Source organism: Hyphomicrobium sp. (assembly GCF_035548195.1).
GTDB lineage: Bacteria > Pseudomonadota > Alphaproteobacteria > Rhizobiales > Hyphomicrobiaceae > Hyphomicrobium_B.
In genome coordinates this window covers 1-177,657 of record NZ_DASZTY010000005.1, presented here as the reverse complement: position 1 = coordinate 177,657, position 177,657 = coordinate 1, and the positions used below count along the sequence as shown (strand labels likewise).

Below are 177,657 nucleotides of genomic sequence, written 5' to 3'. Positions count from 1 at the left end.
AGTCCTCTTCTGGGCACCATGTGACGGCGAGACAAGTCCCTGAAGCCGGTAGGTCGACTTCCCGCTGGTGACGTTCTCGCAAGCTCCCGGAAAACGCCGACAACATTTACATCGGCGAATCCTTTTCGCAGAAGAAGTCGGTTTCCGCGCTACCGCCGCCGTTGAGCCGCATTGCGTCGCTGGAGCCCGCGGGTCGGCGATTCCGCCGATTCCTCGCGAGCTTAAGGAGCGAGAAGCACCTCGCTCATGTTCGTGAGAGACGCAGCTCATTGACGGTGGCGAGCCGCTTCTCAACTTCAATGTCCGTGGCCGTCGAAAGAGCGATCGCATCGTTTGCACATTCGTGTCACGACAGAGCGCTCTCCGCCGGCGTTTCGCCGACCACGCCTCGCGCCTGGGCGATTGCCCAAAACGTCAGCGCGATGCCAATGATCGCCGGCAACGTGACTGCAGGAAAGTCTCGCGGAATTACCGACGCAGAACAGATGCCGACGGCAACCTCCCAGAAGTGAAAAAGCGCATGTCCGGCCAACCAGATCGAAGGAACGCCCCAGAACACAATCCGCAAGTCCGATCTTACCGTGCCGATCAGGAAGGCGCAGCCAAGCAACAAAAAGATCAATCCGATATCGCGCACGAAATGCTGGTTGAAAAGACCGGTCGTCGTCACGCCTGGAACGGCAAAATACCAGCCTTCCGGTGAAACGAGCATGAAGACGCCGTTAGCTATCGCGGCGATGCCGAGCACTACAGCTACGGCCAGACAAAATGCCTTGAGCATAATCAATTACCTCCCATGGATGCACAGCTGTCCGAACGAGCAAGCCACGATCATGCCGCGACCGGCGACTGGTTGAGCCAATCCTCAAATCGAATGGATCCCACGAGAGAATTGTCGCTCGCCGTAAGCGACTTGTCGTTGAGTTCGGTACCGAAATATCGGGCATGCACATCGGCGACGACACGGCGAGAATCTCGCTTGGCGGCGAGGTATGTCCGCGCAATTCCGTCCAACGGAATTTTTTCGGGCCCGCCCACCTCGACAATGCCGTTGACCGGCTTACCCAACGAAAGCTTGGCGAGTGCCGTCACAACATCGTCGGAGCCAACCGGTTGTAGCAAAGCCGGAGACACATGGATCTCATTGCCCCGCGCCGAGGACTCGACGATTGCACCGACAAACTCGAAAAATTGCGTCGACCGCAGAATTGTGAAAGGGATTTTCGAAGCCTTTATCAATGTTTCCTGCGCGACCTTGGCGCGAAGATATCCGCTTTCCGGCAGGCGATCGGCGCCGACGACCGATAAGGCCACATGGTGACCGACGCCCGCGGCGGCTTCGGCGGCAAGAAGGTTGCGACCGGACGTCTCGAAGAATTCCAACACGGCCTTGTCTTCGAACGACGGCGAATTGGCTACGTCGACGACGATATCGGCTCCGGACAACGCCTCGGCCAAACCCTCCCGCGTGATCGTGTTGACCCCAGAATTCGGCGACGCTGCCACGACCTCATGGCCCTTGCCCCGCAGCAGCCCAACCAGCTTCGACCCGATAAGGCCCGTGCCTCCGATAACGACGATTTTCATGTCAACTATCTCCAAACATGACGCCGGGCTTGTCTGGCGTCTCCGCAATGGAGAGTGGCTTACGCGTGCTGGAAAGGCTTTGCCGGGATATTGAAAAACGCTTGAATTTACCTTGGATTTACGTCCAACCGCTGCGATTGGTGCTCCCGGCCCCTAATTCCAGAAAGGTATGCTATCGAGGTTCTCTCGGCCGAACCGCAATCTTGGACTTGGACGAGACGGAGCGCTGATACGTGCAATTTCTTTTCGCAGATTGCGTCCTTGACCGCGAACGGCGCGAGCTTACGCGTGCCTCGGAGACCGTTACTGTTGGCCCCCAAGTCTTCGACCTGCTTCTCTACCTTATCCAGAACCGTGATCGGGTGGTCAGCAAGGACGACATCTTCGATGCCGTTTGGGGCGGACGGGTTGTCTCGGAATCGACTTTGACAAGTCACATCAATGCTGTCCGCAAAGTCGTTGGTGACAACGGAAACGAACAACATCTGGTTCGCACCGTGCCTCGCAAGGGATTCCGCTTCGTGGGCGCCGTCAAAGAGGCGCACGTCCGCGACGACTCCGCGAATGCGATCTCCGGATACCCCGCAGCCGGTCCCAGTCGCGCGGTCAATGGCACGAACAAGCCATCCATCGCCGTGCTGCCCTTTCAGAACCTCAGCGGCGATCCGGAACAAGCATACTTCGCCGATGGCGTGGTCGAAGAAATCATCACGGCCTTGTCGCGGGTCCGCTGGCTATTTGTCATCGCTCGTAATTCAAGTTTTAGATACCGGGACCGCCCGGTAGACATAAAGCAGGTGAGCGAAGAACTCGGCGTCGGCTATCTGCTGGAAGGCAGCGTACGTAAGGCCGGTGACCGCATCCGCATAACCGGGCAGCTTATAGAGGCAGGCGGTGCCGCCCACCTTTGGGCAGAGCGTTTCGAAGGCAAGCTCGATGATATCTTCGAGCTCCAGGATCATATCGCAGCCAGCGTGGCGGGAGCGATTGCGCCACAGGTGGAATTGGCGGAAATCGAACGCGCAAAAAGTAAGCCCACCGCCAGCCTCAATGCCTACGACTGCTATCTCCGAGGTCTCGCACATATGCATCGCGGGACAAAGGAGTCGGTCCAAGAAGCGTTGCCGCTGTTTCACAGAAGCACCGAGCTCGATCCGGAGTTTGCCGCCGCACAAGCAATGACAGCATGGTGCTATTTCTGGCGCAGAGTGAACGGCTGGAGCACTGATATCGCGAAGGAGACAACCGAAGCCGCGCAATTGGCGCGCCGTGCCGTGGAACTGGGCAGAGACGATGCTGTGGCGCTGACGCGAGGCGGCCACGCGCTGGCTCACCTCACCGGCGATTTAGATAGCGGAATAGCACTTCTCGACCGGGCCGTCTTCTTGAACCCGAATCTGGCATCAGCCTGGTTCCTCAGCGGCTTTTTGAGAACGTGGCACGGTGAACCCGACAGCGCCATCGAGCATTTCAAACACGCGATGCGATTGTCGCCCGTCGACCCCGAGCTTTACCGCATGCAGGCCGGCACCGCGATGGCGCATCTCTTTGCTGGGCGCATCGATGCAGCGTCGGTCTGGGCGGAACAAGCCTACACGAATTTGCCGACATTCCTGATGGTCGTTGCCCTCGTCGCCGCGACGCGTGCGTTATCCGGGCGAACCGATGAAGCTCGGCAAGCAATGCATCAGCTCCGCCAGCTGGATCCCACGCTTCGCATTTCCAATCTTACGGATTGGCTTCCAATCCACCGCCCGGAGCATCTCGCGCTGTTCGCCGAAGGTCTCCGAAACGCGGGCCTTCCCGAAAGTTGACATGAAGCGAGAGCAGCAGAGGAGTCCGTCGTCCGATGTTCGCCGTGTGAACATTCGCGCCATTGATCGGCGATCGTCGAAGTGCTGCTACTCACCGATCCTTCGACCGCTCAAGCCATTTACCTAGTGGAGAGAAAACATGAAACTATCGATGCTCGCCATTGCTTCGCTGCTTGTGATGTCGCCGGCGACGTTCGCTCAGGACTTCAAGAAAGACGATCTGGTGATCTCACATCCGTGGACCCGTGCGACGCCGGGCGGCGCGACCGTCGGCGCTGGCTATCTGACCATCACGAATAACGGAACAGAACCCGATCGCATTACCGGGGGAACCTTCCAGGGCGCAGACCGCGTCGAAATCCACCAAATGACAATGGACGGGAATACGATGAAGATGCGTCATCTTCCGGAAGGCGTCGAGATCAAGCCCGGCGCCACCGTAAAGTTCGCCCCGAGTTCCTATCACCTGATGTTTTTCGGACTGAAGAAGCCGATCGTCAAAGGACCGGACGTCAAGGGCTCCTTAATCTTCCAGAAAGCCGGCTCGGTGGCAGTCGATTTCAAGGTCGAGCCGATCGGCGCAATGAATAGCTCGGACACCTCAGATGGCGGCATGAAAATGGACGATTCCAAGATGATGCATGACCACATGCAATAACGTTTGGCGCAGAGTTAGCCGGCCGGAAAACCTGCTGTCGCCGCTCCGGATGCATCCTGGCGCGCGCCTCGTCGATGGAGGTTCAGCCGATCGCCGCACGGATTGCATCGAGGCCGTCTGTCAGCGCCGCCGGCCCAGGCTGCAGAATGATCGGAGATTTAATCTCGTAGATTCGATTGGCGGCAACAGCCGGAATATCCTGCCACCCCTCGCGCGCCCGGATCTTCTCGGGCCGTACCTTCTTACCGCACCACGACGCCAGAATAATCTCGGGCGCTCGTGCCACCACATCGTTGGACGAAACGATGCGGCCCTTGGCGGCGGCTTCGAGGCGCTTCTCGGGGAAGATATCGTCACCGCCAGCGGCCTCGATCAATTCTGACACCCAGCACAGGCCCGTAATGAGCGGGTCGTCCCACTCTTCGAAGTAGATGCGTGGCCGAAATTTTCGTGCGCGCGTCTCATCGCGAATTTTATCGATCCGAGTCTCGAACGAACGTGCGAGATCTTCCGCTTTCTCTTGGCAACCGGTTAGCGCACCGACGGTCCGGATCATCGCGAAGATACCGGCGAGGTCGCGCTGATTGAAGACATGGACAGCGAGACCCGCGCGGGCAAGATCAGATGCGATCGATGCCTGTATGTCCGAGAACGCAAAAACGAGATCGGGCTCCAAGGCAACGATCTTCGGCACGTCCGCCGACGTAAACGTAGAGACGCGCGGCTTTTCTCGGCGAACCTCGGGAGGTCGAACCGCATAGCCTGAAACACCCGCGATGCGGTGCTGTTCGCCGAGCAGATAAAGCGTTTCGACCGTCTCTTCTGTAAGGCATACCAACCGCTGAGCAGGAAATCGTCGCATCGTCTCGCCCAGCACCTTTTCGCTTCGCCGCACAATCGTCGCAAAGAGCACACTCGTCGACTTCTATTCAGTCCGGACTACCAGGAATGCCGACGATCGCGAGGGAACGCTTAATAAACAATTGCTAACCTTGATGGTGCCACACTTCTCCTGAAAGTAGCGGCAGGGATCCGGGGACATAATCGTGCGTACTAAGCTGTATTCTGTTGCAATCGCATCTTTTCTGCTCCACGCCTCAGCAGCTATGGCCGAACCGGTCCAACTGACTGGCGCCGCAATCAAGACGACATTGCCGGGATCCGTCCTGAAATTGGATACGCCTTTGGGCATGGTCGTTCCGATCCGCTTCGATGATAACGGTTTGATGTCCGGCGACGCGGGCCAGCTCGCATCCTATCTAGGCTCTCGAAAAGACCGTGGCCGCTATTGGCTTTCAAACGATCGCGTTTGCTACCGCTGGTTCCGCTGGTTTAGCGGTGAGCAGCACTGCCTGGCCATTCAGCGGGACGGCAAAAGAATCTTCTGGCAACGCGACGACGGTGAGTCGGGCACCGCCACACTGGAAGAGCACCATAAGCCGTCCGCTCCGACACGCAAAAACGTCACGGCGTCGAAGCCGGTAAAGGAACGTCTTGCACAACGCGATTTGACGCCGCCACCGCATCGCTCGGATCGCAAGCCGTATCTCGGAGAGCCCGTTCTGATTAAGCTTCCGACCCCTGCTGTCCGTCCGCGCAAAAAGCGCGCCGCTTTGGCAGAAGACTTGCCGAAATCCCGCTCTCCTGACGTCGCCCAGGCGATCACGACCGAGCAGCGGTAAGCGCATCTCCACCGGCTTGGAACGCCCGCTGAACCGGTTGCGCGCCCACGCGCCAGCCTCGCACACGGTTGAACGGATAAATGCGAGGCATTACGCGCGCCCCCATGCCTTGAGGGCATTATCCGGTCCGGCGCCGTTGCACCCTGATTGCCGGAGGAGAAGATGCCGCTCCAAGCACGATCCGCAGAGGTTCCTCCGGGCAGAGCGGAACATTCCGGCAACGGTCAATCCGAAAGAGCGACACCACCAATAGCCGACGCCTCCTCGGATGATCTTTTGCAGCTCGGCTTGCAAAACGCGAAAATGGGCCAACTCAACGCCGCGGCGGACCTGCTTGCTCGCGCGATTCTGAAAGATCCCCTTTCCGCCGACGCACACGAAGCGTTGGCGACAGTGATGCTGGCGTTGGACAATATCGAATTCGCGTGCAAGGCAAAAGCGAAGGCCGTTGGGCTCGGCTACAATTCGGCGGCCGACTGGGAATTGCTCGGCGATATGTTCGTCGCGCTCAATCAGCCGGACGACGCCGCGCAGGCATTCAGCACGGCTCTCGCTTTGCACACCGATAGCGCGCCGGAGTTAGAGCGCAAACTCCGCATTACCGCACAAGCATCGAGCTTCGCACTTCCCGATATCCGGCCGGCGGACCCGGGTATTCCAAATCTCGCCGACCTCGCACGCGTCGAAGAGCAAAAGAGCGCCGACATCCCACCAGCATGGAAGCGCGTCAACCTGATCACCATCGAACCCGCAGATAACCCGCACACAGCCGCCTTCAGCGACCTGGCTTCGAGCTTCGAAAGCGCCCTGCGTACGCTCGGCATCGACGTTCATGTCCGAAAAAACGAAGTCGGTCTCGAAGGAATCAACCTCGTATTCGGCGCGCATCTTATCGGCTCACAAGAAAGCGCCGATCGCCTGCCGCCGAACACCGTGATCGTCAACCTCGAGCAGCTACGCGGCTTCAACGTCGCCGCCCGGCCAATTTATAACGGCCTCCTGCGCAGGCTAGCCGTATGGGACTACAGCCCGCGCAACATCGAGCAGATCAAAAGCCTGATGCGCAATCCGAACGTCAGCCACTTCGGCATCGGATACACGCCCGAAATGACCCGCCGGATATCGTCCGAACAAACGACGGATGTTCTCTTCTACGGCAGCCTCAACGATCGCCGTTCGGCGATTTTGAAGGGCTTGCACCAAGCGGGCCTGAAGGTGAAGCACCTTTTCAGCGTTTACGGAGACGAGCGCGACGCGGCAATCGCCGACGCCAAGATCGTCCTCAACATGCACTTCTACGAAGACAGCATCCACGAGATCGTGCGCACGTCATATCTCCTTGCAAATGGCAAAGCCGTGGTCAGCGAGTGTGGACCCGACACAGAAATAGACGACGATATCCGAAGGGCGATGGTGACCGTACCATACAAAGATGTCGTCCAAGCCTGCGTCTCTCTCTTGCAAGACGAACCGCGCAGACAAGCGATCGAGCAAAAGGCGTTCGCGATTTTCTCGAAACGCGATCAGGCAAAAATGTTGCGCGACGCGATCGCCGCCACGACTCTGCCGCAACACGCATAAAGAGGGCTCAAGCCGCTTCTTTCAGAACGCTGCTGAGTGACGTGAGCTTCGACCAACGGCGATCGAGCTCGGCAACGTCTGCCTGATGCTGGGCGCCGAACCCGTTCTTGACATCGAACGTGTCGCGCCGATCCGAAATTTGCAGCTTCCGCGCCTTGAAGGCGTTGCACCATGGGCTGAACCCATACCAGCGGATCGAGCCGAGGTCGCGGCTGCCGTTGCACTGGCGCGGCAATTGCGAGGAGTGCCGCCCAGGCGTGTACGCGCCGATGGCATAGCGATGATAGAAGCGGCTGCGCGTCGGAAACGTCAGGCCCGGAATCGCGAGCCCCTTGAAGTCGATCTCGTTTTCCCAAATACCGGCGGACTTCTGCTCGACAAGCGATCTCGCCGGATCGGGCGGCGTATTGGGATCTATGTCGACCATCACCGCGCCCGGAAGCCGGACGCCCGTCAAATCGTGCTGGACGAGAAGTCGCTCCATCTTTTCGAGACCTGGAGCCACAAAAAACTCGGTCGTATTGAGTGCGAGCTTCCAAGCATTGGGAAAACGCGATTCATGCTTCATCACTTCGAAGTCGCACAGGATCGCCGCGAACGAAGCGTTTTCCGACGGCACGACCTCCCAATGCGGAACCAGCTCCTTGCAGATCGCAACCGACTCGTCCGTCGAAGCATAATCGATCAGCACGCCATGATCGAAAATCTCCCGATGATGCTTCAGCCACCACGGCAGCAGATAAGCCTCGTTGAAGAAATGCGAGATGACGACCCTTTGAACCATCTTGACCTTATCCGATCTCGGTCAGCTTCGGAAAATACATGACGAATTTTGGGCTTGAAGATGTATTCAGCCCCTTGATCTTTCGCATCAGCTCTTCGGCAAAGTTCCACGCTCCAATCAGGAACGTCGTGTTTTCCGCCATGCCCGCCGCTTTTTGCAACGGCTCGATGCGTTGTTGCGTGCCCGGCACCATCAGTCCGACCTTGAGCGCGGCCTCGTCGATGTACATGTCGGGGTGGATACCCGCGGCGCGAATGAACGTCAGCGCTTTGGCTGCGACCCCTACGAGCGCCACGCGGCGCCCCGCAGCCTGATGCTCCGACACAAGAGACGCGGCCGATTGCATGGCCTGCTTCGCTCCGCTGGCAAAAGACCGGTAAGCGTCTAGCGCAGCCGCACCCGATAGAGACTTCTGCAGAAATGGCGGCGTCGGCGCTGGCCAGTCCACCGCAAACGGCTCTCCCCCGGCAAACGGCAGGGGCGCGGCATCATCCTCGGCGCGCCGAATGAAAAACATCGAGCTGACACCATGGACCGACACGAGACGTGTTTCATCGACCCGCAGTCCGCATGCTTCGGCGAGCCTTGTCATCGAAGCAACTGTGAAGAACGAGTAGTGCTCGTGATAGACCGTATCGAATTCGCCATTGGCGATCATGAGCGCCTGGCTCGTCTGGATGATCGCGACACCACCGGCCGCCAAACAGTCTCTTACGCCGCGCATGAATGCTGCCGGATTTGGCGTATGCGCCGCAACGTTCATCGCAATGATAAAATCGACGGGCTCGGCCGGACGGACGTCCGGGAAGAAGCCGGTGAGAACCTTACGACCAGCCGCAGTCGCTATGCGATTGAGATTTTCAGCGGGATCGACGCCCATCGCATCAAAGCCGCGTGCTTCGAGCGATGCCAGCAAGCTGCCATCGTTCGACGCGATTTCGAGCACCCGCGCGCCGCGACGACCACCCGCCGCAAGTGCATCGGCAAACCAATCGAAATAGGCTTTCAGCGTGCCACTCGTGCCGCTGGCGTAAAGGTAATGTTTGAACAATCGCGCGGGATCGACGAAATGCGTCAGCTGTCCGTGCGTACATGACGGACAGACGCTGAGACCTAAAGGAAATGCGTCCTGCGGCTCGCTCACATCCTTCAGCAACAGATTTGCAGGTGGCTGGACGTCGAGATCGAGCAGCGGCAAAACCTCGGCATCGCACACGACGCACGTTGTCTGTGGAGCGCAAACCGCCATCATGATGCGGCTCTAAGGAGAGGCCCATACGCGTCGCGAAAGCGCGCGCAGCGCTTCGGGATCGAAACATGCGGAGGTGCGCCGCATAAACTTTGGATCTTTCCGCAGTTCATCCGAAACGAATATGTCGTGGAATTTCCCTTGTCGATCACCGGCACGCCATGAAACGCCCCGATTGCGTCCGCGAGTTCCCCGATGCTGATGTTGAGCGATCCGGTATTCAAAATCGGCGGCAAATCCGCGTTTAGCTCGACAAGCTTCAGCACATAGTGCGCAAGGTCTTCGAGGAACAGCAGGTTTCGGTGCGAATGCCGGTTGCTCACCTGGACATAGCCGTCGCGCATGGCGGCGAGGTTCATGGCATTGAACACAAGCTCCGGCCGGAGTTGCGGGCTCAAGCCGCACACCGTGCCGAGCCGAAGCCCGGTAATCGCATTAGCGAAACAGCGCGCCAGCGCATCGATTGAAATCTTGGAGCAGTCATAGGGATTCATCGGATCGAGACGCGTCTCGGACTCATCCAGCGCTGGCGGCACCGTATCCTGATCCGAGAGAACCGAATACACGCTTGCGGTACTCGCGTAGATGAGGCGGGCATTGAGCGGCTTACGCCGCGCGAAATGCAAAAGATCGAGGCAGTTGTTCGCGAGCGCGCCGTCCGGATCGCGGAGCGACATCGGCACGCTCGAATGGCCTGCAAACCAAAGAATGACGCTAAAGTCAGCGAGATCCGCGATGGTCAACTCTTGATACCGGCATCGCATGGCGTTCTCGACACCGGCCAGCCGCTCGACGCTTTGATCGCAAACGGAAACATCGAGGCCAGCCCGAATCAAGATCGGACGCAGGTATGCGCCGACATAACCATGTCCGATCAAAAGAACTTTCATCGCCATCCGGCCTGAAATTGGGTCGCGATGACTGTTTCAGCTTCGCCTTGCATGTGGCTGGAGCATGCTTCCGCAAGAGCACACACTCCAATCATCACGTAAGATTAAGAGGTTAGCACCGCAAAGCATCGGCTTGACAGAACCGTTAAACCCAAGCACGTCAGGCCTGTCCTGCTATCAGGCCCGCTGCTCGACGGGGAACGCTCTCATGACCACACCCAAAATCAAGTTGCACGCAAACGACCTGCCCGCGGGATTGTCTTTTCCAAGTGGCATCGCGATCGACACCGAAACGCTCGGACTGAAGCCACATCGCGATCGCCTCTGTGTTGTCCAGCTCTCCGGCGGTGACGGCACCGCGCATCTCGTCAAGTTCGACGGCAAGAATTACGACGCGCCACGGCTGAAAGCCCTGCTTTCGGACCCGAAAATCCTGAAGATTTTCCATTTTGCACGTTTTGATATCGCGGTTCTCGATCACTACCTCGGCGTCAGGACGAGCCCGATCTATTGCACCAAGATCGCATCGAAACTCGCACGCACCTACACCGATCGGCACGGCCTGAAAGACCTTGCTGGCGAGCTTTTAGGCGTCGAGTTGTCGAAACAGCAACAAAGCAGCGATTGGGGCGCCACCGAGCTTTCGGACAGCCAGAAAGCCTATGCTGCCAATGACGTCCTGCATCTCCACGCAATTAAGGCAAAGCTTGACGAAATGCTTGCCCGAGTTGGCCGCCAGGACCTCGCCCAAACCGCGTTCGAATTCCTCCCCACGCGCGCCCGGCTCGATCTCCTCGGCTTCGAAGACGATGACATATTCGCCCACTAGCACCATTTCGCGGCAGGCTGGACACGCTTGAGAAGCGATTTTGCCGATCGGATCGGGAAACGTCCCAAAGTCTCCCCATTTGCCGCCGACATTGGGGCGATATTTTGGGGGGAACAAGCTTTGATGGGTCGCCATGGCTGCCACTTCTGACAGCACCGTTACGGGCGGCCGTGGACGTGCATCCAACAGCGGCATTGTATTCGCTGCCGACCGCACGGCGAGCCGCCGTATGGCGCATCGTCATTCCCGAAACGTCCGGCTTCTGAAGGTCGCCCTCCCTCTCTTGGCGCTGTCAACCCTTGTCGTCTTCGTCATGACAGTTCTGAATGACGCTGGCATGGGCCCAAGCATAGCGAATCTGCAAATCCCGCAAATCATCGCTGAAAATCTAAAGATGAAAAATCCCCACTACGAGGGGTTCCAGTCCGATGGCGGACATTATTGGGTTAAGGCCGAAACGGCGCAGCAGGATTTGAAGTCGCTCAATCTGGTGCACCTCGATGGCATCACCGGCGATTTGATCGATGTCAAAAAACAGAAAACGCACCTCGTCGCGGCGCGCGGCCTATTCGACAATAAGGCCAACATCCTTGAGCTTTATGATTCGATCCACGTGACAGGCGACGGCGGACTGAACGCAACGCTCACGCACGCAACGGTCAAAACTAAGGAAGGGCTCATCACGTCGGATCAGCCATCTACGATTTTGATGGGTGCGGGGCGGATCACATCGAACCAGTTGACCATTCATCAGAAAACGAAGCAGTACACCTTCGTCGACGATGTGAAGACCCATATTAAGCCGAAGGAAACGGCCTCGGGCCCGAAGGATAAAACTGACGGACTCCCATTCGGAAAACCGGGCGAGCCCGTCGATGTTACCTCCAATCGCCTTGATGTGGACGACAATAAGAACGTCGCGCTTTTCACCGGCAATGTGATCGCAAATCAGGCGGGCTCGACGTTGCAATCCCCCGAAATGACCGTCACCTACGAAGGCTCCGTTGCGCCGCAGAGCGGCAGCAAGAAAAATGCTCCGCAACCGGCGACCAATGACGACGGCACAAAGGTAAAGCAGATTTTCGCGCGGGATTCGGTCACGCTGACCCAGCCGTCAGGCGAGAAAGCAACGAGCCGCACGGCAACGTTCGATTCCGCCACCCAGGTCGCCATGCTCGACGGCGATGTGATCTTGACACAAGGCGATGACAAGAAAGCCGTCGGAGATCACGCCGAATACCACGAGGCCGACCAGACGATGATCCTCACTGGCCCCGTAGTCGTCACGCAAGGGAAGAACATTCTTAAAGGACGCCGTTTGGTTTACAATCGCGCAATGAGTAAAATGCATCTGACCGCGCCGACCGATACGTCAGCCGGAAGGATCACGGCGCATTTCGTCAAACCGAAGCAGTCGACGAAGCCGTCCGATGAGGATCAAGCCGGCTCAGCTGACGGAATTCCTTTCGGACCGGCTTTCAAGACTGATCCCAACGCGCCGTATGACGTGACGTCCGACAGACTAGACGTCGATGATAATGCCAAGACAGCGCTTTTCACCGGCGATGTCGTCACCGTGCAAGGGAAGTTCACGATCCGCTCGGCCGAGATGACTGCCTACTATACTGGCCATGCCGGTCTCGACGGCCCTGACGACAAATCGAAGGACACCGGTGCGTCGTTGACCCATATTCACGCGAAGAAAAACGTCTCCATCGTTTCGAGCGACGGCCAGAAGGCGACGGGCGATTGGGCAGAGGTGAACGTCAAAACGAATCTGGCGACACTTGGCGGTACCGTTGTACTGACTCAAGGCAAGAATGTCGTCAGAGGTACCAAGCTGTTGATCGACATGACGACAGGCCAAGCCACGATCAAGACCGAACCTGCGACAACGTCGAGCGATGGGTCGATGGTCTCGGCAAGCGGCATCAGCAGCAACGGACAAATGATCAAGGCGGATCGCCCGACGGCGGTCTTTTATCCAAATCAACTCGGAAAGAAGGCCAAAGAAGCGGCCGAAAAGAGCGGAATTGACGGTTGGCAGGTCCGTTCGTCGCCTTGACCTTGAGCGCGACTTGAGACCAATTCCGGATCTGTGACGTACGTTGCGTGGAGAGGCGACAGGTGTTCAAAGCTCTTCCAATCCGCCTCAGATCGAAGGCCGCCCCGTCCGCGCAAGGAACCGTGAATGGTCACGCGCGCATGAACGGACACGCGCCCCAGACCACACCTGCAGACGAAGACCCTCATGCCATCGGCGCGGAAGGTTGGCTCACCGCCTACGACGTCAAGAAATCCTATCGCAAGCGGATGGTCGTCAAAGGCGTCAGCCTTGCGGTCGGACGCGGAGAATCGGTTGGCCTGCTAGGCCCCAACGGCGCCGGCAAAACAACCGTCTTCTACATGATTACGGGCCTCGTCGCCGCCGACGACGGACGCATCACCATTGATGGCGAAAACGTTACCAGACTGCCGATGTACCAGCGTGCGAGACTCGGCGTCGGATATCTTCCTCAAGAAGCTTCGATCTTCCGCGGCCTGACCGTCGAACAGAACATCATGGCGGTCCTGGAGTTGATCGAACCCAACCGGAAGGCTCGGCGCGAGCAGCTCGACAGCCTGCTTGAGGAATTTTCGATCACGCGGCTCAGAAAATCGCCAGCGCTTGCGCTCTCTGGTGGCGAACGGCGGCGGTGTGAAATCGCCCGGGCACTTGCCTCGCGCCCATCCTTTATGTTGCTGGACGAACCATTTGCCGGTATCGACCCTATTGCGGTCGGAGACATCCAACAGTTGGTTCGGCATCTGACGGAACGCGGCATTGGCGTCCTGATCACGGATCATAATGTTCGCGAAACATTAAGTCTCATCGACCGCGCTTATATCATTTACGAAGGTCAGGTTCTGACACAGGGCAAACCTTCGGAAATCATATCGAACGAAGATGTGCGGCGGGTCTACCTTGGCGATATGTTCGTTAACGCGCGTTGAGTATAGCTGTCCGCAGGAATTAGCCTACGGAGCAGCAGGTTAGCGTTATGGCGCTTTCGGCCAAACTCGAGCTGAGACAGGGCCAGCAGCTGGTGATGACACCCCAGCTGCAACAGGCCATCCGGCTCCTGCAGCTCTCTAACCTCGAATTAACGGAATTCGTCGACGCCGAGCTTGAGCGCAATCCGCTGCTTGAGCGGGAGGAACAGGGCGAGAGTGGAAAACCGTCCGATGATCCGTTAGCCGAGCATACCGAAAGCCAACCGACCTCTGATGACGACAGATGGCTCGATCTCAGGCAACCGGTGCAGGATCATACCGGCGGTCTCGATGCTGATTTCGGCAACGTCTTTCAGGAGCCCGGCACGGGCGAACCTATGGGCGGACCGGCACTTTCTGGACTCGGCTGGGCAAACGTCACGCAACGCATGCATAATGGCGGCGACGACGACAGCGACCTTGAAGATTACGTCGCCAATCAGATTTCGCTGCGTGAGCACCTCGGCGCACAATTGCCGTTGACCGTAACCGATCCAATCGAACGGATAGTCGGGCAATACCTCATCGATCTCGTCGACGAGGCGGGATATATCCCGCCGAACCTCGAACCGCTCTCCGAAAAACTCGGCGCTCCGTTGGAACTGGTCGAAAGCGTTCTCGGCAAGCTGCAAACATTCGACCCGCCTGGGATTTTCGCGCGATCCCTCGCCGAATGCCTCGCGCTGCAGCTCAAGGATCAGAACCGCTACGATCCGCTGATGGCGCAACTTCTCGCGAACCTCGACCTTCTCGCAAATCGCAATCTCGCAGCTCTGAAAAAGGCCGTCGGCGTCGACATGGACGAACTCGCCGACATGATCCGCGAGATGAAGCGCCTCAACCCGAAGCCCGGCCTGAAATTTGGCTCCGTGCAACTCCAGCCGGTCGTGCCGGACGTGATCGTGCGCGCGGCATCCGACGGCGGCTGGCACGTCGAACTCAACAGCGATACCCTGCCGCGCGTTCTCGTCAACCGGACCTATTACACGCGCATAGCCAAATCGGCGAGCAACGAGAAAGACAAGGGTTATCTGTTCGATTGCCTTCAGACGGCAAATTGGCTTGTTAAAAGCCTCGATCAGCGTGCCCGCACGATTCTTAAGGTCGCCGAACAGATCGTGCGCCAGCAGGACAGCTTTTTCATGTACGGGGTGCAGCACCTGCGGCCGCTGAATCTCAAAGCCATAGCCGACGCAATCTCGATGCACGAGTCGACTGTCTCGCGCGTGACCTCCAACAAATACATCGCCACGCCGCGCGGCATCTACGAACTCAAATACTTCTTCACCTCCGCAATCGCTTCGGCCGCCGACGGCGAAGCGCATTCCTCCGAGGCCGTGCGCCATCGCATCAAACAGCTGATCGATGCCGAACACGCCGACGCCGTACTCTCCGACGACCAACTCGTTGACCGGCTGAAAGGCGAAGGCATAGACATCGCGCGGCGAACAGTCGCGAAATATCGCGAGGCCATGCGTATTCCTTCATCTGTTCAGAGGCGACGGGACAAGAGGCTTGTAGAAAGACTTGGAGGCATGCCCTGAAAGAATTCGTAAGATTTTGATAATAAAAGATATTTCGGTTACAATTGTTTTCGAAGCGTGATTTGACACCTGGCAACATTCGGGCCTAACGCTTACCTAAAATCTAGGCTTGTGGCGGTCACACCCGCTTGCGAAGGTAGCTCAGTTGAGAAGGCGCCACGGCCACGCAAAAGCCCGGGAGCCGATTCGCATAGTCTCGGTGAATGCAGAGCAGACACATCCATGACCATCCAGATTACCGGTAAAAATCTCGACGCAGGCGACGCATTCCAAACTTACGCCAGCGACAAGATACACACTGTGTTACAGAAATATCTCGAACGCGTGCCCGATGGACACGTCCGGCTCGAACGTGAGCGCGGACAGTTCAAAACATCGTGCTCGGTGCGCCTGACAAGCGGTCTTTTGCTCGAAGCCCACGGAGAAGGCGGCGACGCCTATAGCAGCGTCGATTCGGCCGCCCACCGTTTGGAAACGCGCGTCCGGCGCTACAAAAGTCGAATCAAGCATCATTCGTCGGCCTCGGCTGCCGCTCGCCGCAAGGCTGACACCGAAGCCCGCGATTACGTCGTGAGCCTGGGAGATGACGATCAATCCGAGCATGACGGCGCGAATCCGCTTATTATCGCTGAGGGCCAGCGGAATATTGGCCATATGACGGTGAGCGAAGCGGTGATGCAGCTCGACCTGTCAGAAGCTGCTTTCATGATTTTTAAGAATGCGGCCCACGGGGGACTGAACGTAGTCTATCGGCGTAATGATGGGCATATCGGATGGATAGATGCGGAGCTTTCAACCGCAATGAAATCTAATAGTGCTACAGTTTCGAACCACGTGGACTGAGGGACAAATTCGCATCTCTGGAAGACGGCACTGACGGCCATGGGGGCACGTCGTCAGTGCGGTATGGGATTGCGCTATTGATCACGATGGAGCTTGAATGGATATTGATGACATGCTCGCCCCGGACGGAATTATTCCGCGGCTGAAGGCAGAAGATAAAAAGCACGCACTTCAGGCTTTAGCCGCTAAGGCGGAATCGGCGACCGGCGCACCTGCGCAAGAAATCTATGCCGCTCTCTTACAACGCGAACGCTTGAGTTCGACCGGACTCGGCCGCGGCGTTGCGATCCCGCACGTCAAGCTGCCGCCGGTCAACGCGATCACGTGCCTCTTCGCACGTCTTGAACGGGCGGTTCCGTTCGACAGCCACGATGGCGAGCCGGTCGATTTGCTATTTTTCCTCCTCGCGCCGGAACATGCCGGCGGCGACCATTTGAAAGCCCTCGCACGTATTTCGCGGCTCGTGCGTGATCCGGCAACGATCGAGAGTCTTCGCAGCGCCGAGAGCGTGGACGAGCTTCGGTTGGTTCTGACAAAACCCCTCGCTTCGCACGCGGCTTAGTGGGAAACGCCGCTAAGCCGCGTTTCGCGGGAATTAATGAAGAACCGCGAGCGCCCCGAGTCCGATCCCGCCGACGAGCAATCGCCACCAGCCGAAAAATGACAGGCCGCGTCGTGAAATGAAATCGAGGGCATAACGCACCACGATGACGCCCGTTATGAACGCAGCGATGAACCCCAGGATGATAAGGTGCACATCGTCGGGTGAGAGCAGCGACCAGTTCTTATAAAGATCGTAGGCGAACGCGCCCGCCATCGTCGGCATTGCAAGGAAGAATGAAAACTCAGCACCTGTGCGCTTATCGGTACCGAGAAACATTGCGCCCACAATCGACGACCCGGAACGCGAGACACCGGGAATCATCGCCAAACATTGGCAGAATCCTATTCCCAGCGCCCTAAGCGGTGGAATGTCCATGACGTCATGATAACGCGGCCTTAGCGGCAGCCGGTCAACAAACAGAAGCACGATCCCGCCAACAATGAGCGCTACGCAAATGATGAATGGAGACTCGAATAGATAGTCCTTGATGACCTTATGCGCTGCAACCCCGATGACCGCTGCCGGAAGGAAGGCGAGCAGAACAGAAAATACGAAACGCCGCGTTCGCGCGTCTCTCGGAAAATCCCGCGCGAGATGCCAAAGCCGGCCCGCATAGACGGTCAAAAGTGCCAGAATCGCGCCGAGCTGAATAAGAACCTCGAACGTGTTTCCGGTCGAACTGACCCCGAGCAACTTTTCCGTGAGCAGAAGGTGCGCCGTCGATGAGACCGGCAGATATTCGGTCAACCCCTCGATCAGGCCGAGAAAGACGGCTTCCCACGCGTGCATGAACAGTCTCCCTCAGGCCATTGAGCGCGAGAGGGTTAGCAGAATTCGTGGGAAGGACATAGAAGCGCTTTTGGCGCGGCCGCCTTCGAATCGGCCTATGCCGAATGTATAGTTCTTGCCTTGCCACCGACGAGGCCAAATGCCCCCGCGCCTGACTCAATACCGTCTTTGCCCCCGCTCGCGCTCGATACGCTTGGCGCTCGCCGAGTATGGAATTGAGGTCGCCCTGCTCGATGAAAATCCGTGGGAGTGGCGAAAGGGTTTTCTCGCAAAAAACCCCGCGGGCGAGATGCCCGTCCTCGAATATGACAACGGACTGACGCTCTGTGGCGCTTATTCGATATCTGAATTTATTGCAGAAGAACCCGTGCCCGAAACCACGGTTATGTCGGCACGGCCGCTTCCGCTCTTTCCCGGCAACCGCGAAGACCGTGCAGAGGTGCGGCGGCTGGTCGACTGGTATCACGGCAAGTTCGACCGCGAGGTGACACGGGAACTGTTGAACGAAAAGGTTTACCAGACCATGCAGCCCTCGGGCGGTCAGGCGCCGGATCCCGCTATTCTACGGGCGGTACGCGCCAATCTTCGCTACCATCTTGCGTATACGGGGTATCTCGCAGACGCGCGCCACTGGCTCGCGGGCGACGATTTGAGTTTTGCCGATTTTGCCGCAGCGGCCCATATCTCGACGGTAGACTATTTGGGCGAAGTGCCTTGGAATGAATATCCGGCAGTCAAGACCTGGTATCAAAGGATCAAGTCGCGGCCGTCGTTTCGCGCCCTCCTTGCGGATCGGGTGCCCGGATCATCGCCATCCGTCGCCTATTCGGACCTCGATTTTTGAACGTTGCCCCAAGTATGGTGTTTGAAGCCGTCGCCACAAACGTCGATCTCAATGAGATGCTTCGCAAGGAAGCGCGGAAGCTTGGTCTCGACGCTATCGGCATCGCGCGTTTGGGATCTTCCCATGAGCTTGCCGCCAGGCTCGACTATTTTCTGAAAAACGGCCGTCACGGCGATATGGAGTGGATGGAAGAGAACGCCGATCGGCGCGGCGATCCGCGGCGCCTTTGGCCGGAAGCCCGAACAGCCATCATGGTGGGTCAATCCTATGCACCATCGTCAAATCCGCTAGAGGCGTTGGAGCAAGCGGAACGCGGCGTCATTTCTGTCTACGCAAAGGGCCGCGACTATCACGACGTCGTCAAGAAAAAGATCAAAGCACTGGCGCGCATCTTCGCGGCGAAATCCGGTGCCGACGTCAAGGTCTTCGTCGATACTGCGCCGCTGATGGAAAAGCCGCTTGCAGCCACGGCCGGGATTGGCTGGCAAGGCAAACATACCAATCTCGTGTCGCGCGAGCACGGCTCGTGGCTATTCCTCGGCGCCATCCTGACGACCGCGGAAATGGAGCCGGATAGAGCCGAAAGCGATCATTGCGGCTCATGCAGCCGCTGTCTCGACATTTGCCCGACGAAAGCGTTCCCGGTTCCGTATCAACTCGACGCCCGCCGCTGCATCGCCTACCTGTCAATCGAGCACAAAGGCCATATCGCACCTGAATTTCGCGTTGCGATGGGAAACCGCGTCTTCGGCTGCGACGACTGCCTCGCCATCTGCCCCTGGAATAAATTCGCTGCCGCAGCCACCGAGCATCGCTTTGCCGCGAAGTCGGCAACCGATAATCCACCGCTCGCTGAGCTTTTAGCGCTCGACGATGCTGCCTTTCGCGAGCGCTTCGCCGGCACTCCGATCAAGCGGACCGGCCGTAACCGTATCGTGCGCAACGCACTCATAGCGGCAGGAAACTCTGGCGACCGTTCGCTGTTGTCAACTATTCAGACGCTCCTATCTGACGGCTCCCCTCTGGTCCGCGCCATGGCCGTATGGTCGGCAAAACGCCTCATGACCGACGACGAGTTCGACGCGCTAAAAACCGCATACGAACCGAGCGAATGCGATCCTAAAGTCGCGCACGAATGGGCTCTGCCGATCGAAGGACATGCCTTATGAAACATCTGTTCTGCTTTGGTCTCGGTTACTGTGCAGGCGTCCTGTCGAGCCGGCTCAAAGAACAAGGATGGACGATCTCCGGCACCGCCACGACGAACGACAATGCTTCGACAATACGGCGCGACGGCTACCAAGCCTTCGTCTTTGATGGCGGCACCCATGACGGCACAGTAGCCGAGGCCCTTCGCAGCGCAACTCACGTACTTATTTCAATCCCGCCCGATGGCGATGGAGATCCGGCGCTCAATATTTATGGCGCAGACATTGCCTTAAGCCCGTCGATAGAGTGGATTGGCTATTACTCATCCGTCAGCGTCTACGGAGATTCAAAAGGCGAGTGGGTCGACGAGAAAACGGTTCCGCAGCCGGTCACAGAACGTGGAATGCGCAGGCTCAAAGCTGAGCAAGGCTGGACCGAACTCGCGCGCGCAAACGGCAAAGCGCTCGTCATACTTCGCCTTCCCGGAATCTACGGCCCGGGCCGCAGCGCCATCGATCAACTCCGGGCGGGGAAGGCCCGCCGTATCTTCAAGCCGGGACAAGTCACCAATCGTGTGCATGTAGAAGATATCGCGACCGCGACAGGAGCCGCTTTCCAGCACACCGGAGGAGGCGTTAACATCTTCAACGTTACTGATGATCTTCCCGCCCCGCCGCAGGATGTCATTGCATACGGAGCCGAGATTCTCGGCGTTCCGTGTCCGCCCGCGACCGACCCGACCGACGCCAGCCTGTCGCCCATGGCGCGCAGCTTCTATGCCGAGAGCAAGAAAGTTTCGAACGCACGCATGAAGAACGAACTCGGGATCAAGCTTGCCTATCCCACCTACTTCGAGGGCCTGAAGGCAATCGCCCAGTCCTAGACAGCGTTTTTTCTTTAGTCGTCACACGTTCTCCGCCATTCCGCCTGAATGCCGCACCGTTATGCTCATAAATTGCCTCCGGGAGGCGGTGTGGGCCATGCCAACCTTTGCGCGGAATACAATCCGATGCAGCTCAGAATAATCTTGCTGGCTTTGCTAATAGGGATACCCGTCTCATCCGCCTGTCAGGCCGATCCGATCGATCCCGCCCAAGCAATCGCACAGAAATTTTACGAAGCCGATCAACCCCCTCAACCGCCGCCAGTCGCAAAGCGAATTGAGCGGAAGACCATCGTAAAATCCGTGAGTCCGCCGGGGCACGACTACGAGATCGACATGCTCCGCCGAGCCCGCGCCGAGGAAGATGAACGACAAAAGAAAGACCGGCAGAAACCACTATTGGCAGTCGCGCAACCAGCGCCCGCGCTCATCATTCAGCCGGTCGCGACGACACTACCCAAGGCATCCATCCCGCCCGAACCCAACGTGACTGAACCAGCTGTTCTACCGGAGCCGCCGATCGACGGTTCGCCGCAGATGGCGATTATCGAGATCAAAGAACCCAAACCGATACCCCAACCGCAGGCACGCGCCACCGTATTGATCGTCCTTGATAATGATGGTCCGGGGCAGGCCCACGTCAAACCGGACCCAATCATTTGCTTCGATCAGGAATGCTGGATCTCCAACGGTCTCATGGATCCGGCAAAACAAATGCCCCGTTCCGAAGCGCTGGCCCTGAAGACGACGGAAACCATGACCGGAGATTCCTGCAGCGGCAAATCCGGCTGCGCATTTCGCGATATCGCATTCAATCCGGCAACCCGCATCGAAGTAATCGAAGTTGGAGAAAGCCGGGGCGTGTCGGGGGGTGCCTACACTGTCGCCGCCGACACGAGCTGCCAAAAGCGCGAAGGCACCCTCTCGTGCGATAACGGTCTTGCGACCTACGACTACCGTATGTGGGTCGTTCCCGAAGCGACAGCCCAGGCAATCGGCCCCAGCGCACTTGAGGACGCAGTCGCAGATGGCCTCCAACAACGCTCCGATAACGTCGAGGACGGCAAATAGCTAGACGAGCGCTCCGACCGCATCGAACAACAACGCGAGATCCTGCGGCCGTGACAATCGATGCTCACCATCCGGAATCTCGATGAGCTTCACGCGATCCCCCGTCAAAAAACGTGTGAGTTCACGGGTGTGATCTGCTGGAACATCGGGGTCCAGCAGTCCCTGAAGGATGACTACAGGCATTTCTGGATCGAACGGCTCGCGGGCGAGAAGGTGCTTACGCCCATCCTCTATCAATCCGCGCGTGATCGGATATGGTGATCCGTATGCGGATGGTTGTTCATAGCATCCGCGTTCCAAAATCGTTCGACGAACATCGTCGCCGAAGCGCTTCCACATGAGTTCCTCGGTCATGTCCCATGCCGGTGCAATAAGGACGAGCCCTTTAATTCTCTGCGCTTCCGACACCTGGTCTCGTAATAGCTTTCGGACAAGTAACAGCGCGATATGGCCGCCCATGCTTGAGCCGATGATGACCTGCGGCCCGCTCGTGACTTGCGTGAAAACGGCGTTCGCTTCTTCGAGCCAGCGCCCGATCGTACCCTCGGCAAACGCGCCCCCCGAGACTCCGTGTCCCGAATAATCGAACCGTGTAGCACCAAGTCCACGTGCGGTCGCCCATTCTGCAACGGCCATCGCCTTAGTCGAGCCCATGTCTGACATAAAACCGGACAGCCAAAAAATGCCCGTTGCACCGGGCTTCGCGGATGTCATTGTACGATAGGCGATAGCGCGCTTCGCACTGCCTTCTCCAACCATGAGTGTTTGCGGTTCCTCGCCTGTCACTTTAAACAACCTCGTCCGTTGAATTTGGAGCCGCGCATGGGCCGAGAGCGCCCGACCATATTGCAGATCATTCCCGAACTCGACACGGGCGGCGCCGAGCTTTCGACCATCGAGATCGCCGCGGCCATAGTGAGAAGTGGCGGTCGCGCGATCGTGCTTAGCGCGGGCGGCCGCATGGCTGACCGCGTAACGGCGGTCGGTGGCGAGCTTGTAGCATTTCCGGCAGCAACGAAAAACCCGATGAAGCTTGCTGCGAATGCTTCAGTGATTGAAAAAATCGCGCGCAAGGAAGCGGTCGACTTGATCCATGCACGCAGCCGTGCTCCGGCATGGAGCGCGCTTGCGGCGGCACGTCGCGCGAAGTTGCCGTTCGTCACCACCTACCATGGCATCTATAACGAAAAGAGCCGCGCCAAAAAGCTCTACAACAGCGTCATGGCACGCGGCGACATTGTCATCGCCAATTCGCGATATACGGCGGACATTGTCAAAGAGCGCTACAGAACGCCCGAGGAGCGCATCCGCGTCATTTACCGTGGTGTAGCCCTCGACACTTTCGATCCTGGAACGATTTCATCTGCGCGCATCCGAAACTTGCGCAAGCAATGGGGCGTTGAGGAACAGCACCGCGTCGTATTGCACGCCGCACGGCTCACGAGATGGAAAGGCCAGAGCGGCGTCGTCACGTCAGCCGCACGCATCCGCAACAAGTTCAGCGATTGCATATTCATTCTCGCCGGAGACGCGCAAGGCCGCGACGACTATCGCAACATGCTCCTGCAGGAAATTGCAGCCGCCGGCGTCGCCGATATCGTCCGCCTCGTTGGACACGTCGATGACATGCCCGCCGCATTCGCGGCAGCCCATACGGCCTTCGTTGCCTCGATCGAGCCAGAAGCCTTCGGTCGTGCCGCGGCCGAAGCTCAGGCCATGGAATGCCCCGTAATTTCAACGAATATCGGCGCTCCGCCTGAGACAGTGCTCGCACCGCCGCGTGTTCCGGCGAGCGCCCGAACGGGCTGGCTTGTGCCCCCGGGAGACATACCGGCATACGAAGCCGCGCTTACGGAGGCGCTGTCGCTCGACGCGGCTGCCCGCGCCGAAATTGGCCGACGCGCCCGCGCGCATGTGACAAACGCGTTTTCCACGTTCGAAATGCAGCGTGCGACACTTGCCGTCTACGATAGTCTGCTTAAAACCCGTCTGGAAAAAAAGTTTATCGACCGTACACAGCTCACTCCCACCACGAGCATCACCGGCGCAGAGTAGGTTCAGCGTCGTAATCGCCCGAAAAATCTAGAAATGCAGGTTCAAAAAGCCAACAAATGCAAACGGTGATATGCACGAAGTGGGGAACAAAATACGGGATCGATTACCTCAATCGTCTGGCATCGATGGTGCGTCGGAATACGACGCGTGAGACCCGCCTGATTTGTTTCACCGACGACGCCGAGGGCGCTGACCCCTGGATCAAGATCGCCCCACTCCCGCCGATCAACCTCCCGGCACGTGAGGCATCCACACCCTGGCGCAAGCTGTCCCTATGGCAATACCCGCTTTATGATCTCGAAGGGGATGTGCTTTTTTTCGATCTCGACGTTGTCATCACCGGGTCGATCGACGAATTTTTCGACTATATGCCGGGACGTTATTGCGTCGCCCAGAACTGGACCCAGCTCAACCAAAGAATTGGCAATACCTCGGTGTATCGTTTTCCAGCTGGGAAAATGTCTTATATTTATGATGACTTCAATGCCCACCCCGACGCCATTCTTTCGCGCTATCGGATTGAGCAGCAATACATTTCCGATGTCACTCACGACCAGATATTCTTTCCCCGCGAGTGGTGTCTGAGCTTCAAACACTCGCTTATGCCAATCTGGCCATTGCGATTTTTCATGGCACCGCGACTACCGGCGGGCACAAAAGTCGTGGCCTTCCACGGCAAGCCCGACCCCCACGAAGCGCGCGACGGCATCTGGCCGGTAAACGCAACGTGGAAAAAGCTTTATAAGCACGTCCGCCCCACCCCGTGGATAGCCGAACATTGGCGATAAGCAGGGAAGACAGCCATAAGAAGCGCCGGGAACAGGCCAGGAGCCTACAAAGCCCTTGAATTTCACCCTTTGGCCAGCTTTCCGGCCGTACGGCGCTTGACTTAACGACCGGATTTTTTTCAATGTCCGGCTCGGCGGGAGCCGTATGACTCGTCCAGCCACAAACGGAACCACAGAAGGAGTTCACCCATCCGTAGACCTATGCGACCCGAGCCCCAGAGCCGGGAAAACCAAGGGCCCCGCATCAACGATCAAATCCGGGCCCGGGAAGTCCGCCTCATCGACGAGACCGGGCAAAATGTTGGCATCATCGCCAAGCTTGATGCCCTTGCCCGCGCCGAGGATGTCGGACTGGATCTCGTGGAGATCTCGCCGGACGCCGAACCACCGGTGTGCAAAATTCTCGATTTCGGCAAATTCAAATTCCAGGAACAGAAGAAAGCCGCCGAAGCGCGCAAAAACCAGAAGATCGTCGAGTTGAAGGAGATCAAGATGCGACCTGGCATCGACGATCACGACTACGACGTAAAGCTTCGCTCCATCAAACGCTTCTTCGACGACGGCGATAAGGTGAAGATCACGCTCCGCTTCCGCGGCCGCGAGATGGCGCATTCCCAGCTTGGCATGGCCGTTCTGCAACGCGTAAAAACGGACACTGAAACAATCGCCAAGGTCGAAAGCGAGCCTCGCTTCGAAGGCCGCCAGATGGTCATGGTGCTTGCGCCCAAATAAAGCTTCCGCGGCGGGGCGAAACCAGAGCCCCGCCTTACGCTGCACGCTGATTATCGACGATTTATCGCGAGCCTTGCTCCTCCGTGGGCAGGGCTCTAACTTTGTTTGGTGTCACGGCGGCTCCAGGAGCGACGGCCATGGATGACGACCAAACGTTCGATTTTTCGGTGCTGGACAAGATCGGCGCCCCTTATCGACATTTCGAGGCAGGCGAAAAGATCTTTCTCGAAGACGACGCTGGCGACGTGATGTACATGGTGCGCTCAGGCCGCGTCGACCTCATCAGCTACGGCACGGTGCTTGAAAACGTTCGCGCCGGTGGCATTTTCGGAGAAATGGCGATGATTGATCGCGGCCGGAGAAGCGCAGCCGCGATGGCGGCCGAAACGACTGAAGTTGTAGCTATAGATCGGCCGACCTTTCTCGCCGTCGTCGGTCACGATCCACAATTTGCGCTCCGCGTCATGAGCCTTCTAGCAACGCGACTGCGTCGCATGAACAAACAGATTTGAAAAACGGGCGACAGCGCGCGCTGCCACCCGCTCAATAATACGTCACGCTAGCAGCGATGCCGAACCATACAGCGGCGGAAACGCCAGCCGCCCCAACCCCAGCGACTCGCGCAAATTCGGCGCCAGCGAACACAGTGCCGAACGTACCCAACGGGTTGCGCAAAAGACTGGTTCGTCTGAAGTTGTGGCAAGAGAGTAAGTTGTGCCGCTTGAGATGGACTGCCAGCTGCGGTCAATCCGATCGCGACAACGGAAGCTGCTAGAAGCGGTGCAATACGCATGAGCGTCTCCGTGTTTTCAATCGACACGCGAATGGGGCGTGCGCGTCCAATCTCGCAATGGCAGTCTGAATAAACTCTGAATGAGAGCCTCTAGGATTGATCAATCCAGATCGATAATACCCTGCGCAGCGAGGGTCATAAATGTAGCGATCATCGCAATTCCGACGAGGACGACGACCGCAGGGTAGTAAGCCGCAAAGACGACTCCCGCCCGCCAGCCGCTGGCAGAGCGCATGCTGATGGCAAGTGTGGGCAAGGTGGAAACGAATAATACCATGGCAACAAACGGATCGAGCGTCATGTTCGCCTCACGCGTTGCGACGCCCCCCGCAGCATAATTCTCGCATCGAGCACGAGCTGACGCCAGTCAACATGGGCGAAGGAGACGCAACTACCGGCAAATGTAATTTGCTGGTTAATGCCGCACCGGCCTTAGTCCACTTCTGCCTGAGAAGGTGTTTTCGAGCGGTACTATCTTGCATGGGCTCTCCAGAGCGACCGCCCGGCGATCGGCTTGCTGTTGGACACGTTCGCATGCGCTCGCATCAAATCATCGATGCTGCTCGACCGTCGCGACATCGAGCGTGAGCGAAAAATATAGTCGGCGTATTTGCTATGTCGGCAAACTTTGAGTTTCGTACGCGATATGGATCGAAAAGGCGCATACCCCGTTGTCGCCGACGAGCCCAAAAAAGAAGAAGCGATTCCGCCCCAATGATTGACCGGGCGATTTGGCGCAGGTGCGAACGCTCTCGGGATCTTTATGACGGCCCGAATGTTCATCGGCGGTTAGGGTTCGCGTCGATATCGAAGCAGATGTATCGCACGGCACAGAATCGGGGCGTGCGACTGTGGTCTGAATTTCCCGCCTTTCGGGAGTGAGATCAGCGAGGGACATCGCATGCATTCAAAAATCGAACATTTATTGCGTTACACAGGCACGAACGCGATATCGACGGTGGTCGATTATACGCTTCTCCTGACGCTCACACACTTTTTCGGCATGCCAGCGCTACAAAGCGCTTTCGCGTACGCTGTTGCCGTTGTGGTCAATTACGGCCTGACAAAAAAATACGTATTCGTCCAGGATATGTCGCACAAAAGCGAACACCGGCTGTTCATGGAATTCATCGGCACCGGCTTCATCGGTCTGGTACTGACCGCCGCAGTCGTCTGGCTGACGGTCCACGTCATGAAAATGCCGGCCGTCGAAGGCAAGACGATCGCCGTCCTGCTGTGCTTCGTCATGCTCTACTTCGTGCGCCGTCACATCGTGTTCAATGAGAATCCGGCGAATTCCTCGGCAGCTTGAGTGTGCGGTCTTCGAAACCGCACCTGCGCTCAGAAATTGACGTGCTGTATGACATAGCTGCCTGCCGCCGCGATCAAACCGGCAAGCAGCACATACGGCAGCACTGAAACCAGCACCATCAGCAAATCGACAAAGGCCTTGAAGATCTGCTCCGCTGCGGCCCAGAGCTGGAAGAAGCCTCGGTAAAGCACGTATATGATCGCAATCACTACGACCGCCAGTATCGCAATCTTCCAGACTGGCAGCGCCTGCCAATTCGATTGAAAGATCGAAAACATCTGGCCGAACGACCACTGCCACACGAGTTCGACGAATTTGAAAATCGCCGTGATGCCCTGCTGCAGCAGAGTCACGATCTGATCGATGATTTGTCTCACGCCCCACCTCCCCTCGCCCTATGGGTGCCCAGGTAGCACCGACCCCCAACGCCGAAACCTTGTACTTCGTTCAGGTGCATTGGCCGCAGTTTTCGTCGTTTGGCGAAAAAATTGGCGGGGTGAGTTGCAGAAAAGCGCAGTGCCTTCAAAGATATTGCAGATTTTCCAAGCTTTCCCTATAAAGCCCTCCAGAGCCGCCCGGCGAGGCATGCCGTGGCGGTTCTTATGCTTTTGAAAAACAAGCGGAAACCGCAAAAAGCACCCTTCGCAGGACCGGCAGCCTCTGAGCTACCGAGAGTGCTGCTCTCCGAAGGCAGCACTTCGGACCGCAAGGTCCGTGGGCGCGACCGCGCCCCGCCGCTGAGCGGCGCCCCCGCGGAGGGCCAGCCGATCGCGTAAGCGATTGGCGACGGGCCCGTGAGCGAACTAAAGGACACAAAGCAAAATGCCTAAGATGAAGACCAAAAGCGGCGCCAAAAAGCGCTTCAAGATGACCGGCACGGGCAAGGTGGTCGCCGCCCAGGCTGGCAAGCGTCACGGCATGATCAAGCGGACGGCGAAGTTCATTCAGAAGGCGCGCGGCACAGGAGTGCTGAACGACTCTGACGCCAAGATCGTCAAAAAATACATGCCCTATAACCGGTGAGCTTCAGCGCTTGCGGCCGGCTCGCGGAACGCGAGTCGCAAGCGCCAACAAAGACTCATCCCACGCATAAATCCTGAAGCACTTATTCTGAGGAGCATCCTCCCATGGCCCGCGTCAAACGTGGCGTTACCGCCCACGCCAAGCACAAGAAAGTCATCAAGGCCGCGAAAGGCTATTATGGCCGTCGCAAAAACACGATCCGCATCGCCAAGCAGGCGGTCGAGAAGGCGCAGCAGTACGCTTACCGCGACCGCAAGCGCCGCAAGCGCAATTTCCGCGCGCTCTGGATCCAGCGCATCAACGCTGCCGTCCGCGAGCACGGCCTGACCTACGGCCGATTTATCAATGGCCTGACGAACCTTGGTATCGAGGTCGATCGCAAGGTCCTCTCGGATATCGCGATCAACGATCCCGCAGGCTTCAAGGCGCTCGTCGATAAGGCTGCGAAAGCCGCCTCTTCACCCATCGCCAAAGCCGACCAGGACAAAGCAAAGAAGGCGGCTTAACCGTCTTCGTCCGCCTACGCTGCCGTCATCCCGGCGAAGGCCGGGATCCATCCAAGTCGAGGTTTAAAGCGGATCTGGACGGATTCCCGCCTACGCGGGATGACGCTGGCAGATGGCATCGCAATCCTGCTCAGCCAATTGCCGGAGTCGCCTCATGAGCAATGATCTCGAAAAGCTGGAACGTGAGCTTCTGGCGGAAATCGCAGGCGCAGGCGATCTCGCCGGGCTGGACGCCGTCCGCGTCTCCGCTATCGGCAAAAAGGGTCGCATCTCCGAGTTGATGAGCAAGCTCGGTTCTCTACCACCCGAAGAGCGAAAAACATTCGGCCAAACGGTCAACACGCTCAAAGCCAGAATTTCGGCGGCCCTCGACACGCGAAAGAGCGAACTCGAAACAGCAGCCCTCGGCGAGCGGCTGAAAACAGAACGCGCCGACGTCACGCTTCCGGTGCGTCCTGGTCCCGTCGCGGAAGGCCGCATTCATCCTGTCAGTCAAGTTCTCGACGAAGTCATCGAGATTTTCGCAGACATGGGCTTCTCGGTAGCCGAAGGTCCGGACATCGAAACCGACGAGATGAACTTCGACAAGTTGAACATCCCGGCCGACCACCCAGCGCGCCAGGATCACGACACATTCTACTTCGCACCGAAGCATGACGGCTCGCGCCTGCTTCTGCGCACGCACACCAGCCCCGTGCAGATCCGCACGATGGGTTCGCAGAAGCCGCCGATCCGCATCATTGCGCCCGGACGCGTCTACCGCTGCGACAGCGATCAGACGCACACGCCGATGTTCCATCAAGTCGAAGGTCTCGTCATCGACGAGTCGACCCACATGGGGCATTTGAAATGGGTGCTACAGGAATTCTGCAAAGCCTTCTTCGAGGTCGACGAAGTGAAGATGCGTTTCCGCGCGTCGCACTTCCCTTTCACGGAACCTTCGATGGAAGTCGACATCGGCGCCGAGGCGATCGGCAAGCCGGGCCAATGGCTGGAAATTCTCGGCTGCGGCATGGTTCACCCGAATGTGCTCAGAAATTGCGGCCTCGATCCCGAGAAATATCAGGGCTTCGCCTTCGGCGTCGGTCTCGACCGCCTGACGATGCTGAAATACGGCATCCCCGATTTGCGCGCCTTCTTCTCCGGCGACTTATCCTGGCTCAGCCACTACGGCTTCTCGACCCTCGACGTCCCCACCCTCGCCGGCGGACTTTCATCTTGAGAAATTGAGGAGGCGCTATATGGCTTGGGTCAAGTCAATTGAGCGAAAATCCGGAGATGGAAAGTTGCAACCTACGCAACTCGTTGCGCAGGTCAAAGTATTCGAACCCAATGGCGGGCTTCCAATAGTTCAGATCGATACCTACGGATCGGAAGAACGGAAAATTCCCGGCAAACAAAGTCAAACGCTTCAACTTGGGAAAGAAGCTGCTTTTGAACTCTATAAAATCCTGAAAGAAACATACGACTTCTGAGACCCAGCAAATGAAATTCACGCACTCTTGGCTCAAGGATCGCCAGAGTATCCGAACCATTCCCCTTCCCTAAGGGGTGGAGTGAGGATGCAAGCGAATGGTCAGCGAGATAGCACGCAAGCTCCGCAAGGCGCCCACTTCGGCGGAAAAGAAGCTTTGGAGCGAACTCCGAAAACTCCGCTCGCAAGGCTATCATTTTCGACGGCAACACCCGGTCGAAGGCTTCATCGTCGATTTCGCATGCCTCTCGCAGAAATTGATTATTGAGGTTGACGGAGCACAACATCAATTGACGGAGAATGCGAAAGCCGATGCGGCACGTGACGATCGTTTGAGTTGGCGCGGTTATCGCGTGCTGCGCTTTGGAAATGGTCTTATTCGCGAGAATCTCGACGGTGTTCTGCTTGAAATTCTGGCTGTCCTGGGGGCAGTGGCGAAAAACGAGTGAAAACGCTATGACCCCCCCGTCAGCTTCTCCCCACCCCTACCCCCTCCCCGCTGGGGAGGGGAATCTTGCGTGCGAGACCTATTAAATGAAATTCACGCTCTCCTGGCTGAAAGATCATCTCGATACGAATGCGTCGCTCGACGAGATCGAGACGACACTATCGGCAATCGGCCTTGAGGTCGAAGCCATCGAAGACCCGGCGAAACGGCTCGGCGGTTTCGTTATCGCGCGCATCGTCGAAGCCAAGAAGCACCCGAACGCAGACAAGCTTGAGGTCGTCCAGGTCGAGATCGCCAAGGGCAAGCCGCTGATGGAGGTCGTCTGCGGCGCTCCTAACGCGCGCGCAGGAATGGTCTCGGTTTTCGCCCCGCTCGGAACGTATATCCCCGGCTCGAAAATTACGCTGGAGAAGAAGCCCGTCCGCGGCGTCGTTTCGAATGGCATGATGTGCTCGGCCGCCGAACTAGAATTGTCGGACGAAAGCGACGGTATTCTCGATCTTCCGCCCGAATGGGCAAGCAAGGTCGGCGAACGCTACATCGATGCTGCCGGGCTGAATGATCCCGTCATCGAAGTGAAACTAACGCCGAACCGGCCCGACTGCACCGGCGTGCGCGGCATTGCGCGCGACCTCGCCGCGGCGGGCATTGGCACGTTCAAACCCGAACCTAAACTCGCTCCCATCAAGGAAGTTTTCGAGTGTAGCATCCCGGTTAAGCTCGAATTCACACCCGAGACGGCCGATGCATGTCCGGTCTTCGCCGCGCGAACCATACGAAACGTCTCGAACGGCCCTTCCCCCGATTGGCTACAGCAGCGCCTGAAGGCAGTCGGCCTGCGCCCGATCAACGCGCTGGTTGACGTGACGAACTACATCTCGCTCGACCGCGGACGGCCCCTGCACGTCTACGATGCACATAAACTCAAAGGTGCGATCCGCGCACGCCTCGGAAAGAACGGCGAGAAATTCCTCGCGCTCGACGGCAAGGACTACGCCGTCGATGATACGATGTGCGTCATCGCCGACGACACCGGACCGCTTGGTCTTGGCGGCATCATGGGCGGCGAATCGACCGGCTGCACGCCCGAAACAAAAGCTGTTCTAATCGAAAGCGCCTGGTTCGATCCGGTGCGCACTGCAGCGACCGGCCGCAAGACAGGCCTCGTCACCGATGCGCGTTATCGTTTCGAACGCGGCGTCGATCCGGCATCCGTCCGCCCGGGCCTCGATCTCGCAACGGACATGGTCTTAAAACTTTGCGGCGGCGAAGCCTCGAAAGCCAAAGTTGCCGGAAAGGAGCCGATTGAAAATCGCGTCATCTCCTTCGATTTCGCACGTGTCGAAAAGCTGACCGGCATCAAGCTTCCCGATGCCGAGATTGCAAAAATCCTGCAAGCTCTTGGCTTCACAGTCGAAGGTAAGCCGACCGCCGCCAAGATTTCGGTTCCAACATGGCGGCCGGACGTGCACGGTCCTGCCGACCTTGTGGAAGAGGTCGTGCGTATCGCCGGCCTCGACCTCATCCCTGCAACACCTCTGCCGCGTCTCCATGGCGTAACGCGAGCCGTTCTCACGGAAAAGCAGAAGCGCGCCCGCCGTGCGCGACGATTGTTAGCCTCGCGCGGCTTCGTCGAAGCCGTAACCTGGAGCTTCATTCCCAAAGATCAGGCGACCCATTTCGGAGGCGGAGCCGAAGCGCTCGATCTCGCCAATCCGATCTCGACGGAAATGTCATCAATGCGTCCGGGTCTGCTGCCTGGCCTTCTGACCGCCGTAACCCGCAATCGTAATCGCGGCACGGCTGACGTCGCCCTGTTTGAGCTTGGGCAGGCCTATCGCGGTGAAAAGCCGGAAGACCAATATCTGAGCGCTGCGGGTGTTCGTGCAGGCACGGCCCGATTGGAGGGCAGCGGACGCCATTGGAACGGGTCAGCCTCCGCCGTCGGCATCTTCGACGTAAAGGCCGACGCGATAGCTACTCTGGCAGCTCTTGGTTTCGACGCCACCAAGGCCCAGATTACGCGCGACTGTCCACCCTGGTACCATCCAGGCCGCTCAGGCACCCTTCGGCTCGGTCCGAAAACCGTGCTGGGATATTTCGGCGAAATTCATCCGGCGACGCTCAAAGTCCTTGATGCCGAATCCCCGGTCGCAGCATTCGAAATTTTCATCGACGCTTTGCCGCCCGAGAAGAAAAAGCCGCGCGCCAAGGCGTCGCTAGCCGGGTCGGACCTGTTGCCGGTAAAACGTGACCTGGCCTTCGTGGTGCCGAAAGACGTTGCGGCCGGCGAAATCATCAAGGCCGCAACCAACGCGGACAAAGTGCTAATCCGTGCCGTTAACGTCTTCGACATCTTCGAAGGCAGCAATCTCGCGGCCGAAGGCAAGAAATCAATCGCGGTCGAGGTGACCATCCAACCGGCAGGCGAAACGCTTACCGACCAGGCCATCGAAGCGATTACCCAAAAAGTAATCACCGATGTTAAGAAGGTAACCGGCGGCGAGCTTCGCTCGTAGAACGGCCATCACATCCGCGCGCATGAGGTGACTATGGATACCGCTGCACCCGTTTCCGACACGACGACAAAGTTGCACAAGATCGTCATTGTGGGCGGCGGAGCCGGGGGACTTGAGCTTGCGACACAGCTTGGAAACAAACTTGGCAAGACGGGCAAAGCCGAGATCACGCTCGTCGATCGCGCGCGTACACATATCTGGAAGCCATTGCTGCACGAGATTGCAGCAGGAAGCATGGATACGGGCCGCCACGAGCTGCCATATCAAGCCCAGGGACACTGGCACGGCTTCCGTTATCGCTATGGCGAAATGATCGGACTGGACCGCGCCAACAAGCGCGTGCACCTCGGCGCGACGTACGACGAGGACGGCCGCGAGATTACGCCCGACCGCTGGTTTCCTTATGACACGCTCGTCATTGCGATCGGTAGCGTTTCGAACGACTTCGGCACGCCGGGCGTCAAAGAGCACGCCATTATGCTCGACACGCCGGAGCAGGCCGAACGCTTCAACCGCCGCCTCCTCAACGCTTGTGTGCGCGCTTATGCCCAACCGGGCCCGGTCCGCCCAGGACAGTTGCACGTTGCCATTATCGGAGCCGGCGCAACTGGCACGGAATTATCTGCGGAGTTGCATCACGCGGCGCGCGGCCTTGTCGCCTTCGGCCTCGACAAGATCGATCCGGAAAAAGATATCAAGATCACGCTGATCGAGGCGGCGCCGCGTATTTTGCCGGCGCTTCCCGAGCGGCTTTCAGCGGCAACCGCCAACGTCCTTAAAGACATCGGCGTCGATGTTCGCGTTGGAAGTCCCGTTACGAGAGTAACCGCCGAAGGCGTGACACTTGCCAACGGTGAGTTCATCCCATCTGAACTTGTTGTCTGGGCAGCAGGCGTCAAGGGGCCGGACGTCCTGGCAAAGCTCGACGGCTTGGAAGTCAGCCGGTCGAATACGCTTCTGGTCAAACCGACTCTGCAAACCACGAAAGACGACAACATCTTCGTTATCGGCGACGCCGCATATTTGATCCCCGATGGCGAAACTACGCCGATTCCACCGCGCGCCCAGGCCGCTCACCAGGAATCAACGCACCTCGTCCGGCAAATTCGGCGGCGCATCAACGGTGAAACGAAACTGGCGCCATTCAGGTACAGAGACTTCGGCTCGCTTGTCTCGCTCGGCAAGTATTCGACGGTCGGGAGTCTGATGGGCTTCGTTTCCGGCAAGTCGCTGCGCGTCGAAGGGTGGTTCGCCAAGATCATGTATCGCTCGCTGTATAAGATGCACGAAATGGCGCTGTACGGCCCGATCAAGGTCGCACTCGATACGCTTTCTCGTCTGCTGACCCGGCGCACCGAGCCGCAAGTCAAGCTCCATTAAGCAGGCTGCCGTCGTTCCCGAACCATGGAGCCGAACGACATTGGTCTGGTGCCCGGTCGCTGATGCGACGGGATTCCGAACCTCGTTAATCTCTGGCTTCGCTGCGTAACGCTTTCAACAGGTCCGCCGTCGGATAGCTGTCCGCAGGCAGGCCGAGCCTGATCTGCATCTCCTTGACGGCCTTGCGCGTCCCCGCTCCGAGCTTGCCGTCTATTTCGCCGACATCAAAACCGCGGCGCTTCAGGAGCGACTGCAGCTCTTTCGTCTGCGCATATCCGAGCGAGGGCACGTCTCCGCTCGAACGGCTGAGGTTCGGCGCACCTGCCATCCGCGCAGCAAGATGCGCTGCCGTCAGGGCATAGGTCAAAGATTGGTTCCAATGCGTGTAGATGCGGAAATTCGGATAAGCGAGAAACGCCGGGCCCTTGCGCCCCATCGGCAGCAAAAGCGACGCCTGAAGGTTATCGGATGGCAGCTTCATGCCGACCCCCTCGACCCCCCACGCGATCCACTGCGACCGGGGCAATTCGATCGCGAGATCGGCCTTCTCCCACGGCAGATCTTTCGTAATGCGCACCTGATCGAGCCACGGCTCGCCGCGGCGCCAACCCATCGACGCAATGAACTTCGCCGTCGATCCGATGACGTCCGCTTTGCTATTGATGAGGTCGACGCGGCCATCGCCGTCATAGTCGACGCCGTAGTTGTAATAGTGCCGCGGCAGGAATTGAGTCTGACCAAGTTCGCCTGCCCAGGAGCCGATCATCTGGTCCGGCCGAAGGTCGCCGCGCTCGATGATCTTCATCGCCGCTTTCAGCTCTTCCCGGAACATGTCGCCCCGGCGGCAGTCCCAGGCCAGCGTCACCAAGGCTCGCAAGATCGGTAGTTTGCCCATGCCGCCACCGAAATCGCTTTCGAGGGCCCAAAACCCTGTGATGACTGGACCAGGGACACCAAATTCTTTTTCGGCACGGTCGAAGATCGATCGATAGCGTTTAAGGTAGGTTTTGCCCATGCGCTCGCGACTGTTCGTTGCAAGCTTGAAATAGAACTGCGTGAACGTCTGCGAGAAGAAGCTCTGTCTGCGATCGCGAGCAATGACGCTCATGTCCGGCGTCATTCCGCCGATGGCTTCATCGATTGTTTCAGGATGTATGCCGTCGGCAATCGCTTCTTTCTTGAAATCCGCGAACCAGACACGGAACGGAACTTTGTTCTGACATGTGCGCTTGTTGGCCGGCGGCGGAGGTGTGTTATCTGCAATCCCGGCGCTGGACGTTGCCGCAAGCATGATGATTGCAATCGGAATAAGGAAGCGACGTGCACGCATGGGAATGCCTTCGCGAGATTGAGAGAACCGGCGCTCTGCCAGTTAGACGGAATGGGTCAAGACACTATGGCCTCAGTGAGGCTATCTACGGGCATCGATCGTCCCGAGCCTGTTATGCCCCATCTACGCGCTGCCAATTAAGATACCCACAACGAATACGAGAAGCCCGCCCACGACGACTTCGAGCGCCGCGCGAAGAAATCTCGTTTCCATGAATCGCGCGCGAATCCCGGCAATGATCCAAAGCTCCACGAACACAACGGCAATCGCAATGCTGGTCGCAGTCCAAAAATTCGAAATCAGATAGGGCAGCGTGTGTCCAAGTCCGCCGAGCGCGGTCATGAGCCCCGTGACAGCACCCCGAATCCACGGATTGCCACGTCCCGAAATCTGCCCGTCATCTGCGAGCGCTTCTGCGAACGCCATCGAAATCCCGGCTCCGACTGACGCGGCCAGACCGACAAGAAACGTCTGCCAGGTGTTATGCGTCGCGAATGCAGCCGCAAAGATCGGCGCAAGCGTCGAAACCGACCCGTCGATCAATCCCGTGAGGCCGGGTTGCACATACTGGAGCACGAACGCACGGCGCGCCGCCTGCTCCTCGGCCGACCGCGCTCCCGGCGTTAGCTCAACTTCTGAGATGTGCTGCGCAATGCCTAAATGCCGGTCCTCGGCGACAATCAGATCGCCAATGAGCTTGCGGACTTCCGCATCCGAGGCGCGCGTGAGAGCCGAGCGATAGAAATTGCGCGTTTCAAGCTCGATCGCTTCGGCTTGCTGGCGCACACGATCGAGACCGAGAGGCCGCACGAACCAAATCGGCTCATGCCGAACGAATCCAGAGACGTCCTGCCGGCGGATGAGCGGGATGTGATCCCCGAATTTCTGCCGAAAAAGATCGATGAGCCAGCGCCGATGCTCGTTTTCCTCTTGCGCCATCTCTGTGAAGATTTTCGCCGTCGCCGGATAGTCGGCTCCCAAACCGGCGGCATAGTCCGCGTAAATGCGGCCGTGCTCCTCCTCCAGCGATATGGCGAGCGCCAAAATCTGCTGCTCGTTGAGATCGGCGAACTTCTTCATGGGAGGCATCCGGCGAGTGCTGTTATATTTTAGAACTATTCTAATATTTAAATCGAGCGAAAACAATCACTGTGCGCGGCACGCGCTCCGTTGCCGCAGCGATCAGGAGCTTTTCCGATTCCCTAGGAAAATTCCGAAGAAAAGGCGCCCCTTCGTTGAAGGGGCGCCAAAACCTTCGCGAATGAATGCAAATTTTCAGCTAGCGCGAGTTGCCTCGGCTGCTGCCTGACGATCCGGACTTGCCCATTGCATTTTGCTGGGCATCCATCCAGGTCGCCATCGCCTGTTGCCAACCCTTCTGCCACATCTCGGCAGCCTGCATCCAAAACTGGATAGGGTTAGCCGCTCCGGCTCCAAAATCTGGCATCGTCGGGAAGAGACCGGGACCGCCGACGGCAAAACCACCCGGCTGATTGGGCGCGCCACCGAAACCTGGGAAGTTTGGAAAATTCGGGAATTGCCCCGGTGTTCCGAGCGATTTCACTTGTTTCTCCCAGACGTCCATCACCTGATCGACCGCCTGAAGCTGAAGTTTCGATGCGTTTTGCATCTGCTTGCGGCTAAGCTCGACAAAATCTGTCGGCCAGCCAAGCGCTTTGGCGGCTTCCGACATCTTGTCGAAAACAGCATCACTGTTCTTTTCGGTCATATCGGCAAGGTCGGATCGCCAATTCGACATCGCATCGAAGGCTTGCAATACCGCCTTGCGTGCATCCTCGCCGAGTTTCTTGAATGCGGGGTTGGCCTCGAATGGGGAATTCGCCATGTCGTCTCTCCGGGGTCGCGGACGTCTCAAGGGCGTCCCTGGGTTTTTCGCACACCAGCACCGAAGTGGCCAGTTCTCTTAAGGCCGCGTGCGGCGATGCAGCCGCCGATCAAGCGGTCCCAAGAGCTTAACGGCTCTTTTGCCTGCAGGTTCCGGGTGCTATGAGCCCCGCCCATGACCGATATATCCCGTATACGAAACTTTTCGATCATCGCCCACATCGACCACGGTAAGTCGACGCTTTCCGATAGGTTGATCCAGCTCTGTGGCAACGTATCGAATAGGGAAATGAAAGCGCAAATTCTCGACTCGATGGAAATCGAGCGCGAGCGCGGAATCACGATCAAAGCCCAGACCGTCCGTCTCGACTATCGCGCCAAGGACGGAAACGTCTATCAGCTCAACCTGATGGATACACCCGGACACGTCGACTTCGCTTACGAAGTCTCGCGTTCCCTCGCAGCGTGCGAAGGCGCGATCCTCGTTGTCGATGCGAGCCAAGGCGTCGAAGCGCAAACGTTGGCCAACGTCTACCAGGCACTCGACAACGATCTCGAAATCCTCCCCGTGCTGAACAAGGTCGATCTTCCGGCCGCCGACGTCGATCGCGTCAAGCAGCAGATCGAGGACGTCATCGGCATCGACGCTTCAAATGCCATCGGTGTCTCCGCCAAGACAGGCCAGAACGTCGAGGCCGTTCTCGAAGCCATCGTCGAGCGGTTACCTCCGCCGAAAGGCGACGGCACGAAGCCGCTGAAGGCGATGCTTATCGATAGCTGGTACGATGCCTATCTCGGCGTTATCGTTCTCGTGCGCATTATCGACGGCAGCTTGAAGAAGGGTCAGCGCGTCAAGCTCATGTCGAGCGACGCGAGCTATCAAGTTGAGCGCGTCGGCATCTTCCGTCCCAAACAGGAAATGCTCGAAAAGCTCGGGCCGGGCGAGGTCGGATTCTTCACGGCTGCGATTAAGGAAGTCGCCGATACCCGCGTGGGCGATACGATAACCGACGAAAAGCACCCAACAGCCGAAATGCTTCCCGGTTTCAAACCGGCGCAACCGGTCGTCTTTTGCGGGCTGTTCCCCGTCGATGCCGCCGACTTCGAGGACCTGCGCGAAGCCATGGGCAAGCTTCGTCTCAACGACGCGAGCTTTTCATTCGAGACTGAAAGCTCGGCAGCACTCGGCTTCGGTTTCCGCTGCGGCTTTCTTGGGCTCCTGCATCTCGAAATCATCACCGAACGCCTGGAACGGGAATTCAACCTCGATCTCATCACCACCGCGCCGAGCGTCATCTACCACTTGCACATGAACGACGGCTCGATGATCGAAATGCACAATCCAGCCGACATGCCCGATGTCGTAAAAATCGACCACATCGAGGAACCCTGGATCGAAGCGACGATCCTCGTGCCCGACGATTATCTCGGCGCTGTGCTGAAACTCTGCCAGGATCGCCGCGGACGCCAGAAACAGCTCACCTATGCGGGCTCGCGCGCGATGGTGATCTATGAGTTGCCGCTCAACGAGGTCGTTTTCGATTTCTACGATCGCCTGAAAAGCGTTTCGCGGGGCTACGCCTCGTTCGATTATCACATCCAGGACTACGAGGAAGGCGATCTCGTCAAGCTCTCGATTCTTGTGAACAGCGAACCGGTCGATGCGCTCTCGATCATCGTGCATCGTTCGCGCGCCGAAAGTCGCGGCCGCTCGATGTGCGAAAAGCTAAAAGAGCTGATCCCGCCGCATCTCTTCCAGATTCCGATCCAGGCCGCAATCGGAGCCAAGGTCATCGCCCGCGAGACGATCCGCGCGCTGAGAAAGGACGTCCTCGCCAAGTGCTATGGCGGCGACATCACGCGCAAACGCAAGCTGCTCGACAAGCAGAAGGCCGGCAAGAAGAAGATGCGCGAATTCGGCAAAGTCGAAATTCCGCAGGAAGCTTTCATCAACGCCCTCAAAATGGATGACAACTGACCCGCAACCGGCTGCCGCTCAGCGATCCGCCGCCCGGTAATACCGGCGATAGAAATCCTGCCGCTCGCGGAATTCGATATCCGGCGGACGCGATGAGCCGGTGTCGCACCAGGGATTTCCGTAATAGCCATAAAAGCCGTTGATCGGCGTGCAATCGCGCTCGACGCGCGGCAAATGCCGATGCGTGTGTTTCCGCTTGTACTTGTGCGCATGCGCCGGAGAGCCAGCCATTGCCGGCAGCGACACAACGAAGACGGCTAACGCTACGATCCGCATGCAACGATATCCTTCTTACCTCTGCCCAGCGGCACAACACTGTCGCGACGCTCCTGGACAAATAGGAAAGGCCAGGTGCCATCACCAGCACCTGGCCATGCGCGAACACGACGCGATGCCGTCTCTATTGATTAAGGCAGCCGTCCGAAACTGAACAAACCGTAGAGCCACGCCATAACCGCGCCGAAGCCTGCACAGATGCAGAGAATCGGCACAATCACTTCGACATTGCCTTCGAGCAGCGGCGACGGCTGATGTTCGAGATACGGCATCACGGTAAATGCGCTGATCAGGCCCGGACCGAATAGTCCGAGGATCGCACCGCGAATGGTCATCATCCCAACGGGCTTCCATCCAAGGATCAGTCCGAAGAGGGCCCCCCAGAGACCGCCCGTTATCGCCGTTCCAACCAGCCACGGCAGTTCGACGTCGGGAAGGACAAGGCTGCGCATCGGCACCATGCTCCACGGCGCCGCGTTCCATCCCGTCCAGTAATTCACAAACAACCAGCTAATGAACTCTTGTGCTGTTACGGCTGCAATCACCCCCGCGATGAAGCCGACCACAATGCTCTTCAAGGCATTCATATCCGTTCCCCTTCTTCGGCTGTCCCCGTCGCCAAGGAAATCTTGCTAACCTGCCGCGACCAAATATTCCACGCCCCCTGTTCGATTTGCCGATTTGAGCGGGGGACCTGTTTGCGCCGGGCAACGGTCCACCTTAGCCGAGAGGCCCGCCGCCATATTCTCGCCCATCCCATCGGTTTTTCAGCGTGCGCCGCACAAAGGTCTGTCGACGTCGCCACAAGACGGGGCCACAGACTCGCTAAGACCGCGCGGCATCCGGGAAGCTGGCGCTCGCGGCTTTCCCTTTATTCTCCAAAGACGCCCATCGCGCGACGATGCGGATCGCGGATTACCGCTTCCAAGGGAAGCGGCCTGGCGCCGTTTTGGACCTTCCAACATCAACGAAACTACGGGGACTTCCCATGAGTAAGGGATCTATCGCGTTACTTACTGTTGTATTTGCAGCCATGCTGCCGACGGTCGTAGATGCGCGAACGTACCATCGCCGCTCACACTGGCGCTCTGGCGGCGGCGGCGTATCGAGCACATCAGTCACGTGTCTGACCTGGGAGGCACGTGCGCTTCTCAACCGCATCCGCGCGCGGTTCAAAAACGTCGAGATCGTCTCGACCTGCCGTCCCGGTGCCAAGATCGCAGGCACGAACTACCCGTCGCGCCATGCTTCCGGACAGGCGATCGACTTCCGCGTTCCGGGCCACAAGGGTGAGGTCGTCCGCTGGCTGATTGCCAACCATCACAACGGCGGCGTCATGACCTATAGCGACATGGACCATATCCACGTCGATATCGGCCCGCACTTTGTCGCCCTGAACCGTCCGAGCGGGCGTACCTAAGGTAGTATGGGCGAGTGTTGGCGCACTCGCCCATATGTCATCGATCCGGCATAAACGATGTGTCCGTACGCCACGAAACACCCGACATTTCAAGGCGGTTGGACCGTTTCGACAGCCCCCCGGATACCTGCGGCGATCTTGCCTTTCTCACCGGAGCAAGGCATATAGTCAGCCATCGAACACGCCTTGGCTTACTCTTCGACAGCGCTACCGCCTGCCCTAAGACGTCTCCATCGCGCGATTTGATGGCCTCCGGTTATTCCGCCGGAGGACGCATGTGTTTGCTTTGGAGGCAATTGATGTCGAACGGGACTGTGAAGTGGTTTAATGGTCAGAAGGGTTACGGTTTTATTCAGCCGGAAGAAGGTGGCAACGACGTTTTCGTGCACATCTCTGCGGTTGAGCGCGCCGGCCTTCAGTCGCTCCGCGAAGGCCAGAAAATTGCTTTCGAAACCGAGCGCGGACGTAACGGCAAGATCGCTGCCGTGAACCTGCGTCCGCTCTAAGGTTTTCGAGACCACTCCACTCGCGCGGGGAGCAGCTCGTCTGCTCCCCGCTTTTCATATCGGACACTTGTCCGAAAACACACACGGAAAAACAAACGTTCGGAGATCGAATGGCGAAAGAAGAAATGCTCGAATTCGAGGGCGTCGTAGACGAAGTCCTCCCCGACGCACGTTGCCGGGTAAAGCTCGACAATGGGCACGAAGTAATTGCGTATACCTCGGGGCGCATGAAGAAGAACCGCATCAGAATTCTTGCAGGCGACCGCGTCACCGTCGAAATGACGCCTTACGATCTGACGAAGGGCCGTATCAACTTCCGTCACAAAGAAAGCCGTCCCGGCCAAAGCGGTGACTTCTCTCCGGGCTCGCGTCCGGGTGGCCCACCCCGTCGCGGCGGACGCTGACCAGAGCTTTTTTGAGCGCGGTGCGTAGCCGGGCAGTCCAACGCGACAGCCTGAAATCATATTACGCAGCCGCCGCAGCTCGCTGCTGATGCTCGGCACCAAGACGCCGGGCTACAAAGATCCAGACGAGAACCAACGGCGCGGCGACGACTCCCATTGTGCTTGCCGCAAATCCGAGGCCGCCGCCGAGACTGGAATAGAGCCATCCCGACGTCGCGTCGCCGCCGCGGAATACGACGGTGTCGATGAAGTTTTGCACTTTGTACTTCTCGCTCGGCGTGGCGAGCGTGTAGATGACTTTGATCGCTGGATTTGCAAGCGAGAATGACGTGATGCGTTCCGCAACCATCACGGCTGCGACGACCCAGAGCGCAGCGTCGAAGCTTAAAAGAAAGACGCCGGCTGCGGCCGTGACCGGCAGCGCCAAGAGCGCAGCTGTTACGCCGAAACGACGGAGAATCCGCGCCGTCCCGAAAACCTCGATCAGGAACGTCGCCACGCTCACGGCGAAATCACGACCGGAGAAAAATTCCACCCGCTCGGCGCTGTTCGTGATTGTCGCCGCAACGAGACGGGCTTGCTCAAGGTAGAAGAACGTGCCGACGACGTTCGCCAGAAAAACGAAAAGCGCAATCTTCGCGAACAGAGGTGTCGTGAAAACTTTCAGCGCACCGTCCAGAATGCCGCCGCCCGCCGCATCGGTTTCCGGTCCCCCGCCTCCGGTGCGCAGCCTTCGGACGACGAGGCCCGCCGACATTGCAACAACGAGCAGTAGAGCTGAGACCAGCAAAAGATCGATCGGAGCGAAAAGCCTGACGAGGCCTTGTGTCAGCAATGGCCCTGTCAAGGCTCCCGCCGTTCCACCCGCCGAGATGAAGCCATAAAGACGTTTTGCTTCTTCGTGCGACCAGAGCTCCGACATCAGGCTCCAGAACAACGACACGACGAAGAGATTGAAGACGCTCGCCCAGACGAAGAACGTTCCGGCGACCGGCATGCTCCTGTCTCCGGATTTCATGACCAGCCAGAATCCGGCGAGGTTGAGCGCAAAGAAAATGTAGATCGCCGGTAAGACGAGCCGTCGCGGAAAGCGCGCGGCAACAAAGCCAAACAATGGCACTAGGACGATCATCACAGCAAAGACCACCGTGAAGAGCTGATGCAAAGCATCCTTGCCGAGCGTCACCCCGATGTCGTCGCGTACCGGTCGAACGATGTAGTACGCCGACAGCAGCGCGAAAAACATCGCGAACGAAGCGATCAGCGCTCCGATCTCATGCGGCTCGACGTTGACAAACCGTCGCAATCCACGGTCCGAGGGCGGTGGCGACGCGTTTTCGTGCGTTGTCATGTCGGGGAATCCGGTACGGGATTTGCAATGGAGCTTTCGAGAAAGCCAGAGAAGGGTTGCAAAAAACGCTTGGCTACAACGAACCGGATGCGGCACTCAAGCGTTGCAGATCATCGTTCATATGACGCAGCGCAGCGGAGACACGAGTTTCGAACGGAACTGTACCTTTCGTGCATGCGTGCTCCTTCTCATTAGGTAAGCACACGATTTCTGGATTGTGGCAGAATTTAATCGTTCTATACTAATGCAATGCAGCAACAACATGCTGCTTTGCGATCTGGAGACCGAAGCCGAAAAGCGGCGCAAAAACAAAAGGTTCGGAGAGATATGAACTATTACGCCTATGAAATGGCCCACGCGTTCATGTCGCCTGTCCGATTCGGTGTTCAAGCTCTGCGTCACACGCTCGGTTGGCCGTTAAACCCCATGGCTTACACGGCCGCGGGCAAAAATATGATCGCAGCGTGTGAAGTCTTCGAAAATATTACGCGACGCTACGGTAAGCCCGAATTCGGCATCGACAGCATTTCCCTCGCCGGATTGAAGGTCCCGGTTCAAGAGGAAGTCGTCCTGACGAAGCCCTTTTGTAACCTCATCCATTTCGCGCGGGACGAGGCTAAAATCGGAAAGCGGCACGACCCGAAGGTGCTGATTGTGGCGCCGATGTCCGGCCACTACGCGACGCTCTTGCGTGGCACAGTCGAAGCCATGCTCCCTGAGCATGACGTTTACGTCACCGATTGGGCCGATGCGCGCGACGTCCCCATCGCCGCCGGCCGCTTCGATTTCGATGATTTCGTCGATTATCTTGTCGATTTCATCCGTTTCATCGGAACGAACACGCACGTTATGGCGGTTTGCCAGCCCGCTGTCCCCGCTCTCGTTGCAACAGCATTGATGGCAGCGCGGGGCGACGACACGCAACCAGCCTCACTCGTTCTGATGGGCGGCCCGATTGATACTCGGCGCAATCCGACGAAGGTCAACGATCTCGCCGCGGAAAAATCGATCGCCTGGTTCGAGCAGAACGTAATTTCGACCGTCCCGTTTCCGCATCCGGGTTTCATGCGGCCTGTCTATCCCGGCTTCATGCAGTTGACGGGGTTCATGACAATGAACCTTGAGCGGCATATGAATGCTCACGTCGAGCTCTTCAATAATCTCGTGAAGGGCGACTGCGATAGCGTCAAACAGCACCAGACATTCTACGAAGAATATCTGTCGGTCATGGATCTGACCGCGGAGTTCTACCTACAGACGGTGCAAGTCGTCTTTCAGGATCATCTGCTACCAAACAAAAAACTTATCCATCGCAATGAACTCGTGGATTGCTCGAAGATCACCAATACCGCGCTGATGACGGTTGAAGGCGAGCGCGACGATATCTGCGGGCTTGGTCAGACGGAAGCCGCGCACGATCTCTGCACATCGATTCCGAGCGACGAGAAAGTGCACTACGTCCAAAGCGGCGTTGGCCATTACGGCGTTTTCAACGGCACACGCTGGCGCACGGAAATTCAGCCCCGCATTCGCGAGTTCATCCGCTCAATCAATTACAAGCGGCTCACCGGCGGTGAAGGAACGCGCATTCCCCGCCCCTATCGCGCATTTAGCGATACGCCGGATATCGCGCCCGATTGGCGCAAGACGTCATCTTCCCTCGAAAGCGCCAACGGCAAACATCCCACATCTGTGCCAGGGGAATAGCGCTTCACGGCAAGTCCCGGAGACCGGACTAATGTGCCTCGTCCCAGTTGTCGGCGGCCTTCGCATCGACATGGATGGGCACGGAAAGCCTCACCGCTGGCTCTGCAGCAGTCTCCATCACCTTGCAGGCCGTCTTGATTAGCGCCGTCGCCTCGTCATTCGCGACCTCGAACACAAGCTCGTCGTGAACCTGCAATAGCATACGCGCCGACGACAGCTTTGCCTCAGCCAGCGCTTCCGGCATGCGGATCATCGCCCGGCGGATGATATCGGCAGCCGATCCCTGAATGGGCGCGTTGATTGCTGCTCGTTCAAGAAACCCGCGCATCGACGGATTCTTCGTGTTGATCTCAGGATAATGAATGCGCCGTCCGAAGATCGTCTCGACGTGTCCATGCGCGTGCGCCTGTTTCTTGGTCGCATCCATGTAGTCGCGAATGCCAGGAAAACGCTGGAAGTACGTCTTGATATAGTCGCCGGCTTCCTCGCGGCTGATGCCAAGCTGGTTCGCGAGTCCAAAAGCCGAGATTCCATAGATAATTCCGAAGTTGATCGCCTTGGCGCGCCGCCGAATTTCACCTGGCATGTCCTTCACGGGCACGCCAAACATCTCCGACGCCGTCATTGCGTGAATGTCGAGACCTTCCGCGAATGCTTTTTTGAGTTGGGAAATATCGGCCACATGCGCGAGCACACGCAGTTCAATCTGCGAATAGTCGGCGGAAACCAACTTCATGCCGTTGCCCGCAATGAATGCCGTTCGGATTTCCCGCCCTTCTTTTGTCCGTATGGGGATATTTTGCAGATTGGGATCTGACGATGCGAGACGACCCGTCGTTGTCGCGCCCAGCGCGTAGCTCGTGTGAATGCGGCCGGTCTCGGCATTGACGTACACAGGCAACGCGTCCGTATACGTCGACTTCAGCTTCGTCATCTGCCGCCATTCGAGCATCGTATTGATCAGGCGGCGTGCATCTCCGTGAATGTCTTCATTCGCCGCAAGCTCGTCCAGGAGGTTGGCGCGGGTTTCCCATTGGCCGCTCTTGGTCTTCTTGCCGCCCGGCAATTTCAGCCTGTCGAATAGAAGCTCACCGAGTTGCTTCGGCGATCCGAGATTGAATTTATGGCCGACGAGGCCGTTGATCTCTTCTTCGAGCCGCACAGTACGTTGTGCAAATGCGCTCGAAAGGCGCGAAAGTATATCCTTGTCGACCTTGATGCCCGCGTGCTCCATCGCAACAATCACGGGCACGAGAGGCCGTTCGAGCGTTTCGTAGACGGTTGTCATGCGCTCGGCCGCGAGCCGCGGCTTCAGTGCCATCCAGAGCCGCATCGTTACGTCGGCATCTTCCGCCGCATATTCCGTCGCTTTGTCGAGCGGCATTGCGGCAAACGTCTTATCCGACTTCTTCGCCCCGGGCGCGTGCCCCATGGCCTGCGCAAATGTCATGCAAGTGTGACCGAGGTGACGTTCGGCGAGCGCATCCATTCCGTGCTGGCCGCGCCCGCCATCAAGTGCGTAGGACAGCAGCATCGTATCGTCGAACGGCGCAACCTCGATGCCGCGCCGTTTCATCACTAGCATGTCGTATTTGATATTCTGGCCGATCTTCAGGATCGCCGGATCTTGAAGGAGCGGCCGCAACAGCTCTAGCGCCTCCCCGGCGTCAAGTTGCTGTGGACGATTGTCCGCACCCCCAAACAGATCGCCGCTCGGGCCTGTATGGCCAAGCGGAACGTAGCAAGCCTCTCCCGGCGCGACCGCAAGCGATAGTCCGACAAGCTCCGCTTCGACCGCGCTGAGATCTGTCGTTTCGGTATCGAACGCAACGCGCCCTGCTTCGCGCGCCCGACGAATCCAATCTTCAAGCCGTGCCCGCGTCGTAACCGTTTCGTATTTCGTACGGTCGATAGCTTGCGCCCGCGCGATTGCAGAACCTGACGCGACCGCGGCCGCGGGGGAAGCGTCTTCGGGCGCGCCTTCCTCCAAAGCTTCGAGATCGCTTGCCTTCGCCGTCGATCTGACCGAAACACCGACCGAAACTGCAAGCGGTGGCGGCGCTTCTGCGCCCAGCCCCTCCGCGATGCGCTTTGTCAACGTATTGAATTCCATCGCGCGTAAAAAACCGAGGAGCGCATCGACCTCCGGATCGCGAACGCCGAGAGATTCGATCGTCTCGTTGAGCGCAACATCATCCTTGAGCAGCACGAGATTACGCGATATCCGCGCCTGCTCGGCAAATTCGATGAGCTTTTCGCGGCGCTTGGGCTGCTTGATCTCACCCGCGCGCGCCAACAGCGTTTCGAGATCACCATAAGCCGTGATCAATTCGGCTGCCGTCTTGATGCCAATGCCGGGGACACCCGGAACATTATCGATGGAGTCGCCCGCCAGCGCTTGTACATCGATGACCTTCTCCGGCGGCACGCCGAATTTTTCAATCACCTCGTCGCGGCCGATACGCTTCGCTTTCATGCCGTCGAACATCGTGACGCCGGGACGGACGAGCTGCATCAAATCCTTGTCCGAGGAGACGATCGTCACGTCGCCGCCAGCGTTCACCGCGAGCTTAGCGTACGTCGCGATGATGTCATCCGCTTCATATCGCTCGAGCTCGACGCACGCGACGTTGAACGCCCGAACTGCATCGCGAATGAGCGGAAACTGCGGCAGCAGCTCTTCCGGCGGCGGCGGGCGCTGCGCCTTGTACTTCGGATAAATATCGTTACGAAACGTATCCCGACCGGCGTCGAAGATAACGCCGATATGCGTCGGTGCCTCGGACGCCTTCGTCTCGCGCAGGAGCTTCCACAACATTTGGCAAAAGCCATGGACGGCACCGACCGGCAAGCCGTCCGAAGGCCTCGTCAACGGCGGTAGCGCATGAAATGCTCGGAAGATATAGCCCGAGCCGTCTATCAGATAGACGTGGCTTCCCTTGGCGACCGGAACGATGCCCGTCGTGGAGACGGGCGCGCGCTCGGATTGCGCTTTCGGCTGGATTTTTGCTCTATTCGTCATGGCGCCGCACTATAGGGCGATCGACGGTCCTGGCCAGCCGTCTTGAACACCGTCCGGATGTTTCCTCGCCGCAGAACCGTTCAAAATACCGGCCGAAATCCAACACTATCGAATCATTCCGCTCCCTAGCCAACCGCTCCGTTGACAGCCCGCGATGCCCATGGCTGATCTGCCTCTGGGGTCTGTTTATCTAATGTCCGTTGTCGATTGCGGTTACGCCGTTCGACGCTTTCGGAGGGAAAATTGTTATGCACAAGCCGGCAAAATTTGCAGCTGCTCTCGTCGCCTTATCCGCGGTTGCGGGACTAACATCGGTTGACGCCAATGCTTTGCCACGATGCCGCGCCGCCGTTGAAGGCGTTGCCACCGCGACCGGAATTCTTGGCACCGGATCCGAGAAGGCCCGCATTGCCGCCCGTCAGCATTGGAAGGCAACAGTGCGGCACCTCTATGGTCCACGCTATGCAAACTTCTGGACCGCGCGCGATAAGCAGTGGGATTGCAAGAAGGGAGCAATCCTCCTTGCGAAATGCGTCGTTGTCGCCCGCCCCTGCCGCTACTGAGCGCATGGTTCGCCAAAATGGTACCGCAGAGCCCAGGAACTCCGGGTGAGGCTCGGCGCCTCACCCCCGGGGAGCTGCCTTCCTCAGGCCGCCGAGGCATTTGCTAGGGCGCGCCGAATGAGCTATCAGTCTCGCCTTCTACGCACCCGTAGCTCAGCTGGATAGAGTGTCGCCCTCCGAAGGCGAAGGTCACAGGTTCGAATCCTGTCGGGTGCGCCAACTCCGCTTTCTGCCAAATTTACCAGCAAAAATGACGTTTCCGTATGCAGCCGGTACCTACCAACGGTATCTCCGGTACCTAACTCATTCCGACTTTTCAGTGAGTAGTCAAGCCGTCGCTGAGAAGACGCATTACAAGTTCTAGGCACGCAGGTCCTGTGTAGCGACGTCGGACGTTTCACGCGTCGCACGCAGTAGGTCCCACGACGCCACATAAGCTTGATGCCAATCGAAAACTCGCTTCGGAGAGGTATCAAACCGTTCGGTGCCTAGCGCCCCTCTATCCAAACGCCTGCTGAATCGAGTGCCGAGTGGATAAGGCCATGGGATACTGAAAGTCCGGCGCGAAGTGACGCATCAAGGACGGAAGATTTTGTCGAAACCTACATCAGCGGCTTCAATGCTTACAGCTACGCTGCGGAGACTGACGATACTAGCCTGCGATCTGTAACTTATCCGCCGCTGGTTTCAACGATACCAAACATTCCAAGTTCAATTTGTGGATGAAAGAACCAAGCGAGTAGATTTTTAATTTGCGCGGAAACAAACCTATCCGTGAGGTGCGCAAGAATAAGCAGTCGGCCAAGTGCAGGATCACACAGATATGGAGAATTTTATTTTCAGGACGATTGCGCCCCTGGTTGTTCTTTTGGCAATCACTGGCTTCGCAGACGCAAACGAAGCTCTCATCTTGGACAACGAGACGAGCGTGTGGAATGAAAGCCTTGCCTGTATAGAACCAGAGATGTGGAGCGAGACGAACAGAGATCTCATCAAAAAGCTCGGCTGCGATCGCATAAAAAATTGCCCAGAAATGATGTCTAAGTTGAGTGGCTGTTCGATGGGCTCGGTCGAAGTGATGGAGTTTGAAGTCGGACTAATGACCGAACTTGCGGCACGGAAAGAATGTGCGGGTATCACTGTTGCAAGATACAGAGGTACAGAGCACCCAAGTCCCACTGATACGCTGTTGGATTCCCCACATTGGTCGCTGCGGCTCACATTTGCCCCAGGGAAAAATACGCAAAAGTGGGAAATGGTCCGGTACGAGAACGGCAAAGAAGTCGGCAACTTTGAAGGCCAAGACGATCCGCTGTCTATGGCTCCTCGTCTCTGTGCGATAATCAAAGGCAAAGGGGCAAGGATACTGCAATGATTTCTGCCAGATTATATGGCGCTCGGTGCAGAAGATAAGGTGCGCTTGCCAGACAATCGATCCAAACTCGCGGGCGTTTGTCTTTCGCTTATCGCTATGCGCGGCAGCCATGTTTCTATGACGAGTTCGCGCGATCCGAATTCTCAAACAAAACTGCATGAAAGCTCACGCAGCTTCGCCTCACGTTCGGGGCTACCATTGCGCGTTAGCTTTCAGAGAGAAGCGGCGGTTTAATAGCGTCTCGCTGTCTCCTCCTGGCGCCTTTTCAAGCCCCAACTGCAATTATTGGTAACTATCTGTCGTCCTTCTGTCGTTCAACTGCAGCGTTCGATACGCTATAGTTTCGCTATCGAACTGGAGGGCACGCATGACCGAGCAAAAGAAGACCAAAGGCGTTTTGCCCGACGGCAACGCGATCAAGCAGCTCCGTAAGAAGCTGGGCAAAACACAAAAAGGATTGATCCAAGGGACCACCATCGAACTCAGGACATACCAGCGGGCCGAACAAGGTGTTCGCATTCTCCCAGAAGTACTCGGACAGATCGCCGTTGTGCTACGCGCAGACCCCGTCGCTCTGCGTGCAAATAAGAATGAGGTCTCAAATGGTTCGGCGGTGTTTCGGCTGCAGTCGATCAGCAACGCTGGCGGCAATCAGCTCGTGAAAGAACTGCAGACCTCGTGGACTGATAAGATTGACTACAACTTCAAGATCAACCCGAGCGGCGCGGTTGCTGAAGAGGTCGCAGAGCTCGTCGACTATTGTCAGGAGTTAGAAATCACTGCTCACAGTAACCGCAAACCCCTGTCTCCTGCGAACAAGATTAGAGCGATAGGAAAGTTGAACGATTTGATTAGTAACCTAGCGGCGAAAGGCGTTTTCGCCTACGTCGGCAGCTACAATGAATGGGACACCAAACGTCAAGCTGTGGGTGAAATGATTTGGGAAGAAAGCGGAGAGCCGATAGAAGCGCGCACCCCCAGCATAAGAAAAAGAATAAGAGTCGTTTTTGCGCACGAAGATACAGACCTAATAACTGGCACTTATTCGACTTGGTCAACGCGTGAGTCTGCGTATGAGCGTGCGATCGCGAAGAATTTGGAATTGGGTATTCATCCAGATTGGCTTCAAGAACACTGGGTGTTTGATGATGATTTCATCGAAGAATATCGAGCGGCCTTCGAGCGGCAGAACTCACCTCAGGCATCCGTGCCGCAACTAGTGAAACCACTACAGTCGTAAGTACGACAGGATACGGCGAAACGCATGGCAGGAAACTGGCTTAATCTTGTGGGGCTTGTCTACGACATAGCCGGTGCAGCGATGCTTGGTAAAGCAGTGGTATTCAACTCCAAAGAAAAAATCGCACAGCAAGTTGCGACTGCCTGGAACTATAACAAGCACCTAATTCGGATGGCGCACCCGACAGGAGGGAGCGCCGACCTGATCAAAAGCCACAAAAACCAAGCATTACAGGCATTTCCAGGGTCGCTGGAGAGACCGGCGCCGGAACTCAGGTCGGCCAAAGTAAGGTTGGCTTCGAGGCGGTGGCGCTGGTAAAGAGTATCCTGCAGGCGGAAATTGACGATCGCCGCGATGTACTCGCTTTTTGCATCGGCGACCTCGCGGCTGTCGAGGATGGCAATAACTTCGCCAGGAGATACCGGATCGCCCAGTCGCTTCTTTAGTTCGGCAACAGTCCCTACGACTTTTGAGGGAACACGAGCAACACGGTTACGATCGGGAATAATTGTCCCGGGCACGCGAAGTCGATTTCTGATTGCGCCCGGCGCTGCGGGTTTAATCTCAATATTGGCAGCGCCGATCTGTTCGGCGTCCATCGGAACGACGCCTTCTTCTTCGCCGCCGTCCTTTTCATGTGAATGGACATTGCCGTTCTTTGTCTCGGCCGCTCCTTCCACATCGCCGGCCTGGTGATGCTCCACATGAGTGTGGGAGTCATGACCGTGACCTTGAGGCGCCGGCGAAGTGGATTCCGCGACATGCAAATACGCGCCGATGTCTTGCAATATCGAAGTCATATTGGTTGTCGCCGCCAAGGCGATACCGAGAAGAATGCCGACACCAATACCCACTGGCAAATAAACGTGTCTCATGCTGTTCATCCAAACTGTTAGCCCTGTTGGCGGCACTGCGACGACGGTGAGGCCGTCTCAGCAGCCTCACTCTCACCTCGCCAACGCCTGTTAGCTTTGGAAACCGCCAGTTATCCCGGCTGATGATCGTGTGTGTTCGCGCAGCGCGCCGGATCTCCGTGGCATGGAGTTTCTTTGCGCAAGTCGTGCCGACGCGATCGGTCTGAGAACGGAGGCGAGACAATCGGGAGCTGGCCATTTTTGTGGCAATAAGTCTTCTTCGGTAGATTATGACAGTGCCGATAGGCGCGTGCGTCGGCTAACACAAAACCTTGTTGCGCCAATCCTGCTGGCGCAGACGAGACAAGTATCAACCCCGCGGTGGCGGCAAAGGTGAGACGCAGACTTGCTCTATTTGTTTCGATATTCCGCATTGGATTTTCCTCACTTGATATCAGCCCACGCTCCGCCTCACGTGCGCAGTGTTTGCGCAAACCGTGCGGTCAAGCCTCGTCACGCGTTGGACGCGACGTTGCGTAGGTTGTTTGATTGGCGAATACAGAAGTGCGCGTCGCCTGGACGCTTGTTGGCGCGGCGACGGAGCTCCGTTGAGCGCTAATTCAGCATCACAGTCGTTCGAAGGACGGCCAGCGCAGGGTCTGGAACGGCCGCGGATTTAAACACATACGATAGGAAATGCCGCTCGGGGAAACGGGCACACCAGCAAGGTTCAGATCCGGGGTCTGCGAAAGATACATACCGAAGACGAGGTGCTTTAAGCGTCGCTGCGGACGAAGGCGGGCAAACGGTTTCCGAAAAAATCAAGCGATCGACGCAATCCGGCCCGCTTGTACCAATCGCTTCGCCAACAACAGATGCTTCCTGGAAAGTCCATATGCGCTGCTGCCAGTGATTAGTTTTTGCAACGTGCGTCCACTCGATTGCACGATGGCCATTGTGGCCAAAACAATCGCGCAGAAATCCGGACACCGCGGCGGTCAGAACCAGGACAACAAGCATCGCCTGCGCGATGTTGCGGCCAGATCGCGTGAAACGGATTCTAGCGTCGTGCGCGTCTCCTTGGTGATAAGGTCTCGAGTTCATTCGTCGAGCGCTCCAAGGGCGCTTCGGGCGCCAGAGTTATTGGGATCGAGCCTTAGCGCGCGCTCAAAATCCATCTTCGCGAATCCGGGTTGGTTCAATCTGAGATAGAGATGACCTCGCGCTGCAAAGGCTCCTGCTCGGCTGGAATCAAGCTCCAGAACCCTTGAGAAATCCGCAACCGCGCGATTGAGTTGCCCCGATTGCGCATACAGCCTCCCCCTGAGGAAAGGGATAGTCGGATCATAGGGACGTAGCTTTTCCGCCGCATTCAGATCGCTGCGAGCTTCCTCGGTGCGATTCTGGGACATGTACAAGCGTGCGCGGTTCACCAACGCCACCGGCAACTGTGGATCGAGAGACAGAGCCTCGTCAAAGTCCTTCAGCGCACCGCTATCGTCACCGGCCTTTTTGCGCGCAAGTCCACGATTAAAAAAAACACGCGCATCGCGAGGCTTGAGACGCGCCAGCTCCGAATAAGCTACGATTGCGGAAGAATAGTCAGCGGAAGCGAATGCGCTCTTACCTCGTTCAGCCCAAAGTTGGGCCTGTTGATCGCGATGACGATCGTTTTCGCTGGGATATGATCCTCGTGCCTGCGCAAGCGTAGGCACCATATTCACAACCGCTACAGCGGTCGCAATTATTCCAGCCAGTCGAAAACTTCGGCACGCAACTACGCCGTCGACGCGCGGCGTCACGGAGTGGCCTTCCATTCCGCTTCTCCATCGGATTGCTAAGAAATAGGCGAAAGATTCACGATCGACGCTGAGCGTGATCGAGCTTTCCAAGCTCTAAATCAGCAGAACGATGGTCCTGAGATCGCTAAGGCTGGACCGTATGACGGGTCTGTTGACCCGCAAAATTCCCCTGCCGTCGGCAAAGACGAAAGGAGGGAGCAATGACGCGGGAGCCGCCGAGAAAGCGGGACCGTCATTGTTCAAAATCGGAAGTCCGGTGGGTTGCTTTAAACGGACCTGCTCGACAAGAATTCCCCGGTCGAGCCGAAAATCAGTACACCCTGAACCAAAAGCATCATCGGATGAATCAGAAACGGCGCCATGTGGTTCCGAACTGTCGTGGTGGGCCGTGTAGAGGCCGCCCAATTCGACGGCTGTGCCGTGCGCTTCGCTGACACAGACGATAACAGGCAATCCCGCGACGGCCATCACCGTCAGGAGCATAAAAGTTATCGCAGACCTGAGATGTCTACTCAGCATAGTCTCATTTAAACCGATTTGCGCACTCTTTGGCTAGATGGCTTCTGTCAGTTGAAATTGCTAGCCCCTAAGCTTGGCCGCAAAACCACAGCGCTCGGTCTCATCGTCCCCCAAAATTATGGCGGGAGTATTTCGCAAGCTTGCAGCGGCTACCGGACTTGCAGCACGAAAAGATCGAGAATCGGGACCTCGCTTAACGCCGTTAAGTTCGACACAAGGCTTCCGCGAAATGCAGACCGCGCACGCAACAAACGTCATGCGCATCTCGGCATTCGCTCAAGGCTGCCATCCACCTGATGCCAGCCAAAGTCGTCGACAGGCAATCAACGAAAAACGACAGGAAGAGCCGCAGGAGCTTTTTCTAGCCATTTCGGCACGGGCAAACCCTTCTCACGCAGAAATTTCGGGTTGAACATTTTCGATTGGTACCGCGTACCTGAATCGCACAGCATAGTGACGATCGTCTTGCCCCGGCCGAGGTCCTTGGCGAGGCGGATAGCCCCCGCAATATTCACACCGCTCGATGTGCCGAGACAGAGACCTTCGTCCCGCACCAGATCGAAGGCAATCTCAAGGGCTTCCGCATCCGGTATCCGATATGCGAAATCCGGCGTGAACCCTTCGAGGTTCTTCGTAATTCGGCTTTGACCGATACCCTCGGTGATGGATGATCCTTCCGCTTTCAGCTCCCCCGTCGTGTAGTAGCTGTAGAGCGCAGCGCCCGGCGGATCTGCCAACGCGATCTTGATATCGCTGTTTTTCTCCCGCAGCCCCTGGGCCACGCCGGCAAGCGTCCCTCCCGTACCGACAGCCGAGACGAAGCCATGGATCCGGCCTTGGGTCTGCTCCCAAATTTCAACGGCGGTCGTCTCGACGTGAGCCTGCCGGTTGGCGACGTTGTCGAACTGATTTGCCCAAATCACACCCTCAGGCTCGGTCTCAGCCAAAGCTGCGGCCAACCGCTCAGAGTATTTCACGTAGTTGTTGGGATTCGAATACGGCACGACCGGCACTTCGACCAGCTGCGCACCCATGAGCCGCAAGGTATCCTTTTTCTCCGCAGACTGATTATCCGGGATCACGATAACGGAACGACACCCCATAACGCTGCAAATCATCGTCAGCCCGATTCCGGTGTTGCCGGCCGTCCCCTCGACGATCACGCCGCCAGAACGAATTTGCCCCTTAGCCCAAGCATCGTTGAAAATGAAAAGCGCAGCCCGATCCTTGATCGACTGGCCAGGATTCATGAACTCGGCCTTGCCGAGGATCGTGCAGCCCGTCATTTCCGAAGCGGCTCGAAGCTTGATGAGCGGCGTGTTTCCAACAGCCCGGGCAAGGGTAAATGCAAGTCGCAAGGCTATCTCCTCAAACATTACCTAGTAAACAGTGGGCCTTTCGCCATCTTCCAGGCGGCGATCCCGCCCTGGATGTGAAGCGCGGACGCGATCCCCAAATCGTGCGCCGCCTGTACGGCCATGGCCGAGCGCTCGCCGAATGCACAATAAAAGATAATCTGCTTCGTCGCGCCGAGTTCGTGGAGAATTCCGCCGCAAGATACATTCTCGCCAAGCTCCGGATAGGGCGTATGGAGCGATCCAGGTATCTCGCCTTCGCGCGCTCTCTCTCCTTGCTCCCGCAAATCGACGAAGGCCACGTCCGGGCGCCCGATCAACATCATCGCTTCCGACGGTGTCAACGCCCAGCCTTTCAGCGCGATTTGTTCCTGCGAAAATCCGACATGCATGTTCGCAGGCACCGCGACATCCATCATCTTCGGATCGGGAAGGTGCAAGTTATTCATCAACTCGGCGTACTCTGCGACGGACGTCACTTGTAAGCGCGGGTTGAACGCTTTCTCCTCGCCAATCGTGCTGACCGTGTCGCCCTTGTAGTCATGGGCCGGGAAGACAAGCGTAGAATCCGGCAGCCGGAGCAAGCGATTGAAAATCGACTCGTATTGCGCACGTGCATCGCCGTTTTGAAAGTCGGTTCTGCCCGTCCCGCGGATCAACAGCGTATCGCCGGTAAAAACGCGATCAGACATTACGAACGAATAAGAATCGTCCGTATGGCCGGGCGTGTAAATCACATCCAGGTTGACGCCTTCGATCTGGAGCTTCTCACCGTCAGCAAGGCGCATCGATACGACATCCGCCTTGCTTTGCTCTCCCATGACCGTGATGCACTGCGTGCGGTCGCGCAATGCGCCAAGCCCGGTAATGTGATCGGCATGCAGATGCGTGTCGACAGCTTTCACCAGTCGCAAATCAAGTTCATTCAATAACTGAATGTAGCGATCGACCTTATCGAGAACGGGATCGATGATAAGCGCCTCGCCTCCCCGTCGGCTGGCCAGCAGATAGCTGTATGTACTTGAAACGCTGTCAAAGAGTTGACGGAAAATCATGAGCACCGATCCCGCGCGGGCGTCGCAATTGCTTCGGCGGCAATTTTCACAACTCCATCTGACAGCTTCAAGCACATATCTGAAGCACGTCGCCAGAAACCCCTGAATTTATATCATTCGGACGGCTGCTTCGCTTTGCGGAGATAGGGCAAAACGGTCTCGAATGCGCCAAAGCGCTGGCGCGCATCCTCATCCGAAACCGAACCCGCAATAACGATATCTTCACCTGGTTTCCAATCGGCAGGCGTCGAAACCGGAAACTTCATCGTGAGCTGGATGGAATCGATGGCCCTCAGGATTTCCTGGAAGTTACGCCCCGTCGTCATCGGATAGGTCAGGATGAGCTTGATCTTCTTATCCGGTCCGATAACGAAGACCGAGCGAACCGTCTGATTGTCGGCTGCCGTGCGGCCCTCAGACGTCGCGCCAGCCGATGCCGGCAGCATGTCATAAAGCTTCGCGACCTTGAGTTCGCTATCGCCGATCATCGGATAATTGACGGCGTGCCCGGTGGCTTTCTGAATATCGCTCTTCCACCTGATATGATTTTCCACCGGATCGACCGAAATGCCGACAATCTTGGCATTGCGCTTATCGAACTCGTTTTTCAAACCGGCCATAGCGCCGAGCTCGGTCGTACAGATGGGCGTGAAGTCTTTTGGATGCGAAAACAGCACCGCCCAACCCTCGCCCACCCATTCGTGAAAACGAATCTCACCCTCCGTCGTATCTGCCGTAAAATCGGGCGCAATGTCATTGATGCGTAGTGACATGTCTCTTTCCTGGACTTCCGCTTTTGGCGTTGATGCCTATTTCCTGAGAATTCCCGGCGATTTCGCCGGAACCGAAACAAGAAAGCCGAGTGCAGCCCTTTCGGCAATACCAAAATGAGCCTGCTTCAATCGCACCAGTGCGCTATCTTTGAGAACGCTCAAGCGCTCCGAAAGATAAAAAAAGCCGCTCAATGATCATGAGTGCTGGCCTAGAGATAATAAAGCGCAACGCATTTTCTACGTAGAGCAAATACTGCGGACTTAGATACTAACTTTGCCCTTTGTCTTAGTGAGAAAATCGCTGGCATCGTGACGCTCGCGAAGTTGGCTCGCCGGATCCCCGCTCGTGCGGTTGACCATAACACCCCGCATGACCGCTGGGCGCTTCGCGATCGCATCGGCCCAGCGACCGACATTCCTGTACTCCTGACCCTGTAGAAATTCGGCCGCGTCGTACACATCGCCCTTTATGACGCCACCGTACCAGGGCCAGATCGCGATATCGGCAATCGAGTAGTCGTCTCCCGCCATGTACTCATGCTCCGCGAGATGGCGGTCGAGCACATCGAGCTGCCGCTTGGCTTCCATTGTGAAGCGGTCAATCGCGTATTCGATCTTGATCGGCGCATACACATAGAAATGACCAAACCCGCCGCCGAGATACGGCGCACTGCCCATCTGCCAGAACAGCCAATTTAATGCTTCCGTGCGCCTGTCCGGATCGGTCGGGAGCAGAGCCCCAAATTTCTCCGCGAGGTAAAGGAGGATAGCGCCCGACTCGAAAACCCGTCTCGGCTTATCGCCGCTGCGATCGACGAGAGCCGGGATTTTCGAATTCGGATTGATGGCAACAAATCCGCTGCCGAACTGATCGCCCTCGGTGATCCGAATGAGCCATGCATCGTACTCGGCGCCCCTGTGCCCGAGCTCCAAAAGCTCCTCAAGCATGATGGTGGCTTTCTGGCCATTCGGAGTCGCCAGCGAATAAAGCTGCAACGGATGCTTCCCGACGGGAAGTTCCTTTTCGTGGGTCGGCCCTGCCGTCGGACGATTGATGTTTGCGAATCGTCCCCCGCTTGGCGCTTTCCACTTCCAAATCTTTGGCGGCGTATAATCGGCTCTGTCACTCATGTTCGAACGTTTCGCTCCAGCGGCCGCCGCAACGATCGGAGCCGTCACCTATCATGATCCGATGTTTTGGCATCAGCGACAACGCACGAAACCGAGACCCGTCGCCGCAACGCGCGCGCCAACGCGCTGACCTTAAGACAAAGACAGCAAAAAGCTCTCGATTGTCGCCGCCAACTTCTCAGGTGCGAGCACGCCAATAGACATATGTGAGCGCCCATCGAGCTGCGACACACGCACGTCGCCCAATTCGCGGCTGATCCGATCAATACTGACGCGCCGAAATGGCGCCGCGATATTTTGCTCGAAATCTCTGAGCTTTTGAGCCAGCGCCGGTTCGCTGCAGTCCGTCGGAAAGAACGAAGTCCCGTAAATGAACAATGCCGGCGCGCGGACCTTGGTGTAATCGCGTGGCCATGTACCAAGCGTCTCTATGAGCGCCGCAAATACTTCGATCGACGGAACGGGTTCAACACTGCCGCTCGGCTCGATCCGAACGGCATCCCGAAGAAAGGCATCAAGCGCAGGCGTCCACGCAACATCGCGCCCGATCCATGCCGCATGATACCAGGTCTTCAATGCCTCAAACGAGTTGAGCGTGGATGGACTGGGACTATTCACCGCCAGCATTTCCGTGAAAGGCTTAAAGAACGCTGGATCGGACCAGTCGTATCCACCTTCCAGATAAACGAGCTTGTCGACGCGCTCGGGATAAAGTCCTGCAAACGCCGTAATCTCGTTGCCGCCCATCGACCAACCGAGAAGATTGGCACGCTCGATGTGCAAGCCGTCGAGAACATAGCGAAGATCGCTCACCAACGTCGCGGCATCATATGGACCTGCAGGCGCCTCGGATTTGCCGTGTCCACGCCGTGCATAGGCCAACACACGAAAGTGAGGACAAAGCAAAGGTGCGAGATCGTCGAAAATATGGGGGCTATTCGCGATTCCATGAATCAAGATCAATGGCGGGCCATCTCCGCCCCAATCGAGGTAATTGAGCCTCACCCCGTCGCCATCGACGAAAGCCGATCGATGAGGGAAAAGGTCATGGCAAGCGTGCGTACCCAAATATTCCATCTCCCGCTTTGAATTTCTGATATATCCGCCTCGCCTCAGTTAGCGCGGCGATAATTGGCGAAAGAGATATCGCAATAAGCCAAATCGCCAACATTGCATATCAAACAAAAGCATGTCCTTTTAAAAAGAAAATGCCCGGTCAACTACGGACGGCAGAGTAAACTTGTAGAGCAATAATAATAAACGCCGATTGAAACACAGAACCGTGGGCAGCACGCTACACTGAAAAAGACCTACGGAAGCCACGCTCTGCCGGCCGCCAAAACCGACTATATGGAATAGGCGCGTTATCGCACGACAATACCCCGTCTGATTACTCCTCGGCCCCGAGCAGCATCACCAATCACGAAACTTCAAAATGAGCGACAGCCGTTAGAGCGGCATTAGGCAGACCGGAGATTTTAAATGGGTGGTCTTGTCGTGTCTGCTAGGCGTTGCGCCAGAATTCCTCGATAGAACCCAAAACAGGAGTGAAACACGTGTTGCGAAGCCTGACCTTGGTAGCCGCTTTGGGGGCTGCTCTTCTTTTTCCGCTGACCGCCGACGCGAGATCGCATGGCGGCCATCATGGCGGTGGTCATCATCACGGTGGTGGCCACCATGGCGGAGGTCATCACGGGGGCGGACATCACCATGGGGGCGGTCATCATCGCGGCGGGCACCATTACGGACATCGCGGCCACCGGTATCATCACTCGCATGCGCGCCGATTCTGGCATGGGCGGTGGTACGCGTACGGCATCGGCCCCTGCTGGCGCTGGTCGAATTATTACGACGAGTTCGTCTGGGTTTGCTACTGAGCCCCCAATACCCCCAAGAGGGATCTTCGACCTCGAAGGACCGCGGCCCCGACGTCGCGGTCTTTTTTGTATCCGCTCGCAGGCTATTTCAGACGTATGCGGATCGGCTATCGTTCGGCACCGATTCCCTCCAATGAGAACGAGTGCCATGCTTCCAGATGACGTCTTCCGGGTTCGCCTTGAAGAAACGCTGATCGAGCTAGAAAGTTGGGCCGCCGCAATGCGAGAGTGCGCCGACATCGAAATTACCGCGTCCGAACAGTATTGGCACATGACCGTCAATCCGTGGCTCAAGCGAGCCTGCCCGTTCGAACTGCTGATCGACTCTAAACAGACCTTCGCTCTGGCTTTGAATGCAGAGGCTTACGACAACGCACCGATTGATCAGTTTGACTTATTTCCGAAGCTTGCACGCGCCATCGCCTCGGGCCGCGTCGAAAAAATCGAGACACGAAATGCTCTGACCGGCATACTGATTGCAATTGCGATGCGCGTCGAGATCGCCGAAGGCTGGGACTGGATCGGACATCGCATCGTGTTGGAGAGATCTCTGGACACGCTTGAGCAAGAAGAAGTGTGCGAGACCTCGCGATACTTGCCCTACCAGCGCTAAGCAGCCGAGAGCTTCGGCAAACGTTTCACCGCAATAACGTCACCTGCCGCTTTCCTCATACGTTCCGCCGCCTCAGGCAACGGCTCAATTGCCACCAGCATATGATGACCGTTGGCATGCACCATCAACACGCCGTCAATCATAATGCCGACGTGCCCCTTCCAAAACACGAGGTCGCCACGCGCGAGACCATCGAAATCGGCCCGCACAGGAACGCTCTCGCCAAGCTCCGCGAGCTGCATATCGGTGTCGCGCGGCGCCGCAATGCCAGCGGCAGCGAGCGCGGTTTGCACAAGACCTGAGCAGTCGACACCAATGTGCGTCCGGCCACCCCAGAGGTACGGCATACCGAGAAACCGTTCGGCGATCGCAACGAAATCCCGGGCATAACGGTTGACCGACGTCGCATGGCGCGCATAGACGAACCCGCCGGCCGCCAGTTCGAGAAAATGTTCGTCTCCGCCACGAACCGGAAGAAGCGCGTTCATTGAAAGATGCATCAGCGGCGATGACTTGATATCGGGAGCCGCGTAAAGAAAAGTGCCGAGCGTCTGCACGCGATGCGTCGGCTGCAAAACACCGCGACGCAATACCTCCGACGGCACATAGCCGACATAGCCATCGCGGGAGAGCTGAACCCACGACCAGCCGCCGGCTTCGTCGAAAATCGTCACCCCTTCGCCGAACAGCGCCTCCGTTTCAAACCCACGCGATGGATCCGGTGCTCTGCGCAGAGGCACGGCGGCACGCGCGACAAAAGCGGGTTCGCCCGCGACGTAGCGTTCGGCCTCGACGAGGCCCTCAAGCGCCAGTGCGGCAAGGTCGGGACGGAACGCATTACGCCGCGGATCCAAATCACAGCCAATGCGTTTCGGAATACCGGACGTCACGCTGCGAGCTCCCGCCGCAAATATTCCATAACCGCGCGCGCGGTTTGCGGCTCGCCGCCTTTGGGGCCGAGGGGGCGTGGCGCCGAACGCCAGCCGTAGAGATCGAAATGCGCAAACCGACGCGCTTTATTGACGAAACGCTTGAGAAACAGCGCTGCAGTTATCGCCCCCGCGAACGGCGATTCCCAGACGTTATTGATGTCCGCAATATCGCTGTCCAAATGGCGGCGATAGCCCTCCCAAAGGGGAAGACGCCAGAGTGGATCGCCAATCGACGCCGCGAGCGTGGGCAAGCCCTGAGCCAGAGCTTCGTCGTCGGTGAAAAAGGCCGGCAAATCGGGACCGAGTGCGCTTCGTGCGGCGCCGGTGAGCGTGGCGAAAACAAAAATGCTGTCCGGCTCTTCGCTATCTGCAAGCGCCAGCGCATCGGCAAGTACGAGACGACCTTCGGCGTCGGTGTTGCCGATTTCGACGCTGAAACCGGCACGGCTCGCAAGGACGTCGCCTGGCCGGAACGCGTCGCCGCTGATCGAATTTTCCGCCGTCGGAATAAGAACCCGCAACCGGCATTTCAGTCCCTGTCCCATGATCATATGCGCGAGCGCGAGAGCCGTTGCCGCGCCACCCATATCCTTCTTCATCAGAAGCATGGCGTTCGCGGGCTTGATATCAAGACCACCCGTGTCGAACGTTATGCCTTTGCCGACCAGCGTAATCTTCGGTGCGCCAGTCGGTTCCCAAGAAAGATCAATGAGACGTGGTTGGCGCGGGCTTCCCCGGCCGACAGCATGGATCATTGGATAATTCTGCGCCAGAAGCTCGTCGCCCATAACGACCGAAATGTCGGCACCATGTCGCTCTGCAAGAAGACGTGCGGCGGCTTCGATCTCGGCCGGACCTAGGTCAGACGCGGGCGTATTTATGAGATCGCGGGCGAACCACACGGCTTCCGCTGTATTGATCACACGTGCGGCATCGGGCGTTTCGAGACGCAGTCTTGCCCGTTCGGATGCATTGTCCCGGCGCTTGTAACGAGAAAAAGAATAACTGCCGAGCGCCCAAGCAACCTCTGCAAGGTATGAATCCGATAGCTCGGATGCATACCGATACGTTGCGGACGGGAGGCTTCCGGAAAGCAGGCCAGCCAACAACTCCGACGGCCCGCTCGGCTCGCCCTGCTGGCCATCGCCAAGTCCCAAAACGACCGCATCGACCTTGCCGCCCGCTCCCGGAACGAGAACATGACGTTTGGCCGATCCTGAAAATCTCTGGGCGGCCAGCCACGCTTTTTGATGATCATCGAAACCGGCAAGCTGGCCCGCATCGGCCGTCCGCACGAAGTAGATAGGGATGTCGCCGGTCGCCGAAGGGCCCTCCGCGAACACGTTTCTGACGGACCAAGCTGATGTTTCGACCATTAAGACCTCTCGCTACGACAATCGATAACTCTTCCAACAGAGTCCGCCGCATGCCGCAAGCGACGGCCACTCCCGGGGGACAAAAAGTTGCATCAGCTATCACAGACCTGAGCGAACCTTAAGCGTTTATTGACGCCTGCTCCGGAAACTGACGGTCATGCAGATTCGGCGGATTTGGGCCGCGAATCTTGGCCCTACGGAGACCGCAATGAAGCGCAACCAGCGCCCCCGCCATCTCGTATCCTCACAACCAGCCGCATCGACGCGCCTCGGGGTCATCGCCAGTCTTACGGCATCGCTGCTGCTTGGCGCATGCTCTCAATCGCCGAGCCTGCTGCAAGATATCGCGCTCAAACCGGAAACGACGAACAGTACCGATACATCGGAGCCCGGCCCTCGGACCGAATTACAGAAGGCGACGATATATTGGGGCAAAGAATACGCCAAACAGCCAACGGCGCTCCAACCCGCACTCAACTACGCAAGAGACTTGAAAGCCCTCGGCGAAAAAGAAAAAGCGCTGTACGTCCTGCAACAGGCGAGCATGATCCACGGTCACGACCAGCAACTGACCAGCGAATACGGGCGTCTCGCCCTTGAGCTCAACCAAATTAATGTTGCCGGTCAGCTTCTTGCGGCAGCCGACGATCCGACCCGTCCTGACTGGCGCGTGATTTCGGCTCGCGGGACAGTCATGGCGAAGCAGGGCAAATACGCGGACGCAATTCCGTTTTACCAACGCGCGTTGGCACTTTCTCCCGACAACCCGACGATCATGAACAATCTTGCGATGGCGCATGCGATGATGGGCGACCCTAAAAAAGCCGAACAGCTTTTGCGCCAGGCACTCGCAACGTCCGGCGCCACGCCCAAGATGCGCGAGAACCTGGCTCTCGTGCTCGGACTGCAAGGCCGCTACGATGAATCCCGCTCCGTTGCATCGAGCGTGCTCGATTCGGCAACCGCATCGTCCAATGCCAGCTATCTTAAGCAATTGGTGAAGCTCGATCCGAAAAGCGAAATGCCCGATGCCAAGAGCTTTATGGCGCAAACATCTATCGCACAGTCGGCGCCGGCCGCGGTTCCTAATAGCAGCCAATTCGCGACAAGCGTAACGCCCACAGACGACGCTCGGAGCAACTGGCAGACAGTCAGCGCGACGGCTGCCCCGCTCAGGGGCATGACCCACTAAGCATTCGCTTAACGCCGTCGGCGATCGATCGAACCAACAATCCTTAAGCGAAAAGAAAAGGCCCTGGTCCAATGCACCAGGGCCGACGCAACACATGTTCGCGCAATTCGTCTACTTCTTAAGCTGCATGTAGCTGATGGCTGCAGGCCCAAGAATGACAATAAACAGCACCGGCAGGAAGAAGACGATCATCGGCACAGTCAGTTTCGGGGGCAAAGCGGCAGCCTTCCGTTCCGCTTCCGATTGCCGGATCTCTCGGTTTTCCTTGGCCATCGTCCGAAGCGCTTGACCGACAGGCGTACCATAACGTTCTGCCTGTACCAGCGCAGTCGAAACCCCCTTCACGCCAGGAAGGCCCGTCCTCTTCGCGAGATTATCATAAGCTTGCCGCCGGTCTTGCAAATACGAAAGTTCTGCGGTCGTCAGTGCCATTTCTTCGGCAAGCTCCAACGACTGATCGGCAATCTCTTTTCCGACCTTGCCGAACGCCGCTTCGACCGACATACCCGATTGGACGCAAATCAGCAGCATATCGAGCGCATCGGGAAAGGCCTGCTTGATCGACATTTGCCGCTTTTGCACGCGGTTCGTAATGAACATGTTGGGCAGATAGAAACCCAGAAATCCCGCGCCGAGAGCAATGCCGAGATTTACGAGTGGCGGATACCCCGTATCGTAAATCACGAACACATAGAACAGCGTCAGAAAGAAAACCACGACTGGCGCCGTCACGCGAAAGAACATGAATGCGACGATGTTGGCTTGCCCGCGAAGACCGGCGCGCTTCAAGTTCTCGCGCAGCTCCTCGTTGTCAAATCTCTCGCGCAGTCGCAGCTCGTCGACGATGCGCTGCATGAAACCTTTAGGCGTCGAGCGTAGCCTGCTGGATGCCGGACGGTCCTTTACAGCCATTTCCGCCAATCGCTGCGAACGCATCTTGTTGCGCTCGATCGCCATTTCCTTCATGCGCCGGTTCATCTGATCCCGCTGAAGCATGGGCAACGCGATAGTCAGAACAGTCGCGAACACGCAGACGGTCGCAAGTATCGTCGCAACGAACTGCGGATTCATGACTGTCTCGATGAAGGCTCTCATCGGCGCACCATCAGCTAATCGGGATAAAACGAAACGACCGGCTTAAAACTTGAAGTTGATCATCTTTCTCATCACCAGGACGCCCATCATCATCCACGCCGCACCAATCCCGACCATGAATCGTCCCATGGTCGTGGTGAACAGCGGCATCATGTATCCGGGCGATGAAAGATAGACCATGAACATAACACCCGGAGGTAACGACGCGAGCACCATCGCGGATGCTTTCGCTTCGGCAGAAAGAGCTTTTACCTTCATCGCCAAGCTTTGCCGGTCACGAAGTACGCCGGAAAGATTTGCCAATGCTTCCGATAGGTTTCCGCCTGCTTGTTGCTGTATGCTAATAACGATCGAGAGAAAGCGCACTTCTGCAAGCGGCATACGCTCACACATACGCTCAAGTCCGTCGCCAATCGGCACCCCAAGCCTCTGTTGCTCGACGACACTGCGAAACTCGCCAGCCAGCGGTTCTGGGCTTTCCCGCGCAATAACCTGTATGCACTCATTAAGCGGCAGACCCGACTTAACGCCGCGCACGATGACATCAATCGCATTCGCAAGCTGCGATGAGAACTTCTGTTGTCGCCGGCTTGTGATTTTCGATAGGATCCATCTCGGAATGCCGAATGCCCCGAGAAATCCCGCGACGACGACCGCTCCGACCGGCAGGTCGAAAATGCTGTATGCAATGCCCGCGAGGATGATCCCCAGGGTGGCGCTGAGAATGTAAAAGTCCCGCGGGCTCTGCTTCAATCCCGCGCGCTCCATGCGGAGCCGCATCGTGATTTTCTTATCTTTTTTTTGTCGCTCATCCATGTCTTTCAACGTATCGGCGACGGACTTTTTGCGGCTGCTTTGAATCTCGGCTAATGCGCCGCCGCTTTTGCGGGCCCGCACGCCAACCACGCTTTCAAGCCGCTTTTCCTTTTGCCGTTCCGTAGAAATGTACGGGTAGACGAGCGCATAGATCCCGCCCGCGAAGGCAGCCGACACCATCAATGGCAATAACAAAGTCGAAAGCGCGTTACCGTCCATCGCAATTATCCCAGCGGGTTGCCGTTGTCGTCTGCGACTTCAGCCGCGGCGAGCGCACGAGCAAGACGTTCGGTCTCACCATAATATTCGGCGCGTTCCCAAAAACGAGGACGTGCAATTCCGGTCGAACGATGCCGACCGAGAAGCTTGCCATGTGCGTCTTCGCCGGTAATCTCGTAAACGATCAGATTTTGCAGCGTGATCGTCTCTTCTTCCATCCCGAGAACCTCGGTGATGTGCGTGATCTTGCGCGACCCGTCGCGCAATCGCGACGCCTGAACAATGACGTCGATAGAACCGCAAATCATTTCCCGGATAGTCTTGATGGGCAGGGCATATCCGCCCTGCATGATCATTGACTCCAGACGGCTCAATGCCTCGCGCGGACTGTTGGCATGAAGCGTGCCCATCGAGCCGTCATGGCCGGTATTCATGGCCTGCAAAAGATCGAAAGCCTCAGGCCCACGCACCTCGCCGACGATGATACGCTCTGGCCGCATGCGCAGGCAGTTCTTGATGAGATCGCGCATTCTGATCTCGCCTTCGCCTTCGAGATTCGGCGGACGCGTCTCTAGGCGGACGACGTGCGGCTGCTGCAGCTGAAGCTCCGCAGAGTCTTCGCATGTGATAATGCGTTCGTCATTATCAATCGACCCGGTAAGGCAATTGAGCAAAGTCGTCTTTCCCGACCCCGTGCCGCCCGAGATAACGACGTTGCACCTGACGCGTCCGATGATTTCCAGAATGGTTTTTGCTTCAGGCGTTATCGACCCGAATTTGACAAGCTGTTCGAGTTTCAGCCTGTCTTTCTTGAACTTTCGGATAGTCAAAGCGGGGCCGTCGATCGCCAGCGGTGGAGCGATCACATTGACGCGCGAGCCGTCAGGAAGACGCGCGTCGCAAATCGGACTCGCCTCGTCCACGCGGCGGCCAACCTGGCTGACGATACGTTGGCAAATGTTCATCAACTGTTGATTGTCGGCGAAGCGCACGCCGGTCTTTTGAACCTTTCCGCCGACCTCGATGAAAGTCGTGTTGGCGCCGTTGACCATGATATCCGCAATATCATCGCGTGCCAGCAGAGGCTCTAGCGGACCGTATCCCAGGACGTCGTTGCAAATGTCTTCGAGCAGCTCTTCCTGCTCCGCAATCGACATCACGACATTTTTTATCTGGATGATCTCGCTGACGATGTCGCGAATTTCCTCGCGCGCCGCCACGCTGTCGAGCTTGGAAAGCTGCGTTAGATCGATGGTATCGATCAGCGCGTTAAAGACCGTCGTCTTGACGTCGTAGTACTCTTCTGAGTGCTTTCGCTGCACTTCGAGCACGGGTTCGGGCCTCGGCGGCGGCGCAGCAGGTGCGGACTGCCGCTGCTGAACCGGAGACCGAACCTCTGTTGCCATAGGCGCAGCCGGCGGTTGAGCCTGAGGTTGAACCTTAGGCTGAGGTGCGGACGCTTGCGGCGCCGGCCTTTTCATTGGCATTGGGTCGTTTGACCGCCTACCGAACATGACGAGGTCCTAACGCTTAAGTTTCAGCTTTTCGAGAATAGGGGCAATCGCCGCAAACGTCGTATTTCCTTTGTCGGTTTTCGCTTCTTTGCGGCCGGTAATCTTCTGCGCGACATCGTGAAACTTCTCGACAGCCTTCGCTTTTGCGTTCAGTTCCGCGACCATCTGGCCGTTGTTCGCTGCCTGGCTGAAGGTTTCCGCGTCATAATCGATCACCGATAGAACTTTGACATCGAGCGCCTGCTCGAATTCCTTCACGGAAATTTCCTGTCGCTTCGGCAGGTTCGCCATGTTCAAGATCAGATGCGGCTTGCTGTCATTTTTTCGCGACGTGCGTAGAAGATCGATGACGTTCTTCGCATTTCTGAGATTGGCAAGATCGGGAGCGGCTGTAATCACAACCTCGTCGGCCTGCAGCAGCACGCGTTTGGACCAAGCCGACCAGCCGTGCGGAAGATCGACGACGACGAAAGGCACATTCTGCCGCGCAACGTCCAGAACAAGTTCGCAAGCCTCCGGCGATATATCGTAATCTCGGTCGATCACGACGGGAGCCGCAAAAATCGATAAGTGCTCCGAGCACTTGGTCAACAAGCGATCGAGAAGCTGGTCATCGAGCCGCTCGGGCGCCACGAGCGCGTCCGCAATGCCCTGAACCGGGTCTTGATTGAAATCGAGTCCCGTCGTCCCGAATGCGAGATCGAGATCCGCAATCGTGACGTCTGTCTTCAAGATTTCCGAGATCGTCCAAGCGACGTTATGACAAATCGTGGAAGAGCCGACACCGCCTTTTGCACCGACGAATGCAAAGACGTGTCCGACCGGATCGGTATCGGGATTATTGTAGAGCGCGGAAATACTCTCCATCAACCCCATCGGATCTATGGGAGCAACGAGGTATTCGCCGACACCGCGCTTCAACAGCTCGCGATAAAGGACGACGTCATTGTGACGCCCGATGACGATGACTTTCGTTCCGGGATCACAGCTCTCAGCGAGGTGATCAAGCTCCACAATGAGTTCGCCGCTACCAAGCCCACTATCCACGATAATGAGATTTGGCGTTGGGCTATCGATATAGTGCGCAACGGCCGCAGCGATGCCCCCCATATGCACGCTGACATGCGCCTTCGACAGCCGGCGATCCTCTGCAGCGTGCTGCACAGCATTGGCAACCGACACGCTATCGCAAAAGGCTTGGATGGATATACGCGGAATTGGACGAGCCCGCTCGCTGGGCCGCGAGTCGGGTTCGCCGTCCTGCGCCAGCTCCGGCACCTCGGGATTAAATTCCGTGGCAATGTGAGCATGCTGGGACATAACGTCTCCGAGAAATCAGTTAATAATTTTTGTGAGAGTTGTGGCTTCAGCGTCGGCCCCGAGAGGCTTGCCCTTGACGTACTTGCCGTACATGTCGTCGCGACGATTGGCATCGCGCGCCGTCATTGTACGCGGTCCCAAGAGGTCTGCAGGATTCGAAACCATGACAGCCAGATTGTGCTGGTTCGAACAACCGAAATCCGGATACGGCGTATTCTGATAGGCTCGCGCCAAATTCTCCGACCAGTCGTGTCCGCAATCGGGTGGCTCGGCGACGTAGCGCATGTATGAGATTCGCAGCGGCGCATTGCGGCTGCCTGCATGATAGGCCTCGGTGGCAATCGACGATTCCGAATAACCGCTTGCCAGCATCAATCGCCGGGCATCCTCGGCCGCGCCCATCGCAGCGCCTTCGTTCGCCGAACCAGCGGGAGCGGAAATGACGAACCGGCTGTTACCGGAATCACCCGCACGGCTGTGATCAATAAAGTCCATCAACCGGCCACGTTGCGATGGCGTCAGTCCATCTGAGCCGGAAGCGACATGAAGATTGAGAACAGCGGGCCGTTGCGAAACGAGAATGGGATGACGTTGTTCAGGATCGATCAATTGCCAGCCCGCCACCTGCGGTCCAACCCGGTCGTGCTCGCATCCAGCCATTCCGGCGGAAAGAATTGCGAGCGCAAGAATCTGGATAAATCCGAACCGCGTCTTCCGAGGTTCGCGGAGTATCGTATTTTCGATCTGCATAATGCGTCTCCGGAACCTGACTATTCGACGATAAAGCCGTAATCCCCCTTCAGACCACCGGACGGCAGCGTTTCGCTCCGGCCGTAGATCCGATTGAGGTGACCAAGAAAATCCGCTTTGAGATCGGTCGCGGGATAAAGACCGTCAGCAGGCGTTGCAAGTTGCTGACGCGCAACGGGCTGAACGAGGTACGGAGTGACGATTACGACAAGCTCCGATTCATCGTTCTGAAAGTCGCGACTGCGGAACAGCGTCCCGAGGATTGGAATGTCCTTGGCACCCGGCAATCCGTCGATGTTCTGCTGCGTTTTCGTCGATATAAGCCCGGCGAGTGCGAGCGAACCTCCTGACGGAAGCTCGACGACCGTTTTTGCCTGGCGCGTGTCAAAAAGCGGGTTGTTGGCAACATATCCCGAGATGTCGCTGACACTCGTATCGATTTTCAGACTGATGCGGCCTTCGGTTAGGACCACGGGTGTAAAGCTCAACTGCACGCCGAACTTTTTGAAGGCCACCGAGCTGACACCCGTCTGCGTATCAACGCCGGTGACATAGGGAACTTCGCCGCCTGCCAGGAATTCGGCGGGCTCGCCCGAGATGGCCGTGAGATTCGGCTCGGCGAGGGTCCGGATCAAACCATCGCGCTCAAGTGCGCGGATAGCGGACTGAATGTTGTTTCTGCTGTTGCCCCAGCCAGAAACCAACCCGCTGTTGCCGAATGAACCTGTTCCCGGTCCCGAGTTGAAGGCGCACACTTGACCGATCGCGCACGCCGCGCTCGCCGCGGTACCGACACCAAAGGTCGGAAGCGTGCCAAGGCCCTGCGCCGGCGTGATCGGAAATGAATTGGCCGTCAACAGCGTGGTCGAGAAACTCCCCGATTGCAGCATCCCGCCGAGGTTGACGCCCATCTGCTTCAACAGCGTGCGCTTCACCTCCGCGACCGTCACCTTGAGCATCACCTGCTCTTCCGCTTCAACGGTCAGCAAGTTGATGACGGATTGATTCTGATCCTTCGCAGAGGCGTTTTGCGCTGTCGCACCCGTGCCGCTGACATTGACGTTGGACGCCCACGTCGCAATCATTTGCGTCATGAACTGCCCCGCAATTTGACCGGCGCGAACGGAATCGGCCGGGCTTTTGACGTGACCGGTCAGAATCACCGTCTGATTGAGGGTCTCGACCTTGATGTCCGAACCAGGAATGACCCGATGAAGAAGAGACTCAAGACCATCGCCTTCCTGGTCCACGCTGACTTCAACCAGCGCAAGTTGCTCGCCCGAGGTCGAGAAGAAAAACGCGTTGGACTGACCCGGCGCTTTGCCGAGCAGAAAAACACGATTGGAGCTAAGCACGACGGCATCGACAACCGCCGGGTTGGACGCCATCACATCGCGAACGCCGTCCGGGAATTCAATCAAGACAGACTTTCCGAGCCCAATCTTGATGCTCCTGTGGATCGGATGCCCATGGGTCTCGGGAATACGCACGATCGATTGCGTATTCTTCGCCATCTCCGGATCGCCATCGCCCGGCGCAAAATGCCCATTCATGCGCGGACCGGCCGACGCTCCGGCAGTCGTCATGAGCATAACGGGCATTAGGATCAGCAGTGCACGCATGGCGGCACGCCATGGAAGTTTGAATTTGAAGTGCATGAGGTTCCCGCTTGATGACGACCACTGACTGGACTGACTCAGTTCACGCCATACACACGCGACTTTGCGCCGTAACGCACCACACGCACCGAATTACTTTGAGGCTTATTCAGATTAAGACCGCCCGCGCCTTCGGGATCGGAACTCAAATCCGCGACACTGCGCAGCGATAGCGTGATCTCGCCCATCGAATTGGCGCGCGCCATCATCTCAGCTTGACGCGGCGTCAGTTCCAACGTTGCCGTCGAAGCCGCCGTGTCGGCCGTTTTCTTTCCTTCTTTCGTCTCGATCTGCTGGCCAATGGCCAGCACACGGACATTTCGGAAGAGCGTATCGGCGACGGTGTCGTCCTGTCCGCTACGATCGCGAAGATGCCGGATGAGAATCACATCCACATGATCGTTGGGAAGGATCAGACTGCCGGCGGCGGTCTCCGCCCTGATTTTCGTCGAGATCGCGCGCATGCCTTGGGGCAGGATCGCTGCCAGCACGCCGCCTTGCCCCGCTTTGATCAATTTCTGAGCCGTAATTGGCTCGCCTGCGAGAACGGCCGTGCGGGCAATCGAGCCCGAAAGCTCATGCATCTTCGCGCTACCGCCATTTTTCTTGGTGATGTAATCGCGCGATATCGCCTTCTTCGGCCACGACACCCAGCGGAAGTTGCCTTGGTTGACGATTTGGCCGACGGCCAGGTTTGAACCCGCAACCAAGACCTCGACGCTATCGACCTGCTTTTCGACCGTGATCGGCGGCGACGGCGTGATGAACGAACTCGCGACGTAGTACGCGAGCCCCGCCGCAGCCAGAGCTACGGAGAAACCAACGACTTGTGCCCGCTTCATTCGCCCGAAGTCCTTTCCGCTTAGGTTCGGAAATCCTGGAGGCGATACTGGCCGACAAACGTCAATGCGAGGTTAACCGGCGGTTCAGATCGATGCAGCGACGCAGGGGTGTTGCAGAAACGACCTAGGCGCCAACGCGCCTTCTGAAATCAGAGAAAAGGGCTCTGTCGTCAAACCATTATGGCGCGGAAAAGCTCGGTCGCAGGAAAGACCATGAGCCCACCGGCGGCTATCGCGATACCATAGGGGACGGGCCCGCCAGACCTATGAAGTCTTTGCGCCCACTCGGGAAGCGGAAACATATCGGCGGGAACCATCCTGCGATAGCTGAGAATCGCAAAACACAAGACGCCACCATAAATCGTCACAAAGGCAATAAACGGAAGTATCTGCTCTGCCCCCATCCAGAGAGCCCCGACAGCCATCAGTTTCGCATCGCCGCCACCGAGCAGGTTCAACGAGAAAAGCGTGAATGTAAGCGCCAGCACACCGAAACCGCAGGCGAGATGTATGCCAAACGTTTCCAACGGCATGCGTGTGAGAACAGCGGAAAGCAAAAAGCCAACGATCAACGCCAGCGAAATTTGGTTTGGGATCCGCATCGTGAAGAGGTCGTTGGCGGCAGCAAATGCCATCGCGACCGGGAATATCATGAGAGAAACGAACGCCAGAGCCATCATCGCTTCGCAACCACAGTAAAGGATTACTATCAGCACATAAATGCACGGGGCCGGTAAAAACGTGCCTAACGGCTCAGACTTGTAAGCAGCTTATTGATCAGGCTGCAGACTTGAAGCGACCGAGGATAGGCTGCCGTTTAACGAGTTCTTGATTCCAGCCAGAGCCCCGACTATCGCAATACTGACTATCCCGGCGATCAACGCATATTCGATTGCAGTTGATCCACATTCGTCCGCGACGAATGCCGACAATCCGAAGCGGAACATGCTGGTGGCCCCCGAAGAAATGTTGATTCATAAGTTGTCGAAACAAAAGGCGTGCTCGCAACATTTCGAGCACGCCTATCGTCATGCAATAAGCAAGTATTGACTCTGCTCAAATGCCTTACTGAGCGGCGTCCGGATTTGCCAGATCGCTGTTGATCGTGCTGAACGTGTCGTTCAGGCCGGTCTTGAGCTTGCCCAAGCCGACGATGATGCCGACGCCGACGATAGCGGCGATGAGGCCGTATTCGATGGCCGTTGCGCCGGACTCATCGTTCATGAAACGCGAAAACATGGTCATTGGTGTCTCCCAATCTACTCTTTTACTCTACCGATCCTTGTCCCTCGGGGGAGAATGTCCTCACCGCTGAACGAGCCAGCACAGTAGATTGGAAAAATTAAAGCCAGGTAAAATGATGTTATTGCGCAGAAACAGCTTGATAACGAAATATTACGGCATCATCCACTTCGGAAAACGAAGCAACAACCAATCGATATTTCTCAATAATACTTAGAATGAACTACGGAGTGCAAAAATAACAAAAGTATAATCCAGTTAATTAAAGGTTTTCTCAAGTATTATAAACAAGATAATGGGTCGAGGACTTATTGGCTGTTGGGTACGCTTTGACTCAAAGGCTGAACAACTTTGGTTATCTCCAACCGGAAGCTAATTACGAGCGCGACTGCTCAATTAATCCGCCAGCTGACTAATGGTCTAAAATCGTGGCGGCTCGCCGAAGGAGAGATACCAGGAGCATCCTAAGACAGCTATTGGCAGTTCCTTTACCAATTCATGAGGTAATGCCTCAATCGGACATTCGGGGATCGCGATATGCGCAGAAGATCAGCGGCAGCAGGACATGGCTTCCCATGTGCGGCATTGCTCTTCGCTTTTGCAGCGCTTCCCTTGACACCCGCCGCGGCGTCCGACCTCATCGTTCGTTATGACCAATCGCAGCTCCTGCGTCTTCCAAGAGCGGCGTCTGAGGTCATCGTCGGCAACCCTTCTATCGCCGACGTAACCCTTCAGGATGGCAATTTGCTCATCGTCACCGGCAAGACGTTCGGAATTACCAACGTCATTGCCTTGGACGCTGCTCATAATGTGATCCAGGACCAACGCGTCATGGTCGAGCGCGATGACCGCAAGATCGTCAACCTTCACAAGGGAACGACGCGCTTTACGTATGCATGCACACCGAATTGCGAGCCGACCCTGACCATCGGCGATGACAAGGATTTCTTCACTGCCGTCCAGTCGGCCAATTCAGCAAAGACAAAATTCTCTGAGGGATCTTCCGATTCCAACAGCAATAACAGTCAGCAATAAGCTTTTGGCGCGCCGGGCACCTTTCACGATTACGAAACCATCAATACCGAAAAACCTTTCGATAAATGCCACCTTAATCCGCTTGGCTCTATTGAGAGACGTTCTATCCAAAGAGCGGTCGCGAGCTGGTTTATGCGTATCAACAGCGTCCTTAAAACGCTTCGTCCCGGTTGGGGACGGAGCCGCCTCACACAGCGTTTGAAAATCGATGAAGCCGGATCGACCGCCGTCGAGTTCGCCATCGTAGCAACGCCGTTCCTGATGTTCATCTTCGGCCTCGTCGGTTGCGCCTTTTATTTCTTCACCGTTAGTTCCGTCGAGAAAGGAATGGATCAGACAAGCCGGCTGATCCGGACCGGCGAAGCGGTCACCGACAAAATGACCGTAGATCAGTTCAAACAGGATATTTGCAATGCCGCCGGCAATTGGATCGACTGCAAAAAGCTGCAGATCTTCGTCGACTCGTATTCTGACGGCTGGGCAGGATTGAACAGCGCCAAGCCGCAGCCCTGCGTCGAGGACGGCGCGATTGTCAAAAACCCGGCACCGGGCAACGATCTCATCGCTATTTATTCTGGCGCAGCAAGCGACGTGGTCGTCGTGACCGCCTGCTACAAGTGGGATTTCACATCCAAGCTTCCATTCCTCAGGCTCGGCAACATGTCCGACGGGTCAATGATGCTGCAAACTGCGACCGCGTTCCGCAGCGAACCCTACCCTGGAAGCTAACCCGCCGATCGGCTAACGGACCCATCCCCATGTCATCCATTTCAAAGTTGATCGCAATGACGCGGCTCCGAAAATTCGCCTCGGATCGTTCCGGCGTAGCCGCGGTCGAGTTCGCTTACCTTGCCCCGTTATTGATGCTGATGACCTTCGGGACGTTCGAAGTGTCCCGCGCGTTACTGGTCAATAAGCGCTTTCAGCGCGCAACGGCTATGGTCGGAGACCTCGTCGCACGCGAGAAGCAGATCGGCTCCAGCCCTACGGACGCCTCAAACGCGCTGACAGGTGTGATGGTTTCCGCAGAGCACGTAATGGAACCGTATAGCTCCGCACCGCTCCAACTCGCGATCACGCAGCTCAGAGCCTCAAGTTCCGACGCGACGAAGACCAAAGTCGAATGGGCATGGTCCTATCATAATATGGCGATATCGAATTGCGGCGACGACAAGTCGATGCCGGACAAGAACATGGTCAGCAAAGGCGACGCCGCCATCGTGGTAGAAGCCAAATATTCTTATAAGCCGCTTCTGACAAACATCATTCCGGGTTTGATCGGCGATATGACCTGGTCCGATACGATGACATTCGCGCCCCGCTATGGATCGGTATTTTACGGTCAGGCGACTCAGAACTTGAAATGCCCGCCTGGCAGCGGTTGAACGAAACCGACTCGCGGCAACCGATAAAATTTGATCGTTTCGACCGCGCGAGATTCGCTTTTCACTTTTTGTCCGTTCGCGGAGGAACACACGCCGATGTTCCTTGTTTGTGCACGGACGAACGGCCCACCAAGACGAACGATGATAAAATATTTTTGCGCGAGCGAACCTCTGCCTTTGTAGCGGTCGACTTTTTTGGGCTCCGACTGCGCTTGTCTTGTGCCGTTCCTTGGATAAGCTCGCGGTGGGTGCAGTCAAACGCGTACGGGACCTGAAAACAATGGGCCGGAGATCCGTTCATTCGCCGGAAGAGCTTCGTCAACTCATTCTCGATGCTTCCCGCACAATCGTCGAACGCAATGGTATTGCGGGACTCTCCGCTCGTGAGATCGCCCGGATGATCGGCTACTCGCCGGGAACCCTGTATAATATCTTCGAAAATCTCGACGACGTCTTGCTGACCCTTCAGGTCCAATTGCTTGGCCGCACGGTCGATCACCTGAAGCAGGTACCGCTGACGTCAGATGGTGAAAAGAACATCGACGCCCTCACCCACGCGTACATTGACTTCGCGCTGGCCAATCGGCGCATGTGGAATCTGCTTTTCGCGCATAGCGTTCCCAACTCCAGCACTGTCCCCGCTCTGTTTCACGAGCATCTGAACAGCCTGACCGAGGTGGTGCGGAAAGCTTTAGGCCCCGTGGTCCCGACCGCGTCCCTTCAAGAACTCGATACGACTGCGCGAGCGCTCTTTGCCGGAGTCCATGGCATCGCTTCGATAGCCGCGAGCGAAAAGGGAGCGCATTTGACACCCGAAACCGCCGAGACTTTTGCAAAAGAGCTAACTTCGAATTTCGTTAGGGGCTTGCGTTGCCGGGAGTCGCATTAGCAGCCGCGGGCGTATTTGAGGGAACTTCGGGAGCGCCGGAAAGACCTTCGTTGACCGGATTGACGGCGTCGGACGCCGATGGGATTGAGACCGCCCGATCTTGTGCCTTTTCTCCCGACCCGATCGAACCCGTCATGACAGCGGGCGAAGTCTTATGGTACCGGCTCGCAAAATAAGGCGCGTCCACGAGCCCGAACCATTTATCTGTCGGGACGAGTCGGCGCTCCAGTCCGCTCCAAAGATTTTTCGACTCCAGACCTTCCACAAAGGTGCGCGTAGACGGTGAAATGACGATTGCCGCCAGCGTCGCTACCGCCATACTCACCGACGCGTAGAAATGGCGTCGATCGAAAAGCTTCAAAGCCGTGCCAAATGATGATTTCAGACGCGTGTCCATGACGTCGACGGAATAGATTTCGTCGAGGGTCAAGTGCGTCAGATACCCAACGAACATAAACACCGCCGCAAGCCAGGCAACGCCCGCCGGCTTTCCAAGCAGATGTTGAAATACGATTGCAGTCGCGACTGAAGAAAAGACAGCGGCAAGAATCGAATGCCAGATGCCCCGATGCACCGAGATGCGGTGAAATATGGAGTGAAGCCCGTAACGGACCGTGAGCAATGTTCCGAGCCACAATATCCAAAGCTCGGCTATGGAAAGTTCCGTCGCCGCGTTGAAAAGTACGGCAAAAGAAAAGAAGATCGCAAGCCCCGCAAACATCGCGCGGCTCGGCCGCGAGTCCTTGAGATCAATGTCGGGTAGCACGGAGCCGAGCACGCCAGCCATTGTCACCGCAACGAGATTTTGCGGAGCAACGACATCGGCCGCAAGCGTCAATGTCGCTAACGCACCGGATACGATCGTCCCCACTGCAATATGCGTCGTAAAATTGGCCATGGCTTCCCCCGAATCATTCGGCCATGCAGGCAATCGCCAATCGTCGGCCTCCAATTGCAGCATCAGATTCGGCCCCCGGCGGCGAGGCAGTTTTGACCGCCAAATGTGGATAAGCCCCTTGATGGAGCACACATTCGCGTGCTCAGGCGAGAGTGGCGCCGATCGACCGAATGTGGCACCTAAGCCGCCGATACGGCAGACGTACACTCTAGAATCCGCGATAGGATAAATCTTGGACGAGGCAAGACTAGCCCGCATTGCAGCGGCAAATATCGCGGTTGCTCTCGCGGTCGTGGCCATCAAGTACATGGCATATGTACTTTCGGGATCGGTCGCTCTCTTCTCCGATGCTCTCGAAAGCATCGTCAATGTCATGACGGCAGCCGCCGCATTTGCCGCAATACGTCTGAGTGCAAAGCCTGCCGACTCCGACCATCCGTTCGGCCATCACAAAGCGGAATTCCTCGCCGCGATGTTCGAAGGCGCAATGATCGCCGTCGCAGCAGTCCTCATTCTCCTCAAAGCCCGAACGGCTTTGATTCAAGGCGTGCGACTCGAACATTCCGCTACGGGCATTGCCCTTAACATCCTTGCATCGGTACTCAACGCAGCTTGGGCGTGGCTATTGATCCAGCGCGGGAAACTTTGGCGATCTCCGGCCCTCGTCGCTGACGGACAGCATCTCGTCACCGATGTCATAACGTCGGCAGGGGTCGTTATCGGCGTTGCCCTGGCGATGCTGAGCGGCTGGCACATTCTCGATCCGTTGATCGCGGCAGCGGTCGCGCTCAACATCTTATGGATGGGCTATCAGATCGCCGTGCAATCGATGTCACGCCTGCTGGATCAGGCGGCCAGCCCCGAAATCGAGCAGCGCATCCGGGAAGTCATAGAGGCAAACGGTGGCGGCGCGCTCGAAGCTCACGACATCAGAACCCGGCAGGCTGGACGCGCACTCTTCATCGAATTTCACCTGGTCGTCCCGGGTTCGATGTCGGTCGATGCCGCGCACGTAATTTGCGATCGTCTTGAGCTTGCCATCGAAAAAGCGATCGATGGGTCGGAAGTCGTCATTCACGTCGAACCCGAACACAAGGCGAAACCCGAGGAATCGGGCGCCGTTCCGCTCTGAGCAGGCTTTCCTAAGCGGGAAGGATCACGCCTTGCCGCTGCTCTCCGAACCGGGCTCGGATTTGTTTCGGAAAATGATCTCGTCGTGCCCGCTCTGGTCACTATAGACGGCGAGAGCCATGAGGGCCGCGCCGATCGCCGTCGCGAAGAAAATACCGAACAGCGCCCCGGCTGTGGCCTCAGCGCTAATGCCTGAGAAAACGCCTAGCCCCCACATGACGCAACAAGCTGCGATGAAAAAGCCAAGACATGCCAATGAGAAACTCATGATCCAGCGCATGGACAACGTCCTTCGGCAAAGCGTAAAGGTGTATGAAATATACATCTTTACGGACAAAGCTCAACCTGCAAGCTTTTTACGTCCCTGCGGCTTAAGCGCCGGGCACTTGATAGATTATGTCTATGGAACTTATTAATCGGCCCGGGTTATGCGCTCGGCCCACAGGTCGTATTCGCCTGCCTCGATGACTTTCACGCGGATAATATCGCCCGCTTTGGCGTCGCGCTCGCCGTTCAGGAAGACGTTCCCATCGATCTCCGGCGCGTCCCATTTGGAGCGGGCAATCGCGCCGTCCTCGTCAACTTCATCGACAAGAACATCGATCACAGACCCGACCTTACCTTCGAGCTGTGCGCTGCTGACCTCCTTTTGCGCGGCCATGAAGCGGTGCCAGCGTTCTTCTTTCACCTCGTCGGGAACGGCGTTGTCGAGCGCGTTGGCTTTGGCGCCATCGACTGGCTCGTACTTGAAACAACCGGCGCGATTGATTCCCGCTTCCTTCAACCAGTCGAGTAAGAACTGAAAATCGTCTTCCGTCTCGCCCGGGAAGCCCACGATGAACGTCGAGCGAATGGCAAGATCCGGACAAACCTCGCGCCACCTTCGTATCCGCTCCGCCGTTTTCTCCTGCGCAGCAGGTCTCCGCATCGCCTTCAGAACAGCCGGAGACGCATGCTGAAACGGAATATCGAGGTAGGGTAGAATTTTACCCTCCGCCATCAGCGGAATCACGTCATCGACATGCGGATACGGATAGACGTAATGCATACGAACCCACACGCCGAGTTCTCCCAGCGCGCGTGACAAATCCAGAAACCGCGCCTTCAGCGGTGCGCCTCTCCATGGGCTTTCGGCGTATTTGAGATCGAGACCGTAGGCACTCGTATCCTGGCTGATGACCAGAAGCTCCTTCACACCCGCGTTGACGAGCCGCTCCGCCTCGCTCATCACATGGTTCGATGGCCGGCTCGCGAGATCGCCGCGCAACGAGGGAATGATGCAGAATGAGCATCTGTTGTTGCAGCCCTCGGAAATCTTCAGATACGCATAGTGGCGAGGCGTCAGATGCAGCCCTTCCGGTGGCACCAGATCGAGAAACGGATCGTGCAGCGGCGGCGCGGCGTCGTGCACCGCCCCAACCACTTGCTCGTATTGATGCGGTCCGGTTACTGCGAGAACGCCCGGATGCGCATCTCGAATGCGCGACTCCTCAACGCCGAAGCAACCGGTGACAATGACCCGCCCATTGGCGTTCATCGCCTCGCCGATCGCATCGAGGCTTTCCTGCTTTGCGGAATCGAGAAAACCGCACGTATTGACGACGACGACATCCGCGCCTGCATATTCACGCGCAATCTCGTAGCCTTCTGATCGAAGCTTGGTAATGATCCGTTCACTGTCGACCAACGCCTTCGGACAGCCGAGCGATACGAAGCCGACCTTCGGCGCCGGAACGCCCGCAGCATCCGTGCCATGCGCCAAGCGGCGCACTTTCGCGCTTGCCTTCGCCGTTGCTTTGACAGAGGGTTTCGTCATTTCGCGCTTCTAGCCTTGCGGCATGGGAAGCGCAATCGCGACAGAATAGCAGCCGATGAAGGCCCTTTCCGTGAACGAAATCCGACCTCATACCGCTGAATCGCGTGCTGAAACAATCGTAACCGAGCCGCGGGCCGCCGCCCGGTCCTGGCTCAAGGCCGGTCGCCCGGTCGCCATAGCAACGGTGATCAATACCTGGGGCTCGGCCCCCGTCCGTCCCGGCGGGCAAATGGCCATCGCCGACGTCGAAGAATTTCAAGGCTCGGTGTCCGGCGGTTGCGTCGAAGCCGACGTCATCGCGGCAGCGCTCGACGTCATTGAAAGCGGCAAGCCCGAAACACTGAGCTTCGGCATATCGGACGAGACCGCTTGGCGCTCCGGCCTGGCCTGCGGCGGAAAAATCCGTGTTCATGTCGTTCGTCTCGATCCCAAGGTAGACCTTGCTTATCTCGATAGGCTGGATGCCGCCGCTACGGAGCGCGAAGCGATTGTCGTCAAGACACGTCTTTCGGACGGCCAAAGACAAATCGTGTCCGGAAGCAACGCAACCGATCCCGAAATAAAAGAAGCCTTGCGGCGGGGACGGAGCGCCGTTGATGCCAGCGGTGAAACGTTTCTCTATGCGCTAACCCCTCCGCCACGGATTATCATCGTCGGCGCCACGCATATCGCCCAGCACCTCGCAACGATGGCGACGGCCGCGGGATATGATGTCAAGGTCCTTGACCCGAGAAGCGCCTTCGCAAGCCCGGCCCGCTTCGATCCATCCCAGCTCGTCGCCGGCTGGCCGGAAGACGGTTTCGCCAAATTCGCCGCCGATCCCTTTTCGGCCATAGTGACGTTGACGCACGTCGACCAAATCGACGACGAAGCCCTGACCATCGCACTTAAATCGCCCTGCCGTTACATCGGCTCTCTCGGCTCGCGGAAAACGCACGCCAAACGTGTCGCGCGACTCAAAGAGGCCGGATTCTCTGACGCCGACATCGAGCGCATTCATGCGCCAGTCGGCTTGAACATCGCCGCCGAAACACCGGGCGAGATCGCGACCTCCATCCTCGCCCAGATCATCGCGGCCTTTCGCAAGGAACCGGCAGAGTGAATATTGCGGCGATCATTCTCGCCGCCGGAAAGTCGTCGCGCTTCGAGATCGGCCATAAGCTTCTCGCAAAACTGAACGGCGTGACGCTCATCCGCCACGTCGCAGCGGTTCTGGATCATTCTCGCCTGAGCGAGATCATTCTGGTGACGGGGACAAACTCAAAAGACGTCATCGCCGCTGCGGGCGCGGGCCGATGGCGCAGCATCGAAAATCCCAACCCCGGCGACGGCCTGGCCTCATCTCTGCGCCTTGGAATACAAAATATCGACGCGGCAGCGGATGGCGTATTGATTGCCCTCGCCGACATGCCAGGCATCTCAACCGGCTTGATCGCTACATTGCTTGACGCTTTCGACGAAAGCCGCGGACGATCGATCGTGTTTCCTGTCGGAACGGGCGGTCAGCGTGGTCATCCCGTCATCTGGCCGAAATCATGCTTTTGCGACCTCTCCAAACTATCTGGCGATACAGGAGGCAAAGCGCTCATTGAAAAGCAGAAGGATCTTTGGCGACCGGTTCCCTACGAAGAGTCTGGCGCTTTTGCTGACATCGACACGTGCCATGACCTCGCAGTCTTCCCGCGTACGCCGAAGGTCTAGCTGATCCGCCTCAGATGATTATCAAAGGCGATATCCTGCAACGCATGCTCTGAGATGATGCTCGCATGTGCCGTTTCGTACCGGATCACGCCGAAGCCCGACGATGCCGCGAAATCGTGATCGCCTTCCGATGAAAGACCGCACACGTCCTTAAGATCGCTTTTGCCGACGACGCCACCGCTCTCCGAATCAACGTAGAGCACTTGACCCGCTTTCGGTGCACTCGCCGCGATGTAGCGCCCGTCCCTGCTGACGGCCATCGCGCCGATATATCCTCGCAAGTCTTTTCCGCTTCCCGGCGCATCGATTAACTTCAGTTCGCGGTCCAATCCCGCGCTTCCGACGATTTGCGGCGTCTCGCTCGGACTGCCCTCCCATTGGCCGCCGAACCAAATAAGTCCCGCTTTGTCTTGTGTGACGTGACGGACTGAAAGTGACCTCAGGCCGCCTTTCATGTCGTGCTTGGCAACCAGCTTCCCGCTTTCCGCATCGACGAAAACGAGCGATGGCTGCATCGTGTCGAGGTTGAGCTTGGCGCGCCATGCATCCGGAACCGTGTCGATGCCGCCATTTCCAATCGCAATTGTCCTGCCATCCGCAAGAAGCATGATCTGGTGCGGATCGATGCCGTAGCTCGGATGCTCGCCGATTTTCTTGTAATCACGGGCAACATCGTAAATGCCAATCACGCCGCGCTCACCCGCGATGTCGTTCTCGGACGCATAGAGAAGCCGGCCATCGCGCGAGAATTCACCGTGACCGTAATAATGACGTCCGTCGCCTGGCGTGAAAATATGCGGAGCTGTCGTCTTGCCGATGTCGAACGCGACACCGAATGCCCCCGGTCGGCGGGCGAAGACAGCGGCACGCCCGGAAGCGCGATGATAGGCAATATCGTGCCCCCGCCCTGACAACGGAATGTCCCGGACGATCGACCCGTTTGCGCGCAGCAAAAGAACACAAAAATCGCCGCCGCTCCGGCGCGCCGTCGCGACATAGGCAACGTCGTTATCCGCAGCCGATCCAAACGCCGTCCTCATCGGCGCCGTGCCGACGAAAGCCAGTGTCCCAAGCAGCAACGATCTGCGATCAATCGCCATCGAGTTCATTGAACCCCACAGTCAAACCAGCGGCCACGGAAAGTCTGTTCGCCACGATGTTGCGTAGCCCATTCATTCTATCGAACACTTCGCGCGTCGTTGGCGTATCCGCGCGTTGCGCATGTGACGCCCGGCCGCCTGCACCGTCAATTGACTCGATCGCGCGCCATGTGCCCTGCGCCCAACCCTTCATCCAGCTCAGATCCGGCTTCAAATAAGATTCGAGTTGCAGCGTGTTGTAGAGTTCATGCAGCGACGCAACGCTCGTCGCATAAAACTGCTTTTGCAGACCGGACTTTTCGTAAGGAGGCGTTAGTCTGATTTTCGGATCGACCTGCGGTTTTAATTGAAGATCGCCGGTAAGCGAAAATCCAACGAGCAACGCCTTCACCACCTCGACCGCAGACTCGCTCGCAGACTTGTACGTATCGTTGTCGGGCCCCGGATGCAGCATCTTGTCTTTCCATCCGCCGGGCTTTTCCCAGCCGTCCGCAACCTCCGTCGTCAACCGCACGATATTGTTGGCGATCGCTTGCCCGAGCAGGCAACGAAAACGCGCAGGCTCGCTGGGCCCCAGCGGAACGGTCTTATCTTGAATAAGAACCTCAAGCGCAGGCAATCCCTGGATCGCCGCGCTTTGTTTCGCAAGCATTCCGGGCTCGGTGATCTTTTCATCTTTGTTCAGCAGCGTGAGACGCAACTGCCGCGCAACGAATCCACGCGGGTCAGGCCAGAACGAAAGTTGCTCGCGCCGTCCCTTTTCGAGCATCGGACCGAAGCGCAAGAAATCGACCCCGGCATAGGCCATGACCACATTGGCAAACGTCTTCTCAAGTTGCTTCTGTGCGTCCGGCGATCCGGTCTTGCAGACGTTTTCGACCGCCCCCGGTAACGGCGCCGCAGCCGCTTTCAGAGCGTCGATATGCGGAATGATGTACGTCTCAATGGCCGACTGCGCCATAGCGAGATGCGTCGGCGGAGCCGGTGGGTCATCCGCCATCGCAGCCGTCGCCGACAGAAGAAAGGAAAAGAGTGCTGCTACCGTTTTCTTCACAATCATAACCCATTCACGTAATCGACCAGCCGCTGCTTATCTTCGGGCTTCAGCGCATCGAAGCGCTCGCGACTACGCGCGCCCTCTCCGCCATGCTTCTGAACGGCCTCCGCAACGGTCGCAGCTGAGCCGTCGTGAAGAAGCCGGCGCTCGACGTTGCGGACGTGCCCCTCGATCAGGGGCGCCGTTCGCCATTCCGACGACTTGACGCCCGGTTCCCCGACGCCATCATCCAGCTGAGGTCCCATATCGTGCAGCAGAAGATCGGTAAATGCCGGAATAGACCCGCCGTCGCGCGTCGCAAGCGTCGGCACGTGGCAAGTTGCGCAGCCCGTTGAAACAAAAAGTGCCGCCGCATCCGGATCGGGCGTTTCCGGCCGCGCCCGCAGAATCCCGAGATAACTCGCAACAACCCTGAGAATATCTCCGGAAATCTCGCGGCCTTTGAACAACACGCTTTCCCCGTTCGGTGCGGCAAGACACGCCGTTTCGAGCGCCGTGCAATCGCCATACGGTCGCGCTTGCTTTGGGCTCGACAGCCCGATGTCAAACGCAAACGCATGCGCAACTTGATCTTCGAGCGTCACCTGCGCGGCTTTCCAGCCGTAACGGCCGATCCCCACCGGAGTCCGGTTGGCGCGGCCTTTGACGCCATCGCCGTCTTTATCGTCGGGATCGACGCGCTTCAGAATTTCTTCGTCTGGCACAGCGTCAAATGCGGCGCGTCCAAAGAGCGACGGCGCTTGCCGGACACCCGATTTGACACCTTCGGCCAACGGCCGGTCGTTCAGCTTCAAATCAAGTTTCGGCAGGAAATGCGCTGTACCTTCCGGCATCAGCCCTGGAACGGCGTTCGTCTGGAGTTCGAGCCCATAAAACGGATCGGTCTTGCCGTCGGCATAACCGAAGCGGACGACGGCACCCGACAAATCCTGCGCGCCGTCTTCACGCGTGACGACATGCGAACCCTCGCCGCGGCCGTGACACCCAGCGCAAGAGCGCGATACGAACAGCGGCCCTAACCCGTCAGAAGCATCTGTGGAGGCAGGAGCCGGAATCCAGTTGCGATCGAACAGCGCCTTTCCCATCGCGGCATCGAGCGGATCGGCCCGAAGCGCACCAAGCGAAATGAACGCAAATATGAGAGCAATCGGCACACCCCCCAGCCAGCGCCCGGCTGAGACCGTCATACGACCTCGATGTAGCCCATCATACCGGCTTCCTGATGATCGATGATGTGGCAGTGGAACATCCACTTTCCCGGCGCGCCCCCAACGACACCGGCCTGAATGCGTTCATTGGGACGCAGCAAAACGGTATCCGCCCGATGCGGCGGAACGTGAGGCATACTGGAGCTCAGTATCTCCAAAGTGTGCCCGTGGATATGGATCGGATGCGAATTCGGAGTCGTATTCTGCAAATCGAAAATGTAGCTCCTCCCCGATTTCAGCACAGCAAGCGGAGGACCGAGGTCTTTGTGAGTCATACCCGGCCAGGCTTGCTTATTGATCGCCCAGAATGTGCGCTTGGCCAAACATAACGAACCGATATGGATACCGGACGCGTTTTTGTCGAACTCGGCAATGGCGGCTCCCGTCGCAGTTGCCGAAAAGATAAACGGGATGTGCTGGGCCTTTGCCACATCGACTTTTGGAAATGGCATCACCTTCAATGGGGTTGCCACGAACGCATCCGTTCGCTTCGGCGGCCCTTCCGAAACGAATTCCGCAAGGACCACCGGCTCTTTCGCGAAGTAGTCGACGAAACGAATAGTCTTGCCCGGGGGCGCGGTACGCAAAAGAAAATCGACACGCATCGCTGGGCCTAAACGCCACGACGGCAACAACAGAGGTTCGAGGCCGTTGCCGTCGATTGCAATAATCGCCGACTCGGCATCCTCAAAACCTACCTCGGAAATCCGGGTCGCATCGACGTTATAGAAACGAATGCGGACGTTGGCCGAGGACGGAACCTTGAAAACGGCCTTGCTCTCGCCGTTGACCGATCGGATGGTACCCGGAGTTCCCGCCTTGGCCGCACCCTCGTCCGTCGTGAACGGCAGGAACTTCCCGTCGGGGGACACGCGCCAGTCCTTCATCATCAGAACATATTCGGCATCCGGCGGCTCGACTTCATCGCCTTCGATGATGATCGCGCCGATCAGCCCGCGCCCGAAATGTTCCGACGTATTGCAATGCGTGTGAAAGAAAAAGCTGCCGGTATCCGGCGGCACAAACGAGTAGGAACCTTGGCTGCCCGGCTCGACCGGTTGTTGCGTCATAAACGGAACGCCGTCCTGATCATTCGGAATGCGCAACCCATGCCAATGTATGGAAGCGTATTCTCCGGCGCGCGGTAGATCGTTCTTGAAAACGGTATCGAGACGCTCACCGAGTTTCACGCGAACGATCGGGTAAAGCGAACCTTCCTGAAACGTCCAGAGCGGTAACGTATGCCCGTTGAAGCACGGAAGCGCCGCCGGACGCTCCGCCAAATCGAGAAAAAGATTCTTCGTGTCGTGCGCAATGGGCGTCGCAATGATTTCGCGCGCCGCAACCTTCTGTCCGCCGAAAGCAAACGACGCCGCGGCACTCCCTGAGAATGCTGCGGCGCCTACCAAAAGTTCTCGACGTGTCACCATGCGGCTCTTCCACCACCCGTCATCGACTAAAACTGGCGCCGGTGTGAGAGCAACGCTTCGATCACTTGCCCTTGGTCGCGACCTGATCCGGATGATCGAGGCTGTCCGAGCCTTCGATCTTGACCTTGAGACCCAGCGCTGCGACCACGGCCTCGACCGCACGTGCCTGCGCCACCAGCGCATCGACAGCATCGAGAATCAGCTTGTTGCCCGCGTCGTTTCCGGCGGCCAGCATCTGATTATAGCCCATTTCGCCAGAGTCGGCCTTGACCTTAATCAGATTGATCTTTGCCTTGGCGTTTGCCATCGCCTCGTCGACGCGCTTCGCGGCATCCGGAGCCTTGGCGCGCGCCAGATCGGCAATGCTCGCACCCGACGTCGCGGTCGTGCCGTCGTACTTGCCGTTCCAGATCTCGATCATGCCCACTTCATCATAGAAGTGGCTGTTCTGCGTATTATTCGAGAAGCAGTCGTGTGCTTCCTCCGGATCATGCAACAGCACGCCCAGCTTCATGCGCTCACCGGCCAGCTCACCGTAGGACAGCGAGCCGATGCCGGTCAGGATCGTTGAAAGCTGCTGATTGTCGTCTTGCTTGGCAAGAGCCTGCCGCGCCGCGCCGTCCGGTTTCCAATCTCCTACCATCTCCTGGAGATCATCGACGAGCAACGAACTTGCAGCCTTCAGATAATCGCGGCGGCGATCGCAGTTTGCGTGCGTACAATTTTTGAGATCGTAGTCGCTTGCCGGACGTTCACCTGCACCTGGATTCGTGCCGTGAAGATTTTGGCCCCACAGCAAGAACTCGATGGCGTGATACCCCGTGCCGACATTGGCTTCGACATCGAGCGCACTGTTGAGTTGAGAGATGACCTTCTTGTCGATCTTGCTCGCATCCAGAACCTTCGGCCCAAGGCGGATCTTCTTGTTGGCGATGATGTTCGCCGTGTAGAGCGGGTTCTCCGGCTTTGAGTCGCCATAGCTCGCCTTGTCGACGTAATCGATCAAGCCTTCATCGAGCGGCCACGAATTGACGTTCCCTTCCCAATCATCGACAATCTTATTGCCGAAGCGGAACCCTTCCGTTTGCATGTAAGGAACGCGCGCCGCCTTCCACGCATCCTGCGCAGCCTTCTGCGTCGTCGCATTCGGGTTCGCGAGGAATGCATCGATCGCCTTGTCCAGATCTTTGGCTTTGGCAAGCGAGTCGGAGTACATGGCTTCCGCAAGGTCACCATAGTTTTTCATGATGTCTTTGACGGACGGCGCATCGGCAAGCGCCGGGCGTATCGCCGTCGCTCCTGCGAGCGCCAAGCCAGCCGCGCAAGCAAATGCAATCGCCTTTTTTGACATCGGGGTTCTCCGTTTACATCTGGGCTTTGGCGATTTTCGGCGTTTCGCCGGGGAGGATCGCCTGCTATTATTTACGGCGATGGTATACATTGCGCCCCCACGGCACTGTCAAGTGAACTCCGTCCGCCCGGTCGGCTATGTTGAACCGGACGTTCAGTCGCGCGGCCCTTGCCACGCCGGCGAAAACTGTGAAACAAGCAAGCTGTCGCACTTTTTGAGCCGCGGCCGCGCGGTCCCCGGATGATCCAAGATGCGCTTGACGAAGCAAACCGGCCACGCAATCCGAATTCTCATCGATTGCACATTGGCCAAAGACCAACTTGTGAAAGTCGCCGATGTATCGGACCGGCTTGGCGTTACCAAGCAGAACGTGTTCAAGATTGTTCACATTCTGTCGCATGCTGGGTTCATCTCGGCCGTAAGAGGGCCAAACGGCGGCATCCGGCTTGCAAAGCCAGCCACGTCGATAAGAATCGGCGATGTCGTGCGGGCGATTGAAGTCACGCGCGTGCAGGTTGACGGGGGGCAGGGCCATAAGTCCCCGGATACCGATCCGGCATCGATAAATGCAATGTTCGACGATGCGCTCAGCGCGTTTATATCCGTCTTGGACCAACACACGCTCGCGGAGCTCGCAAACCAGCGTAGTCCAATAGGCGTCGCTCAGTTCAGCGATGAGGCTGGAAGCACAAGCCGGGGATCCAAGGCTCGGCCCAAAAAAGCTGCGGCTCGCGCTACGCGACGGAGCTAAGAGTCCACCAGTGATCGATGACTAAAAAACCGATGACGGTCACAACACATTCATCGGTACGTGAGCGAATTGCGACCCATCGCCTGGCTCTCCTCGCAGCACTCTGCATCGCCGCCTTGCTGGCGTTGATTGCGGCCGGGCTTTACGGCGGTGGAACCGTGCGCGCCGCTCTAGTCTTTTTCGCTGGTGTCACGGCGGGCGCCGCGGCGGCAATGGCGTGGAGACGCGATGGTGTCGATACGACGGCTGAGCAAAACATGAGCAGCCACGCGGCTCCCAACGAATTGCTGACTTGGAAAGACCTGATGACGGCGATGCCCGAGCCTGCGCTCATTCTCAGCCGTACATCGGGAATATTGAACTATAACAGCCCCGCGCGTTCGATCTTTGAAGGGCTCAAAATCGGCATCCCTCTTGAGCACGTCGATCGGGATCCTGAATTCATCGCGGCCGTTTCAAGCGTCTTCGACACAGGCGAACGACGGTCGGCAAGACTACGCTTGCGCGGCGGTCGCGGACGACGCTTTACCGCAACCGTCACCCCAGTCGGAGAAAATGTCGTAACGGCCGTACTTATCACGCTTCATGACGAATCGGAGCAAGAACGTCTGCTGGAGATGCGCACGGACTTCATCGCGAACGCGAGCCATGAATTGCGCACGCCTCTCGCCTCGGTTCGGGGCTTCATCGAAACGCTTCAAGGTTCGGCGCGGGACGACGAGACGGCGCGCAATCGCTTTCTGAACATCATGGCCGAGCAGGCGGAACGCATGACGCGCCTCATCGACGACCTGCTTTTGCTGAGTCGCGTTGAGGAAAAGGCCAACCTGAAACCGATCGGAAAAGTGCAACTCGACCAATTGATTCGAGAAGTCGTACGCACCATCGCCCCAGCGGCGGCTGAGCGCGGCATTACCATCACCGTGGCTCCGGAATCATCGCCGCTTATAGCGAATGGTGATCGCGATGAACTCTTCCAGGTTTTTCACAACCTCATAGAGAATGCCGTCAAATACGGTCACGACAAAGGATCGGTGAATATAAGCCTGAGCGAAATTCCTGCTGAGTCCGACGGCAAATCCGGTAATCGCGCCGCAGTCACTGTTGCCGACGACGGACCCGGTATCGCACTTGAGCATTTGCCACGCTTAACCGAGCGATTTTACAGGGTCAGCGCCGAGCATAGCCGGCGCATTGGGGGCACCGGACTAGGTCTGGCGATTGTTAAGCACGTCCTCAGCAGACACGAAGGCGAACTGTCGGTCGAATCTGTCGTCGGACAGGGCACGACTTTTAGAGTCCTGTTGCCAACGGCAAGATAACAAACAAAATCAATACATTAGACTGTCACAAATCTATAGCATCAAGCGCATAGAACGTCCTCACGCTGGATGACAGCGCCGTGACAGTGTCGCTGCGAACCGCACACACACGGCGTCCATCTTGCGTAAGGACAAGATGGGGATTGCCCGGCTGCGACGAACGCGATTTCCCGGACCAAGGCATGAACACCGAACGCAATCTGGGAATAAAGCGTGAAAAAACAGTGCGTTAACCTTTCACGCCATCGTGAACTACGTGGATTAGAGAATACCCGCCGAGCCTGAACTCGGCGAGCAGCGGGCAAGGCTTCAGGCCCCCGTAATCGAGGAGATTAACGAGTGAAACAATCTGTTCTGGCGCTCATTGCGGCATTGGCGGCGACATCCGCCACGTCCGCCCCCGTCCAAGCTGCCGACATTTCCGGCGCGGGTGCTACGTTCCCCTATCCGATCTATGCAAAGTGGGCTGACGCTTACAAAAAAGACACAGGCACAGGACTGAACTATCAGTCGATCGGTTCAGGCGGCGGCATCAAGCAGATCACCGCGCGCACGGTGACCTTCGGCGCTTCCGACAAGCCGCTCTCGACCGAGGAACTCGCCAAAGGCGGCGACCTGATGCAATGGCCGATGGTGATGGGTGGCATCGTGCCAGTCGTCAATATCGACGGCATCGCCACGAACCAGATCGTGCTCGACGGTCCCACACTCGCCAAGATCTACCTCGGCGAGATCAAGAGCTGGTCCGACCCGGCCATCAAGAAGCTGAACCCCGACGCCAAGCTGCCGAACGCCGACATCGCCGTCGTACACCGCTCGGACGGATCCGGCACGACCTTCAACTTCACCAACTATCTCTCGAAGGTGAGCGCGGACTGGAAAAAAAACGTCGGCTCATCGACCTCCGTCGAGTGGCCGGTCGGCCTCGGCGCCAAGGGTAACGAAGGCGTCGCCAACAACGTGCAGCAAACGAAGAACTCGATCGGCTACGTTGAAACCGCCTACGCCAAGCAGAACAAGCTGGTGCAGACAAAAATGATGAACAAAGCCGGTAAGATCGTCGTTGCCGACGGCACGTCCGTGCAAGCCGCTGCCGCCAACGCGGACTGGGAAAAGGCACCGGGCTTCTATCTGATTATCACCGATCAGCCCGGCGATGCTTCATGGCCAATCTCGGCTTCGACCTTCATCCTGATGCCGAAGAAGGTGAAGGATGTCGCCGCCGCCAAAGAAGCATTGAAGTTCTTCACGTGGGCTTACGAGAAGGGCGACAACATGGCGTCCGACCTCGACTACGTCCCCATGCCTGACAACGTCGTCAAGCTCGTCGAGGAGAAGTGGAAGGACATTAAGGGCCCGGATGGCAACCCGGCGATGTAATCTCGCCTCCGCGCGATAATGGATGCGGGCACGCGGCCCGCATCCGCACTTTTCCCCGCATAAGTTACACTGCCCTCATCGATAAGGCCGACAAATGACGATCGACGCATCCTTTCCGACCGGTCCGCGCGCACAAGTCGATCGAACGGCCCGCGCCAAGTTGTTGAGCGGGCTCAATCGCAGCGACCGCGCCTTTAGTCTTTTGACGCGAGCGGCAGCAATCTTTGTCTTGATCACACTCGGCGCGATCTTCGTCGCTCTGTTTTTGGGTTCCTTACTCGCGTTTAAGACGTTTGGTTTGGGCTTCTTCACAACAGAATCCTGGAACCCTGTAACGGAGAAGTTCGGCGCGCTGGCGCCGATCTACGGCACGATTGTAACATCCGCGATCGCAATGCTTGTCGCCGTGCCGATCAGCATTGGCATCGCAATCTTCCTGACCGAGCTTTGTCCGATGCCGCTTCGCCGCCCTATCGGCATCGCCATCGAACTCCTCGCAGGCATTCCAAGTATCATTTATGGCATCTGGGGCCTGTTTTTCTTCGCACCGGCGCTACAGCAGTACGTTCAGCCCGAAGTGATTGCGTTCTTCAAACCGTTTCCCGTGCTCAATCAGCTTTTCGCGGGGCCTCCTTACGGCATCGGCATTCTGACGGCCTCGTTGATTCTCGCGATGATGGTGCTGCCGTTCATCACTGCGGTCTGCCGCGACGTGTTCGATACGGTTCCTCCGGTCTTGAAAGAAGCTGCCTATGGGCTCGGATGGACCACGCGCGAGGTCGTAAAGAACGTGGTTATTCCTTACACGCGCGTCGGCATCATTGGTGGCGTGATGCTCGGCCTCGGCCGCGCCCTCGGTGAGACCATGGCGGTCACGTTCGTGATCGGCAACGCGCACCGGATTTCGGCCTCGATCTTGGCACCTGGCACCACGATATCTGCAACCATCGCCAACGAATTCACCGAAGCGGTCGGCGACGTCTATACCTCGTCGCTTATCGCACTCGGCCTCATCCTTTTCTTCATCACGTTTATCGTTCTGGCTCTCGCGCGCCTCATGCTGATGCGTATCGAGAAGAAGGCGGGAGCATAAGCTATGGCCTTGGATCTTGCGAAATACCGCCGCCGCCGCCTGCGAAGCACAATTACGGTCGCTCTCTGCTGGGGCGCATCCGCTCTCGGACTGACAATTCTCGCGGCCATTCTTGCAACGTTGCTTTACAAGGGCCTCGTAGGTCTGAAACCGACGGTCTTCACCGAAATGACGCCACCGCCGGGAAGCGACGGCGGCCTTCTGAACGCCATCGCCGGAAGCTTGGTGATGACAGTCATGGGTGTCGCAGTCGGCACGCCCATCGGCGTTCTCGCCGGCACATATCTGGCGGAATACGGACGCCACAGCAAAGTCTCGTCGATCATCCGTTTCATCAACGACATCCTCCTGAGCGCTCCGTCGATCGTCACCGGTCTTTTCATCTACGAGCTGCTTGTGCGTCCCATGGGACACTTCTCTGCGATTGCCGGGTCGGCGGCCTTGGCCGTGCTTGTCATTCCGACCGTCGTCCGCACGACTGAAAACATGCTGCTGCTCGTTCCCAACCAACTGCGGGAAGCTTCATCCGCACTCGGACTGCCACAATCTCTCATCGTCCGGAAAATTATCTACAAAGCTGCCCGCGCCGGCATGATCACGGGTGTGCTGCTGGCCATCGCCCGAGTGAGTGGCGAAACGGCACCGTTGCTGTTCACCTCTTTGAACAACCAGTTCTGGAGTACCGATCTGAACGCCCCGATGGCCAGCTTACCGGTCGTTATTTTCCAGTATGCCCTGAGCCCCTACGAGGACTGGCAACGTCTCGCATGGACAGGCGCACTGATTATCACCGCCGCGGTGCTCACGCTCAGCATCGCTGCACGTTGGTTAGGTTCTTCGAGGACGCCGCAATGAACGTAATGTCAAAAGACGTCGACACCGGGCTGGTGGAAAAAATTTCTGTCCGCAACCTGAAATTCTTTTACGGCTCCACGCTGGCTCTAAAGACGATTTCAGTACCGCTTTATGAGCGGCAGGTGACCTCCTTCATCGGTCCATCCGGTTGCGGCAAGTCCACGCTGCTGCGTGTTCTGAACCGCATGTACGACCTCTACCCGAACCAGCGGGCGGAAGGCCAAGTCATGTTCGACGGCCAGAACATTCTCGACATGAAAGACTTGAATCTCCTTCGTTCTCGAATCGGAATGGTCTTTCAAAAGCCGACACCGTTTCCGATGACGATTTACGAGAACATCGCGTTCGGCCTTCGGCTCTATGAGCGTCTGCCGAAATCGGAACTCGATGCGCGCGTCGAATCGGCGCTCGAAAAGGCCGCGCTATGGTTGGAAGTCAAAGACAAACTCCATTCGAGCGGCCTCTCTCTGTCTGGCGGCCAGCAGCAACGATTGTGCATCGCGCGCACCGTCGCCATCCGCCCCGAGGTGATTCTCTTCGATGAGCCTTGCTCGGCACTCGATCCGATCTCGACCGCGAAAGTCGAAGAACTGATTGATGAATTGAAACACGAATTCACGATCGCGATCGTCACGCACAACATGCAACAGGCCGCGCGCGTCTCACAACATACGTCGTTCATGTATCTCGGCGAACTCGTCGAATTCGGCGAAACCAAGAAGCTTTTCACCAACCCGAAGGACAGCCGCACCCAGGACTACATCACCGGCCGCTTCGGCTAGAGATCGTCTCACCTGGCGAAACACATTTCAGGATCGACCTAAATGAACGAACACACCGTCAAGTCGTACGAAGAAGAGCTGAAGCTTCTCGATCGTCGCATCGCGCAGATGGGCGGATACGCCGAGAAGCTCCTAGTCCAGGCGATGGACGCTCTCGAACGGCGCGATCCCAAACTCGCCGAAACCGCAGTAGCGAGCGACGCGATGCTCGATCAGCTCGAACGCGAGGTCCAGGAACAGGTCATCCTGATGATCGCCCGGCGTCAACCTCTCGCCAATGACCTCCGCCATATCATGACCGTACTGAAAATAGCGGGCGACCTCGAACGCATCGGCGACCTTGCAAAAAATATCGCCAAGCGTGCCCTCGCCGTTGCAAGCGAGACATATCCAAAGCCGTTGATGACCGGCATGCGCCACATGACCGAGCTGGTTCAAAACCAGCTGAAGGACGTGCTCGACGCTTTGACAGCTCTCGATGCCGACAAGGCGATGAAAGTCTGGCTGAGTGATCAGCAGGTCGACGCCATGTACAATTCGCTGTTCCGCGAGCTTCTGACCTACATGATGGAAGACCCGCGCAATATCGGTCTGTGCACGCACTTCCTGTTCGGCGCCAAGAACATCGAGCGCATCGGCGACCACACGACCAACATCGCTGAGAACATCCATTATCTGGTTCACGGCATTCCGATCACGGACGATCGTCCTAAGGGCGACAGCACGTCATCGACACTCATTACGCCGCGCGCGTGATACGAGAGGAAACGAAACGAACACCATGGCCGCCAAGATCATCGTTGTCGAAGACGAAACGCCGCTCGTCGAGCTTCTGACATATAATCTTCAGTCCGAAGGCTACGACGTCGTGCACGCCGGGGACGGCGAAGAAGCGGAGCTGCTATTGGCCGAGCAGAACTTCGATCTCGCCATCCTCGATTGGATGATCCCGAAGATTTCAGGCATCGAACTGTGTCGTCGTTTGCGGAACAGGTCCGAAACCCAAAGTTTGCCGATTATCCTGCTGACGGCGCGCGGTGAGGAAGCGGATCGCGTGCGCGGGCTGACGACCGGCGCAGACGATTACGTCACCAAACCTTTCTCGATCCAAGAACTAATGGCGCGCGTGAAAGCGCTTCTCCGGCGCTCCGCCCCGGAACGCATGAGCGATCTTCTTGTCTCCGGCGAGATCACGATGGATCGCGCGGCACACAAGGTAATGCGGGGAGTCCGCGAGGTTCGTCTCGGTCCGACCGAATATCGAATGCTCGAAGTATTCATGGAGAGCCCGCGCCGCGTCCTGTCACGCAATCAATTACTGGACCGCGTTTGGGGGCAGTCGGCTGAAGTCGACGAGCGCACCGTCGACGTCCACATCGGTCGCCTTCGCAAGTCTCTGATCCGCGGCAACGAAAGCGATCCGATCCGGACGGTCCGAGGCGCTGGCTATGTGTTCGATGGCCGCGAAGCGGAAACATCGGCCGGCTAACAAATACGCTGCGCCTGCAAACTCAGCTCTGCATGTCCAGGCAGTGCGTCAAATTATGCGCCAGCCCGCGCATAAGCGTGAAATAGAGTTCCGGTCCTGGCGTCAGCATAATTCCTTCCGCATCGAGCGTACCGGCACGTGCTGCAGTCCCCTCCGTCACGGCTGCGATGAGATTCGGCTGAAAACTCGGCTCGCTGAAAACACAAACGGCTCCAAGAGACGTAATCTTTTGGCGAACTTCGCTGAGACGCCGCGCACTGGGCGGCACTTCCGGACTGACCGTAATCGAGCCCGCGGCAGTCAGCCCAAAGCGGTTTTCGAAATATTGCGTCGCATCGTGAAAGACAATGAACGGCTTTCGCCGCGCACCGCTCAATTCAGCTGCCAGCTCCTGGTTGAGCGCATCGAGCCGCCGGTCAAGCGCCAGCGCGTTCGCTTTGAATTTGCTTGCGTCGTGAGGATAGCGAACCGAAACCGCCTTGGTCACGACGTCGACGATCGCTTTGGCATTCTGCGGATCGAGCCAGATGTGTCCATCCTTGCCCGTTTCATCGTGATGATCCGCATGTTCCTCGTGCCCGTCGTGATCATCATCGTCGGCATCGCCCGCGCCATGGGAATGTGAATGGGCCTCGAACGTGCCGCCGTGTCGCTGGTCGAGCAGAGTGATGCCCTGCGAATCGGCAAGCGTAACTACGGTCACGTTCGAAGGCAGAGCCTGCACGATTTTGCGCGTGAACGGCTCCATTGAATCGGAAATGCGGATAAAGACGTCGGCGTCGTTGATCGCACGGGCCGTCGAAGGCCTCAAAGTAAAAGTATGCGGAGACGCTGATCCATCGACCAGGAGCGTCGGCGAACCGACGCCTGCCATGATCTGGCTAACAAGAGCATGCACAGGCTTGATCGTGACCACCACTTTCGGCGCTTCCGCCGACGAAGCCGAGCTACCGATAAGTGTTAAAAGCAAAAGGGCACCAGCGATGTGCCGCGCCACGCGAAGAATTGCCATCTAAAAGCTCTCGAATTGCATTACAAAATATATAATATAACAATTCTTGAAGGTCCCACAAGCTGGTTCAACCCCAACGGGCGAAAGCCCGAGGGGAAAAGTCCGTGTCGCATTGTCGCCACCTTCCCGGTGCGAGACATCGATGGAATCGCGGCTGGATGTAACGCCGTGCGGCTTATACAAACGAGGTCGATGCGTGATTTCGAACGCGACGTTTTTCAGCACGCTGCTCGCCCTGCTGATGGTGTGGATGCCCATGACGGCGTCCGCGCACCCTCACATGTGGATCACGTATGAGCTGACCGTCGACTACGACAAAGGCATGGTCACCGGCGTCGACCACGTGTGGTCGTTCGACGACGCCTACGCCGGCATGGCACTCGAAGGATTGGATACCAACAACGACGGCAAATACGATCAGAAAGAGCTCGCGCCCCTTCTGAAGGTCAACATGGATGGACTGAAGGAATTCAACTATTTCACGGTTGCGAAACTCGGGGATGAAGAGCTGGCCTTTTCGCCGCCGACCAACGCGCGCTTGGAGTACAACAGCAAGAAAGTGCTGAGCCTGCACTTCCATCTCTCGCTCGTGAAACCGGTATTTGCGGATGCGCAAGGATTGACGTTCGCAGTTTTCGATCCCTCCTATTTTATCGACTTCGAGCCGGAGAAAACCAATGCCGTAAAGCTCGCCGCAGCACCGCCTGGCTGCAGAGCCTCTCTGATTGATCCGGATGCCCAAAAGATCGATGCGCAATCGAAAAAGCTCGGCGATGCGATCGCTCAGCAATTCGGCGGAGCCGCAATCGGATTCGGCAGCTACAAAACCGTGGCCATCACCTGCAAAAAGTCGTAGCTACATCCGTGTTCATTGCGGCTGCCACAGGCTTTTCCGAGCGTCGCTCTTTGAAACGCTGATTAACTAGGCCCTTAGATTTTAGCCTCGTGACCGCAGCCTGGCGCTAACAGATACGGGTCCGATTACGCGTCTGCCGGAGAAATCCAATGCGCATAGCCCTTGCCGCTGCATTGACTCTGATGCTCTTCATACTGAGCAGCGCTACCCGCGCCGGCCTCGACACGGCAAACACGGCTGCAAGCAGCGCATTCGAATTAATCGTCATCGAAGCTGATGGATGCACCTATTGCGGACTATTTCGCCATCAGGTACTGCCCGCATACGAGACGTCCGAGCAAGGACAGTCAGCACCGGTTCGCTTCGTCGACGTCAACGACATCGGTGCGGCGCATCTCGATTTCAACTCGCCCGTCGATATCGTTCCGACCTTCGTCCTCGTGAAATCAAATCACGAGGTCGGGCGCATTTCGGGATATGTCGCCCCCGAGGATTTATTCCGTTCCGTTAACTACCTGCTCAGGTCGGCACCCTGAGTTTTTCCTTTAACCAGCAGACGGATTCCGCAGTCTCCATCGATAAATTGAGCGTTCAAGCCTCGCCTTTATTTGGCCGCGGCGCTAATGTCGCATGTCTAAAGGTGGCTGAGGATGGGGCCAGCAAAAGAGGAAAAGTCCGATGAACTACGCAGACGACATCAAACGCTATCAGCCGAACGTCGATGAGAAGGCCGTCGCGGCGATTGTCAAACACTTGGGCATCGCCCTCAAGAGCGCCGATGCGTCCCTCGTCTCCTGCTCCAGCAAAGATGAACTCGCCACCGTGCGCGATAGCTGGCTGAAGAAGAAACTCGGACTGACCGACGACGATGCCAAGCTCGACAAGTTGATCGCGGATGTCTGCGCCACAATGAAAGCCGACTCGCGCAAGCAGCGCGTGACCTTCTATTATCTCGCAGCGGAAAAAGCCGGTAAGCTCGCAAGCCTTACCGGCGCGTCGGCAGCCGCTTAGGCCGCCGCAGCTTTCGTCGTATCGGCCGTCTCCGCGATATAGCTCATTGCGGCAGCGACGCCGCCCTTCTTGTGAGGGACACCCGCAAGCTCAAAGCCCATCTCGACTCCGGTCAAGGCTCCGAGAATGGTGAGTTCGTTGGTATCGCCGAGATGACCGATACGGAAAGCCTTGCCTGCAATTTTATTCAGCCCCGTGCCGAGCGACATGTTGAAGTTGTCGAGCACGATTTTACGATAGGCGTCGGCATTATAGCCTTCCGGCATGATAACCGTCGTCACCGCAGGCGAATAATACTTCGGATCGCGGCACTGAATATCGAAACCCCACGCCGTAACGGCGCGGCGTGTCGCTTCCGCCAGACGCTTGTGACGCGCAATAACGCGATCGAGCCCTTCGTCGTTGATCATATCGATCGCCTCGGCAAGCCCATAGAGCAGCCCGGTCGCCGGAGTATACGGAAAAAAGCCGTTCGAATTCATCGACAGCATGTCGTCCCACGCGAAGTATGATCGCCGCAGCTGGGCCGACTTGGAAGCTTCGATAGCCTTGGCGCTGATCGCCGTGAACGACAGCCCTGGCGGTACCATCATGCCTTTCTGCGAACCGGCGACCGTGACATCGATGCTCCAGTCGTCGTGACGAAGCTCGGCAGCCGCGAGCGACGAGATCGCATCCGCCATCAAGAGCGCCGGATGCTTCGCGGCATCCATAGCCTTGCGCACCTCATCGAGTCGCGTCAGGCAACCCGTGGACGTTTCGTTGTGAACGACGCACACAGCCTTAATCTTGTGCGCCTTGTCGGCACGCAAAGCTTCTTCGATTAGGTCGGCATCGGCGCCGATTCGCCAATCCGTCGGAATAACCTGGGTCTTCAGTCCGAGGCGCGTCGCCATGGCTTCCCACAGCACTGCAAACTGGCCCGTTTCGCACATCAGCACCGTATCGCCGGGCGACAGCGTATTTGTCAGCGCCGCTTCCCACGCACCCGTCCCTGACGACGGATAGATGATGACGTGACCCTGCGTCTTGAACAAACCTTTGATGCCGCTCAGCACGCGCCGTCCGAGCTGCTGAAACTCAAGACCGCGATGGTCGAGGATCTGCCGGGACATGGCCGCCAGAATCCGTTCCGGCACGGGCGTCGGCCCTGGAATTTGCAAAAAATGCCGGCCGGGGCGGCGAGGCTCTCTGGTCATTCTCGTCCTCAGGGGTCTTGTGAATGCGTTTCCGGGTTGTCCTAGTACGCCGCCGCGTCGGAGACAATTGGCAGAAGAGCCCAGTTCGGGGCTCCGCCAGCGCTTTTTGTCTCGGGCGGCCATAAGGGCATCTTCTTCGGAGCTCTAATCGTCCGCAACTTGCATCTTCCCGCCCTCTGGCGCATCAAGCGCCGAGCTGAACGGGCGAATTCGTGAAAGCACTTCTATGAAGCAACCAGCACTCGAACGGCTTAATGCCGCATCTGCGCGCCAGAAGCTCGAAAGCGGCGAGCTGACATCCGAAGCGCTTGTTTCAGCCTGTCTGGCGCGAATAGCCGAGCGGGATGGCGAGGTCGGCGCTTGGACAACCTTCAATTCCGAACGTGCACTGAACGAAGCCCGGGCAAGCGACGCACGTCGAACACAAGGCCGCGCCCTATCGCCGCTCGATGGCATCCCGGTCGGCGTCAAGGACATCATCGACACGAAGGACTTTCCGACCGAATTGGGCTCCGAGGTTTTTACCGGACGCCAGCCCGATGCCGACGCCTTCATCGTATCCGAATTGAAAGCCGCGGGCGCCATCATCGTTGGAAAGACGGTAACGACCGAGCTTGCGTTCTTCGGTCCGGGAAAAACGCGTAACCCGCATGACCTCGAACGGACGCCGGGTGGATCGTCGTCAGGTTCCGCCGCTGCCGTCGCCGACCGTCAGGTGCCGCTCGCTCTTGGAACGCAAACCGCCGGCTCAACAATCCGCCCTGCCTCCTATTGCGGCGTCGTCGGCTTCAAGCCGACATTCGGTTACACGTCGCGATCGGGTGTTCTGCCGCAATCCGCGCCGCTCGATACCATCGGCGGATATGCACGATCCGTCGAAGATATCGCGCTGCTTTTCGATGCCATCAGCGCGTTCGACTCTTCGGACCTCGACATGTCACCCGGGGAAAAGCCTTCACTCGCCGCCGCACTGATCGAACCGCCAAACCGCGTCTCGAGATTTGCCTTCATCAAAACACCGGCATGGCCACAAGCGGACGTGGCGATGAAAACCGCCTTCGAAGCTTTCGCGGGCGGTTTCGGCGCCCGCGCGGAAATCGTCGACGTGACGCTGCCCGCCGAATTCGAAGACATCCTCCGTCTGCCCCAGATTGTCCAGTTCTACGATATCGCGAAAAATTACGGGCCGATCGCCGATGCGAACCCGGATCGCGTCTCGGCAAAGCTCAAAGAAATTATCGCCGAAGGCCGCACGTTCTCGGCCGCCGATTACGCCGCCGCGCGCGCCGACCAGGACAGCTTATACGAAGTCTTACGCCCGGTACTCGCCGATTACGACGCGATCCTGACGCCAGCCGCGGCTGGACCGGCTCTCGTCGGCCTCGCCGCCACCGGCAGCCCGATGTTCAATGCACTCTGGACGTACCTCGGCATGCCTTGCATCTCGTTGCCATTGCTGAAGGTCGAGAACCTGCCCGTCGGCGTGCAACTCGTCGGCACCCGCGGCAACGACGCCAACCTACTCCGCACCGCCTCCTGGCTGATGCAGGAGCGTCAGCGCGAGGCTTGACGATCAAAGATGACCTATCTCAAGCGGTGGCCGCGGAAATTGGAACTGACGCTGATCGAAAACATCAATCCGCGATGGCGGTATTTGGCGAACGAAATTATCTGATGAAGGTTACGTTCCTTTCCCACACGTCATGGCCGCCCTCCAAGGCAGCCATCCAAGGCTGCACGCTCGGACATCGAACCTCATAAAAAATGGCCAGGACTAGCCCGGCCATTTCGTGAAATCATATCCGCCTAAGCTCAAGTGAGCTTGAACGGCATCTCCTTGCCGGCGAAGAACGCGTCGATGTTGTCGAGCGATTCAAAGCCCATCTGATTGCGCGCCTCGATCGCCGCCGATCCCAAGTGCGGGAACAGAAACGTATTCGGCAAATCGTAATAGCCTTCGTTGATCTTCGGCTCGCCCGCGAACACGTCGAGGCCCGCATACGCCAACCGGCCCGACTTCAGCGCCGCAATCATGTCCTCATCGTTGACGAGATCGCCGCGTGCGGTATTCACGACGATGGCGCCCTGCGGCAGCTTCTCGATCGTCGCCTTGTTGAAGAAGCCGCGCGTCTCGGGCGTCGATGGCGCATTAATCGAGAAGAACTGCGAAACCTTCAGCAGGCTGTCGAGGCTATCGTGATAGGTCGCGTTGTACTTCGCTTCGACTTCCGGCTTGGCGCGGTAGATGTCGTAGTAGTGGATGTCCATGTCGAAGCCCCGCGCGCGCTGCGCAAGCGCCTGACCGATCTTTCCGAACCCGTAAATGCCGAGCTTCTTGTTGTCGAGGCGCTGACCGACGAGCTGCAGCGGCTGCCAGCCCGGCCACGACCGCGTGCGGATCATTTTCTCGCCTTCGCTCGCGCGACGCGCCGAACCAAGCAGCAGCAGCATGGCGATTTCCGCCGTCGCAACGGTGACGCCGTGCGGCGCGTTGCCGACCTTAATCCCCTTCGCCTTGCACGCATCGAGGTCGATGTGGTCGAAGCCAATCGAAAACGTCGAGATGCATTTGATGTTATCGGGCATCCGGTCGATGACATCCTTGCGGCACTTCTCGTTCAGCGTAATGAGCAGTGCGTCGACGTTCTTTGCCGTTTCGAGCATTTCGTCGATGGTGATTTTTGGATCGTCCCCATGTGCGATGACGTCGTAGGAGGCGCGGGCGCGAGCCATGGCGGCTTCCGGCAAAGGCCAGGTGATCAGGATCTTCTTTTTCGACATGAGAATAAGGGTCTCCGGGCATCCAATTGCGTTCGCAGGTCCCGCTTGTGCCCGACCGGAGCGAGCCTGACAAGTCCGCCGGCGCGACGCGCTGCATCGCAACCGAGCAACCGGCAACGTTTTGTTCACTACGATAGGCGCAATGTTCCCGAAAGAAAGAGCCCGACGGCTCTCGCGTTTCAGGCACTGCCATGCGCTTCTTCGTTATTGTTTTGATCCTCCTGGCCAGCCTCAAGGTCTGGGCTCAGGACCGCGTCTATCGTTCGGTCATGGGAGAGGCCCTCGTCTCGGCTTACCGCGACCGTGCCATCGAAGTTTGTCGCAAGCAGACCACAAAAAAAGCGCCAGCGGCCGGTGCACACACCGTCGCAACCCTTTGGACCGCCAACTCTCCCGCCGAAGTTCGTATGGGAGACCCCGACGTCGACGTCGCGCTTTGGGATACGCAAAATCCTCTCTGGTCCCAGCGCTTCCGCAATCCGCACCTTATATTGACGGCCGCTGGAGAACCGGGCGCCCACTGCGCCTACGATCTCCACGCCGGAGTAGCGATCTTGTCGCCATAGGCCGCCGACGCGCCGCCGATCGTTAATACTCCCTTAACCTCCGAAAAGAGCCTGTTCACTTTTCGCTACGAAAATGAAGGCGCGAATCGAACGGCGCCCGACTAGGCACAATCCGCCGCTTCGACGCTTGGCACGGGACGCCGGGATCGGCATTGCGGATGCATGGAGCCGAAGGATCGGAAGGTTAGGAAACGCGATAGCGGCGGAGCCCCAAGCTTCGTTTGCGCCCGTGCGGCCGTTTACCGGCGCCTGAAGGCCATCGTCGCTTTTCCGGTCTTCGTCGCACTTGCCGCTGCTGCCATTACATCGGCGCTTCCGAAACGCTACGACGCGTCAGCCACCATACAGATCGATCCACGCCAAAGATCGCAATCCGATGCCACAAATGGAAGTCCCGGCTTCGGCACAAGCCAACCGACCATTGAAGCCGAACTCCAAACTGTGAAGTCGGAACCCGTTATCCGTCGCGTCGTACAAAAATTGCATCTTGACCGGGACGCCGAATTCAAACCCTTCTGGCCGCGATCGTGGTTCATCGGGTTGCTCGCAGCCCCCCGAACACCCACCGAGTCGGCACTCTACGACCGCCTTTCGGTTTCGCGTATCCGCAACACGCTGCTCGTCAAAATCCGCATCTCATCTGGCGATCCGGCAAAGTCGGCGCGCGTCGCAAACGCCATAGCGCAAGCTTATGTTGAGGATCATGCCGAAGCCAGATCATCGCTGGAAACAGCGAAATCGATCCTTGACCCAAAGCCCGATACCGCCGCTGACAACAGCGGTTCACTGTCGCCGTCCGAACGCGTCTTCCAGACACTCTTGGCCGAATACAAAGCCCTCGAACTGCCCGGACCGCGCATCGTCGCGAAGGCAGAGCCGCCACAGACCCCCGCTGCGCCAAACAGCAATCGGATCGTCGCGATCAGCTTCTTGCTTGCGCTCGGCACGGCGGTTGCGATCGCACTTCTTCTCGAATTTGAATCCTCTGCGCGCATGCGAACGTCGCGCGTTCGCTCTGTCTTGTCGTGTCCGCACATGACGTCGCTACCCGTGATCGAGGGAAATGAGATCGCTTTGTCTCAGCGCGCATGCCGCTTTGTTCTGGCCGATCCCGCAGGCGACTATGCAGAAGCCATACGCAAAACCTGTCGCAAGCTCGAAATGCGCCGCGGCGGAGCCCAGTCCCGACTGATACTCGTTGTCTCGGCGCTTCCCGGCGAAGGCGCCGAATGTTTTGCATCGAACATTGCCCATCAATATGCGATGGCCGGCCACGCACCGCTTCTTGTCGACGCCGACCTGCGCTCCCGAACGCTGACGCGTCAGCTTGCCGAAAACAGTTCGTGCGGAATTCTCGATCAGATCGCCAGCCGCCGGCCGGTCGAAAAGGCCATCCTCCGCGATTGTGCGACAGGTCTGCACTTCCTGCCCGCATCGGGCCAGGAGCCTATCTCGATCCCGGTGCCGGACGTGCTGCGTTCAAAGGCGTTCACTGAGGCCATCGCCGCCTTGAAGGAGAACTTCGTCACCATCGTGCTAGCCGCCCCGCCGCTTTTGAGCGCTCCTGACGCGCACCTTTTGGCCGAGCTGGCGGACGAAATCGTCTTCGCGACCGCTTGGCAAAGGACGCCGAAACGTCTTTCGAAAAAAGCATTGGCGTCGTTGAAAACGCATCAGCAAAAACTGGCCGGAGCCGCGCTGACCGAAATCCGAGAGCAGCAGGACGAATCGATCATGAGCCTCTACGAGGTCCTCGAAGAAATGCGCGGCGTCCCTGCGCTGTCCCACTTCGACCGGACCGCTGCTTAATAGGCATTACTGCGACAAACCGTACACCTGCTAGCCGCGGGCTTACCGCGTTGTAGAAGCAGAAAACCAACGTGGCAAAATTGGCACGCCAATCGATAACGACGAGGCAGCAAATCCGGGAATAATTTCCTGAAATAGGGTGGGATTATTTCCCGATGATTGAGTATCCGCAGTGCACCCTTAACGCTCGTCGCTACACCTGAAAATCATTCTAATTCAAACACTCTTGGCGTGTGCCGGAGACGCGGCGAAATTAGCAACTCTTACACATTTGATACTGGCAACGAGTGGTCAAAATGGCTACACGCATTTTGGCAATCATCACTTCCGGAAATAGAAAGTCATAGCGTGGTCAGAACTCTGAAGCGTGTCCTGTTGCCTTTTGCGATAGTTGCGTCCGTATCGTTCGCAGCACCGATGGCAAGCGCCGATCCGCAGACAACCCCGCCAGCCGGGGGCTCTGTGAACCTCGAATTGAACAAACTTGAACCCGTCAACGGCAATTGCCGTGCATATGTCGTCGTCGATAACAAAAGCGAAACGACGTTCAAGTCGTACAAAATCGACTTGGTGTTGTTTCAGACTGACGGAATTATCGGAAAGCGCTTTTCGATCGATCTGGCGCCGCTGCGTCCGCACAAGAAAACGGTCAAGCTTTTCGATATTGACGGATTGGCCTGTGACAAGATCGGGTCCCTCCTCGTCAATGACGTGATGGAGTGCAAGTCGGATGCGGGAGCGGCCGAAAACTGCCTGCAGAACCTGACCACATCCACACTCGGAAAAGTTCAACTATCAAAGTAAGCGGTGATCGACTTGTATCTCTTGGCAGAAGAAATCGCAGCGCGCGACTTGTCGATTCTCGGGTTGTTCCATCACGCCGACATAGTCGTGAAGTGCATAATCCTAGGGTTGCTTGCCGCCTCCGTTGTGTGTTGGGCGATGACCTTTGAGAAATTGATCCGTGTCTGGCTCATCAATCGCGAAATCGGCGCACTGGAAAAGAGCAGCAAGAACGGAACGCTCCCCAAGGCGAAGTCGAACGGACTGATCCGTGCGATCGTCGACGCTGCCCGCACCGAGTGGACGGAAGGCGCTCATGATGGCACCAGCGGCGAAGTCCGCGACCGGCTTGAACTGGCAATGCGAAGCGCCACGAAGCGTCAATTGAAAGGTATCGAACAGGGCTTACCCTTTCTCGCGACGCTCGGATCGGCAGCGCCGTTCATCGGCCTGTTCGGCACAGTGTGGGGCATCATGAACTCGTTTACGTCGATTGCGCAATCGAAGGATACGAGTTTGGCCGTCGTCGCCCCCGGCATCGCCGAAGCCTTGTTTGCGACCGCCATCGGACTTGCCGCTGCGATCCCCGCCGTTATTTTCTACAACCAGATTACAGTCGCTCTTGGCCGCGCAGCCGATCGCATTGCACCCGCCATTGTCGGTCTTGCACGATCGCTGTCACGCAGTGGCGTCGAGGGTATAAACTGATGGGAATGTCCGTTGGAAGCGGGGCGTCTGGAGACGACGACAGTGGCTATAAGCCGCTCGCCGAAATCAACGTCACGCCATTCGTCGATGTCATGCTCGTGCTGCTGATCATCTTCATGGTCGCAGCACCGTTGATGGTCCAAGGCGTGCCGCTAGAGCTTCCGAAGACATCTGCGACCAAGCTCGGCGCCATCAAGAAACCGATGGTCGTTTCACTTGCACCAGACGGCAAACTTTACGTTCGCGACGAAGAAGTCACACCGCAGACACTTGTTTCGCGCCTGATGGAGATCAAATCGAAGGAAGGCGACGGTATCGTCTACGTGCGCGCCGACCGTAAAATCGCATATGGCGATGTGATGGAATTGCTTGGAAAGGTCGGAGAGTCGGGCTTTTCCCGCGTTTCCCTCCTTTCGCAGCCTTCGCCGTCGGCAAAAACCGCAACGAACTGAAGCCGCAGGCTGTTGGAATGGACTGGCTTCGATGGACTGCCATTGTGTTGTCGTTGATCCTTCACGGATCGATAGGCTACGCGATGCTTCCAAAGCTGCAACAGGCGAATAACGAGGCCCTCGATCTTGGCAAGGGAACGGACATCGTCCTCGTCCAGCAGGGTGTTGCGGAAGAAGGCATATCCAAGCTCGGCGACGCTCAGGAGACCATCGAGACGGCCGAAGTAGCGCCTGTCCAGGCTGCTCCACCTCCCCCACCGCCGCAGGAGGTGAAACCCGATGAGCTGCGCGACGTCATTTCGTCGGAAGCAAGCAAGGTTGAACAACAAGTCGTAAAGACGGACGACCCGCCGCCGCTGAAGGAACCACCGCCCGCGACGGAGCCGCCTCCCCAAGAACCTCCTCCGCCGCTAAAGGAGCCGCCTCCGCCCGACACGGTGCAGGCCCAGGCCCAACCCGAACAAGTTGCCGTCGTTACGCAGCAGAGTTCCGGCGAAGCCAAATTCGGTGGCAACGCCAAGCTGCTCGGTCTCTATCTCGGCAAAATCAACAATCACGTGCAGCGGGCAAAGGTAAACCCCCGTTCATCCGTCGCCGGGACCGTCATCATGCGGTTCACCATTGGCGTTGATGGGCAACTTCTTTCAAAGGAAATTGCCAAGAGTTCGGGTTCGAAGATCCTGGATGCGGCGGCAACCGCCGCCCTCGACCGCGCCGCGCCGTTTCCGCCGATTCCACCGGAAATCAGCATCAAACCCCTGGCCTTCACTCAACCGTTCAAATTCATAATGCGTTAACGCATTGGCCCGGCTTCGGAGCAAACATTCATATCTTATTTTTCTTAAAGCTCATCAATTCCTGGAAAGTGCCCACCAAGTGCGCTGATCGACGAAACTTCGCCTAGGACGTGCGGGTTACGCGATTGATCCATAGGCAGTCTTAACCTCGAGTTAGGTACTCGCCCATAGATTGAAGTTCGTCACCAGCGCCGCGCTAGGCTGTATCATATGCTTTTCGGTTCTGCCGGAAACACCAGGAGTAATACTCTGATGACGGAATACTCGTCGCTGTTAAGCGATGCGGTATTACGCCATCGCGCGCGCATTGCAGAGCACTCGGCTCGTATCGAGGCTGAACTCGCAAGCAAGGTGAAATCCGAATTTATCGCCAACATGAGCCACGAGCTCAAAACGCCGCTCAACACCGTGATCGGCTTTTCCAAATTATTGACGCAGCATCAGGAACGCCGTTTGCCGGATAAGGAAATCGTGGAATATGCGACGCTCATCCACGATGCCGCCGGCCACCTCTTGTCGGTCATCAACGACATTCTGGATATCTCCAAACTGCAAAGTGGCAAATACGTTATCGATAGTCGCGAGATAGATATCGAGAATATCCTGAGGGATTGTCTCGAAGAATTCCGGCACACGGCCGACGCAGCGCAAGTAACTTTCGCGCCCGAGATTGCCGCCGATCTGCCACCGATCCGCGGCGACGCGACGAAACTGAAACAGATCTTCGGCAATATCCTGTCGAACGCCATAAAATTCACGCCGAGCCGCGGAACGGTCACCGTCAAGGCGCTACGCACAGCAAACGAGTGCGCCGCCATCGTCGTGCGCGACAGCGGTGTCGGCATGAGCCTGGAGGAAATCAAAGTTGCAATGACGCCGTTCGGCCAGGTCGACGGCGGCCGTTCGCGCTGGCGCGAGGGCGCGGGCCTCGGACTGCCCATCGCCAAAGCACTCGTGGAACTGCACGGTGGAACCGTCGAAATCCATTCGCAGCAGAACGAAGGCACGGAAGTTGTAGTCACACTTCCCGGACGCGATAGCCCAACTGCCTCAGCTATTGGACTGGGTATCCGAAGTCCGGCTGCATGAGCCTGCAGAAAGAAAACAATCCATGAACAATCAGCTGGATAGCGTCCGCCCCTCGGAAACGTCAATCGGACGTATTGTGTCGGTCAACGGATCAAAAGCGATCGTGTTGCTCGATAATACGAGCGATCCGCGCACACGCGAGAGTACAGAGCGGCCCGACATGGGTACGCTGATTGCAATAGATACACCGACCACTCTTGTACTCGCGACCGTCTCCGCTTTGAGCGTACCTGTTCCATCGCAGCGCGACGGCGACGGAGAGGTTTGGATTGCCGAGATCGGCCTCGTCGGCGAGCTGACGAAAGACAAAAACGACAAGCACACGCAATTCAATCGCGGCGTCACAGTCTATCCTGCTCTCGGCGACCGTGTGCGTCTGGCATCGAAGTCAGAACTTGAGAACGCGTTTTGCAACGGTTCCAGCCAAATGGTCCGCGTCGGCTCTATCCGCCAGGATAGTTCCATCCCAGCCATGTTGCGCGTCGATGAGTTGCTCGGCAAACACTTCGCCATTCTCGGCACAACGGGCACCGGAAAGTCCTGCACGACGGCGCTCATCCTTCGGTCGATTCTGGAAAAGAATCCGGCCGCTCATGTCGTCTTGCTCGATCCTCATAACGAATACGCCACTGCCTTCGCCGAATGGGCCGAAGTCATCTCGCCTCGCAACATGCACCTGCCGTATTGGCTGCTGACATTCGAAGAAATCGTCGAAGTCCTTGTGGGCGACGGTGAGCACAAGACCGAAGCCGATGTCCTCCAGGAATTGATCCCCGTCGCCAAGAGCCGCTACGCGAACAACCGCTTAGGCGACACCGCAAAATCGCGGCGCACATTCGATCCCGCGCGCTTCACGGTGGACACGCCTGTACCCTACCGCATCTCCGACCTCGTTTCCTTGATCGACGAGCGCATGGGCCGTCTCGAAAACAAAAGAGACCTGACGCCCTATCGCAACTTGAAACACCGCATCGAAACGGTGTCGCAGGATGCTCGCTACGCTTTCATGTTCGGTTCGCTCACGGTCTACGACGGCATGGCTAAAGTGCTGGGTCGCATCTTCCGCGTTCCCGTCAACAACAAGCCGATCACCATTCTGGAGCTGACCGGTATCCCCTCCGAGATCGTCAATGTCGTCGTTTCGGTTCTCTGCCGGTTGACCTTCGACTTCGCGCTCTGGAGCGAAGGCCAGGTTCCGGTAACGCTCGTGTGCGAGGAAGCGCACCGCTATGTCCCCGCAAACGCTTCGCTCGGCTTCGAGCCCTGCAAGCGCGCCATCGCCAAGATCGCGAAAGAGGGGCGCAAGTACGGCGCATCGTTGTGCATCGTGACCCAGCGCCCTGCTGAAATCGATCCGACGATTCTCTCTCAGTGCAACACCGTCTTTGCGTTACGCATGTCCAACGATCGCGACCAGGAAATCGTAGCTTCCGCCGTAGCCGATACGGGAGCGGGTCTTCTTGAATTTCTCCCGGCCCTCGGCCAACGCGAGGCTATCGCATTCGGCGACGGCATGTCGCTGCCGGTGCGCATCCGATTCGACGAGTTGCCTCGTCACGCGCTGCCGCGCTCATCGACGGCTCGCTTCACCGAACGTTGGCAGAAATCTCTCGGGGATGATGGCTTCCTGGATCGGATCGTCGAACGCTGGCGCATGTCCGGCATTCCATCCGGCGATAATTCACACGGCCTGTCGATGATGGCCGATGCGTTAGGCCTGACCGGCAGCCCAAACAGCGAACCGGATGTTACCGAACCAGCGCTCAGCGACTCGCCGGTCGAGAGACAGGCTGCACCACCGCGTCCGCAAAATGCGGCTCCGCGGAGGGAGGTATCTTCGCAGTCTCCGGGCACCGCACCGCATGCTCCATCCCAAAGCCCCGGAAACATAGTGCCCCCTACAGCTGCGCGGGCACCACGCGCCGCAGCGCCGGCTTCCGCCCCAAAGACCCGCTCGGAGGGTCCAATGGCAACAGCGGTCTCCTTGCGCTCGCTCCGTGACAGGCTGACGCGTCCGCACGGCTGAGCTTAGCCGTCTTTCCGTTCAATCCTTGCATCAATCCCGGCAATCCGTTTCTTGTGAATACCGGAATTCAGCGGCAGAGGCTGAATTTTGACGGCGGAACCAGGATTAAGGTTTCGCATGGCGTGGCCGCAGCTTACCCTCGGCCGCACCGCATCTTAGAGCTTTACGGCTAGCTGGTTGGGCCCGATTGCATGCGCAATATCTATCCCGTGATCCTTTCCGGCGGCTCCGGAACCCGTCTCTGGCCGTTGTCACGGTCGATGTATCCCAAACAGTTCATCCGTTTCTTCAATGGCCAGGACGGTAGCTTTCTCAATGCCGCACTGACTCGGCTGCAGCAAACGTCAGGTTTCAAGGAGCCGATCCTTCTCTGCAACAACGATCATCGCTTCCTCATCCGCGAAGAAGTCGAACGTGCCGGACTTAAACCGCTTGCGATTATACTTGAGCCAGTTGCACGCAACACGGCCCCGGCAATTGCGGTGGCGGCCTTGGTCGCCCTCGAAGCGAGCCCCGACGCCATCCTCGCCGTCATGCCGTCCGACCACGTCGTCGAGGATAAGGAGGTTTTCGCCGAAGCCGTAAAACGCGCCGCCGAGGTCGCTGCGGCCGGCAAGCTCGTGCTCTTCGGCGTTAAACCCACCGAAGCCCATACGGGATACGGTTACATCAAGCGGGGCGACGCACTATCGGGGTTCGGCGAGCACGCGTTTGCAGTCGACTCCTTTGCCGAAAAACCCGACCGGGCAACGGCCGAAGGCTATCTTGCGACTGGCAGCCATTTCTGGAACAGCGGCATCTTCGTTCTGGACGCCAAAACGTATCTCGAAGAGATCGAGCGGCTGCATCCCGAAATCCTGCAGGCGGCGCGCGCTGCCGTTGACGGCGCACAGGAGGATCTGGGCTTTCTGCGTCTCGACAAAAATGGCTTCGCCTCAGCCACGAACATTTCCGTCGACTACGCAGTGATGGAGAAGACGGCGGAAGCAGCAATGCTGCCGCTGAACGTCGGCTGGAACGACGTCGGCTCTTGGACGTCGCTGTGGGATATCGCGCCCAGAGATGACAAAGGCAACTACGTTAAGGGCGACGCCGTCCTTGAAGACACAACCGACTGCTACGTGCACTCGGAAAAGGCCATTGTCTCGACCATCGGCGTGAAAGATCTCGTCATCGTGGATACGCCGGACGCGCTGCTCGTTGCCGACAAGGCGCGCACACAGGACGTGTCGAAGATCGTGCAGCGCCTCAAGCAGTCGAACCGTAAGGAGCAAGAGCAACACCTCAGGAATTACCGGCCCTGGGGCTACTTCGAGACGCTAAACATCGGCCCGAGATTTCAAGTCAAGCTTCTGCATGTGAACCCGGGCGGCAAGCTGTCGATGCAAATGCATCATCACCGGTCCGAACATTGGATCGTCGTTCAAGGAACGGCCAAGGTCGTCATCGGCGAGAACGAACAGCTCGTGCGCGAGAATGAAAGCGTCTACATCATCGCAACCCAGTGGCACCGTCTCGAAAATCCCGGCAAGGTTCCCGTCGAAATCATCGAAGTGCAGATCGGATCATACCTCGGCGAAGACGATATACTGCGCACGGACGATATCTATAATCGCGCACCCGAAGAAACGAAATAGCACAGCTTACTTGGGCCCGTCGGACGATGGAGATCTTAGCGTGAAAATGCGCCCCGTCGTGGACGGCGGCTGCTCGGCTGGTTTCTCCGGCTGCACGAAAGGATCGAGCCTCTCAGCAACACTTGGCTCGCCGCTCTCTTCGACCTTGTCTCTAAAATTCCGCCAACTCGCGGGAATACAGGCGAGATAGACCAACGTGATCGCCGTCAGCGTTTGATAGGGATACGTGAACAGCATCGCAACTACGCCGACTGCGATGACGAAAATCGGTAACACCCATTCCCGCCCCACGCGCTCGCCGAGCAGTTTTCCAGAATACGTCGGTATCGTCGAAACCATCATGAAAGCGATGAAAAGCGTATAGACCAAAACGCCCATCAGGGCCCATCGGGCTTTAAGCTCATCGACACCAAGCTGATAGATGTAGACTGGCAGCAGAACGGCGATCGCCGCCGCGGGCGTCGGCATTCCGATGAAGTAGTTCGACTGCCATTTCGGACGTTCGTCATCGATAGCAGCGTTAAAGCGCGCAAGCCTGAGTGCGGACGCCAGCGCGAAGATCATCACGCAAATCCAGCCCGCGCTTTTGAGATCCCCAAGTCCCCAATTGAAGACCAGAAAGGCCGGAGCAACGCCGAAATTCACAAAGTCAGCAAGACTGTCGAGCTCCGCCCCAAAGCGCGAGGATGCCTTCAAAAGACGCGCGATACGTCCGTCGATACCGTCGAGGCATCCTGCGAACACGATCGCGGCCAGCGCCAGGTCATAGCGCCCCTCGATGCCCATACGGATTGAGGTGAGACCCGCACAAAGCCCAAGCAGCGTGAAAAAATTCGGGACCAGCATGCGCACCGGTACGCGCCGATGCCGGAACAGCGAGCGCCGTCGGCGCCGCCGCGTTTCCGTTTCCAGCATTGGTTCATCTGGATCCATGGCAGGTCTCCTTCGACCACGCGCACAGGGCAGCCGTAAAACAGCTTAGCCGAGTCGAGCCTCCCGTTCGGGCTCTATAGAATGAAGATCCGCCAAAACCGTCTCGCCTGCAACCGCTCGTTGGCCGACACTCACAAGAGCGACCTTACCGGGCGGCAAATAAACATCGACCCGCGAACCGAACCGGATCAAGCCAAAGCGCTGCCCGGCACCGACCGTATCTCCCATTTCGGAGAACGTCACGATACGCCGCGCCACGAGCCCGGCGATCTGTACCACCCCGATTTCGCCATCCGACGGTGTCTCGATCACGAGAATGCGCCGCTCGTTGTCCTCGCTCGCCTTATCGAGCGCGGCATTGAGAAACGCGCCCGGAACATAGAGCGAGCGCACGATCCGCCCACCCACGGGAGCGCGATTGATATGCACGTCGAAAATGGAAAGGAACGTCGAGATACGAACACGCTCCTCCGAACCCATCCCTAGCTCGGCTGGCGGAATCACCTTGTCTATCGCCGAAATCTTTCCGTCCGCCGCCGAGATGACCAGCCCCGGCCGCACCGGCGTCACCCGTTGGGGATCGCGGAAGAAATAGACGACCCAAGCCGTGACCAACGCCGCGATCCAGCCGAGCGGCGGATAGATCAAAAAGAACACCAGCGTAACGATCGCACCGATCGCAATGAACTTGTGTCCGTCCGGATGCACAGGCGCGAACGATTCGAAAATGGTGTCAAGAATACCCTGATGCTCGGACACGTATCCCTCCCAGCGTGCCTTTCAATAAAACGAAGGCACGAATTACGAAATCGGTACGGCGACAAACCTGAGATCGCCTTTCCCATCCTCGACGCGAAGCAGAACGGCTTTGCTGCGCCCCGACTTCTTCACCTTATCGATTTGGGCTGCAACATCCTCGGGATCGGTGACGGCTTCCTGTGCCGCTTCGACGATGACGTCCCCTGCCTTGATGCCCTTCCCAGCCGCAGGACTCTTCGGATCGACCGCTTCAACGACAACGCCTTTAATCTTGCCGTCCAGATGATATTTCTGCCTTAGCTCGTTCGTTAAAGTCGAGAGCTTCAAACCGATGATCGCTGCTCCCGGAGGTGTCCCGCCCTCTTCGTCAGGGCCTTTGAGATCGTTGTCGCTATCGTCCTGATCTTCGAGCCGGCCAACGGTGACCTGCACCGACTTGGTTTCTCCCTTACGCAAAAGTTCAACATCGACGGCCTTCCCGATCGGCGCCTGCGCCACAATCCGCGGGAGGCCGCGCATCGTCGTCACGTCCTTGTTGTCGAATTTCATGATGACGTCGCCCGCCTTCAGCCCCGCTTTCGAAGCCGGGCTATCTGGAGTAACCGCCGCAATCAGCGCGCCGCGATCTTCGGGAAGGCCCAAAGTTTCGGCAATGTCATCTGTCACGCTCTGGATCTTGACACCGAGCCAGCCGCGCCGCACTTCGCCGTATTGCTTTAGCTGGTCGATGACATTCGAAACGGTATCGGAAGGCACCGCGAAACCGATGCCGATCGAGCCGCCCGTTGGCGAAATAATCGCCGTATTCACGCCGATCACCTCGCCGTCCATGTTGAACAGCGGACCGCCGGAATTGCCCTTGTTGATTGCCGCATCCGTCTGCAAGTAGTCGTCATAAGGTCCCGAATTGATATCGCGGCTCTTGGCCGAGATGATACCGACCGAGACCGAGCCGCCAAGTCCAAAGGGATTGCCGATGGCCATCACCCAATCACCGACTTCGATCTTGTCGGACGATCCGAATTTCACATCGACGAGCGGCTTCTTCGGCGTGACCTTGAGAAGCGCAAGATCTGCTTTGGTATCTCGGCCGATGATCTTGTCGACCCTCAGTTTTGAGCCGTCATGAAAGTTGATATCGATTTCCTCGGCGCCCTCGATAACGTGGTTGTTGGTGACGATAAGCCCTTCTTTGCCATCGATGACGAAACCCGATCCGAGCGATGAGATCTTGCGATCCTCATGCGGAACGCCGCCACGTTTGTTGAAGAAGTCGTCGAAGAAATCTTCGAACGGGGCGCCCTTCGGTACTTTCGGCAATGGCACGCCCGATGGGCCCTTCACCGTCTGGGAGGTTGCGATATTGACGACGGCATCGATCAGCTTCTTGGCGAGCGGTGCAACGGATTTCGGGCCATTCTCGAAGGCCTGGGCCGAGCCCGGCAAAAAGACCATAGCCATGATCGCGCCAAGCGATAGCCGATACAAAAGCGCGAAACCTTTTCCGGTCATTGCAGAACTCCAGTATCCAGCCCCGAGCGGCGCACAATCCGCTCCAGGTCAATTGGCGCAAGATCAAAGCTTCAGAATGGCGATGGTAGCATATTGCCGGCATGGGGGGACAAGTCGGCCGCCCGATTATCCTCGGGCCAGCCAAACGAAAAAAACGCCCATTGCCACGGCGATTAAGGCAAAGGTCTGAATAGGGCCGTTGCCGCGATTGGCAATGTCCGTGACCACACGCCGCGCGGTATCTGGCGCGAGCGCCCACAGCAGCCCCTCAAGCACGAGCGCAATCCCGAGCCCGGCGAGAAGGTCGCTCATTGCGCCGGCGGAGACGTAGACGGCTCCGACGCCGCAGACGAAGCCTTCGTCCGCCCATGCGGATCCTCGAAATACCGGAAGAAATCGCTGTCGGGCGAAAGCAACATCCGCGTATCGTTCGGCTTGATAGCCGTGGTGTACGCCTGCATAGACCGATAGAACCGGAAGAAGTCGGGGTCTTTGCCGAACGCATCGGCGAAGATCTGGCTTCGTTTCGCTTCGCCGTCGCCGCGAATTTCATCCGACTTCTTGGTCGCTTCTGCCTTGATGATCGTGACCGCCTTGTCGGCGTTGGCGCGGATGCGATTGCTCTCGGCTTCGCCCTGGGCGCGAAGCTCCGTCGCCTCGCGAACACGATCGGCCCGCATCCGGTCGTAGACCTTCACGAGATTGACCTTGGGCAGATCAGCGCGCTTGATGCGCACATCGACGACCTCCAGACCATAGTCGCGGCCTTCCTTATTCACCTGCGCCGCAATCTGCTTCATCAGAGGCTCGCGCTTGTCCTTCACGATCTCCAGTAGGGTCGCCGAACCGAGCACACGCCGGATCTCCGATTCGATCAGCGGACTGAGAACGTCGCGCACGCGCTGCTCGTCTCGGACGTTCTGATAGAACTTCAACGGATCGGTGATCCGGTACCGCGCATAAGCATCGACGATAAGCCGTTGTTGATCGGACGCCGTGACTTCCTGCTCGGTCGTGTCGAGGTCGAGAATGCGCTTATCGAACTTGTCGACCGTATCGATGAACGGCACTTTCCATTTGAGGCCCGGAGACTCGATGATTTGCTGCGTCTTGCCGAAACGAAGCACCATTGCTTGCTCGTTCTGGTGAACAATGAACGCCGACGCGTAAAGTCCGGCCAGGGCGACGATTAAGACGATAAGGATGAAAGCGAAAAACGCGCGCATTTTATTTCGATTCCTCGGCCGGTTCGCGCTTCTGGAGTTGCTCTAGCGGAAGGTAGGGCACGACACCCTGGCCGCCCTTCTTCTGATCGATGATGATCTTGTCTGCGCCCGAGAGCACACGCTCCTGCATTTCAAGATAGAGGCGCTCGCGGGTAACATCCGGAGCCTTCTTGTACTGATCGTAGACCTTCAGGAAGCGCGCGGCCTGACCGGTCGCTTCGGCAACGGTCTGATCGCGATAGCCTTCTGCTGCGGCAACGATGCGGTCGGCCTCGCCATGCGCGCGCGGCGTTACCTGATCGGCATACGTTTGCGCCTGTTTGATCAGCGTCTCTTTCTCCTGCGCCGCCGCAGCGACTTCACGGAACGCCCCGATGACTTCCTCGGGAGGATCGACCTCTTTCAATTGCACCTGATCGATCTTGATACCGGCGCGATAGTAATCGAGCGTTTTCTGCATCAACTTCCGTACGTCTTCCTGCGTCTGCTGACGTCCGCCGGTCAGGAGCGGCTGCAGGTTCGACTGTCCGACAACCTCGCGCATTGCGCTTTCGGCAACCTCGCGCACCGTCGTTTCCGGCTGCGCGATGTTGAACAAGAACTGTTCGACGCCGGTATCGCCATTGTTCGGGTCTTTGTCCGGGCTGATACGCCAGTACACGACGAAACGCACATCGACGACGCTGCCGTCGCCCGTCAACATGAGGCCGCTGTCGCGTGCGCCGATGACACTACGCGCGCTTCCGACTTCGATCGTGCGCTGCTGCGTGACTTTCGGGAGCCGCACTTCCTCGATTGGATACGGCCAACGGAAGTGTAGACCGGGACCTTCCCAGCGCTCGTATTTGCCGAAGCGGAGAACGATGCCCTGCTCATCGGGGTTCACGCGATAAAAAAATCCGTAGAACGCGACGCCAGCGAGCAGCAGAAGTCCGAGAAGGAAAAGGAATGTGCGCGGAACGCCGCCAACCCCGCCGCTACCTGAGCCACCACCGCCGCCGCCACGGCCCATGACCTGGCGCATGCGATCCTGGCCACGGCGCAGAATCTCGTCGAGATCCGGGGGCTCCTTGCCGCCGCCGCCACCACCAGATCCCCACGGACCCTGTCCCCATGGACCGCCACCTTTACGGCCGCCGTTTCCACCGCTACCGCCGCCTTGATTACTCCAGGGCATAAATCAGGGCCTCGTTCGTATTGTGAGCTGAAATGAGGGTCGCGCCGCCGGCATTTTCCGATCCGTTGCTACCGCAACGGTCGGATACGAAGCATGGGACGTGCACGATAGAAACCTCGATGTCTTAGAGAAACCAATGATTGAGCGCAGCTTATAGGTCAGGGGTCTTCCGATCGCAAATTCCGCCCGGATTGGCTAATCGCAATTTGGGATGCCACGGCCACGCTTCAAGGGTGTTGCTCGCCCTCTCCGGCCTGTCCGGTGCGCCGTTCGTAAATGAATAGCGTCGACGCAAACTCGTCGCGCGGGCCTTGAGACAAAGCCTCTTTGCTCATTTCCTGCCAAATCGCAGTGTCGAGGGGCGCGAAATGCCGGTCGCCATCGACAACGGCATGAACGCGGGTCAGGTAGATGCGGTCCGCAACAGGTAGTGTTGCATCGAACACACCGACGCCGCCAATAACCATGATTTCATCGGCCCCACGGGTGGTAGCGAGAATTCGAGCCAAGGTCAGGGCGTCGGTTACCGTCTCGCACGTCGAAACACCGTCCGCAGTAAACTGCGGATCGCGCGTCACGACGATGTTGTCCCGCCCGTCGAGCGCCTTGCCGATCGACTGGAACGTTCGCCGCCCCATGACGATGGGCTTGTCCATCGTCAGCTTGCGGAACGTCTTCAGGTCCGATGAAAGCCGCCAGGGCAGCGCCCCGTCGCGTCCAATAACACCATTCTCGGAAACGGCAACGATGAGGGAAATCGGTAAGTCGTTCATCCCCGACCGATAGCAACGCCCCGCGCAATAGGCAATTGCGCATCGTTTAGGTCAGCCTTCGGGAATCTTACGCCCGATCCCCGAACGGCTCGCAAGCTCACCGTTCGAAGATGACAGAAACCGTCACACCGCCACCGGCGCTTTGATGTGCGGCCAGGGATCGTAGCCCGTCAGCTCGAAGTCCTCATATTTGAAATCGAAGATCGACGCGACATTCGGATTGATCTTCATCTCGGGCAACGCGCGCGGTATCCGCGACAACTGCAAATCCGCCTGCTCGATATGATTGAGATAAAGATGCGCATCCCCGAACGTGTGCACGAAGTCCCCAGGCCTAAGCCCTGTCACTTGCGCCATCATCATCGTCAGCAGGGCATAGCTCGCGATGTTGAACGGCACGCCGAGGAAAATATCGGCCGACCGCTGATAAAGCTGGCACGAGAGCTTCCCATCCGCGACGTAAAACTGAAAGAGGCAATGGCACGGCGCCAGAGCCATCTTTGATAATTCGCCAGGGTTCCACGCCGTCACGATGATGCGCCGCGAATCCGGATTGCGCGTCAGATCGGAAACGGCAGCGGCGATCTGATCGATGGTCGATCCGTCCGGCACTTCCCAGCTCCGCCATTGCTTGCCGTAAACCGGGCCGAGATTACCCTCCGCGTCTGCCCACTCATCCCAGATGCTGACGCCATTGTCCTTCAGATATTGCGTATTCGTAGCGCCCGATAAAAACCAAAGAAGCTCGACGATGATCGATTTCACATGCAGCTTCTTCGTCGTGACGAGCGGAAACCCCTTCGACAGATCGAAGCGCATCTGATGCCCAAAGACCGACAGCGTACCGGTCCCCGTGCGATCGGTCTTCGTCACACCTTCGGTGCGCACGCGGCGCAAGAGATCCAGGTATTGCTGCATAAACGAGACCTAGCGCGATTCTATCAATACCCGGCTACCCGTTTATGAGAGAGCTATTCGGTGCATACGCCAATACAAGCACAATCAACGAGTTGTAAGCGCCGTGACATAGGATTGGCGTGAGCAACGAACCGGTTCGTTCACGGATGAACGCCAAGTAGATACCAATGAGGGTAATCGCGACCAGACCGTAGACGGAATAATTCGCGTGCAAGAACGCCCACATGATCGCCGTCGCCGCTGCCGCCCCGGCGATGCCCAAAGGCGAACGCCGCAAAGCTCCGTAAAGCAGTCCGCGAAATAAACATTCTTCTGCGAGTGGAGCTCCGATCCCCGCCGCAATCAACACCAGCCACCATGTCCTGGCTTTCATCAGACTAGCGAACGGACTCATGTCCTGGCGAAAAGCGTCCTTATCCACCGCGAACACAAGGCATCCGTAAAGAAGCGCAAGTGCCATCAATCCGAGTGCCGACAGCACAAGAGTCTTGAGACCGCCGCGCGGCATGCCGAAGCGCAAAAATGGCTCACCGGAATAGTCCAGAAAAACGCTGGTCGCAAAAACCAGGAGGATCGTTACCGATTGGAACGCGAAGAGCGAGACGGCGACACGCGCCGTAAGCAACGCCTCGGTTTCCCCTGCGGCAAAAGCGCGAGGCTCGTTGAGCCTCGTCCAGCTGTCGAATACGGCAGAAGCTCCGAACCCCGCGAGCGTAGCCAGCACGACGATGCCGACCGCCGTGGCCAGCACGAGAATGATGGTCCGCCACGGCAACTGCGTGTCGGGCACATATATGCGATCTTCCAATGAAACGCTCACGTGCATGTGTCCACTTACGGCAATCCCAGGGAGCATGCCGTATCGCGGACCCGACTGGAACGGCTTTCGCCGCTCGCGACGTTCAACCGCGGCCAACTGGTAACAGGTTTTTCACGGCCCGGCGAATGGCATCGGGAAATGCTTTTTTTTGCCTCCCGCAATCATTATATTCGGTGGGCTGGCTTGCCAGCTATGGCGATAAACGCGGTCGTAATAAGCCGATCGGACCCGGGGGCGGTACCCGGCGCCTCCACCATATTTCTTCGCCGCGCCCTGCGGCCGGCTCTCCGAAGGAGAGTCGCAGGGCGCAAGCGAAAACTAATGGGGGCGAAATAGGATCGACGAAGGTGTAAAGGACTTTGCTTTTGCCCGGCATGATACCACCGTTATCGGGTCATACAGAATAGTTGCCAATGACAACTATGCTGAGGCCGCTCTCGCTGCGTAATGCAGCGCGATTAGCCTGAACTTGAAGCCCTTGCCCCTAGCCGGGTAAGGCGCGGTCCGGAGGGCACCGGGCAACAGAAGCCCTCCACTCTTACGGGTTACAGGCCAAACGGGCTTGACTGATCGCCAAATCTGATTTCAGAGGTCGGTCACAATGCGGCATTTCTTGAAGGCTGAGGCATGGCGACAGGGCCATCGATAGATTACGCAAAGCTGCAGCAGGAAGCGATGCGCGGTGTCGTTCGCGCCGTTTTGCAGCAGATCGTGAAGTCCGGCCTTCCGGGCGAACACCACTTTTACATTTCGTTCCTGACTCAGGCGCCCGGCGTCATTCTCTCGAAACGTCTCAAAGAGAAGTATCCGAGCGAGATGACGATCGTGTTGCAGCATCGGTTCTGGGACCTCATCGTTTCGGATGAGCGCTTCGAAGTGAAGCTGACATTCGACGGCATCCCGGAACGGCTTGTCGTACCATTCACGGCGATCAAGGTGTTTATCGATCCGAGCGTCCGCTTTGGTCTGCAATTCGATGAAGAAGTTAGCGACAACGAACCTCTACATCAGGAGCGTCACGCCCTGACCGCCGACGCGACTTACGACCAGATGGGCGACGCAGGCAGTGAAATGCCCCGCGCTGCTCCCAAGAAGCCACGCGCGCCGCGTCGCCGCACCGATAAAGACACGGCAGCTTCGCCAGCCGCGCGACGGCCGTCGGAACCGACGCCGCCGTCGCCCGAACCCGCCATCCGCGCGGGTGAAGCAACCGCGAAGGACGATAGCGAAAACGATGTACCGCCCTCCACGGAAGGCGCCAAAATCTTGAGCCTCGACCAATTTCGCAAAAAATAGCAGAAGCCAGCCAATTGCGCGGCTAAGGCCTGCATCTGCCCGAAATGGGCTCGCAAGGTTATTTGTCGGGCTTACTTGTATCTTTGGCGGTCGCCCCGTCGTCATCAATGTTCGTGCTTCGGGCCGCCTCGACTTCCTTGAGCGTCTCGATTGCGTCGATCATGCGCCAGTTGAGAGGACGGCGCACTTCTCCGCGAAAATACTTTTTCAGTCCTCCACCCAGCCGCTTCAGCGTGTCGTTCACGGGATGGCCTTCCGTCTAAGCCCGTTGTGGAATTTTGAACTGTTCGACCACGAAATTCGTCAACCTCTTGGGATCGTGCTCGCCGGCCCTCATGAACCCCGTCACCAAAAAAGCGACGCGCTCCCGCGAAGCGGTGTCGGATTCCGCCACAGCGAGTTCAGCGCAAGCCAAATCCATGGCCCGCTGCATGATATTTAGGTTGTCGTTATCGATGACACCGCGAGGAAACGGCATTTGCCCACCCTTCTGTCTGCGACGCACGCACGACGCACGAGCCATCGATATTGTTCCCTTGCGGTATGCATCTTGATCTTTGTGCATTTAAACGTTGCGGTATGACACCACGGCAATTTACCGGGCAGCACCGCGAGCCATTGAAAAAATGCGGGTGGACTTCAGCGCCAGCGCCGGCTTTTCGATGAAATGCCAAGACAAAGAGGCAGGCACAATCGTGACCGCAAAGCTGACGACGACATGGATGAACGGATTCCAACCCGGCAAGAGTACGCTGGTCATCTGCTGAACCGGATAGGCATAAATATAAATACCGTAGGAATAGTCCGGAAAAGCGTTCAATCCGGCAAACATCCTTTTGACGCCGAACGCTATCCACAACGTCAGCACTGCGACCGACGCGGTAGCAATAATCATTCCTTGGGACGTGCCGGCAAGAACCGCCGAAAGCGAAAGCACAACCAGAATTAAAACGACATTCGGAGTGTTTTGCCTGGTCGCCTGAAACCAAGCGCCGATCGAAAACGGGATGAACAACGAAAAGATATTACTCGCTTGCACCGGAATAGAGCGGCCGAGAGCAACGGGAACAAGATACCCGATCGCGCAAGCAACTCCGCAGACGACGATGATGTTCGCAAACTTTATCCCTGCCCGACTGGATACAACAAAAAGCATGAAAAGTATGAAATAGGCCGCGACCTCGTATCTCAGCGTCCACAGAGAGCCATTGGCAAATTTCAGCACGTTGTTTTGAAACGCTCCGGGAAGAGAATATTCCATCGACAGCAGCGTTCCGGATCCAAATATATACCGCAGTGTCTGATGGTTGGTAAAATAGTCGGCAAAACTGAGCGTCGAAAACGCAGAGATGATAACCCCCGTAATCGCCGTACAAACAATTAGGCCAGGAAAGATTCGCAGGAAGCGCGCTTTCCAAAATTCGCCCGCAGGGTGCCGTTGCACAGACGCACTGATCAAATAACCGCTGATCGTGAAGAACATCACGACAGCAGACCAGCCGAGCTCCAACCCGGTGAAGCGGAAATATTCATCCTGGAACCCGCGTATTCCGTGCGCGTGCGCGAGAATGACCAGCGACGCAGCGATCCAGCGCAATGCCTGAAAGTTATTGGCATGCCGAACGGGTCGTGTGGACTGGATCTCCCGGGACACGACTTTTTCTGAGCTTTCGGACTGCTCACCGAGAACAGGAAATTTTTTCAAAACCAACCGCGCCAACTTACCGTGGACGTAGTGGAGGACGCGCAAGCATGCGCGCTCAAATCTCCTTCGGGAAACGATTAGACAGAGTTTACACGAAGAAGCAGATGTGGCGTTTCAACTCAGAATACACGGCCAATACGAAGAATCGCGCCGCCATAACGCTCGCGAATCTTGTGCACGAAACGATCACAACAATCACAAAGCGTTCGCCGCACACTCCGGCTCGCGACTAAATTTTTATTTCAAAGTTCACGATCGGCTTGCTGGAGGGCGCAGCAAAGGCAAATTTAGATCTTCCTGCTGTCATAGGCCCAGTGGAGTAGAGCTTGCCGCTGGCGCCGCCGGCAGCCCAAATCGTGAGCCTCGCAGTTGCGCTTCAATTGCGCGACATGACGCCGGATCTGCTTCCAGCGCTTGATCTGACGAGCATCCTCGTCTTCCAAGCGTCGGCCCATGTAATAACGGCAGTACCATTGAAACCACCCGCGCGGATCGTCACGATAGATCCATCCTTTTTTGCGCCAGATTGAGAGAGGTTGGCTTGCGCTAACGCCGAAATAATTCTGTGCAGGATCGGATCCGCTCGGAGACAGCTTCGCGCGCTGAAACCAGCTTTTTGGAAACTCCCTTCGGCAGTCGGTCATGTATTTGCCACCGAAGACGCCAAGACGAAGCATCTCGGCTGGTGTGAGTTCCGGCTCGAAGTCGGGCGCGAAATTTCGCCCCGTGGGCGCCACCAATTCGTAGGTATACCCCCGCTGCATCTTGTCGTTTACGCGCACCGACTTGCGTCTCATGTCCACAGCCTCATTCCATCGGACCGATCGAGTTTTAGCAGCGACCCTGGACACGCGCCGCAGGCTGGGTCTCCGGTCTCGTCGGGGACAACAACAGCATTACCGGCTCGACAAATCGAGGCGTATGCGCGACGAAGCACCAATTCCAAGCTGTCCTGCGAAACATTAACGAGACCGAACACATCATGGCCAAGACCCGCACAGAGACCGACACCTTCGGGCCCATCGAAGTCGCCGCTGACAAGTATTGGGGCGCACAGGCTCAGCGCAGCCTCGGCAATTTCAAGATCGGATGGGAAAAGCAGCCGGCATCGATTGTCCGGGCGCTCGGGGTCATCAAACGCGCCGCCGCCGAAACGAACATGGCTCTTGGCCGTCTCGACCCGAAGGTCGGCGAAGCCATCGTCAAGGCCGCCCAGGAAGTCATGGACGGTAAGCTCGACGATCACTTCCCGCTCGTCGTTTGGCAAACGGGCTCCGGAACGCAATCGAACATGAACGCCAACGAGGTCATCTCAAACCGCGCAATAGAGATGTTGGGCGGCGAAATGGGCTCAAAAAAGCCCGTGCACCCGAACGATCACGTCAATATGAGCCAATCCTCGAACGACACCTACCCCACGGCGATGCATATCGCGTGCTCGGAGGAAGTCGTGCATCGGCTGCTCCCGGCGCTGCGAAAGCTTCATAAAGCGTTGTTGGACAAGGCCGAAGCTTGGTCCCGCATCATTAAGATCGGCCGTACGCATACGCAAGACGCGACACCGTTGACCCTCGGCCAGGAATTCTCCGGCTATGCGCAGCAAGTTGAGAACGGCATCGCCCGCATAGAATCAACCTTGCCCGCATTGATGCAGCTCGCACAGGGCGGCACGGCCGTTGGCACGGGTTTGAACGCGCCGAAAGGCTTCGCTGAAATGATCGCCGCCCGCATCGCGTCGATCACTCAACTTCCGTTCAAAACCGCTCCCAATAAATTCGAAGCCCTCGCAGCCCACGACGCGATGGTCTTTTCCCACGGCGCTATCAATACGGTCGCCGTATCGCTGTTCAAGATCGCTAACGATATCCGGCTTCTGGGCTCCGGTCCGCGCTCGGGGCTCGGAGAACTCGCGCTTCCTGAAAACGAGCCTGGCTCCTCAATCATGCCCGGCAAAGTTAATCCCACGCAGTGCGAAGCCCTGACGCAAGTGTGCGTCCAGGTGTTTGGCAATCAAGCGGCACTGTCCTTCGCTGGCAGCCAGGGCCATTTTGAACTGAACGTCTACAATCCCGTCATGGCCTACAATTTCTTGCAATCCACGAACCTCATCGCCGATGCCGCGGTATCCTTCACCGACAATTGTGTCGTCGGCATCGAGCCGCGCGAAGACAACATCAAAGCGGGCCTTGAGCGCTCGTTAATGCTCGTGACGGCACTGGCGCCAAAGATCGGTTACGACAATGCCGCCAAGATTGCCAAAACCGCGCATAAGAACGGCACCACGCTGCGCGAAGAAGCCGTCGGAGGCGGGTATGTGACTGACAAGGAATTCGACGAGATCGTGCGGCCCGAGAAGATGATCGCGCCGGACTGAAATCGGTGCGCACACATGCAATCGCAAGCGAGCGTTTGACGCCTTCGCATTACTGCACATAAAATGCATCAATGGAGAGTGCCACGTTGGCACTCGTGGCGGAGTGCATTTTATGACCGCAGAGATCGTCAATCTCAACAAGGTCCGCAAAGCCCGCGAGCGCGCTATCCGCGAGAGGGACGCGCAAGAGAACCGGCTGAAGTACGGACAGTCAAAGGCTGATCGCCATCTCTTTGACGCCAAGCAGCGAAAGTCACAGGCGGACTTGGACGGAACACGGCGCCATTCGGATGGACTCGGCGACGACGATGATTCAGGGCCCGATCGCGCATCGTGACGCGGCCCGAAAAGCGCTCGTTTTCGATTCAGGGCCACCGCACGTCGATTTCGCTTGAGACAGCCTTTTGGGCCGCTCTCAAGGATGCAGCGGCCGAAGATGGCCGAACGCTCGCGGGCTTGATCAGCGCGATCGACAAGGAACGCGGCGACGCAGGCCTGTCGAGTGCAGTCCGCGTGTGGCTGTTGAAGCGGCTTCAGGAAAAAGCCAACGAAAATCGGCTAAATAAAGAAGGCGCCGCGTCCTAAGGGATATTCCCCAGCGAGCGCAACACTTCATCCGATGATGTCCTACGCCTGATGGGTGCGCGTTGCGCAGGACGAGTTGCCGTCACCGGCCGCACCGTCGTATCCGGCACTTGAACTGGAACGTTGGTCTGGGCGTCGGCCTCGGTGGACTCGTCCTCAGGCGGAGGAATGGGCTCGACGGTGATCGCAGGCGTCCGAACGCTATCGGCGCTGACCGCATTGGAAGATGCGGACTTGGCGTCGTCTTTTTGGTCCGCTTGCGGCGTGATGACCGGCGAATTGGGAACCGTCTGGGTTTTGAATGCCGGGGCAGCCGGAGCGCGCGCGTTCGGAGCGCGCGCGTCACTTCCGGAACTGCTATCCGCGGTTCCAGCCGATTCCGGCAACACCGACGGCAACGGCGCGGGTTGCTTCTTCGCGCCGGCCGCGCGCTGAGCATCAAGAGCTTTGCGCTTTTCCTTCTCGCGTCGCACCCGCTCCTCGTCGATACGCCGCGACAGTTCAAGCTGCTGAACATTACGTTCGACCTGGCGCACCGAAAGCTCGCGCTGAAGATCCGATACGTCGACACTCGACTTAATGACTGCCAGGTTGTCTAGCGGCCCGTCATAAAGCACGACGACAGGCGGCAACGGCCCCTTTGCGGGCGGCGGCTTCCAGCCGGGCAATTGCGCAGAAGGAGCAACAAGCGGCGTAGCCAGCGCCGAAATCTGGCAAGAAGTGGTCACGTTAAGCGACGTCAGATCGACCGACGTCGTTGCCTCCAGTTTGCCGTTCGGCGCATCGAGCCCGAGCGTTTGGACCTTCGCCGTTCCATCCGCTAGGGAGATTGGAAGATCGCGATCGCCGAGGGACACTTCCGAGGTCGTCAGCGACGTTAATAGAGCCGTTGAAATCGCACGCGGATCGTTCTGCACCTTGCCCTGCAAAACACCATCCGCAATATCGGCTACCGCCGCGACCGAGGGACCATGCACCGTCGCATTCTTGAGCCGCGCATGCCCGGTGCCTTCCATGACCGCGATAAGCCCCGCCGGACTCTGGGCGCGCGCGCCTGCCGTGAGTTCAAACGTCGCTGAACCCTTCGCCAAGGGGCTCAGCGCCGCAAGCTTTGCACTATCGAGTTTAAGATTGGTCGAGAGCACGACACCGTCGGGGGCTTTTTCGAGACTTAGGCCACCGGTCAGCCGCCCACCTGCCGCGGCCGCTGAGAGAGAACTGACGGCGACCTTATCGGGCGTAACCGAAAGTTGCATCTCACCGTCACGCGTCGCGAGATTGCCGCTTAGATCAAGGGACGCAAAACTCAGCCGCACGTTGGCATCCGTACCCGTAAGCGCGCCGAAATTGAACACGCCGCTCGGCCAAATTGAATTTATTGCCTGAACCGCCGCATCATCCGTTTCCGCCACATCGCCGTTGCTCGATGGAATAGCGGGCTTGTCGGTCAGTACCGCAAGAAGTGGCGTGACGGTGACGCGATCCGCGCCGACCTTGCCGACGATATGCCGGCGGCCGTCTGCCCCTGCCTCAATTTCCAAGTACGATGCGACCGTCGACGTACCGAGCATCAGATCGCGAGTCGCGATAGTCCATTTGCCTTTGTCACGCGTCAGATCGATCGCGCCATGTACCGCCGCACCCTCGGCGCCCCGAGGCAACGAAAGACCAGCGACCGATAACACATCGGCGAAATCGTCCGCTTTGACGTTCGCCGTTCCGTTAAGCGCGAGCGCGGCATTTTCCGGCCAGACCGCACTGCCATTGAAAGCCGTATCGAAACCCTGGCCTGCAATCTCGAACCTCACCTTCGCACCCGAGTCGAAGGTCCCGGCCGCAATCAGCGATGCTTCCGCAGGCGCAGGATTTTGATCGTTTGGTGTGCGCTTGTCGGCGGTAAACGCCGTAAGCAGCGACGGCAATGAGGGCGCGTTGAGCGACGCCTGCACGCGGCTCGGCTTTGATCGCCATGCCGTCAAGCCGTGATCGAACTCGGCGACGCCCTTCAAACGCGCATCATTGAGGGTGCCGTCGAAGGTAACGTCGCTCGCTGCAGGCGCACGCCGGCCAAGCTCTATCAGGCCCGCAAGCTTGGCGTGTCCTAGCCTCCCGAATAAATCCTCTCCGAAAAGCGGCTGTAAGCCGGCTCTGCGACCGAGATCGCGCATAGCCTCCGGCGTCGGCGCGATCACATCATAGGCAAGTGTCCCAACCGGCCCCTCATCACGCGTTTTGACCCGGCCTTCAAGGCTGATCGTCAGCCCCTTTTCGGTCGTGAGCTTTGCCGCGGGCAGGCTGATGTCCTTACCTTCCGTCTCGAATGTCACGTCGACGTCGTGATAGATATTTTTCCCGTCGGTCAAACGACCGGCAATGACACGCACCTGCATGTCACCGGACAGAGCCTCGGCCGCCGCCGTGTCAGAGCCGACCGACGCGAGGCCCACTGCCCGGCGAAGCTGCTCCTCAAGAGAGTCCGCAGTCTTCGGAAAAATTGCTCGCGTATCGAGATCCGCCGCTTGTAGCGTTAGATCGGTGCGCTTTCGGACACCCTGCGAAATTGTTAGATCGCCTGAGATTGCGCGGCCCGAAATGTCGCCGGAAGCATCGGCAATCGCCAGCCGCGTCTCATCGATGTCGATCTTTCCACTAAATGAAAACGCGCCGTCCGACGTGATGTCGATCGGCATTCCGGATTTCCCCGCCCACGATTTAAGGCGAGCGAGACTCGTGCCACCGATAAAAACATCGCCCGAAAAGCGATGCTTACCGTCGGCGACCTTCCTCAAGTCGCCCGTAAGGTCGAGCCGCGATCCGCCCGGCAAGCTGACGTTGAATTTGGTGATGTGGGTGACGGCGCCGTCTCTATCGGCATCAATATTTAGCCCGCCGGCGGTTTCACCACCGACCTTCACCTGCTGAATATTGATATTGGCGTTGGCCTTGCCATCTCCCGCTACGGATTGCATCAGACCGACAGTCAACTGCTTGAGCTTGGAGAACGACGCGCTGCCCTGCCCTGCTCCAGCCAGACGGTCGAGATCAAGCCACTTCGACGATAGCGTGAGATCGAGGCGCGTCGGCGTCGTCCATCTCGCGACCGCCGATCCGGTGATCATCTGCGGCTCGGCTGCATTGTCGAGCGACAGCGTAAGATCGTCAAACTTGGCACCGAGCGCATCGGCCGTCACATCTGCCTTGAGATCGAGGAGCGGAATATCGCCGCCGTCGTCCTTCGCCGCGTGGTCGCCGACGGGCATCGTCAACGTGCCGGTCCAGGTGCCCTTGAACCCCGGCCTGGTGTCGAGATCGGCGACGCGCCCGTCGAGAAGATAGACATTCGGCGACCCATCCGAGCGCGCCGAGATCTTGAGCCCGAAAGAACCGTCCGGCGACGGCGCCTCGGTGGCAAAGGCAAGTTCGTGCGCTATCCCGGACCAGGCAGCTTTCCCCTTGAAGCGGAACGGCCCCTGCAGCCCGTCGCCGGAGAGCTCGCCGTTGATATTCTCGATCTGCGCGACGCGCTCGCTCGCCGCATTGTAGAATAAAACGGTCCCATCGATCAGCTTCACCGACCGCAAAGTGACGTCGCGCGGCGCGAACGGAAGATCGCCTGACCTCAGCCGGATGTTGCTCCAGTTCCCGCCGCCGGTCTTGTCCACGGCCAGCGTCAGCACCGGCTTGTTCAGCTCGATCTCGCTAGCTTCCAGAACGCCGCGCAAAAGAGCCGGACCCGAAAGCCACATCGTGAAGCTGTCGGCCCGGACGAACGGCTCGCCGGTATCCCCGCTGACATTCGCAATACGGACCTTTTCGAAGCGGACATAGGGCGCAGGCAGAAACTTGAGATTGACTGATCCGCCGACACGAACTTCGCGGCCGAGCACTTTCGAGGCTTCTTCCTCGAACACGCCGCGATAACTGTTCCAGTCGATGAAGCTCGGCGCCGCGAAAAGCGCCGAAAGCACGACGATCAGAAGCGCACCGAGAAATAACAGCCCGTTGTTCATGAACGTCTCTTGCGGCCCGCACCACGATTGCCGAGCGCTAACGGCGGACCGGATTGAAATACGCGCCGCCACACGCATCTATATGCCACGGAGCAAGAATACTCTGAACCCGAATTTTGGCTTCATTCCAGGCATTTGAACATTTTGTGGTCGATTCGGCGCCGACCGTGTCCGCGGTGCGCGGCACCGGGACGCGCCGGTTGTAGGATCAGCCCTGGTGGTTTAGGCAATTCGCATGACTTCGACTCGCAAGCCGAACGCCGCGACGGGCTCGGATTTGCCGCACGACGACGATCCGCCGTTCGATCTGCCGCAAGCACCTTCGTCCGCGAGCCAACGCGACACAACGGCCGATAACGCACAGACGATCCAATCGATCTCGGCGCGCGCCATTGCGGCGGCGCGCGGCACGCTCGCGTATCTCGAAGGTCTGAATCCCGAGCAGCGCGAAGCCGTCGAAACGACCGAAGGACCGCTGCTTGTGCTGGCGGGCGCGGGCACCGGAAAGACACGTGTGCTGACGACCCGCATCGCTCATATTCTCGCGACCTCGAAAGCCTATCCGTCGCAGATTCTCGCCGTCACGTTCACGAACAAGGCAGCGCGGGAAATGCGCGAGCGCATTGGCGGCCTGATTGGCGGCTCGCTCGAAGGTATGTCGTGGCTCGGCACGTTCCACTCGATCGGCGTCAAGATCTTGCGCCGCCATGCAGAACTGGTCGGCCTGAAATCCGGCTTCACAATTCTAGACACCGACGATTCGATCCGGCTGCTGAAGCAGGTAATCGAGGCCGCTGGCATCGATAAGGACCGCTGGCCTGCGCGCCAGCTCGCCGGTCTGATCGATAGCTGGAAAAACCGCGGTTTGACGCCCAACCAAGTTCCAGGCGGCGAGTCCTTCGCTTTCGCGGCAGGCAAAGGCGCAGCCCTTTATGCGGCCTATCAGGCACGGCTCAAGGATCTTAACGCCTGCGATTTTGGCGATCTTCTGCTCGAATGCATTCGGCTTTTCCGCGAGCATCCGGACGTGCTCGCCGACTATCACCGCCGCTTCCGTTACATCCTGGTTGACGAGTATCAGGACACCAACGTCGCCCAATATCTTTGGCTGCGCCTTCTCGCGCAGGGCTCGCCCAACATCTGCTGCGTCGGCGACGACGATCAGTCGATTTACGGCTGGCGCGGTGCCGAGGTCGACAACATCCTTCGCTTCGAAAAGGATTTCCCCGGCGCTAAAGTCATCCGTCTGGAACGCAATTACCGCTCTACGGCGAACATCTTGGCTGCAGCCTCGGGCCTGATCGCCAAGAATGCAGGACGCCTCGGCAAAACGCTTTTTACCGACGGCGACGCCGGCAGAAAAATTGCCGTCGCCAATTTCTGGGACGATGAAGCGGAAGCCCGGGCGATCGGCGAAGATATCGAAAATTTCCAGCGCTCACGCGAGAAACTGAACGACGTGGCCATTCTCGTCCGCGCCTCGTCACAGATGCGCGCCATTGAAGACCGCTTCATTACGCTTGGGCTGCCGTACCGCGTGATCGGTGGTCCCAGGTTTTACGAGCGCCAGGAAATCAAAGACGCCATCGCCTATCTCGAAGTTGTCGCGAACCCGGCCAACGACCTCAAATTCGAACGGATCGTCAATGTCCCAAAACGCGGCCTTGGCGATACGACCGTCAAACGCGTCCACGCATTGGCCCGTGCGCGCGGCTTTTCGCTCTACCAAGCTGCGCGCGAAATCATCGAAACGGACGAACTTTCGCCGAAAGCCCGCAAATCGCTCTCGGATCTGACGCACGCATTCGAACGATGGCGCGGCAATCTCGATCACATGAGGCACACCGATCTTGCGGAGCTTATCCTGGACGAGTCTGGCTATACGGCCATGTGGCAGGCCGACAAAAGCCCGCAGGCCCAATCGCGGCTTGAAAACCTGAAGGAGCTTGTGCGCTTCATGCACGAGTTCGACACGATGCAGGGCTTTCTGGAGCACGTATCGCTCGTAATGGACGCCGACCAGAGCAGCGACGGCGATCGCGTCTCATTGATGACGCTCCATGCCGCCAAGGGGCTCGAATTCGGCATCGTCTTTCTTCCGGGATGGGAGGAAGGACTGTTCCCGCATCAGCGCTCGCTCGACGAAAGTGGCAACGCTGGACTAGAGGAAGAGCGCAGGCTCGCTTACGTCGGTCTCACCCGCGCCAAGCGCTTCGCCAAAATTTCGTTCGCTCAAAACCGGCGCACCCACGGCCTCTATCAATCGGCACTGCCATCGCGCTTCGTTGACGAATTGCCCGAGGCAACGGTGGACGTCATCGAGAGCGAAATGCCATACGGCGGCCGGACGAATGCGTTCGGCTTCGGCGGTTCCTTCGGACCAAGCCGCTTCGACCGCACCAGCGGAGCTGAGCCGTTCAGTTCCAATTACAAAACGCCCGGCTGGCAGCGCGCCCAGCAATCATGGAGCAGCAATCGTGACACTAAAAAGAAATCGCGCCCGCCAGTAACGCTTGAGGGCGAATTGGTCGCCGCATCGACAGCAAGCGCGCCCTCGTTCACGGCCGGCACGCGCGTCCGTCACGAAAAATTCGGAGACGGCACTGTCACGCTGGTTGACGGCAACAAGCTGACGATCGACTTTGACGATGGTTCAACGAAGCGGGTCGTAGCCAGCTTCGTTGACGTTATATGACTGATTCGTAACGCAGAAATGCTCGCGGCAAGTCCAATTTTTGCCGTCGATTTCTTCTTATCGCCGCAATTGCGTGACACATTTTAACCGCTCGTTGAGCTGTGGGGGTTCATCAGCAGATTGGCCGAGTCCAACGCCGAATTGCCGTCGGCGGCCTTCGAAGTATGCGTGAAATACCACCGAGGTGACACGCGGGACGTGAAACCGAGGTGCGGAATCGTCGTTTGGGAGGGTAGAGTCCTTGAGAGGAGCTATCCAATGAGCACTTACCGCTTTCCCTTGAGGGGTAAGATTGGTGTTGTCCGTGGACTTAACGATCAGCTTGCGGTGCGACTTGGAGTTGCAAAGCGTGAGCAGATGCAGTCGAAGCCGCGGCAAAACTTTGTGCAAGACATGGAACCGCTGACCGAGGAGGAGGTACGGAACCTTCCGGTCGCCCATCGCTATTCAGCCTAGGGCAGCCCGCGCCCTGGGTTCTTTCTCGCGTCGAAAAAATCAGGATCAAAATCGAACGGCGTCCACTGCGGCGCCGTTTGTGTTTGCAGCGGTCCCGAATTCAAACGGCCACCACCCGCGACCCTTTGAGGATATCCCAGGCCGCGTTGATCTGCTTGATCCGCTGTTCCCGGTTCTGGCGATCGGCTTCGCTTCGTGCGTGGTCGGGATGCCAGGACATCCTGAGCGCATCGACGACCTTCTTCACGGCAGCCGGAGGTGCGTCCGGATTGAGCCCGAGGACGCGATAGGCTTCGAAGATCGTCGATGGCGGATCGATTGGTCCAGCGGAGAGTTCACTGTCCTCCTGGCGCGCAGTGCCACGCACGATCCGGGTAATGCGATCGAGATCTTTGATCATTCCGCGTAATAGGGCACCTGAACGCTTCGCATCGAGTTGCCCGGCGCGCCTTGATGCTTCCGCCCCGCGGGCTCGTAAACCGTCAAGCTCCGTTTGCAGAACCTCACGAAGCAGTAGATCCGGCGGCAAAGTCGCAACCAGAAGCTCCGTCTCGACAAGACGCGCATGCACCGCTGCTAGAGACGTAGCAAAATGATTGTCGCGGCTTCCGCGCCTCGTCGCGTCGGATCGTTCGTCAGGGGTCCGCACGGCGTTCGTCATCCGAGCATAAACCTGTTTGGCAAAATCGAGGACGCTGCCGGACGTGCGCGAAACCGATGACGAACGCGCGAAATCGAGCGGGATCGGAATTCTTCGGCGCGCAACGAACAAGCATCCCGCCATCAACGACACAAGCAGCAGCGAAACGACGCCCGCAACCTTGAAGGCGCCACCTTGCGAAGCCGTTATGCTGGGGTCCACCATCGTGACCCACCGGGGAGACTCTGGCCGTCGCTCTATCGTCCCCGTTTCAATGACGCTGTCCGCCGAAAGAGATTGCTTTGCAACGCTTGGAAGATGCGTCGTCCTGCCGAAGCCTGGCAGCACGAAACGTCCTCTGAACCGGCTAACCGGAGCGAAGCCGGCGGGCAAATGTTCCGGAAGCGCGACTCCGACGCTAGGGGCCGAAGCGGCAATCTTCTCCCACGCGACCTTCTGCCCCCCGCAAGCAGTCGTGAACTTATGGACCATCATCGTCTCGCAATCGTCAGTCGACGACGAACGACACGTCGTGAACGGAAGATCCTCGCGCTGCCCGATGATCGGGTAACTCGTGGCGGCAGCGGGCAATAAGCGCGGCACCCCATGCTCCATTTGGCATGCATATGGAATGACGAGTTCGTCCGCTTGGACCGAACGGCTAATAGTTCCAACCGCCAGGGCAAAAATGCCCAGAGTCAGCGCCCCGAAGGCCCTCATCCGCACGCCCCTATAGGTTCCCTCAAACCCACTTAGCCATAATCGAAGTCTAACGTCGGCGTGATTGTGACGATAGCAAAAGTTATGAACCGCTTTGCCACAAGATCCGCCTTATGCTCTAACTATGCCCAACATGCGGAGGCCGACGAGCGCCACCCCGGTATGCCATCTTTGCGCCGAACCTTTGCGGTTGCTCGACAAACGACCGGGCAAATAGCAACGTATTGTCCGGGCCGGGTAGATCTGAAAGAAAAGGGCACGGGGGAGGCGTGTAAATGTCGGCAGATATCGCCAGTGGCCGATCGTACCGACCAGGGCTGTTTCAGCGCCTGTACGATCTCACGGACCTCGATGCCAGACCTGCGCCGGTTCAGGAGCAGGACGCAACCGAATCCGTCGCTGACATCCTTCAGCCGGACGAAAAGCGCAAACGCGAGCGCTTCATTCCGGTCACGCGCTTTGCGCTGCTCGATCGGCTGACGATGCCCTACCTATGGCCCGCGGGTCAGGCCGCCGAAGCGCGCCGCTTTTTCCGCTATCTCGACTACTGGCGCCAACAGCAATACTTCGCGCTGCTCCTCGACCTTGAGCAGACCTACGAAACGTTCTCTCCCGACAGCGACCTGTTGATGACCCGAAACTTCTCGGAAGAGGAGCGCGACTCGCTGAAACACCGCGTATTCGAAGGAGTCGAAAGCCTTCTCCAGCGCGCCAACTATGAACGCATCGACCCGACCGACGTCGAGATGATCCTCACGCGCGATAGCCATTACGGTCTGGATCTGAATGTCGACATGAAGGCATTCGAACGCATCGCCATTTACTACCGGGGCGCCTCGAACCAAAAATATGAACGACGAAGCGTTCGTAAGTTCCTGCGCAAGGAAGAATTCAACGTCCCGATCTTTCAACGGCTTTTCATCATGTTCAAGCTCAAGCCGTTCGAAACCCGCGTCGCGGAAGTGATGCGGGAAAAAAAATGCAACCGCGTTCAGGCGGAGAAATGCGTCGAGCGCGCGCGGCACCACATGCCGCCTGGAATTTCGGATCGAAACATCTATCTGAAGCTGTTCAAGAACATCCCTCGGACCGACGTGGAAATGATTTTCCCGAATACCGAGGTACGTTTCCGGTCGTTCGACAAACTGAGATTAGGAGTTACCGCCGGCGGCGGCCTCGGTATGGGCGCATTCGGCGCCGCGGGAAAAATTGCGCTTCTGGCGAGCAATCCTATTGCCGCGATGGGCGCGCTTGCCGGTCTTGGCGGCATTGCCGTCCGCCAGGCAATGGGCTTTTTTAATCAGAAGCAGCGCTACATGGTGGTGATGGCGCAGAACCTCTACTTCCACACCATGGCCGACAACCGCAGCGTCATCCTGAAGATCGCAGCACGCGGCGCCGAGGAGGATGTGAAAGAGGAAATGTTGCTTTACAGCGTGCTCGCGAAAGAGAAGTCGACGCGCGCCGATCTTCCGTCTATCGACCTTGCAATCGAATCGTATCTGACGCGCACATTCGGCATCAAAGTCGATTTCGAGATCGACGATGCGCTCGACCGCCTGATCCGCGACGGTATCGTCGTTGAAAAGCCAGACGGCACGCTCGTAACATTACCTCCGGCACAGGCCGCGAAACATATCGACGATAAGTGGGACCTGTTCCTCGACTACCTGCCCGACTCCGTATCCACCGAAGGTTATGAGTTCGAGGGCGGCTCCGTACCTCCGGCAGTTTGAAATCCATGGCATTCACGAAATTCGCGGCTGACTTCAACAATCGAACGCACGCCTATACCACCGGCAACGCTCTGCAGGATCTATTAGAACCCCCGCCGGAAGCACTGACGGTCTTCGAAAATGGACCGGACAGTTGGCGGGTCGAAGCCTATTTCGACGCCGACGCCGGTGATCGCGACATAAGAAGCGAGCTTGCACCCTACATCTCCGACCCGCTGCCTCCGTTCACCCAGGAACACGTGCCGGATCTGAATTGGGTCGCGATCTCGCAAGCCGCGCTCCCGCCCGTCCGCGCGGGCCGTTTTACCGTTCACGGCAGCCACGACCGCGGACGCATCGCGCGCGGGCCGAATTCGATCCTGATCGACGCTGGTGAAGCCTTCGGCACAGCGCACCATGCGACCACCCTCGGCTGTCTGCTGGTGATCGATCGCTTGGCCCGTTCGCGCCCATTCGCCAACATCCTTGATCTCGGCTGCGGATCGGGCGTCCTCGCTATCGCGGCAGCAAAGGCGATGCCGCTCTCGCGCATCATTGCCGCCGACATGGACGCCCAGTCGGTCAATGTCGCGGCCGAAAACATTCGTCTCAACGGCGCGAACCGTCAGATACGCGTTGTGCGAGCGAAAGGTATCGACCATCCCGAAATCAGGCGGCGCCTACCCTTCGAGTTGTTGATCGCAAATATCCTGGCAGGCCCACTGATCCAGTTGGCGCCACACCTCGCAAAGGCGGTCGAGACGAACGGAATATTGGTTCTCTCCGGCATCCTCATCCCTCAGGCAAAGGAAGTAGCTGGTGCCTACGCCGCGAAAGGCTTCGTCCTGCGCCGTCACGACCGGATAACGGGCTGGTCTACGCTTACATTCGCGCGCCGATGACATCGATGGTTGCCGGAAACGGGGCAGCCGCCTAGAACCACCAGCATGTTTCAGACATTCCAATCGCAATCGGGGCCCGAGCATGTCGCAGAGCGCGTCAAGGCGCTCCGTGAACTCATGGCCAAATCGAAACTCGACGCCGTTCTCGTCCCGCGCGCCGACAGCCACCAGGGCGAATACGTGCCGCCTTCTGCCGAGCGGCTGCAATGGCTGACTGGCTTCACGGGCTCCGCCGGCATCGCAGTCGTAACGAAAAAGGCCGCGGCGCTGTTCACCGACGGGCGCTACACGCTGCAAGCGAACGCCGAGACCGACACTGACGTCTTCGAAATCTCGCTCCTGCCGCGCGCGAAACTTTTCGAATGGCTCCTCAGCACACTCGCCAGGGAAGAAACCGTTGGTTTTGACTCATGGAACCACACCGCCGGGGAGATCGCACGTCTCAAGGCGGCGCTCGCTCCGAAGAGGATTAAACTCAAAGCGCTTTCCAAGAACCCGATAGACGTTCTCTGGGGCAAGGCGCGGCCAACGCCGCCAACCAATCCGGTCATCTCCCAGCCCCTCGCTCTCGCCGGGCGTGCGGCGACGGAAAAGATATCCGAATTTCAGAAACGATTGAAAAGCGACGGCCAGCATGCCGCTATCCTGACGCTGCCGGATTCGATCTGCTGGCTCTTCAATATACGGGGAAGCGATATCGCGCATAATCCGGTCGCGTTGGCATTTGCAATCGTACCTGCGAGCGGAAAAGCCGAGCTGTTCATAGAACCGGCAAGACTGGACAAGGAAGCGCGCGCGAACCTCGCGCCGGTCGCCAGGCTGCTGCCGCCGGTCGCAATGCCCGAGCGTATCGCAGCGCTCAAATCGAAGAAGAAAAAGGTTCGCCTGGATACTGAAAGCGCGGCTTACTGGTTCGAGATGAAGCTCGGCGCAGCCGCCATCTCGCGCGGGCAAGATCCCTGCATCCTGCCAAAAGCGATCAAAACGGAAGCCGAAATCGCCGGCGCACGCGCCGCCCATATCCGCGATGGTCACGCTGTTGTCCGGTTTCTTGCCTGGCTTGATAAAACAGCCCCGGACGGGACGCTCGATGAGATCACCGCCGTACGCAAGCTCGAAGACCTGCGCCGCGACACGAACTGCCTGCGCGAAATCAGCTTTCCAACCATTGCCGGATCGGGGCCGAACGGCGCCATCGTCCATTATCGCGTGAGTGAAAACACAAACCGCAGAATTCGCGCCGGGGAATTGTTCCTCATCGATAGCGGAGCCCAGTATCAGGACGGGACGACCGATATCACACGAACGGTCGCGATCGGCACGCCGACCGAGGATATGAAGCAGCACTTCACTGCGGTCTTAAAGGGACACATCGCTATTGCAACAGCGCGCTTCCCGAAAGGTACGCGCGGTATCGACCTCGATCCCTTTGCGCGGCGCGCTCTTTGGGCCATCGGCGAGGATTTCGATCACGGCACCGGACACGGCATCGGCAGCTACCTTTCCGTGCACGAAGGCCCACAGTCGATCTCTCGCGGGGGCTTAGTGCCCTTGGAGCCGGGCATGCTTATTTCCAACGAACCGGGGTATTACAAAGTCGGCGCCTACGGCATCCGCATAGAAAATGTTGTTCTCGTCGCGCCGCCGAAGAAAATCGGATCGGGGGGACGAGAAATGATGAGCTTCGAAACGCTGACACTGGCGCCGATCGATCGCCGCCTCATCGTGCCGACGATGCTCGATCACGGCGAACGCGAGTGGCTCAATGCTTATCACCAATCCGTCAACGATGCGCTTTCAACGCAGCTCGACGACGAAACGCGCGCCTGGCTGAAAGATGCAACGCAGCCGCTCTAGGTAGGACAAACGGCCTTCACCACTGTTACCCATGAGACGGCGCTAAATATCCTGAGCGGCTATCCCCTCTTCGATGGACCGAGGAGGAAAAAGCGCGATGTTTATCACCCATGAATTATCGGCGGCGCCGCATTTTCCATGCGCGCTCAGGCCGCTTATTACAGCTATGACCGCAGGCACGTTCGCAATTACCGTGCGCGTAAACCGCGCCAATGATCTTGCAGATGTCGAGATCACGGAGAGCGATGGAGAAGTCTGCATCACCATCAACCCCGACGTAATCGACGGCTAATCGAGTTATATTTGCCCAATAAGTTGCAGCCACGCATCTTCGTCGAGAACCGTGACACCCAAAGCGCGCGCATTGTCGAGCTTCGATCCCGCTTCCGCGCCCGCCACGACGTAATCCGTCTTCTTCGACACGGAGCCCGAGACCTTCGCACCCAAACGCTCTGCCTGTGCCTTCGCCTCGTTCCGCGTCAGCTTTGTCAAAGTCCCGGTAAACACCACCGTCTTTCCTGTTACAGGCGAGGCCTGCGTATGCACACGCACGAACGGCGCGACGGTCACCTCTTTCAAAAGGGCGTCAAGCTGCTCCTGGTTGTGCCGTTCGCTGAAGAAATCGATCAACGCATAGACGACAGTTTCGCCTATGCCTTCAATGTTATCGATATCCTGATAGGCTTCGCTGCCCTTGCCGCCAGAAATTGCAGCATTGACGGCCGAGCGCAGCATTTCGAACGTCCCATACGCTTTAGCGAGATCTTTCGCTGTCGTCTCGCCGATGTGACGAATGCCAAGCGCGTATAGAAATCGGTCGAGCGATACGTTGCGCCGAGCATTGATCGCCGCGAAAAGCTTCCGGACCGACGTTTCCTTGAAACCTCGAACCGTCGTCAAGGGCTGGTCCGAGCTTTCGTCCCGCCGTTCGAGTGTAAAGATGTCGGCGGCCGATTTGATGCGACCGGTCTCGAAAAAGAATTCGATTTTCTCGGCGCCGAGGCCTTCGATATCGAATGCGTTACGCGAGACGAAATGCTTCAGGCGCTCTTTAACCTGCGCCGGACAAATCAGCCCGCCGGTGCATCGCCGCACGACATCCGTCGCATTGCCATCCTCGTCCGACTCCCGCACCGCATGGCTTCCGCAAATGGGACAGACCTTCGGAAACTCGAACGGCTTCGCATTCTTGGGACGCTTATCCCGCACCACCTCAACGACCTGCGGAATGACGTCACCGGCGCGCTGCACGATGACCGTATCGCCCTCGCGGATATCCTTGCGCGCTATCTCATCCTCGTTATGCAACGTCGCGTTTGAAACGACGACGCCGCCGACGGTAACAGGTTCAAGCTTCGCGACCGGTGTCAACGCGCCAGTCCTTCCGACTTGAATATCGATTTTATTGAGAACGGTCGTCGCCCGCTCGGCCGCAAATTTATGCGCAATGGCCCAGCGCGGCGAGCGCGAAACGAAACCGAGACGCTCCTGATAGTCGAGCCTGTTCACCTTATAGACAACGCCATCGATGTCGTATCCAAGCTTGGCGCGCCTGCTTTCGACATCGCGATAGAACGCGATCAGCTCGTCGATATCGTTGGCAACGCGCATCAGCGGATTTATCGGTAAGCCCCAATGCCCGAACGCAGCGACGACACCGGCCTGGGTGATGGCGGGCAGGCTGGAAGCGGCACCCCAAGCGTAAGCGAAGAACTGCAATGGGCGCTTGGCCGTAATCGATGAGTCGAGCTGGCGCAACGAGCCGGCTGCTGCATTGCGCGGATTGGCGAACACCTTTCCATTGCTTGCCGCCTGCGCCGCGTTGAGCCTTTCGAAGTCGTGATGTCCGAGATAAATCTCGCCCCGAATATCTATGATATCGGGGACGCCCTTGCCCTTCAGAACGTGCGGAATTTGCGAGATCGTTTTGACGTTGGCCGTAACGTTTTCGCCCTCCGTCCCGTCGCCGCGAGTTGCCGCCCGAACCAAATGACCGCTTTCATAGCGAATGGAAATTGATAGCCCGTCGATCTTCGGTTCGGCGGTAATCTCAAGCGGATCGCCCTCAGCAAGATTCAAAAACCGCCGCACACGCTGCACAAAATCGACGACGTCCTGATCATCGAATGCATTCCCGAGCGAGAGCATCGGAACATCGTGGCGAATCTTGCCGAACGCCGCGACAGGGGCGGCACCGACTTTTTCGCTTGGACTTCCGGCACGCTTCAGTTCGGGATGCGCGTCCTCAAGCTCTTTCAACCGGCGACGAAGAGTATCGTATTCCGCGTCCGAGATTTCAGGCGCATCGTCACGGTAATAAAGTGCATCATGGTGCGAGATTTCTGCCGAAAGCCGCGCGATTTCGGCCTCTGCCGTTTCAGACGAAGAAGCAGATTTAACGGACACTTTCGGCGAACGTTTCGCGGTTTTCTTGGCCATCGGATCGAAGGTCTGTCATCGACAAAAAAGAAACGCGGCTGGTCACCCCTGCCGCGTTCGAAATCTAGCACAACAATAAGGATGGCGAATTAGCCGTTGCTTCCTAGGCCGAATTTGGGAACGGAATTCCACGCCTTGGAGAGCCATGAGCCGGTATCGAGCTGAGGACCGACTCCGCCCGACTGCAGTAACGCGTAGGAGTCCTTGTACCAGCGGCTATCCGGATAGTTGTGCCCAAGAATTGCGGCTGCGTTCTGGGCTTCGCTGACAACCCCCAAAGCCATATAGGCTTCAACAAGACGTGCAAGCGCTTCCTCGACATGCGCTGTAGTCTGATAGTCTTTAACGACCGTTTTGAAGCGATTGATCGCCGCCACGTAATTGTGCTTGTCCAGGTAGTAGCGCCCCACTTCCATTTCCTGGGCGGCCAGATTGTCGAGGCAGATGCGCATTTTGTTATCCGCATCGCGCGCGTACTCGCTATCCGGAAACCGAGTCTTCAGGATTTTGAACTGTTCGAGCGCCTTCTTGGCCGCCGTCTGATCGCGATTGGCCGTCTTCAAATCGTCAAAGTACGACATCGCAATAATATGGTGGGCGAGAGGCGCTTCCTTCGTGCCGGGATGCAGAGCGAGATACCGCTCAGCCGAGGCAATCGCCTCCGGCGACTTACCGGCGCGATAGTAGGCGTAGGCGGCCATCACGATCGATTTGCGCGCTTCCGGCGAATAGGGATGTTCGCGATCGACAGCCTCGAAACGCTTGGCGGCATCGTCGAAATTACCTTTCGACATCATGCTGTCGGCGTCAGCGAACATTTTCGTTGGAGGATCGGGATTAAGAGCGGATGTATCGATCTTGTTTCCGGCGCAGCCCCCGCCAGCTAACGCCATTGCCAGCGCCGCTGCGGCGATAACCTTTTTCAAGTCCCCTACGAATGTCATGCGCTGCGCTACTTCCCACCCCGGCCCGCGCTTCCACGTCTCCGGCCAACCCGTCGACGAACCCGATAGCACTTCCCTCAGCATTGTGAAAGATGAGCCGCCGACCTATCCAGCGCTCAAAGCCCACGTAAGCTTAGTGATGGAATGTGGTGCCTTCCGGGCCGGTTTGAAGCGATTGCAGCCAGCCCGAGATGCTTCGTTAAACCTATTCGGCAGCAGCAACGGCAACCGACGGGGCAATTTGGACCGGCGTCCGCGTGGCTCGCGTCTTCGGCGCCTGTACGACCGTCCAATTAGAGGCGTCAGCGAAAAGCGCCTGCAGCACCATCGAATTGAGGCGATGGCCACCTCGGTATGAGCGATACGCTCCGAGAAGGGGCATTCCGGCAAGCGCCAGATCACCGATGGCATCGAGCATCTTGTGACGTACAAATTCCTGCGGATAGCGTAGGCCTTCGCGGTTCATCACCTTGCCGTCACCGATTGCGACGGTGTTGGAAAGATCGGCGCCCAGCGCCAGACCGGCTTTCCACAGTTTTTCCACATCACTCATGAAGCCGAATGTGCGCGCGCGAGAGATCTCGTGACGGAAAATGCCTGGGCTCATCTCATATTGCAGCCGCTGACGGCCTATAACGGGCGAGGAAAAGTCGATTTCGACATCCATGCGGAACCCGGCATACGGCTCCAGCTCTCCCCAGCAGCCGCCTTCTTCAAATCGAACCGGCTTCAAGACCTTGATGTACTTGCGCGGCTCCGACAGTTCACGGATGCCGACCCGATCGATAGCTTCGACGAAGTCCGCCGAACTGCCGTCCATGATCGGCACTTCTTTGCTATCAATCTCGATGTAGAGGTTGTCGATGGAGAGGCCGCGAAGGGCGGCTAACAGATGCTCAACGGTCCCAACCGTCGTTCCAGTTTCATCACCGATAACAGTGCAAAGCGTCAGATTTTTGACATTGGCAACGTGTGCCGCGATTTCCGAGACGACCCTTCCCCGTTTCGTAACGAGAAAGCGGAGCCCAGTATCAGCCTCTGCAGGATGCAGTGTGAGTGATACCGGAGCTCCGCTGTGCACCCCCGTGCCTGTCAACTGGATCTCGCGGGCAAGCGTGGTTTGCCGCGCACCGATGAATCGATTCGACATTCAGCGCCGTCCCTCAATTACTGGCGACCGCTGCTCCCCAGCATTTGTGCGGCCAACCACCCCCTGACTAGAATGTGCTTTACCTTCTTATTTTTGCCAGCCTGCCGGCCTTATTTAGCCGTGTCAGTACTGTCTAAAGGTTCAGCACAAGAAGTCGATGCACAAAAGCTAACTGCTTCGCTTAGCACCGACAAATCACGCTTTCTTACACTCTGTTACGTCTCGGCAACCTTACTTGACGCGCTCACTGTCTTGATGCAGCCGACGTTTTAGCGTCGCTCTCTTCCGACAAAAATCGGCAACGAATGCGGCTCGTCATCATCGTCCGCATCATGCGCCGTACTCTTCTGCTGGCCAGCCTTCACATTTCGGCTGAGATTCGCCAAACGTCCAAAAAGACCCGGTTTTGCTGATGATTCTGCACGTTGTCCGGATTCGGTATGATGCGCGTTCCACTCCTTCTGCGCTTGCGGAGGGAAATCTTCGATCGCCGGCAGACGCCGCGTCGAGCGTTGAAATTCTGCAGGAGCCTGCGGCTCGAATCCATGGCTCGTTGAATCAGAATGATTCGAATGAGGAAGCGGCGGCGTGCGTAACAAAGCATTTCCCGTCAGCGGCGGAAAATTTTCGAGTCCATCTTCGATCATCACATTGCCCGGAGCGATCCAGCTGTCGCGCCGGGTTGAAGATGATTCGTTCTGCACCGTAGAAGTATTGGTCTGCGAGCCACTTGGGCCTGAAGGCTGCAATGCCTCCGCAAGTCGACGCTGTAGATCTCCCGATTGCGGCGCCGAAGGAGATTTCTCCGGAGCCCAAGACTGCGGAGATTGCGCCGCTTGAGCATTTCCTTCCATCTTTGCGGCGCCGTCCGCTGCAAATCCCGGATGCGGACCACGCGGAACCGCGAATTCTTCGTTCGCCTTGCCCATTCCCGAAGCGACGATGGAAACGCGCAACCGATCTCCGAGTTGCTCGTCAAACGTCGCCCCAACGATGATATTAGCCTCTGGATCGACCTCCTGGCGGATACGGCTCGCCGCTTCATCGACCTCGTAAAGTGTCATGTCGCGACCGCCGGAAATCGACAGCAATACGCCACGCGCACCGCGCAAGGTGACATCGTCCAGCAGCGGGTTAGCGATGGCTTCTTCGGCCGCGAGGTTAGCGCGCCGCTCGCCCGTCGCTTCACCCGTTCCCATCATCGCCGTACCCATGCCGCTCATGATCGTGCGGACGTCGGCGAAGTCGAGATTGATAAGACCTTCCTTGAGCACCAATTCGACGATGCACGCGACACCGGAATAAAGCACCTGATCGGCGAGCACGAAGGCTTCGGCAAATGTCGTGCGCTCGTTGGCGATCCGGAAAAGGTTCTGGTTTGGAATGACGATGAGCGTATCGACGTGCTGACGCAGCGCCTGAACCCCGGCCTCCGCGATGCGCATGCGGCGTGCGCCTTCGAATGCAAACGGCTTACAAACCACGCCGACCGTAAGCGCCCCGACCTCGCGGGCGGCGCGAGCAACGACCGTCGCTGCGCCTGTGCCTGTTCCGCCGCCCATGCCGGCAGCGATAAACACCATGTGAGAGCCCGCGATGTGCGTCCGAATTTCCGCGATCGCTTCTTCGGCGGCCGCCTCACCGATTTCTGGCCGCGAACCGGCGCCGAGACCTTCCGTCAGGTTCGCGCCGAGCTGAACCCGGTATTCCGCGCTCGATGCCGCAAGCGACTGCGCATCGGTATTGGCGACAACGAACTCGACACCTTGGAGACCGGCCGCGATCATGTTGTTGACCGCGTTGCATCCCGCACCTCCGACGCCGATGACCGTCAGTCTCGGTTTCATATCGACCAGTGTCGGCATTTGCAGCTTGATGCTCATCGCACCCTCAAAATTGACGATTTGCGTAGACGATCGAAACGAACGATCTCGATTATTCTCGGCTGGGCACGCCTCGTCATCGAATCCCGCTGCGTCGTCAAAACCCTCGTTTCAGCCACGTCCCGACGCGACCGAGATACCCTTGCTTCAATACCTTGCGCCCATATGGCGTACTCAATTCGTTGCCGCCGCGTGCGCCGAGGATTGCAAGTCCCGATAGCGTCGCCAGCTGTGGACCTGATAAGCTCAGACTAAGACCAGGGAGATCTGTAGGTCTGCCAAGGCGCACCGGCCGCCCAAAAGTGTTGGCGACGAACTCGGAAAGTCCGAGAAGTTGGCTAGCTCCGCCCGTCAGAACGATCTTTTCTCCTGCATAGCGCCCCGCTGCATTGAGCGACAAACGCTCGTGCACGAGTCCCATCAGCTGTTGCATGCGCGGCCGGATGATATCTGTCAGTCGCGCCTTGGTGGTTTCGTAGCTCGCCTCGTCTTCCTCGCCAGCAACCGGATAGGAAATCGATTCGTGCTCGTCGGACTGGGCGTTGAGCAGTGTGCCATAAAGCGTTTTGATTCGCTCGGCTTCTGCGAGTGGTGTCTGCAACGTCCTGGCGATGTCGTAAGTGATGTGCTGCCCGCCGACAGGAATGACCTCCACGCCCGCGAAAACGCCGTCCGTGAAGAGCGCGATCGATGTCGTTCCCGCTCCGAAATCAATGCAGGTCACACCGAATTGCCGTTCCTCTTCGGTCGTCACTGCGAGCGCACTCGCATACGGCGATGCAACCAAGCCATCACACTCAGCATAGCAGCGATCAATAAGGACGAGCAGATTGCGCAACGGTGCTTCGTCTGCCGTCACGGCATGAAGACCGGCCGCCAGACGGCGCGCAGAAAATCCGAGCGGATCGCGCACGCCGCCGACACCGTCAAGCTCATAGCCCAACCGGTTGAGATGGATAAGCGTACGGCCGTTGCGCTCTGCATAACTCTCGCCCGCAGCCATGAGCTTTGCGAGATCGTCTTTCGTCACCCGTCCGGTTTCAACGTCGATGCGCGCCGTGCAATGCGCTGACGCCATCCGCCCCGCCGCCACGGAAACAGTATAGTTTCCGACCGAAACGCCCGCAGCGCGTTCCGCTTGCGCCAGCGCACCTCGGACGACGGTCTCGGCTTCGTCGAGGTCGGTCAGCACGCCTGCCTTGATGCCGCGAGACCGCTGAAGGCCAAGACCGGCAAGTCGCAATGAGGGCGCGCCGAATGAAGGCGATTGCTCCGCAACGATAACCGCGGCAACCGTCTTGCAGGTGCCGATGTCCAGAAGTCCGAACGTCCGGTACGTACGTCTATCAGCCATGGAATTCTCGCTAACGTGAGCTGACAGTGAGTGGCGCCCCCGGCGATTTGCCATCGGTTGGGCGCATAGCAATGCGCCCCGGCGTCCTCACGTCGATAATCATCGGCGCGCCGTTCAATGCCGAGGCAACGGCGCGCGAATTCGCAATCTCCTGCAATCCCTCGACTTCGCGGTCGGCTGCAAGCTCGAAACGTGTTCCGTTTTTCAGGACGATGCGCCAGCGGCGCTCTGCGACGCGCTCCGCATAAGAAAACTGGCTATAAATCGCAGGATATTGATGGAGTGCGGCGAGCATCGGCGCCACATCCTTCGTTGCACCCTCCCCGACGACGCGCGGTAACATCCAGTCGCTGACAGCAGGCATCGGCCCGAGGACGCGTCCCGTCGCATCGACGAGATAACTCTCGTTACCGCGTGTCCAGATCAATTCCGGTTTTCGTTCACGAACGACAATATCGAGAGTTCCAGGATAGATACGCGTCATCTGCGCCTTATCGATCCACGGAATTCGCTCGATGCGCTTCAGCGTCGCCTCGGAATCGAATGCGGCGAAAGTTTTGACGTTCGTGAGGTCGAGCGCATCGTAAATGTCGCTATCGGATGCAAAGTGCTGTCCGGAAATATTGACCTGATTGATTCCAAATCCTGCCGCGATCAGCAGCGCATCTGCATCGGCACTTGCGGCATGCATGATATCGTTCAAGGTCACATGATAGGCGTAAAGTGCATAAGAGGCGCCGCCGGCAACGGCCGTGATAATGGACGCGACTGCGCCGTAAATTGCCCATCGGCGCAACGTCCGCCGCGATCTGCGAATGCGCCGCTCGCCACGCTGCGCCTTGAGCGACGCCGCATGACGGCGAAGCGCTGGCTGCGAAACGGTTCGGGTGGCCGGATACGGATCGAGAGAAGGAACAGCCAGGGGCTCCGGCCTTGACGCTTGCCGCGCCCGCCTCCAGGAACCCTGCATAGCCGCTATCTGTTGCAACTCGCGTCCTCGACCATCCATCGGACGAGGTCACCGAACGACCAGCCCGCATGACCCGCCAACTCAGGCACGAGGGACGTTCCCGTCATGCCAGGTTGCGTGTTCACTTCGAGGCAGATCAGTTCGCCCGTCCCGCCCGGCGTGTCGTCGAAGCGGAAATCCGCCCGCGATACGCCGCGACAGCCCAATGCTTGATGCGCCCTTAACGTTAAGGAACGGACTGACTGGTAAACATCCGGTAAAAGTTGTGCAGGCAGCTCGTGTTTCGAACCGCCAGGCCCGTATTTCGATTCATAATCGTAGAAAGCAAGCCCCCGGAGCGGCACGATTTCGATGACCTCCGTCACGAAATTTCCGATCACGGCACAAGTCAGCTCCCGCCCCGCGACGTAGCGCTCGACCATCACCACTTGTTCGAGCGCCCCCCCTGAAGCAATGGAATTCGGCGGACGCTCGGCATCGGGCGGGACGATGACGACGCCCACGCTCGAACCCTCCGTGATCGGTTTCACAACGTAGGGCGGAGGCAAGACATGGCGCGCCAGCGCCTCGGCGCGCGTCACGAGTTTCGCTTCGGCAACCGCAACGCCGGCGAGCTTCATAACGTCCTTGGCGCGTTCCTTGTGCATGGCAAGCGCGGACGAGAGCACGCCCGAATGCGTGTAAGGGATAGCCAGCATTTCCAGAATGCCTTGCACGCAGCCGTCTTCGCCAAAGCGGCCATGCAGGGCATTGAAGCACACGTCAGGATTGATCGCTTCGAGCTGGCTCGCAATGTTGCGATCGACGTCAATTTCGGTGACGCGATACCCTTCCTCTCGCAACGCTTCCCCGACGGCGGCGCCCGAGTTGAGACTCACATCACGTTCAGCCGAAAGTCCGCCCTTGAGGACGGCCACGTGATCGCGCGTGCGCTGCGGCACCGGACCAAGACGATTCATTTTTATCGCGCCCTTCTTCTCTGGCAGTTCAGCCGTTTCCATGCCTGCCTTCGCTAACCGGAAAGCATGGATTTGAATTCTGAGAATGTCATCGGATCAGCGCTGCCCGACGCTTGCATTGGAGACGTCAACGAGAGCCTCGCCGATCGGACGTCCCGCTTTCGGCGAACCCAACCGAATAATTTCCCAATTGAGCGCGATCCCCGATTTCGCTTTCACGCGTGCCCGTACCGTCTCACCGAGCGTCTCGACGTCCTCGCCCGTCGCTTGACGATCGTTGATCAGGAAATTGCAGTGCATTTCCGAAACCTTCGCGCCGCCAACCCGCAAACCGCGACAGCCCGCCTCGTCCACGAGCTTCCAAGCACTATGACCGGGCGGATTTTTGAATGTCGAACCGCCGGTGCGCTCTTTGATCGGCTGGTTTTTCTCGCGATAGTCGGCGACGTCCTCCATCTCTTTCAAAATCTCTGCCGGATTGCCCGGAGCCCCCTGAAAAGTTGCTTCGGTGAAAATCCAATCGTCCTTCACAGCCGAGTGCCGGTATGTGAAGCCCATATCCGCCAACGACAGAACGTGAATGCTGCCATGAGGATCGACTGCCCGCGCGGCAATAAGACAATCTTTCGTTTCGCGCCCATGCGCTCCGGCATTCATGCGCAATGCACCGCCGATCGATCCGGGAATCCCACGATAGAACGCGAGCCCCCGAATGCCCGCGTCAGCCGCCGCGCGCGCAACTTTCACATCGGGAACCGCCGTGCCCGCACGCAACCGGCTACCGTCTTCGATTTTGATCTCGCCGAACCCTCGGCCGAGCCGGATCACGACACCCGGCACGCCACCGTCCCGGACAAGCAGATTAGAACCAAGGCCAATGACAACCGCGGGTAAATCGCGCGGCTTGTTCCTGAGGAAGAACGCCAGATCAGCCTCGTCGGCCGGCGTAAAAAGCACTTGCGCCGGACCGCCGACGCGGAACCACGTGATGTCGGATAGCGGCGCATTCGGAACCAGTCGCCCGCGCAGATCGGGCATCGCTTCACGAAGGTTGTTCGTGATGTCTTCGAACATCACGCCACACTCCCAGCGAGCTGTGATGTGCCCGCAAGCCAGCCCGGAAGCGCATGTGCCCAGTCCGTCGAGTTCCCCGCTCCGAGGCAAACGACGATATCGCCGGGCGCGGCGACTTTACGAATGGCCGGCACGATCGCCTCGGGGTCGTCGACCGCTTCAACCGACCGTCGCCCGAGTGATGCTATCCGTTCAGCTAGCGAGCGATTGTCGATTCCCGGGATGGGCCCCTCGCCCGCCGTATAAAGCGGCGCAACGATGACGTGATCGGCATCTTTGAAACAGCGCGCAAAGTCGTCGAAAAGATCGCGCACGCGCGTATACCGGTGTGGTTCGACAACGGCGATCACCTTGCCCTTCGCACCCCCGCGCGCCGCAGCTAGCACGGCGGCAATCTCTGCAGGATGATGTCCGTAATCGTCATAGATACCGACGCCGTTCCATTCCCCCGTAAACTGGAACCGCCTTTTCACACCGGAAAACCCGGCCATCGCCGCTTTGATCTTGGCATCGTCGAGACCAGCTTGCGTAGCAACGGCAATCGCGGCAAGCGCGTTTAAGGCGTTGTGTGCGCCGGGAATGGGAACGGACCATTGGACGAGTTTCCGTGCGCCGCCTTTCACCAACGCCGACAAGCTCGCGTCAAAATACGTGGTATTCCCTTCGATTCGGATAGATTGCAGAACGAGATCCGCGTCCTTGCTCTCGCCATAGGTCAATAGACGGCGACCGTCAGAACGAAGGTTGAGCTTCTCGACCATATCGCGCACGACGGGATGATCGATGCACACGACGGCCAAGCCAAAGAACGGAATGTTCTTCAGAAAAGCTTCGTATTCGTGGTGCATCGCTTCGACAGAGCCGAAGTAATCAAGGTGCTCCGGATCGATGTTCGTTACGATACCGATCTCCGTCGGCAATCGCGTGAATGTACCGTCGCTCTCATCCGCTTCGACGATCATCCATTTTCCCTGCCCAAGACGCGCATTCGAGCCCCAGGAATTGATGATACCCCCAGTGATGACCGTGGGTTCCTGTCCTGCTTCCGCGAAAATATGCGAGAGGAGCGAGGTTGTCGTCGTCTTGCCGTGCGTGCCCGTGACGGAGATGGTGGAATAAAGGCGCATAAGCTCCGCAAGCATTTCGGCGCGGCGGATGATGGTTAGCCCTTTTTGCCGTGCTGCGATCAATTCGGGATTGAACGGCTTCACCGCTGTTGAAATAACGACGTAGCGCGCGCCGATCAGATTTACGGGATCATGTCCGACGAAAACGCGAATACCCTTTGCCCGTAGCCGTTTGACGTTGGCACTTTCCTTCTGGTCCGATCCTTGAACCGTATAGCCCTTTGCGACGAGTATTTCGGCAATCGCACTCATGCCGATACCACCGATACCAATAATGTGAAATGGACCTAAGTCGCGCGGCATTTGCATGGGTTCGAATGTCCTCGTCGTCGAGCCTGACTCGCGCTCCGAAAAGTCTCGCGTGATGATGGTCACTGTGTCCGATTTCCCCCGGGGCGGCGGCCTTCCGCAAGAGCCAATGCGAAGTCGGCCAAATTACGAACCGCATCGGGCCGTCCGGTGTTTTTAGCCGCCTTGGCCGCAGCCGCAAGCGAATCGGGCGCCTTCAGGAGCCTTTCCAGTTCATCGGCAAGCCGTTCCGGTGACAGGGTGCGCTGCTCGAAGCACCAAGCCCCGCCCGCCTCTTCGAGCCGACGGGCATTATTGAGCTGATCGTTGTCGAGCGCATGCGGCAGCGGCACCAGAATTGATGGCCGTCCGATAACAGTCAGTTCAGCAACGGTCGAGGCACCCGCGCGGCCAATCACAAGATGCGCATCAGCCATTCGCGCCGGAAGATCGGTAAAAAAGGATGCGATCTCAGCCTTGATTCCTGCCTCGGAGTAAGCGTCACGAACCCGCTCGATGTCTTCTTCCCGCGCCTGCTGGACGACCCGAAGACGCGCGCGAAGCATGTCGGAAAGAGCGAACAGCGCCAGCGGCACAACGTCGGAAAAGAAGCGCGCGCCCTGACTGCCGCCGAAAATCAAAATGCGAATGGGACTGTCGGACAATGGTGGCAGGAACCCGAGCGCCGCTGCCTCAAGAACCGCCTTACGGACGGGATTTCCCGTTAGCACCGATTTTTCTGCCAACCGCCCATCGAGAAACTTCGTGCGATCGAACGATGTCGCAATGGCTGTCACGCCCTTGGCGAGCAGCTTATTGGCGCGCCCGAGAACGGCATTTTGCTCATGAATTGCAGTGGGAATTGCGCGAAGACGTGCGGCGACCAGCGGCGGATACGTCGGATAACCGCCGAAACCGATCACGGCATGGGGTTTTGCTTGTCCAAGCATTCGAAACGCAACGCCGGTTCCGCGTGCGAGCGTCAGCATGGTCTTTGCAACATCGCCCGCGGCGCGCGAAGCGAGTGTCGCAGAAGGGACCTGATAAACTGTGCGCGCCGGAAACCCTCCGCCATAGCGGTCGCCGCGCATGTCGGTCATCAGATCGACGGCAACGCCGCGTCTCTTAAGCTCTTCCGCCAGCGCGAACGCCGGAAACAGGTGCCCGCCCGTCCCTCCGGCAGCCAGCATGATCGATTGCATGCCGCTCATTCTCCCCCGCTCATCTTGACGGAGTATGGCCGCTGAACTGTGCGTCGTCGATGGTCGGCACCAGGCGCGGCTTTTTGAGACGCATCGGATCAGGGCGCCAACGCGTCAGCGCAAGAAGCATTCCGGCGGTGATCGCCAGCGCCAACATCGACGATCCACCCGCGGAAATGAACGGCAGCGTCATTCCCTTTGGCGGCAATAACCCGATGTTGACCCCCATATTGATGAGCGCCTGAAGCCCGAGAAGCAGGGCAAGGCCCTGCACGGCAAGCCGGTCGGCAATGTTCGGCTCGTCGGAGGCTCGCTGCATCGCGCGAATGACCACAAACGCGAAGATGGCGAGCAGGGCAACACAAGCGATCACCCCATACTCCTCACCAATGACAGCAAAGATGTAGTCGGTATGCGCGTCCGGCAACACCGACTTGATGGTTCCTTCGCCGGGCCCTCGTCCAAAAAAACCACCTTCCGAAAAGGACTGCATCGCGCGACCGACTTGATAATTCTCAAACGGCGCCGCGCCGAAAAATTTCTCAAGGCGCGATTGCACATGCGCGAAATTTTCATAAGCAAGCCAGAGGCCGCCGCTGCCGATCAGCATCAAAATGGCGGCGCCAATCAGCGGCAATCCCGCAAGCAGATAGAGGAGCCCGGCCGTTGTGCTGATGAGAACGGTCTGCCCCACGTCCGGCTGCGCGACCAGCAAACCGGCCAGCATGCCCCACAGCAATAGTCCCAGCGGCAAAGCCGGCATATCGCTGCGTCCTGCGGCTTCTCCAAAAAGCCATGCGATGAGAACGATGAACGCGGGTTTCGCGAATTCCGAGGGCTGCAACGAATAGCTTCCGAACGTCAGCCAGCGTTGTGCGCCGTTGATATCGGTGCCTGTAAACAGCACGACGACCATACCGGCAGCAGAAATGAGAAGCAGCGCCGCCGCCAGCCGCCGGACGCCCGCAGGCGAAAACAGCGAAATGATCAGCATCAAAACCGAGCCGAGGGCTGCAAAGATCACGTGCCGCTCGACGAAATAATAGGTCGGCAAACCTTTTTTTATCGCAACGGCGGGAGACGCTGCGAAGGAAAGAACGACCCCGATAGCTATCAGGGTCAACAATGCAGTCAAAAGCCCGCGGTCAATCGTGAACGACCAATCGACAAGCAAGCTTCGGTCGGCGCGCGAAAGCTTCATGATGCTTTCCCCATCTCGATACCGGGAAGCGTCGAAACGAGATTACGGAAGCTATCGCCCCGGACCTCAAAATTGGGAAATTGATCGTAGCTGGCGCAGGCGGGCGAGAGCAGAACGATAGGTTCAGTCCCTGGACTCGATTGCGCATCGCGAGCCGCGGCGAAAACCGCGGCATCGAGCGTTCCGCTCCGTTCGAACGAGAGCCTGCCATCGAGCGTGCGCGCGAAGTCATCGCTCGATTCGCCTATGAGATATGCTTTTGCGATTCCGCCGAAGAGCGGAGCCAGCGCCGCGATGCCTCCGGCTTTCGGCTTGCCGCCAACGATCCAAAAGACATCGCGTGGGAACGAAAGAAGCGCTTTCTCCGTCGAGTCCGCGTTGGTCGCCTTGCTGTCGTTGACGAATAGAATTTTCCCGATCCGTCCGACCTCTTCCATCCTGTGCGGCAGACCCGGAAACGACGACAACGCGCCCTGCCAATCGAGATCGGATGATTGTCCGACCCAGTTCAAGCACTCACGAACGGCGGCGACCGCAGCTAATGCATTCTGCGCATTGTGCTTGCCTCGAAGCGTCGCGATGCCTTGCAGCGAAGCCAATTTGACCGCCAGCGCCTCACGATTGCTGCAGATAATCGTACCATCGAGCAGACTATATCCCGGCGCCAACGATTTTTCTGCGCTAAAAGCGATCGCAGCCCCGGATTGGACGCGACGCTTAAGCATCGCCACCCCGAACGCGTCGTCGATGCCGACGGCCGCCACTTCAGCTCCCTGAACGACGCGCTCCTTTATCGCTGCATAATTTTCGAGCGAGCCGTGCCGGTCGAGATGATCCGGCGTCACGTTCAACATAACGCCGACCGTCGGCCTCAGCGTCGGCGTCAAATCGATTTGAAATGACGACATTTCGATGATGTGAAAACGGTCCGGTGTGGGCTCGTCGAGCGTCAGGATTGCGCGGCCGATATTGCCGCCGAGTTGTACGTCCCGGCCCGAATAACGAAGAATATGCGCCACGAGCGCAGTCGTTGTTGATTTGCCGTTAGTGCCAGTGATGGCAATAAAAGGAGCTTTCGGCGTATGTAACGCGCGCTCACGCGCAAAGATTTCGATATCGCCGATCACCTCGACGCCGCTGGCACGCGCTTTTTTGACGGTCCAGTGCGGCTCGGGATGGGTAAGCGGCACCCCGGGCGCCAGAACCAATGCCGAAAATTGCGACCAATCGGTTCCCGAAAGATCGACGAGAGGGATGTCGGCATGGCTCGCAGCCTCGCGACCGGCAGCGCTGTCGTCCCACGCTGCAACGGCGGCCCCCCCGGCCAGAAGCGAATGGGCGGCTGCAATCCCGGATGTCCCGAGACCGAAGACGGCAACTGTCTTGCCCTTGAAGGATGTGGCGCGAATCATCGCAGGAAATTTATCGCATCTTGCGTCGATTGGCTGAGATCCTATCGCAACTTCAAGGTCGCAAGACCGATGAGGGCCAGAATGACGGAGATGATCCAGAACCGGATAACGACCGTCGATTCCTTCCACCCCTTCTGCTCATAGTGGTGGTGCAACGGTGCCATCTTGAACACCCGTTTGCCCGTCCATTTGAATGATACGACCTGAATGATGACAGACAGCGTCTCCAGAACGAACAGTCCGCCGACCACCGCCAGTACGATTTCATGCTTGATCGCGACGGCGATCGCGCCAAGCGTGCCGCCAAGCGCGAGCGATCCCGTATCTCCCATGAAGATCATTGCGGGCGGCGCATTGAACCAGAGAAAGCCAAGGCCGGCCCCGATCAGCGCACCGCATATAACGGAAAGCTCGCCCGTCCCCGGCACGTGATGGATTTGCAGATAGCCTGCGAACTTCGCGTTGCCCGAGAGATAGGCGATGATCCCGAACGTCGCAGCCGCGATCATCACAGGAACAATGGCAAGCCCGTCGAGACCGTCCGTCAGGTTCACGGCGTTGCCCGCGCCAGCGATCACCAAGACCGCCAAAACCACGAAAAACGGCCCGAGATCTATGACGAGATCCTTGAAGAACGGAAACGTCAAATCCGTATCGAGCCCCTTGGGGCCGAGTTTCATCAGCATATAACCTGCGACCGCTGCAACCAGAACTTCCAGCAGGAATCGCGACCGCCCGGAAAAGCCATCGGAAGACTTCTTCGTCACCTTTAGAAAGTCGTCGTAAAAACCGATGGCGCCGTAACAGATCGCAACGCCGAGAACGACCCAGATGTAACCATTGGAGAGCTGTGCCCAAAGCAGCGTCGAAACGGTGATTCCGGCGAGGATCATCAGCCCGCCCATCGTCGGCGTTCCGCGCTTCAAAAGGTGCGTCTGCGGACCGTCGTCGCGGATCGGCTGTCCTTTCCCCTGCTTGATCCGCAAGAGATCGATAATCGCCGGGCCGAACATCATCACGAACAGAAGCGCCGTGAAGGTGGCGCCGCCGGAACGGAATGTTATGTAGCGAAAAACGTTCAGCGCGCTGATCTGATCGCTGAATCTGACAAGCTCATAGAGCATGCGCGCCGAATTCTCCCCCCATCATGCCAGATCAGGCCTGGCAGCCCGACCCATCGTTCCCGAACTGGGCCTTTAACGCCTTGACGATAGAACCAAGCCCGATCCCATTGGACGCCTTGACCATGACAACGTCACCGCGCCGCAGATTCGATGCCAATGTAGCCTCAAGCGAGGTCGCCGTCGAAGCGTAGCCGCCCTTTTTCGACGATGGTAGGGCATCATAAAGGCCCTTCATGTGCGGACCGCAGGCAAATATGAGGTCAATGTCGGCCTCGTCCACGGTATCTTTTAAGCTAACGTGGAGCGACGGGGCATCCGGACCAAGCTCCAGCATGTCCCCCAAGACCGCGATTTTACGCTGAAATTTTGGGCGAGGCATGGACCCGAGCGTCACCAAAGCCGCACGCATCGAGGCCGGATTGGCATTGTAACTCTCGTCGATCAGAAGCGCCTCGCCACCTGCAAGATGAAGCACGCTTCGCGCCCCGCGCCCGTCCGGCGGCGAAAGACCGGCCAATACGGAAAACGTCTTGCCGACGTCGGCCCCGACCGCGGCTAACGCGGCCGCAACCGCGAGCGCATTTTCCGCGATATGCCGCCCCGGCATCGCGAGGTGAAGCGGCATCCGATGGCCGCCGAAACATACTACCAAATCGCTGCCATCGTGGCTCAATTTCAGATCCTGGCCTCGAACATCCGCGCCTTCATCGAACCCAAACGTAATAGGTCGAGCGCCATAACGCGCCGCAATCGCCTTGAGCCGCTCCCGATAGGGATTGTCGTATTTGATGATCGCCGCACCGCCCGGTATCAGTCCTTCGAAAATTTCGCCTTTGGCGTCCGCAATGGCTTCTACAGACGGAAAATGCTCAAGATGCACGGCTTCGACTGTTGTAACGATCGCAGCATGCGGCCGCACCATTTTCGTCAGTGGACGAATTTCTTCCGCATGATTCATACCGATTTCAAACACACCGTATTGCGTTTCGCGCGGCATCCGCGCGAGCGTCAGCGGCACGCCCCAATGATTATTGTAAGATTTTTCCGACGCGTGTGTCCGGCCGAGCGCGGAGAAACACACACGAAGCATTTCCTTGGCCCCGGTCTTTCCGGCACTCCCTGTAACGGCGACCACGCGTGCATCGCCGCTCAATCGCGCACGCGCCGCGCGTCCAAGCGCTTCCAAGCCTTTCAACGTATCGGGTACGCGAAAGAGCGCGCGGTCTTCTTCGCTACGCCCATAACCTTGCGACACCAACGCTGCCGCCGCACCGGCCTTGAACGCTGCACTGACGAAATCGTGGCCGTCGCGCTGATCTTTTAGCGCAACGAAAAGATCTCCCGCTTCAATCGTCCGCGTATCGATCGAAACGCCTGCGACACTTCCGTCAGCATCGTCTTCTCCGCTCGCGAGAGCCGCACCCAATTCCGGAAAAGTCCACAAAGGTTGCATCGCCGATCAGCTTTCCAGCGCCTTTCGGATTTCTTCGTGATCCGAAAACGGCACGACGCGATCGCCGATAATCTGGCCTGTTTCGTGTCCTTTGCCAGCGACCAGCACAACATCGCCCGGTTGCATCATGCGAACCGCCGTCGCTATCGCCTCCGCCCGGCCCCCGATTTCGCGCGCTCCAATCGCGCCAACAAGAATCTCGCGGCGAATGACGGCCGGATCTTCAGAGCGCGGATTGTCGTCGGTCACGATCGTCACGTCGGCTTTTCCGACGGAGATGCGGCCCATAATCGGGCGCTTGCCTTTATCGCGATCGCCGCCGCAACCGAAGACGGAGATGAGCCTGCCCGTCGCAAACGGCCTGCACGCATCGAGCGCCGCTGCAAGCGCTTCAGGTTTATGCGCGTAATCGATCACGGCGAGCCCGCCGTTTCGTTCACCGACGATTTCGAGGCGCCCCGGAACGCCCCTAAGATTGGCCAGAGCCTCAAGTGCTTCGTCTGTATTCTCCCCGGTCGCTATCGCTAAACCGGCCGCAACGAGAGCGTTCTCCGCCTGATAACCTCCTACAAGCGGGAGCCGTACGTCATACGTTTTCCCGTCCGAGAGAACCGCGAGCCGCTGTAGAAAACCCTCGCGCACCAGCGACACTCGCCGCAGCGTTTCACCTCGGGCACCAACCGTCAAAACACGAAGACCGCGCGTCTTTGCGGCTGCAACGACGTCTTCAAATCGCGCACCGTCACTGTTGATGACGGCAGGCTGTCCTGGCTGCAAAAGCTCCGTAAAGAGACGGAGCTTGGCATTGAGATACGCCTCTTCCGTCGGATGATAATCCATGTGATCGCGACCCAGATTCGTGAAGGCGGCCGCGCTTAGTTCCACACCGTCAAGACGATGCTGATCGAGACCATGCGAAGAAGCCTCGAAGGCCAGGTGCGTAACCCCCTCGTCCGCGAGCGCCGCGAGCGTCGCATGCAGTGTCACAGGATCGGGCGTCGTCAATGGTCCATAAACCGCGCCGTCCGGCTTCACGATACCGATTGTTCCAAGCGACGCCGCCTTATGGCCGAGACGCGCAAAAATCTGACGTGTGAAATCCGCAACCGACGTTTTCCCGCTCGTACCAGTAACAGCGACAGCACATCGTGGCTGCCTTCCGGCGAATTTGGCCGCGATCTTGGACAGCACTGCGCGCGGGTTATCGACTTCGATCAGCGCCACGCCGTCGGGAACCGTAACACCTCGGCCCTTCGACACCAGAATAACGCTCGCGCCGCGCGCCACGGCATCCGGCACGAAAGACGCCCCATCGACTTTCGATCCCGGAAGCCCAGCAAAGATGGCGCCGAGTCCGACCGCGGCACTCGACGCCGTGATGCCCGTAACGCGAATGGAGTCGGCGCCGGGCGGTGGCTCGATGTCGGCCGGCAGGACATCGTTAAGCCGCATGACTCCCCTTGCCCCGTCGTCTCATCAGCGCCTCGGATAATTCGAAACAGTTACTTAGATACGAGGCCCGGCCACAAGCCGTCAAATATTCCTCGGCGACGATCATTGGCTCGCAACAACGTCCATCGGTTTGACACCCAGCTGCGCGGCAATCCGCGCAATCAAACGGCCCGTGACAGGCGCTGCAGTGTATCCGGCCGTATGCTGCCAATGCGTCTCTTTCGTGCCCTTCGGTTCGAATAGCACGATGAATGTCAGATACTGCGGGTCGTCCATCGGAAACGCGCCGAGGAATGACGAAATCACCGATTTGGAAGAATAGCCGCCGCGCTTCGCGACATCCGCCGTTCCGGTTTTTCCACCGACGCGGTAGCCCGGCACATCGGCTTTCTTGCCGGTACCATCAGGACCGCTGACGTTGAGGCGCATAAGGCGCGCCATCTCACGCGAGGTCATTTTGGTAATGAGCGGTTTTTCGTCAGTGGCCTCAGCGTCGTACCGGCGAAGGAACGTGGGATGAACCGGCTTTCCATCATTGAGGATCGTCGCGGCAGCGGCCGCAAACTGCAAAGGAGCGACTGCGATACCGTGCCCAAACGCAACCGTAATTGTAGCGGCCTTGCCCCATTTCGGAGGGAGCTGCGGCGGGGCGACTGTACCTTCCTCGGTTTTGAGCTGCGTCAGCATACCGAATTTACGTAGAAAGCTTTCGAGCTTGTCCGGCCCCGCCTGCAGCGCGAGCATACCGGCGCCGACGTTGGACGAATGCGTAAAGACCTCCGTCACACTGAGAGGACGATTTGAAGGATGATAATCCTTGACGGTAAAGCGCCCGACTTCCAATGGCTGACGCACATCGACCATCGTATCCGGTTTCGCAATTCCTTCGTCGAACGCCATCGCAATAGTCAATGTTTTGAAGACCGAGCCGAGCTCGTATGTGCCGCTCATCATCCGGTCGAGATGCTTATTGTCCAAAGCTTGCGTCGGCCAGGTGGGATCGACGCGTGGCAGCGATGAACTCGCAAGGACTTCGCCCGTCTTGATGTTGAGGACGATTCCGGCCGCACCCTTCGTGTGATAGCGCTTCTCCGCATCGCCGAGTTCGTCTTCGAGGGCATGCTGAACGCCGATGTCGAGCGACAAGCGCACCGGAGGCCGCGTTGAGAGTACCGCCGCGTGGATCGGATCGACGCCAACGCTATCGTCGATGTATTTTTCGATGCCCGTTAGGCCGCGATTATCGACGTTGACCGATCCGAGCACATGCCCGGCAAGTTTTCCCGCCGGATAGGCACGTTTTAATTCATATCGGAATGACAGCCCCGGAAGACCGAGATCGTGCACTTTTTGTGCGATCTTCGGTGACACGCCCCGCCGCACCCAGACAAAACGGCGCGACCGATCGGAAAGCGTTCGCAGAAGATCTTTCTGATCGATGTCCGGCAAGACCGTCGCAAGCTTTTCAACAAGCTCGTCGCGATCGACGACGATGCCCGGGTCGGCATAAATGGATGGCGCTTCCAAATCTGTTGCGAGAAGGCGGCCGTTGCGATCGACGATATCCGGACGGCTGAAGCTCGTAGCCACCGGCTCGGAAACAGCAAGCGTAACACCGCCCTGATGGTCGAGCGCCAGCGTCAATAGATGAATGGCGACTTCTGCGAATGCAAAGAACAAGAAGGCATAGACACCAATTTCCGCACCGCTTCGCGTGCGGCGCTTGCGAATATCCGCGGGTGTCTGCCCGCTCCCCCCGTAAACGTCAGCGGCCATTGCTGCCTTCCTGACGCTCGTTCAGCGCGGAAACCTCACGCCCGTCGACAAACTGATCGACGCGCGGCGGCGAAAGTCCAAGCTGGCGCGCAAACGTATCGATCCTGTCGGGGCGCGTCAGCGTTCCGCGCTCGGCTTTCAAAACCGCGATATCCTCTCGCGCCCGTTCGGCTATGCGTTCTTTAGCGTGAACTTCGGCCTCAAGCCGGCGCGTATCGTAGTTCAGTCCATAGAGCAGGAGGGCACTTGCGATCGCGAAGAAGAAGGCGGTTACATTCAAGAGACGCATCGCGGTAGTCCCTGTTAACTCTGGCCTGCAACCGACGCGCTAATCTCGCAAACTCGGAAAACCCAAAGTTTTGAGGTTGAGAGGCCACGCACCCGCTTCGGTCCGGATTGCAGCTCTGAGCCGTGCCGACCGAGCACGCGGGTTCACATCCAATTCACCTTTAGAAGGTGTTAACGGGCGCGAGTTAACAATTCGAAAACTTGGAGCGACGCTTTTTATCGATTCCATTGGCAAATGGCGTGAAACGGACGGCGTTCGACCACTTCGCTCAGCCAAGAATTTCTTAACGATCCGATCTTCCAGACTGTGAAATGAGACGATCACCAGGCGCCCGCCAGGCTTCAAAATACGCTCGGCTGCCGACAGAGCATTTGCCAGTTCGCCCAGTTCGTCATTGATATAAATGCGCAGCGCCTGAAACGTCCGGGTTGCTGGATGGCGCCCGTCGATTTTACGCCCGTGGAAAACCCGCGAAACTATGTCGGCGAGATCCAACGTCCTCCCAAACGGAGTTTCGGTGCGACGCTTGACAATGGCTCGTGCGATCGCCCTCGACTTGTGCTCCTCGCCGAACGCGTAAATTACATTGGCGATTTTTTCTTCCGGCGCGGTATTCACGAAATCGGCGGCGGTTGGCCCGCTATCCGACATCCGCATGTCGAGCGGACCGTCATGCTGAAACGAAAATCCGCGCTCGGCATCGTCGATTTGCATGGATGAGACGCCGATATCGAGCACGACGCCGTCAACCTGGGCGTCCCCGAGCGCAGTTCGCGCCGCATCTTCCAACTGGCTGAACGGTGCTTGGACGAGCTTTAGCCGGTCACCGAATTTCGCCTGCACCGATTCCCCGCCCCGGATCGCGTTCGGGTCACGATCGAGCGCCAACACCTTGCAATTTGTGGATTGCAGAATCGCACGCGTGTAGCCGCCCGCGCCAAACGTACCGTCAATATAGACTTCGCCGTCTTTGGGCGCGAGCGTTTCCAGCACTTCCGAGATCAGCACGGGAATGTGGCGCGGAGGCTTTTCAGCCGGCCCCAGCGAGGCTCCCTCTGCCCCGCCACCGCGCGTCATTCCCGTGCTCCCTCGTCGCCGCCGTCATTCGACGACCGGCTACCCGCTGCAAAAAGCTTGCGCGTCACCTGAACTTTGCTGCGCGCCTCGGCTCGGCGCTTTTCGAAGCGTTTGGGCTCCCACATCTGAAACTTGTCACCGAGGCCAACAAACGTGACGGCGGCGTCCAAGCCGGCGTGCGTGCGAAGGCTTTCAGGAAGGACGATGCGGCCGTCGCCGTCGATCGTGAGAACCTGGACGTCGCCATAGAGCGCGACAGACAGTTCATCCCGCTCGTCCGAATAATCCGGCAAGCCCGAGAGAAGCCCGTCGATCTTCTTTGCAAGTCTTTCGCCGCCTGCATCGAGTGCAGGAGCATCGAGCGAGGGGTAGCAGTAGAGCCCTCCCGCGTAGCCGTCGCGTTCGAGCACGGCACGGAAAGAGGCTGGAATCGAAACCCTGCCTTTGGCGTCGATCTTGTTTGTGAATGTCGAGACAAAGCGGTCCATCCCCCAGCTAACGAATACTCGTCCTCCTCACTCGCTACTGGTCGATACGCTTCATCTAGTCCGTCCCGGCGGCCGGCTCCGTGAAAGGGAGTCGCCGGGACCAGCAAGAAAGAGCCGTGGCGGTCGCTCAGATTCGGGCCCTCTACCAAATCGGCGCCCAGCCACGGTGTCCTGCCCGGTGCGGACGGGCATCTATGGGATTACATGGGATAATCCGGTCGTCAACGGTTTATTAAGGATATTTGCGCCGAGACGCGGATTTGCACCACGCGCAAAAAGGCCCTCTCCAGGCCAAGATCCCTCGGCCTAAACGAGTATCTTTCAAATTTTTTAGATGGTTAGCGCCGCGCGCTACGACTCAATGTTGTCGTAGAAAATCCGCAAGCACCGGCAGAAGGCGCGTGTCGAGCGGCAAAAAGGAGTTTCCATAAGTCGCCAGGTTCTGCGCGCGGTCTTCGGGCGCATCCTTCAAAATGTGATTCATGCCGGGAATCACCACCAGTTGGGCGGAAGGCAGCGCCGATGAAAGCTTCCGCGCATCGTCGACACTCACCTGCAGGTCGGTGTCGCCCTGGACGATGAGAACTGGACACGTCACGCTTGCGAGTTCCGACGCCGGATCAAGCGGCATCCAGGACATCAGATACCTTTGCACACGCGGCTGGTAGAGCGCCAAAAGTTCGACTGGAACATTGGGAACAGCAACACCGTGCTCCAGTCGATCCGATATACGCTTGGATAACCGCTGTAGCTTTAGCGAAGCACCCGCGTTTGCGAGCTGCCGAGCGAGGATTTGCGCAATCGGCTGCCCCGCGCCCTCAAGCAAAATGAGCCCAGCAACACTCGTCCTCTTCGCAGCAAGAGTGGCAACGAGGGCGCCTTCGCTGTGCCCCAGGATATAGAGTTTCGAAACGTCGGAGCGGCGACGCAAAAAATCGAGCCACTGGACCGCATCATTCACGTACGTGCCGAAGCGCAGATCTTCGATGCTCGGACCGGCAGCGTAGCTTTCGCCGACGCCGCGCTTATCGATGCGAAGCGAGCTGATCCCGAGATCGGCAAGCCCGCGCGCCAGGAGCTTGAGGCTGTCTGTATCCATGCCCGGCGCATTGCCGTCGCGATCGACCGGACCCGAACCAGGCAAGATGAGCACCATGGGACCCGGCTTGCCATCCGTTGCCGGAATGAGCGATCCGGCAAGCCCTTCATTGGTGATATCGTCTTCCGTCCAAGCCATTGCGGGAATGGGGATCACATACAAAATGACGAAGATGATAAGCAACAGTCTCAAGTCGACCTTCAATGCCTGAAATTTCTAAAGTTTCGGCTTGGATCGCTTTTGCAGGCGATAGGCTTTGGGCGATAGGCCATAACGCGTTCGAAAGGTCCGGCTGAAATGGCTCGCATCATTGAAACCGGACGAATACGCAACTTCGCTAACGGATAAATGATCGAATTTAGCGCTGCCGAGCACGGAGGCGCAGCAAGCCAACCGCTCGCTAAGAATAAAACGCTCCAGCGAAGTCCCTTCCTCCGCCAGAAGACGGTTAGCATGGCGCACGCTCATTCCGCCGAGCCGTGCGGCAAGCGCAGGGCCTAGCTCGGGATCCCGAATATGATCGCATATCACTCGTTTCAATCGGGCAAGCATTAACGAGCGACTCGACGCGAGATGTAAACTTCCCGCATGACCGCAGTCTAAAGATAAGGCAAGCAAGTCGATGACGTGATCAGCGAAGCTTCGGACGGCGTTACCTTCGATTTCTGATGCTCGCTGCGGTAGCACGCGAGCGAGATCCAGGAAGAAGCGGCCTACACCACCTTTTCCGGAATTTGCGCGCGCAACGAATGGCGAAACCGGCCCGAGCCGCCCGACAAGCTCTTTTCGCGGAAATTGCAGGCAAACAAGCCGCGTCTCGTCGGACATGCGCAAACTGTAAGGACGCTCACTATCGTAAAGCGCGAAATCACCGGCGCTGAGTACAGCCTCACGTCCGTTTTGAACAAGCTGCGTTTGTCCTTCGATCTGAATAGAAACCAAGAGATCGTCTTCATATCCTTTTGCAATCTGCCGATGCGATCGCACCGCTTCGATTGCATTGCTTTCTGCGCCGACGACCCGAAGCCAACCGAGAGTGTCGTACTGCATCGCGGCGTTGAACGAATGCCGAGTTGATGACCTGCAATCGAGCTTCACGAAGACGCCGCAAACGAGATCGCTCCAGTACGCAAGCCGGTCTTTTGCCGGTACGCGATCCGTCGAAAATGAACCCCTCATTCCCCGCCTCTCGCTGGCCATGTCGTCCAAGACATTCGTCCCGCTCAGTCAAGCCGCCGTACACGACGTTGTCTATCTAAATCGCCGAGCGAATTGCAGAATGGAGTGAAAGCGCCGTGCCCACACAATACTTGTTGCTAATCGGGAGTCTGTGTCTCGGCGTTGCCCTGATTCAGGCTTGGCTCCTCGTCGCGGTCTTTTCGTCCGACGACAGCCCGATGCTCAAGCTCATACCCGGCCGCAGCGATCTTTTGAAGTCGCACATCGACCATCTGATGATGGCGCAATTTCTGTTCATTTTCTTCGTTCTCTTTCGCACGCTCGGAATTACGCCTCCGACATGGGTCCTGCTCTCCATCTGCATCGGGTCTTTTTTCAACCCGTTTGCATTCTTCGTTCGCGCTCTGCGGCCGAGCTACCTGAAGGCGCCGCCGATCGCCTTCACCGCGATGATCACGTTGAGCTGCATTTTAACGACGGTAGGATATGGCGCGGCCGCGTGGCTCATCGCGCGTGTGACGTGTTGTCGGCACTCTGAGCGCCAAATGAACGAAAAAAAATACCAGCCGGCCTGTAAGCCGGGTTCTGTCTGGAGGACAGCCCGACACCGGCTTACCGAGTGTCGGCCAAAATTCCTCCGCGACGGCCATTCATCTGGGACGCCTGTCGCCAGGCGCCTCGTGCAATCAACCCGGATGAGAAGCGTGATGACACGCCCTGCGTCTGCGGTTTCCCGCTCCGCAAGCTCACCCCTATTCGATCTTGCTCCCGGTGGGGTTTGCCCTGCCGCTTCTGTTACCAGAAGCGCGGTGCGCTCTTACCGCACCTTTTCACCCTTACAGCGCCGAAGCCGCGGAGCAGCGAAGGCGAGCGGTATATTTTCTGTGGCACTGTCCCTGGGGTCGCCCCCGGCGGCCGTTAGCCGCCACCGTGTCATCATGGAGCCCGGACTTTCCTCCACCGGACACCTTGCTCGCGAGCCTTTAGAGCGCGCTTTGCCACAACGAGGTCCGGCAGCGGCCGTCCGGCCGGCTGGTACTCGGACATAAGCGATAGGAAGCGCCCAACGTCAAGGCCGGAGCAGAATCAAACGCCGCGAGCCCCTTTTGATGACGAATTCGCCTCCCATATCGCACCGAACCAACAGACGGGAGAAGAATTAATGAACGAAGATCCGAACCATCCGATCCGTATCGCGCCATACCCCGCTCGTTTGCGCGTCCTGTGGAAGGGCAACGTAGTCGCCGACACCACATCCGCCGTTATGCTTTATGAAGCTTGGTATCCGGGCGTTCGCTACATCCCACGATCTGATGTCGATATGACGCTAATGGAAAAATCATCGACCAAATCCCATTGCCCCTACAAAGGTGATGCCAACTACTTCTCACTCCGGACCGATAAGACATCCGCCCGCGATGCCGTCTGGAGCTATGAGACGCCGTTTCCGGCAGCGAACCAGATATCGGAGTACCTCGCGTTTGACTCGAAGCTGGTCGAATTCGTCGAGAACAACACCGCGTGATCCAGAAGCTTCGCCAAGCGAAAACAATTAGGGAACGATCCACCCGTTCTTGAGTTTAATGAAGTTCCTTCTCTGCGATCGGCGTCGCAGGCAAACACACAGGCCGAAAGAAAGCCAAGTTGAGTTCTCAACTCCCTGCCCCACCACAGAATCCGTGAGTATCGGTATGACGAGTGCTGGCCTCGCGAAGAGTACGAGTATACGCAGAGAATTGGCTGCATTGTATGGACCGGGTGTTTGCGGCAAATCGGACAAACTTGTCGCGCCATGCTTGAGCTGCTTTGATGAAACGATTTCATCGCCAGCAACGAACGTTGCAGTGCCCATCATTCCGTCCCGAAGCGACAGGCAAAACTCTCAACAAGCAACGTTCGTTCGATCAGCCAGCTTCGCTGCAAGCGATAAATCGGCGCGAGAGGCGCCAAATCTTTAAATGACGCACAGTTCAGAGAGGAGAACGATGCGACAGACATCTTCATCCGCCGAGAATCGCCGACCGACCGATAACCAGCAAACATTCGATAGACTTTCCGATCGGCTCTTTGCGACGCGACAGCACTCGCTTGCACTTGCAGCACCGCTGACGCCTGAAGATATGGTCGTGCAGGCGATGGAAGACGCCAGTCCGACCAAATGGCATCTCGCGCACGTGACGTGGTTCTTCGAAAATTTTGTATTGAAACGGCATCTCGACGGTTACCGAATTTTCGATGACGCGTTCAACTATTGCTTCAACTCATATTACGAAACTTTGGGACCACGGCACCCTCGGCCGAAACGCGGATTGTTGACGCAACCGTCGGCGGACCGTGTGCTCGCCTATCGCGCCCACGTCGATGAGGCCCTGCATGCGCTCCTTTCGACAGATGCGGGACAAAGCAGCGAGGTCGCGCGCCTTCTTGAGATCGGCATCAACCACGAACAGCAACATCAAGAACTGCTGTTGACCGACATTCTGGCACTCTTCGCCGCCAATCCATTAAAACCGGCCTACCAACCATACCCGTCCAAACTTGATCTGTCGGCGCCGCAACCCGTTCGCTGGCTCGACTATGCGGGCGGAATTCAACGCATCGGACATACTTCCGACGGTTACCATTGGGACAACGAAGGTCCGTCGCATGAGACGCTTATTCATCCTTTCAAGCTCGCGGATCGCCTTGTGACGAACGCGGAATGGCTCGAGTTCATCGAGGACAAAGGATATGGGACCGCTTCGCTCTGGCTTGCCGACGGCTGGTCGACGGTCAATCGCGAAGAATGGCAGGCACCACTCTACTGGCAAAAGACCGAAGCCGGCTGGTTCCAAATGTCTTTGCATGGACTTTTGCCGGTCGTGCCCGCAGAGCCCGTGGCTCATGTCTCGTACTACGAAGCCGATGCATTTGCGCGGTGGGCCGGAAAACGCCTCCCCACCGAATTTGAATGGGAAACCGCTGCACTTACATCGGGCGTAGACCGCGAAAGCGTGCACGCGACGACATTGCGTCCGCAACCGGCCGCACCGGGAAAGGCAGACTCGCCCAAACAGCTCTTCGGCGACGTTTGGCAATGGAGCGCAAGCGCCTATCTCCCTTATCCCGGCTATAAACCGCCTGCGGGCGCCATCGGTGAGTACAACGGAAAGTTCATGGTCAGCCAGCAGGTGTTGCGCGGAGCCTCGTGCGCGACCCCGCAAGGCCACTCGCGGCCCACCTATCGAAACTTTTTTTACCCCCATCAGCGCTGGCAATTCGCGGGGCTGCGCCTGGCTTCGGAGATCGATTGATGCGTTCTGGTCAAACTCTCGCAAAAGCAGGCAAGCAATGCGACGACCTCGAAGATGAGTTCGCATTGTCCGTCATCGAAGGTCTTTCTGCTGCGCGCAAGGTTCTCCCTTGCCGTTATTTATACGACGCGCGCGGAAGCGAACTTTTCGAAGATATAACTCGCCTGCCGGAATATTATCCGACACGAACCGAAGCCGAAATTCTCAAGAAATATGCCGATGAAATGATCGCCGGGATCAGCAAAGGCGAGTTGCTTGTCGAGTTCGGTTCCGGCTCAAGTTTGAAAACGGAGATACTTCTAGATCGTATTGACGTGTCATCCGTCGCCTATGTTCCGATCGACGTATCCGAGACGGCGCTCGCCGACGCAAAAACACGCCTCACGAAGCGTTATCCCAAACTCGACGTCCGCCCGATCGTCGGCGATTTCTCTCGGGCCATCACTCTCCCGTCTGATCTCGCAGCCCGCCGAAAGACGGGATTTTTCCCCGGCTCCACGATCGGCAACCTGGCCCCGGCGGACGCGGAGGAACTTCTTTCGATTTTCGGTAACGTTCTCGGTAAGGATGGCCGGCTCATCATCGGCGTCGATTTGAAGAAAGATCCGCGCATTCTCGTCGATGCTTACAACGATGCGGCAGGAACAACGGCCGCATTCAACCTCAATCTCCTCCATCGCATCAACAGGGAGTTGGGCGGCAATTTCGATGCTCGTCAGTTCAGGCACGAAGCGATCTACGATCCTCGCAAAGGACGTGTCGAGATGCATCTCGTCAGCCGCCGTGATCAGAAGGTCGATGTTTGCGCTCGTACATTTCGGTTTAAAGCTGGAGAAAGCATCCACACGGAAAATTCCTATAAGTATACTGTCGAACAATTCCGCGAGTCAGCGCGTGCATCAGGATGGCTTCCGCAACGGGTGTGGACCGACCCAATGCAGAATTTCAGCGTGCACGAACTCATCTGGAAAAACGTCGTCTGAGAAAATAGCAGCGCTCGGATAAGTCCGCTTCTCACTCTAAGTATCGATGATTGATGCCGCCACGAATTGTCACCGTCGGCGAGCTTGCACAATTGTGCTGCTGAAAGGATCGGCCAGACCGGGCGTTCGCAGGCCACCACCCGGACTCAGACCGGCGAACGGCTATGGAAAGTCCGGCAGATCAGCAAGAGTATTGGGCATCGCGTTATCACTGCCACCAATCCGGTCGCGCCCGCGAAACCACCCTCAACGACATCCCCATCATACTGTGCGCCAAGCGAACTCGACTTGGCATACAGCGCACGCCCTTTTTCATTCCTCTCAAATACGTCGCAGAAGCTTCGATGTTGAGGTCTGGAATTTAGAAATGCGTAAGCATTGAAGCTGCATCTCTTCGGCCGAGCGTACATCTCGCTTTCTCAGGGGAACCCAACATTGAGGACGGGACGATGGATCAGCAGACCGAGTGTCCGCGTACTGCATCCACTGCGCACTATGACCGCGTCATGTGCGATACCGACTACTGCTCACGAAGCAAAGCGCTAAGCCTTTTCACAGAGGCGATAACGAGCACGTTCATGCCGTGGTCGTTCAAATACGAACCCGAAGAAGAATTTTCGGGCCGCGTGGAAGGCTTGATTTTGGGATCTGGTGCGGTCGCAAGAATCAAAATGTCTCCCGCGACGGCCACTCGCAATAGCTTAGAGCTCGCGCAATCACCAGCCGATTGCATCTATGCCAACTATATCCTGTCAGGCGAGATGCATGTCTCCCAGCACGGAAGAGCGACGACGGCGAAACGAGGCGACATCGTCGCGTACGATAGCTCCCACCCGGTCGTAATCACAAAATCCGAAGATCATCCCTATGAAGACTTGGCGCTCCGAATTCCTAAAGCGCTGCTGGGCGAAAGTTGCAGAACCGGATCCGACCTGCACAACGTCGCTATCCCGGCAGAGAAGATCATCAGCCCGCTATCGAGTTGCCTGGATTTTCTGTCACAGAACCTCCTGACAACCTCGCACGAAGAACTTGCCGCGCTCTATGAGGTGTGTGCCCAGCTCCTGCCGGTGGCCAGCGCATATATGCAAAGAGTGCACAAGGGAATCGAGAGTTTCGAGCCACCATCGAGCCATTACGGCCGCGAGCTGACCGCGTTCATAGATGAACACCTGGCGACGGCCGAGTTGTCGCCACGATTCGCGGCAGAACACCTAGGTATATCAGTGCGTTACGTACACAAGCAGTTCGCAGCGAAGGGCATGACTTTCACCTCTTACGTTACAACGAAGAGGCTGGAATTCATCCGCCGCGACCTAATCTCCGCGGCCTGCCGAAACCAACCGATCTTCACCATCGCCTATCGATGGGGATTCAACGATTTATCGACGTTTATTCGAGCGTTTAAGAAGAAGTTTTCATGCTCTCCAAGTCAATACCGAGCCCGATTTTAGCGTGTATCGCACCGCAAGCAGATCACAATACATATGCCGAGATAATTCATCTGCACGCGCCGCAATTTGATTGAGCGAGTGCACTCAATGCATAGCGGACGAACTACGCTTGAGCGAAAATAGAATCAGTTTCGGGCGGTAGTCGCAGCGCGTAAATTCGCCAACGCGACACCATCCGCGATGCCACAGTTCGCAACACTCGAACAGAATTCAAACTAAAAACCGAGCGATAATAAACTTTGAAGCGGGAACTCAATAGCGGCAACAGAACCGCGTGAGTGGAGGAAACATATGTCAGGCGACATAGGGGGTGCACCCGCACACCCAAGTTCCCAATTGCACATTTGGGATAGTCAGTATGGGCCGTCGACGCAGGCGTTCAGCTTCTTTCGCGAAACAATCTGCAGCGAGTTCATGCCGTGGTCTCCCGAGTTCTACGGCAACAATTTTGAAGGCCGGGTCGAAAGTATAGCCTTTGAAAACGGGGCAGTCGGCCGCGTGCGCATGAGCCCGATCGTGGCGGTGAAAACCAAACAGGATATCGCGAACTCGCCGATAGAATGCGTCCACGGCAATCTCATCCTCGGCGGCGAGTTGAAGGTCGAGCAGGGCGGTCACACGAACATCGCGAAGCCCGGAGATTTGGTACTCTACCAAAGCTACGAACCGGTAGTCCTGACAGAAGACCCTGATTGTCCGTGCGATAATTTGGCTTTCATAATACCGAAGTCGCAGTTTTCAGGAATGCCGAACGTCGACGATTTCTTTCGCAACACAATTCTTTCTGCGGAGAGGCTCATCGGCCCGCTTTCGAGCTGCCTTTCAATGATCGCTCAGAACCTTTGCTCGGCATCATCGGATGAGCTTCATAGCCTGTTCACTGCCTGCATTACGCTGCTGCCGTTGTCCGCCGGAATAAACGCAGGGGAGAAAAAAAACGAGTTCGCGCAAGGCAATCGTATGTTGCGCGAAGTGCTCAGCTACGTTGATCGCAATCTGTCGGATCCTGATCTTTCTCCCACCGCGGCGGCCGAGCACATGTCCGTGTCCGTCCGATATATTCACAAGCTTTTCACGCAATCCGGCACGACCTTCAGCGCCTACGTCACCGCCGAGCGGTTGGAACGCATCCGCTGGGATCTGATTGCCTCGTCAGGTCGTCGCCCGCCAATCTCGGCCTTGGCCTACCGATGGGGCTTTAGCGATCTCTCGACGTTCAACAGAGCCTTCAAGACGCGTTTCGGCTGCACGCCAAGTCGACTGACACCAGCCTAGGCGAACGGCCGTCATCCGTAATATTTGCAAATTGCGTTGGAGAGTTGATGCGTCCCACCGTACTGAATCTGAGCCGATGGCTTACCCTATGAAGACGTGAGACAGTGAACGCCCCTGGCGTTGGTCGAAAGGATGGTGGCACACGCCCCCTCAGACGCCCGCCGAGGAAGGCTCGCGGTCCCCGCCCCCTTTATCGAGCGGGAATCGCGCACCACTCACTTTAGCTCAGGCAAGAACGAGCTGGTCCAGGGGTACTGCAACAGCTTCTTTCGCTGGACGCGAAAGATAGAATTCAGCCAGCAACTGACCCTCGGATTCCTTTCCGGTCGGGTCAATGCCGCGTTTGACCAAGTGCTCCAACACCTGCTCTTGCTCTTCAACAGATGCGAATTGGCGCTGAGCAAACGTCTGACCGTGAAGCTTCTCCGTCGTATAACCCCACTCGGACAATGTCTCCTCGATGGCGTCAAACGGGAACATCCGCAGCACGAAGTTGGCAATCCACGGCTGTTCGTCACGCGTCACAGCAGGCAATAGACGTTCGAAGCTTTTCTCCGTGACATACCCAACGCATCCCGTCGATATCACGAGATCGACGGGCGCCAATCCTTCTTTCGCCGCGGCCGGCAATGGCTCGGTTTCAAGATTGATCGCGAGACCTTCGTTCAGCAGGCCCGTTTCTTCCGCGCACGCTATGGCGTTCCGGGATTGATCAATACCGATGATCTCAAGGTCCTTTGGCTCCTGCAGGCTCGCAAAAAATTCACGGTCACGCTGGATGACCTCTTCCGGCGTGGCATCGGCCAACATCTCGCCATTCCAATGTTCGTAGAGATCGTCCATCGAAAGGTCATGCTTGAGAAGCGCCGAGTTCACCCCATACGAGCATCCGATATCGAGAACATGAATCGTATGGTGTCGCTGACGCTTTAAATCGGCGATCAGCTTCTGAAAAACCGGTTTGGCATTGTTGGGTATGGAATAGTCGAGCTTCTTGAGCTCTTGGAAATAGGCCCGCGGATCGGGTTGATTGTAAATGTCGTCCAAATTGGCTTTGGCTTCATTGATTTTCTCAAAGGCGACCATCGTCGTCATTGCAATCCCTCCGTGGTACTTTTCGATTGCTGCCCCTTTCGGCAAAGCCGTGCGACAACGTTCCAGAATTCAAGCCAACGCAAGACGTGTTGGCGCGGCTTCGCGCATGCAAAACACATCCTGTGGGCTTGATAGAGCGAGCCTAGCACAATTCTCGCAAATGCCAAAATTCGCGAATTTCAGCAGGTAAATATGCGAATCTAGCAAAGCTTACGCGAGAGAGCCGCGAAGCAAACATCCGCGCTTAACCACAACGAAGATGGAAAATACATCTCAGCCAGACACGAACGTTTCGCCCGGCAGTATGGAATCTTCGCATCGCATCGTTAGCGTCGCTTGCGAGAATAAAGATTTGAAATTGAAAATGGTGCCTCAGGAGGGCGCTTGCGCGTCGAGTCAGATCAAGCGGTTAGGAACGAGGTTAGGAAGTTTTTTGCCCCGTAGAGCCCCGTCCGGTCTCGTAGAGCGGGCGGGGCTTCCTATCCTAAGAGGGCCGAAATTCGATTGTGGAGGCGCTTAAATAAGCGGTCAGCTTGTATGGCTTCGACCCGATGGAACATGGACAGGTAGTCGGAATAAGCCGCTTCTGGCGGCATTAGCGCTCTTGCACGCGGAGTATCGAATTTCATTTCATTCACATGCGGCGCCTGGGCATGAAACGTCTGCGCGTAGCGTTTGGCCAGTTTCTTCCCATGCTCCTGAAGTTCGGAAGCAAGCTGCATCGCGAAGAACGCTAAATCATTCGTGGTTTGATAGATGTGTGAAATAGTCTGCGGGTAGGTTTCGTCTCGACCACCTTCCACAGGAAGGCCAAGGTAAAGCGCGACGCGATCTTCCGGAGGTGTCATGCGAAACTTGCTGCACAATTGGTTCCGCCTCTGGATTGAGAGATTAAGGTCTCGCAACGCGTTTTGTACCGCTATCAACAACCCAATAGCGCGAGCGCCGGCTTTGACTTTGCCAAACACTAACGCAGTGAGCTCATCAATAGGGACGTAGAGTTCTGGAAGTTCTGCCAGATTAGTCTTGATCACACGCTCCTCTGGTCCGAGGGCCTCGCCCGCCTGGAGCCGGCGCATCGTTTCCTCGAACCGCACCTCTTCAAGAGCAAAGTCCTTGTGTAGATCGAGAACGTGCTGTCCTTTCATGACGAGCGCCTGGTTTGAGATCAGCCCCGATAGTGCGATTGCCGAGTTGGTATTTCGTAGCGCATCAGAGATTTCTGCCCCTTTGCTTTTCCTTGTGGCAATCCGATCGGCCACCACCGCACCGGCGAAGGCACCTGCAAGCGCAGCCATAAAGTTGGAATTAAGTAGCGAGACGAGCTTGTCCCACCAAAAAGCGATAATCGGAGAAAGCTGCTCGGCTACTTTGAAAAGCCATTCCATCCACAGTCCCTAAAAAACGGTATTGCTTTTTCGGAAGCCCGTACAAATAGGGTGGCTCCCTTTCGGAAGTCGGGAGCAACCATGACACAAATTTCTTTCGTTTCTCGCGGCGCCAAAGTTCCATCCACAGCCCTCATTTCGCGTCACCCGTAGTGCTGACAGTCGGCGACGGCGCGCTGTGCCCGGAACACCCGTGCTGGCTCATGGGGTACCCGCGCGAATTTCTATTTCTAAGCTGCGCGCCATTGGAAACGCCATCGTCCCGCAAGTCGCGGCGACGTTCATCGAAGCAGTGATGGTTGATGATCGTGAGTAATCATTGGATGAGTGGTTGTAGTTCGATTGTAAATCGTACAACCGCGCAAATTCAAAAGGTTAGGAAGTCAGTGTAAGGAAAACGCCACCTAACTCATTAATTTTATGTATTTTTGGTGCCTCAGGAGGGCAGCGAATGTTCAACTTAGTGAATTGATCTTAAATGGCTCTTTTCCGGCTCGGGTTTGACCTACCCCCAAATGTACCCCCACCGCTCACCGTGGCCGCCTCGCTTCGCTGCTTGTATTTGACCAGCAGTAGGCTCTCCCAAGGGGACAAATGACGCCTTTCCAAGGAATGTGAGAAAGTGGGCATGGTCAAAGAGCTGAAGTCCAGCGGCCGAGCGGACGCCGAGGCGCGGCACCGCGAAGCGGATCGCAGCCGCGTTGTCTTGCGCGAGTGATCGTCACCCAACGGCGGAGACGCGAAGGCCTCCGGAAGCACAGCGAGTAGCGCCCGTCCGCGTCGGCGGACGCGCCTTAAAACTCAGCCAGCGGACCATAATTGAGCTTTGCGCGGATCGGTCGCCAACCCGGCATGTGCCGATCGAGTAGTGCTACGAAATTTGCATTGTGGTTTGGTACAATGAAATGCGCCATCTCATGAAGAATGACGTAGCGCAGGCA

General features: G+C 57.8%; 166 protein-coding genes, 1 tRNA gene and 2 other RNA genes. 81 read left to right on the top strand and 88 right to left on the bottom strand.

Annotation, left to right across the window (positions count from 1 at the left end; all coding sequences use genetic code 11):
- Positions 1-346: 346 nt before the first annotated feature.
- Positions 347-781, bottom strand: a complete 435-nt coding sequence (locus VHB22_RS01200) for a hypothetical protein (RefSeq protein ID WP_325455114.1) — start codon at positions 779-781, stop codon at positions 347-349.
- A 50-nt stretch (positions 782-831) separates the two neighbouring features.
- Positions 832-1,587, bottom strand: coding sequence for an SDR family oxidoreductase (locus tag VHB22_RS01195; protein WP_325455113.1), 756 nt, complete (start codon positions 1,585-1,587; stop codon positions 832-834).
- Positions 1,588-1,820: 233 nt separating this feature from the next.
- Here VHB22_RS01195 and VHB22_RS01190 point away from each other — a divergent pair, with 233 nt between their 5' ends.
- Entirely contained in the window at positions 1,821-3,401 is a 1,581-nt protein-coding gene (locus VHB22_RS01190; RefSeq protein WP_325455112.1) for a winged helix-turn-helix domain-containing tetratricopeptide repeat protein, read from the top strand.
- Between the two features lie 139 nt (positions 3,402-3,540).
- Positions 3,541-4,059 (top strand): copper chaperone PCu(A)C, encoded by a 519-nt coding sequence (locus VHB22_RS01185; RefSeq protein WP_325455111.1) that lies wholly within the window; start codon positions 3,541-3,543, stop codon positions 4,057-4,059.
- An 82-nt stretch (positions 4,060-4,141) separates the two neighbouring features.
- Here VHB22_RS01185 and VHB22_RS01180 read toward each other — a convergent pair whose 3' ends face one another.
- Positions 4,142-4,921 (bottom strand): cobalamin-binding protein, encoded by a 780-nt coding sequence (locus tag VHB22_RS01180; protein ID WP_325455121.1) that lies wholly within the window; start codon positions 4,919-4,921, stop codon positions 4,142-4,144.
- Positions 4,922-5,105: 184 nt separating this feature from the next.
- Between VHB22_RS01180 and VHB22_RS01175 the strand changes: the two genes are divergently transcribed.
- Positions 5,106-5,741 (top strand): hypothetical protein, encoded by a 636-nt coding sequence (locus tag VHB22_RS01175; RefSeq protein ID WP_325455110.1) that lies wholly within the window; start codon positions 5,106-5,108, stop codon positions 5,739-5,741.
- A gap of 162 nt (positions 5,742-5,903) precedes the next feature.
- Complete coding sequence (locus tag VHB22_RS01170; RefSeq protein WP_325455109.1) at positions 5,904-7,322, top strand: tetratricopeptide repeat protein; 1,419 nt, start codon at positions 5,904-5,906, stop codon at positions 7,320-7,322.
- Positions 7,323-7,329: 7 nt separating this feature from the next.
- Here VHB22_RS01170 and VHB22_RS01165 read toward each other — a convergent pair whose 3' ends face one another.
- Genes VHB22_RS01165 through VHB22_RS01155 form a run of 3 tightly spaced genes read right to left on the bottom strand, consistent with a single transcriptional unit; the run spans position 7,330 to position 10,245 of the window.
- A complete protein-coding gene (locus VHB22_RS01165) occupies positions 7,330-8,106 on the bottom strand; it encodes a glycosyltransferase family 2 protein (protein ID WP_325455108.1) in 777 nt (258 codons plus the stop codon).
- Positions 8,107-8,113: 7 nt separating this feature from the next.
- Positions 8,114-9,358 (bottom strand): class I SAM-dependent methyltransferase, encoded by a 1,245-nt coding sequence (locus VHB22_RS01160; protein ID WP_325455107.1) that lies wholly within the window; start codon positions 9,356-9,358, stop codon positions 8,114-8,116.
- Positions 9,355-10,245 (bottom strand): NAD(P)-dependent oxidoreductase, encoded by an 891-nt coding sequence (locus tag VHB22_RS01155; RefSeq protein WP_325455106.1) that lies wholly within the window; start codon positions 10,243-10,245, stop codon positions 9,355-9,357. The genes VHB22_RS01160 and VHB22_RS01155 overlap by 4 nt, the downstream gene beginning before the upstream one ends.
- Before the next feature lie 208 nt (positions 10,246-10,453).
- On the opposite strand from VHB22_RS01155, the gene VHB22_RS01150 reads away from it, so the two are divergent.
- From VHB22_RS01150 to VHB22_RS01125, 6 genes are all read left to right on the top strand, one after another.
- A complete protein-coding gene (locus VHB22_RS01150; protein ID WP_325455105.1) occupies positions 10,454-11,074 on the top strand; it encodes a ribonuclease D in 621 nt (206 codons plus the stop codon).
- Positions 11,075-11,207: 133 nt separating this feature from the next.
- On the top strand, positions 11,208-13,139 hold the full coding sequence (gene lptC / locus VHB22_RS01145; protein WP_325455104.1) for an LPS export ABC transporter periplasmic protein LptC: 1,932 nt from the start codon (positions 11,208-11,210) through the stop codon (positions 13,137-13,139).
- 62 nt (positions 13,140-13,201) lie between these two features.
- On the top strand, positions 13,202-14,068 hold the full coding sequence (lptB, locus tag VHB22_RS01140; protein WP_325455103.1) for an LPS export ABC transporter ATP-binding protein: 867 nt from the start codon (positions 13,202-13,204) through the stop codon (positions 14,066-14,068).
- A 47-nt stretch (positions 14,069-14,115) separates the two neighbouring features.
- The gene (gene rpoN, locus VHB22_RS01135; protein WP_325455102.1) at positions 14,116-15,651 is read left to right on the top strand and encodes an RNA polymerase factor sigma-54; all 1,536 of its coding nucleotides are present in this window, start codon (positions 14,116-14,118) and stop codon (positions 15,649-15,651) included.
- 222 nt (positions 15,652-15,873) lie between these two features.
- On the top strand, positions 15,874-16,494 hold the full coding sequence (gene hpf / locus VHB22_RS01130) for a ribosome hibernation-promoting factor, HPF/YfiA family (RefSeq protein ID WP_325455101.1): 621 nt from the start codon (positions 15,874-15,876) through the stop codon (positions 16,492-16,494).
- 97 nt (positions 16,495-16,591) lie between these two features.
- On the top strand, positions 16,592-17,056 hold the full coding sequence (locus VHB22_RS01125; protein WP_325455100.1) for a PTS sugar transporter subunit IIA: 465 nt from the start codon (positions 16,592-16,594) through the stop codon (positions 17,054-17,056).
- Positions 17,057-17,089: 33 nt separating this feature from the next.
- Here VHB22_RS01125 and VHB22_RS01120 read toward each other — a convergent pair whose 3' ends face one another.
- Entirely contained in the window at positions 17,090-17,887 is a 798-nt protein-coding gene (locus VHB22_RS01120; RefSeq protein ID WP_325455099.1) for an undecaprenyl-diphosphate phosphatase, read from the bottom strand.
- A gap of 139 nt (positions 17,888-18,026) precedes the next feature.
- On the opposite strand from VHB22_RS01120, the gene VHB22_RS01115 reads away from it, so the two are divergent.
- The 4 genes from VHB22_RS01115 to VHB22_RS01100 all read left to right on the top strand — a co-directional run bounded on the left by VHB22_RS01115 (position 18,027) and on the right by VHB22_RS01100 (position 21,834).
- The gene (locus VHB22_RS01115) at positions 18,027-18,731 is read left to right on the top strand and encodes a glutathione S-transferase family protein (RefSeq protein WP_325455098.1); all 705 of its coding nucleotides are present in this window, start codon (positions 18,027-18,029) and stop codon (positions 18,729-18,731) included.
- Positions 18,732-18,745: 14 nt separating this feature from the next.
- The gene (queG, locus tag VHB22_RS01110; protein WP_414652690.1) at positions 18,746-19,900 is read left to right on the top strand and encodes a tRNA epoxyqueuosine(34) reductase QueG; all 1,155 of its coding nucleotides are present in this window, start codon (positions 18,746-18,748) and stop codon (positions 19,898-19,900) included.
- Complete coding sequence (locus tag VHB22_RS01105) at positions 19,897-20,763, top strand: SDR family oxidoreductase (protein WP_325455097.1); 867 nt, start codon at positions 19,897-19,899, stop codon at positions 20,761-20,763. Before queG ends, VHB22_RS01105 begins: the two co-directional genes overlap by 4 nt.
- 126 nt (positions 20,764-20,889) lie before the next feature.
- A complete protein-coding gene (locus VHB22_RS01100; RefSeq protein WP_325455096.1) occupies positions 20,890-21,834 on the top strand; it encodes a hypothetical protein in 945 nt (314 codons plus the stop codon).
- On the opposite strand, the gene VHB22_RS01095 is transcribed toward VHB22_RS01100, so the two are convergent.
- Positions 21,835-22,593 (bottom strand): alpha/beta hydrolase, encoded by a 759-nt coding sequence (locus VHB22_RS01095; RefSeq protein WP_325455119.1) that lies wholly within the window; start codon positions 22,591-22,593, stop codon positions 21,835-21,837.
- A 63-nt stretch (positions 22,594-22,656) separates the two neighbouring features.
- Between VHB22_RS01095 and VHB22_RS01090 the strand changes: the two genes are divergently transcribed.
- The 4 genes from VHB22_RS01090 to VHB22_RS01075 all read left to right on the top strand — a co-directional run bounded on the left by VHB22_RS01090 (position 22,657) and on the right by VHB22_RS01075 (position 25,921).
- Positions 22,657-23,889, top strand: a complete 1,233-nt coding sequence (locus tag VHB22_RS01090) for a glycosyltransferase family 4 protein (protein ID WP_325455095.1) — start codon at positions 22,657-22,659, stop codon at positions 23,887-23,889.
- A gap of 56 nt (positions 23,890-23,945) precedes the next feature.
- On the top strand, positions 23,946-24,677 hold the full coding sequence (locus tag VHB22_RS01085; protein WP_325455094.1) for a hypothetical protein: 732 nt from the start codon (positions 23,946-23,948) through the stop codon (positions 24,675-24,677).
- A gap of 201 nt (positions 24,678-24,878) precedes the next feature.
- Positions 24,879-25,409, top strand: a complete 531-nt coding sequence (gene infC / locus VHB22_RS01080; protein ID WP_325455093.1) for a translation initiation factor IF-3 — start codon at positions 24,879-24,881, stop codon at positions 25,407-25,409.
- Between the two features lie 137 nt (positions 25,410-25,546).
- Complete coding sequence (locus VHB22_RS01075; protein WP_325455092.1) at positions 25,547-25,921, top strand: cyclic nucleotide-binding domain-containing protein; 375 nt, start codon at positions 25,547-25,549, stop codon at positions 25,919-25,921.
- A gap of 381 nt (positions 25,922-26,302) precedes the next feature.
- Here VHB22_RS01075 and VHB22_RS01070 read toward each other — a convergent pair whose 3' ends face one another.
- Complete coding sequence (locus tag VHB22_RS01070) at positions 26,303-26,503, bottom strand: hypothetical protein (RefSeq protein ID WP_325455091.1); 201 nt, start codon at positions 26,501-26,503, stop codon at positions 26,303-26,305.
- Positions 26,504-27,103: 600 nt separating this feature from the next.
- Here VHB22_RS01070 and VHB22_RS01065 point away from each other — a divergent pair.
- The gene (locus VHB22_RS01065; protein WP_325455090.1) at positions 27,104-27,514 is read left to right on the top strand and encodes a GtrA family protein; all 411 of its coding nucleotides are present in this window, start codon (positions 27,104-27,106) and stop codon (positions 27,512-27,514) included.
- Positions 27,515-27,543: 29 nt separating this feature from the next.
- On the opposite strand, the gene VHB22_RS01060 is transcribed toward VHB22_RS01065, so the two are convergent.
- Complete coding sequence (locus VHB22_RS01060; RefSeq protein WP_325455089.1) at positions 27,544-27,891, bottom strand: hypothetical protein; 348 nt, start codon at positions 27,889-27,891, stop codon at positions 27,544-27,546.
- A 445-nt stretch (positions 27,892-28,336) separates the two neighbouring features.
- Here VHB22_RS01060 and rpmI point away from each other — a divergent pair, with 445 nt between their 5' ends.
- The 7 genes from rpmI to VHB22_RS01025 all read left to right on the top strand — a co-directional run bounded on the left by rpmI (position 28,337) and on the right by VHB22_RS01025 (position 34,864).
- Positions 28,337-28,537, top strand: a complete 201-nt coding sequence (rpmI, locus tag VHB22_RS01055) for a 50S ribosomal protein L35 (RefSeq protein ID WP_015596609.1) — start codon at positions 28,337-28,339, stop codon at positions 28,535-28,537.
- A gap of 104 nt (positions 28,538-28,641) precedes the next feature.
- Entirely contained in the window at positions 28,642-29,043 is a 402-nt protein-coding gene (rplT, locus tag VHB22_RS01050) for a 50S ribosomal protein L20 (RefSeq protein WP_325455088.1), read from the top strand.
- Between the two features lie 154 nt (positions 29,044-29,197).
- Positions 29,198-30,265: a phenylalanine--tRNA ligase subunit alpha gene (gene pheS, locus VHB22_RS01045; RefSeq protein WP_325455087.1), complete on the top strand. Its 1,068-nt coding sequence runs from the start codon at positions 29,198-29,200 to the stop codon at positions 30,263-30,265.
- 19 nt (positions 30,266-30,284) lie between these two features.
- Positions 30,285-30,518, top strand: a complete 234-nt coding sequence (locus VHB22_RS01040; RefSeq protein ID WP_325455086.1) for a hypothetical protein — start codon at positions 30,285-30,287, stop codon at positions 30,516-30,518.
- 97 nt (positions 30,519-30,615) lie between these two features.
- Positions 30,616-30,966 (top strand): endonuclease domain-containing protein, encoded by a 351-nt coding sequence (locus VHB22_RS01035; RefSeq protein ID WP_325455085.1) that lies wholly within the window; start codon positions 30,616-30,618, stop codon positions 30,964-30,966.
- 85 nt (positions 30,967-31,051) lie between these two features.
- Positions 31,052-33,484: a phenylalanine--tRNA ligase subunit beta gene (gene pheT / locus VHB22_RS01030; RefSeq protein WP_325455084.1), complete on the top strand. Its 2,433-nt coding sequence runs from the start codon at positions 31,052-31,054 to the stop codon at positions 33,482-33,484.
- A gap of 33 nt (positions 33,485-33,517) precedes the next feature.
- Positions 33,518-34,864 (top strand): NAD(P)/FAD-dependent oxidoreductase, encoded by a 1,347-nt coding sequence (locus VHB22_RS01025; RefSeq protein WP_325455083.1) that lies wholly within the window; start codon positions 33,518-33,520, stop codon positions 34,862-34,864.
- 85 nt (positions 34,865-34,949) lie between these two features.
- Here VHB22_RS01025 and VHB22_RS01020 read toward each other — a convergent pair whose 3' ends face one another.
- The 3 genes from VHB22_RS01020 to VHB22_RS01010 form a co-directional block, all read right to left on the bottom strand.
- Positions 34,950-36,194, bottom strand: coding sequence for a lytic murein transglycosylase (locus VHB22_RS01020; RefSeq protein WP_325455082.1), 1,245 nt, complete (start codon positions 36,192-36,194; stop codon positions 34,950-34,952).
- A gap of 123 nt (positions 36,195-36,317) precedes the next feature.
- Positions 36,318-37,274, bottom strand: coding sequence for an iron exporter MbfA (mbfA, locus tag VHB22_RS01015; protein WP_325455081.1), 957 nt, complete (start codon positions 37,272-37,274; stop codon positions 36,318-36,320).
- A 199-nt stretch (positions 37,275-37,473) separates the two neighbouring features.
- Positions 37,474-38,040: a hypothetical protein gene (locus tag VHB22_RS01010; protein WP_325455080.1), complete on the bottom strand. Its 567-nt coding sequence runs from the start codon at positions 38,038-38,040 to the stop codon at positions 37,474-37,476.
- Positions 38,041-38,214: 174 nt separating this feature from the next.
- On the opposite strand from VHB22_RS01010, the gene lepA reads away from it, so the two are divergent.
- The gene (gene lepA, locus VHB22_RS01005) at positions 38,215-40,017 is read left to right on the top strand and encodes a translation elongation factor 4 (protein WP_325455079.1); all 1,803 of its coding nucleotides are present in this window, start codon (positions 38,215-38,217) and stop codon (positions 40,015-40,017) included.
- Between the two features lie 18 nt (positions 40,018-40,035).
- Here the strand turns inward: lepA and VHB22_RS01000 are convergent, their stop codons facing one another.
- Together VHB22_RS01000 and VHB22_RS00995 are read right to left on the bottom strand one after the other, a co-directional pair.
- On the bottom strand, positions 40,036-40,293 hold the full coding sequence (locus VHB22_RS01000) for a hypothetical protein (protein WP_325455078.1): 258 nt from the start codon (positions 40,291-40,293) through the stop codon (positions 40,036-40,038).
- A gap of 131 nt (positions 40,294-40,424) precedes the next feature.
- A complete protein-coding gene (locus tag VHB22_RS00995) occupies positions 40,425-40,880 on the bottom strand; it encodes a hypothetical protein (RefSeq protein ID WP_325455077.1) in 456 nt (151 codons plus the stop codon).
- A 401-nt stretch (positions 40,881-41,281) separates the two neighbouring features.
- Between VHB22_RS00995 and VHB22_RS00990 the strand changes: the two genes are divergently transcribed.
- The 3 genes from VHB22_RS00990 to infA all read left to right on the top strand — a co-directional run bounded on the left by VHB22_RS00990 (position 41,282) and on the right by infA (position 42,623).
- On the top strand, positions 41,282-41,713 hold the full coding sequence (locus VHB22_RS00990; protein ID WP_325455076.1) for a YcbK family protein: 432 nt from the start codon (positions 41,282-41,284) through the stop codon (positions 41,711-41,713).
- A gap of 299 nt (positions 41,714-42,012) precedes the next feature.
- Positions 42,013-42,219: a cold-shock protein gene (locus VHB22_RS00985; protein ID WP_325455075.1), complete on the top strand. Its 207-nt coding sequence runs from the start codon at positions 42,013-42,015 to the stop codon at positions 42,217-42,219.
- 110 nt (positions 42,220-42,329) lie between these two features.
- Positions 42,330-42,623 (top strand): translation initiation factor IF-1, encoded by a 294-nt coding sequence (gene infA, locus VHB22_RS00980; protein ID WP_325455074.1) that lies wholly within the window; start codon positions 42,330-42,332, stop codon positions 42,621-42,623.
- Between the two features lie 61 nt (positions 42,624-42,684).
- On the opposite strand, the gene VHB22_RS00975 is transcribed toward infA, so the two are convergent.
- Positions 42,685-43,974: an NTP/NDP exchange transporter gene (locus VHB22_RS00975; protein ID WP_325455073.1), complete on the bottom strand. Its 1,290-nt coding sequence runs from the start codon at positions 43,972-43,974 to the stop codon at positions 42,685-42,687.
- A gap of 327 nt (positions 43,975-44,301) precedes the next feature.
- Between VHB22_RS00975 and VHB22_RS00970 the strand changes: the two genes are divergently transcribed.
- Positions 44,302-45,681: a polyhydroxyalkanoate depolymerase gene (locus VHB22_RS00970; RefSeq protein ID WP_325455072.1), complete on the top strand. Its 1,380-nt coding sequence runs from the start codon at positions 44,302-44,304 to the stop codon at positions 45,679-45,681.
- 28 nt (positions 45,682-45,709) lie between these two features.
- Here the strand turns inward: VHB22_RS00970 and polA are convergent, their stop codons facing one another.
- Complete coding sequence (gene polA, locus VHB22_RS00965) at positions 45,710-48,703, bottom strand: DNA polymerase I (protein ID WP_325455071.1); 2,994 nt, start codon at positions 48,701-48,703, stop codon at positions 45,710-45,712.
- 248 nt (positions 48,704-48,951) lie between these two features.
- On the opposite strand from polA, the gene VHB22_RS00960 reads away from it, so the two are divergent.
- The 4 genes from VHB22_RS00960 to VHB22_RS00945 all read left to right on the top strand — a co-directional run bounded on the left by VHB22_RS00960 (position 48,952) and on the right by VHB22_RS00945 (position 51,881).
- Positions 48,952-49,266, top strand: coding sequence for a hypothetical protein (locus tag VHB22_RS00960; protein ID WP_325455070.1), 315 nt, complete (start codon positions 48,952-48,954; stop codon positions 49,264-49,266).
- Positions 49,267-49,408: 142 nt separating this feature from the next.
- Positions 49,409-49,485: transfer RNA gene (locus VHB22_RS00955), tRNA-Arg, on the top strand.
- A gap of 604 nt (positions 49,486-50,089) precedes the next feature.
- Positions 50,090-50,641, top strand: coding sequence for a hypothetical protein (locus VHB22_RS00950; RefSeq protein WP_325455069.1), 552 nt, complete (start codon positions 50,090-50,092; stop codon positions 50,639-50,641).
- 367 nt (positions 50,642-51,008) lie between these two features.
- Positions 51,009-51,881, top strand: coding sequence for a hypothetical protein (locus tag VHB22_RS00945; protein ID WP_325455068.1), 873 nt, complete (start codon positions 51,009-51,011; stop codon positions 51,879-51,881).
- Positions 51,882-52,030: 149 nt separating this feature from the next.
- Here the strand turns inward: VHB22_RS00945 and VHB22_RS00940 are convergent, their stop codons facing one another.
- The 8 genes from VHB22_RS00940 to VHB22_RS00905 form a co-directional block, all read right to left on the bottom strand.
- Entirely contained in the window at positions 52,031-52,735 is a 705-nt protein-coding gene (locus VHB22_RS00940) for an efflux RND transporter periplasmic adaptor subunit (protein ID WP_325455067.1), read from the bottom strand.
- A 1,100-nt stretch (positions 52,736-53,835) separates the two neighbouring features.
- Entirely contained in the window at positions 53,836-54,552 is a 717-nt protein-coding gene (locus tag VHB22_RS00935; RefSeq protein WP_325455066.1) for a tetratricopeptide repeat protein, read from the bottom strand.
- Positions 54,553-54,630: 78 nt separating this feature from the next.
- Positions 54,631-55,020, bottom strand: coding sequence for a hypothetical protein (locus tag VHB22_RS00930; protein WP_325455065.1), 390 nt, complete (start codon positions 55,018-55,020; stop codon positions 54,631-54,633).
- Between the two features lie 359 nt (positions 55,021-55,379).
- Positions 55,380-56,414, bottom strand: coding sequence for a cysteine synthase A (locus VHB22_RS00925; RefSeq protein WP_325455064.1), 1,035 nt, complete (start codon positions 56,412-56,414; stop codon positions 55,380-55,382).
- Positions 56,415-56,431: 17 nt separating this feature from the next.
- Complete coding sequence (locus VHB22_RS00920; RefSeq protein WP_325455063.1) at positions 56,432-57,466, bottom strand: MBL fold metallo-hydrolase; 1,035 nt, start codon at positions 57,464-57,466, stop codon at positions 56,432-56,434.
- A gap of 113 nt (positions 57,467-57,579) precedes the next feature.
- Positions 57,580-58,239 carry a peroxiredoxin gene (locus VHB22_RS00915; RefSeq protein ID WP_325455062.1) on the bottom strand — a complete coding sequence of 220 codons (660 nt, stop codon included), beginning with the start codon at positions 58,237-58,239 and terminating at the stop codon, positions 57,580-57,582.
- 261 nt (positions 58,240-58,500) lie between these two features.
- Positions 58,501-59,370, bottom strand: a complete 870-nt coding sequence (gene yghU, locus VHB22_RS00910) for a glutathione-dependent disulfide-bond oxidoreductase (protein ID WP_325455118.1) — start codon at positions 59,368-59,370, stop codon at positions 58,501-58,503.
- Positions 59,371-59,502: 132 nt separating this feature from the next.
- A complete protein-coding gene (locus VHB22_RS00905) occupies positions 59,503-60,438 on the bottom strand; it encodes an alpha/beta hydrolase (protein WP_325455061.1) in 936 nt (311 codons plus the stop codon).
- A 564-nt stretch (positions 60,439-61,002) separates the two neighbouring features.
- On the opposite strand from VHB22_RS00905, the gene VHB22_RS00900 reads away from it, so the two are divergent.
- Positions 61,003-61,860, top strand: a complete 858-nt coding sequence (locus VHB22_RS00900) for a hypothetical protein (RefSeq protein WP_325455060.1) — start codon at positions 61,003-61,005, stop codon at positions 61,858-61,860.
- On the opposite strand, the gene VHB22_RS00895 is transcribed toward VHB22_RS00900, so the two are convergent.
- Positions 61,857-62,750, bottom strand: a complete 894-nt coding sequence (locus VHB22_RS00895) for an NlpC/P60 family protein (RefSeq protein ID WP_325455059.1) — start codon at positions 62,748-62,750, stop codon at positions 61,857-61,859. The two genes, VHB22_RS00900 and VHB22_RS00895, sit on opposite strands and share 4 nt — an antisense overlap.
- Positions 62,747-64,168 (bottom strand): leucyl aminopeptidase family protein, encoded by a 1,422-nt coding sequence (locus VHB22_RS00890; protein WP_325455058.1) that lies wholly within the window; start codon positions 64,166-64,168, stop codon positions 62,747-62,749. Before VHB22_RS00890 ends, VHB22_RS00895 begins: the two co-directional genes overlap by 4 nt.
- 208 nt (positions 64,169-64,376) lie before the next feature.
- On the opposite strand from VHB22_RS00890, the gene VHB22_RS00885 reads away from it, so the two are divergent.
- Positions 64,377-65,360 (top strand): tetratricopeptide repeat protein, encoded by a 984-nt coding sequence (locus VHB22_RS00885; protein WP_325455057.1) that lies wholly within the window; start codon positions 64,377-64,379, stop codon positions 65,358-65,360.
- Between the two features lie 111 nt (positions 65,361-65,471).
- Here VHB22_RS00885 and VHB22_RS00880 read toward each other — a convergent pair whose 3' ends face one another.
- The 10 genes from VHB22_RS00880 to VHB22_RS00835 all read right to left on the bottom strand — a co-directional run bounded on the left by VHB22_RS00880 (position 65,472) and on the right by VHB22_RS00835 (position 74,819).
- Positions 65,472-66,455, bottom strand: a complete 984-nt coding sequence (locus tag VHB22_RS00880; protein ID WP_325455056.1) for a type II secretion system F family protein — start codon at positions 66,453-66,455, stop codon at positions 65,472-65,474.
- A 42-nt stretch (positions 66,456-66,497) separates the two neighbouring features.
- A complete protein-coding gene (locus VHB22_RS00875) occupies positions 66,498-67,490 on the bottom strand; it encodes a type II secretion system F family protein (protein ID WP_325455055.1) in 993 nt (330 codons plus the stop codon).
- Positions 67,491-67,495: 5 nt separating this feature from the next.
- The gene (locus tag VHB22_RS00870) at positions 67,496-69,004 is read right to left on the bottom strand and encodes a CpaF family protein (RefSeq protein WP_325455054.1); all 1,509 of its coding nucleotides are present in this window, start codon (positions 69,002-69,004) and stop codon (positions 67,496-67,498) included.
- Between the two features lie 9 nt (positions 69,005-69,013).
- Positions 69,014-70,324 carry an AAA family ATPase gene (locus VHB22_RS00865; RefSeq protein WP_325455053.1) on the bottom strand — a complete coding sequence of 437 codons (1,311 nt, stop codon included), beginning with the start codon at positions 70,322-70,324 and terminating at the stop codon, positions 69,014-69,016.
- Between the two features lie 15 nt (positions 70,325-70,339).
- On the bottom strand, positions 70,340-71,074 hold the full coding sequence (locus VHB22_RS00860; protein ID WP_325455052.1) for a CpaD family pilus assembly protein: 735 nt from the start codon (positions 71,072-71,074) through the stop codon (positions 70,340-70,342).
- A gap of 20 nt (positions 71,075-71,094) precedes the next feature.
- Positions 71,095-72,696: a type II and III secretion system protein family protein gene (locus VHB22_RS00855; RefSeq protein ID WP_325455051.1), complete on the bottom strand. Its 1,602-nt coding sequence runs from the start codon at positions 72,694-72,696 to the stop codon at positions 71,095-71,097.
- Between the two features lie 74 nt (positions 72,697-72,770).
- Positions 72,771-73,574, bottom strand: coding sequence for a Flp pilus assembly protein CpaB (gene cpaB / locus VHB22_RS00850; RefSeq protein ID WP_325455050.1), 804 nt, complete (start codon positions 73,572-73,574; stop codon positions 72,771-72,773).
- Between the two features lie 170 nt (positions 73,575-73,744).
- Positions 73,745-74,227: an A24 family peptidase gene (locus tag VHB22_RS00845; RefSeq protein ID WP_325455049.1), complete on the bottom strand. Its 483-nt coding sequence runs from the start codon at positions 74,225-74,227 to the stop codon at positions 73,745-73,747.
- A gap of 117 nt (positions 74,228-74,344) precedes the next feature.
- Positions 74,345-74,521 (bottom strand): Flp family type IVb pilin, encoded by a 177-nt coding sequence (locus VHB22_RS00840; RefSeq protein ID WP_325455048.1) that lies wholly within the window; start codon positions 74,519-74,521, stop codon positions 74,345-74,347.
- A 118-nt stretch (positions 74,522-74,639) separates the two neighbouring features.
- On the bottom strand, positions 74,640-74,819 hold the full coding sequence (locus tag VHB22_RS00835) for a Flp family type IVb pilin (RefSeq protein ID WP_325455047.1): 180 nt from the start codon (positions 74,817-74,819) through the stop codon (positions 74,640-74,642).
- Positions 74,820-75,353: 534 nt separating this feature from the next.
- Between VHB22_RS00835 and VHB22_RS00830 the strand changes: the two genes are divergently transcribed.
- The 4 genes from VHB22_RS00830 to VHB22_RS00815 all read left to right on the top strand — a co-directional run bounded on the left by VHB22_RS00830 (position 75,354) and on the right by VHB22_RS00815 (position 78,125).
- Positions 75,354-75,851, top strand: coding sequence for a pilus assembly protein N-terminal domain-containing protein (locus VHB22_RS00830; RefSeq protein ID WP_325455046.1), 498 nt, complete (start codon positions 75,354-75,356; stop codon positions 75,849-75,851).
- Positions 75,852-75,983: 132 nt separating this feature from the next.
- A complete protein-coding gene (locus tag VHB22_RS00825) occupies positions 75,984-76,580 on the top strand; it encodes a TadE/TadG family type IV pilus assembly protein (protein WP_325455045.1) in 597 nt (198 codons plus the stop codon).
- A gap of 29 nt (positions 76,581-76,609) precedes the next feature.
- Positions 76,610-77,236, top strand: a complete 627-nt coding sequence (locus VHB22_RS00820) for a TadE/TadG family type IV pilus assembly protein (protein WP_325455044.1) — start codon at positions 76,610-76,612, stop codon at positions 77,234-77,236.
- A gap of 280 nt (positions 77,237-77,516) precedes the next feature.
- On the top strand, positions 77,517-78,125 hold the full coding sequence (locus VHB22_RS00815) for a TetR/AcrR family transcriptional regulator (protein ID WP_325455043.1): 609 nt from the start codon (positions 77,517-77,519) through the stop codon (positions 78,123-78,125).
- On the opposite strand, the gene VHB22_RS00810 is transcribed toward VHB22_RS00815, so the two are convergent.
- Complete coding sequence (locus VHB22_RS00810) at positions 78,094-79,023, bottom strand: metal-dependent hydrolase (protein WP_325455042.1); 930 nt, start codon at positions 79,021-79,023, stop codon at positions 78,094-78,096. The genes VHB22_RS00815 and VHB22_RS00810 overlap by 32 nt on opposite strands.
- A gap of 232 nt (positions 79,024-79,255) precedes the next feature.
- Here VHB22_RS00810 and VHB22_RS00805 point away from each other — a divergent pair, with 232 nt between their 5' ends.
- Positions 79,256-80,155 (top strand): cation diffusion facilitator family transporter, encoded by a 900-nt coding sequence (locus tag VHB22_RS00805; RefSeq protein WP_325455041.1) that lies wholly within the window; start codon positions 79,256-79,258, stop codon positions 80,153-80,155.
- A 24-nt stretch (positions 80,156-80,179) separates the two neighbouring features.
- On the opposite strand, the gene VHB22_RS00800 is transcribed toward VHB22_RS00805, so the two are convergent.
- Together VHB22_RS00800 and rimO are read right to left on the bottom strand one after the other, a co-directional pair.
- Positions 80,180-80,434, bottom strand: a complete 255-nt coding sequence (locus VHB22_RS00800) for a hypothetical protein (RefSeq protein ID WP_325455040.1) — start codon at positions 80,432-80,434, stop codon at positions 80,180-80,182.
- A 132-nt stretch (positions 80,435-80,566) separates the two neighbouring features.
- Entirely contained in the window at positions 80,567-81,970 is a 1,404-nt protein-coding gene (gene rimO / locus VHB22_RS00795) for a 30S ribosomal protein S12 methylthiotransferase RimO (protein ID WP_325455039.1), read from the bottom strand.
- Positions 81,971-82,040: 70 nt separating this feature from the next.
- On the opposite strand from rimO, the gene VHB22_RS00790 reads away from it, so the two are divergent.
- Positions 82,041-83,072, top strand: a complete 1,032-nt coding sequence (locus VHB22_RS00790; protein ID WP_325455038.1) for an XdhC family protein — start codon at positions 82,041-82,043, stop codon at positions 83,070-83,072.
- Complete coding sequence (locus tag VHB22_RS00785; protein WP_325455037.1) at positions 83,069-83,671, top strand: nucleotidyltransferase family protein; 603 nt, start codon at positions 83,069-83,071, stop codon at positions 83,669-83,671. Before VHB22_RS00790 ends, VHB22_RS00785 begins: the two co-directional genes overlap by 4 nt.
- Here VHB22_RS00785 and VHB22_RS00780 read toward each other — a convergent pair.
- The 5 genes from VHB22_RS00780 to VHB22_RS00760 form a co-directional block, all read right to left on the bottom strand.
- Positions 83,668-84,771, bottom strand: a complete 1,104-nt coding sequence (locus VHB22_RS00780) for a DUF1513 domain-containing protein (protein WP_325455036.1) — start codon at positions 84,769-84,771, stop codon at positions 83,668-83,670. The two genes, VHB22_RS00785 and VHB22_RS00780, sit on opposite strands and share 4 nt — an antisense overlap.
- Positions 84,761-85,831, bottom strand: a complete 1,071-nt coding sequence (locus VHB22_RS00775) for an imelysin family protein (RefSeq protein WP_325455035.1) — start codon at positions 85,829-85,831, stop codon at positions 84,761-84,763. The genes VHB22_RS00780 and VHB22_RS00775 overlap by 11 nt, the downstream gene beginning before the upstream one ends.
- Positions 85,828-87,015 carry a di-heme oxidoredictase family protein gene (locus VHB22_RS00770; protein ID WP_325455034.1) on the bottom strand — a complete coding sequence of 396 codons (1,188 nt, stop codon included), beginning with the start codon at positions 87,013-87,015 and terminating at the stop codon, positions 85,828-85,830. The genes VHB22_RS00775 and VHB22_RS00770 overlap by 4 nt, the downstream gene beginning before the upstream one ends.
- Positions 87,012-88,466 carry a multicopper oxidase family protein gene (locus tag VHB22_RS00765; RefSeq protein ID WP_325455033.1) on the bottom strand — a complete coding sequence of 485 codons (1,455 nt, stop codon included), beginning with the start codon at positions 88,464-88,466 and terminating at the stop codon, positions 87,012-87,014. Before VHB22_RS00765 ends, VHB22_RS00770 begins: the two co-directional genes overlap by 4 nt.
- Before the next feature lie 61 nt (positions 88,467-88,527).
- A complete protein-coding gene (locus tag VHB22_RS00760; protein ID WP_325455032.1) occupies positions 88,528-89,817 on the bottom strand; it encodes an imelysin family protein in 1,290 nt (429 codons plus the stop codon).
- 250 nt (positions 89,818-90,067) lie between these two features.
- On the opposite strand from VHB22_RS00760, the gene VHB22_RS00755 reads away from it, so the two are divergent.
- The 8 genes from VHB22_RS00755 to phoB all read left to right on the top strand — a co-directional run bounded on the left by VHB22_RS00755 (position 90,068) and on the right by phoB (position 97,489).
- The gene (locus VHB22_RS00755; protein ID WP_325455031.1) at positions 90,068-90,568 is read left to right on the top strand and encodes an Rrf2 family transcriptional regulator; all 501 of its coding nucleotides are present in this window, start codon (positions 90,068-90,070) and stop codon (positions 90,566-90,568) included.
- A 17-nt stretch (positions 90,569-90,585) separates the two neighbouring features.
- Positions 90,586-91,890, top strand: coding sequence for an ATP-binding protein (locus VHB22_RS00750; protein WP_325455030.1), 1,305 nt, complete (start codon positions 90,586-90,588; stop codon positions 91,888-91,890).
- A 339-nt stretch (positions 91,891-92,229) separates the two neighbouring features.
- Entirely contained in the window at positions 92,230-93,270 is a 1,041-nt protein-coding gene (pstS, locus tag VHB22_RS00745) for a phosphate ABC transporter substrate-binding protein PstS (protein ID WP_325455029.1), read from the top strand.
- Positions 93,271-93,364: 94 nt separating this feature from the next.
- Entirely contained in the window at positions 93,365-94,363 is a 999-nt protein-coding gene (pstC, locus tag VHB22_RS00740) for a phosphate ABC transporter permease subunit PstC (protein WP_325455028.1), read from the top strand.
- 3 nt (positions 94,364-94,366) lie between these two features.
- Entirely contained in the window at positions 94,367-95,218 is an 852-nt protein-coding gene (gene pstA, locus VHB22_RS00735; protein ID WP_325455027.1) for a phosphate ABC transporter permease PstA, read from the top strand.
- Positions 95,215-96,000, top strand: a complete 786-nt coding sequence (gene pstB, locus VHB22_RS00730; RefSeq protein ID WP_325455026.1) for a phosphate ABC transporter ATP-binding protein PstB — start codon at positions 95,215-95,217, stop codon at positions 95,998-96,000. Before pstA ends, pstB begins: the two co-directional genes overlap by 4 nt.
- Before the next feature lie 42 nt (positions 96,001-96,042).
- Positions 96,043-96,756 (top strand): phosphate signaling complex protein PhoU, encoded by a 714-nt coding sequence (gene phoU / locus VHB22_RS00725; protein ID WP_325455025.1) that lies wholly within the window; start codon positions 96,043-96,045, stop codon positions 96,754-96,756.
- 25 nt (positions 96,757-96,781) lie between these two features.
- Complete coding sequence (phoB, locus tag VHB22_RS00720; RefSeq protein ID WP_325455024.1) at positions 96,782-97,489, top strand: phosphate regulon transcriptional regulator PhoB; 708 nt, start codon at positions 96,782-96,784, stop codon at positions 97,487-97,489.
- Positions 97,490-97,511: 22 nt separating this feature from the next.
- Here phoB and VHB22_RS00715 read toward each other — a convergent pair whose 3' ends face one another.
- Positions 97,512-98,501, bottom strand: a complete 990-nt coding sequence (locus tag VHB22_RS00715; protein ID WP_325455023.1) for a zinc ABC transporter substrate-binding protein — start codon at positions 98,499-98,501, stop codon at positions 97,512-97,514.
- A 196-nt stretch (positions 98,502-98,697) separates the two neighbouring features.
- On the opposite strand from VHB22_RS00715, the gene VHB22_RS00710 reads away from it, so the two are divergent.
- The 3 genes from VHB22_RS00710 (at position 98,698) to VHB22_RS00700 (ending at position 100,368) form a co-directional block, all read left to right on the top strand.
- A complete protein-coding gene (locus VHB22_RS00710) occupies positions 98,698-99,357 on the top strand; it encodes a DUF1007 family protein (protein WP_325455022.1) in 660 nt (219 codons plus the stop codon).
- A 149-nt stretch (positions 99,358-99,506) separates the two neighbouring features.
- Positions 99,507-99,893: a thioredoxin family protein gene (locus VHB22_RS00705; RefSeq protein ID WP_325455021.1), complete on the top strand. Its 387-nt coding sequence runs from the start codon at positions 99,507-99,509 to the stop codon at positions 99,891-99,893.
- Positions 99,894-100,035: 142 nt separating this feature from the next.
- Positions 100,036-100,368 (top strand): DUF2853 family protein, encoded by a 333-nt coding sequence (locus tag VHB22_RS00700; protein ID WP_325455020.1) that lies wholly within the window; start codon positions 100,036-100,038, stop codon positions 100,366-100,368.
- Here VHB22_RS00700 and VHB22_RS00695 read toward each other — a convergent pair.
- Positions 100,365-101,567 (bottom strand): pyridoxal-phosphate-dependent aminotransferase family protein, encoded by a 1,203-nt coding sequence (locus VHB22_RS00695; RefSeq protein ID WP_325455019.1) that lies wholly within the window; start codon positions 101,565-101,567, stop codon positions 100,365-100,367. The genes VHB22_RS00700 and VHB22_RS00695 overlap by 4 nt on opposite strands.
- A 226-nt stretch (positions 101,568-101,793) precedes the next feature.
- On the opposite strand from VHB22_RS00695, the gene VHB22_RS00690 reads away from it, so the two are divergent.
- Complete coding sequence (locus VHB22_RS00690) at positions 101,794-103,137, top strand: amidase (protein ID WP_325455018.1); 1,344 nt, start codon at positions 101,794-101,796, stop codon at positions 103,135-103,137.
- A gap of 242 nt (positions 103,138-103,379) precedes the next feature.
- On the opposite strand, the gene VHB22_RS00685 is transcribed toward VHB22_RS00690, so the two are convergent.
- On the bottom strand, positions 103,380-104,348 hold the full coding sequence (locus VHB22_RS00685) for a D-glycerate dehydrogenase (protein ID WP_325455017.1): 969 nt from the start codon (positions 104,346-104,348) through the stop codon (positions 103,380-103,382).
- Positions 104,349-104,539: 191 nt separating this feature from the next.
- Between VHB22_RS00685 and VHB22_RS00680 the strand changes: the two genes are divergently transcribed.
- From VHB22_RS00680 to VHB22_RS00640, 9 genes are all read left to right on the top strand, one after another.
- Complete coding sequence (locus tag VHB22_RS00680) at positions 104,540-104,914, top strand: hypothetical protein (protein ID WP_325455016.1); 375 nt, start codon at positions 104,540-104,542, stop codon at positions 104,912-104,914.
- A gap of 162 nt (positions 104,915-105,076) precedes the next feature.
- Positions 105,077-106,723, top strand: a complete 1,647-nt coding sequence (locus VHB22_RS00675) for a tyrosine-protein kinase domain-containing protein (protein ID WP_325455015.1) — start codon at positions 105,077-105,079, stop codon at positions 106,721-106,723.
- Positions 106,724-107,071: 348 nt separating this feature from the next.
- Entirely contained in the window at positions 107,072-107,527 is a 456-nt protein-coding gene (locus tag VHB22_RS00670; protein WP_325455014.1) for a hypothetical protein, read from the top strand.
- Between the two features lie 3 nt (positions 107,528-107,530).
- Positions 107,531-108,214 carry a MotA/TolQ/ExbB proton channel family protein gene (locus tag VHB22_RS00665; RefSeq protein WP_325455013.1) on the top strand — a complete coding sequence of 228 codons (684 nt, stop codon included), beginning with the start codon at positions 107,531-107,533 and terminating at the stop codon, positions 108,212-108,214.
- On the top strand, positions 108,214-108,666 hold the full coding sequence (locus VHB22_RS00660) for a biopolymer transporter ExbD (protein WP_325455012.1): 453 nt from the start codon (positions 108,214-108,216) through the stop codon (positions 108,664-108,666). The genes VHB22_RS00665 and VHB22_RS00660 overlap by 1 nt, the downstream gene beginning before the upstream one ends.
- 17 nt (positions 108,667-108,683) lie before the next feature.
- The gene (locus VHB22_RS00655; RefSeq protein WP_325455011.1) at positions 108,684-109,463 is read left to right on the top strand and encodes a TonB family protein; all 780 of its coding nucleotides are present in this window, start codon (positions 108,684-108,686) and stop codon (positions 109,461-109,463) included.
- Positions 109,464-109,715: 252 nt separating this feature from the next.
- Positions 109,716-110,552, top strand: coding sequence for a HAMP domain-containing sensor histidine kinase (locus tag VHB22_RS00650; RefSeq protein ID WP_325455010.1), 837 nt, complete (start codon positions 109,716-109,718; stop codon positions 110,550-110,552).
- Between the two features lie 22 nt (positions 110,553-110,574).
- Positions 110,575-112,578 carry an ATP-binding protein gene (locus tag VHB22_RS00645; RefSeq protein WP_325455009.1) on the top strand — a complete coding sequence of 668 codons (2,004 nt, stop codon included), beginning with the start codon at positions 110,575-110,577 and terminating at the stop codon, positions 112,576-112,578.
- A 191-nt stretch (positions 112,579-112,769) separates the two neighbouring features.
- Complete coding sequence (locus VHB22_RS00640) at positions 112,770-114,215, top strand: mannose-1-phosphate guanylyltransferase/mannose-6-phosphate isomerase (RefSeq protein WP_325455008.1); 1,446 nt, start codon at positions 112,770-112,772, stop codon at positions 114,213-114,215.
- Between the two features lie 6 nt (positions 114,216-114,221).
- Here VHB22_RS00640 and pssA read toward each other — a convergent pair whose 3' ends face one another.
- The 9 genes from pssA to VHB22_RS00595 form a co-directional block, all read right to left on the bottom strand.
- Positions 114,222-115,148, bottom strand: a complete 927-nt coding sequence (gene pssA, locus VHB22_RS00635; RefSeq protein WP_325455007.1) for a CDP-diacylglycerol--serine O-phosphatidyltransferase — start codon at positions 115,146-115,148, stop codon at positions 114,222-114,224.
- Positions 115,149-115,193: 45 nt separating this feature from the next.
- The gene (locus VHB22_RS00630; protein WP_414652688.1) at positions 115,194-115,907 is read right to left on the bottom strand and encodes a phosphatidylserine decarboxylase; all 714 of its coding nucleotides are present in this window, start codon (positions 115,905-115,907) and stop codon (positions 115,194-115,196) included.
- Positions 115,908-115,949: 42 nt separating this feature from the next.
- Positions 115,950-117,419 (bottom strand): Do family serine endopeptidase, encoded by a 1,470-nt coding sequence (locus VHB22_RS00625; protein WP_325455006.1) that lies wholly within the window; start codon positions 117,417-117,419, stop codon positions 115,950-115,952.
- 126 nt (positions 117,420-117,545) lie between these two features.
- The gene (locus VHB22_RS00620) at positions 117,546-117,731 is read right to left on the bottom strand and encodes a DUF2065 domain-containing protein (RefSeq protein WP_325455005.1); all 186 of its coding nucleotides are present in this window, start codon (positions 117,729-117,731) and stop codon (positions 117,546-117,548) included.
- A complete protein-coding gene (locus VHB22_RS00615) occupies positions 117,728-118,645 on the bottom strand; it encodes a protease modulator HflC (protein WP_325455004.1) in 918 nt (305 codons plus the stop codon). The genes VHB22_RS00620 and VHB22_RS00615 overlap by 4 nt, the downstream gene beginning before the upstream one ends.
- A gap of 1 nt (position 118,646) precedes the next feature.
- Entirely contained in the window at positions 118,647-119,822 is a 1,176-nt protein-coding gene (hflK, locus tag VHB22_RS00610) for an FtsH protease activity modulator HflK (protein ID WP_325455003.1), read from the bottom strand.
- A gap of 227 nt (positions 119,823-120,049) precedes the next feature.
- Positions 120,050-120,595, bottom strand: coding sequence for a dihydrofolate reductase (locus tag VHB22_RS00605; protein WP_325455002.1), 546 nt, complete (start codon positions 120,593-120,595; stop codon positions 120,050-120,052).
- Between the two features lie 123 nt (positions 120,596-120,718).
- Positions 120,719-121,513 carry a thymidylate synthase gene (locus tag VHB22_RS00600; protein ID WP_325455001.1) on the bottom strand — a complete coding sequence of 265 codons (795 nt, stop codon included), beginning with the start codon at positions 121,511-121,513 and terminating at the stop codon, positions 120,719-120,721.
- 34 nt (positions 121,514-121,547) lie between these two features.
- The gene (locus VHB22_RS00595; protein ID WP_325455000.1) at positions 121,548-122,339 is read right to left on the bottom strand and encodes a CPBP family intramembrane glutamic endopeptidase; all 792 of its coding nucleotides are present in this window, start codon (positions 122,337-122,339) and stop codon (positions 121,548-121,550) included.
- A gap of 132 nt (positions 122,340-122,471) precedes the next feature.
- On the opposite strand from VHB22_RS00595, the gene ssrA reads away from it, so the two are divergent.
- Positions 122,472-122,870, top strand: a transfer-messenger RNA (tmRNA) gene (gene ssrA, locus VHB22_RS00590).
- 90 nt (positions 122,871-122,960) lie between these two features.
- Entirely contained in the window at positions 122,961-123,629 is a 669-nt protein-coding gene (locus VHB22_RS00585; RefSeq protein WP_325454999.1) for an SspB family protein, read from the top strand.
- A gap of 58 nt (positions 123,630-123,687) precedes the next feature.
- On the opposite strand, the gene VHB22_RS00580 is transcribed toward VHB22_RS00585, so the two are convergent.
- The 4 genes from VHB22_RS00580 to VHB22_RS00565 form a co-directional block, all read right to left on the bottom strand.
- Positions 123,688-123,873 carry a hypothetical protein gene (locus tag VHB22_RS00580; protein WP_325454998.1) on the bottom strand — a complete coding sequence of 62 codons (186 nt, stop codon included), beginning with the start codon at positions 123,871-123,873 and terminating at the stop codon, positions 123,688-123,690.
- A 15-nt stretch (positions 123,874-123,888) separates the two neighbouring features.
- Entirely contained in the window at positions 123,889-124,107 is a 219-nt protein-coding gene (locus tag VHB22_RS00575) for a hypothetical protein (protein WP_325454997.1), read from the bottom strand.
- Between the two features lie 117 nt (positions 124,108-124,224).
- The gene (locus tag VHB22_RS00570) at positions 124,225-125,283 is read right to left on the bottom strand and encodes an acyltransferase (RefSeq protein ID WP_325454996.1); all 1,059 of its coding nucleotides are present in this window, start codon (positions 125,281-125,283) and stop codon (positions 124,225-124,227) included.
- A 338-nt stretch (positions 125,284-125,621) separates the two neighbouring features.
- On the bottom strand, positions 125,622-126,131 hold the full coding sequence (locus VHB22_RS00565; protein WP_325454995.1) for a hypothetical protein: 510 nt from the start codon (positions 126,129-126,131) through the stop codon (positions 125,622-125,624).
- A gap of 185 nt (positions 126,132-126,316) precedes the next feature.
- Here VHB22_RS00565 and fumC point away from each other — a divergent pair, with 185 nt between their 5' ends.
- The 3 genes from fumC to VHB22_RS00550 all read left to right on the top strand — a co-directional run bounded on the left by fumC (position 126,317) and on the right by VHB22_RS00550 (position 128,293).
- The gene (gene fumC / locus VHB22_RS00560) at positions 126,317-127,708 is read left to right on the top strand and encodes a class II fumarate hydratase (RefSeq protein WP_325454994.1); all 1,392 of its coding nucleotides are present in this window, start codon (positions 126,317-126,319) and stop codon (positions 127,706-127,708) included.
- 112 nt (positions 127,709-127,820) lie between these two features.
- Positions 127,821-128,045, top strand: coding sequence for a DUF4169 family protein (locus VHB22_RS00555; RefSeq protein WP_325454993.1), 225 nt, complete (start codon positions 127,821-127,823; stop codon positions 128,043-128,045).
- Positions 128,042-128,293: a ribbon-helix-helix domain-containing protein gene (locus tag VHB22_RS00550; RefSeq protein ID WP_325454992.1), complete on the top strand. Its 252-nt coding sequence runs from the start codon at positions 128,042-128,044 to the stop codon at positions 128,291-128,293. The genes VHB22_RS00555 and VHB22_RS00550 overlap by 4 nt, the downstream gene beginning before the upstream one ends.
- On the opposite strand, the gene VHB22_RS00545 is transcribed toward VHB22_RS00550, so the two are convergent.
- A complete protein-coding gene (locus tag VHB22_RS00545) occupies positions 128,290-132,303 on the bottom strand; it encodes an AsmA family protein (protein ID WP_325454991.1) in 4,014 nt (1,337 codons plus the stop codon). The two genes, VHB22_RS00550 and VHB22_RS00545, sit on opposite strands and share 4 nt — an antisense overlap.
- A gap of 235 nt (positions 132,304-132,538) precedes the next feature.
- Between VHB22_RS00545 and VHB22_RS00540 the strand changes: the two genes are divergently transcribed.
- Entirely contained in the window at positions 132,539-134,998 is a 2,460-nt protein-coding gene (locus tag VHB22_RS00540) for an ATP-dependent helicase (protein ID WP_325454990.1), read from the top strand.
- Between the two features lie 258 nt (positions 134,999-135,256).
- Complete coding sequence (locus tag VHB22_RS00535; RefSeq protein ID WP_325454989.1) at positions 135,257-135,454, top strand: hypothetical protein; 198 nt, start codon at positions 135,257-135,259, stop codon at positions 135,452-135,454.
- 100 nt (positions 135,455-135,554) lie between these two features.
- Here VHB22_RS00535 and VHB22_RS00530 read toward each other — a convergent pair whose 3' ends face one another.
- The gene (locus VHB22_RS00530) at positions 135,555-136,697 is read right to left on the bottom strand and encodes a J domain-containing protein (protein ID WP_325454988.1); all 1,143 of its coding nucleotides are present in this window, start codon (positions 136,695-136,697) and stop codon (positions 135,555-135,557) included.
- Between the two features lie 392 nt (positions 136,698-137,089).
- Here VHB22_RS00530 and VHB22_RS00525 point away from each other — a divergent pair, with 392 nt between their 5' ends.
- The 4 genes from VHB22_RS00525 (at position 137,090) to VHB22_RS00510 (ending at position 141,580) form a co-directional block, all read left to right on the top strand.
- Complete coding sequence (locus VHB22_RS00525; protein ID WP_325454987.1) at positions 137,090-138,550, top strand: TMEM143 family protein; 1,461 nt, start codon at positions 137,090-137,092, stop codon at positions 138,548-138,550.
- 5 nt (positions 138,551-138,555) lie between these two features.
- On the top strand, positions 138,556-139,431 hold the full coding sequence (locus VHB22_RS00520) for a 50S ribosomal protein L11 methyltransferase (protein WP_325454986.1): 876 nt from the start codon (positions 138,556-138,558) through the stop codon (positions 139,429-139,431).
- Between the two features lie 45 nt (positions 139,432-139,476).
- Positions 139,477-141,288, top strand: a complete 1,812-nt coding sequence (locus VHB22_RS00515) for an aminopeptidase P family protein (RefSeq protein WP_325454985.1) — start codon at positions 139,477-139,479, stop codon at positions 141,286-141,288.
- A 97-nt stretch (positions 141,289-141,385) separates the two neighbouring features.
- Entirely contained in the window at positions 141,386-141,580 is a 195-nt protein-coding gene (locus VHB22_RS00510) for a hypothetical protein (protein WP_325454984.1), read from the top strand.
- Between the two features lie 5 nt (positions 141,581-141,585).
- On the opposite strand, the gene ligA is transcribed toward VHB22_RS00510, so the two are convergent.
- The 22 genes from ligA to rnpB form a co-directional block, all read right to left on the bottom strand.
- Positions 141,586-143,727, bottom strand: coding sequence for an NAD-dependent DNA ligase LigA (gene ligA / locus VHB22_RS00505; protein WP_325454983.1), 2,142 nt, complete (start codon positions 143,725-143,727; stop codon positions 141,586-141,588).
- Positions 143,728-143,816: 89 nt separating this feature from the next.
- The gene (locus VHB22_RS00500) at positions 143,817-144,671 is read right to left on the bottom strand and encodes an outer membrane protein assembly factor BamD (RefSeq protein WP_325454982.1); all 855 of its coding nucleotides are present in this window, start codon (positions 144,669-144,671) and stop codon (positions 143,817-143,819) included.
- A gap of 205 nt (positions 144,672-144,876) precedes the next feature.
- Positions 144,877-145,821, bottom strand: coding sequence for a UDP-3-O-acyl-N-acetylglucosamine deacetylase (gene lpxC, locus VHB22_RS00495; RefSeq protein ID WP_325454981.1), 945 nt, complete (start codon positions 145,819-145,821; stop codon positions 144,877-144,879).
- Positions 145,822-146,090: 269 nt separating this feature from the next.
- The gene (gene ftsZ / locus VHB22_RS00490) at positions 146,091-147,704 is read right to left on the bottom strand and encodes a cell division protein FtsZ (RefSeq protein ID WP_325454980.1); all 1,614 of its coding nucleotides are present in this window, start codon (positions 147,702-147,704) and stop codon (positions 146,091-146,093) included.
- Between the two features lie 97 nt (positions 147,705-147,801).
- Positions 147,802-149,058 (bottom strand): cell division protein FtsA, encoded by a 1,257-nt coding sequence (gene ftsA / locus VHB22_RS00485; protein ID WP_325454979.1) that lies wholly within the window; start codon positions 149,056-149,058, stop codon positions 147,802-147,804.
- A 10-nt stretch (positions 149,059-149,068) separates the two neighbouring features.
- Positions 149,069-150,028 carry a cell division protein FtsQ/DivIB gene (locus VHB22_RS00480; protein WP_325454978.1) on the bottom strand — a complete coding sequence of 320 codons (960 nt, stop codon included), beginning with the start codon at positions 150,026-150,028 and terminating at the stop codon, positions 149,069-149,071.
- Between the two features lie 5 nt (positions 150,029-150,033).
- Complete coding sequence (locus VHB22_RS00475) at positions 150,034-150,987, bottom strand: D-alanine--D-alanine ligase (RefSeq protein ID WP_325455116.1); 954 nt, start codon at positions 150,985-150,987, stop codon at positions 150,034-150,036.
- A 96-nt stretch (positions 150,988-151,083) separates the two neighbouring features.
- Positions 151,084-152,061: a UDP-N-acetylmuramate dehydrogenase gene (murB, locus tag VHB22_RS00470; protein WP_325454977.1), complete on the bottom strand. Its 978-nt coding sequence runs from the start codon at positions 152,059-152,061 to the stop codon at positions 151,084-151,086.
- Complete coding sequence (gene murC / locus VHB22_RS00465; protein WP_325455115.1) at positions 152,061-153,497, bottom strand: UDP-N-acetylmuramate--L-alanine ligase; 1,437 nt, start codon at positions 153,495-153,497, stop codon at positions 152,061-152,063. The genes murB and murC overlap by 1 nt, the downstream gene beginning before the upstream one ends.
- 62 nt (positions 153,498-153,559) lie before the next feature.
- Positions 153,560-154,687, bottom strand: coding sequence for an undecaprenyldiphospho-muramoylpentapeptide beta-N-acetylglucosaminyltransferase (gene murG / locus VHB22_RS00460; RefSeq protein WP_325454976.1), 1,128 nt, complete (start codon positions 154,685-154,687; stop codon positions 153,560-153,562).
- A 10-nt stretch (positions 154,688-154,697) separates the two neighbouring features.
- Positions 154,698-155,879: an FtsW/RodA/SpoVE family cell cycle protein gene (locus tag VHB22_RS00455; RefSeq protein ID WP_325454975.1), complete on the bottom strand. Its 1,182-nt coding sequence runs from the start codon at positions 155,877-155,879 to the stop codon at positions 154,698-154,700.
- Positions 155,876-157,291, bottom strand: a complete 1,416-nt coding sequence (murD, locus tag VHB22_RS00450; RefSeq protein WP_325454974.1) for a UDP-N-acetylmuramoyl-L-alanine--D-glutamate ligase — start codon at positions 157,289-157,291, stop codon at positions 155,876-155,878. Before murD ends, VHB22_RS00455 begins: the two co-directional genes overlap by 4 nt.
- A 41-nt stretch (positions 157,292-157,332) precedes the next feature.
- Positions 157,333-158,415 carry a phospho-N-acetylmuramoyl-pentapeptide-transferase gene (gene mraY, locus VHB22_RS00445; protein ID WP_325454973.1) on the bottom strand — a complete coding sequence of 361 codons (1,083 nt, stop codon included), beginning with the start codon at positions 158,413-158,415 and terminating at the stop codon, positions 157,333-157,335.
- Between the two features lie 31 nt (positions 158,416-158,446).
- Complete coding sequence (locus tag VHB22_RS00440) at positions 158,447-159,868, bottom strand: UDP-N-acetylmuramoylalanyl-D-glutamyl-2,6-diaminopimelate--D-alanyl-D-alanine ligase (RefSeq protein WP_325454972.1); 1,422 nt, start codon at positions 159,866-159,868, stop codon at positions 158,447-158,449.
- A 6-nt stretch (positions 159,869-159,874) separates the two neighbouring features.
- Positions 159,875-161,320, bottom strand: a complete 1,446-nt coding sequence (locus tag VHB22_RS00435) for a UDP-N-acetylmuramoyl-L-alanyl-D-glutamate--2,6-diaminopimelate ligase (protein WP_325454971.1) — start codon at positions 161,318-161,320, stop codon at positions 159,875-159,877.
- Positions 161,321-161,422: 102 nt separating this feature from the next.
- On the bottom strand, positions 161,423-163,096 hold the full coding sequence (locus tag VHB22_RS00430) for a penicillin-binding protein 2 (protein WP_325454970.1): 1,674 nt from the start codon (positions 163,094-163,096) through the stop codon (positions 161,423-161,425).
- Positions 163,086-163,385, bottom strand: coding sequence for a cell division protein FtsL (ftsL, locus tag VHB22_RS00425; protein WP_325454969.1), 300 nt, complete (start codon positions 163,383-163,385; stop codon positions 163,086-163,088). The genes VHB22_RS00430 and ftsL overlap by 11 nt, the downstream gene beginning before the upstream one ends.
- 39 nt (positions 163,386-163,424) lie before the next feature.
- Positions 163,425-164,462 (bottom strand): 16S rRNA (cytosine(1402)-N(4))-methyltransferase RsmH, encoded by a 1,038-nt coding sequence (gene rsmH, locus VHB22_RS00420; protein WP_325454968.1) that lies wholly within the window; start codon positions 164,460-164,462, stop codon positions 163,425-163,427.
- A complete protein-coding gene (mraZ, locus tag VHB22_RS00415) occupies positions 164,459-164,950 on the bottom strand; it encodes a division/cell wall cluster transcriptional repressor MraZ (RefSeq protein WP_325454967.1) in 492 nt (163 codons plus the stop codon). Before mraZ ends, rsmH begins: the two co-directional genes overlap by 4 nt.
- Before the next feature lie 358 nt (positions 164,951-165,308).
- Complete coding sequence (locus VHB22_RS00410; RefSeq protein WP_325454966.1) at positions 165,309-166,241, bottom strand: alpha/beta hydrolase; 933 nt, start codon at positions 166,239-166,241, stop codon at positions 165,309-165,311.
- A 24-nt stretch (positions 166,242-166,265) separates the two neighbouring features.
- A complete protein-coding gene (locus tag VHB22_RS00405; protein WP_325454965.1) occupies positions 166,266-167,228 on the bottom strand; it encodes a helix-turn-helix domain-containing protein in 963 nt (320 codons plus the stop codon).
- A 558-nt stretch (positions 167,229-167,786) separates the two neighbouring features.
- Positions 167,787-168,264, bottom strand: an RNA gene (gene rnpB / locus VHB22_RS00400) — RNase P RNA component class A.
- A 126-nt stretch (positions 168,265-168,390) separates the two neighbouring features.
- Here rnpB and VHB22_RS00395 point away from each other — a divergent pair.
- From VHB22_RS00395 to VHB22_RS00375, 5 genes are all read left to right on the top strand, one after another.
- Positions 168,391-168,753, top strand: coding sequence for a DUF427 domain-containing protein (locus VHB22_RS00395; RefSeq protein ID WP_325454964.1), 363 nt, complete (start codon positions 168,391-168,393; stop codon positions 168,751-168,753).
- 460 nt (positions 168,754-169,213) lie between these two features.
- The gene (gene egtB / locus VHB22_RS00390) at positions 169,214-170,521 is read left to right on the top strand and encodes an ergothioneine biosynthesis protein EgtB (protein WP_325454963.1); all 1,308 of its coding nucleotides are present in this window, start codon (positions 169,214-169,216) and stop codon (positions 170,519-170,521) included.
- Positions 170,521-171,504 (top strand): L-histidine N(alpha)-methyltransferase, encoded by a 984-nt coding sequence (egtD, locus tag VHB22_RS00385; protein WP_325454962.1) that lies wholly within the window; start codon positions 170,521-170,523, stop codon positions 171,502-171,504. The genes egtB and egtD overlap by 1 nt, the downstream gene beginning before the upstream one ends.
- Positions 171,505-171,953: 449 nt before the next feature.
- Positions 171,954-172,958 (top strand): helix-turn-helix domain-containing protein, encoded by a 1,005-nt coding sequence (locus VHB22_RS00380; RefSeq protein WP_325454961.1) that lies wholly within the window; start codon positions 171,954-171,956, stop codon positions 172,956-172,958.
- 291 nt (positions 172,959-173,249) lie between these two features.
- Entirely contained in the window at positions 173,250-174,233 is a 984-nt protein-coding gene (locus VHB22_RS00375; RefSeq protein ID WP_325454960.1) for an AraC family transcriptional regulator, read from the top strand.
- A 225-nt stretch (positions 174,234-174,458) separates the two neighbouring features.
- On the opposite strand, the gene VHB22_RS00370 is transcribed toward VHB22_RS00375, so the two are convergent.
- The 3 genes from VHB22_RS00370 to VHB22_RS16330 all read right to left on the bottom strand — a co-directional run bounded on the left by VHB22_RS00370 (position 174,459) and on the right by VHB22_RS16330 (position 177,654).
- Positions 174,459-175,328: a class I SAM-dependent methyltransferase gene (locus VHB22_RS00370; RefSeq protein WP_325454959.1), complete on the bottom strand. Its 870-nt coding sequence runs from the start codon at positions 175,326-175,328 to the stop codon at positions 174,459-174,461.
- A gap of 479 nt (positions 175,329-175,807) precedes the next feature.
- On the bottom strand, positions 175,808-176,716 hold the full coding sequence (locus VHB22_RS00365; RefSeq protein WP_325454958.1) for a hypothetical protein: 909 nt from the start codon (positions 176,714-176,716) through the stop codon (positions 175,808-175,810).
- Positions 176,717-177,510: 794 nt separating this feature from the next.
- On the bottom strand, positions 177,511-177,654 hold the full coding sequence (locus VHB22_RS16330; protein ID WP_414652689.1) for a M48 family metallopeptidase: 144 nt from the start codon (positions 177,652-177,654) through the stop codon (positions 177,511-177,513).
- Positions 177,655-177,657: the final 3 nt, after the last annotated feature.

Bases quoted from the DNA above. Each gene is read 5' to 3' on its own strand.
- VHB22_RS01200 (WP_325455114.1), bottom strand. From the start codon at position 781: ATGCTCAAGGCATTTTGTCTGGCCGTAGCTGTAGTGCTCGGCATCGCC.
- VHB22_RS01195 (WP_325455113.1), bottom strand. From the start codon at position 1,587: ATGAAAATCGTCGTTATCGGAGGCACGGGCCTTATCGGGTCGAAGCTG.
- VHB22_RS01185 (WP_325455111.1), top strand. From the start codon at position 3,541: ATGAAACTATCGATGCTCGCCATTGCTTCGCTGCTTGTGATGTCGCCG.
- VHB22_RS01180 (WP_325455121.1), bottom strand. From the start codon at position 4,921: ATGCGACGATTTCCTGCTCAGCGGTTGGTATGCCTTACAGAAGAGACG.
- VHB22_RS01170 (WP_325455109.1), top strand. From the start codon at position 5,904: ATGCCGCTCCAAGCACGATCCGCAGAGGTTCCTCCGGGCAGAGCGGAA.
- VHB22_RS01165 (WP_325455108.1), bottom strand. From the start codon at position 8,106: ATGGTTCAAAGGGTCGTCATCTCGCATTTCTTCAACGAGGCTTATCTG.
- VHB22_RS01160 (WP_325455107.1), bottom strand. From the start codon at position 9,358: ATGATGGCGGTTTGCGCTCCACAGACAACGTGCGTCGTGTGCGATGCC.
- VHB22_RS01155 (WP_325455106.1), bottom strand. From the start codon at position 10,245: ATGAAAGTTCTTTTGATCGGACATGGTTATGTCGGCGCATACCTGCGT.
- VHB22_RS01150 (WP_325455105.1), top strand. From the start codon at position 10,454: ATGACCACACCCAAAATCAAGTTGCACGCAAACGACCTGCCCGCGGGA.
- lptC (WP_325455104.1), top strand. From the start codon at position 11,208: ATGGCTGCCACTTCTGACAGCACCGTTACGGGCGGCCGTGGACGTGCA.
- rpoN (WP_325455102.1), top strand. From the start codon at position 14,116: ATGGCGCTTTCGGCCAAACTCGAGCTGAGACAGGGCCAGCAGCTGGTG.
- hpf (WP_325455101.1), top strand. From the start codon at position 15,874: ATGACCATCCAGATTACCGGTAAAAATCTCGACGCAGGCGACGCATTC.
- VHB22_RS01125 (WP_325455100.1), top strand. From the start codon at position 16,592: ATGGATATTGATGACATGCTCGCCCCGGACGGAATTATTCCGCGGCTG.
- VHB22_RS01120 (WP_325455099.1), bottom strand. From the start codon at position 17,887: ATGCACGCGTGGGAAGCCGTCTTTCTCGGCCTGATCGAGGGGTTGACC.
- VHB22_RS01115 (WP_325455098.1), top strand. From the start codon at position 18,027: ATGCCCCCGCGCCTGACTCAATACCGTCTTTGCCCCCGCTCGCGCTCG.
- queG (WP_414652690.1), top strand. From the start codon at position 18,746: ATGGTGTTTGAAGCCGTCGCCACAAACGTCGATCTCAATGAGATGCTT.
- VHB22_RS01105 (WP_325455097.1), top strand. From the start codon at position 19,897: ATGAAACATCTGTTCTGCTTTGGTCTCGGTTACTGTGCAGGCGTCCTG.
- VHB22_RS01100 (WP_325455096.1), top strand. From the start codon at position 20,890: ATGCAGCTCAGAATAATCTTGCTGGCTTTGCTAATAGGGATACCCGTC.
- VHB22_RS01095 (WP_325455119.1), bottom strand. From the start codon at position 22,593: ATGGTTGGAGAAGGCAGTGCGAAGCGCGCTATCGCCTATCGTACAATG.
- VHB22_RS01090 (WP_325455095.1), top strand. From the start codon at position 22,657: ATGGGCCGAGAGCGCCCGACCATATTGCAGATCATTCCCGAACTCGAC.
- VHB22_RS01085 (WP_325455094.1), top strand. From the start codon at position 23,946: ATGCAAACGGTGATATGCACGAAGTGGGGAACAAAATACGGGATCGAT.
- infC (WP_325455093.1), top strand. From the start codon at position 24,879: ATGCGACCCGAGCCCCAGAGCCGGGAAAACCAAGGGCCCCGCATCAAC.
- VHB22_RS01075 (WP_325455092.1), top strand. From the start codon at position 25,547: ATGGATGACGACCAAACGTTCGATTTTTCGGTGCTGGACAAGATCGGC.
- VHB22_RS01070 (WP_325455091.1), bottom strand. From the start codon at position 26,503: ATGACGCTCGATCCGTTTGTTGCCATGGTATTATTCGTTTCCACCTTG.
- VHB22_RS01065 (WP_325455090.1), top strand. From the start codon at position 27,104: ATGCATTCAAAAATCGAACATTTATTGCGTTACACAGGCACGAACGCG.
- rpmI (WP_015596609.1), top strand. From the start codon at position 28,337: ATGCCTAAGATGAAGACCAAAAGCGGCGCCAAAAAGCGCTTCAAGATG.
- rplT (WP_325455088.1), top strand. From the start codon at position 28,642: ATGGCCCGCGTCAAACGTGGCGTTACCGCCCACGCCAAGCACAAGAAA.
- pheS (WP_325455087.1), top strand. From the start codon at position 29,198: ATGAGCAATGATCTCGAAAAGCTGGAACGTGAGCTTCTGGCGGAAATC.
- VHB22_RS01040 (WP_325455086.1), top strand. From the start codon at position 30,285: ATGGCTTGGGTCAAGTCAATTGAGCGAAAATCCGGAGATGGAAAGTTG.
- VHB22_RS01035 (WP_325455085.1), top strand. From the start codon at position 30,616: ATGGTCAGCGAGATAGCACGCAAGCTCCGCAAGGCGCCCACTTCGGCG.
- pheT (WP_325455084.1), top strand. From the start codon at position 31,052: ATGAAATTCACGCTCTCCTGGCTGAAAGATCATCTCGATACGAATGCG.
- VHB22_RS01025 (WP_325455083.1), top strand. From the start codon at position 33,518: ATGGATACCGCTGCACCCGTTTCCGACACGACGACAAAGTTGCACAAG.
- VHB22_RS01020 (WP_325455082.1), bottom strand. From the start codon at position 36,194: ATGCGTGCACGTCGCTTCCTTATTCCGATTGCAATCATCATGCTTGCG.
- mbfA (WP_325455081.1), bottom strand. From the start codon at position 37,274: ATGAAGAAGTTCGCCGATCTCAACGAGCAGCAGATTTTGGCGCTCGCC.
- VHB22_RS01010 (WP_325455080.1), bottom strand. From the start codon at position 38,040: ATGGCGAATTCCCCATTCGAGGCCAACCCCGCATTCAAGAAACTCGGC.
- lepA (WP_325455079.1), top strand. From the start codon at position 38,215: ATGACCGATATATCCCGTATACGAAACTTTTCGATCATCGCCCACATC.
- VHB22_RS01000 (WP_325455078.1), bottom strand. From the start codon at position 40,293: ATGCGGATCGTAGCGTTAGCCGTCTTCGTTGTGTCGCTGCCGGCAATG.
- VHB22_RS00995 (WP_325455077.1), bottom strand. From the start codon at position 40,880: ATGAATGCCTTGAAGAGCATTGTGGTCGGCTTCATCGCGGGGGTGATT.
- VHB22_RS00990 (WP_325455076.1), top strand. From the start codon at position 41,282: ATGAGTAAGGGATCTATCGCGTTACTTACTGTTGTATTTGCAGCCATG.
- VHB22_RS00985 (WP_325455075.1), top strand. From the start codon at position 42,013: ATGTCGAACGGGACTGTGAAGTGGTTTAATGGTCAGAAGGGTTACGGT.
- infA (WP_325455074.1), top strand. From the start codon at position 42,330: ATGGCGAAAGAAGAAATGCTCGAATTCGAGGGCGTCGTAGACGAAGTC.
- VHB22_RS00975 (WP_325455073.1), bottom strand. From the start codon at position 43,974: ATGACAACGCACGAAAACGCGTCGCCACCGCCCTCGGACCGTGGATTG.
- VHB22_RS00970 (WP_325455072.1), top strand. From the start codon at position 44,302: ATGAACTATTACGCCTATGAAATGGCCCACGCGTTCATGTCGCCTGTC.
- polA (WP_325455071.1), bottom strand. From the start codon at position 48,703: ATGACGAATAGAGCAAAAATCCAGCCGAAAGCGCAATCCGAGCGCGCG.
- VHB22_RS00960 (WP_325455070.1), top strand. From the start codon at position 48,952: ATGCACAAGCCGGCAAAATTTGCAGCTGCTCTCGTCGCCTTATCCGCG.
- VHB22_RS00950 (WP_325455069.1), top strand. From the start codon at position 50,090: ATGGAGAATTTTATTTTCAGGACGATTGCGCCCCTGGTTGTTCTTTTG.
- VHB22_RS00945 (WP_325455068.1), top strand. From the start codon at position 51,009: ATGACCGAGCAAAAGAAGACCAAAGGCGTTTTGCCCGACGGCAACGCG.
- VHB22_RS00935 (WP_325455066.1), bottom strand. From the start codon at position 54,552: ATGGAAGGCCACTCCGTGACGCCGCGCGTCGACGGCGTAGTTGCGTGC.
- VHB22_RS00930 (WP_325455065.1), bottom strand. From the start codon at position 55,020: ATGCTCCTGACGGTGATGGCCGTCGCGGGATTGCCTGTTATCGTCTGT.
- VHB22_RS00920 (WP_325455063.1), bottom strand. From the start codon at position 57,466: ATGATTTTCCGTCAACTCTTTGACAGCGTTTCAAGTACATACAGCTAT.
- VHB22_RS00915 (WP_325455062.1), bottom strand. From the start codon at position 58,239: ATGTCACTACGCATCAATGACATTGCGCCCGATTTTACGGCAGATACG.
- yghU (WP_325455118.1), bottom strand. From the start codon at position 59,370: ATGAGTGACAGAGCCGATTATACGCCGCCAAAGATTTGGAAGTGGAAA.
- VHB22_RS00900 (WP_325455060.1), top strand. From the start codon at position 61,003: ATGGCGGCCATCATGGCGGTGGTCATCATCACGGTGGTGGCCACCATG.
- VHB22_RS00890 (WP_325455058.1), bottom strand. From the start codon at position 64,168: ATGGTCGAAACATCAGCTTGGTCCGTCAGAAACGTGTTCGCGGAGGGC.
- VHB22_RS00885 (WP_325455057.1), top strand. From the start codon at position 64,377: ATGAAGCGCAACCAGCGCCCCCGCCATCTCGTATCCTCACAACCAGCC.
- VHB22_RS00880 (WP_325455056.1), bottom strand. From the start codon at position 66,455: ATGAGAGCCTTCATCGAGACAGTCATGAATCCGCAGTTCGTTGCGACG.
- VHB22_RS00875 (WP_325455055.1), bottom strand. From the start codon at position 67,490: ATGGACGGTAACGCGCTTTCGACTTTGTTATTGCCATTGATGGTGTCG.
- VHB22_RS00870 (WP_325455054.1), bottom strand. From the start codon at position 69,004: ATGTTCGGTAGGCGGTCAAACGACCCAATGCCAATGAAAAGGCCGGCG.
- VHB22_RS00865 (WP_325455053.1), bottom strand. From the start codon at position 70,324: ATGTCCCAGCATGCTCACATTGCCACGGAATTTAATCCCGAGGTGCCG.
- VHB22_RS00860 (WP_325455052.1), bottom strand. From the start codon at position 71,074: ATGCAGATCGAAAATACGATACTCCGCGAACCTCGGAAGACGCGGTTC.
- VHB22_RS00855 (WP_325455051.1), bottom strand. From the start codon at position 72,696: ATGCGTGCACTGCTGATCCTAATGCCCGTTATGCTCATGACGACTGCC.
- cpaB (WP_325455050.1), bottom strand. From the start codon at position 73,574: ATGAAGCGGGCACAAGTCGTTGGTTTCTCCGTAGCTCTGGCTGCGGCG.
- VHB22_RS00845 (WP_325455049.1), bottom strand. From the start codon at position 74,227: ATGATATTCCCGGTCGCGATGGCATTTGCTGCCGCCAACGACCTCTTC.
- VHB22_RS00840 (WP_325455048.1), bottom strand. From the start codon at position 74,521: ATGTTCCGCTTCGGATTGTCGGCATTCGTCGCGGACGAATGTGGATCA.
- VHB22_RS00835 (WP_325455047.1), bottom strand. From the start codon at position 74,819: ATGACCATGTTTTCGCGTTTCATGAACGATGAGTCCGGCGCAACGGCC.
- VHB22_RS00830 (WP_325455046.1), top strand. From the start codon at position 75,354: ATGCGCAGAAGATCAGCGGCAGCAGGACATGGCTTCCCATGTGCGGCA.
- VHB22_RS00825 (WP_325455045.1), top strand. From the start codon at position 75,984: ATGCGTATCAACAGCGTCCTTAAAACGCTTCGTCCCGGTTGGGGACGG.
- VHB22_RS00820 (WP_325455044.1), top strand. From the start codon at position 76,610: ATGTCATCCATTTCAAAGTTGATCGCAATGACGCGGCTCCGAAAATTC.
- VHB22_RS00815 (WP_325455043.1), top strand. From the start codon at position 77,517: ATGGGCCGGAGATCCGTTCATTCGCCGGAAGAGCTTCGTCAACTCATT.
- VHB22_RS00810 (WP_325455042.1), bottom strand. From the start codon at position 79,023: ATGGCCAATTTTACGACGCATATTGCAGTGGGGACGATCGTATCCGGT.
- VHB22_RS00800 (WP_325455040.1), bottom strand. From the start codon at position 80,434: ATGCGCTGGATCATGAGTTTCTCATTGGCATGTCTTGGCTTTTTCATC.
- rimO (WP_325455039.1), bottom strand. From the start codon at position 81,970: ATGACGAAACCCTCTGTCAAAGCAACGGCGAAGGCAAGCGCGAAAGTG.
- VHB22_RS00780 (WP_325455036.1), bottom strand. From the start codon at position 84,771: ATGGCGATTGATCGCAGATCGTTGCTGCTTGGGACACTGGCTTTCGTC.
- VHB22_RS00775 (WP_325455035.1), bottom strand. From the start codon at position 85,831: ATGATTGTGAAGAAAACGGTAGCAGCACTCTTTTCCTTTCTTCTGTCG.
- VHB22_RS00770 (WP_325455034.1), bottom strand. From the start codon at position 87,015: ATGACGGTCTCAGCCGGGCGCTGGCTGGGGGGTGTGCCGATTGCTCTC.
- VHB22_RS00765 (WP_325455033.1), bottom strand. From the start codon at position 88,466: ATGGTGACACGTCGAGAACTTTTGGTAGGCGCCGCAGCATTCTCAGGG.
- VHB22_RS00760 (WP_325455032.1), bottom strand. From the start codon at position 89,817: ATGTCAAAAAAGGCGATTGCATTTGCTTGCGCGGCTGGCTTGGCGCTC.
- VHB22_RS00755 (WP_325455031.1), top strand. From the start codon at position 90,068: ATGCGCTTGACGAAGCAAACCGGCCACGCAATCCGAATTCTCATCGAT.
- VHB22_RS00750 (WP_325455030.1), top strand. From the start codon at position 90,586: ATGACTAAAAAACCGATGACGGTCACAACACATTCATCGGTACGTGAG.
- pstC (WP_325455028.1), top strand. From the start codon at position 93,365: ATGACGATCGACGCATCCTTTCCGACCGGTCCGCGCGCACAAGTCGAT.
- pstA (WP_325455027.1), top strand. From the start codon at position 94,367: ATGGCCTTGGATCTTGCGAAATACCGCCGCCGCCGCCTGCGAAGCACA.
- pstB (WP_325455026.1), top strand. From the start codon at position 95,215: ATGAACGTAATGTCAAAAGACGTCGACACCGGGCTGGTGGAAAAAATT.
- phoU (WP_325455025.1), top strand. From the start codon at position 96,043: ATGAACGAACACACCGTCAAGTCGTACGAAGAAGAGCTGAAGCTTCTC.
- phoB (WP_325455024.1), top strand. From the start codon at position 96,782: ATGGCCGCCAAGATCATCGTTGTCGAAGACGAAACGCCGCTCGTCGAG.
- VHB22_RS00715 (WP_325455023.1), bottom strand. From the start codon at position 98,501: ATGGCAATTCTTCGCGTGGCGCGGCACATCGCTGGTGCCCTTTTGCTT.
- VHB22_RS00705 (WP_325455021.1), top strand. From the start codon at position 99,507: ATGCGCATAGCCCTTGCCGCTGCATTGACTCTGATGCTCTTCATACTG.
- VHB22_RS00700 (WP_325455020.1), top strand. From the start codon at position 100,036: ATGAACTACGCAGACGACATCAAACGCTATCAGCCGAACGTCGATGAG.
- VHB22_RS00695 (WP_325455019.1), bottom strand. From the start codon at position 101,567: ATGACCAGAGAGCCTCGCCGCCCCGGCCGGCATTTTTTGCAAATTCCA.
- VHB22_RS00690 (WP_325455018.1), top strand. From the start codon at position 101,794: ATGAAGCAACCAGCACTCGAACGGCTTAATGCCGCATCTGCGCGCCAG.
- VHB22_RS00685 (WP_325455017.1), bottom strand. From the start codon at position 104,348: ATGTCGAAAAAGAAGATCCTGATCACCTGGCCTTTGCCGGAAGCCGCC.
- VHB22_RS00680 (WP_325455016.1), top strand. From the start codon at position 104,540: ATGCGCTTCTTCGTTATTGTTTTGATCCTCCTGGCCAGCCTCAAGGTC.
- VHB22_RS00675 (WP_325455015.1), top strand. From the start codon at position 105,077: ATGGAGCCGAAGGATCGGAAGGTTAGGAAACGCGATAGCGGCGGAGCC.
- VHB22_RS00660 (WP_325455012.1), top strand. From the start codon at position 108,214: ATGGGAATGTCCGTTGGAAGCGGGGCGTCTGGAGACGACGACAGTGGC.
- VHB22_RS00655 (WP_325455011.1), top strand. From the start codon at position 108,684: ATGGACTGGCTTCGATGGACTGCCATTGTGTTGTCGTTGATCCTTCAC.
- VHB22_RS00650 (WP_325455010.1), top strand. From the start codon at position 109,716: ATGACGGAATACTCGTCGCTGTTAAGCGATGCGGTATTACGCCATCGC.
- VHB22_RS00645 (WP_325455009.1), top strand. From the start codon at position 110,575: ATGAACAATCAGCTGGATAGCGTCCGCCCCTCGGAAACGTCAATCGGA.
- VHB22_RS00640 (WP_325455008.1), top strand. From the start codon at position 112,770: ATGCGCAATATCTATCCCGTGATCCTTTCCGGCGGCTCCGGAACCCGT.
- pssA (WP_325455007.1), bottom strand. From the start codon at position 115,148: ATGGATCCAGATGAACCAATGCTGGAAACGGAAACGCGGCGGCGCCGA.
- VHB22_RS00625 (WP_325455006.1), bottom strand. From the start codon at position 117,419: ATGACCGGAAAAGGTTTCGCGCTTTTGTATCGGCTATCGCTTGGCGCG.
- VHB22_RS00620 (WP_325455005.1), bottom strand. From the start codon at position 117,731: ATGAGCGACCTTCTCGCCGGGCTCGGGATTGCGCTCGTGCTTGAGGGG.
- VHB22_RS00615 (WP_325455004.1), bottom strand. From the start codon at position 118,645: ATGCGCGCGTTTTTCGCTTTCATCCTTATCGTCTTAATCGTCGCCCTG.
- hflK (WP_325455003.1), bottom strand. From the start codon at position 119,822: ATGCCCTGGAGTAATCAAGGCGGCGGTAGCGGTGGAAACGGCGGCCGT.
- VHB22_RS00605 (WP_325455002.1), bottom strand. From the start codon at position 120,595: ATGAACGACTTACCGATTTCCCTCATCGTTGCCGTTTCCGAGAATGGT.
- VHB22_RS00600 (WP_325455001.1), bottom strand. From the start codon at position 121,513: ATGCAGCAATACCTGGATCTCTTGCGCCGCGTGCGCACCGAAGGTGTG.
- VHB22_RS00595 (WP_325455000.1), bottom strand. From the start codon at position 122,339: ATGCACGTGAGCGTTTCATTGGAAGATCGCATATATGTGCCCGACACG.
- VHB22_RS00585 (WP_325454999.1), top strand. From the start codon at position 122,961: ATGGCGACAGGGCCATCGATAGATTACGCAAAGCTGCAGCAGGAAGCG.
- VHB22_RS00575 (WP_325454997.1), bottom strand. From the start codon at position 124,107: ATGCCGTTTCCTCGCGGTGTCATCGATAACGACAACCTAAATATCATG.
- VHB22_RS00565 (WP_325454995.1), bottom strand. From the start codon at position 126,131: ATGAGACGCAAGTCGGTGCGCGTAAACGACAAGATGCAGCGGGGGTAT.
- fumC (WP_325454994.1), top strand. From the start codon at position 126,317: ATGGCCAAGACCCGCACAGAGACCGACACCTTCGGGCCCATCGAAGTC.
- VHB22_RS00555 (WP_325454993.1), top strand. From the start codon at position 127,821: ATGACCGCAGAGATCGTCAATCTCAACAAGGTCCGCAAAGCCCGCGAG.
- VHB22_RS00545 (WP_325454991.1), bottom strand. From the start codon at position 132,303: ATGAACAACGGGCTGTTATTTCTCGGTGCGCTTCTGATCGTCGTGCTT.
- VHB22_RS00540 (WP_325454990.1), top strand. From the start codon at position 132,539: ATGACTTCGACTCGCAAGCCGAACGCCGCGACGGGCTCGGATTTGCCG.
- VHB22_RS00535 (WP_325454989.1), top strand. From the start codon at position 135,257: ATGAGCACTTACCGCTTTCCCTTGAGGGGTAAGATTGGTGTTGTCCGT.
- VHB22_RS00525 (WP_325454987.1), top strand. From the start codon at position 137,090: ATGTCGGCAGATATCGCCAGTGGCCGATCGTACCGACCAGGGCTGTTT.
- VHB22_RS00520 (WP_325454986.1), top strand. From the start codon at position 138,556: ATGGCATTCACGAAATTCGCGGCTGACTTCAACAATCGAACGCACGCC.
- VHB22_RS00515 (WP_325454985.1), top strand. From the start codon at position 139,477: ATGTTTCAGACATTCCAATCGCAATCGGGGCCCGAGCATGTCGCAGAG.
- VHB22_RS00510 (WP_325454984.1), top strand. From the start codon at position 141,386: ATGTTTATCACCCATGAATTATCGGCGGCGCCGCATTTTCCATGCGCG.
- ligA (WP_325454983.1), bottom strand. From the start codon at position 143,727: ATGGCCAAGAAAACCGCGAAACGTTCGCCGAAAGTGTCCGTTAAATCT.
- VHB22_RS00500 (WP_325454982.1), bottom strand. From the start codon at position 144,671: ATGACATTCGTAGGGGACTTGAAAAAGGTTATCGCCGCAGCGGCGCTG.
- lpxC (WP_325454981.1), bottom strand. From the start codon at position 145,821: ATGTCGAATCGATTCATCGGTGCGCGGCAAACCACGCTTGCCCGCGAG.
- ftsZ (WP_325454980.1), bottom strand. From the start codon at position 147,704: ATGAGCATCAAGCTGCAAATGCCGACACTGGTCGATATGAAACCGAGA.
- ftsA (WP_325454979.1), bottom strand. From the start codon at position 149,058: ATGGCTGATAGACGTACGTACCGGACGTTCGGACTTCTGGACATCGGC.
- VHB22_RS00480 (WP_325454978.1), bottom strand. From the start codon at position 150,028: ATGCAGGGTTCCTGGAGGCGGGCGCGGCAAGCGTCAAGGCCGGAGCCC.
- VHB22_RS00475 (WP_325455116.1), bottom strand. From the start codon at position 150,987: ATGAATCGTCTTGGTCCGGTGCCGCAGCGCACGCGCGATCACGTGGCC.
- murB (WP_325454977.1), bottom strand. From the start codon at position 152,061: ATGTTCGAAGACATCACGAACAACCTTCGTGAAGCGATGCCCGATCTG.
- murC (WP_325455115.1), bottom strand. From the start codon at position 153,497: ATGCAAATGCCGCGCGACTTAGGTCCATTTCACATTATTGGTATCGGT.
- murG (WP_325454976.1), bottom strand. From the start codon at position 154,687: ATGAGCGGCATGCAATCGATCATGCTGGCTGCCGGAGGGACGGGCGGG.
- VHB22_RS00455 (WP_325454975.1), bottom strand. From the start codon at position 155,879: ATGAAGCTTTCGCGCGCCGACCGAAGCTTGCTTGTCGATTGGTCGTTC.
- murD (WP_325454974.1), bottom strand. From the start codon at position 157,291: ATGATTCGCGCCACATCCTTCAAGGGCAAGACAGTTGCCGTCTTCGGT.
- mraY (WP_325454973.1), bottom strand. From the start codon at position 158,415: ATGCTCTATGAGCTTGTCAGATTCAGCGATCAGATCAGCGCGCTGAAC.
- VHB22_RS00440 (WP_325454972.1), bottom strand. From the start codon at position 159,868: ATGCAACCTTTGTGGACTTTTCCGGAATTGGGTGCGGCTCTCGCGAGC.
- VHB22_RS00435 (WP_325454971.1), bottom strand. From the start codon at position 161,320: ATGCGGCTTAACGATGTCCTGCCGGCCGACATCGAGCCACCGCCCGGC.
- VHB22_RS00430 (WP_325454970.1), bottom strand. From the start codon at position 163,096: ATGGCCGCTGACGTTTACGGGGGGAGCGGGCAGACACCCGCGGATATT.
- ftsL (WP_325454969.1), bottom strand. From the start codon at position 163,385: ATGCGTCTCTTGAATGTAACCGCCTTCTTCTTCGCGATCGCAAGTGCC.
- rsmH (WP_325454968.1), bottom strand. From the start codon at position 164,462: ATGACGCGCGGTGGCGGGGCAGAGGGAGCCTCGCTGGGGCCGGCTGAA.
- mraZ (WP_325454967.1), bottom strand. From the start codon at position 164,950: ATGGACCGCTTTGTCTCGACATTCACAAACAAGATCGACGCCAAAGGC.
- VHB22_RS00405 (WP_325454965.1), bottom strand. From the start codon at position 167,228: ATGAGGGGTTCATTTTCGACGGATCGCGTACCGGCAAAAGACCGGCTT.
- VHB22_RS00395 (WP_325454964.1), top strand. From the start codon at position 168,391: ATGAACGAAGATCCGAACCATCCGATCCGTATCGCGCCATACCCCGCT.
- egtB (WP_325454963.1), top strand. From the start codon at position 169,214: ATGCGACAGACATCTTCATCCGCCGAGAATCGCCGACCGACCGATAAC.
- egtD (WP_325454962.1), top strand. From the start codon at position 170,521: ATGCGTTCTGGTCAAACTCTCGCAAAAGCAGGCAAGCAATGCGACGAC.
- VHB22_RS00380 (WP_325454961.1), top strand. From the start codon at position 171,954: ATGGATCAGCAGACCGAGTGTCCGCGTACTGCATCCACTGCGCACTAT.
- VHB22_RS00375 (WP_325454960.1), top strand. From the start codon at position 173,250: ATGTCAGGCGACATAGGGGGTGCACCCGCACACCCAAGTTCCCAATTG.
- VHB22_RS00370 (WP_325454959.1), bottom strand. From the start codon at position 175,328: ATGACGACGATGGTCGCCTTTGAGAAAATCAATGAAGCCAAAGCCAAT.
- VHB22_RS00365 (WP_325454958.1), bottom strand. From the start codon at position 176,716: ATGGAATGGCTTTTCAAAGTAGCCGAGCAGCTTTCTCCGATTATCGCT.